The organism is Paraburkholderia dioscoreae, from assembly GCF_902459535.1.
Taxonomy (GTDB): Bacteria; Pseudomonadota; Gammaproteobacteria; order Burkholderiales; family Burkholderiaceae; genus Paraburkholderia; species Paraburkholderia dioscoreae.
Genome location: NZ_LR699553.1, coordinates 2,053,743 through 2,284,428 on the forward strand (window position 1 = coordinate 2,053,743; position 230,686 = coordinate 2,284,428).

199 protein-coding genes, 2 tRNA genes and 1 pseudogene (2 of these 202 only partly in view) are annotated in these 230,686 nt (G+C 63.1%); 105 read left to right on the top strand and 97 right to left on the bottom strand.

The genetic code is table 11. The annotated features are described in order from the left end of the window. The 5 genes in view from PDMSB3_RS09175 to PDMSB3_RS09195 are tightly spaced (at most 16 nt apart) and all read right to left on the bottom strand, a layout consistent with a single transcriptional unit that may run on beyond the window. On the bottom strand, positions 1-178 hold the 5' portion of the coding sequence (locus PDMSB3_RS09175) for a hypothetical protein (RefSeq protein ID WP_165185848.1). The gene continues 35 nt to the left of window position 1, outside the view; the window shows 178 of its 213 coding nt (coding positions 1-178); its start codon is at positions 176-178; the stop codon falls past the left edge of the window. After that, positions 175-606, bottom strand: a complete 432-nt coding sequence (locus PDMSB3_RS09180) for an ASCH domain-containing protein (RefSeq protein ID WP_165185851.1) — start codon at positions 604-606, stop codon at positions 175-177. The genes PDMSB3_RS09175 and PDMSB3_RS09180 overlap by 4 nt, the downstream gene beginning before the upstream one ends. Then, complete coding sequence (locus PDMSB3_RS09185; RefSeq protein WP_165185854.1) at positions 603-842, bottom strand: hypothetical protein; 240 nt, start codon at positions 840-842, stop codon at positions 603-605. Before PDMSB3_RS09185 ends, PDMSB3_RS09180 begins: the two co-directional genes overlap by 4 nt. A 16-nt stretch (positions 843-858) precedes the next feature. Beyond that, positions 859-1,116 (bottom strand): hypothetical protein, encoded by a 258-nt coding sequence (locus tag PDMSB3_RS09190; RefSeq protein WP_165185857.1) that lies wholly within the window; start codon positions 1,114-1,116, stop codon positions 859-861. A 1-nt stretch (position 1,117) separates the two neighbouring features. Continuing rightward, positions 1,118-2,125 carry a phage Gp37/Gp68 family protein gene (locus PDMSB3_RS09195; protein ID WP_165185859.1) on the bottom strand — a complete coding sequence of 336 codons (1,008 nt, stop codon included), beginning with the start codon at positions 2,123-2,125 and terminating at the stop codon, positions 1,118-1,120. Positions 2,126-2,157: 32 nt separating this feature from the next. Here PDMSB3_RS09195 and PDMSB3_RS09200 point away from each other — a divergent pair, with 32 nt between their 5' ends. After that, entirely contained in the window at positions 2,158-2,715 is a 558-nt protein-coding gene (locus PDMSB3_RS09200) for a hypothetical protein (protein ID WP_165185861.1), read from the top strand. A gap of 65 nt (positions 2,716-2,780) precedes the next feature. Here PDMSB3_RS09200 and PDMSB3_RS09205 read toward each other — a convergent pair whose 3' ends face one another. Further along, the gene (locus PDMSB3_RS09205; protein ID WP_165185863.1) at positions 2,781-3,191 is read right to left on the bottom strand and encodes a hypothetical protein; all 411 of its coding nucleotides are present in this window, start codon (positions 3,189-3,191) and stop codon (positions 2,781-2,783) included. After that, complete coding sequence (locus PDMSB3_RS09210) at positions 3,188-3,439, bottom strand: hypothetical protein (RefSeq protein ID WP_165185866.1); 252 nt, start codon at positions 3,437-3,439, stop codon at positions 3,188-3,190. The genes PDMSB3_RS09205 and PDMSB3_RS09210 overlap by 4 nt, the downstream gene beginning before the upstream one ends. 64 nt (positions 3,440-3,503) lie before the next feature. Here PDMSB3_RS09210 and PDMSB3_RS09215 point away from each other — a divergent pair, with 64 nt between their 5' ends. From PDMSB3_RS09215 to PDMSB3_RS09275, 13 genes are all read left to right on the top strand, one after another. Further along, entirely contained in the window at positions 3,504-4,076 is a 573-nt protein-coding gene (locus PDMSB3_RS09215) for a terminase gpA endonuclease subunit (RefSeq protein WP_232064150.1), read from the top strand. Between the two features lie 2 nt (positions 4,077-4,078). Next, a complete protein-coding gene (gene gpW, locus PDMSB3_RS09220) occupies positions 4,079-4,348 on the top strand; it encodes a gpW family head-tail joining protein (protein WP_165185869.1) in 270 nt (89 codons plus the stop codon). Positions 4,349-4,491: 143 nt separating this feature from the next. After that, complete coding sequence (locus tag PDMSB3_RS09225; RefSeq protein ID WP_232064151.1) at positions 4,492-6,003, top strand: phage portal protein; 1,512 nt, start codon at positions 4,492-4,494, stop codon at positions 6,001-6,003. After that, entirely contained in the window at positions 6,000-6,881 is an 882-nt protein-coding gene (locus tag PDMSB3_RS09230; RefSeq protein ID WP_165185875.1) for a S49 family peptidase, read from the top strand. The genes PDMSB3_RS09225 and PDMSB3_RS09230 overlap by 4 nt, the downstream gene beginning before the upstream one ends. After that, on the top strand, positions 6,844-7,512 hold the full coding sequence (locus tag PDMSB3_RS09235; RefSeq protein ID WP_165185877.1) for a hypothetical protein: 669 nt from the start codon (positions 6,844-6,846) through the stop codon (positions 7,510-7,512). The genes PDMSB3_RS09230 and PDMSB3_RS09235 overlap by 38 nt, the downstream gene beginning before the upstream one ends. A 40-nt stretch (positions 7,513-7,552) precedes the next feature. Next, positions 7,553-8,209 carry a head decoration protein gene (locus PDMSB3_RS09240; RefSeq protein WP_165185880.1) on the top strand — a complete coding sequence of 219 codons (657 nt, stop codon included), beginning with the start codon at positions 7,553-7,555 and terminating at the stop codon, positions 8,207-8,209. 76 nt (positions 8,210-8,285) lie between these two features. After that, positions 8,286-9,323, top strand: a complete 1,038-nt coding sequence (locus tag PDMSB3_RS09245) for a major capsid protein (protein WP_011487633.1) — start codon at positions 8,286-8,288, stop codon at positions 9,321-9,323. Positions 9,324-9,326: 3 nt separating this feature from the next. Then, positions 9,327-9,677: a head-tail joining protein gene (locus tag PDMSB3_RS09250; protein WP_165185883.1), complete on the top strand. Its 351-nt coding sequence runs from the start codon at positions 9,327-9,329 to the stop codon at positions 9,675-9,677. Between the two features lie 19 nt (positions 9,678-9,696). Beyond that, a complete protein-coding gene (locus tag PDMSB3_RS09255; RefSeq protein WP_165184128.1) occupies positions 9,697-10,278 on the top strand; it encodes a hypothetical protein in 582 nt (193 codons plus the stop codon). Between the two features lie 9 nt (positions 10,279-10,287). Then, positions 10,288-10,482 carry a DUF2635 domain-containing protein gene (locus PDMSB3_RS09260; protein ID WP_165185886.1) on the top strand — a complete coding sequence of 65 codons (195 nt, stop codon included), beginning with the start codon at positions 10,288-10,290 and terminating at the stop codon, positions 10,480-10,482. Between the two features lie 2 nt (positions 10,483-10,484). Next, positions 10,485-11,177: a hypothetical protein gene (locus tag PDMSB3_RS09265; protein WP_197740223.1), complete on the top strand. Its 693-nt coding sequence runs from the start codon at positions 10,485-10,487 to the stop codon at positions 11,175-11,177. A gap of 10 nt (positions 11,178-11,187) precedes the next feature. Then, positions 11,188-11,649: a hypothetical protein gene (locus PDMSB3_RS09270; RefSeq protein ID WP_165185889.1), complete on the top strand. Its 462-nt coding sequence runs from the start codon at positions 11,188-11,190 to the stop codon at positions 11,647-11,649. Beyond that, positions 11,646-12,473 carry a patatin-like phospholipase family protein gene (locus tag PDMSB3_RS09275; RefSeq protein ID WP_165185891.1) on the top strand — a complete coding sequence of 276 codons (828 nt, stop codon included), beginning with the start codon at positions 11,646-11,648 and terminating at the stop codon, positions 12,471-12,473. The genes PDMSB3_RS09270 and PDMSB3_RS09275 overlap by 4 nt, the downstream gene beginning before the upstream one ends. Before the next feature lie 23 nt (positions 12,474-12,496). Here PDMSB3_RS09275 and PDMSB3_RS09280 read toward each other — a convergent pair whose 3' ends face one another. Together PDMSB3_RS09280 and PDMSB3_RS09285 are read right to left on the bottom strand one after the other, a co-directional pair. Next, a complete protein-coding gene (locus PDMSB3_RS09280; protein ID WP_165185894.1) occupies positions 12,497-12,691 on the bottom strand; it encodes a hypothetical protein in 195 nt (64 codons plus the stop codon). Positions 12,692-12,694: 3 nt separating this feature from the next. Then, positions 12,695-13,075: a hypothetical protein gene (locus tag PDMSB3_RS09285; RefSeq protein ID WP_165185896.1), complete on the bottom strand. Its 381-nt coding sequence runs from the start codon at positions 13,073-13,075 to the stop codon at positions 12,695-12,697. Positions 13,076-13,098: 23 nt separating this feature from the next. On the opposite strand from PDMSB3_RS09285, the gene PDMSB3_RS09290 reads away from it, so the two are divergent. Beyond that, positions 13,099-13,776, top strand: coding sequence for an SOS response-associated peptidase (locus tag PDMSB3_RS09290; RefSeq protein WP_165185899.1), 678 nt, complete (start codon positions 13,099-13,101; stop codon positions 13,774-13,776). A 172-nt stretch (positions 13,777-13,948) separates the two neighbouring features. Here the strand turns inward: PDMSB3_RS09290 and PDMSB3_RS09295 are convergent, their stop codons facing one another. Then, the gene (locus PDMSB3_RS09295) at positions 13,949-14,236 is read right to left on the bottom strand and encodes a hypothetical protein (RefSeq protein WP_007182015.1); all 288 of its coding nucleotides are present in this window, start codon (positions 14,234-14,236) and stop codon (positions 13,949-13,951) included. 307 nt (positions 14,237-14,543) lie between these two features. Between PDMSB3_RS09295 and PDMSB3_RS38295 the strand changes: the two genes are divergently transcribed. After that, entirely contained in the window at positions 14,544-14,729 is a 186-nt protein-coding gene (locus PDMSB3_RS38295) for a hypothetical protein (RefSeq protein WP_035518141.1), read from the top strand. After that, entirely contained in the window at positions 14,726-16,189 is a 1,464-nt protein-coding gene (locus tag PDMSB3_RS09305; protein ID WP_165185901.1) for a DUF3999 domain-containing protein, read from the top strand. Before PDMSB3_RS38295 ends, PDMSB3_RS09305 begins: the two co-directional genes overlap by 4 nt. A 27-nt stretch (positions 16,190-16,216) precedes the next feature. Here the strand turns inward: PDMSB3_RS09305 and PDMSB3_RS09310 are convergent, their stop codons facing one another. Continuing rightward, on the bottom strand, positions 16,217-16,666 hold the full coding sequence (locus tag PDMSB3_RS09310; protein ID WP_007182013.1) for a MarR family winged helix-turn-helix transcriptional regulator: 450 nt from the start codon (positions 16,664-16,666) through the stop codon (positions 16,217-16,219). A gap of 62 nt (positions 16,667-16,728) precedes the next feature. Continuing rightward, complete coding sequence (locus PDMSB3_RS09315) at positions 16,729-17,874, bottom strand: glycerate kinase (RefSeq protein WP_007182012.1); 1,146 nt, start codon at positions 17,872-17,874, stop codon at positions 16,729-16,731. A 560-nt stretch (positions 17,875-18,434) separates the two neighbouring features. Here PDMSB3_RS09315 and tig point away from each other — a divergent pair. The 8 genes from tig to PDMSB3_RS09355 all read left to right on the top strand — a co-directional run bounded on the left by tig (position 18,435) and on the right by PDMSB3_RS09355 (position 27,613). After that, on the top strand, positions 18,435-19,781 hold the full coding sequence (gene tig / locus PDMSB3_RS09320) for a trigger factor (RefSeq protein ID WP_007182011.1): 1,347 nt from the start codon (positions 18,435-18,437) through the stop codon (positions 19,779-19,781). 189 nt (positions 19,782-19,970) lie between these two features. Further along, positions 19,971-20,624 carry an ATP-dependent Clp endopeptidase proteolytic subunit ClpP gene (gene clpP / locus PDMSB3_RS09325; RefSeq protein ID WP_007182010.1) on the top strand — a complete coding sequence of 218 codons (654 nt, stop codon included), beginning with the start codon at positions 19,971-19,973 and terminating at the stop codon, positions 20,622-20,624. A gap of 182 nt (positions 20,625-20,806) precedes the next feature. Next, positions 20,807-22,078 (top strand): ATP-dependent Clp protease ATP-binding subunit ClpX, encoded by a 1,272-nt coding sequence (gene clpX, locus PDMSB3_RS09330; protein WP_007182009.1) that lies wholly within the window; start codon positions 20,807-20,809, stop codon positions 22,076-22,078. A 203-nt stretch (positions 22,079-22,281) separates the two neighbouring features. Continuing rightward, positions 22,282-24,705, top strand: a complete 2,424-nt coding sequence (gene lon, locus PDMSB3_RS09335) for an endopeptidase La (RefSeq protein ID WP_007182008.1) — start codon at positions 22,282-22,284, stop codon at positions 24,703-24,705. A gap of 339 nt (positions 24,706-25,044) precedes the next feature. Next, positions 25,045-25,317: an HU family DNA-binding protein gene (locus PDMSB3_RS09340; protein ID WP_007182007.1), complete on the top strand. Its 273-nt coding sequence runs from the start codon at positions 25,045-25,047 to the stop codon at positions 25,315-25,317. Positions 25,318-25,389: 72 nt separating this feature from the next. Further along, positions 25,390-25,465 (top strand) — tRNA-Val (locus PDMSB3_RS09345). Positions 25,466-25,512: 47 nt separating this feature from the next. Continuing rightward, positions 25,513-25,589: transfer RNA gene (locus PDMSB3_RS09350), tRNA-Asp, on the top strand. Positions 25,590-25,675: 86 nt separating this feature from the next. Then, complete coding sequence (locus tag PDMSB3_RS09355; RefSeq protein ID WP_007182006.1) at positions 25,676-27,613, top strand: SurA N-terminal domain-containing protein; 1,938 nt, start codon at positions 25,676-25,678, stop codon at positions 27,611-27,613. A gap of 89 nt (positions 27,614-27,702) precedes the next feature. Here the strand turns inward: PDMSB3_RS09355 and PDMSB3_RS09360 are convergent, their stop codons facing one another. Next, on the bottom strand, positions 27,703-28,044 hold the full coding sequence (locus tag PDMSB3_RS09360) for a hypothetical protein (RefSeq protein WP_007182005.1): 342 nt from the start codon (positions 28,042-28,044) through the stop codon (positions 27,703-27,705). Positions 28,045-28,162: 118 nt separating this feature from the next. After that, positions 28,163-28,837, bottom strand: coding sequence for an arylesterase (locus PDMSB3_RS09365; RefSeq protein ID WP_197740224.1), 675 nt, complete (start codon positions 28,835-28,837; stop codon positions 28,163-28,165). A 28-nt stretch (positions 28,838-28,865) separates the two neighbouring features. Between PDMSB3_RS09365 and PDMSB3_RS09370 the strand changes: the two genes are divergently transcribed. Continuing rightward, entirely contained in the window at positions 28,866-29,552 is a 687-nt protein-coding gene (locus tag PDMSB3_RS09370; RefSeq protein WP_007182003.1) for an ABC transporter ATP-binding protein, read from the top strand. A gap of 164 nt (positions 29,553-29,716) precedes the next feature. On the opposite strand, the gene pgi is transcribed toward PDMSB3_RS09370, so the two are convergent. The 4 genes from pgi to PDMSB3_RS09390 form a co-directional block, all read right to left on the bottom strand. Next, positions 29,717-31,339 (bottom strand): glucose-6-phosphate isomerase, encoded by a 1,623-nt coding sequence (pgi, locus tag PDMSB3_RS09375; RefSeq protein WP_007182002.1) that lies wholly within the window; start codon positions 31,337-31,339, stop codon positions 29,717-29,719. A gap of 233 nt (positions 31,340-31,572) precedes the next feature. Then, the gene (locus PDMSB3_RS09380; RefSeq protein ID WP_165185907.1) at positions 31,573-33,162 is read right to left on the bottom strand and encodes an NAD(P)H-hydrate dehydratase; all 1,590 of its coding nucleotides are present in this window, start codon (positions 33,160-33,162) and stop codon (positions 31,573-31,575) included. Positions 33,163-33,336: 174 nt separating this feature from the next. After that, positions 33,337-34,635, bottom strand: a complete 1,299-nt coding sequence (locus PDMSB3_RS09385; protein ID WP_007182000.1) for an FAD-dependent oxidoreductase — start codon at positions 34,633-34,635, stop codon at positions 33,337-33,339. A gap of 267 nt (positions 34,636-34,902) precedes the next feature. Next, a complete protein-coding gene (locus PDMSB3_RS09390; RefSeq protein ID WP_232064156.1) occupies positions 34,903-36,246 on the bottom strand; it encodes a M35 family metallopeptidase in 1,344 nt (447 codons plus the stop codon). A gap of 393 nt (positions 36,247-36,639) precedes the next feature. On the opposite strand from PDMSB3_RS09390, the gene purL reads away from it, so the two are divergent. From purL to PDMSB3_RS09405, 3 genes are all read left to right on the top strand, one after another. Then, entirely contained in the window at positions 36,640-40,725 is a 4,086-nt protein-coding gene (gene purL / locus PDMSB3_RS09395) for a phosphoribosylformylglycinamidine synthase (protein ID WP_007181998.1), read from the top strand. A 325-nt stretch (positions 40,726-41,050) separates the two neighbouring features. Beyond that, positions 41,051-41,308, top strand: coding sequence for a helix-turn-helix domain-containing protein (locus PDMSB3_RS09400; protein ID WP_035518627.1), 258 nt, complete (start codon positions 41,051-41,053; stop codon positions 41,306-41,308). Continuing rightward, complete coding sequence (locus PDMSB3_RS09405) at positions 41,298-42,590, top strand: HipA domain-containing protein (RefSeq protein ID WP_165185910.1); 1,293 nt, start codon at positions 41,298-41,300, stop codon at positions 42,588-42,590. Before PDMSB3_RS09400 ends, PDMSB3_RS09405 begins: the two co-directional genes overlap by 11 nt. Positions 42,591-42,740: 150 nt before the next feature. Here PDMSB3_RS09405 and PDMSB3_RS09410 read toward each other — a convergent pair whose 3' ends face one another. From PDMSB3_RS09410 to PDMSB3_RS09430, 5 genes are all read right to left on the bottom strand, one after another. Further along, entirely contained in the window at positions 42,741-43,520 is a 780-nt protein-coding gene (locus tag PDMSB3_RS09410; protein WP_007181995.1) for a peptidylprolyl isomerase, read from the bottom strand. 11 nt (positions 43,521-43,531) lie between these two features. Further along, complete coding sequence (locus PDMSB3_RS09415; protein ID WP_007181994.1) at positions 43,532-43,852, bottom strand: BolA family protein; 321 nt, start codon at positions 43,850-43,852, stop codon at positions 43,532-43,534. Position 43,853: 1 nt separating this feature from the next. Continuing rightward, positions 43,854-44,384, bottom strand: a complete 531-nt coding sequence (locus PDMSB3_RS09420) for a septation protein A (protein WP_007181993.1) — start codon at positions 44,382-44,384, stop codon at positions 43,854-43,856. A 162-nt stretch (positions 44,385-44,546) separates the two neighbouring features. Next, a complete protein-coding gene (gene msrB / locus PDMSB3_RS09425) occupies positions 44,547-44,969 on the bottom strand; it encodes a peptide-methionine (R)-S-oxide reductase MsrB (RefSeq protein ID WP_007181992.1) in 423 nt (140 codons plus the stop codon). Between the two features lie 132 nt (positions 44,970-45,101). Then, complete coding sequence (locus tag PDMSB3_RS09430) at positions 45,102-46,658, bottom strand: protein adenylyltransferase SelO (RefSeq protein ID WP_007181991.1); 1,557 nt, start codon at positions 46,656-46,658, stop codon at positions 45,102-45,104. A gap of 195 nt (positions 46,659-46,853) precedes the next feature. Here PDMSB3_RS09430 and PDMSB3_RS09435 point away from each other — a divergent pair, with 195 nt between their 5' ends. The 3 genes from PDMSB3_RS09435 (at position 46,854) to PDMSB3_RS09445 (ending at position 52,138) form a co-directional block, all read left to right on the top strand. Next, positions 46,854-48,545 carry a 3-(methylthio)propionyl-CoA ligase gene (locus PDMSB3_RS09435; protein WP_165185912.1) on the top strand — a complete coding sequence of 564 codons (1,692 nt, stop codon included), beginning with the start codon at positions 46,854-46,856 and terminating at the stop codon, positions 48,543-48,545. 159 nt (positions 48,546-48,704) lie between these two features. Beyond that, positions 48,705-50,789 (top strand): 3-hydroxyacyl-CoA dehydrogenase NAD-binding domain-containing protein, encoded by a 2,085-nt coding sequence (locus tag PDMSB3_RS09440; RefSeq protein ID WP_007181989.1) that lies wholly within the window; start codon positions 48,705-48,707, stop codon positions 50,787-50,789. Between the two features lie 170 nt (positions 50,790-50,959). After that, positions 50,960-52,138, top strand: a complete 1,179-nt coding sequence (locus PDMSB3_RS09445; RefSeq protein WP_007181988.1) for an acetyl-CoA C-acyltransferase — start codon at positions 50,960-50,962, stop codon at positions 52,136-52,138. A 112-nt stretch (positions 52,139-52,250) separates the two neighbouring features. Here the strand turns inward: PDMSB3_RS09445 and PDMSB3_RS09450 are convergent, their stop codons facing one another. After that, positions 52,251-52,754 carry an LEA type 2 family protein gene (locus tag PDMSB3_RS09450; protein WP_007181987.1) on the bottom strand — a complete coding sequence of 168 codons (504 nt, stop codon included), beginning with the start codon at positions 52,752-52,754 and terminating at the stop codon, positions 52,251-52,253. A 220-nt stretch (positions 52,755-52,974) separates the two neighbouring features. On the opposite strand from PDMSB3_RS09450, the gene PDMSB3_RS09455 reads away from it, so the two are divergent. The 5 genes from PDMSB3_RS09455 (at position 52,975) to PDMSB3_RS09475 (ending at position 57,473) form a co-directional block, all read left to right on the top strand. Further along, positions 52,975-53,364 carry a hypothetical protein gene (locus PDMSB3_RS09455; protein ID WP_007181986.1) on the top strand — a complete coding sequence of 130 codons (390 nt, stop codon included), beginning with the start codon at positions 52,975-52,977 and terminating at the stop codon, positions 53,362-53,364. Between the two features lie 388 nt (positions 53,365-53,752). Continuing rightward, positions 53,753-54,238: a PaaI family thioesterase gene (locus PDMSB3_RS09460; RefSeq protein WP_007181985.1), complete on the top strand. Its 486-nt coding sequence runs from the start codon at positions 53,753-53,755 to the stop codon at positions 54,236-54,238. 113 nt (positions 54,239-54,351) lie between these two features. Beyond that, a complete protein-coding gene (locus PDMSB3_RS09465; RefSeq protein WP_007181984.1) occupies positions 54,352-55,350 on the top strand; it encodes an NADP-dependent oxidoreductase in 999 nt (332 codons plus the stop codon). 173 nt (positions 55,351-55,523) lie between these two features. Further along, positions 55,524-56,420, top strand: a complete 897-nt coding sequence (locus PDMSB3_RS09470) for an SDR family oxidoreductase (RefSeq protein WP_007181983.1) — start codon at positions 55,524-55,526, stop codon at positions 56,418-56,420. A gap of 87 nt (positions 56,421-56,507) precedes the next feature. Beyond that, positions 56,508-57,473: an alpha/beta hydrolase gene (locus PDMSB3_RS09475; RefSeq protein ID WP_007181982.1), complete on the top strand. Its 966-nt coding sequence runs from the start codon at positions 56,508-56,510 to the stop codon at positions 57,471-57,473. A 50-nt stretch (positions 57,474-57,523) separates the two neighbouring features. On the opposite strand, the gene PDMSB3_RS09480 is transcribed toward PDMSB3_RS09475, so the two are convergent. Together PDMSB3_RS09480 and ygfZ are read right to left on the bottom strand one after the other, a co-directional pair. Continuing rightward, the gene (locus PDMSB3_RS09480) at positions 57,524-58,369 is read right to left on the bottom strand and encodes an NRDE family protein (protein WP_007181981.1); all 846 of its coding nucleotides are present in this window, start codon (positions 58,367-58,369) and stop codon (positions 57,524-57,526) included. Between the two features lie 88 nt (positions 58,370-58,457). Then, positions 58,458-59,531: a CAF17-like 4Fe-4S cluster assembly/insertion protein YgfZ gene (ygfZ, locus tag PDMSB3_RS09485; protein WP_007181980.1), complete on the bottom strand. Its 1,074-nt coding sequence runs from the start codon at positions 59,529-59,531 to the stop codon at positions 58,458-58,460. Positions 59,532-59,609: 78 nt separating this feature from the next. Between ygfZ and mltG the strand changes: the two genes are divergently transcribed. The 11 genes and pseudogenes from mltG to PDMSB3_RS09540 all read left to right on the top strand — a co-directional run bounded on the left by mltG (position 59,610) and on the right by PDMSB3_RS09540 (position 71,055). Continuing rightward, positions 59,610-60,620, top strand: coding sequence for an endolytic transglycosylase MltG (gene mltG / locus PDMSB3_RS09490; protein ID WP_035518626.1), 1,011 nt, complete (start codon positions 59,610-59,612; stop codon positions 60,618-60,620). Beyond that, positions 60,620-61,240, top strand: coding sequence for a dTMP kinase (tmk, locus tag PDMSB3_RS09495; RefSeq protein ID WP_007181978.1), 621 nt, complete (start codon positions 60,620-60,622; stop codon positions 61,238-61,240). Before mltG ends, tmk begins: the two co-directional genes overlap by 1 nt. Before the next feature lie 94 nt (positions 61,241-61,334). Continuing rightward, positions 61,335-62,370: pseudogene (locus PDMSB3_RS09500) on the top strand (DNA polymerase III subunit delta'). A gap of 94 nt (positions 62,371-62,464) precedes the next feature. After that, positions 62,465-62,998, top strand: a complete 534-nt coding sequence (locus PDMSB3_RS09505) for a GNAT family N-acetyltransferase (RefSeq protein WP_007181976.1) — start codon at positions 62,465-62,467, stop codon at positions 62,996-62,998. A gap of 34 nt (positions 62,999-63,032) precedes the next feature. Then, a complete protein-coding gene (locus tag PDMSB3_RS09510) occupies positions 63,033-63,824 on the top strand; it encodes a TatD family hydrolase (RefSeq protein ID WP_165185915.1) in 792 nt (263 codons plus the stop codon). A gap of 67 nt (positions 63,825-63,891) precedes the next feature. Next, complete coding sequence (locus PDMSB3_RS09515) at positions 63,892-64,629, top strand: ankyrin repeat domain-containing protein (protein WP_007181974.1); 738 nt, start codon at positions 63,892-63,894, stop codon at positions 64,627-64,629. Positions 64,630-64,822: 193 nt separating this feature from the next. After that, positions 64,823-65,179, top strand: a complete 357-nt coding sequence (locus PDMSB3_RS09520; protein WP_007181973.1) for a Rap1a/Tai family immunity protein — start codon at positions 64,823-64,825, stop codon at positions 65,177-65,179. A 384-nt stretch (positions 65,180-65,563) separates the two neighbouring features. Next, positions 65,564-66,787 (top strand): mechanosensitive ion channel family protein, encoded by a 1,224-nt coding sequence (locus tag PDMSB3_RS09525; protein ID WP_007181972.1) that lies wholly within the window; start codon positions 65,564-65,566, stop codon positions 66,785-66,787. A 260-nt stretch (positions 66,788-67,047) separates the two neighbouring features. Further along, the gene (gene otsA / locus PDMSB3_RS09530; RefSeq protein WP_007181971.1) at positions 67,048-68,460 is read left to right on the top strand and encodes an alpha,alpha-trehalose-phosphate synthase (UDP-forming); all 1,413 of its coding nucleotides are present in this window, start codon (positions 67,048-67,050) and stop codon (positions 68,458-68,460) included. A gap of 115 nt (positions 68,461-68,575) precedes the next feature. Further along, positions 68,576-69,757: an AAA family ATPase gene (locus tag PDMSB3_RS09535; RefSeq protein WP_007181970.1), complete on the top strand. Its 1,182-nt coding sequence runs from the start codon at positions 68,576-68,578 to the stop codon at positions 69,755-69,757. 230 nt (positions 69,758-69,987) lie between these two features. Further along, on the top strand, positions 69,988-71,055 hold the full coding sequence (locus PDMSB3_RS09540; RefSeq protein WP_007181969.1) for a glycosyltransferase family 4 protein: 1,068 nt from the start codon (positions 69,988-69,990) through the stop codon (positions 71,053-71,055). Between the two features lie 281 nt (positions 71,056-71,336). Here PDMSB3_RS09540 and PDMSB3_RS09545 read toward each other — a convergent pair whose 3' ends face one another. The 3 genes from PDMSB3_RS09545 to PDMSB3_RS09555 all read right to left on the bottom strand — a co-directional run bounded on the left by PDMSB3_RS09545 (position 71,337) and on the right by PDMSB3_RS09555 (position 73,307). Next, complete coding sequence (locus PDMSB3_RS09545) at positions 71,337-71,924, bottom strand: BPSL1445 family SYLF domain-containing lipoprotein (RefSeq protein ID WP_007181968.1); 588 nt, start codon at positions 71,922-71,924, stop codon at positions 71,337-71,339. Between the two features lie 379 nt (positions 71,925-72,303). Beyond that, positions 72,304-72,753, bottom strand: coding sequence for a hypothetical protein (locus PDMSB3_RS09550; protein ID WP_007181967.1), 450 nt, complete (start codon positions 72,751-72,753; stop codon positions 72,304-72,306). A 257-nt stretch (positions 72,754-73,010) separates the two neighbouring features. Beyond that, a complete protein-coding gene (locus PDMSB3_RS09555) occupies positions 73,011-73,307 on the bottom strand; it encodes a PsiF family protein (RefSeq protein ID WP_007181966.1) in 297 nt (98 codons plus the stop codon). Positions 73,308-74,418: 1,111 nt separating this feature from the next. Between PDMSB3_RS09555 and PDMSB3_RS09560 the strand changes: the two genes are divergently transcribed. Then, positions 74,419-75,606 carry a transposase gene (locus PDMSB3_RS09560; protein WP_165185918.1) on the top strand — a complete coding sequence of 396 codons (1,188 nt, stop codon included), beginning with the start codon at positions 74,419-74,421 and terminating at the stop codon, positions 75,604-75,606. Between the two features lie 128 nt (positions 75,607-75,734). On the opposite strand, the gene PDMSB3_RS09565 is transcribed toward PDMSB3_RS09560, so the two are convergent. Beyond that, positions 75,735-77,288 (bottom strand): mannose-1-phosphate guanylyltransferase/mannose-6-phosphate isomerase, encoded by a 1,554-nt coding sequence (locus tag PDMSB3_RS09565; RefSeq protein ID WP_007181964.1) that lies wholly within the window; start codon positions 77,286-77,288, stop codon positions 75,735-75,737. A 244-nt stretch (positions 77,289-77,532) separates the two neighbouring features. Then, on the bottom strand, positions 77,533-77,949 hold the full coding sequence (locus tag PDMSB3_RS09570; protein ID WP_165185920.1) for a hypothetical protein: 417 nt from the start codon (positions 77,947-77,949) through the stop codon (positions 77,533-77,535). On the opposite strand from PDMSB3_RS09570, the gene PDMSB3_RS09575 reads away from it, so the two are divergent. From PDMSB3_RS09575 to PDMSB3_RS09620, 10 genes are all read left to right on the top strand, one after another. Further along, positions 77,924-79,321, top strand: coding sequence for an undecaprenyl-phosphate glucose phosphotransferase (locus tag PDMSB3_RS09575; protein WP_007181963.1), 1,398 nt, complete (start codon positions 77,924-77,926; stop codon positions 79,319-79,321). The genes PDMSB3_RS09570 and PDMSB3_RS09575 overlap by 26 nt on opposite strands. 135 nt (positions 79,322-79,456) lie before the next feature. Beyond that, the gene (locus PDMSB3_RS09580) at positions 79,457-80,905 is read left to right on the top strand and encodes a UDP-glucose dehydrogenase family protein (RefSeq protein WP_007181962.1); all 1,449 of its coding nucleotides are present in this window, start codon (positions 79,457-79,459) and stop codon (positions 80,903-80,905) included. A gap of 83 nt (positions 80,906-80,988) precedes the next feature. Beyond that, entirely contained in the window at positions 80,989-81,444 is a 456-nt protein-coding gene (locus tag PDMSB3_RS09585; RefSeq protein ID WP_007181961.1) for an arsenate reductase/protein-tyrosine-phosphatase family protein, read from the top strand. Next, on the top strand, positions 81,438-82,667 hold the full coding sequence (locus PDMSB3_RS09590; protein WP_165187438.1) for a polysaccharide biosynthesis/export family protein: 1,230 nt from the start codon (positions 81,438-81,440) through the stop codon (positions 82,665-82,667). Before PDMSB3_RS09585 ends, PDMSB3_RS09590 begins: the two co-directional genes overlap by 7 nt. 124 nt (positions 82,668-82,791) lie before the next feature. Next, positions 82,792-84,990 (top strand): polysaccharide biosynthesis tyrosine autokinase, encoded by a 2,199-nt coding sequence (locus PDMSB3_RS09595; protein ID WP_007181959.1) that lies wholly within the window; start codon positions 82,792-82,794, stop codon positions 84,988-84,990. Positions 84,991-85,052: 62 nt separating this feature from the next. Further along, positions 85,053-85,985 (top strand): glycosyltransferase family 2 protein, encoded by a 933-nt coding sequence (locus tag PDMSB3_RS09600; RefSeq protein WP_165185922.1) that lies wholly within the window; start codon positions 85,053-85,055, stop codon positions 85,983-85,985. A gap of 97 nt (positions 85,986-86,082) precedes the next feature. Further along, positions 86,083-87,264, top strand: coding sequence for a glycosyltransferase (locus PDMSB3_RS09605; protein ID WP_007181958.1), 1,182 nt, complete (start codon positions 86,083-86,085; stop codon positions 87,262-87,264). A gap of 3 nt (positions 87,265-87,267) precedes the next feature. Continuing rightward, positions 87,268-88,749 carry a hypothetical protein gene (locus tag PDMSB3_RS09610; RefSeq protein ID WP_007181957.1) on the top strand — a complete coding sequence of 494 codons (1,482 nt, stop codon included), beginning with the start codon at positions 87,268-87,270 and terminating at the stop codon, positions 88,747-88,749. Further along, complete coding sequence (locus PDMSB3_RS09615; RefSeq protein WP_007181956.1) at positions 88,746-89,975, top strand: glycosyltransferase family 4 protein; 1,230 nt, start codon at positions 88,746-88,748, stop codon at positions 89,973-89,975. Before PDMSB3_RS09610 ends, PDMSB3_RS09615 begins: the two co-directional genes overlap by 4 nt. 79 nt (positions 89,976-90,054) lie before the next feature. After that, the gene (locus tag PDMSB3_RS09620) at positions 90,055-91,221 is read left to right on the top strand and encodes a glycosyltransferase family 4 protein (RefSeq protein WP_165185925.1); all 1,167 of its coding nucleotides are present in this window, start codon (positions 90,055-90,057) and stop codon (positions 91,219-91,221) included. Positions 91,222-91,372: 151 nt separating this feature from the next. On the opposite strand, the gene gmd is transcribed toward PDMSB3_RS09620, so the two are convergent. The 3 genes from gmd to PDMSB3_RS09635 form a co-directional block, all read right to left on the bottom strand. After that, positions 91,373-92,416: a GDP-mannose 4,6-dehydratase gene (gene gmd, locus PDMSB3_RS09625; RefSeq protein WP_007181954.1), complete on the bottom strand. Its 1,044-nt coding sequence runs from the start codon at positions 92,414-92,416 to the stop codon at positions 91,373-91,375. Between the two features lie 148 nt (positions 92,417-92,564). After that, positions 92,565-93,293: an SGNH/GDSL hydrolase family protein gene (locus PDMSB3_RS09630; protein WP_007181953.1), complete on the bottom strand. Its 729-nt coding sequence runs from the start codon at positions 93,291-93,293 to the stop codon at positions 92,565-92,567. After that, positions 93,290-94,399 carry an acyltransferase family protein gene (locus PDMSB3_RS09635; protein ID WP_165185929.1) on the bottom strand — a complete coding sequence of 370 codons (1,110 nt, stop codon included), beginning with the start codon at positions 94,397-94,399 and terminating at the stop codon, positions 93,290-93,292. The genes PDMSB3_RS09630 and PDMSB3_RS09635 overlap by 4 nt, the downstream gene beginning before the upstream one ends. A gap of 662 nt (positions 94,400-95,061) precedes the next feature. On the opposite strand from PDMSB3_RS09635, the gene PDMSB3_RS09640 reads away from it, so the two are divergent. The 3 genes from PDMSB3_RS09640 (at position 95,062) to PDMSB3_RS09650 (ending at position 101,266) form a co-directional block, all read left to right on the top strand. After that, complete coding sequence (locus PDMSB3_RS09640; protein ID WP_165187440.1) at positions 95,062-97,263, top strand: NHL repeat-containing protein; 2,202 nt, start codon at positions 95,062-95,064, stop codon at positions 97,261-97,263. A gap of 86 nt (positions 97,264-97,349) precedes the next feature. Beyond that, positions 97,350-98,816: a flippase gene (locus PDMSB3_RS09645; RefSeq protein ID WP_165185932.1), complete on the top strand. Its 1,467-nt coding sequence runs from the start codon at positions 97,350-97,352 to the stop codon at positions 98,814-98,816. Then, positions 98,813-101,266: a glycosyltransferase family 4 protein gene (locus PDMSB3_RS09650; RefSeq protein WP_165185934.1), complete on the top strand. Its 2,454-nt coding sequence runs from the start codon at positions 98,813-98,815 to the stop codon at positions 101,264-101,266. The genes PDMSB3_RS09645 and PDMSB3_RS09650 overlap by 4 nt, the downstream gene beginning before the upstream one ends. A 144-nt stretch (positions 101,267-101,410) precedes the next feature. Here the strand turns inward: PDMSB3_RS09650 and PDMSB3_RS09655 are convergent, their stop codons facing one another. After that, a complete protein-coding gene (locus PDMSB3_RS09655; RefSeq protein ID WP_165185937.1) occupies positions 101,411-102,622 on the bottom strand; it encodes an acyltransferase family protein in 1,212 nt (403 codons plus the stop codon). 263 nt (positions 102,623-102,885) lie between these two features. On the opposite strand from PDMSB3_RS09655, the gene PDMSB3_RS09660 reads away from it, so the two are divergent. Continuing rightward, a complete protein-coding gene (locus PDMSB3_RS09660; RefSeq protein WP_007181947.1) occupies positions 102,886-103,029 on the top strand; it encodes a hypothetical protein in 144 nt (47 codons plus the stop codon). A 282-nt stretch (positions 103,030-103,311) separates the two neighbouring features. Continuing rightward, on the top strand, positions 103,312-104,229 hold the full coding sequence (galU, locus tag PDMSB3_RS09665; RefSeq protein WP_007181946.1) for a UTP--glucose-1-phosphate uridylyltransferase GalU: 918 nt from the start codon (positions 103,312-103,314) through the stop codon (positions 104,227-104,229). 198 nt (positions 104,230-104,427) lie between these two features. On the opposite strand, the gene PDMSB3_RS09670 is transcribed toward galU, so the two are convergent. The 5 genes from PDMSB3_RS09670 to glcD form a co-directional block, all read right to left on the bottom strand. Beyond that, complete coding sequence (locus PDMSB3_RS09670) at positions 104,428-106,602, bottom strand: malate synthase G (protein WP_007181945.1); 2,175 nt, start codon at positions 106,600-106,602, stop codon at positions 104,428-104,430. 107 nt (positions 106,603-106,709) lie between these two features. Further along, positions 106,710-107,114 carry a heme-binding protein gene (locus PDMSB3_RS09675; protein ID WP_007181944.1) on the bottom strand — a complete coding sequence of 135 codons (405 nt, stop codon included), beginning with the start codon at positions 107,112-107,114 and terminating at the stop codon, positions 106,710-106,712. Between the two features lie 19 nt (positions 107,115-107,133). After that, entirely contained in the window at positions 107,134-108,375 is a 1,242-nt protein-coding gene (gene glcF / locus PDMSB3_RS09680) for a glycolate oxidase subunit GlcF (RefSeq protein ID WP_165185939.1), read from the bottom strand. Between the two features lie 36 nt (positions 108,376-108,411). Then, the gene (gene glcE / locus PDMSB3_RS09685; protein ID WP_165185942.1) at positions 108,412-109,479 is read right to left on the bottom strand and encodes a glycolate oxidase subunit GlcE; all 1,068 of its coding nucleotides are present in this window, start codon (positions 109,477-109,479) and stop codon (positions 108,412-108,414) included. Next, positions 109,479-110,978, bottom strand: coding sequence for a glycolate oxidase subunit GlcD (glcD, locus tag PDMSB3_RS09690; RefSeq protein ID WP_007181941.1), 1,500 nt, complete (start codon positions 110,976-110,978; stop codon positions 109,479-109,481). Before glcD ends, glcE begins: the two co-directional genes overlap by 1 nt. A gap of 267 nt (positions 110,979-111,245) precedes the next feature. Between glcD and glcC the strand changes: the two genes are divergently transcribed. Beyond that, entirely contained in the window at positions 111,246-112,013 is a 768-nt protein-coding gene (gene glcC / locus PDMSB3_RS09695; protein WP_007181940.1) for a transcriptional regulator GlcC, read from the top strand. A 61-nt stretch (positions 112,014-112,074) separates the two neighbouring features. After that, positions 112,075-112,950: an MOSC domain-containing protein gene (locus PDMSB3_RS09700; RefSeq protein WP_007181939.1), complete on the top strand. Its 876-nt coding sequence runs from the start codon at positions 112,075-112,077 to the stop codon at positions 112,948-112,950. Positions 112,951-113,020: 70 nt separating this feature from the next. Here the strand turns inward: PDMSB3_RS09700 and PDMSB3_RS09705 are convergent, their stop codons facing one another. Both PDMSB3_RS09705 and cobA read right to left on the bottom strand, forming a co-directional pair. Then, positions 113,021-113,401 carry a response regulator gene (locus PDMSB3_RS09705; protein WP_007181938.1) on the bottom strand — a complete coding sequence of 127 codons (381 nt, stop codon included), beginning with the start codon at positions 113,399-113,401 and terminating at the stop codon, positions 113,021-113,023. 280 nt (positions 113,402-113,681) lie between these two features. Beyond that, positions 113,682-114,497 carry a uroporphyrinogen-III C-methyltransferase gene (gene cobA, locus PDMSB3_RS09710; RefSeq protein WP_165185945.1) on the bottom strand — a complete coding sequence of 272 codons (816 nt, stop codon included), beginning with the start codon at positions 114,495-114,497 and terminating at the stop codon, positions 113,682-113,684. A 687-nt stretch (positions 114,498-115,184) separates the two neighbouring features. Between cobA and nirB the strand changes: the two genes are divergently transcribed. The 6 genes from nirB to PDMSB3_RS09740 all read left to right on the top strand — a co-directional run bounded on the left by nirB (position 115,185) and on the right by PDMSB3_RS09740 (position 125,259). Then, positions 115,185-117,725 carry a nitrite reductase large subunit NirB gene (gene nirB, locus PDMSB3_RS09715; protein WP_165185948.1) on the top strand — a complete coding sequence of 847 codons (2,541 nt, stop codon included), beginning with the start codon at positions 115,185-115,187 and terminating at the stop codon, positions 117,723-117,725. A gap of 32 nt (positions 117,726-117,757) precedes the next feature. Continuing rightward, on the top strand, positions 117,758-118,114 hold the full coding sequence (gene nirD / locus PDMSB3_RS09720) for a nitrite reductase small subunit NirD (protein ID WP_165185950.1): 357 nt from the start codon (positions 117,758-117,760) through the stop codon (positions 118,112-118,114). A 43-nt stretch (positions 118,115-118,157) separates the two neighbouring features. Then, positions 118,158-122,363, top strand: a complete 4,206-nt coding sequence (locus PDMSB3_RS09725) for a bifunctional nitrate reductase/sulfite reductase flavoprotein subunit alpha (protein ID WP_165185953.1) — start codon at positions 118,158-118,160, stop codon at positions 122,361-122,363. Between the two features lie 200 nt (positions 122,364-122,563). Next, positions 122,564-123,931: an MFS transporter gene (locus tag PDMSB3_RS09730; RefSeq protein ID WP_007181933.1), complete on the top strand. Its 1,368-nt coding sequence runs from the start codon at positions 122,564-122,566 to the stop codon at positions 123,929-123,931. Positions 123,932-124,034: 103 nt separating this feature from the next. Next, a complete protein-coding gene (locus tag PDMSB3_RS09735; protein ID WP_007181932.1) occupies positions 124,035-124,709 on the top strand; it encodes a type IV pili methyl-accepting chemotaxis transducer N-terminal domain-containing protein in 675 nt (224 codons plus the stop codon). 61 nt (positions 124,710-124,770) lie between these two features. Then, entirely contained in the window at positions 124,771-125,259 is a 489-nt protein-coding gene (locus tag PDMSB3_RS09740) for an MgtC/SapB family protein (RefSeq protein WP_011488374.1), read from the top strand. 95 nt (positions 125,260-125,354) lie between these two features. Here the strand turns inward: PDMSB3_RS09740 and PDMSB3_RS09745 are convergent, their stop codons facing one another. The 11 genes from PDMSB3_RS09745 to PDMSB3_RS09795 all read right to left on the bottom strand — a co-directional run bounded on the left by PDMSB3_RS09745 (position 125,355) and on the right by PDMSB3_RS09795 (position 140,571). Next, positions 125,355-126,845 (bottom strand): TolC family protein, encoded by a 1,491-nt coding sequence (locus PDMSB3_RS09745; RefSeq protein ID WP_007181930.1) that lies wholly within the window; start codon positions 126,843-126,845, stop codon positions 125,355-125,357. Further along, a complete protein-coding gene (locus PDMSB3_RS09750; RefSeq protein ID WP_197740225.1) occupies positions 126,835-128,262 on the bottom strand; it encodes an HlyD family type I secretion periplasmic adaptor subunit in 1,428 nt (475 codons plus the stop codon). Before PDMSB3_RS09750 ends, PDMSB3_RS09745 begins: the two co-directional genes overlap by 11 nt. Further along, positions 128,262-130,409, bottom strand: coding sequence for a type I secretion system permease/ATPase (locus PDMSB3_RS09755; RefSeq protein WP_165185955.1), 2,148 nt, complete (start codon positions 130,407-130,409; stop codon positions 128,262-128,264). The genes PDMSB3_RS09750 and PDMSB3_RS09755 overlap by 1 nt, the downstream gene beginning before the upstream one ends. A gap of 47 nt (positions 130,410-130,456) precedes the next feature. After that, positions 130,457-134,056 carry a calcium-binding protein gene (locus PDMSB3_RS09760; protein ID WP_165185958.1) on the bottom strand — a complete coding sequence of 1,200 codons (3,600 nt, stop codon included), beginning with the start codon at positions 134,054-134,056 and terminating at the stop codon, positions 130,457-130,459. Positions 134,057-134,138: 82 nt separating this feature from the next. After that, entirely contained in the window at positions 134,139-134,888 is a 750-nt protein-coding gene (locus PDMSB3_RS09765) for a hypothetical protein (RefSeq protein ID WP_007181925.1), read from the bottom strand. A 78-nt stretch (positions 134,889-134,966) separates the two neighbouring features. After that, positions 134,967-135,710, bottom strand: coding sequence for a hypothetical protein (locus PDMSB3_RS09770; RefSeq protein WP_165185960.1), 744 nt, complete (start codon positions 135,708-135,710; stop codon positions 134,967-134,969). Between the two features lie 417 nt (positions 135,711-136,127). Further along, positions 136,128-136,940, bottom strand: a complete 813-nt coding sequence (locus PDMSB3_RS09775) for a hypothetical protein (protein ID WP_165185963.1) — start codon at positions 136,938-136,940, stop codon at positions 136,128-136,130. Positions 136,941-136,962: 22 nt separating this feature from the next. Next, the gene (locus tag PDMSB3_RS09780) at positions 136,963-137,757 is read right to left on the bottom strand and encodes a hypothetical protein (protein WP_007181922.1); all 795 of its coding nucleotides are present in this window, start codon (positions 137,755-137,757) and stop codon (positions 136,963-136,965) included. Positions 137,758-138,327: 570 nt separating this feature from the next. Continuing rightward, complete coding sequence (locus PDMSB3_RS09785) at positions 138,328-138,693, bottom strand: hypothetical protein (protein WP_007181921.1); 366 nt, start codon at positions 138,691-138,693, stop codon at positions 138,328-138,330. A gap of 153 nt (positions 138,694-138,846) precedes the next feature. Then, the gene (gene tam / locus PDMSB3_RS09790) at positions 138,847-139,623 is read right to left on the bottom strand and encodes a trans-aconitate 2-methyltransferase (protein WP_011488380.1); all 777 of its coding nucleotides are present in this window, start codon (positions 139,621-139,623) and stop codon (positions 138,847-138,849) included. 117 nt (positions 139,624-139,740) lie between these two features. Beyond that, a complete protein-coding gene (locus PDMSB3_RS09795) occupies positions 139,741-140,571 on the bottom strand; it encodes an oxidoreductase (protein WP_007181919.1) in 831 nt (276 codons plus the stop codon). Positions 140,572-140,788: 217 nt separating this feature from the next. On the opposite strand from PDMSB3_RS09795, the gene PDMSB3_RS09800 reads away from it, so the two are divergent. From PDMSB3_RS09800 to PDMSB3_RS09810, 3 genes are all read left to right on the top strand, one after another. Then, positions 140,789-141,736 carry an AraC family transcriptional regulator gene (locus PDMSB3_RS09800; protein ID WP_165185965.1) on the top strand — a complete coding sequence of 316 codons (948 nt, stop codon included), beginning with the start codon at positions 140,789-140,791 and terminating at the stop codon, positions 141,734-141,736. Between the two features lie 89 nt (positions 141,737-141,825). After that, complete coding sequence (locus PDMSB3_RS09805; RefSeq protein WP_007181917.1) at positions 141,826-142,449, top strand: glutathione S-transferase family protein; 624 nt, start codon at positions 141,826-141,828, stop codon at positions 142,447-142,449. A 170-nt stretch (positions 142,450-142,619) separates the two neighbouring features. Next, the gene (locus PDMSB3_RS09810; protein WP_007181916.1) at positions 142,620-142,964 is read left to right on the top strand and encodes a hypothetical protein; all 345 of its coding nucleotides are present in this window, start codon (positions 142,620-142,622) and stop codon (positions 142,962-142,964) included. A 67-nt stretch (positions 142,965-143,031) separates the two neighbouring features. Here the strand turns inward: PDMSB3_RS09810 and fabV are convergent, their stop codons facing one another. Beyond that, on the bottom strand, positions 143,032-144,228 hold the full coding sequence (gene fabV / locus PDMSB3_RS09815) for an enoyl-ACP reductase FabV (RefSeq protein WP_007181915.1): 1,197 nt from the start codon (positions 144,226-144,228) through the stop codon (positions 143,032-143,034). 180 nt (positions 144,229-144,408) lie between these two features. Between fabV and PDMSB3_RS09820 the strand changes: the two genes are divergently transcribed. After that, positions 144,409-146,937, top strand: a complete 2,529-nt coding sequence (locus PDMSB3_RS09820) for a penicillin-binding protein 1A (RefSeq protein WP_165185968.1) — start codon at positions 144,409-144,411, stop codon at positions 146,935-146,937. Between the two features lie 81 nt (positions 146,938-147,018). Here PDMSB3_RS09820 and PDMSB3_RS09825 read toward each other — a convergent pair whose 3' ends face one another. Further along, the gene (locus tag PDMSB3_RS09825; protein ID WP_165185971.1) at positions 147,019-148,893 is read right to left on the bottom strand and encodes a glycoside hydrolase family 15 protein; all 1,875 of its coding nucleotides are present in this window, start codon (positions 148,891-148,893) and stop codon (positions 147,019-147,021) included. A 180-nt stretch (positions 148,894-149,073) separates the two neighbouring features. Between PDMSB3_RS09825 and PDMSB3_RS09830 the strand changes: the two genes are divergently transcribed. Together PDMSB3_RS09830 and PDMSB3_RS09835 are read left to right on the top strand one after the other, a co-directional pair. Next, positions 149,074-149,445, top strand: a complete 372-nt coding sequence (locus PDMSB3_RS09830; RefSeq protein ID WP_165185974.1) for a hypothetical protein — start codon at positions 149,074-149,076, stop codon at positions 149,443-149,445. A gap of 511 nt (positions 149,446-149,956) precedes the next feature. Next, positions 149,957-150,148: a DUF2964 family protein gene (locus PDMSB3_RS09835; protein WP_165185977.1), complete on the top strand. Its 192-nt coding sequence runs from the start codon at positions 149,957-149,959 to the stop codon at positions 150,146-150,148. Positions 150,149-150,262: 114 nt separating this feature from the next. On the opposite strand, the gene PDMSB3_RS09840 is transcribed toward PDMSB3_RS09835, so the two are convergent. Beyond that, positions 150,263-151,237, bottom strand: a complete 975-nt coding sequence (locus tag PDMSB3_RS09840) for a helix-turn-helix domain-containing protein (protein ID WP_007181910.1) — start codon at positions 151,235-151,237, stop codon at positions 150,263-150,265. A 93-nt stretch (positions 151,238-151,330) separates the two neighbouring features. On the opposite strand from PDMSB3_RS09840, the gene PDMSB3_RS09845 reads away from it, so the two are divergent. The 3 genes from PDMSB3_RS09845 (at position 151,331) to PDMSB3_RS09855 (ending at position 154,971) form a co-directional block, all read left to right on the top strand. Beyond that, positions 151,331-152,575: a DUF1479 domain-containing protein gene (locus PDMSB3_RS09845; RefSeq protein WP_165185980.1), complete on the top strand. Its 1,245-nt coding sequence runs from the start codon at positions 151,331-151,333 to the stop codon at positions 152,573-152,575. 76 nt (positions 152,576-152,651) lie between these two features. Continuing rightward, a complete protein-coding gene (locus PDMSB3_RS09850; RefSeq protein WP_165185982.1) occupies positions 152,652-153,899 on the top strand; it encodes an ABC transporter substrate-binding protein in 1,248 nt (415 codons plus the stop codon). A gap of 55 nt (positions 153,900-153,954) precedes the next feature. Continuing rightward, positions 153,955-154,971, top strand: a complete 1,017-nt coding sequence (locus PDMSB3_RS09855; protein ID WP_007181907.1) for an aldo/keto reductase — start codon at positions 153,955-153,957, stop codon at positions 154,969-154,971. A gap of 296 nt (positions 154,972-155,267) precedes the next feature. Here PDMSB3_RS09855 and PDMSB3_RS09860 read toward each other — a convergent pair whose 3' ends face one another. The 6 genes from PDMSB3_RS09860 to PDMSB3_RS09885 all read right to left on the bottom strand — a co-directional run bounded on the left by PDMSB3_RS09860 (position 155,268) and on the right by PDMSB3_RS09885 (position 163,123). Next, complete coding sequence (locus tag PDMSB3_RS09860; RefSeq protein WP_165185985.1) at positions 155,268-155,768, bottom strand: hypothetical protein; 501 nt, start codon at positions 155,766-155,768, stop codon at positions 155,268-155,270. A gap of 98 nt (positions 155,769-155,866) precedes the next feature. Further along, on the bottom strand, positions 155,867-156,355 hold the full coding sequence (locus PDMSB3_RS09865; RefSeq protein ID WP_165185987.1) for a hypothetical protein: 489 nt from the start codon (positions 156,353-156,355) through the stop codon (positions 155,867-155,869). Next, the gene (locus PDMSB3_RS09870) at positions 156,348-158,672 is read right to left on the bottom strand and encodes a hypothetical protein (protein ID WP_165185990.1); all 2,325 of its coding nucleotides are present in this window, start codon (positions 158,670-158,672) and stop codon (positions 156,348-156,350) included. The genes PDMSB3_RS09865 and PDMSB3_RS09870 overlap by 8 nt, the downstream gene beginning before the upstream one ends. Beyond that, positions 158,669-160,216 carry a site-specific integrase gene (locus PDMSB3_RS09875; RefSeq protein WP_165185992.1) on the bottom strand — a complete coding sequence of 516 codons (1,548 nt, stop codon included), beginning with the start codon at positions 160,214-160,216 and terminating at the stop codon, positions 158,669-158,671. Before PDMSB3_RS09875 ends, PDMSB3_RS09870 begins: the two co-directional genes overlap by 4 nt. A gap of 1 nt (position 160,217) precedes the next feature. Next, positions 160,218-161,543 (bottom strand): site-specific integrase, encoded by a 1,326-nt coding sequence (locus tag PDMSB3_RS09880; RefSeq protein ID WP_232064159.1) that lies wholly within the window; start codon positions 161,541-161,543, stop codon positions 160,218-160,220. Positions 161,544-161,677: 134 nt separating this feature from the next. Continuing rightward, complete coding sequence (locus PDMSB3_RS09885; RefSeq protein WP_165185995.1) at positions 161,678-163,123, bottom strand: DEAD/DEAH box helicase; 1,446 nt, start codon at positions 163,121-163,123, stop codon at positions 161,678-161,680. A 186-nt stretch (positions 163,124-163,309) separates the two neighbouring features. Here PDMSB3_RS09885 and nudC point away from each other — a divergent pair, with 186 nt between their 5' ends. Further along, a complete protein-coding gene (gene nudC / locus PDMSB3_RS09890) occupies positions 163,310-164,269 on the top strand; it encodes an NAD(+) diphosphatase (protein ID WP_007181905.1) in 960 nt (319 codons plus the stop codon). A gap of 148 nt (positions 164,270-164,417) precedes the next feature. Here the strand turns inward: nudC and PDMSB3_RS09895 are convergent, their stop codons facing one another. Beyond that, positions 164,418-165,059, bottom strand: a complete 642-nt coding sequence (locus PDMSB3_RS09895) for a DUF1109 domain-containing protein (RefSeq protein ID WP_007181904.1) — start codon at positions 165,057-165,059, stop codon at positions 164,418-164,420. Beyond that, positions 165,056-165,628, bottom strand: coding sequence for a sigma-70 family RNA polymerase sigma factor (locus PDMSB3_RS09900; protein WP_007181903.1), 573 nt, complete (start codon positions 165,626-165,628; stop codon positions 165,056-165,058). The genes PDMSB3_RS09895 and PDMSB3_RS09900 overlap by 4 nt, the downstream gene beginning before the upstream one ends. Positions 165,629-165,894: 266 nt before the next feature. Between PDMSB3_RS09900 and PDMSB3_RS09905 the strand changes: the two genes are divergently transcribed. The 3 genes from PDMSB3_RS09905 (at position 165,895) to PDMSB3_RS09915 (ending at position 167,696) form a co-directional block, all read left to right on the top strand. Then, positions 165,895-166,146 carry a pentapeptide MXKDX repeat protein gene (locus PDMSB3_RS09905; RefSeq protein WP_007181902.1) on the top strand — a complete coding sequence of 84 codons (252 nt, stop codon included), beginning with the start codon at positions 165,895-165,897 and terminating at the stop codon, positions 166,144-166,146. A 132-nt stretch (positions 166,147-166,278) separates the two neighbouring features. Continuing rightward, positions 166,279-166,905, top strand: coding sequence for a cytochrome b/b6 domain-containing protein (locus PDMSB3_RS09910; protein ID WP_007181901.1), 627 nt, complete (start codon positions 166,279-166,281; stop codon positions 166,903-166,905). Positions 166,906-166,919: 14 nt separating this feature from the next. Next, on the top strand, positions 166,920-167,696 hold the full coding sequence (locus tag PDMSB3_RS09915; RefSeq protein ID WP_007181900.1) for a molybdopterin-dependent oxidoreductase: 777 nt from the start codon (positions 166,920-166,922) through the stop codon (positions 167,694-167,696). Positions 167,697-167,714: 18 nt separating this feature from the next. On the opposite strand, the gene PDMSB3_RS09920 is transcribed toward PDMSB3_RS09915, so the two are convergent. The 16 genes from PDMSB3_RS09920 to PDMSB3_RS09995 all read right to left on the bottom strand — a co-directional run bounded on the left by PDMSB3_RS09920 (position 167,715) and on the right by PDMSB3_RS09995 (position 188,662). After that, complete coding sequence (locus PDMSB3_RS09920) at positions 167,715-169,052, bottom strand: LLM class flavin-dependent oxidoreductase (RefSeq protein WP_007181899.1); 1,338 nt, start codon at positions 169,050-169,052, stop codon at positions 167,715-167,717. Between the two features lie 127 nt (positions 169,053-169,179). Then, positions 169,180-170,517, bottom strand: a complete 1,338-nt coding sequence (locus PDMSB3_RS09925) for an LLM class flavin-dependent oxidoreductase (protein WP_007181898.1) — start codon at positions 170,515-170,517, stop codon at positions 169,180-169,182. A 220-nt stretch (positions 170,518-170,737) separates the two neighbouring features. Then, the gene (locus PDMSB3_RS09930) at positions 170,738-171,415 is read right to left on the bottom strand and encodes a hypothetical protein (RefSeq protein WP_007181897.1); all 678 of its coding nucleotides are present in this window, start codon (positions 171,413-171,415) and stop codon (positions 170,738-170,740) included. Further along, positions 171,412-172,818: a selenium-binding protein SBP56-related protein gene (locus PDMSB3_RS09935; protein ID WP_165185997.1), complete on the bottom strand. Its 1,407-nt coding sequence runs from the start codon at positions 172,816-172,818 to the stop codon at positions 171,412-171,414. The genes PDMSB3_RS09930 and PDMSB3_RS09935 overlap by 4 nt, the downstream gene beginning before the upstream one ends. A 189-nt stretch (positions 172,819-173,007) precedes the next feature. Further along, on the bottom strand, positions 173,008-173,886 hold the full coding sequence (locus PDMSB3_RS09940; RefSeq protein ID WP_007181895.1) for an ABC transporter permease: 879 nt from the start codon (positions 173,884-173,886) through the stop codon (positions 173,008-173,010). Continuing rightward, a complete protein-coding gene (locus tag PDMSB3_RS09945) occupies positions 173,883-174,713 on the bottom strand; it encodes an ABC transporter ATP-binding protein (protein WP_007181894.1) in 831 nt (276 codons plus the stop codon). Before PDMSB3_RS09945 ends, PDMSB3_RS09940 begins: the two co-directional genes overlap by 4 nt. A 70-nt stretch (positions 174,714-174,783) precedes the next feature. Continuing rightward, positions 174,784-175,836 (bottom strand): ABC transporter substrate-binding protein, encoded by a 1,053-nt coding sequence (locus tag PDMSB3_RS09950; protein ID WP_007181893.1) that lies wholly within the window; start codon positions 175,834-175,836, stop codon positions 174,784-174,786. A 48-nt stretch (positions 175,837-175,884) separates the two neighbouring features. Next, positions 175,885-176,793, bottom strand: a complete 909-nt coding sequence (locus tag PDMSB3_RS09955) for a TauD/TfdA dioxygenase family protein (protein ID WP_007181892.1) — start codon at positions 176,791-176,793, stop codon at positions 175,885-175,887. Positions 176,794-177,030: 237 nt separating this feature from the next. Beyond that, entirely contained in the window at positions 177,031-180,126 is a 3,096-nt protein-coding gene (locus tag PDMSB3_RS09960; RefSeq protein WP_232064161.1) for an enterotoxin A family protein, read from the bottom strand. Between the two features lie 535 nt (positions 180,127-180,661). Continuing rightward, entirely contained in the window at positions 180,662-181,240 is a 579-nt protein-coding gene (locus tag PDMSB3_RS09965) for a c-type cytochrome (protein WP_007181890.1), read from the bottom strand. After that, complete coding sequence (gene soxC, locus PDMSB3_RS09970; RefSeq protein WP_165185999.1) at positions 181,233-182,510, bottom strand: sulfite dehydrogenase; 1,278 nt, start codon at positions 182,508-182,510, stop codon at positions 181,233-181,235. The genes PDMSB3_RS09965 and soxC overlap by 8 nt, the downstream gene beginning before the upstream one ends. Positions 182,511-182,522: 12 nt before the next feature. Next, the gene (locus tag PDMSB3_RS09975; protein WP_007181888.1) at positions 182,523-183,560 is read right to left on the bottom strand and encodes an ABC transporter substrate-binding protein; all 1,038 of its coding nucleotides are present in this window, start codon (positions 183,558-183,560) and stop codon (positions 182,523-182,525) included. Positions 183,561-183,601: 41 nt separating this feature from the next. Next, complete coding sequence (locus tag PDMSB3_RS09980) at positions 183,602-184,432, bottom strand: ABC transporter ATP-binding protein (protein WP_165186000.1); 831 nt, start codon at positions 184,430-184,432, stop codon at positions 183,602-183,604. Then, positions 184,426-185,487 (bottom strand): ABC transporter permease, encoded by a 1,062-nt coding sequence (locus tag PDMSB3_RS09985; protein ID WP_007181886.1) that lies wholly within the window; start codon positions 185,485-185,487, stop codon positions 184,426-184,428. Before PDMSB3_RS09985 ends, PDMSB3_RS09980 begins: the two co-directional genes overlap by 7 nt. A gap of 56 nt (positions 185,488-185,543) precedes the next feature. Further along, positions 185,544-186,998, bottom strand: a complete 1,455-nt coding sequence (locus PDMSB3_RS09990; RefSeq protein WP_165186001.1) for a SidA/IucD/PvdA family monooxygenase — start codon at positions 186,996-186,998, stop codon at positions 185,544-185,546. Positions 186,999-187,162: 164 nt separating this feature from the next. Then, positions 187,163-188,662, bottom strand: a complete 1,500-nt coding sequence (locus PDMSB3_RS09995) for an MFS transporter (protein WP_165186002.1) — start codon at positions 188,660-188,662, stop codon at positions 187,163-187,165. A gap of 300 nt (positions 188,663-188,962) precedes the next feature. Here PDMSB3_RS09995 and PDMSB3_RS10000 point away from each other — a divergent pair, with 300 nt between their 5' ends. From PDMSB3_RS10000 to PDMSB3_RS10030, 7 genes are all read left to right on the top strand, one after another. After that, positions 188,963-190,030, top strand: coding sequence for an ABC transporter substrate-binding protein (locus PDMSB3_RS10000; protein ID WP_165186003.1), 1,068 nt, complete (start codon positions 188,963-188,965; stop codon positions 190,028-190,030). Positions 190,031-190,062: 32 nt separating this feature from the next. Next, complete coding sequence (locus PDMSB3_RS10005; protein WP_007181882.1) at positions 190,063-190,914, top strand: ABC transporter permease; 852 nt, start codon at positions 190,063-190,065, stop codon at positions 190,912-190,914. 120 nt (positions 190,915-191,034) lie between these two features. Then, positions 191,035-191,913 carry an ABC transporter permease gene (locus tag PDMSB3_RS10010; RefSeq protein ID WP_007181881.1) on the top strand — a complete coding sequence of 293 codons (879 nt, stop codon included), beginning with the start codon at positions 191,035-191,037 and terminating at the stop codon, positions 191,911-191,913. A gap of 34 nt (positions 191,914-191,947) precedes the next feature. Continuing rightward, positions 191,948-192,814, top strand: coding sequence for an ABC transporter ATP-binding protein (locus PDMSB3_RS10015; protein WP_165186006.1), 867 nt, complete (start codon positions 191,948-191,950; stop codon positions 192,812-192,814). 46 nt (positions 192,815-192,860) lie between these two features. Then, positions 192,861-194,237, top strand: a complete 1,377-nt coding sequence (locus PDMSB3_RS10020) for an LLM class flavin-dependent oxidoreductase (RefSeq protein ID WP_165186008.1) — start codon at positions 192,861-192,863, stop codon at positions 194,235-194,237. A gap of 90 nt (positions 194,238-194,327) precedes the next feature. Then, on the top strand, positions 194,328-195,275 hold the full coding sequence (locus PDMSB3_RS10025; protein ID WP_007181878.1) for a TauD/TfdA dioxygenase family protein: 948 nt from the start codon (positions 194,328-194,330) through the stop codon (positions 195,273-195,275). Between the two features lie 124 nt (positions 195,276-195,399). Next, on the top strand, positions 195,400-196,953 hold the full coding sequence (locus PDMSB3_RS10030; protein WP_007181877.1) for a phospholipase D family protein: 1,554 nt from the start codon (positions 195,400-195,402) through the stop codon (positions 196,951-196,953). Positions 196,954-197,000: 47 nt separating this feature from the next. Here the strand turns inward: PDMSB3_RS10030 and PDMSB3_RS10035 are convergent, their stop codons facing one another. The 8 genes from PDMSB3_RS10035 to PDMSB3_RS10070 all read right to left on the bottom strand — a co-directional run bounded on the left by PDMSB3_RS10035 (position 197,001) and on the right by PDMSB3_RS10070 (position 205,399). After that, positions 197,001-197,651, bottom strand: coding sequence for a nucleotidyltransferase family protein (locus PDMSB3_RS10035; protein WP_007181876.1), 651 nt, complete (start codon positions 197,649-197,651; stop codon positions 197,001-197,003). After that, positions 197,648-198,709, bottom strand: coding sequence for an XdhC family protein (locus PDMSB3_RS10040; RefSeq protein WP_007181875.1), 1,062 nt, complete (start codon positions 198,707-198,709; stop codon positions 197,648-197,650). The genes PDMSB3_RS10035 and PDMSB3_RS10040 overlap by 4 nt, the downstream gene beginning before the upstream one ends. Positions 198,710-198,719: 10 nt before the next feature. Beyond that, positions 198,720-199,928: a vWA domain-containing protein gene (locus tag PDMSB3_RS10045; RefSeq protein ID WP_165186011.1), complete on the bottom strand. Its 1,209-nt coding sequence runs from the start codon at positions 199,926-199,928 to the stop codon at positions 198,720-198,722. Continuing rightward, a complete protein-coding gene (locus PDMSB3_RS10050; RefSeq protein ID WP_165186013.1) occupies positions 199,922-200,815 on the bottom strand; it encodes an AAA family ATPase in 894 nt (297 codons plus the stop codon). Before PDMSB3_RS10050 ends, PDMSB3_RS10045 begins: the two co-directional genes overlap by 7 nt. Before the next feature lie 15 nt (positions 200,816-200,830). Beyond that, positions 200,831-201,457 carry an SRPBCC family protein gene (locus PDMSB3_RS10055; protein ID WP_007181872.1) on the bottom strand — a complete coding sequence of 209 codons (627 nt, stop codon included), beginning with the start codon at positions 201,455-201,457 and terminating at the stop codon, positions 200,831-200,833. A gap of 100 nt (positions 201,458-201,557) precedes the next feature. Further along, positions 201,558-203,969 carry an aerobic carbon-monoxide dehydrogenase large subunit gene (locus PDMSB3_RS10060; protein ID WP_007181871.1) on the bottom strand — a complete coding sequence of 804 codons (2,412 nt, stop codon included), beginning with the start codon at positions 203,967-203,969 and terminating at the stop codon, positions 201,558-201,560. A gap of 16 nt (positions 203,970-203,985) precedes the next feature. Beyond that, positions 203,986-204,507 carry a (2Fe-2S)-binding protein gene (locus PDMSB3_RS10065; RefSeq protein WP_165186016.1) on the bottom strand — a complete coding sequence of 174 codons (522 nt, stop codon included), beginning with the start codon at positions 204,505-204,507 and terminating at the stop codon, positions 203,986-203,988. Between the two features lie 25 nt (positions 204,508-204,532). Then, positions 204,533-205,399, bottom strand: a complete 867-nt coding sequence (locus PDMSB3_RS10070; protein WP_165186019.1) for an FAD binding domain-containing protein — start codon at positions 205,397-205,399, stop codon at positions 204,533-204,535. Between the two features lie 366 nt (positions 205,400-205,765). Between PDMSB3_RS10070 and rcoM the strand changes: the two genes are divergently transcribed. Further along, positions 205,766-206,569: a heme-containing CO-sensing transcriptional regulator RcoM gene (gene rcoM / locus PDMSB3_RS10075; protein WP_007181868.1), complete on the top strand. Its 804-nt coding sequence runs from the start codon at positions 205,766-205,768 to the stop codon at positions 206,567-206,569. 158 nt (positions 206,570-206,727) lie between these two features. Here the strand turns inward: rcoM and PDMSB3_RS10080 are convergent, their stop codons facing one another. The 8 genes from PDMSB3_RS10080 to PDMSB3_RS10115 form a co-directional block, all read right to left on the bottom strand. Further along, on the bottom strand, positions 206,728-207,057 hold the full coding sequence (locus tag PDMSB3_RS10080; protein ID WP_007181867.1) for a hypothetical protein: 330 nt from the start codon (positions 207,055-207,057) through the stop codon (positions 206,728-206,730). A gap of 76 nt (positions 207,058-207,133) precedes the next feature. Then, entirely contained in the window at positions 207,134-207,430 is a 297-nt protein-coding gene (locus PDMSB3_RS10085; protein WP_007181866.1) for a transposase, read from the bottom strand. Between the two features lie 209 nt (positions 207,431-207,639). After that, positions 207,640-209,016, bottom strand: a complete 1,377-nt coding sequence (locus PDMSB3_RS10090) for a BatD family protein (RefSeq protein ID WP_007181865.1) — start codon at positions 209,014-209,016, stop codon at positions 207,640-207,642. Next, positions 209,013-210,605 carry a vWA domain-containing protein gene (locus PDMSB3_RS10095; RefSeq protein ID WP_165186021.1) on the bottom strand — a complete coding sequence of 531 codons (1,593 nt, stop codon included), beginning with the start codon at positions 210,603-210,605 and terminating at the stop codon, positions 209,013-209,015. The genes PDMSB3_RS10090 and PDMSB3_RS10095 overlap by 4 nt, the downstream gene beginning before the upstream one ends. Then, the gene (locus tag PDMSB3_RS10100; RefSeq protein WP_007181863.1) at positions 210,595-211,632 is read right to left on the bottom strand and encodes a vWA domain-containing protein; all 1,038 of its coding nucleotides are present in this window, start codon (positions 211,630-211,632) and stop codon (positions 210,595-210,597) included. Before PDMSB3_RS10100 ends, PDMSB3_RS10095 begins: the two co-directional genes overlap by 11 nt. Further along, positions 211,619-212,161 carry a DUF4381 domain-containing protein gene (locus PDMSB3_RS10105; RefSeq protein WP_007181862.1) on the bottom strand — a complete coding sequence of 181 codons (543 nt, stop codon included), beginning with the start codon at positions 212,159-212,161 and terminating at the stop codon, positions 211,619-211,621. Before PDMSB3_RS10105 ends, PDMSB3_RS10100 begins: the two co-directional genes overlap by 14 nt. Then, positions 212,158-213,114, bottom strand: coding sequence for a DUF58 domain-containing protein (locus PDMSB3_RS10110; RefSeq protein WP_007181861.1), 957 nt, complete (start codon positions 213,112-213,114; stop codon positions 212,158-212,160). Before PDMSB3_RS10110 ends, PDMSB3_RS10105 begins: the two co-directional genes overlap by 4 nt. A 38-nt stretch (positions 213,115-213,152) precedes the next feature. Beyond that, entirely contained in the window at positions 213,153-214,112 is a 960-nt protein-coding gene (locus PDMSB3_RS10115; RefSeq protein ID WP_007181860.1) for an AAA family ATPase, read from the bottom strand. 287 nt (positions 214,113-214,399) lie between these two features. Here PDMSB3_RS10115 and PDMSB3_RS10120 point away from each other — a divergent pair, with 287 nt between their 5' ends. The 4 genes from PDMSB3_RS10120 to PDMSB3_RS10135 all read left to right on the top strand — a co-directional run bounded on the left by PDMSB3_RS10120 (position 214,400) and on the right by PDMSB3_RS10135 (position 221,352). After that, positions 214,400-215,650, top strand: coding sequence for a formylglycine-generating enzyme family protein (locus tag PDMSB3_RS10120; RefSeq protein ID WP_007181859.1), 1,251 nt, complete (start codon positions 214,400-214,402; stop codon positions 215,648-215,650). A gap of 104 nt (positions 215,651-215,754) precedes the next feature. After that, entirely contained in the window at positions 215,755-216,813 is a 1,059-nt protein-coding gene (locus PDMSB3_RS10125; protein ID WP_007181858.1) for an HAD family hydrolase, read from the top strand. Positions 216,814-216,926: 113 nt separating this feature from the next. Then, the gene (locus tag PDMSB3_RS10130) at positions 216,927-218,609 is read left to right on the top strand and encodes an arylsulfatase (protein WP_007181857.1); all 1,683 of its coding nucleotides are present in this window, start codon (positions 216,927-216,929) and stop codon (positions 218,607-218,609) included. A 265-nt stretch (positions 218,610-218,874) separates the two neighbouring features. Further along, positions 218,875-221,352 (top strand): fused MFS/spermidine synthase, encoded by a 2,478-nt coding sequence (locus tag PDMSB3_RS10135; RefSeq protein WP_007181856.1) that lies wholly within the window; start codon positions 218,875-218,877, stop codon positions 221,350-221,352. A gap of 42 nt (positions 221,353-221,394) precedes the next feature. On the opposite strand, the gene PDMSB3_RS10140 is transcribed toward PDMSB3_RS10135, so the two are convergent. Next, the gene (locus tag PDMSB3_RS10140) at positions 221,395-221,844 is read right to left on the bottom strand and encodes a glycine zipper domain-containing protein (protein ID WP_007181855.1); all 450 of its coding nucleotides are present in this window, start codon (positions 221,842-221,844) and stop codon (positions 221,395-221,397) included. 319 nt (positions 221,845-222,163) lie between these two features. On the opposite strand from PDMSB3_RS10140, the gene PDMSB3_RS10145 reads away from it, so the two are divergent. The 8 genes from PDMSB3_RS10145 to PDMSB3_RS10180 all read left to right on the top strand — a co-directional run. Next, positions 222,164-222,595 (top strand): hypothetical protein, encoded by a 432-nt coding sequence (locus PDMSB3_RS10145; RefSeq protein WP_165186024.1) that lies wholly within the window; start codon positions 222,164-222,166, stop codon positions 222,593-222,595. 137 nt (positions 222,596-222,732) lie between these two features. Beyond that, positions 222,733-224,073, top strand: a complete 1,341-nt coding sequence (locus PDMSB3_RS10150) for a DUF3300 domain-containing protein (RefSeq protein ID WP_007181854.1) — start codon at positions 222,733-222,735, stop codon at positions 224,071-224,073. Between the two features lie 22 nt (positions 224,074-224,095). Continuing rightward, positions 224,096-225,061 carry a DUF2950 domain-containing protein gene (locus tag PDMSB3_RS10155; protein WP_165186027.1) on the top strand — a complete coding sequence of 322 codons (966 nt, stop codon included), beginning with the start codon at positions 224,096-224,098 and terminating at the stop codon, positions 225,059-225,061. 190 nt (positions 225,062-225,251) lie between these two features. Next, entirely contained in the window at positions 225,252-226,871 is a 1,620-nt protein-coding gene (locus PDMSB3_RS10160; protein WP_007181852.1) for a PqiB family protein, read from the top strand. Continuing rightward, the gene (locus PDMSB3_RS10165) at positions 226,868-227,665 is read left to right on the top strand and encodes a PqiC family protein (RefSeq protein ID WP_007181851.1); all 798 of its coding nucleotides are present in this window, start codon (positions 226,868-226,870) and stop codon (positions 227,663-227,665) included. The genes PDMSB3_RS10160 and PDMSB3_RS10165 overlap by 4 nt, the downstream gene beginning before the upstream one ends. Before the next feature lie 413 nt (positions 227,666-228,078). Further along, the gene (locus PDMSB3_RS10170; RefSeq protein ID WP_007181850.1) at positions 228,079-228,657 is read left to right on the top strand and encodes a DUF2760 domain-containing protein; all 579 of its coding nucleotides are present in this window, start codon (positions 228,079-228,081) and stop codon (positions 228,655-228,657) included. After that, on the top strand, positions 228,654-230,522 hold the full coding sequence (locus PDMSB3_RS10175; protein WP_165186029.1) for an Hsp70 family protein: 1,869 nt from the start codon (positions 228,654-228,656) through the stop codon (positions 230,520-230,522). The genes PDMSB3_RS10170 and PDMSB3_RS10175 overlap by 4 nt, the downstream gene beginning before the upstream one ends. Then, positions 230,519-230,686: the beginning of an Hsp70 family protein gene (locus PDMSB3_RS10180; RefSeq protein ID WP_007181848.1), read on the top strand. It continues 2,769 nt past the right edge of the window; the window shows 168 of its 2,937 coding nt (coding positions 1-168); its start codon is at positions 230,519-230,521; its stop codon lies beyond the right edge, outside the window. The genes PDMSB3_RS10175 and PDMSB3_RS10180 overlap by 4 nt, the downstream gene beginning before the upstream one ends.

A 230,686-nucleotide genomic window follows, 5' to 3' on the forward strand; every position in this document is an offset into this window, starting at 1 on the left:
CTATCATCGCAACGACGTCCCCGCTCGCGGCGGCGCGCGTGGCCCGATCAAGTGAGGCTCGAATCAACATGGCGCCGATGGCGCTGGCGGGACCGATCTCGACGTAGTGGCCCAGGATGACGGTTACGCGCGCGATCTCGTCCGGCAGCACGTCGCCGAGAGTTCTAATTTCGCTCATGTGATCGCTCCAAGGTCATGCATCTGGCGCAGCTGCGCGGCGACGTCGGACGGCACGTCGAAGAATCCGAGCGCTCCTTTGCATTCGAGGAACGGGAGCGGCCTGGCATCGGCGATCTGGAAGCCGAACTGGTCGCCCATGTGCCAAGGTGAGACTTTTTGTGCGCCCGGAAGGCAGCCGGTGATGGTGGCCACACCGACGATGCCGCCGCGCGCAGCTTTAGCCATGTCCGCTAGCGGCAGAGGATCGATTGGGCTGATCATTGCGATGAAGTGAGCCGCGTCTTCAAACTCTGCGCGCGTCATACCCTTGCCCGCATGGATCAGCACGCGGCCGCGGAAGCGCGTCGGCCATGTACGGTTCTCGATGTCTTTATGGCCGTTGACGATAAGCCACGCCCACGGCTGACGGATGGACAGGGCTTTCATAGCTTGATCTTGGCGTAGTCGGTCTTGACCGTGAGGCGTGTGGAGTGGTGGTACTGGTGGACGATCCGAACACCGTTCCAGATATCGAGGCTGCGCCCGGCTTCGTTCGCCTCGTTCAGCGCGCCGTTGTAATACGATCCACCCAGCCGAGCGAGGATCTCGGCGATGATCTCCGGACTGTCCTGCAACCTATGCAGCAGGTCGTGATTGACCTCGATGAGGGTTCGAATGCTCATAATTTCCTCGGTGAGACTAACGCATGTCGTCGAGCGCCAATTGGCTGCCCGGCACGACTACTTCGGATGCTTTAACCATGGAGAGCTCGAGATCTGGCTCCGCCCCGGCGATATAGAGCATGCGACGACCTTTGAAATCGCGATTGCATGAAATAGATTCGCGCATGAGCTTGAGTACCTGCATCGCTTTATCGGCATCGAGTAGGTAATGTTCGAAGCCAATTCGGATGCATGCGATATCGCGGCTCGAGGGCCTCTTCGTTCTCGTTGCCATTTCAGAGGACCTCCGGGAATTCGTCGTGCGAGCGGCCGTCGAGCTTGCGCCCAGCCGCGCGCTTGCCGATTCGGCGGACAGTGCTGCCATCTTCGAATTGGTGATGGGCACCGACACCGGCGACCTCGCTGACCGACACCCACTCGCCGTTCTGCTTGAACAGGAACGGCACTTGTGCGGCTGCGCACTGGTTGCGCAGCGATCGCACCCATTGCGGATGCATAGGCCGGGCCGCCGGACCGCTTTCGCCGCCGACGATCACCCACGAGATAGCCTTTCCTAATGGTTCCGGTGGAACCGCGAAACGCTGCGACGTATACACGACCTGTCCGCGCAGCGCGTCCAAATCAGATTCGTCGCCGTGCAAAAGCCGCGTAAGGTTGACCGGGCCAAGCAGCGGTTCCATTGAGAGAAAGCGAACCCGCGCGGGAATTGACAGAAGCTTCCGAATGTCGCGGTCCGCTTCTTCCTGATTGACGATCGTCGCGCCGAGCCAGACGTTGTTCGGCGGCATGCCGGCAAGCCAATCATGCGCAACGCAATGACCCCAATGTTCCGATTTGCTCTCGACGTGTGACAGGCCGTCTTCGCGATCGCCAGTCGAAGTGAGCTGTCTCAGTAGATGCTCTGCATTTCCGATGCGCTTCGTCAATAGAAGCCAATCGAGATCCGGAGTCCGAGCGATCAGGTCCAGCAGATCGGAGCGCCATCCGTCCGGCACCGCATTATCGAAGACGTCGGCGAGCGACGCGCAGAAGACACGCTGCCGGCGGCCGTGGTCGGCGAAGAAAGCACGGTGGTTCGCGTTCCACTGGAGCGGCTTGCGCCAGTTAGCGGCCGACGTGCGGCGCCGCAGGGCACCGGGCCCCCAGTTGATCGCTGTACCGCCGGCGAAACGCGCATTGCGGGCCTCGGCATAGCAGTGGTCGCAGCCGGGGCTCACTTTCTGGCAACCTTCCCATGGGTTGAAAGTGTGGTCGGTCCACTCGATGTTGCTATTCGCGCTCATGCTACGATTCCTCCGAAAAACGGGGAGATAAGATGATTCGCGTTGTGAACAGGTACGTTGCTTTGGTAATGGCGGCAATTGTTGGAATGTTGCTCTACGATCGAATTGACTGGGCGAAGCTCGATGCAGCGTCGATCGCAGCTTGGGTGCAGGCCGTGGGCTCGATAATCGCAATCGTCATTGCCGTTGCTGTTCCCATGGTTCAACAGAAGCGCGACCGTGAACTCCGCGCACAAACCGAGAAAGAAATCGCAGGTCGACAAGGCCTTATCCTTGTGTCCATTGCCGCCCGCGTAGAGCGCGCGGTTCAGCGCGCGATCGCCGATTTCACGCAGGGCGTGGGCAATGATCATATGGACACAGGCGAGATCGATGAACTGCTCACCCGATTGACCGACGCTCAACAAACGGCGCATGGAATAGCCGCACAACGACTCGTCTTCCAGATGCATGAGTTGGCGCGGCGCGTGCGAGTGCAAGTTACGACGCATCCATTCGAACGGAACGATTATTGGACGGCGGAGTTTCGGATGTGGCAAAACAACGCGCGTGATGCGATATCGAAGGCAATGGCAATGATGGTGAATTAATCTGACGCATTGCCGCACTTGCCCCATCAGCTTGTGGCGGCTCAGCACTGCGTTGGTATACCTGGTCATGCTTCGCCTCGCGCTTGCTTGACCGCGTTGGAGATAGCCACCATGTCCGGCCAGTATTTGCTTTTGGACGGCCTAAAGTTTGGATCGGTGATGATGAGCTGCGCGAAAAGGCCGTCGATCGCGGCGTGCGCTTTTTCGAGCAGCTCCAAATGATCGCCGGACGTCGCTGGCGGCTGAGGCACATACGGACCGTGCAGCGTGAGCGTGCTGAGGAAGCGGTCTGGTGCCAGCTCGTGATCGATCGCCAGGCAGAAGACGCGGCCGCCCTGCGAGACGAGCGGCACCAACAGGTCTGGATTCTTCGTATCGCCGCCGATATAGACGCCTTCCTTACCGAGCATCGCGCGGACCTGCGGCTGCAGCAGGTCGATCTCTTCGGCTTGGCCAATGAGGATTGGATTGTTCACTGTTTGCTCTCCGGTGCACTGTGGACGCGGCCTTCGTTGTTCGCGATGAATTCCTTCAAGGCGACCAACATGTCTGCGCGTTCCGCATTGCTGATGTAGTTCATTCGGCCGCCGTCGCCGTCGAGTGGGAATATGAAGAGCGCGAAGCCGTATCCCTTGAAAATATTGGCCATGACGGCGGCGACGTCGTTCATCGACTTCCGGTGCTGCGGCTCGATTTCCCGGTGGTCACTCATGATGTCGTTCACTTAACCGAGATATCAGGGACGATGTGCCGCGTGGCGACGCTGGAAGAAGGCCGGTCTCACGCGGTTGATCGGGAAGATCTCCGGGCGGGATGCGTGGACGGTCATTCCGACGAAGGGTGCCGACAAGCTCGCCGCGCCGCGCCTGATGGTCGTGTATCCGGATACGTCGCGCAAAGCAAACCGGGCGGCCTCGAGTGGTGACGTTCCGGTCGCGCGTTTCAACCCGAATCTCTTCAAGGATGACCTCGCCGGACAGCTGCAGCTCGCCGAGCCGGGAAAGCTGTATGTGCATTTTCCGCACGCGTTGCGCTCGCAGGAGCAGCCACACGTGTGGTTCGAGCAGCTCACGTCCGAAACGCGCACGAAGAACGGCGGTTGGGAAAAGAGCGCCGCCGGTCGCCGCAACGAAGCACTCGACCTGATGGTGCTGACGCACATGCTCGCGCAATTGCATGGTCTGAACCGCATTTCGTGGGACAAGCCGCCCTCCTGGGCAAAGCCGTGGGACACCAACTCGTCCCTCGTCGCGGTGAGCACGGCTTCGACAAGCCCCGGCTCAACCGGATCCACGTCGTCGACGGCGCCGCAAAGCGCGCCGCGCGAGAAGAAAAAGTCAGCAGTTCACCGGTACCGATAAACATGGCCACAAACGATCTCTGTTCGCCGCTGTACGGCATGACCGATGCGCAGCTGCAGGCCGCGCTCGCGGCCGCGCAGCAGGCGTATATCGATCTGCGCACGGGAGACAAGGCCGTGACGGTGGCATACGCGCAGGGTGATGGGTCGCGGAGCGTCACATTCCAGACCACGAACCTTGCCGCGGTCCGGATGTTTATAAGTGACCTGCAGGCAGCTCTCAACCCGGGCGTGAAGATGTGCAAGCGCCGTCGCATGGTTCCGTTGTTCTGATGAGCAGCGCAACCACATTGGTCGACGCGAGCGGCCGGCCGCTGCGCGCGCGCGCGAATACCGGCGCCGGTCCTGGTAACCTGGCGAACAACGTGGGCCGTGCGTTCTTCCCGTATCAGGCCGCGGACTGGCAGACGCAGGAGATGGGCGCGTGGCTGCCGTGGATCCGCTCACCCGATGCCGAGATCAACCAGTTCCGCGACCGCATGGTCGCGCGCTCGCGCGACCAGGTTCGCAACGACGGTCGCTCGAGCGGCGGTATCACGCGGATCCTCGACAACGCCGTCGGCGCCTCGCTGCGTTTGTCGGCGGCGCCGGACTATCGCGCGCTCGCCGAGATCAGCGGAGCAGCTTTCGATATCAAGTGGGCGAATGAATTCAGGCGTGCAGTAGAGGCACGGTGGCGCCTCTTTTCGAACGATTTTGGTCGCTACAACGACGTGTCCCGTCAGCTCACCGTCTCGCAGCAACTGCGCCTAGCGTTGCGCCACAAGCTGATTGATGGCGAGGACCTGGTCATCAATTACTGGATGCCGGAACGGGTGGGGCGCGGCGGCGCGCGATATGCGACGGCCTATCTCGTTGTGGATCCTGACCGCCTGTCGAATCCCAACCAGATGGTCGACACGCGCCATATGCGCAATGGCGTGGAAGTGGATGAAAACGGCGTGCCGCTGGCGTACCACATCCGCAAAGCGCACCAGAACGACTGGTACAACTCCGTCGAAAGCATGATCTGGGAGCGCGTCGAACGCGAGGATGACGACGGCTGGCTGCGCGTGATCCACGACTTCGAGCGTGATCGCGCCGGCCAGAACCGTGGTGTGGGCGTCTTTATTCCAGTGCTCGCACACGCAAAGATGCTTGCGCGCTACTACGGTATCGAGCTGCAGGCGGCAGCGCTCGCCGCGTCGATCGGTACATACGTCACCAGCCCATACGACCCGTCGGAAGTTCAGGACGCGGTCGGCGGCGAGGATCACGAGCTCGGTTATTACCAGGGTCTGCGGGCGGAATGGAACGAAGAGCGCCCGGCGATGTTCAACGGTGTGCGCGTGCCGGCGCTTGCTCCCGGCGAAGACATCAAGGCGCTCACGTCCGACCATCCGCACAACGGCTTTACCGAGTTCGTGCACGAGATGCAGGGCTGTGTTGCATCGGCCCTCGGGATTTCGCTCGAGCAGGTTACGCAGGACTGGTCGAGGAGCAACTACTCGAATATGCGTGGCTCTTTGCTGGAGAGCTGGAAGACGCTGATTCGACGTCGGCTCGAATTTTCCGCAGGTACGGCGACTCCCATGTACGCCGTTTGGCTTCGCGAATCGATGGAGAACGGCGAGCTGCCGCTTCCGAACGGCGCGCCCGACTTCCTGGATGGGGTGACGGCATACGCGGGCTGCAGCTGGCTCGGGCCTGCACGCGGCTGGGTAGATCCGGTGAAAGAGCCGCAGGGTTCGATCCTGAAGATGGATGCGGCGCTGACCACGCTCAAGCAGGAAGCCGCCGAGCAGGGCTCCGACTGGGAGGAACTGCTCGATCAGCGTCAGATCGAGATCGAGGCCTTCCGCGAACGCGGCATTCCATTGCCCGAATGGGGCGGAAGTGAAATGGCCACCCGCACCGATGAACCCCCTCAGCAACCGCAGGCAGCATGAGCAACTATCCGCATCTTGCAACGCGGCTTTTCAACGTGCCGATCGCTATCGCGCCGCAGAAGGCTGAAATCGTTATGGCAGCGCTCGCGGACCGCTTCGGAATCGCGAAGATGTTCCGCGGCAGCGGCGACATGGTGGTGCTGGCTGACGGCGGCGCGCAGGCATTCCTGCAAAGCGCCGACACATCGCGAGCCGACTATCGCCCGTATGAGGTCGTGGAGGGGGTTGCGATCGTTCCTATCGAGGGAACGCTTGTGCACAAGCTCGGCGAATTGCGGCCCTATTCGGGCATGACCGGTTACGACGGCATCCGTGCCAATCTGAGCATGGCGATGGCCGACGAGGGCGTGCGAGCGATCGTGCTGGACATCGATTCGCCCGGCGGCGAGGTCGCCGGCTGCTTCGATCTCGTGGACTCGATCTATGCCGCGCGCGACGTCAAGCCGATTTGGGCCATTTGCACCGAGAGTGCCTATTCGGCCGCGTACGCGATCGCGACGGCGGCGAGCCGGATCATCGTCCCGCGCACCGGCGGCACCGGCAGCGTCGGCGTCATATGCATGCATGTCGATTTTTCGCAGGCGCTCACGAAAGCGGGAATCGAGGTCGAACTCATCTACTTCGGCGACAAGAAAGCGGACGGCAGCGACATGAAGCCGTTGTCGAAGGACGCGCGCGCGCGGTTTCAATCCGACGTCAACGCGATGGGCCAGTTATTTGTTGAGACCGTGGCGCGTAACCGCGGCCTCACTACCGCAAATGTGCGAGGCACACAGGCCGGCACATTCCTCGGCGCCGCTGGCGTCGAAATCGGCTTCGCGGACGCAGTGATGTCGCCCGATGAAGCATTCGCATCCTTGCTCGACGAGCTGGGCTGACTTATCCCACCAACAGGGTAATCACATGAGCAATTTGTTTCGTAACCTGGCTGCGCGAGGTGGTATCAGCTTCGCCCACCTCGGTAAAGGAGCGGCCCGTGCGGCCGACGATACGCCTCCCCCTGACGACAAAGGCGGCAAGAACGGCAAAGCCGAAGGCGAAGATACGGGCGATGGTGATCAGAACCGCGAAAACGGCGATGGCAAAGCCGAAGGCGAAGATCCACCGCCGGACGACAAGGGCGGAAAGAAGGGCAAAGCGAAGGGCGAAGACGGCAAAGACGATCCGAACGCCGAGGACGATGACGACGACGAAGAGGAGATGCGCGGCAATAGCGCAGCGGCGAGTGCACGTCGACGTGAGCGGATGCGCTGCGCCCAGATCATGGGCTCGCCGGCCGCAGGCAGGAACCCTGTTCTGGCCGCGAATCTTGCGTTCAACACGTCGATGACTCGCAAAGAGGCGCTAGCGGTGTTGACCGGCACTCCGGCGCCCGCGGCGACCGCGCCGGTGTCACGTCGTAATCCGTCGCTTGGCGCTGGCGGTGAACGCGGGGTGAGTTCGGAACAGGCGATCGCATCCAGCTGGGACACCGCCATGCAGAAAGCACGGCCGGCGCGCAAGCGCTGATCCGTCCCACCCGTCAATCGAACCCTCGAGGTAACTCACCATGACGCAAACCCCTCTCATCGAAGGCCGCCACGACGGTGGTTTTCTGGTCAGTGAATCGCGTGGCCACCGTTCCCGCGATCGCGGCACGCTCAGCGGCGCCGCAAAGATTCAGGCGGGCCAGGTCCTCGGCCGCAAGGTCGGCGGCACCGCGGCGGCCGCTGCCAAGGCCGGCAACACCGGCAATGGCACTTTCACGCTCGACGCGACGACGCCGGTCGTCGGCAATGCCCAGCCTGGCGTCTACGTCGTGCGATGCGCCACCGCTGCGGCAAACGGAGGCACCTTCCGCGTATTCGATCCGACGGGCGACGTGATCGGCGATGTGGCAGTCGGCGCCACCTTCAATGACCAGATCAAGTTCGTGATCGCCGACGGCGCGACGGACTTCGTGGTCGGCGACGAATTCGACGTGACGGTTTCCGCCCTGTCGAAAGCCTACGTGCCGCTCAGCCTGACGGCGACGGACGGATCGCAGGTCGCCTCCGCCATTTCGTTCGCGAACGTCGACGCGACGCTGGCGGACCAGACCGGCACCGTCGTCACGCGTGACTGCGAGGTCAATGGCTTCGAGCTGTTCTGGCCGACGGGCGCATCCGCGAATCAGATCTCCGCCGGCACCGCGCAGCTCGCTGCCTTGGGAATCATCGTTCGCTGATCGCCCGTAGCTCTTCCACGTTTTTCCGATAACAGTCGGCCGCGCAAGCGGCCATTATTATTTCTGGAGCCAAATAATGGCCAGTTTGGACGTGTTTCACCAGGATGCGTTTACGACCATCCAACTGACGACCGCGGTCGACAAATACCCGTTTCAGCCGACGGGCCTCGGCGATCTGAACATCTTCGAGCCGGACCCGATCCGCACGACGGCGCTTGCAGTCGAGCAGCGGCAGGGCAAGCTCGTCGTCGTCCCGTTCAGCGAGCGTGGTCAGGAGGGCACGCAACGTACGACGGAACAGCGTGAAGCGCGTTACTTCAAGGTGCCGCGCATCATGCATGCCGACACGCTGTACGCAAACGAAATCCAGGACATCCGCGCTTTCGGTACCGAGTCCGAGCTCATGCAGGTGCAGGCTGAAGTCGCGCGCCGTCTCAATGGACCAACGGGCCTCACGAGCAACATCGAGTACACGTGGGAATATCACCGTCTTGCCGCAGTGCAGGGCATGCTGCTCGACGCTGACGGCACGGTGAAATACAACTGGTTCGATGAATTCGGTATCACGCCACCGAGCCTGGTTCCGTTCAATCTGTCCGCACAGACTCCCAACAGCCTACGGCCCATCGTCAATGGCATTCGCCGGACGATGGCGCGCAAAGCGCAGGGCGCATTTCTGCCGACGACGAAGATCTTTGCGTTGTGCGGCGACCTGTTCTACGACGAATTGACCAATCACACGGACGTGATTCGGACCTACCTGAACTGGAGTGCGGCATCGGAGCTGCGCGACGACAGCCAGGGCGCTGCGTTCGAAGCGTTCCCATTCGCCGGGGTGACCTGGTCGAACTACCGCGGCTCGGACGACAACACGACGCTCAAGATTCCGGACGACGAAGTTCACTTTTTCCCGGTCGGTGCGCCGGGTGTCTTCCGGGTGGCGTACGCGCCTGGCGAATCGTTTGAATGGGTCAACACCCCGGGCAAGCCGATCTATGTGATCCCGATCTACGATCGCGACCGCAACTCGTTCTGGAAGATGGAAGCGTATTCGTACCCGCTTCACATCTGCACGCGGCCGGAGGTTCTGCAAAAGGGCCACGCAGGCGCCTAAGCCGTGCCGTTCAACTGGCGCGCCGTCACCGACAAGATGAACGGCGTGGTGATGCAGACGTTCGGCGAGAACGTGCGTGTGCTCTATATGCCTGCGTCGGGGGCGACACCCTACGAAGTTGACGGGGTGTTCGACGAGGCGTTCCTGGATCTCGCTGTTGTCGACGGCGTGCAGGTTGCGACCGTCCAGCCCCGACTCGGCATTCAGGTGTCGCAGTTCGAGGCAGCGCCTGTACAGGACGATCAGTTGCAGATCAAACGCACTGGCCTGATCTACGTCGTGCGCGAGGCCCGGCTCGATGGATGGGGCGGGGGCGGTTTGATGCTCAATCTCATAGGTGGCGATGGTGGCTGACCCAACTGGCCGGTCGGCCATGCGAAAGATGGTGGTGGCTGCATTTCAGGCGGCTGCAGCCGCGCCGACGATCCAGTCACCGGGAGACTGGAGCACGCCTCCGGCGAAGTTGCCGGCGATTCTGGTGCGTTGTGGTGATGACCAGAAGGCGTCGATCGGGAACATCGGCGAGACGCAGTTCAACACCGATTTCGTTATCGAGATCCGCGGCATCGTTTCTGGCCCAACCGGCGAGGCCGCACAGGATGCGCTCGAAGATCTCGGCGCAACGATCGAAGACATCCTGCTTCGCAACATTGCCATTCGTGCGCAGACGCAGGACTTTCCGATGATCGCGACGGTAACGGAGATCAAATCGGATGGTCGTCTGCATTTCGGCGCCGTGAGCATGGCAGTGCACTTCCAGATCTATGAGGCGTTCGATCCTGACGTGGAGACCACGCTCGAGCGAATGACCGTGACGGCTGATCTGAGAAATGTCTTCGACGCCAGCGGCACTTATCCCAACCCGCCTTTTCCCGACGCAGTTCAGCCAGCTCCGCGCACTTCGGGCCCCGACGGGCGCGCCGAGGGTGGCTTCGATGTCGAACTTCCCCAATAGGAGCAACGCATGTTCGTCAAACCCGCACCGGGTCTGAAGATTCGCGACCCTGAACTGAAAGACCTGATCCCGGACGAAGGCCGGAATGTGTCGGCCGACGATCTGTACTGGCATCGCCGCTTGCGCGACGGTGACGTCGTCCTTGTTGAATCGACTGGCGTGCCGCCCGCTGCAGAGGCCGCCCGCATCACTGGGAGCGAATAATCGTGGCCGTTCCATTCAAGAATATTCCGTCTGGCGACCAGATCCGCGTCCCCCTGTTTTACGCGGAGGTCGACAACAGCCAGGCCAACACCGCGACGCAGTCCCAGCGCGCGCTCATCATTGGCCAGATCACCACCGCAGGCACCGGCACTCCCAACACGCCGACGATATGCCAGGGTAAGTCGGATGCGAAGACCGTCGGCGGCCCAGGTTCCATGCTCGCGCTGATGACGGCTGCCTATCGCGATAGCGACGACTTCGGCGAGCTCTGGTATTTGCCGCTGGCAGATGACGGCAGCGCGGTGGCCGCGAACGGTTCCATCAATTTCACGGCCGCCGCGACGGCCGTCGGCGTGCTTTTCCTGTATCTCGCCGGGCAGCTGGTCACGCAAAACGTGAATGCGTCGCTGACGCCCGCACAGCTCGCAACGGCGCTGGTGGCGACCGTCAATGCCGCGAGCGACCTGCCGGTAACCGCGGCCGTCGACGGCACGACCACGAGCAAGGTGAACTTTACGGCGAAGAACACGGTCGATGCGACCTTCACGCGCACCGCCGCCGGCGATTACAGCATCTCGCTCAGGGAGACCGACGTTCAGGCCTTCCAGGGGCAAGCCACCGCCGCGGCAGCGGCATCCGACGTCGCAGCGGCGGCCGCTTCGGCAGCCGTTACGGCAATCAAAACCCTCAAGTAAGAGATCCCCCATGAAACGCTTATCCATGCTGCTCGCGGCAGGCCTTGTCGCGGCCGTCGCTCTCGTCGGCTGTGCCTCCGCTCCAACCCAGACGCCGGCGCAGATCGCCGCCAACATCTGTCCGGGCGTGCAATCCGAAATCGATGTGCTGCAGAAGTCCGGCGTCTTCACCGGCGGCGCGCAAGCCACGTTGACGAACCAGATCCAGCCGGACGTCGACGCGGTTTGCGCCGCCGGCGCGGCTTTGACCGTGACGACGGTCGATATTCGCAAACTCGTGCAGGCCACATTTCCGATCGTTGTGGCAGTGATCGCGAACTCGAGTCTGACCGATCAGCAGAAGCTGCAGGCGACGCTGGCCGTCGGCGTCGTGGTGACCGGCATCAACACCGCGCTTTCGCTGCAGCCGGCGACGTCGACCACTACCCCCGGGCCGGCGCTCACTCCAGCGAGCGGGGCAATTGCATCATGAGCAAGCCGATCCGCGTGGCATTCAGCGGATCGGGCTTCAAGGTGCCGGCGCACGTCGGCGCCTTGCAGGCGATCGCCGACGCCGGCTACCAGGCCGTCGAGCTCGCAGGTACATCGGGCGGGAGCATTTGCGCGGCGCTCTATGCCGCGGGCATGCCGCTGTCCGACATGAAGACACTTGCGCTGACGCATGACTGGTCGAACATGATGTCGTTCAGTCCGCTCGCCGCGCTGCGGCTTCGAGGTTTCTGCGATGGGAGCACGCTGCTCGCGTGGATGAAGGAGCACACCGGCGGAAAGACGTTCGCGGAGCTCGATATCGACCTCACGGCCGTCGCGTCGAACGTGGCGAACGAGGGCGCTTTTGACTTCTCGCGGACAGCGACGCCGGACGTGCCTATCGCGCTGGCCGTGCGTTCGTCGACGTCGATACCATTCATATTCGAGCCAGTGGCGATCGCGGACGCGCTGCTGTCGGACGGCGGAATGGTGAACAACATCCCGGTCGACAGACTAAAGGTCGACGACGTGCCGCGCCTCGGCGTGCAGCTCGTCAGCCTGGAGTTACCGCTCAAACCGAAAGCGCGGCTGTTGCCACATCAGTTCGTGATGCGGCTGATTGACTTGATGCTGTCGGCGTGCGAATCGACGCATGTGAGCGCAGCGCAGGCGGCCGGCGCGTGCATGGCATTCGTCGAGACGGGGTATGCATCGACTCTCGATCGCAACATGCCGCTCGAGGTCCGGCAGCGCCTGTACGACGATGGCTACGCAGCCACAAAGACTGCGCTAACGAGCATCCCGGCCCAGAGCGCGAAGCTGTGAGCCATCAGCCCGCGATGGGGATTTCATCGCGTGAAGACCGCTTCATAGCACCGGCTCGCGGCCTCAATATCTGAGTCGCCAAGCCAGTACTGCCCGTCGTTGGACCTGATGCCGCCCGGCGTCACGATGCCTACACACGCGATCGACTTGTTTCCCAATTCGGCGTCGACAATGTGGCTGACGACGATTCCCGTTCCCTTCAGTTCATCCAGAGTCATAGATCAATCCCTCCTGCCGTTCTTGCGCCACTCGGCGAGCCGTTGCATCGTCGATTCAACCCGCTGCTCCTGCCGCGGTGTTAGCGGGTCCCTTATACATGGTTCCGCATCCAGCTCGCGCTCGAAACACTCCCATACCGTGCCGGCCACGAACGCGCTTCCCTGTTTGCCGATCATGTTGCGAATCTGATTCGCGCGAAGGACCGTCGCCCGTAAGCGGTGAATTTCCCGAAGCAGGCGAAGCACGGTCGGAGTCGGTTCGCGATCGTAGATCTCGGCCAGATCGGCGGCGGTGAGCGGACGGTGGTGGCGCATCGCTTTCAGAAATACTGTATGGATGTACAGTATATCCAGGAATTTCCGGGTTGCATCTGGCACTATCATGGGACGGTTCTCAGGAGGGTCCCATGTGCACAAACTACCGGCCGCCAGAGGCAGACCTGTTCGAAGCGTTCACCGATTTTCCGGTGCCTCGGTTCGAGTATCCACCGGAAATCTACAAAGATTATGTTGCGCCGATCCTTCGCCTGACTGATGGCGCGCGGCTGACGGATCCGGCGACGTTCGCCATGATCCCGCGCAAGCGGATCCCGCCGGGCGTGAAGGTATTCGACACGATGAACGCTCGTGCCGAGTCGGTGGGGGAGAAGCGCAGCTACAGCAGTGCCTGGAAGAAACTGCAACTCTGCCTGATCCCATGCGCCACCTTCTACGAGCCGAACTACGAGACTGGCAAGCCGGTTCGTTGGCGGATAGGGGTGGAGGGCGGCCGGCCGTTCGCGATCGCGGGGCTATGGCGCGCGTGGGAGGATCCGGACGGCGTGTCGCTCTCGTTCACCATGCTCACCGTGAACGCCAACGAGCATCCGCTGATGAAGCGGTTTCACCGGCCGGGCGACGAAAAGCGCTCGCTCGTGATCCTGCGGCCGGAAGAATACGAGGACTGGCTCGGCGCGCGCAGCACCGACGAGGCGCGTTCGTTCCTGAATCTGTTTCCGGCCGAAGAGATGTTTGCCGAAGCCGCACCGAAGCCACAGAAGGTCACAAAGCCAACTGGGGAGGGCGGCGATCTGTTCGCGAAGTGATATGCCAGCATTCTGCCAGCACTTTCCAAACGGCCCTTTGTTTACAAGGAATTGCGGGGGTTCGAGTCCCCTCCCTCGCACCATCTATTCGTAGTGAAGAACCCCGTCAAGTCTTTGGCCTGACGGGGTTTTTTGCTTTTTCGGCCTTGCCGGCCACGCGGTCCGGCCGCGCTCAGGCGTCCGGCGTCTGCGAGGGCGCTTGCGTGCCAGGCAGGTCCGCTTGAGCGGCGCCTTCGAGAAAACGACGGGTCGATTCGAACGCCTGCAGCATCTGATCGGGCCACGGCGTTTGCAGCATGACCGCCTGGTGGTTTTCGAACGCCGACGACAACAGCTTCGCCAGCTCAGGCGAGCGCAGATGGCGCAGCAGTACGCTCACCGCGATCGCCGTGGCCTGGCTCGCGCCGGCCGTCTGGAGTTCCGAAGCGGTGAGAGCCGCGACCTGTTTGTTGATGTCCACTGCAACTTCCTTGGATGAAATGTGGGAGATTGAAGGCACGATGGCCGGTGCCGAATTTTGACATGGTTGGCGGCTTGTCGTGAGCGCCTGCCGGCACCAGGCCACCGGCCGCCGCGACCTGATCTTCTAACAGAACGCAATGCTGCTGCGCACGCGGCATCATTGGGCCGGCGTCGCGTATGAACTCGATACGATGTCACTCCGTGCTCGTGCGGGCTCAATGTCGGCTCAATATCGGTATTCTGGACAGCGTGCGCGCCCGGCATGATGATGAACAACCTGATGAGCGACGCGCCGGGTGAGCTAAATGTTCCGGTTCGTCGGCGCCGCGCTGCTGGCGGCGAGCGTGGTCAAGCAGTTCCTGTTCGATCTCTCCCACGTGACTTGGGATCGAGTGGGTCGTATCGTTTATCGGCATCGGGTTGATGTAGCTGCTGATCGGCCACTTCCACCGTTGCCGCCCAAGGCTTTAGTCCTGGAAACTGAGCAATGAAGCGTGTCTTTACACTGACGGGCTGGTGTTGTGCGATCGTGGCGGCGTGGACTTGCGCGTCGGCGGTCGCGGCTGATGATTTCGCACAGCGTTTTGCGCTTCAACTCGACGAGGGCGCCGCGTATTACAGCGTGACGTTGCTGGCGGCCGTCTATGCGGCGAGCCAGCGCGGCGATCTCGGCGACGTGCGCATTCTCAACGGTGCGGGCGAATCGCTGCCGTACTCGCTCGACGTGCCGCGCGAGCCCGTTCGCACACCGCCCACGCTGCGTCCGGTGCACTGGTTTCCGTTGCCGCCCGCGGCCGCCAAAAGTGCCGGTGCGCCGCCCGGCGTAACGATCGCCGGCGACGGTTCGTTATCCGCGACCTCGGCGCCGCCGGCCCGCGCGCAACACGACACGGACCTGATCGATATCGGCAAGGTGTCGCAAACGAGTCGCGTCAGTGCATTGCTCGTGCACCTGCGTGACGACAACTACCAGGGGCGCGTGAGCGTCGAGGCGAGCGACGATTTGCGTCACTGGCAACCTGCGGGCGACGCGCAAGTCCTCAAGGTCAGCTACAACGGCAGCACGTTGAGTCAGGACCGGATCGAACTGGACGGCATGCGTGCGCGTTATCTGCGTTTGCGCTGGCTCGACGGCGCGCCGTATGTCGATTCGCTGGACATGGAGATGCAGGTCGTTGCCGCCGGGCCGACCCAGCGCACGGACCGGATGTGGCGCGAAGGTATCGTCGCGCACGCGGGGCTGAAACCGGGCGAGTATTTCTTCAACACCGGCGGCGCGTATCCCGTCGACCGGTTGCGGCTGAATCTGCCTCAGCCGAATACCGTGGCGCTGGCCGTCGTCTATTCGCGTACGGGGCTGGAGGCGCCGTGGCGCGAAGTGGTGGGCGCGATGCTGTTCCGGCTGCACAACGGCGCGGTTGAGCAGAGCAATCCTTTGGTCGAATTGACGCCCGACACGGACCGTCAGTGGCGCGTGGTGGTCGACACGCGCAATGGCGGACTTGGCACCGGAACCTTGACCCTTGCCGCGGGCTGGCGTCCTGCGATGCTGACTTTCGTCGTACACGGCGCCGCGCCGTTCACTTTAGCGGTGGGGAACGCGGCGACAGCGTCGGCGGCGGTGAGCCGCGACAATCTGCTGATGGGCGCTTCAGCGGTGGCCGCGACGGCGCGGCTGGGTGACGCGCTGTCGCCCGCGCAGGCAGCAAGTGCGCAGGCTGCGAGTCACGGCCAGGATGCAACGCGCCGGTATTGGCTGTGGGCGGCGCTGCTGCTGGCTGTCGGGTCGCTCGGGGCGATTGCGTGGCGGCTCGCGCATCGTATCCAGCGTCCGGCGGGCATTGCATCAGATGGCGTGCCGGGCGGCGCTGCAGGGGCTGCGGCAGCGAGCGCGGCGACCCCCCATCCCGGTGCGGGCGACGCTAACGGGCAAGGCGGCGGCAACAGCTGAGCCCAGCGCCCGCATACGGCGCGCAGGTCACTCCTCGCGCGCCGTCATCGTGCCGATGATCTTGTCGAGCGCGTGGCCGAAGGCCAATTGCTCCTGTTCGTCGAGACAGTCGAACATGTCGCCGTTCCACTTGCGCGCGATCGGCATGACCTTGCGATACAACGCGCGGCCCTCCGCAGTGAGAGAGACCAGCACGACGCGGCCGTCTTCGGCGCTTGCCTCGCGCTTCACGAGCCCTTGCCTGATCAACGCTTCGGCGGCGCGGCTTGCCTGGCTTTTGTCGAGATTGGCATGCTTTGCCAGTTCCATGATCGAGAACGGCCCGAACGATCCCACCGACGCAATCACCCTTGCCTCGGGCAAGGTCACGCCGAGCTTGTCCTGATAGCGTTCGCTGATGCCGCGCTCGGCGAGTTTGTTGAGAACATGCAGACGGTACGTGAGGAATTGTTCGAGCCCGGCTTTGGGTGCCTTCATGGTCTTCCCGTAGTGAGTGAGCGGTCGCGGCGCTGTGATTGTTGCCGCAACCGTTCCGCCGGTCAACGCGTGCCGTACTTCAGGCGCGTCAACTGTTCGGCTTCGTCCGCCAGCAGGCGCGCCGCGTCGCGAATCGCGACTTCGAGCGTGATCGGCCCGGGCGCCGGCGAGAAGCAACCGCTGAAATGTTCGGCAAGGCGCGGCAAGGCGGCGGAGTCGACCGCGCCCGAGAGCAGCGTGGCCGGCACGCCCGCTGCCTGCGCGTGGCGGCAGGCGATGAAGGGCGCCTTGCCATGCAGCGTTTGCACGTCCGAACGGCCTTCGCCGGTGATCAGCCAATCCGCGCCTTCGAGCGCGGCGTCCAGACCGATTTGCCGCGCGACGGTTTCCGCACCCGGTTCGAACTGCGCGCCGAGCATATGCAGCGCGAAACCGAGGCCGCCGGCCGCGCCCGCGCCGGGTTGGTCACGCGCGGTGCGGCCGAGCGCCGGCTCGAGCAGATCGGCAAAGCGGGCGAGCGCCGCGTCGATCGAGGCAAGCTGCTCAGGTTTCACGCCCTTTTGCGGGCCGAACACCGCGGTTGCGCCGTGATCGCCGGTGAGCGGGTTGTCCACGTCCGACATGCCGACGAACTGCGTGTCCGCAAGGCGCGCGTCGAGTTGCGACACGTCTACCCGCGCGAGACGCGCGAGTTGTTCAGGCGTGGCGTCGAGTTCCTTGTCCTGCGCGTCGAACAGCTTGAGGCCGAGGCCAGCGAGCAGGCCCGCGCCGCCGTCGTTCGTGCTGCTGCCGCCGAGCGCGACGAAAAAGCGCCGCACGCCGGCGTCCATCAGCGTGCGAATCGCTTCGCCCATGCCGCGTGTGCTGCGCGCCTCGACGGGTACGCCCATTCCCACCGGGTCCGTAATGCCGACGATCTCCGCCGTTTCGATGATCGCGCTGCCGTCGGCAAGGAGCCCGGTGAGCGCTTCGCGCACCGGACCCGCCGCGCCGCGCACGCTCAGCTTGCGGCGTTCGCCGCCGCTCGTGAGCATGGCGTGGAGCGTGCCTTCGCCGCCGTCGGCCATCGGGCAGATGCGCACGCTCGCATCGGGACGGGCGCGCAGGATGCCCGCTGCGACCGCCTGGGCGACCTGTTCCGCGCTAAGCGAGCCTTTGAAGGAATCTGGAGCGATGACGACGACGGGCGAGGACGGCGAATTCGGCATGGTGTCTCTGAATGGTTGGAGTCGTTGCGAGGGCCGGTGAAACGACGGGATGCGGGCGCAGCCCCGAGCGCGTCCATTAGCTTATCAGCATGGGCGCGCCGACTGAATATGTCGAATGGCATAGCGGGCATGGCCGGCGGCGGCGCGTTCCCGCGTGGCGCATGCGCCTGCTGGCGCCGGATGACCGCCGGATGACCGCGGTGAAACGGCCGCAAAGCATTCGGACTGTATGCGTAAGCGGGCGGCGCAATCTCGTAAGCGGCATGGCCGCGATTGCGCCGGAGAAGGGCGGAAACGGCGCCGAAACAGCTCGGAAAGCGCCTGGAATCCGATCAAAACCCTGAGAAAAACGCGCGCATTCATCGAATCCCGGCTAGCCGCGCAAATAGTTTGCTAAAATATTCGGCTCTTTGGACCCAACCGTGCTGCCGGCGGCCTGCAAGCCCGCGGCGCAGGCGCGCAATCGATGCTAAAGACGTGATCGCGACATCGCGCAACATCGGAAAGCGGCACGGAGAAGATAACTGATTCGCTCGAATAATTTTAGGACGATTGAAGCCATGGCTAACGTTGTTGAAAACCTCGGCAAGCTCGAACGCCGCGTCACGATTTCCCTGCCGAAGGACGCCGTGCAGAAGGAAGTGGACTCGCGTATCCGTCAACTCGCGAAGAACGTGCGCATGCCGGGTTTCCGCCCGGGCAAGGTGCCGCTCAAGATGGTGACGCAACAGTATTCGGGCCAGGTGGAAGCAGAAGTGCTGAGCGACAAGGTCGGCAAGGAATTCTTCGACATCAGCCGCGCCGAAAACCTGCGCGTCGCCGGTCAGCCGAGCTTCGCGCCGAAGACCGACGCCGTTGAAGGCGACTACGCGTTCGACGCGACGTTCGAGGTGTATCCGGAAGTGAAGCTGGGCGACGTCGCCACCGCAGAAATCGAGCGCACCACGACCACCATCAGCGAAGCGGAAATCGACCGCACGCTGGACATCCTGCGCAAGCAGCGCGTGCACTTCCACGCTCGCGGCGAAGCCGGCGAGCACGGTGACGGCGGCGGCGACACGGCAGCGAAAGAAGGCGATCGCGTGACGGTCGACTTCGTCGGCAAGATCGAAGGTGATGTGTTCCAGGGTGGCAGCGCGGACGACTTCGCGTTCGTGCTGGGCGAAGGCCGTATGCTGCCGGAATTCGAGAAGGCGGCCACGGGCTTGAAGGTCGGCGAGTCGAAGGAATTCGATCTGGCATTCCCCGAGGACTATCACGGCAAGGAAGTCGCCGGCAAGACCGCGCAATTCACGATCACGATGAAGAAGATCGAGTGGCCGCACCTGCCGGAAATCGACGCTGAATTCGCGAAGTCGCTCGGCATCGAAGACGGTGACCTGACCAAGATGCGCGCTGAGATCAAAGACAATCTCGAACGCGAAGCAAAGCGCCGCACGCAAGCCATCGTCAAGAACCAGGTGATGGACGCGCTCCTGAAGATTTCCGAACTGGACGTGCCGAACGCACTGATCGAACAGGACCAGGAACGCCTCGTTGCGATGGCGCGTCAGGATCTGGAGCAACGCGGCGTGCCGAACGCCAAAGACGCACCGATCCCGGCTGCCATGTTCAAGGAACAGGCTGAGCGCCGTGTGAAGCTGGGCCTCGTGCTGGCCGAACTGGTGAAGGCCAATGAACTGCAGGCGAAGCCGGAGCAGATTCGTGCCGAAGTGGACGAATTCGCGAAAAGCTATGAAGACCCGAAGGAAGTCGTCCGCTGGTATTATTCCAATCAGCAACGCCTTGCCGAAATGGAAGCGTACGTGGTTGAAGCCAACGTCGTCGAATTCGTGCTCAGCAAGGCCAAGGTGACGGACAAGGAAGTAAGCTTCGAAGAACTGGCAAGCGCAACGGCGCAAGCGTAAGCGTCGCTGCAACGGCGTGCCGGCTGTCGGAGCGACGGCCCGCACGCCGTTTTTTTGTGCTGTGAAAGTGTGTCGCGTAGTGCATGGTGTCGCGCACACGTCGCATTGGTCGCGCACTTGAATAAGGGGCCGTCGACCACACCTGTCTAGCATGTAATATTCAGAATATTTCAGACAAGGATCCATTGCATGACCTTTCGCGCTCAAATGCTGGACACGTTGACCTCCCAGTCGTCGCGGGATCTCGAAGCGCAGGCGCTCGGACTGGTGCCGATCGTCGTGGAAACGAGCGGCCGGGGTGAGCGCTCGTATGACATTTATTCGCGTTTGCTGAAGGAACGCATTGTGTTCCTGGTCGGAGAAGTGAACGACCAGACGGCCAATCTCGTTGTCGCGCAGATGCTGTTCCTCGAAAGCGAGAACCCGGACAAGGACATCAGCTTCTACATCAACAGCCCGGGCGGTTCGGTGTCCGCCGGCATGGCGATTTACGATACGATGCAGTTCATCAAGCCAGACGTCTCCACGCTGTGCATGGGCCTCGCGGCCAGCATGGGCGCGTTCTTGCTGGCAGCCGGCGCGAAGGGCAAGCGTTTTGCTCTGCCGAACTCGCGGGTGATGATTCACCAGCCGCTTGGCGGCGCGCGTGGTCAGGCGTCGGACATCGAAATTCAGGCGCGCGAAATCCTGTATTTGAAGGAACGGCTGAATCATCTGCTCGCGCATCACACCGGCCAACCGGTCGAGCGTATCGCTCGCGACACCGACCGCGACAATTTCATGTCCGGCGACGACGCGCAAGCTTACGGTCTGGTTGACCAGGTGGCGCATAAGCGTCCTTGATCTGGTGCGGCCTTGCCCCGAATTGGGGCGAGCCGTCAGCAGATCGATTGTGAAACAATCAAGACTCGTCCGAGCGCCTGCGGCAAACGCCGTCACCTTGGCTCAGCCCCTGCCGCGCCCAAACTGCGAGGCGGGGGCAAACGGCGTATCATGTTATTGAGTGTCCGGAGGCTCACACATCTATGGCGGACAAGAAAGGTTCTAACAGCGAAAAGCTGTTGTATTGCTCGTTTTGCGGTAAGAGCCAGCATGAAGTTAAAAAACTGATTGCCGGCCCGTCGGTGTTCATCTGCGATGAATGTATCGACCTGTGCAACGAAATCATCCGCGATGAGGCTGCAGGTGCGGGCATTGAGGCGGGCTTGTCCAAGTCCGATCTGCCGAGTCCGCAGGAAATCCGTGAAATCCTCGACCAGTATGTGATCGGTCAGGAACGCGCGAAGAAAATTCTCGCGGTGGCGGTGTACAACCACTACAAGCGCCTGAAGCATCTCGACAAGAAGGACGAGATCGAGCTGTCCAAGAGCAACATCCTGCTGATCGGCCCGACCGGTTCCGGCAAGACGTTGCTCGCGCAAACGCTCGCGCGTCTTCTGAACGTCCCGTTCGTGATTGCCGACGCAACCACGCTGACGGAAGCCGGCTACGTCGGCGAAGACGTCGAGAACATCATTCAGAAGCTGCTGCAAAACTGCAATTATGAAGTCGACAAGGCTCAGCGCGGCATTGTCTACATCGACGAAATCGACAAGATCAGCCGCAAGTCCGACAACCCGTCTATCACTCGTGACGTTTCGGGTGAGGGCGTGCAACAGGCGTTGCTCAAGCTGGTCGAGGGTACGATGGCGTCGGTGCCGCCCCAGGGTGGCCGTAAGCACCCGAATCAGGACTTCATCCAGGTCGACACCACCAACATTCTGTTCATTTGCGGTGGCGCGTTCGACGGCCTCGAAAAGGTCATCGTCGATCGTACCGAGAAGACCGGTATTGGCTTTGGCGCAAGCGTGAAGAGCAAGCAGGACCGCGACGCCGGCGAAGTGCTGCGCGAAGTGGAGCCGGAAGATCTGATCAAGTTCGGCCTGATTCCCGAACTGATCGGCCGTCTGCCGGTGGTGGCCACGCTCGGCAAGCTCGACGAAGTCGCGTTGATGAAAATTCTCGTCGAACCGAAGAATGCGCTGGTGAAGCAGTACCACAAGCTGTTCAATATGGAGCGCGTCGAGCTCGAAATTCGCCCGGCCGCGTTGCAGGCTGTCGCGCGTAAGGCAATTCGTCGCAAGACGGGTGCTCGTGGTTTGCGCTCCATCCTGGAACAGGCGTTGCTTGATGTGATGTACGACCTGCCGCAGATGAAAGGCGTTAGCAAGGTCATCATCGACGACAACGTTATTGACGGCGACGGCAAACCGCTACTGATCTACGAAGACGCGCCCAAGGTCGCGGGTTCGAACTGATCGGCTTTCGGGTTCTTGCAAAAAAAGCCGTTCATGGCAACGTGAACGGCTTTTTTCGTTTATCGTGTGGTCAGGATGGTTGTTTTCACTATGGAGTCACTGAACCTTCGGAGTCACTGAACTTTTCCCACACGCGGAGGCTTGCAATCTTTTCTGCTGGCCTCACCTATCGAACGAACTGATTCCACTCATGGGGAAATGAAATGTCAGGAACCCAACTCCTTCCGCCGGAACGCATTACGCTCCCGCTGCTCCCGCTGCGTGACGTAGTCGTTTTCCCGCACATGGTGATTCCGCTCTTCGTAGGCCGCCCGAAGTCGATCAAGGCTCTCGAAGCAGCGATGGAAGGCGGCAAGCACATCATGCTCGTCGCCCAGAAAACGGCTGCGAAAGATGAGCCGACCGAAAAGGACATGTACGAAGTAGGGTGCGTCGCTAACATCCTGCAAATGCTGAAGCTGCCTGACGGCACCGTCAAGGTGCTCGTCGAAGGCTTGCAGCGCGCGAAAACGCTTTCCATCGAAGAACAGGAAACGCAGTTCTCGTGCGAAGTCATGCCGCTCGAACCCGACCACGCCGACAGCGCTGAAACCGAAGCGCTGCGCCGCGCGATCGTGTCGCAGTTCGACCAGTATGTGAAGCTGAACAAGAAGATCCCGCCGGAGATCCTGACGTCGCTGTCGGGTATCGACGAGGCCGGGCGTCTGGCCGACACGATCGCGGCGCATCTGCCGCTCAAGCTCGACCAGAAGCAGCACATCCTCGAAATGTTCCCGGTCATTGAGCGGCTCGAGCATCTGCTCGCGCAACTCGAAGCCGAGATCGACATCCTGCAGGTCGAAAAGCGCATCCGTGGGCGTGTGAAACGCCAGATGGAGAAGAGCCAGCGCGAGTACTACCTGAACGAACAGGTCAAGGCGATCCAGAAGGAGCTCGGCGAGGGCGAAGAGGGTGCGGATCTCGAAGAACTCGAGAAGCGCATCACCGCTGCCCGCATGCCGAAGGAAGCCAAGAAGAAGGCCGACGCCGAGCTGAAAAAGCTCAAGCTGATGTCGCCGATGTCGGCTGAAGCGACCGTCGTGCGCAACTACATCGACACGCTGATCGGCTTGCCGTGGCGCAAGAAGAGCAAGGTCAACAACGACCTCTCGAATGCGGAACGCGTGCTCGACGAAGACCACTTCGGTCTTGAGAAAGTGAAGGAACGCATTCTCGAGTATCTCGCGGTCCAGCAACGTGTCGACAAGGTCAAAGCGCCGATCCTGTGCCTCGTTGGGCCTCCGGGTGTCGGTAAGACGTCGCTGGGTCAGTCGATCGCGCGCGCCACGAACCGCAAGTTCGTGCGTATGGCGCTCGGCGGCGTGCGCGACGAAGCCGAGATTCGCGGTCACCGTCGTACGTACATCGGTTCGATGCCCGGCAAGATTCTGCAAAGCCTGACCAAGGTCGGCGTGCGCAATCCGCTCTTCCTGCTCGACGAAGTCGACAAGATGGGTCAGGATTTCCGCGGCGATCCGTCGTCGGCTCTGCTGGAAGTGCTCGATCCGGAACAGAACCATACGTTCGCCGATCACTACGTCGAAGTCGACTTCGATCTGTCGGACGTGATGTTCGTGGCGACGTCGAACTCGCTGAATATTCCGCCGCCGTTGCTCGACCGGATGGAAGTGATCCGTCTGTCGGGTTACACGGAAGACGAGAAGGTCAGCATCGCGCAACGTTATCTTTTGCCCAAGCAGAAGAAGAACAACGGCCTCAAGGATGGTGAGGTCGATGTGACGGAAACCGCGATCCGCGACATCATTCGTTACTACACGCGCGAAGCCGGCGTGCGTTCGCTCGAGCGTGAAATTTCGAAGATCTGCCGCAAGGTCGTGAAGATGCTTCTGCTGAAGAAGGCGGAAGGCGCGGTGAAGGTCGACGGCAGCAACCTCGACACGTTCCTCGGCGTGCGCAAGTACGACTTCGGTCTGGCCGCGAAGGAAAATCAGGTGGGCCAGGTCACGGGTCTCGCGTGGACGGAAGTGGGCGGCGATCTGCTGACCATCGAAGCCGCGGTGATGCCGGGTAAGGGCAATGTGATCCGTACGGGTTCGCTCGGCGACGTGATGAAGGAATCGGTCGAGGCAGCACGTTCGGTGGTCCGTTCGCGCTCGCGTCGTCTCGGCATCAAGGACGAAGCGTTCGAGAAGCAGGACATTCACATCCACGTGCCGGAAGGCGCGACGCCGAAAGACGGTCCGTCTGCCGGTATCGCGATGACGACCGCGCTGGTGTCGGTGTTGACCGGAATTCCGGTGCGCGCCGATGTCGCGATGACGGGCGAAATCACGTTGCGTGGCGAAGTTCTGCCGATCGGCGGCTTGAAGGAAAAACTGTTGGCGGCGCATCGCGGTGGTATCAAGCTGGTGCTGATTCCGGAAGAAAACGTCAAGGACTTGACGGAGATTCCGGACAACGTGAAGAACGCGATCGAAATCGTGCCGGTCCGCTGGGTCGACAAGGTGCTCGAACTGGCGCTCGAACGTGTGCCGTCGGCGTTGCCGGATGAAGAGCCGAAGCCCGCCGCGCCGGTTGCAGCGGAGCCGGGCAAAGACGCCGCAGCAACAGAGGTGGTGAAGCACTAAGACGGTCAGCAACGAAGCTGTTTGCTGCACAGAACCCGCGGTCCACGGCCGCGGGTTTTTTCTTGTCCGCTCGATCTCCGCAAAGCGTCCGCGAGACACGTTTCCCACCTATTGAGCAAAGCCGCAGCGCGTGCGCCGATTGGTTGCATGCACACCGATATACAGCAACATCCGGTTATAGGAAGCCCCCTCCAAAACCGCCCGACTCAGGCTCAACCCCGCTTGACACAAGGGTTTCGGCCAATTCTAATGGGTGCGCCCGGCGTTGCCCGCCGGCCGTGTGATGCCAGGCGCTACAGAGCGCCGTCACGATTGCCATAAACATTCTCGGGGGTTGGAATGAACAAGACGGAATTGATCGATCACATTGCACAGCAAGCCGACATTTCGAAGGCAGCGGCAGGCCGTGCACTCGACGCTGTGATCGGTGGTGTCAAAGGCACGTTGAAGCAGGGCGGTTCGGTGACGTTGGTCGGTTTCGGCACGTTCGCGGTGGGCAAGCGTACCGCGCGCACCGGGCGCAATCCGCGCACCGGTGCCGCCATCAAGATCAAGGCGGCCAAGGTTCCCAAATTTAGGCCTGGCAAAGCTCTGAAGGATGCGCTAAACTAATGGGCTTGCTGCTTGAGGAATATCGATTGGTAGAATCAGGCAGCGGAGCCGGAGCAGGCTGAATCATGAAACGGGTGCTTAGCTCAGTTGGTAGAGCGGCGCCCTTACAAGGCGTAGGTCGGGAGTTCGAGCCTCTCAGCACCCACCAGTTTCAGATTTGGCTGAATGCTCTAGCGCAGTTTCATTGCAGTATAAGGAGTGGTAGTTCAGTCGGTTAGAATACCGGCCTGTCACGCCGGGGGTCGCGGGTTCGAGTCCCGTCCACTCCGCCAGTATCCTCGAAAGGCGAACTCCGGTTCGCCTTTTTTGTTGCCCGCTGTTGTAAGATCGGGCGTTCTGTTTTTGGCACTCCTCACGCATGCTCGATTTTTTCCGCAATCACAAACGCCTGATGATGTTCATGCTCATCCTCGTCATTGTGCCGGGGTTGGGTTTTGTGGGTATTCAGGGCTTCCGCGGCTTCTTTGACGAAAGTGCAAACGTCGCGAGCGTCAACGGTCACAAGATCACTCGCGCAGAATACGACGACGCAATGCGTCAGCAACTCGACCGCGCCCGTCAGATGCTCGGCGCGCAGTTCGACATGAAGTCGTTCGACACACCGGAGCGCCGCAGTCAGATGCTCGACGGTCTGATCGAGCAACGCGTGCTGGCCGACGAAACACAGCGCCTGCATCTGACCGCCTCCGACGACGCCGTGCGCCGTGTGCTGCTCAACGATCCGGTGATCTCGTCGCTGAAGAATCCTGATGGCACGATCGACGTCGACCGTTACAAGCAGTTGCTCGCCATGCAGGGCATGACGCCCGACCAGTACGACGAACGCGTGCGCTACAGCATCGCCACGCAGCAGTTGCCGGCCAGCATTCAAGGCAGCGCGTTCACGTCGAAGACGCTCGCGCAGCATTTGACCGAACTCGCTGAACAGCAGCGCGAAGTGCAGGGCATCGCGTTCCATCCACGCGACTACGCGGCAAAGGTGCAGCCCACGGACGCGCAACTGCAAGCGTATTACGACGCGCATCGCAACGATTTCGCCACGCCGGCTACCGCCACGATCCAGTATCTCGTGATGTCGCCGGCAACGCTGGCCACGTCCGTTCAGCCGAGCGACGCCGATCTGAAAAAGTACTATGACGACAACATTGCGCACTACCGCGTCGAGGGTCAGGTGCGTGCGAGCCACATCCTGATCGCGGCGCCGAAAGACGCGAGCGCGGCCGACAAGGCCAAGGCGAAGCAGAAGGCCGAGGAGTTGCTCGCACAGATCAAGGCGCATCCGGATCAGTTCGCGCAGCTCGCGCAGCAGAATTCGCAAGATCCGGGTTCGGCGTCGAAGGGCGGCGATCTGGGTTACTTCGGCCGCGGCATGATCGCAGGCGGCCAGGCGTTCGACGACGCTGTGTTCGCGTTGAAGAAAGACGAAGTCAGCGGCATTGTGCAGACCGACTTCGGCTATCACATCGTCAAGGTGACGGACGTGAAGCCGGCTATCACGAAGCCGTTCGACGAAGTGAAAGATCAGATCTCGAAAGACCTGAAGACGCAGTTGGCCAGCAAGGCTTTCACCGACGATTCCGAAGGCTTCACGTCGATCGTCTATGAAAAGGCGAAGAGTCTGCAGCCGGCTGCAGACAAGTACAAGCTGCAATTGCAGACCGCCACGGTCACGCCGCAGCCGGACCCGAAGCTCGCGCCTGACAGCCCGCTGAACAACGCGAAGTTCCTCGCCGCGGTGTTCGCGAACGACGCGGTGACGGCGCGCAACAATACGCAAGCTATCGACGTCGGCGGCAACACGCTGATCGCGGCTCGCGTGACCGACTACAAAGCCGCAGCCGTGCCGTCGCTCGACGCTGTCAAGGACGCCGTGCGCCAGAAGGTCATCGCGGTTCAGTCGAACGAAGCGGCTCACAAAGACGGAGCGGCCAAACTCGCCGATTTCGAAAAGTCGAAGTCAACCGCAGGCTTCTCTTCGCCGCTGAAGGTGTCGCGTAACGACGCGCAGGGCGTGCCGCCGGCCGCGTTGAGTGCAATCTACAAGGCAGACGCGCAGAAATTGCCGGCCTATGTCGGTGTGGACCTCGGTGACGACGGCTATGCGATCTATCGTGTGAACGCGGTGGTGGCGGGTACGACGGTGGATCCGCAACGTCTGGCTGCGGCGCAGCAACAGATCGCGCAGGTCGATGCGCAGTCCGAAGCAGAGGCGTATCTCGAAGCGCTGCGCGCGCGTTCGAAGGTGAAGTTCTACGGCTCGCTCGATAGCAGCAACGCGCAGGCGAGCAGCGAGTAAAATCGCGCAAACGCAAAAAAGCCCCGCAATTTGCGGGGCTTTTTTGCGTTTGACGAGTGCAAGCTCGTCAAACGGTTTGCAGCAGCGCGTTACAGGCAGCCGCTGATTGCACTGGTGGCGTCGCTGCCCGCAGCGCCGTTCCCACGAAAGCCGACCCACGTACCCTTGCCGGTGTACGAAGGGCGCACGACAGCGGCGGCGCCGTTAGGCGGCTGCTGACCTGGAACATACACATCCATGGCTTGATCGTTAGCCAACGTGTCTTGCGACACGACTTGTTGCTGCGAGCTGTCTGCCCACTTCTGCGCGATGCAGGTGGCAACAGCCTTCGGCGGTTGCTGGCTTTGACCAACGGACTGAACGCCAGCAGGGGGTTGAGCGGCGCAGGCAGAAATTGCCACGGTCAAAGCGATTAACGGTAAATATTTCACGTTATCTCCTCAAAAGTCGCTCAAAATCGAGCCGGGTTACACGGGATTACGAAAGTGTCGGATAGACCTTACCGATCCGTGTTCCCGAAGTTCTGGAAACAAGTTGTTAGCAGTCTTTTCAGTGCGGCGAACTTGTACGAAGAAGTGGCTTGATTGCAGGCCACACGTTGTTGAGTAGCACTGGCTGTGCCTGCTGGGTGGGATGAATCTGATCGGCCTGGAACATGTCAGGCTTGTCGGCAATGCCGGCGAGCAGGAACGGCACGAGCGACACGCGCAGTTGTTTTGACAACTCGCCGTACAGACCGTGGAACTTTTGCGTATAGTCCGGGCCGTAATTAGGCGGCACATACATGCCCACCAGTACCACCTTTGCGTGACCTTGCTGAGCCTGCTCGATGATCGTGCGCAGGTTGTCTTCGGTAGTGGAAAGCGGCACGCCACGCAGCGCGTCGTTGGCGCCGAGTTCGACGATCACGATGCTCGGCTTCAACCGCTGCATGAGCGCAGGCAAGCGGGCCCGTCCGCCGCTCGTGGTGTCGCCGCTGATGCTTGCATTGGCGACGCTATAATCGATTCGCTCGTCGGTGAGGCGCTGGCGCATCAAGGCAACCCAGCCAGTGTCAAGGGGCAGGCCGTATTCGGCGGAGATGCTGTCGCCGAGCACGACGATCACAGGCTTGGCCGGTTCGGGCGCATTGGCGGCCCGCGCCGCGAAGCTCGCTGAAAACAGGGCGGCTGCCATCACGGCGCACCCGCATGCCGTTGTCAGCGCCGTGGCGCGAGGCGTCATGTCACGCACTTTCAACCTACGCTTCACCATGCTAAACAAAACTGATCCAGTCATTGAAGTGCGGGGTTTGTGCAAGAAGGTTAAGGATGCAACGGGCGAACTGACGATTCTCGACGACATCGATCTTGCTATCGCTGCCGGCAGCAGTGTGGCGATTGTCGGTGCGTCCGGGTCGGGCAAGTCTACGCTGCTGGGCTTGCTCGCAGGATTGGACAGCGCGAGTTCGGGCTCGGTTCGGCTACTCGGTCGCGAACTCGGTGAACTGAACGAAGACGAGCGCGCCGCGTTACGCAGCGGCTCGGTCGGTTTCGTGTTTCAGTCGTTTCAACTGATGCCGCATCTGACCGCGCTCGAAAACGTCACGCTGCCGCTGGAACTGCAAGGCGGTATCAGTACCCGCGAGGCCGCAACGCGTGCGCGCGGCTTGCTGGAGCAAGTGGGACTCGGCAAGCGTACCGGTCATTATCCGAAGCTGCTGTCCGGTGGCGAACAGCAACGCGTGGCGCTGGCGCGCGCGTTCGTCACGCATCCGGCTATCCTGTTCGCCGACGAGCCGACCGGCAGTCTCGATGCCGCCACCGGTCACGCGGTGATCGATCTGATGTTCGAGATGAATCGCGCGAACGGTGCCACGTTGATTCTCGTCACGCATGACATCGAACTGGCACGCCGCTGCGATACGACGGTGACGATCGAGGCGGGTCGTCTTGTGTGAGAGCGGGACACCGCGATTCTTGAGCGTCGCAGCCAAAGCCAGGCGGACCACAAGGGCCCGCTTTTTCAATCCGGCTCGCCTCGCCGGCAGATGAACGCGCCAATCCGGTTCAGCGCAGATTCAGCATAGACTCAGCGGCGCGAACCACCGCGCCGCTGACATGGTCACTTCTTCAACGCGGCGCGTGCCCGCGCGATCAACGCAGACGTCGACGAGTCATGCTTTTTCTCATCGACACTCGGCGCCGTCAGATCAGCCTCCACCACTTTGCCGAGAATCTTGCCCAACTCCACGCCCCATTGATCGAACGGATTGATGTCCCACACCGACGCCTGCACCAGCACCTTGTGCTCGTACAACGCGATCAAAGCGCCGAGCGAACGCGCGGTCAGTGCGTCGACCAGCAGCGTGCTGGTCGGGCGATTCCCCGGAAACACCAGGTGCGGCGCCAGTTCCGGCTTGTCCGCGCCGGCCACTTTCTTCGCTTCCTCGAGCGTGCGGCCGAGCATTAGCGCCTCGCTCTGCGCGAAGCAGTTGGCGAGCAGCTTCGGATGATGACTGACGAGCGGATGCTCCGGCGTCAACACGGCGATGAAATCGATCGGCACGATCGTGGGACCCTGATGCAGCATCTGGAAGAACGCATGTTGACCGTTCGTGCCCGGTTCGCCCCACGTCACGGCGGCGGTCGGATAGTCGACCATTACGCCGTCGAGCCGCGCTGACTTGCCGTTGCTCTCCATTTCGAGCTGCTGCAGATACGACGGCAGAAAATGCAGCGCTTCCGAATACGGCGCGACCAGATAGCTTTGCGAGCCGAAGAAGTTGCGATACCAGATGCCGATCATGCCGAGCAGCACCGGCAGATTCTTATCGAGCGGCGCGTTGCGGAAATGCTGGTCCATCTCGTTGGCGCCGGCGAGCAGTTCGCCGAACTGCTGCGGTCCGATCGCGATCATGATCGACAGACCCACCGCCGACCACAACGAGTAACGCCCGCCAACCCAGTCCCACATCTCGAACACGTTCTCTTTCGCGATGCCGAACTTGACTACTTCCGCGGGATTGGCCGACACGCCGACGAAGTGTTTCGCCAGCGCGCTTTCCGGGCAGCCTTTCTCGACGAACCAGTCGCGCAGCGAGCGCGCGTTGGTCATGGTTTCGAGCGTGGTGAAGGTCTTGGAGACGATGATCGCGAGCGTTTCTTCCGGATCGATCTGCTGCATCACGTTGTACAGATCGGCGCCGTCGACGTTCGACACGAAATGCGTGGTGATCTCCGGCGTGGCCAGATGATGCAGCGCGTGCACGACCATCTTCGGTCCGAGGTCCGAACCGCCGATGCCGATGTTCACCACGTAGCGGATCCGCTTGCCGGTATAGCCTTTCCACTCGCCGCTGCGCACCTGGTCGGCGAAGGCGGCCATTCTGGCGCGCTCGGCCTGCACCTGGTCGTAGAACGGCGCTTTCGGATCAGTGGCGCGCAGTGCCGTGTGCAGTGCCGCGCGGCCCTCGGTCGGGTTGACGACTTCACCCGCGAACATCGCGTCGCGGCGCGTCTCGACGCCGGCTTCGCGCGCGAGTTGCACGAGCAGCTTCAGTGTTTCGTCGGTGATGCGGTTCTTCGAGAAATCGGCCGCGAGACCGCCGCCCGCGAACGCAAAGCGCTCGGCACGGGTAGGGGCGGGATCGTTCTCGGGGGCGAACCAGTCGCGCATGTGCGCATCGCGAATCTTTTCGTAATGCGTTTGCAGCGAGGACCAGGAGGGGAGCGAGTTCTGCGTCATAGCGTCCGTCTAACCAAGGGGCACGAAGAAAGGCGCGCGCGTGAAGCGCTGCCGAGGATGATGCAACGATGCTGTTAGAGCGATGCCGCGCAGCCGGGTTCGCTGCGGTTGACGACGAAACTTCGCCGTCAACCGGACTGGCTCCGATGCGCAGCGCAGTCAGTCAGTATAACGGCGTTGCGTGACAGCGGGCAGCGGTTTGGAGGCGCCGCCATAGGTTGGGACGAACGCTTTCAGCACTCCGCCGCCGGATAGAACAGACGGTTCAGCAAGGTGCGCACCATCGGCGCCAGTTCGCCCGCGGTCAGGCCGGCGGGGCCGTGGCCTTGCGCGCTCAACGTGTCGGCGGCGAGGCCGTGCAGATAGACGCCCGCGAGCGCCGCTTCGTAGCGCGGCAGACGCTGCGCGAGCAGGGCGCCGATGATGCCGCCGAGCACGTCGCCGGTGCCGCCCGTCGCGAGCGCGGCGTTGCCGGTCGGATTGATCGCAAGGCGGCCGTCCGGTGCCGCGACGACCGTGCCGGTGCCTTTCAGGACCACTACGCTGGCAAAGCGCGCGGCGAGCGCGCGCGCCGCGGTGAGGCGGTCGCGCTGCACGCCCGGCGCGTCGGTGCCGAGCAGGCGCGCGGCTTCGAGCGGATGTGGGGTGAGGATGCACGGATCGCCTTGCACGCCGCGCGCGGTGACTTCGGCGGCGAGCGCGGGGTCTTTCGCGATCAGGTTCAACGCGTCCGCGTCGAACAGCTTGGGCACGTCGAGGTGCAGCACGTCGTGCATCACCCGCGTGGCGCGCTCGCGATGACCCATGCCGCAGCCGACTGCGAGCGCGTCCATGTGATCGAGCGGCAGATCGTCGATCGCATGCAGCATGAGTTCGGGATGCGGCGGATCGTAGGGCGGCGCGCCTTCCCCCAGTAGCGCGACGTGCACCTTGCCCGCGCCGGTGTAAAGCGCGGCGCGCGAAGCGAGAATCGGCGCGCCGCACATGCCGGTGTCGCCGCCGACCACGGCAAGGCTGCCGAAGCTGCCCTTGTTGGTCGCGAAATCGCGCGGCGGCAGGAAGGCGGCGAAGAGCTCGGGCGCGTTGAGCTGCACGGCCGTGCGGCCGCTGGTGTCGACGCCGATCGGCGCGACGGTGACGGCGCCCGCGAGGTCGCGGCCTTGCGCGGTAAACAACCCCGGCTTGGCGCCGATGAAGGTGATCGTATGGGTGGCATGGACGGCGCCGCCGTCGCCATTGCCCACCGCCATGCCGGTGTCGCTGTCGAGACCGCTCGGCACGTCGAGCGCCAGCACGCCGCCTTTGCGGGGGCGTGCTTTGGTCCGTTGCGAGAGCCGGCGGGCGACGTCCGCGAACACCCCTTCGAGCGGACGTGTCAGGCCGATGCCGAACATGCCGTCCACGAGCCACGTGTAGTCGTCCAGCGCGGCGGGCGCCGCGGCGCTGATCGCGACGCCCGCCGCGCGGGCCGTGTCGAGAGCCCAGCGGGCGTCGTCCGGTTTCACTTCGACGGGCATGCACAATTCCACAGCGATGCCGGCTTTGTGCAGTTCCGTGGCAAGCACCAGCGCGTCGCCGCCATTGTTGCCCGGCCCGGCGATGAGCCACACCTTGTGCCGCGATTTTTCGATCGAGGTATCGCGGGTGATCTGCTCCTGCAGGAAACTCGCCGCGGATTTGCCGGCGCGAGACATCAGCGTGTGCTTCGGCAGCGCTGTCTGCGCCTGAGATTCGGCGATCCGCAGGTCGGTCAGCGTCAGTAAAGGCAAGGCGCGATTGTGCGGGCTGATTAGCGTCGGCGGCGTGTGGTCGGCTTCTGTCATGGCTAGGCTCGGCGGTTCACCTGGAGCGAGGTGAGAAAGCTTGGGAATCGCTATGGTAGTGCCGATAGGTGCCCGGCGGGGTCTCTTGCGGACAGCGTGTGCACGGGGCCCGCCCGAGGGACGGCCAAAAAACAGAAGGCCCCTTCCGTTATCGGCGGGGCCTCGGGATTGGTTTTAACGGAAGCGATCCGCGCGCAGGGCGGCCAGCGTGTCCGCAGGAAGGTCCGGCGTGCCGCCCGAAATCAGATCGGCAAGCAGTTTGCCCGATCCGCAGGCGAGGCCCCAACCCGCAGGGCCGTGACCGATATTGACGAAAAGGCGCGGATGGAGCGCATTGCCGATCACCGGCAAGCCGTCCGGCGACAGCAGTTTGACGCCTTCCCACGGCAAAGCCGCCGAGATCCGCGCGGCGCCCGGAATCCAGTCGTGCGTGGCCTGGCCGAGCAGCGCGAGGGCTTCTTTCGTCACCGCTTCGCCCAGCGGCTTGTCGATCTGGCCAGCGCTTTGCAGAACCGCGCCGCCCGCGATCCGCAGACGATGGTTCATCCGGCTGATCGCGATCCGCTTCACCGCGTCCACGATCGCGACGTGAGGCGCGCATTCCTCATGCGCGATCGGTGCGACCAGCGTATGCAGGCGCAGCGGATGCAGCGGCAGCCGCAAGCCGAGGCGCTCCAGCAGCGGCAGGCTGCCGTGGCCCGCGGCCACGACTACCGCATCGGCGTGGATCACGTCCACTTCGCGCGAGCGGGATGCCGTGCCCGGCCGCGGCGCCAGCTCTACCGCGGCGCGCTGGCCTTCCAGGCGGACCGACGAGACTTCGCAGCCCAGCATGAACTGGACGTCGCCCTGCGTATCCAGCGTCTGCTTGATCAGCTTCGTGAACAGCGGGCAGTTGGCTGTGCGCTCCTGGTCGAACAGCACGCCGCCGGCGAATTCCGGCTCGGTGCGCACGGAATGCTCGAACGCGGCGCATTGTTCCGGGGTCAACTCGTGGTGCGGCACTTCGAAGAGCCGCAGCAGCCCGAGGGCCGGCCGCAACTGCTGCCACTCCTGTTCGGAACGGACCAGGTAGAGCACGCCGCTCGCCTGTTCGAACTCGAGCCCGAAGCGTGCTTCCATGTCCGTCATGGTTTCGCGCGACAGCTCGATCAGCGGCCGCAGCAGTCCGTATTGGTGGCCGAACGCGTTGGGTTCCTGCAGCTCGGCGAGCTGTTTGACCAGCTGGCGCACCGGCCCGTTGAAACCGGCTTTGTTGACTATGCCGTTTTTGGCGTTCTGACGGCTGGCCATGAAAGTCGGGCCGAACCAGACGTCCAGCGGGGTCGGCAGGACGGTGCCGCTGTGTCCATAGGTCGCGCCCTGCGCGACAGTGGCGTGGCGCTCGACGACGCATACCCGGTGGCCGGCCGCGCGCAGTTGATAAGCGGTGGCGACGCCCGCAATCCCGCCGCCGATGACGATGACATCCATGTTCTGATTCGATTTGCCGACGGGACGCCGAAGCGGCGCATTCCCGTTGAGCGTGACATGCGGCGCGTTGCCCGGCCTGACGAGGCCGCTCGCGCCGATCTGGTGAAAGGGCGAATGATAGCAGTCAATCCGCCGGCGCGGCCACGCGGGCCGCGTGCAGGCCCGGCCGCGGCGGAGCGCAACTCGAAGGGACGGGAGCGCGCGGGGTGCGGCGCCGTCCTTCGTGGTCCGTCGTGAGCGCGGCGAATGCGGGTTCCGCTCAGAGGCTCATGCGGTCGCCTGCGCGCGAATGAACATGCCGTAGTTTTCGGCGTTGTCGGTGGCCATGTCGCTGTTTCGTGCCGCGAGGCTGGCGACGGCGGCGGGACCATACAGGTGGTCCTTGGTGTTGCCGATGTACGGGAAATGGCTCAGCTCGTGGGCAATCGTCGCTTCCGGGGTGTTGGCGCCGAATGCGTGATCGAAGAAGTGCGGCTTCAGGTTGATCTGATGAGGCGAATTGGATTGCACGTGCGCCAGTTCCGAGTTGTCGTGCGACGCACCGAGGACGAAGGTGAACCGGTCGTGCGACATGGCGTGCTGCATGTGGGTGAGAACCTGTTCGACTTTCTGCACATTCCGCTGAGTCGGGCTGCCGAACCAGCGCGAAAAGTTGTTGTCGGGATGACCAGATTTGAGTTTGTCGAGGGCGCTGTCGATCATGCGCTTCACGTGTTGATAGGCGCGGGTCACTATCCCGCGTTGCTCCGACGTGAGCCCGATCAACGCCGGGGTACGCGCGGAGCCGGGGGAAGGTTGATCGTAGTCGGTATGGCCGGTGTTGTCGTCGGGCGCCTGAAGGTCGTCGTCGCCGGGCGCGGAGGGTTGGCCGCTACCGCCGCTGACGGGGGCGGAGGGCTGGGCGCCGCGACCTGTGGGTTCGGCAGGCTGTTCACCATCCCCGCCGCCGACGGGTTCCAACGGCTCGCCGCTGGCGGCGCCATTGGCTGGGACCGCGAGCGGCGATGACGCAGGAGCGTCGCCGACCGCGGGTAGAGGCATTGGGCGACTGCTGCGGCCGGCAGGGCCGGGCGTGAGACCGCCGGCGTGCATCGAAGGAGGTATGTGGTTGGCCTTGTTGTGCAAGACGATGCGTTTGTGCTTCCCGTTTGCGTCCCAGATGTCACGGATGTGCTTGCCGTTCGGGCCCCAACTGTCACGGATACGGTTGCCGTTGGCGTCCACGCTGTCGCGAGTGTGACTGCCGGCCGCGTCCCACGTCTCGTGAATGCGCGTGCCGTTGGCGTCCACGCTGTCGCGGGTGTGACTGCCGGCCGCGTCCCACGTCTCGTGAATGCGCGTGCCGTTGGCGTCCATGCTGTCGCGGGTGTGCCGCCCGTCGGGGGCCCACGTGGCGCGAACGGGATTGTCCTTGCTGTCCTGGACGCGCCTACCCGAAGCGTCCAGCCTATCCCGCGCCGCTTTGCCGCCGATTCGCTCAAGCGCTTGAACACCGCCTCCAACCCTCGGAGCCCGGCCATCCGGCTTGCCGTGCGGGAGCCCGGCCGCGGCATTGCCGATCGGCGCGCGCGGCGTCTCGGCCGGCGAATGGATGTGAGGCGTCGTCAGCATGAATGCGGCGGCCGTGCCCGGCGGCGGGCGCATCAAAGCCAGCGGATGCGAAGTCTGATAGGTACTGCCATAGCGGTTGACGTTCATGACATGCCCGTTCAAATGAGTTTGCGGTTCGCGTGGCGCAGCGCTGCCGACGCGTCCGGGAGAATGAATTGCCCCACTTGCGCGTCGATTAGAGCATCGGCATGCCGACGAGATGTCGTATCGGAAGAACACATTCGCGAGCATGCGGCCCCCGGCCACGCGGACGCGTCGCATGGCCGCTGGAAGCCCGTTCCCGAGGTATAATCCCGGACTTCCTTTGCGTCTCACGCCGCCATCACGCGCGGCTCATCGGCGCGACTCATCCGCATCACTCATCGGCATCATTAGCGACGCAACGTCAAGTCCATGGCCCACTTCTCGTGTTTCCCCGGTGCTTCGGCCCTTTCCGATTTCCGTCAAACCCGCCTGCTCGAAACGCTTACGCGCATCGATCCGAACATCACCGGCGTGCGCGGACAATATCTGCACTTCGTCAATGCCCAGGCGCCGCTTTCCGCTGAAGACAACGCGAAGATCGAAGCGCTGATGCATTACGGCGATCCGCTCGAAGAAACCAGGGAGCGCGGCACCGCCGAGACCTTCCTCGTGGTGCCACGTTTCGGCACGGTGTCGCCGTGGGCCAGCAAGGCAACGGATATCGCGCATCTGTGCGGCCTCACGCAGGTGCGCCGCATCGAGCGCGGCGTCGAGTACACGGTGACGCTGAAAAGCGGCCTGCTGGGCGGCAAGAAGGCGCTCTCCGACGAAGCCCGCGCGGCCGTCGCGGCGGCACTGCACGACCGCATGACCGAAAGCATGTCGCCTTCGCGCGAGCACGCGCTGCATCTGTTCGACGAACTGCCGGCCAGGCCGCTGCAAACCGTCGACGTGCTCGGCCGCGGCCGCGGCGCGCTGGTCGCGGCGAACACGGAACTGGGCCTCGCGCTGGCCGACGACGAAATCGACTACCTGGTCGACGCGTTCACGAAGCTCGGACGCAACCCGACCGACGTCGAACTGATGATGTTCGCGCAGGCCAACAGCGAACACTGCCGCCACAAGATTTTCAACGCCGATTGGACGATCGACGGCGAGAAGCAGGACATCTCGCTCTTCAACATGATCCGCAACACCGAGAAGCTGAATCCGCAAGGCACGATCGTCGCCTATTCGGACAACTCGGCGATCATGGCGGGCGGTATGGCCGAGCGCTGGTTCCCGCGTACGCCGGCCGACCTCGGCGCGAGTGAGCTGCCCGAGCACTACCGCCGCAGCACCGAACTCACCCACACCTTGATGAAGGTGGAAACGCATAACCACCCGACCGCGATCTCGCCGTTCCCGGGCGCCGCGACCGGCGCGGGCGGCGAAATCCGCGACGAAGGCGCGACGGGCCGCGGCGCGCGTCCCAAGGCGGGTCTGGCGGGCTTCACGGTGTCGAATCTGGAACTGCCGGACGGCGTCGAGACGTGGGAAAACGCGCGCGACGCCGCACAGCCGCTCGCGCACCGCAATCCGGACGACAAGCACGAAGCGTACGGCCGACCCGATCGCATCGCCTCGCCGCTGCAGATCATGATCGACGGTCCGCTCGGCGGCGCCGCGTTCAACAACGAATTCGGCCGGCCCAACCTGGGCGGCTATTTCCGCGCCTACGAGCAGAACGTCGCGGGCCTGGTGCGCGGCTATCACAAGCCGATCATGATCGCCGGCGGCATCGGCAATATTTCGGACCAGCACACGCATAAGCACGATCTGCCGGAAGGCTCGCTGCTGATCCAGATCGGCGGCCCGGGCATGCGCATCGGCATGGGCGGCGGCGCCGCGAGCTCGATGGCGACCGGCACCAACACCGCGGAACTCGATTTCGATTCGGTTCAGCGCGGCAACCCGGAAATCGAGCGCCGTGCGCAGGAAGTCATCAATGCGTGCTGGCAGCTTGGTGAGAAGAACCCGATTCTGAGTATTCACGACGTCGGCGCGGGCGGTCTTTCGAACGCCTTCCCGGAAGTGGTCGATGGCGCGGGCAAGGGCGCGCGCTTCGACCTGCGCAAAATTCAACTGGAAGAGAGCGGCTTGTCACCGCGCGAAATCTGGTCGAACGAAGCGCAAGAACGCTACGTGCTGGCAATCGCACCGGCCGATCTGCCGGCCTTCGAGGCCATGTGCCAGCGCGAGCGCTGCCCGTTTGCCGTGATCGGCACGGCCACCGCGGAGCGTCAACTCAAGCTGATCGACTCCGAGCTGAACGACGACACCGCGCACCAGCCGGTCGACATGCCAATGGAAGTGCTGCTCGGCAAGGCGCCGCGCATGCATCGCGACGTCAAACGCGTCGAGCGGAAGCTCGAACCGGTGGATGTCACCGGCCTCGTGTTGGCGGATGTCGCGACCAGCGTGCTGCGTCATCCCACGGTGGCGAGCAAGTCGTTCCTGATCACGATCGGCGACCGCTCGGTGGGCGGCACGACCGCGCGCGACCAGATGGTCGGCCCGTGGCAGGTGCCGGTGGCCGACGTCGCGATCACGACGATGGACTACGCGGGCTTTCGCGGCGAAGCCATGACCATGGCCGAGCGCACGCCGCTCGCCGTGATCGACGCGCCGGCATCGGGCCGCATGGCGGTCGGCGAGGCGGTGACCAACATCGCGGCGGCGCCGATCGCGTCGCTCGACAAGCTCAAGCTGTCGGCCAACTGGATGGCCGCGTGCGGCGCAGCGGGCGAAGACGCCGCGCTGTACGACACGGTCAAGGCGATCGGCATGGAATTGTGCCCGGCGCTCGGCATCAGCATTCCGGTCGGCAAGGATTCGCTGTCCATGCGCACCAAGTGGGAAGACCGCGGCGTCGCGAAAGAAGTGGTCGCCCCGGTCTCGCTGATCATCTCGGCATTCGCGCCGGTCGAAGACGTGCGCCGCCACCTCACGCCGCAACTGCGCCGCGCGAGCGACGTGGGCGAGTCGGTGCTGATCGCGATCGACCTCGGCCGCGGCAAGCATCGTCTGGGCGGCAGTATTCTCGCGCAGGTCACGCAGCAGGTCGGCGATACGGTGCCGGACGTGGACGACCCGGAAGATCTGAAGCGTTTCTTCGCCGCGATTCAGGCGCTGAACCAGGACGGCAAGCTACTCGCCTACCACGACCGTTCGGATGGCGGGCTGTGGGCAACGGTGTGCGAAATGGCGTTCGCGGGGCACGTTGGCGTGTCGCTGAATGTCGACATGCTGGTGCTCGATCCGAGCCACGAATCCGACTACGGCGACGCCAAAGACTGGGCGAAGCAGACCAGCGGCCGCCGCGAAGATCGCACGATCCGCGCGCTCTTTAACGAAGAGCTCGGCGCCGTCGTCCAGGTGCGCGCGTCCGAGCGCGACGCGGTGTTGGTCGCGTTGCGCGAACATGGCCTGTCGGCGTGCTCGCATGTGATCGGCAAGATCAACGAGCGCGACACCATTGAAATCTATCGCGACGCGAAGAAGATTTACGAAGCTCCACGCACCGAACTGCATCGCACGTGGAGCGAAGTGAGCTGGCGTATTTCGCGTCTGCGCGACAACCCGGCTTGCGCCGACGCCGAATACGACGCGCTCTCCGACGCGGCCGATCCGGGCATCGCCCCGGCGCTGAGTTTCGATCCGACGGAAGACGTCGCCGCGCCGTTCATCGGCAGGAGCGCGCGTCCGCGCGTGGCGATCTTGCGCGAGCAGGGTGTCAACTCGCACCTCGAAACCGCCTACGCATTCGACCGCGCGGGCTTCGACGCGCACGACGTGCACATGAGCGACCTGCTGGCGGGCCGCGCCAATCTGGCGGAATTCGCCGGCGCGGTGGCGTGCGGCGGCTTCTCGTACGGTGACACGCTGGGCGCCGGTGAAGGCTGGGCAAAGGCGATCCGCTTCAACGCGCAACTGGCCGACATGTTCGCCGCGTTCTTCGGCCGCGCAGACACGTTCGCCCTCGGCATCTGCAACGGCTGCCAGATGATGAGCAGCCTCGCCTCCATGATTCCGGGCGCCGAAGCCTGGCCGAAGTTCACGCGCAACAAGTCGGAGAAATTCGAAGCGCGCTTCTCGCTGGTCGAAGTGCAGGCTTCGCCGTCGATCTTCTTCAGCGGCATGGAAGGCTCGCGCATTCCGGTGGCAATCGCCCACGGCGAAGGCTACGCGGACTTCTCGCAGCAGGGCGATGCGTCGAAGGTCGCGGTAGCAATGCGTTACGTCGATCACCGCGGTCAGGCGACCGAGCAGTATCCGTTCAACCCGAACGGCTCGCCGAACGGCATCACGTCGGTGACGACGCCGGACGGACGCTTCACGGTGCTGATGCCGCACACCGAGCGCGTGCATCGCGCGGTGCAGATGAGCTGGCATCCGGAAGGCTGGGGCGAGGGCGGTACGGACGCGAGCCCGTGGATGCGCGTGTTCCAGAACGCGCGCCGCTGGCTGGGCTGAAGATGTGACGTGCCACGGGCCGTGCGGCCGCGTGGCGTGAGCAGGGCGGGCGGTGGAAAACGCTGTGCCGCCTTGCAGCGGTGCCCAAACCTGTCGACACATGCTCCGTATCCGCTCTGGTACGTGAAGCGCCGCAGTCAGCAATTTTTCTATTCTTCGTACCCGATCGGGTACGAAATGGTTTGCCGAGACTTCTAACACATCATTCCGTACCCGATCGGGTACGAGATCAAGCCTCCCTTCCTGTCATGTGGCATAATGTTCCCGAGCGGGTACGAACGTACAGGGGTGAACAGTGCGGCAATCCGAGGTTTTCATTGGCGACATGACGGCGCTCGGCGATCTCGTACGGGCGTCGAGGCTCGCACAAGGGCTGACACGCGACGATGTCGCCATTGCGACAGGCCTGTCCCCCAAGTTCATCACGCATATCGAAGCCGGCAAGCCGACAGCGCAGATCGGCAAGGTGCTGCATCTTCTCGGCGAACTGGGCATCAGGCTGCACGCGCAAGTTTCCGTGGACATTCCTCCAGCCTCGGCCGCCAAGGCGCTCCATCGCAGACGGACCCCTCATGGCCGCTAGAACGCTCGTCGCCTATGCGAATGGCCGGCGCGTTGGCATCGTAAGCGATGACAGCGGTATCTGGTCATTTACCTACGACCAGGACTGGCTGGGTCATGACGACGCGTTTGCGCTTTCACCTGCATTTCCTCTGAATGCCCAGCCGTTCGTCGACACCTCGAGCCAAAGGCCAGTGCAATGGTTCTTCGACAACCTCTTGCCTGAAGAGGAAATGCGCATGTCGCTCGCTCGCGAGGCCAAGGTCGATGCGAGCGATGCCTGGGGTCTGCTCGCCCATTACGGCCGGGAGTCGGCTGGAGCCTTGACGCTGCTCGCCGAGGCTGAACACGAGGCATCCGGCGGTCTGCAACCGTTGTCGTACGCGAATCTGGAGGCGCGCATTCAGGCCATGCCGCATCACGCGCTCACCGCTACGGCGCCCAAACGCATGTCCGCGGCGGGCGCCCAGCAGAAGCTGCTTCTGACCTTGCGAGGCACCGCGCCGGATTACGAGTTGTTTGAACCTGTGGGGAGTGAGCCGTCCATGCATCTGCTCAAGCCCGATATGCGAAGCACGGGCTATCTCCATTCAGCGATCAACGAATTTTTCTGCATGCGCCTCGCTCGCGCGATGGGTTTGAACGTGCCGCCTACGCACTTTTTACGCGTGCCTTCGGCCTGCTACATCATCGATCGTTTCGACCGTGATACGGCCACTGAACCGGCCCGGCGCCTCCATACGGTCGACGCCATGCAGTTGTTGAACTACGACCGCAGCTTCAAATATCAGAACGCGACGGCGCAGGTGCTCAGTGATGCCATCGAAAAAACGAGCACTCGCGCAGTGGCGCGTCTCGATGTATTCCGATGGGCGGTCTTCAACGTCCTGATTGGCAACGCCGACTCGCATCTGAAAAACCTGTCGTTCTTCGTCAGCCCGCGCGGCTACATACTGGCTCCGTTCTACGATCTGGTGAGCACGGTCGTCTACCATACGCCGACCTACCAGCCGCAACAGCGGGACCGTTGGCCGCGCTGCGACCTGACCATGCCCGTTGGAGACGCCACGCAGTTCGCGGACATTTCCAGAAGGAACATGCTGGCATTCGGCGAGGCGCTTCATCTCGCGCCAAGAGGTTCGGAAAGGTTGCTGGATGACATGCTGGCCATTCTCGACGCGCGCGTGGCGGACACGCGGCGTGCCGTCGACGAAATCGCGCAGCCGAATGCCGGCGAAGTCCGGCTACTCGACTCGATCGTCGCGATGCCGCTCGCGGAGATGAGCGCAGCGCTGCGCAAATGAGCACGGCGGTTTAACCGACTTGGTCGATCGCATATGAAAAAGGCGCTGTTCAGTCATTGACTGAACAGCGCCTTCGTCAGAATCGAGAACCGCCGATCAGGAGAAGCGCTAACCCGGAGCGCCACCCGATTCTCAGCGGCAAGCTCCCGCTTACTGAATCTTCGCGTTCTTACGCAGACCTTCTTCGAACGCTTGCAGCTTTTCCTGCTGGATCTGCTGCACGATCTGCGGGCGTACCTGCTCCAGTGGCGGCGGCGTGATGTTGCGCACGTCGTCGACACGAATGATGTGCCAGCCGAATTGCGTATGCACCGGCGTATCGGTCATCTGGCCTTTCTGCAGATGCGTGGCCGCGTCCGCGAATTCAGGCACGTAAGCCTTCGGGTCCGACCAGTCCAGATCGCCGCCGTTCTTGCCCGATCCCGGATCCTTCGAGTATTGCCTGGCCAGATCTTCGAAGCTCGCGCCGGCCTTGATCTTCGCGATCAGGTCTTTGGCCTGCTGCTCGTTGTCCACCAGAATGTGGTGCAGGTGATATTCCTTGCCGCCCGCGTCCTTGATCAGCGCGTTGTAGCGCGCGGTGACTTCGGCGTCGGTCGGCGTGTTGTTCTTCACGAAGTCTTCGATCAGCGCGCGCAGCACCACGGTTTGCTGTGCCACGGCGATTTGCGCCTTGATGTCCGGACGATTCGGCAGGCCGCGGCGCAGCGCTTCCTGCATCAGAATCTCGCGGTTCACCAGTTCTTCGCGCACGGCCGTTTGCAGTTGCGGCGTATTTTGCTGGCCTTGATGAACCAGTTGATCGATCAGCGCATCGGCACGTGCTTTCGGAATGGGCGTGCCGTTCACGACGGCAATGTTCTGTGCGAATGCAGGTGCGGCTGCAAATGCAGCCAGCAATACCCAAAGGCGGGTTTTCTTCAAGGTCATCGAAAATTTTCCTAGCGGGGCAACAAAGCGAATTCTTCGGGCGTGTACGCCGTGATTGCAAGGGCGTGAATGCCGCGCTGCATGGCATCGGCCAGCGCATCATACACCATGCGATGCCGCGCCACGCGGGCCTTGCCGGCAAATGCGGCAGCCACGATCGTGACACTGAAATGACCGCCGGCCGAGGCACCGGCGTGGCCGGCGTGCTGCGCGCTGTCGTCGGTGATCTGGATCGACGTGACCGGCGCGAGGGCGGCGGCGAGGCGCGTCTCGATCAACGCGGCGCGCTCTGCAGTGGTGGCGTGCATGAATACATCGGCATTGCTCGTCATGTCATTCTTCCTTCATATACTTCGACAGCCACAAGCTCTGCCCGACGATGAACACCACGAGGCAGCCGGTCGCGCCGAACAGCTTGAAATTGACCCACTGGTCGGTCGTGTAGTTGTACGCGACGAACAGATTGACGAGCCCGAGCAGCACGAAGAACACCGCCCACACGACATTCAGCTTGCCCCAGACCGCGTGCGGCAGCGTGATCTGCTTGCCCATCATCGCTTCGATCAGGTTCTTGTTGAAGGCCAGTTGCGAGACGATCAGCGCGACCGAGAATGCCCAGTACAGCACGGTCGGCTTCCATTTGATGAACGTGTCGTTGTGCAGCACGAGCGTTGCGCCGCCGAACACAGTGACTACGCCGAGGCTCACCCACAGCATCGGATCGACCTTGCGGTGGCGGAAAGCCACCCATGCGATCTGCACCAGCGTGGCGACGATCGCCACTGCCGTCGCCGTGAAAATGCCCCAGATCTTGAAGGCGACGAAAAACAGGATGATCGGGAACAGATCGAACAGGAATTTCATTATCTGGGCGGGAAATCGGAGAATGGGTCGGAGATCAGGGGCGCGGTGCGAAGCCGATCGACCGGTTCGACCGGCTCGCAAGCTGGATGAAGGGTGTCGCGGCCGGCGCGCGCCTGGTTGGACGCGGGCGCCGGCCGGCAACGCGCCGGACTCCGCGCTGCGTTACTTGGGCTCGAATTGTAACGCAGCCGAATTGATACAGTACCGCAGGCCGGTCGGCGCCGGCCCGTCTTCGAACACGTGGCCCAGATGCGCGCCGCAGTTCTTGCATTGCACCTCGATACGCAACATGCCGTGCGAGCGGTCGGTCTTCTCGGCGATCACTTCGCCGTTGATCGGTTTGAAGTAGCTCGGCCAGCCGCAACCAGCGTCGAACTTGGTGTCCGATTCGAACAGCGGCGTGCCGCAACAGACGCAGTCATAGATGCCGCGGTCCCAGTGGTCGTGATAGCGGCCCGTGAACGGCCGCTCGGTGGCCGCGTGGCGCGTCACCTGATATTCGACATCGGAAAGCTGCTTGCGCCACTCGGCGTCGTCTTTCTGCACGGCGGGGGCGTCGGTGTTGAGGTCGTCGGGCTTGTTCATGGTCGGGTTCCTGTCTCGGGCTGGCTCGGGGTTGTTCTGGGGGCGGCTGGATAGGTCAGGCGGATTCGGCTCCGGATTGGCTCATTAAGCCTGCTACACACAATCAGACGCAATCAGCGGTGTTTCAGCGCGTTACGACGAGCAGCTCACTTCCAGCGAGCTCGCCCAGTCCGGCGGCAGCCCGGCATACGCTTCGTGCTCGGGCTGTTCGTCGAATGGGCGGCGCAGCACGGCCGCCAGTCGCTCCACTTCGGAAAAATCCTTCTCTTTCGCGCGGCGGATCGCCGTTTCCGCCAGATGATTGCGAAGTACGAATTTGGGGTTCACACGGTTCATTGCAATGGCACGCGCGGCGTCCTCGCGTGTTTCCTCCGACAGCCGCGCGCGGTAGTCGTTCACCCACGCATCGAACGCGGCGCGGTCGAGGAACAGATCGCGCACCGCGGCGTCGCCGCTCGCGTCGTGCTTCGACACGCGCGCCAGATTGCGGAAGGTCAGCGTGAAATCCGCGCGATTGGCGTGCATCACTTCGAACAGGCGATTGGCGAGCGCGTCGTCGCCGGCGCGTTCGGTTTCGAGGCCGAGCTTCGCGCGCATGCGCCGCTCCAGCGCCGGCGCGAAACGGTCCTTGAAGCCGCCGAGCACACGCTGCGCGTCTTCGATCGCCTTGTCGCCGCGCACGCTTTCTTCGTGCTTTTCGCCGAGCAGCGGCAACAGGCCTTGCGCGAGGCAGAAGAGGTTCCAGTAGGCGATCTGCGGCTGCATTCTGTATGCGTAACGGCCTTGCGAATCGGAGTGATTGCAGATGTAGCCGGCGTCGAAGCCGTCCATGAAACCGAATGGACCGTAGTCGATCGTCAGACCAAGGATCGACATGTTGTCCGTGTTCATCACGCCGTGGCAGAAACCCACCGCCTGCCACTCGACCATCAGGTCGGCGGTCGACAGCACCGCTTCGTTCAGCAGCGCGAGATACGGATCGTCAGCTTCGCGGCAATGCGGATAGAAGCGCTCGATCACGTGATCGGCGAGCGCGCGCAGCGCGTCGGTGCGATCGTTCGAATAGAAATGCTCGAAGTGGCCGAAGCGCACGAAGCTCGGCGCTACGCGCGTGACCACGGCGGCCGTTTCGACTGTTTCGCGCCGCACCGGCTGATCGGAACCGACTACACACAGCGCGCGCGTGGTCGGAATGCCGAGGTGATGCATGGCCTCCGAACAGAGATACTCGCGGATCGAAGAGCGCAACACCGCGCGGCCGTCGCCCATGCGCGAATAGGGCGTGCGCCCCGCGCCTTTGAGCTGCAGCTCGAAACGCCGGCCGCCGTGTTCGACTTCGCCGAGGCCGAGCGCGCGGCCGTCGCCGAGCTGGCCGGCCCACACGCCGAACTGGTGGCCCGAATACACCGACGCATAGGGCAGCGCCTCGGCCGGCCACTCGCGCGTGGCATTGCCCGAGAACAGTTCGGCAAACGCCGGATCGTTCTCGATGCCGGGCTCCAAACCGAGCAGCGCGGCGGTTTCCGCGGAAAATCCGACCACATATGGCGCGCTGAGCGGCGCCGCCGGCAGGCGCGTGAGAAACACGCTGCCAAGGCTCGCAAACGCGCTTTCCGGCGCAGTGGTGAGCGCATCGGAAAGGGCCGACAAAGGCCCGGATAACCCTGCAATGCTTGGGGAAAACGACATGTTGAGCGCCTCTGGATTAACCGATATTGTAAGTCCGCGCCCGCGGAGCTGCTGGCCGGCCCACTGTCGTTGCCGAATCGGGCCTCGCGTAGCTGTTTGCCGGATTTCCGCATTTCGCTGACGGCGCGTTGAGACTGAGGCGCGCCCCCGAGCTGCAAACCGATTGAAACAATCAAGCCGAGGAGACCACTCTTGATGACGACGCCGCTCGCTGGCCAGATGATGGACGTGCCGCTCACCGTGCCTTCGCTGCTCGCGCATGCCGCGCGGCATTTCGGCAGCACTGAAATCGTGTCGCGCCGCATTGAAGGCGACCTGCATCGTTATACCTATCGCGATTGCGAAAAACGCGCGAAGCAGCTCGCGCAGGCTTTGATCGCGCTCGGCGTCGAACCCGGCGAACGGGTCGCGACGCTCGCATGGAACGGCTACCGGCATCTGGAAGCGTATTACGGCACGACCGGCTTCGGCGCTGTCTGCCACACGATCAATCCGCGTCTCTTTCCCGATCAGATCGCCTACATCATCAATCACGCGGACGACGCTTACGTGCTGTTCGACACCACGTTCGCGCCGCTCGTCGACGTCCTCGCGCCGCAATGCCCGAAAGTGCGCGGCTGGATCGCGCTCGCCGACGAAGCGCATCTGCCTGTCATGCAGACACCCGTGCTCAGCTACGAGACGCTCGTCACCGCGCAGGACGGCAATTACGAATGGCCGCCCATCGACGAGCGCCAGGCTTCATACCTTTGCTATACGTCCGGCACCACCGGTAATCCGAAGGGCGCGCTGTATTCGCATCGCTCGACGGTGCTGCATGCGTTCGGCGCCGCGTTGCCCGACGCCATGAGCCTTTCCGCGCGCGACTGCGTGCTGCCCGTCGTGCCGATGTTTCATGTGAACGCATGGGGTATTCCGCACTCTGCGCCGCTGACCGGCGCGAAGCTGGTGTTCCCCGGCAAGGATCTCGACGGCAAGTCGCTGTACGAACTGATGGAAAGCGAACGCGTCACATATTCGGCCGGCGTGCCGACCGTGTGGCTCGGCCTGCTCAACTATCTGCGCGAGGCGAAGGGGCGGTTTTCGTCGCTCAATCGCACGGTGATCGGCGGCTCGGCGTGTCCGCCGGCCATGCTGCGCACGTTCGAGGACGACTACGGCGTGCAGGTGATCCATGCATGGGGCATGACCGAGATGTCGCCGCTCGGCACGCTGTCCAAACTGACGTGGGAGCAAAGCCAGCGTCCGCTGGAAGAGCAGCGCAAATTGCTGGAGAAGCAGGGGCACGTGCTCTATGGCGTCGATATGAAAATCGTCGGCGAAGACGGGCGCGAGCTGCCGTGGGACGGCGTGGCGTTCGGCGATCTGCACGTGCGCGGGCCGTGGGTGATCGACCGGTATTTCCGCAAGGACGACTCGCCGCTCGTGGACGGCTGGTTTCCCACCGGCGACGTCGCCACCATCGACCGCGACAGCTTTCTGCATATCACGGACCGCTCGAAAGACGTGATCAAGTCCGGCGGCGAATGGATCAGTTCGATCGACATCGAAAACGTGGCGATCGCGCATCCGGCCGTGGCCGAGGCGGCGTGCATTGCGTGTGCGCATCCGAAATGGACCGAGCGGCCGCTGCTGGTGGTCGTCAAGCGCCCCGGCTTCGACGTGACGCGCGATGAGCTGATCGCCTTCTACGAAGGCAAGGTCGCCAAATGGTGGATTCCCGACGACGTCGCCTTCGTCGACGAACTGCCGCACACGGCAACCGGCAAGCTGCAGAAACTCAAGTTGCGCGACATTTTCCGCGACCATGTTCTGCCGTCCGCGCTGGAGGAAGAAAAGGACTGCCCGCTGACACCGCTTGCCAGGGGAAACCCCGTCTCCCGATAAATTGAACGAGCGTGCTTTTCTGTGTATTCTGCCTGCTGACCCCGGCGTCAAACGACAATTCGTCCGACAATGAGTCGGACCGATAGTCCGACCCAATGAACCGGAAGGGCGGCGCGCCAGCGCGTCGCCTTATTGCATGGATCGCATGGAGGCAGGCAGATGGCAGTGGACTACACAACCCATGACGGCGTGGCCGTCATCACGCTGAACAATCCTCCCGTCAACGGTCTCGGCCTGTCGACGCGAGCCGGCATCGTCGAGGGGATCGAGCGCGCGCAGAACGATCCGGCCATCAAGGCGATCGTGCTGACGGGCGCGGGCAAAGCTTTCTCGGGCGGCGCGGACATCACCGAGTTCAATACGCCGAAAGCGACTCAGGAGCCGACGCTCGCCACCGTCATCAGGACCGTGGAAGGCAGCGCGAAGCCGGTGGTCGCGGCGATTCACAGCGTCGCGATGGGCGGCGGTCTAGAACTCGCGCTCGGCGCGCATTACCGCGTGGCCGCACCCGGCGCGCAGATCGCGCTGCCGGAAGTGAAGCTCGGCATTCTGCCGGGCGCGGGCGGCACGCAGCGTCTGCCGCGCGCCATCGGTCTCGAAGCCGCGCTCAACATGATCGTCTCCGGCACGCCCGTGATGTCGGAGAAACTCGCTGACTCCGGCTTGTTCGATGAACTCGCGCAAGGCGATCTGGCCGAAGCAGCGCTGGCATTTGCCCGCAAGGTCGGTGCAAAAGAAGGCCCGCATCCGAAGGTGCGCGACCGCAAGATCGAGCATCCGAACGCCGCCGGCTTCATCCAGTTCGCGCGCAATAGCGTGGCAGCGGTCGCGAAGCATTTGCCTGCCCCGCACAAATGTATCGACGCCGTGGAAGCGGGCGTGCAGAACGGCTTCGACAAGGGCCTCGCGTTCGAACGCGAATGCTTTGTCGCGCTCGTGCAGACGCCGGAAAGCCGCGCGCTGCGTCACGCATTCTTCGGTGAACGCGCGGCGAGCAAGATTCCCGATGTGCCTTCCGACACGCCGGTGCGCGACATCGACCAGGTGGCCGTGATCGGCGCGGGCACGATGGGCGGCGGCATCGCGATGAACTTCATCAACGCGGGCATTCCGGTCACGCTGCTGGAAACGAAACAGGAAGCGCTGGATCGCGGCCTCGCGACCATTCGCAAGAACTACGAAGCGAGCGTCAGGAAGGGCAAGCTCAAGCCCGAAGCGCTCGAACAGCGCATGGCGCTGATCACGCCCACGCTTTCCTACGACGACCTGAAAAACGCCGACCTGATCGTCGAAGCGGTGTTCGAAGAACTCGGCGTGAAAGAGCAGGTGTTCAGGCGTCTGGACGAAGTGGCAAAGCCAGGCGCGATCCTCGCCTCGAACACCTCCACGCTCGACGTCGACAAGATCGCCGCTTTCACGAAGCGTCCGCAGGACGTGGTCGGCATGCACTTCTTCAGCCCGGCCAACGTGATGAAGCTGCTCGAAGTCGTGCGCGGCAAGGAGACGGCCAAAGACGTGCTCGCCACGGTCATGAAGCTTGCCAAAAAGATCCGCAAAACCGCCGTGGTCTCGGGCGTGTGCGACGGTTTCATCGGCAACCGGATGATCGAGCAGTACATCCGTCAGGCGCTCTTCATGCTCGAAGAAGGCGTGCTGCCCGCGCAGGTGGATCGCGCGATCGAAAAGTTCGGCTTCGCGATGGGGCCGTTCCGCATGAGCGATCTGGCTGGCAACGACATCGGCTGGGCGATCCGCAAGCGCCGCTATCAGGAACATCCCGACATGCACTACTCGAAGATCGCCGACCGTCTCTGCGAGACAGGGCGTTTCGGCCAGAAGACGGGCGGCGGCTGGTACGACTACAAGGCGGGCGATCGCACCGCGTATCCGTCGAAGGTGGTCGATGACATGATCGTCGCGTTTTCGAAGGAAGCCAACGCCGAGCGCCGCAAGATCAGCGACGAGGAAATCGTCGAGCGCCTCGTGTTCGCGCTCGTGAACGAAGGCGCGAAAATTCTCGAAGAGGGTATTGCGTCGAAGGCGTCGGACATCGACATGGTCTATCTGACCGGCTACGGCTTTCCGCTCTATCGCGGCGGCCCGATGCTGTATGCGGACACGGTCGGCCTCTACAACGTCGAGCGCGCGATTCGCCGCTATGCCGCGCAGCCGAACGGCGATGCCTGGCAACTGGCGCCGGGCATCGCGGCACTGGCGCGCGAGGGACGCGGGTTCAACGGCTGAGTTGCCGTTCGAGTGAAAGATTGGGGTGGTGCCATGCGGTGATCGATTCGCCAGCGCGCCACCCTCGACACAACTTGTATGGGATCAGAGCGCGCTGCGTGGGACCGGAGTCGGTGTCGAAGCATTGACTCCGGTCGACACGCCAACGCTGATCGACACAGGAGACACGCATGACTGACGCCGTAATCGTATCGACCGCCCGCACAGGCCTTGCCAAATCATGGCGCGGCGGTTTCAACATGACGCACGGCGCGACGCTCGGCGGCCATGTGACGCAGGCTGCCGTCGAGCGCGCTAAGCTCGACCCGGCGCGCGTCGAGGACGTGATCATGGGCTGCGCCAATCCGGAAGGCGCGACGGGCATGAACATCGCGCGGCAGATCGCGCTGCGCGCCGGTTTGCCGGTCAGCGTGCCGGGCATGACAGTGAACCGTTTCTGTTCCTCGGGATTGCAAACTATCGCGCTGGCCGCGCAACGCGTGATTGCGGGCGAAGGCGACGTGTATGTGGCAGGCGGCGTGGAGTCGATCTCGTGCGTGCAGAACGAGATGAACCACCACATGCTGACCGAAGGCTGGCTCAGCAAAAACAAGCCGGAAATCTACTGGTCGATGCTGCAGACCGCCGAGAACGTCGCGAAACGTTATTCGATCTCGAAGGAACGTCAGGACGAATACGGCGTGCGTTCGCAACAGCGCGCCGCCGCCGCGCTCGAAGCCGGCAGGTTCAAGGACGAGATCGTGCCGTTGACTGTGCTCGCGGGCGTTGCCGATAAAGCGAGCGGACGTCTCTTCACGAAAGAAGTGACCGTGAGCGGCGACGAGGGCATTCGCGCCGACACGACGCTCGAAGGTGTCTCGAAGATTCGTACCGCATTGCCTGGCGGTGTGATCACGGCCGGCAACGCGAGCCAGTTCTCGGACGGCGCGTCGGCGTGCGTGGTGATGAACGCGAAGGTGGCGGAGCGCGAAGGCCTGCAGCCGCTCGGCATTTTCCGTGGTTTCGCGGTGGCAGGTTGCGAGCCGGACGAGATGGGTATCGGTCCGGTGTTCGCGGTGCCGAAGCTGCTCAGGCAGGCAGGTCTGAAAGTCGAGGATATCGACCTGTGGGAGCTGAACGAAGCGTTCGCGGTGCAGGTGCTGTATTGCGCCGACAAGCTCGGCATTGCGCAGGATCGTCTGAACGTGAACGGCGGCGCGATCGCGGTCGGCCATCCGTATGGCGTGTCGGGTGCGCGGCTGACCGGGCATGCGCTGATCGAAGGCAAGCGGCGCGGCGCGAAGCTGGTTGTCGTGACGATGTGTATCGGCGGCGGGCAGGGCGCGGCAGGGTTGTTCGAGGTGGTGTGAGCCATGTCGAACGCTGGATGAACGGCGGGTGCCGTGTGCTTCGGCGCGATAGCGACGAACCCTCGCCACCCGCTTTTTTATTTGCGCGCGATGCTCGCCTCGATGAACGCCATCAGGGCAACGCCATGCCGGACGACGGCAGGCTCAACGTCCCCTGATCGACGAATCGCGTCGTGCCGGTGAGCCCGCCCGCCAGCTTGCCGCGCAGAATGTACGGAATCTGTCCCGACTGGGCGGCGCCCGCGAAGGCGAAAGCCTGGCGAACCGCGGCGAAAGCCGGCACGGTCAACGGTACATTGACGACCGTTTCGCCGAAGCGCGGCACGGTGCCGGCCTGATCGCTCACGCCGCTCGCGAAAGGCTTGCCGTTCAGTTCGAGATCGAGCGACACGCCGTTGAAGCTGACCGGGGATTCGTTGGGATTCTGCACGCGCAGTTTCACGTTGAAGCGCATTTCGAGACCCTGGCCCTCCATAGGTTCTATGCCGGCCACGTTCACGCGCAGCGGGTCGCCGCCGAACAGGCCGGCGCAACCGTTGAGCGTCAGCGTGACGATGGCGAGGATCGTGGCGAGGCGAACGGAACGGCCGGACAGCAGCGCGCGGAAAATGGACATGACCTGCACCTCGGAACAAGCGCGGAAGCAAGCACGGAACAAGCGGCTTGGGTCATGCATTGTACCGGGCCGTGTTGCGCGAGGAGCCGCTGGCATTCGCATGGCATTAGCAATCCGGTCATCTGCTGATTGCTCCCTGACTGCTTCTGGCAGATCGTTTCCCGAAGCGCCGTTCCGATCTGTACCGCGCCACGATTCGAAAATCATCACGGAGACCGATATGCCATTCATTTGCGAAAATGTCGAGTGCCGGGCTGTTCTTGCCCGCAAGCAGGTCAAACCGAATCGGGATAACAATGCATTTTTCTTCTATTGCCCCGACTGCAATATGCGCAACGAGCTGATCGACGTAGGTATGGCCGGCGGTCCTCTGGAACTGATTCAGCCCGTGCGGCAAGGGCTCCCGCACAAGGTGGTTGCAACAGCACGGCCTCTTGAAGACGGAAGATACGCCGCGCAGTTGAGCATCCAGAAGGCGCTTGGCATCAAGGGGCCTTTTGCGGCAGAGGAACGGTGGGACCAGCTCGGCGTTTTCCCTGACGCACAAGGCGCTCTCAGTCATGCGAAAACCACCGCGGCGGGTTGGCTGGGGGCTGACTTCAGCCATTGATACTTTAAACGGGGCGGCGTCGAACTCGTGCGCCAACCTCGATGGTTTATCTCAACGTCTGTAGACACCTTCCAATTTATCGTCGATGTAGTCCGTACCCGATTGGCGCCATTCGAGGAGCCCAGTCGGGTCACGGACCCCGGCCAGTCGTCGCGATACCTGTCATTTCGATCTCTCCGGCGTAATTCATAGCGAAGCGCGATGCTCGCGAGCGCGCCATTGCGGTATCGGCAAGGCCCATAACCGCCGGCCAGACCTCCTGATAAAGCTCCATCGAAGGTGTAAGTTTGATAGGCTTAGCGTCTGCCTTGGCCGAAGGCATCCTCGCGTCCTGCCTCAACCGCATGAACGTACCGATACGCACCGACCACGAAATCTGAAAACAGCCATGACCGATTCGCCTTCCTCCAACGCGAGCATCGCCTCCTTGCCCGAGAGCCCGTTCGTCGATCGGCTCGGCGCGCAGCTTTTGTCAGCTGCGGACGGCGCTAGCGAAGTCGCACTGCCGTTGCAGCCGGATCATATGAATACGTGGGACGTCGCTCACGGCGGCGTCACGATGACACTTGCCGATGTCGCGTTGGCAATGGCCGCGCGGAGTCTGGCCGGCGACGGTGTCGGCGTGGTCACGGTCGAAATGAAGGTCAACTTCATGCAGCCGGGCCGCGGCGAATTGCGCGCCACCGGCCGCGTGCTGCATCGCTCGACCACCATGGCGTATTGCGAAGGCGAGATCCGGGACAGCGAAGGTCACTTCGTCGCCAAGGCGCTCGGCACGTTCAAATACATGCGGCGCCTCGCCGTGGGCCGCGAGGTGACCCAACAGCGTTTGCGCAGCGACCCGTCGGCGAAACCCGGCCCAAGCGACGGCTGAGCGCTGCCGTGTGAACCCCGCGCGCGTACGGAAGGCGCGTGCCGGTTTCCGCCTTCGTGCGCACCGTTCGAATCATTCGCCGATCCAATCGGTAACCTATGGAGACGCTCGTCATGCCCCAGATCAACCGTCAACTCGTGCTGGCTTCGCGCCCGCAAGGCGCCGTGACGCCCGACAATTTCCGCCTCGTCGAAGCGCCGCTCGCGCCGCTGGCCGAAGGCGAATTGCGCGTGCGCAATCACTACCTGTCGCTCGACCCGTACATGCGCGGCCGCATGAACGACAGCAAGTCGTATGCGCCGCCGCAACCGCTGAACGAAGTGATGATCGGCGGCACGGTGGGTGAAGTGGTGGAATCAAAGAATCCGAAGTTCGCGGTCGGCGACAAAGTCGTCGCGATGTTCGGCTGGCAGGAATATGGCACCTCGGACGGAACCGGCCTGCAGAAAGTCGACGATACGCATGTGCCGCTTTCGGCCTATCTCGGCCCGGTCGGCATGCCGGGCGTCACCGCGTGGTACGGCCTGAACCGCATCATCGCGCCGAAAGCGGGCGAGACGGTGGTGGTCAGCGCGGCGAGCGGCGCGGTGGGCAGCGTGGTCGGCCAACTGGCGAAGCTGGCCGGCGCACGCGCGGTCGGCATTGCCGGCGGCGCAGACAAGTGCCGCTATGTCACCGAGACGCTCGGCTTCGACGCCTGCGTCGACTACAAGGCCGGCAATCTCTATCAGGATCTCAAGGCTGCGACGCCGAACGGCGTGGACGGCTGCTTCGAAAACGTCGGCGGCGAAGTGCTCGACGCGACGCTTGCGCGCATGAACGCGTTCGGCCGGATCGCGCTGTGCGGATTTATCGCGGGCTACGACGGCCAGCCGTTGCCGCTCAAGCATCCCTCGCTGATGCTCACACAGCGTCTGCTCGTGCAAGGCTTCATTGTCAGCGAACATATGGACGTATGGCCCGAAGCGCTCAAGCAACTCGGCACGTTGGTCGCGCAGAAGAAGCTGCATTATCGCGAGACCATCGCGCAAGGGCTCGATGCCGCGCCCGAGGCTTTCATGGGCCTGCTCAAAGGCAGGAACTTCGGCAAGCAGCTCGTCAAGCTGATCTGAGTGATCTGAGTGATCTGAGTGATCTGAGTGATCTGAGTGATCTGAGTGATCTGAGTGATCTGAGTGATCTGAGTGATCTGAGTGATCTGAGTGATCTGAGTGATCTGAGTGATCTGAGCGTGGCGGCAACTGAGCGAATCCCACGAGACAACCGGTCAACCCAAAGGAGTCACATGACGTTCGAGTTCTCAGGCAAGGTGGCGGTGATCACCGGCGCGGCGAGCGGCTTCGGCCGCGCGTTCGCGCAGAAGGGCGCGTCGCTCGGCATGAAGCTCGTGCTGGCCGACGTGAACCCCGGCGCGCTCGCGCAAACCGTCGAAGCATTGCGCACCGGTGGCGCCGAAGCGATCGGCGTGCCAACCGACGTCGCCAGCGCGGCGCAGGTCGAAGCGCTCGCGCAAGCGGCGCTCGCTGCCTACGGCAAGGTGCATCTGCTGTTCAACAACGCGGGCGTGGGCGCGGGCGGCTTCTTGTGGGAAAGCTCGGCGAACGACTGGTCGTGGGTGTTCGGCGTGAACGTGATGGGCGTCGCGCACGGCGTGCGGGTGTTCACGCCGATCATGCTGGCGCAGAACGAACCGGCGCATATCGTCAACACGGCGTCCGTCGCGGGTTTGCTGTCGCCGCCCGCAATGGGTATCTACAACGCGTCGAAGCATGCTGTGGTGTCGCTCACCGAAACGCTGTATCACGATCTGCAACTGGCGCAGGCCGCTCAGGTGGAAACGGCCGGCGCGCAGGTCGGCTGTTCGCTGCTGTGCCCGGCCTTTGTGCCGACCGGCATTGCCGATGCGGAACGCGCGCGGCCCGCGGACCTGCGCAACGACAGCCGGCCGACGCGCTCGCAGATCGCCGCCGGCAAGCAACTACAGCGCGCGGTGCAGTCAGGCAAGCTGAATGCAGACGATGTCGCCGGCATCACCTTCGAAGCGATTGCGGCGCGGCGTTTCTACGTCGTCACGCATCCGGGCATCATGGCGACGGTGAAACTGCGTCATGAAGACATCGAGCAATTGCGCAATCCCACCGATCCGATGTCGCTGAAGCCGGAAGTTAAAAGCGCGGGCTAGGTAAAGCGCTCATCGCATCGCTGGCGCTGCCGACATTGTGGCGCCGTTTTTTTAAACCTTCGGCGCTCACGCGCCACCAGACGCACCATGCCGCTGAATCCCAAGATCGAGCAGGTGCTCGACATGATCGAGCGGGCCAGGCGCCCGAAGCTCCATGAAATGACCGCGCAAGACGCGCGGGCCTCGTACGAAAAAAGTGCGCCGATCCTGGAGATTGCAAGCGCACCGATGTTCGCGATCGAAGATCTGCGGATCCCGACACGCGACGGCGCGACGATTCGTGCGCGTCTTTACCACCCGGTCGAGCCGAGTTGGGCCGAGCCCGCGCCGGCGCTGGTGTACTACCACGGCGGCGGCTTCACGGTGGGCAGCGTCGATACGCACGATGCGCTGTGCCGGATGTTCGCGCGCGATGCCAAGTGCACGGTGTTGTCGGTGGATTACCGGCTCGCACCGGAATACAAATTTCCCACTGCCGTCGAAGACGCTTTCGACGCCTTGGTCTGGCTGCACTCGCACGCCGCCGAATACGGCGTGGACGCAAGCCGGCTCGCAGTGGGCGGCGATAGCGCGGGCGGTACGTTGGCCACGGTCTGCGCGGTGCTCGCGCGCGACGCCGGCATCGAACTCGTGCTGCAATTGCTGATCTACCCGGGCACGACCGGCCATCAGCAAACCGATTCGCACTCGCGCTTCGCCAACGGGTTTCTATTGTCGGGCGACACGATTCAATGGTTCTTCGACCATTACGTGCGCGACAGAAGCGACCGCGACGACTGGCGTTTCGCGCCGCTCGACGGCCGGCACGGCGCGCCCGATTTCCACGGCGTTGCGCCCGCATGGATTGCCACAGCCGAATACGATCCCCTGAGCGACGAGGGCGACGCCTACGCGGAGAAATTGCACGCGCTGGGCAACCGGGTCACGCTCAAACGCTACCCGGGCATGATCCACGAGTTCTTCAAGATGGGCGGCTTCGTGCCGGAGGTCGGCGCGGCGCATGCGGACGCCGCGGCGGCTTTGCGCGCGGCGTTCGGGGTCGACGCGCACTAAGCTCGCCTCGCCAGGCGGCGGTCAATGGCCCGCGAGCCGCCGGGCAACCGTCACACCATCTCGCGTTCGATATTGAAAGCGAAGCTGCGCTCGAAATCGCCGGGCCGTGCAATCCGATGCGAGCCGTTGTCGTCGCTGCGCTCGGCAACGGCCACGTTGACCACCTCGCCATGCACGGCGACGCGCAACGCAGTGGTCCCGCGCGTGCCGTAGTCAGGCGTTTCGATGAACGCGGCCGACAGCGCCCGTTCGCGTTCGAGCGGAATGCCGGTGGACGGCAGTTCGTCGTCGCGCGCGAGACGCGGATCGCGCATCAGATCGATCAGGCGTTCGAGCGGCGGCATTGCGTTGCGCGCGAGCAGCGTGCCCAGTTCGGCGCGCTTTTTCACGAGCTTCGGCCACGCGGTATCGAGTACCGCGTTCGAGATGCCGTGCGTGCCCGCCGTAAGCAGCGCAGGCGCGCGGTCGGAGCGGTTGCAGTACCAGGCGAGTTCGCGGCGCGTCCAGTCGCCCACCAGCAGATTGAAGCCGTTGTAGATGTCGCCGGTTTGCGCGACATGCTGCAGATATGCGAGCGGCGTGGCGTGCGGGCTGCCGTTCGAATCGCGCGTGGCGCCGGTCAGCCAGTCGCTGACCAGCGTGCCGCGCGTCGGCGCGTCGGCGCGCATTTCGTGCGGCGCACGGTAATTGGTCAGCGCGGCGAAGCGGCCGTCGCGCGACAGGCCGAGCCACGTGCCGCCGCCTTGCAGATCGCGCCCGGCCAGCACCGTTGGCGCGTCATGCCACCAACTGATCGGTTCGGCCATGCGGCGAAAGAATTCGTCGCGATTCGCGGCGAGCGTGAAGAGCGGGCCGTCGACCGCGTCGGGTCGCCAGTCGAAGACGATCAGGCACATCGGGGGCGTCTCCCGGTGGAGGCGTTGCAGGTGAAAAGGCCAGTAAAAAGCGGCGCCTGATTGCGCCGCCTGGTACTCTGCGAGAAGTTCAGACTTCGGTGGGCAGCCCGTAGGGCAGTGCGAAAAACCGCAGCGCCGGGCCGTTTGCCGCACCCAGATGCACCGAGCCGTTTTCCAGCGCCGCGAGCTTGATCTCGACCAGCAGATCGACGCCGCCCTCCGGCGCCGATGCCGCGTTCACCACCATGCCGCATGGCTGGCCCGGGTCGTCCGAATGGAACAGTTCCGCGCCGGCGCGCACCGAATCGGGCTCGCCCGCCACGTTGGCGAGCGAGGTGCGCCGCTTGATCGTGCCGCGATACTGGCTGCGTGCCACCACTTCCTGGCCGGGATAGCAGCCTTTGCGGAAATTCACCGCGCCGAGCACGTCGAAATTGACCATTTGCGGCACGAACTGCTCGACCACCGGCTGGGTGATGCGCGGTTCGCCCGCGCGAATGTCGAGCCAGTCCCACACCGCCGGCGACACGCGTTTGAGCGTCTCATCCAGCAACGCAAGCTGCGGCTCGATCTGCGCCTTCGGGCCGACCCACAGATAACGCAGGCGCCCGAGCGCATCCGGCACGCGAATCAGCGAGCCCGCCGCGCCGTCCACCTTCACATGCACGCCGTCCGGCAGCGCGTCGAACACGCCCGAGAGCGCCTTGCGCACGTCGCCGGCGAGACCAATCACCGCCAGTTCGCCGCTTGCGTCCGTGAGTTTGGCCTTGGCGCGCAGCACGAACATGGACAGCCGCTTCTGCACGGCGGCCTGCACGTCTTTCGAAACCAGCAGGCGGATCGTGTCGCCGCTGCGCCAGGTCAGAAACGATGCCAGCAGGCGCCCCTTGGCCGAGCAATAGCCCGCCAGACGCGCGTTAGCCGCGTCGAGGTGCTGGGTGTCGTTGGTCAACTGGCCGTGCAGGAAGCTTGCAGCGTCGTCGCCGGTCGCGTCGATCACGCCGAACTGCGTGAGCGGCATGTACGCGCCATGCGCAACGACCGCGTCGAATTCATCGGCGCCGGGGCGCGGCAGAGTGGGCAGACCGGCGGGCGCGGCGGCAATTGCCGTGGGAGCCGTGCCTGACGGAGTGCCTGAAGCGGTAGCGAGCGGTATGTTCATGGATTCCGGGAACAGTCAATTCTGACTTTGGCGAAGGCAAACAAGTATTATATGCAGTCCAACCTTGCCACGTTTCGCATGTCCCTGTTCAAGAAATGTTTCATTGCCGGCTCACTCGTCGTTGTGCTGGCCGCAGCCGCAATTGCCGGCGGATACCACTGGGCCACCAGCCCGCTCGAACTGACCCCGGCGCAACTCGATGTCACCGTCAAGCCGCATAGCAGCTTGCGCAGCGTCACGCTGCAACTCAATCGCGGCGGCGTGCCTGTCGAGCCGGAGCTGTTTGTCCTGATGACGCGGCTGCTCGGACTGCAAAGCGAGCTGAAATCGGGCAACTACGAGTTCAAAACGGGCGTGACACCGTATGAGGTGCTGCAGAAAATCGCCCGCGGCGACGTCAACGAATACGTGGCGACCATTATCGAAGGCTGGACCTTCAAGCGCATGCGTGCCGAGCTCGACGCCAATCCGGCACTCAAACACGACACGGCCGGCATGAGCGACACCGATCTGATGAACGCGATCAACGCGCCGGAAGCGTCGATCGGCAACGGCGAAGGACTGTTTTTCCCGGACACGTACCTGTTCGACAAGAACACCAGTGATCTCGACGTGTACCGCCGCGCCTACCGCCTGATGCGCCTGCGTCTGGACGAGGCATGGATGGCGCGCGCGCCGAACCTGCCGTACAAAACACCGTATGACGCGTTGACGATGGCGTCGATCATCGAAAAGGAAACCGGCAAGACATCGGACCGGCCGCTGGTGGCGGCGGTGTTCGCGAACCGGCTGCGCGTGGGCATGCCGCTGCAAACCGATCCCACCGTGATCTACGGCATGGGCGACAGCTACGCCGGCCGTATCAGAAAGAAAGACCTGCAGACCGACACTCCCTACAATACCTACACCCGGATGGGGCTGCCGCCAACGCCCATCTCGCTGCCCAGTGTGGCGTCGCTACAGGCGGCGCTGAACCCGGCAGCCACCGCCGCGCTGTATTTCGTTTCGCGCGGCGACGGCAGCAGTATCTTTTCCGACACCCTCGGCGATCACAACAAGGCCGTGGACAAATACATTCGAGGGCAATGATGGCGCGGGGCAAATTCATCACGTTTGAGGGCATCGACGGGGCGGGCAAGACGACCCACCTCAGCTGGTTTCGGGAGCGCCTCGAACAGAAAGTCGCGAGCACCGGGCGCTCGGTCGTCATGACGCGCGAACCGGGCGGCACGCCGCTCGGCGAGCAGATCCGCGAAATCGTGCTGCATCAGAAAATGGACCTCGAAACCGAGGCGCTGCTGATGTTCGCGCTGCGCCGCCAGCATCTGGCCGAAGTGATCGAGCCGGCGCTCGCGCGCGGCGACTGGGTGCTGTCGGACCGTTTCACCGACGCGACCTTCGCCTATCAGGGCGGTGGCCGCGGACTGCCGCGAGACAAGCTGGAAACCCTGGAACGCTGGGTGCAGGGCGGCTTTCAACCAGACCTGACGGTGCTGTTCGACCTCGATCCCGAGATCGCCAGCGAGCGGCGCAGCGCGGCGCGCGATCCGGATCGTTTCGAGAGCGAATCGGAGGCGTTCTTCAGCCGTACCCGCGCCGAATATCTGCGCCGTGCCGAAGAAGCGCCGTACCGGTTCGCTATCATTGACTCCGCGCAGAGCATCACGCAGATTCAGAGGCGACTTGAAGAGTTGATCGCAATTCTTTGATTTTAAAATAATATAATTCTTATTTATAACGGCTTGACAAATTCGCGTGATGTCTCAGATAGCGCATTCAACCGATTGATTTTAAAGAGAAACGATGATTTATCCGTGGCAAGCCGATGACTGGAACCGCCTGCAGCAGTTGCGCGGCCACTGGCCGCACGCCCTGTTGCTGCATGGACAGGCGGGCATCGGCAAGCTGCGCTTCGCGCAGCACCTCGCGCAAGGCCTGCTGTGCGAGGCCCAGCAGGCCAATGGCGAGCCGTGCGGCGCGTGCGTGGCCTGCAACTGGTTCGCGCAAGGCAATCACCCGGATTACCGGATCATCGTGCCCGAGGCGCTGGCCGCCGAAGCCGGCCTCAACAATGCCGCGGACGAAAAAGCCGACAAGGCCGACGCCGACGAAGGCAAAAAAAACCCGCACGCCCAGCAAGGAAATCAAGATCGAGCAGATTCGCGGCTTGCTCGATTTCGTCGGCGTGGGTTCGCACCGCGGCGGCGCGCGCGTGGTCGTGCTGTATCCGGCGGAAGCGCTGAATATCGCCGCGGCCAACGCGCTTCTGAAGACGCTCGAAGAACCGCCGGCGGGCGTCGTGTTCCTGATGGTGTCGGCGCGCATCGACCGCCTCCTGCCGACCATCATCAGCCGCTGCCGCCAATGGCCGATGACCATGCCCGCGCCGGACGTGGCAACGAAGTGGCTTGCCGCGCAAGGCGTGGCCGAGGCGCCCGCGCTGCTCGCCGAAGCCGGCGGCGCGCCGCTCACGGCGCTTGCGCTCGCCAGCGACGAGAACCGCGCGCTGCGCGACTGGACGCTGAAACAGCTCGCGGCCGGCCCCGACTGCGACGCCTTCGCCTGCGGGGAGGCGCTGCAGAAGCTGCCCGTGCCGCTGGTGCTAGGCTGGCTGCAACGCTGGATGTACGATCTGCTGGCGCAGCGCACGGCGGGCGCACCGCGTTATTTTCCACAGGCGTCGGCGGCGTTGACGCGCTGTGCGTCGCAGGCCGACGCCAGCGCGTTTGCGCGCTTCATGCGTACCGTGACGCGCCAGCGCGCCGTCGAAAACCATCCGTTGAATGCGCGGCTGGTGTTCGAGGAACTGTTTATCGGCTACCGCGATCTGTTCGCTTGAGCCGCGTCTACGGGGCAAGCCGCGCGGCCGGCGCCGGTCCGTCTTCTGTCCTGTTCCGTCCTGTATTGGCCTTCCACCTCACGTTCAACGCACCATGAGCCTTTCCTACCGCGATGCCACGCTCGACGACCTGCCCGCCATCGTCGCCATTTACAACTCGACGGTGCCGTCGCGGCAAGTCACCGCCGACCTCGAACCGGTCAGCGTCGAAAGCCGGCTGGCCTGGTTTCACGCGCACGGACCGCAAAAGCGCCCATTGTGGGTGGTGGAAGACCCGCAACAGCCCGGCCGCGTGATCGCATGGCTGAGCTTTTCGGACTTCTACGGCCGTCCGGCCTATCTGCGCACCGCGGAAGTCAGTATCTATCTCGACGAAAGCGCGCGTGGCCGCGGCCTCGGCAAGCAATTGCTGGCGGCTTCGCTGGCAGCGGCGCCGGCGCTCGGCCTCGATACCGTGCTCGGCTTTATCTTCGGCCACAATGAGGCGAGCTTGCGCCTGTTCCGCGGCTTCGGCTTCGACACGTGGGGCTCGCTGCCGCGCGTGGCCGTGCTGGACGGCGTGGAGCGCGATCTGGTGATTCTCGGCAAACGCCTGAACCTCACCGCGAGCGCCGCCGCCGCCGCCTGATTCATTTCGAGCCAGCCCTACGCAGGACATCACCATGTTTGTCGACTCGCATTGCCATATCAACTTCGAAGGACTCGCCGAGCGCCTGCCGCAGGTGCTCGAGAACATGCGCAGCCATTCGGTCACGCATGCGCTGTGCGTGTCCGTCGATCTGGAGACGCTGCCTGCCGTGCTGGATATCGCCAGCCGCTACGAGAACGTGTACGCGTCGGTCGGTGTGCATCCGGATCACGAGCACATGCGCGAGCCGAGCGTCGCCGAACTGGTCGAACTGGCCGCGCATCCTAAGGTGGTCGCGATCGGTGAGACCGGTCTCGACTACTACCGGCTGGAAGGCCGCACGATCGCCGACATGGAATGGCAACGCGAGCGCTTTCGCACCCACATCCGGGCGGCGCACGCTACGCACAAGCCGCTGATCATCCATACGCGTTCGTCGTCGGCGGACACGCTGCGCATCATGGCCGAGGAACGCGCGAGCGAGCCGGGCGGCGTGATGCATTGCTTCACCGAGCCGTGGCCGGTCGCCGAACAGGCGCTGGCGCAGAATTTTTACATCTCGCTGTCGGGCATCGTCACATTCAAAAGCGCGACCGACGTGCAGGACGTCGCGCGCCGTGTGCCGCTGGAGCGTTTGCTGATCGAAACCGACTCGCCGTACCTCGCGCCCGTGCCGTATCGCGGCAAGCCTAATGAACCTGCCTACGTAAGTTATGTCGGACGGTTCATCGCGCAGCAACGCGAGATGCCGGAAGCGGCGCTGGCCGCCGCGACCACGCAGAACTTCTTCCGCCTTTTCAAGATCCCGGCGCCCATCGGCGCGTGAAACGTAAAGTCGATAAATATCAAAAGGATAGGGACGTTTCCTAAAGTTAAATATGAGAGAAATTTCGATGTTGGACGCCGCATTCCAAGACACTTCGGCAGCGAACGTCGCAGCGCATGGCGCGCTGGCTTCGGCGCGGCGCGGCGTTTCGCGCCTCGCTTTCGCGGCTTCGCTGGCCTGTGCCGCGCTGACTTCACTGGCGGTGTCGCCGGCCCAGGCTGCGCCGATCGATTCGCTGATCAAATCGGTCAAATTCGACGACGTCGACGGCGTCAACAAGCTGCTCGCCAAGGGCATGGATCCGAATAGCGTGGATAACCAGGGCATGCCGCTGCTGGTGCTGGCCGCGCGCGAGAAATCGGACAAGGTCGGCGCCGCGTTGCTCGCCAATCCGAAAACCAACATTGAAATTCAGGACAAAGCCGGCGAGAACGCGATGATGATGGCCGCGCTGAACGGCGACCTCGACTTCGTCAACCAGCTGATCGCGAAAGACGCCGAGGTCAACAAGAAGGGCTGGGCACCGCTGCACTACGCGGCGGCGAACGGCAACGACGATATCGTCAAGGTGCTGCTCGACCATTCGGCCTACGTCGACGCCGGCTCGCCGAACGGCACCACGCCGCTGATGATGGCCGCGCGCGGCGGCCACGTGTCGACCGTGAAGCTGTTGCTCGACAACGGCGCGGACCTGACGGTGAAGAACCAGATCGGCATGACGGCGCTTGATTTCGCCAAGACCTACAAGGAGCCGGACGTGGTCGAAGGGCTGACGGCGCGGCTGCAGCAGATGCAGCAGAAATAATGTGCATGGCGGCGCGGGTAGCCGGCCAGCGGGTCGCCGTGCCGCCGCGCTAAAAAAGTGCCTGAAGATAGCGGCGGTGCGCACGCTTGCGCTTCGCAAAACAGTGCAGAATGACGACTTTGGCGCGCCACGTGGGCGCGCCCTTTGGATGCGGCGAAAGACCGCCTGATAAACGACCCTGGAAAGGAACACCATGCTGCGGGCTTTGATTTTCGCCAGCGCGTTTGCCGTACCGCTATCGGCAGCCGCGTTTACGGGAGGCGACCTCAACAAGCTGTGCACCAAGACGGACGTGGCATCGCGTAGCGCGTGTGCCGCTTATATCGAAGGCGCCGCCGACGGCATCTTCAACACCATCGACGCGATCGGCGGCACGACCGGTCCGCGCGTCGGCCAGTACTTCTGCTTGCCGCAGGACGCGCGCTCGGCGCAATTGACCGACGCGGTGCGCAAGTACATTGCGGAGAATCCGAACGTCGCGGGCTACAACGCCAGCACGGCGATCTCGCTGGGGCTCGGCAAGGCGTTTCCGTGCAAGAGCGGTAGCTGAACTGAATTGCGGCTGATGTCGCGCGCCCGCAGCGGGCGCGTTGGGCGGTTTGCCTCATCTCATGAGTGTGTTTCGGCTTTTCAGCCGGAACCTCTGTGGGGGTTCCTCGAAGCCTATCTGAAACCCGGTCTGAGCTCCGGCTGTCCACTTGCAGAGGCGGCCAGCCTGGGCACCTTTCCCAGATCGCGCCGAAGAACAATCCAAGATGTCAGTAGGCAGGCCGCGACGGCGCGCAGTCGTCCGGTTCGCGCTTGCTTCATCGTCGCTTGCCGACTGGAGCTTTTGAAGCGGTCCGACGCGTCGCGCAACACGCGGCCACATTCGAAGTCTCGCGATTCCGCGCCCACTCTGTTCACCCCTCAAGCCAGGAGGACGATCCCTTTGATGCCTACTCTCGACGACCTCAGCCGCATCGCCGAAGCGCCGCTGCATACGTGGCTCGGCGCGTTGATCGTCTCGGTGATCGCGGTGCTGCTGGCCGTGGGCGTCCATCGGATCGGCGCGCGCATGGCGACGCGGCTCGCGCGGCCCTATCCGCTCACCAGCGTGGTGCTGCGCTATATCGACAAGCCGTCGCTCTTCGTGCTCGTGATCCTCGCGCTCGAAGCGGTATGGTGGGAAGCGCCCGACACGCTGACTTTCATCACGCCGCTGCGCGACGCCGCCGCGATCGCGCTGATCGGCGCGATCACGTGGCTCTCGGTGCGCTCGGCGGCGGCCATCGGCGAGGCGATCATTCAGGCCCATCCGCTCGATACCGCCGACAACCTGCAGGCGCGCCGCATCCATACGCAGGCGCGCGTGCTGGCGCGTTCCGTGATGTTCGTGATCGTGATCGTCGGCGTGGGCGGCGCATTGATGACGTTTCCCAATGTCCGGCAGATCGGCGCGAGCCTGCTGGCGTCGGCGGGCGTGGCAGGCCTTGTTGCCGGTATCGCCGCGCGGCCGGTGCTCGGCAATCTGATCGCCGGTTTGCAGATCGCGCTGTCGCAGCCGATCCGTCTGGACGACGTCGTCGTGATTCAGGGCGAGTGGGGGCGTATCGAGGAAATCACGGGCACGTATGTGTCGGTGCGTCTGTGGGATCAGCGGCGGCTGATCGTGCCGCTACAGTGGTTCATCGAGAACCCGTTCTCGAACTGGACCCGCAGCAGTTCGCAGATTATCGGCACAGTGTTTCTGTACGTCGATTACCGGATGCCGCTCGCGCCGTTGCGCGAGGAGCTCGCCCGCATCGTCGAGGACGCGCCCGAGTGGGATCGCCGCGTGCAGGTGCTGCAGGTCACGGACGGCACCGAGCGCTCGATGCAATTGCGCGCCCTCGTCAGTTCGCTCGATTCCGGTCTGAACTGGGATTTGCGCTGCCGGGTGCGCGAGGGACTGCTCGACTTCATACAGAGGCACTATCCGCAGTACCTGCCGCGGGCGCGCGCGGAAGTGTCGGCGGAACTCGAAACCGGCAAGGGCGCACCGCTCGACTGGGTGCCGCGCGGCACGCAGACGCCGGCTGGCAGCACCGCCGCGCATACCGAGGCCGATCCGGTGGCAAGCCGCGCCGGACGGGCTCCGGCGGCCGATGTGCCGCAGCCTGTGAAGGAAAAAGTCTGACGGTGGGTCTGATACCGGCTTTGACCGCGCTCTGACGGTGGGTTCGACGGCGAAAGCGCCATACTGTGGCGCACAGGCACCGATGAATGCAACTGATCGGGCACCAAAGCGGTCGAACCGTCCACTCACTCACGAAGCTGGCGCGGCATGGTGTGCTTCAGGGTGGCTCGGGTTCCCGTCGCGCGATTGCGCACGGGAGGCCGCCAGGACCTGATGGAACGCACCCGCGCGCGTCGCGCGAACCAAGGAGGACATGCAACATGGGGCGATTGATCGTCGTGTCGAATCGCGTCGCTACGCCGACGGAAACCAAAGGATCGGCCGGCGGCCTCGCGGTCGGCGTATTCGGCGCGTTGAAGGATGCTGGAGGCGTGTGGTTCGGCTGGAGCGGCGACGTGGTCAGCGAGACCGTCGCCAACGCCGGCCCGACGCTGGAGCAGGACGGCGCGGTGACCTTTGCGACCGTGGGCCTGACACGCAAGGATTACGACCAGTACTATCGCGGCTTTTCGAACGCGACATTGTGGCCGGTGTTCCACTACCGCAACGACCTTGCACGCTACGAGCGCGAGGAATACGCGGGCTACCGGCGGGTCAACGCGTGGCTCGCGCACAAGCTGATCAAGCTGCTCGAACCCGACGACGTGATCTGGATTCACGACTACCACCTGATCCCGTTCGCCGAGGCGCTGCGCAACGAGGGTGTCACGAACCGCATCGGCTTTTTCCTGCACATTCCGTTTCCCGCGCCGCAGATCCTGCTCAACATTCCGCCGCACGAAGAACTGGTGAAGTCGCTGTCGTGCTACGACCTGCTGGGCTTCCAGACCGCTACCGACGAACTCGCCTTCAAGGATTACGTCACGCGCCACGCGCGCGGCACGGTGAGCGCGGACGGTCTCGTCGAAGCGTTCGGCCGCAAACTGCACACCGGCGTCTACCGGATCGGCGTGTTCCCCGACGAAATCGCCGAACAGGCGAAGCGCTACGAAAGCCGTCAGCACGTGCTCGACCTGAAGCAGAGCCTGGAGGGGCGCAAGCTGATCATGAGCGTCGACCGGCTGGACTATTCGAAGGGTCTGGTCGAGCGGTTCCGGGCCTTCGAGCATCTGCTGGAGCGTTCGCCGGAATGGCGCGGCAACGTCACGCTGGTGCAGATCGCGCCACCCACCCGTTCGGACGTCGCCACCTATCAGAAAATTCGCCAGGATCTGGAGTACGAAGCGGGGCGCATCAACGGCCGCTACTCGGGTCTCGACTACACGCCGATCCGCTATCTGAATCAGCAGTACGACCGCTGGAAGCTGATGTCGCTGTTTCGCGAATCGCAGATCGGTTTCGTCACGCCGCTGCACGACGGCATGAATCTGGTCGCGAAGGAATACGTCGCCGCGCAGAATCCCGACGACCCAGGCGTGCTGGTGCTGTCGATTTTCGCGGGCGCGGCGGCGGAGCTGAGCGGCGCGCTGCTCGTCAATCCGCATGATGCGATCGGCATGTGCGAAGCCTTGCAGCGCGCGTTGCAGATGCCGCTCGACGCGCGTCAGCGGCGCCATGAAATCAACATGGCGGCGCTGCGCAAGAACGATCTCGGCGTGTGGCGCGATACGTTCCTGCACGATTTGCGCAGCGTGCCGGTGCAGAAGCCGGGCAAGGGCGGCGGGCATAACTGATGGGGCGTCTTGACCAATGCCTGGCCTGGTTCTCGCGCGGGCGGTTCGCCGCGTGCGGGCGCGTCGCGGAATTACGGAAAGGGCACGCGTGCGTGACTGAATCCCGGGTTGCCGCATGCTGACCACGCTGGCTGTCGCGGGTTACCGCTCGCTGCGCGAGCTGATCGTGCCGCTCGGCCGCCTGAACGTAATTACGGGCGCCAATGGCAGCGGCAAGTCGAGCGTGTATCGTTCGCTGCGTTTGTTGGCGGAGACGGCGCGCGGCGGTGTGATTACCTCGTTGGCGCGCGAAGGCGGTTTGCCTTCCACGTTATGGGCCGGTCCCGAACGCTTTTCGCGCGCCGTGCTGGCCGGCGAGTTCCCGGTCGAGGGCACGCGGCGTAAAGAACCCGTGAGCCTGCGGCTCGGCTTTGCCGGCGATCAGTTCGGCTACGCGATCGATCTGGGGCTGCCAGCGCCGGAGCGGCCAGCGGCTCCCATACCCAGCAAGTTCCTGCTCGATCCGATCATCAAACGCGAGTGCATCTGGAGCGGCCCTGTGCTGCGGCCGTCGGCGTTACTGGTGGACCGGCACGGCCCGGCGCTGCGCACGCGCGACGAGCACGGCGACTGGCAGACCATTCCGCAACCGGTCGCCAGCTTCGACAGCATGATGACGGAGTTCTCCGACCCGCGCACCGCACCCGAGATGGTCACGGTGCGTGAGCAGATCCGCTCCTGGCGTTTCTACGACCATTTCCGCACGGACGTCGAAGCGGCCGCGCGTCTGCCGCAGATCGGCACGCACACGCCGGTGCTCGCGAACGACGGTGCGGATCTCGCCGCCGCCTTGCAAACCATCCGCGAGATCGGCGATCCGGTTGCGCTCGACGCCGCCATCGACGACGCCTTCCCGGGCTCTCGCCTCGACGTCACGACACAGGACGGCCGCTTCGAAGTGGCGATGCAGCAGCATGGCCTGCTGCGGCCGCTGAAAGGCGCGGAACTGTCGGACGGCACCTTGCGCTATCTGCTGCTGGTCGCCGCTTTGCTGACGCCGCGTCCGCCGGAACTGCTCGTGCTGAACGAACCCGAAACGAGCCTGCATCCGGACCTGCTGTCGGCGCTCGCCCGCCTGATCGCGCGGGCTGCCACATATTCGCAGGTGTTGGTGGTGTCGCATGCGGCGCGCCTGATCGCGGCACTCGAACGCGAGGAGGCGAGCCAGTCGATCGTGCTGGAGAAGCACTTCGGCGCCACCCGTATCGCCGATGACGACGAGCGCGATCTGCCGCCCTGGAAATGGCCCGCCCGATAATCGGGGATCCGTTTCCGTTTCGAGTCGCGTGTAAGCTGAATGTAACAGTGCCGAGAAAGTGCAAGTTTGGGGGTTTTTTGTTGGCCCGTGGTGAATAATGCGTCGATGCCGGTCGTGCACCGTGCCGGAGCGCGGCCGTTGCATTGATCGGCGGTAGTGGCGCTGTCCATACTCAGCGCTGCTGACGCGCACCGCCGCAGGCGCAAGCCGTCAGATCACGGAGACAGAATATGAAGATTGCGCAGATCGCCCCTTTGACCGAATCGGTGCCGCCCAAGCTGTATGGCGGCACGGAGCGCGTCGTGTCATACATCACCGAGGCGCTGGTCGAACTCGGCCATGACGTGACGCTGTTCGCGAGCGGCGACTCCGTGACCAACGCGAAGCTCGAAGCCGTCTGGCCGCGCGCGCTGCGTCTCGATCCGGGCATTCGCGACCGCGTGGCGCCCCATATGCTGCTGATGGAACTGGTGCGCCGTCAGGCCGAGAATTTCGACGTCCTGCATTTCCACCTGGACTATTACTCGTTCTCGGTCTTCAAGCGCCAGGAAACGCCGTTTGTCACGACCATGCACGGCCGCCTCGATCTGCCCGAGCAACAGCCGGTGTTCGACACCTTCAACACCGCGCCGGTGATCTCGATTTCGAACGCGCAGCGGCATCCGCTGCCGCAGGCCAGGTGGCTGACCACCGTGTATCACGGCTTGCCGGAGCAGCTCTACACGCCGCAGCCGGTCGAGCAGAAATATCTCGCGTTTCTCGGCCGGATCTCGCCGGAAAAGCGTGTCGACACCGCGATCCGGATTGCCGGCCGCTGCGGTATGCCGATTCGCATCGCCGCGAAAGTGGACGCCGCCGATCGCGAGTATTTCGAACGCGACATCCGGCCGCTGCTGGATTTGCCGTACGTGGAGTTCATCGGCGAGATTGCGGATCACCAGAAGGCCGAATTCCTGTCCGGGGCGCACGCGTTGCTGTTTCCGATCGACTGGCCTGAGCCGTTCGGCCTCGTGATGATCGAAGCGATGGCATGCGGCACGCCGGTCATCGCGTTCAATCGCGGTTCGGTGCCGGAAGTGCTGGAAGATGGTGTGACGGGCTTTATCGTGGAAGACGAGATCGGCGCGGTGGCGGCGGTCAATCGCCTGCACAAGGTGCCGCGAGCGGGCGTACGGCAGCGCTTCGAGGAGCGCTTCACGTCGCACCGCATGGCTCAACAGTATGTGAACGCGTATCAGTCGGTGATTCGCGCGCAGAAACGTTCGCGCTTCAAGGTGATCGATACGTCGGGAAGCTGAGCCGGAAAGACTGGCGAACGCGCGAGATCAAAAAGAGCGGCGATGCAGGCAGCGCATCGCCGTTTTTGTTGCCGCATGATTCGAGACAATGGCGTCAGGCAATGCGACCGATCATCTGCGGCTAACCGCGGCCCACAAAAGCTCACCGCCGCGGCGCGTGCCACATTGCTTGCGTTGCAAAAGCGGGCTGCGCGGGATTGCGTCTGATCCGGCCACCGCTGCTCACGGAAACCCGGCGGATCAGACGCACACCCCGCAGACCGGCAATCGGAGCGCGCCCCTTAGATCTTCAGACGCGTAACCTTGGTGCCTTGCAGCGATACGTCGGCCATCAGGCCGGCATTGGTCAGCACGAACACTTCGACCGGAGCCGTCGCCGTGGTGGTGTCGATCGCGCCGTTGGCACCCATTTTCACCAGCGCGACGGAGGCGTCGCCGCCCGCCGACCAGCCGTCGGCGTTGCGGAATTTGTCCAGTGCGTCCTGCGTCATGAACAGGAAAATGATCGCCTTCGACTGCGCACCTGCCTGCAGGCCGAACGAACCGGAAATCGTGCTGTAGTAACCGACCGTGCCGCCACCGACCTTCAGCGAGCCTTCGCCGTACTGACCGCCGACGATAAAGCCGACCTGAAGCACCGACGGGAACACGAGGACGCCGCGCGCCTTCGAAACCAGTTCGCGCGAGCCCTGCACCGTCGTGAAAAGTCGCGACATCGTGCCTTCGACGCTGGCGTCGATCGACTGGCGCTTGGATGAATCGGTGGCGGGTGTGTCCGGGTTGCCTTTATTCGTCGTACAACCAGCCAGTGCAAGGCCTCCGAAAGCGAGCGCAGCGGTAGTCTTCAACATGAAGTTTCGTCTTTGCATCGTTTTTCTCCGTCATTGTTCCGGGGCGCAACCTCATCTGATGTTGCCGGGTTGCTTTTGAGTTATATCACACGCAAGCACAAATGGCGCGCTTCCTTGACAGGCGAAAAGCCTTGTACGGCGGGGGTTTCGGGCTAATCGTAAGGGATCGCGCTGTAATTTTGACTGGTACTGGAGCGCGCCGCGTGAGCGCGCGCGCCGCGCGTTGGAACAGGTTCCCGGGAATTCGGGCCCGATTTGATGTGCCTCAATCGGAACGGGGCCGTAACAGCCTGGATGATTCGTTTTTACCGATTTTCGCGCCTCGCGTATTCGCGTTGTAATAAAACCGAAAGCGTTGCGTCGATGCCGCAGATCGGCTGTCGAAGCGGGTGCGCCGTCATCCGTGATTCGCCGGGCTTTTGACCGGCGGCGGACGCCGCAGTACGCGGCGCAGCATGCCGATCAGTACGCCGAGCAGAAACAGCGCGACGGCCGGCACGATCCAGTAACCGACAAATGCATGCCAGAGATAAGCCATCAGGGTAGCGCGGCGCACGCCGTATTCATTGCGGGCGTCCTGCTGTCGCGCCGCGTTGGCGGCCAGCACATCGGCCGGACAACCCGCGGCTTGCGCTTCGTCGGGATTGCCGTGACAGCGCGCGGGGGCGCCGGCCGCGCGTTGCGCGTCGGTGAAATTCCAGGTGGTCAGCGCGCGGTCGAGGTCGACGGCGTTGTACGCCATTTCCTCCCGGATCTCGCTCACCGCCACGATCGCCACGGGCACCGCCCAGAAGATGATGACGACCAGCCACCGCCTCAGCCAGCGGTTTTTATGCTTCGATACCATCCTTGCCTCCGATGGACGCTCTGCAGCTCCAACGACAAGATGGCGGCCCGTCTAATGTTCTATATGGGGGGGCCGTCTCCGCAGCCATCATAGAAGAAAAACGGCGCGTTCGGGCGGATGCACGGCGTGGGGCGGAGCGGGAGGCGGCAGTAAGTGGGCAGTAAGTGACAGGTAAGCGGCGCCGGGCGCGGCGTCGCCTGGTTCGAGCGCAGGGCGCTCGTGCGCCGCGCTCGTGGCGCGGCGCTGACTCACGGTGTTTAGTTGGACGGTGCGGACGACAGGCAGCTCTTCATGAACGCCTTGCGGTCATCACCCTTCTTGCCGGTGGCTTGCGTGTTGCACGCCTTCATCTTGTCCTGCTGGCTCATCGGCGCGGCGGCGGCCGGCTTCGCGGACAGGCACGTTTTCATGAATGCCTTGCGGTCATCGCCCTTCTTGTCGCCGGCCTGCTTGTTACAGTCGGCCATTTTCGTCTGCTGGCTGTTCTGTGCGAACACCGGAGAAACGAGGACAGCGCCCAGCACCAGCGTAGCGATAGCGGATTGGACTTTCATATGACACTCCATCGGTGGTGAAAACGTTTTTGGTCGTTCATGCGCGCGGGCGTCAACGGTATCCAGAACCCTCGGCATGTCCATTATGGCAAATGCTGTCTGCCAGAACGGCCAAAACAGCAATCCGGTTGACATGCACTCGCACAGATTTTCCCTTGCGCGGCGGGCGGCGATGGCGCATCGGAGAATGAAAGGGGCAATAGCGGCGTGCCGAATTATGTTATGCATTCCAGATTAATTGCATGAAGCGAATTCGAAACGAATTAGCGCGACGCGATTCGGGGAGTTCGATGAAAGATTCAAATATCCATTGCGGATTGCTGCAAATGCAACTGAATGGTAAATCGGCAGAAAATTCCGTCTTATGACATAGGGGTAATATTGACCAGCATGTGTGCCGGTAGTTGTACCGCGACGCCGCTGTCACAGCGGCGGCATACGTGCCCACCGGTATCGTGACATGCCGGCACGCACGGGAAAGGACGGCTGTGGTCGGCGAGGGCGCGGCGAACCGATGCGCTGAAACCAGGTCTATCGGTCGTATCGATGGATTTTGCTGCGGAGCGGCGCATCTTCTAGCGGTGCCTGCGCCACGCTGGCCGCGCCATCGTCCTGACACCGATGCATTGCACATAGGCTGTTCTGCCGCTGCTTCCGCTCACCGCCGCTAGACATAGCGACAGCGAAATGCATCGGAATCCACCTTCAAAAAAACGGCGAATTCATCAAAGTCAATTCGCCAGCGATATCCAATTGTTGTGCGCTGCAATAGCGCCATTTTTTAGCTGGAAGCAACAGCAGTTCTGTGACGGCAATGCGAGAAAAGACGCAGCAAAAAGGACAAGTTTGTTTCTATCCGTAACACTTGTCTCACGCGTATTCACGCAAACCCTGGGGATGGTATGCTTCGTGCACAATTCTCCCATGCACGAGTGAGACCACGTTTTGTGCTTCGCAATAGGGATAAACCGCACTAAGACAGGGCGGGTTTGACCAGCTGACAGAACGTACAAGACATATTTGTGCAACCGCGGGCTGCACACGGATCGTGAAAGTTGAATCCGTGGCGTCCCAAAGCCGCGGCCCGGCCAGGCTGCGTGGAGAAAATCCAATGTTTTTCGATGAGCTAAGCAATGACGAATGGGCGCTGCTGGCAGCGCTTGTCTCAGATGAGCCGGCCGTCCGTCTAAACCGACGCGGCCGGCCCCGCGCCGAACCACGCATCGTGGCGAATGCCGTGCTGTGGATCCTGACCACCGGCGAGCCCTGGTCGAAACTGCCCGGCCGTTATCCGTCGGGGCCCACTTGCCGGCGCCGTTTTGAAGAATGGCAATTGAACGGCACGCTGCTCGAGATGGTTCGGCTGTTGTCGCAAACCGGGCGCACCTTTGCGTACGTCCCCCAGCCGGCGCCGCCCGTCGCGGCCAAACCCGCGGCACCGGTAACGGAAAGCCCGCGCGCGCGCGACGAGACTCTGCGTGGTGTGTCCTGGAGAAGTCCAGAGTCGTGGCAAGCGCCCGGCGTGTCGAACAGCCTGAGCAACTGGCGGTCGGCCGATCCGATTGCCGACATCACGCGTCAGTTGTCGGGAGAGGCGAACGGGGCGGCAAGCGTGCCGCCGGTGTCCCGCGCGCCTGCGGCGCCCGTACGGTATGTCGCGCGGCCGGACCTCGCTCGCGCGGACGAAGCGGGCGCGGTGAATGCCGCCATGCATGGTTTGAATTCCGCCGTCGCATCAGCGCGCAGCACGCCGGCGCCCGACGACCGGCGCAGCCCGCTGTCGCTGAGCCTCGCGCCACGCGGCAGGGAAATCGCCGACCGCGGCTATGTGATTTATGTCGCGGCGGAGCGGGTGCCGAACGCCATGTTTCGCGCGTGGGCGGAGATCATGAAGGACGGCAAACGCGTCGAGCGTTCAGGCCTCGTCGGCCCGCGCTTTGCGGATACGGATGTGGCGGAGCAATACGCGCTCGGCTGGGCGCGGCAGTGGATCGATCGTGAATGCCTCACGCTGGCGGCAGCAGCCGAATCCGCGGCGGCAGTTCATGTTTCGACTCAAGCGTCGGCGCACGTCGCTGCAAACCCGGCGCCTACGGCGGCTCGTCCGTTGCCTGCCTTGCGCCATGTGCCCGAACCGGTCGCGGTCAATCACGGTGCGTCTTTGCATGGACCGCTGAACGCATTTCGTGGTCCGCTGCGCCGTTATCCCGGCGAACCGGCTGCTGTCAACGCAGCGACCGAGAGCAGTACATCAGATCGTTTTACGTCGTACCCAGAACTCATCTCCCACGCAGGGTGAGCACAGCAGTTCCCCGCGGCCGGTAGGAGCAACCGCCGCAGGCTCCCGCTTCATTCGTTGTGATTCACTGGTGATGTCAGAAGGACGCCGTTCGCCGACGCCCCTGATCGACGCTTGTTAGTGGCTTGTCACTGGCGTCCGTAGGTGTCGTCGAAACGCACGATATCGTCCTCACCGAGATACGAACCGGACTGGACCTCGATCATTTCGAGCGGCATCTTGCCCGGATTCTCGAGACGGTGGGTGACACCCAGCGGAATATAAGCCGATTCGTTTTCGGAGACGATAAAGCGCTCTTCACCACGCGTGACGAGCGCCGTGCCGCGCACGACAATCCAATGTTCGGCGCGGTGATGATGCATTTGCAGCGAGAGCCGCGCACCTGGCTTCACCACGATCCGCTTGACCTGGAAGCGCTCGCCGGTGTCGACGGAGTCGTAATTGCCCCACGGGCGATGCACCTTGCGATGGTTGGCCGCTTCCATCCCGCCGTCGCTGCGAATCCGGCCCACGATCTTCTTGACGTCCTGCACGCGCGACTTGTCGGCGACCAGAATGGCGTCGGCCGTTTCCACTACCACCAGATCCTGTGTGCCCACGCAGGCAATCAGGCGTCCTTCCGAATGCGCGAAGGTCGAGACGGCGCCTTCGAACATCACCCGGCCGCGCCCCACGTTCTGATCGGCGTCCTTGTCCGAGATGTCCCAGATGGCGTCCCACGAACCGACGTCGGACCAGCCCGCCTGCAACGGCACGACGATGCCCGAGGCCGCGCTCTGGTCGTTGCCGAGCTGTTCCATCACCGCGTAGTCGATCGAATTCGACGGCGAGGCGCTGAACGCGTCGCGTTGCAGGCGGAAGAAGTCGCCGTCCGCCTTGCCGCCCGCGAAGGCCGCGTCGCACGCTTCGTAAATGGCCGGCTGGAAATAACGGATCGCCTTCAGCCAGGTCGACGCGCGCATGATGAAAATGCCGCTATTCCACCAGTACTCCTGCGAATCGATATACCGCTGCGCCAGCTCCAGATGCGGCTTCTCGACGAAGCGATCGAGCTTGTGCGCGCCGATCCTGCCGGCGGCTTCCGTGCCGGCGTCCTGCGTATCATTAGTCGTGCCAAGCGCTGCGCCGATGCGAATGTAGCCGTAGCCCGTTTCGGCGCGCGTCGGCACGATACCCATCGTGACGATATGCCCGGCTGCCGCATGCTGCACGCCGGTCGCCACTGCCGCATGAAATCCGGCGATGTCCGTGACCGCATGATCGGCGGGCATCACCACCATGATGCCGTCTTCGTCTTGCGCGGCGACCGAGAGGGCAGCCACGGTGAGCGCCGGCGCCGTGTCGCGTCCTGCGGGTTCGAGAATCAGCCGGGTCGGCTTGCCGCTCGTGCGCAATTGCTCGGCGGTGGTGAAGCGCTGCTCTTCATTGGCCACCACGATGAGTTGCTCGGTGAGCGGATAGCCGGCTTCGAGTCCGTCGAGACGGCGCGTAGTGGATTGCAGCAGCGAATCGTCGCCGAGCAGGCCGATGAGCTGCTTCGGGTGCTGTTCGCGCGACATCGGCCATAACCGCGTGCCGGAGCCGCCCGCCAGAATCACAGGATGAACCTTGAGCTTGACGTTCAGGGACTTGACTTGCGTGGACCGGGTGTCGGCAGACGTGGCCGTAACCGGAGCTGTCATGATGGACTCCTCGAGGCTGGGTGAATGCGTCGATTTTTATCACGAACCCGGGAATCAATAAAAGCGCGTTAAATGGAAACTATATAAAGCGCCAAATAAAATTATCCATTTCGTGAAGAAAAAATGTCCCTATAATTTTTTAAAAAGAAAAATTACCCGAAAAAAATCACGGGACATTTTTTTATCGTCGTCCATGCCGCAAAATGACAACGGAAGGCGTCGCGTAAGCTTTGTAGGAAAACCATCAGAAAGTACTGGATTGGCTCACACAAAGGCTTACCAGGCAGTGAAAAGACATCCGTGCCGGTAAAAATTGCCGAACAAAATTCAGAAAAAATACCGAAACATTGACCGATACAATTTGAGATATTTTGCGGTCTTGCAGTGGGAATTTTAATACCGCTTTATCTATACCTGTACAAGGGTATTCACTCATTCCGACACACATTTCCTGATCCGGTCGTTCAGGCGATCTTTTCGATTGGGAAACAGAAGGGCAATTAGCACCGCTTCGAACAGGTTCGCGTCGCGCATGGAATTGCATGACGCGGATACCGGCGTTGTGCGTCCCATCGCCGGAGTGGATTTCAACCAACCAACGGATGGCACTTGACTGACGAACTGAGGGGCAGCGCATGCTGAGCGTTCTATCGAGAATCATCGACATCGCCATGGTCGCGCTCGGCGCCGCCATTGCGGCGGCCGTGCACAGCGGGAAAGCCGTGTGGCTGGACGATATGCAAAGCGTCTCGCTCGCGTTCGACTGCCTGCTGGTGGTGGTGTTTTTTCCGGCGCTCGGGATCTATCAGTCGTGGCGTGGCAAGCCGTTGTACGACCTGCTGTGCCGCGTGGCGGGCGGCTGGCTGCTGGTGGAAGTCACCGGCGTGCTGATCAGCTTCAGCCTGCACCGCTCGGACAGCCTGTCGCGGTTGTGGCTCGTCTATTGGGCGGCGGCCACGATCGTGCTCCTGATCGTCACCAAGGTGATCGTCTATTCGATCTTGCGCGGACTGCGCCGCGAAGGCTTCAATCAGCGCGCGGTGGCGATTGTGGGCGGCGCGCCGTATGGGCGCTTTCTGATCCAGCAGATGCGCAGCCGTCCGGATGCGGGCTTCAGCCCCGTCGTGGTGTTCGACGAGGACGGCACCATCAATCCGTATGAAGACCCCGATGCGGGCGAGGCGATCGAAGGCGTGCCGGTCGAGCGCGACTATCAGCGCATGCTGCATCTCGTGCGCCAGCGCGCGATCCGCGAACTGTGGCTCGCGCTGCCGATCTCCAAGGAGAAAGCGATTCACCGCTTCGTGATGGACCTGCGCAACGACTTCGTGAACATCCGCTTCATTCCCGACGTGCGCAGTCTCACGCTTTTCAATCAGCCGATGGTCGATCTGCTCGGCGTGCCGGCGATCAACCTGGCCGCCTCGCCGATCACCGATCTGCGCGTGCTGCCCAAGCGCGTGTTCGACCGCCTGTTCGCGCTGGCCGCATTGACCGCGCTCGCACCGCTGATGCTGGTCATCGCCGCCGCGGTGAAGCTGAACTCGCCGGGCCCCGTGTTCTTCCGGCAGAAGCGCAAGGGCATCGACGGCAATCAGTTCGAGATCTACAAGTTCCGTTCGATGAAGATGCACAAGGAAGAGCACGGCAAGATCACCCAGGCCACGCGGCGCGATCCGCGCATCACCGCGGTCGGCGCGTTCCTGCGGCGCACCAGCCTCGACGAGCTGCCGCAGTTCATCAACGTGCTGCGCGGCGAGATGTCGGTGGTCGGCCCGCGTCCGCATGCGCTCGAACACGACGACATCTACAAGGATCTGGTGAAGGGCTACATGCACCGCTACCGGATCAAGCCGGGCATTACCGGGTGGGCGCAGATCAACGGCTATCGCGGCGAAACCGACCGCATCGAAAAGATGATGGGCCGCGTCAAGCTCGATCTGTACTACATGCAGCACTGGACCTTCTGGCTCGACATCAAGATCGTCGTGCTGACGCTGTGGAAGGGCTTTGTTGGCAGCAATGCTTATTGACGGCCCGCACCTGTCGCTTCGCGCCAGCCCCCCGAGGGGGTGCAGGAAAACTTGGGGCGGCCCGGCGTTTTCTTGCGGGCTTCGGTCACGCGTCATGTGACTTTTTATTGGATTCCATTTTCCGAGGTGTAATACATGAACCTGACGATCATCGGTAGTGGCTACGTAGGCCTCGTGACGGGCGCGTGTCTGGCCGACATCGGCCACGACGTGTTCTGTCTCGATGTCGATCAGCGCAAGATCGACGTGCTCAACAACGGCGGCGTGCCGATCCATGAGCCGGGTCTGCAGGAGATCATCGCGCGCAATCGCAAGGCCGGGCGCCTGACGTTCTCGACCGCCGTCGAAGCGGCGGTCGCGCACGGCGATATCCAGTTCATCGCGGTCGGCACGCCGTCCGACGAAGACGGTTCCGCCGACCTGCAATACGTGCTCGCCGCCGCGCGCAACATCGGCCGCCATATGACGGGCTTCAAGGTGATCGTCGACAAATCCACGGTGCCGGTCGGCACGGCCTCGCGCGTGCGTGACGTGATCGCCGCCGAACTGGCCGGCCGCAACGCTGCGCACATGTTCTCGGTGGTGTCGAATCCCGAGTTCCTGAAAGAGGGCGCGGCGGTGGAAGACTTCACGCGGCCCGATCGCATCGTGCTCGGTTGCGACGAAGACGTGCCGGGCGAAAAAGCGCGCGAGCTGATGAAGCGCCTCTACGCGCCGTTCAACCGCAATCGCGAACGCACGCTGTATATGGACGTGCGCTCGGCCGAATTCACCAAGTACGCGGCCAACGCCATGCTCGCCACGCGCATTTCGTACATGAACGAGCTCGCGAATCTGGCCGACCGCGTCGGCGCGGATATCGAGGCGGTGCGGCGCGGCATCGGGTCCGATCCGCGCATCGGCTACGACTTCCTGTATGCCGGCTGCGGCTATGGTGGTTCGTGCTTTCCGAAGGACGTGCAGGCGCTGATCCGCACGGCCGCCGACCACAAGGCGAATCTGCGCATTCTCGAAGCGGTGGAAGCGGTCAACGACACGCAGAAGAAAGTGCTCGCGCAGAAGATCGTCTCGCGTCTGGGTGAGGATCTGTCCGACCGCACCTTCGGCGTGTGGGGCCTCGCCTTCAAGCCGAATACCGACGACATGCGCGAAGCGCCGAGCCGTCCGCTGATCGCCGAACTGCTGCGCCGCGGCGCCCGCGTGAAGGCATACGACCCGGTCGCGATCGACGAATCGAAGCGGGTGTTCGCGCTGGATCTGAAGGACGTGCCGCAGCAGCACGCGCGCCTGTCGTTCGTGAAGGAAGAGATGGAAGCCGCCGAAGGCGCGGACGCGCTGGTGATCCTCACCGAGTGGAAGGTGTTCAAGAGCCCGGACTTCGATTCGCTCAAGCGGATCCTCAAGACGCCGCTGATTTTCGACGGCCGCAACCTGTATGAACCGGACGCGCTGCTCGAACTCGGTATCGAGTATCAGGCGATCGGCCGACAGCACGCACTGCGCAGCGCGCCGGCGAAGGTCGGCGCGAACGGCTTGCCGCTCGCGCAGGTGGTGGCGCTGGACGCGGCCGGAGCCAGCCGCTGAGCTGCCGCCGGAGCGCCGCCAACGCCAACGCACCGACAAGCACCCGCTCAGCCGTCACCACGCGCCTCATCACGGAGCCCGCCATGTTTGCCAACGTTCTGATCGTCTGCCACGCCAACGTGTGCCGTTCGCCCGCCGCCGAAATGCTGTTCAAGGCCCGGCAACGGGCGGCGTCGCGTTCGCATGCGGAGCCGATCGCGTTTCATTCGGCGGGTCTGCGCGCCGTGAACGGTCACGGCATGGACCCCGTGATGCGGCGCCTGCTCGCCGAGCAGGGCGTCGCCTCGGGCATCCACTACGCGCGGCGTCTGGACCGGCAACTCGTGCGCAGCGCCGATCTGGTGCTGGTCACCGAGCGCGCGCAGGTGAGCGACGTGGAAGCACTCGATCCGGCCTCGCGCGGCAAGGTCTATCCGCTCGGCAAGTGGGAAGCGGATTCCGACGTCGCCGATCCGCACGGCGGGGCGGAAACCGCTTATAGGGAGAGTCTCGTGCTCATCGAACATCTGGTCATGGGATGGCTGAAAAAAATATGCTGATGAAAAAACTCACTGCACACTCACTCGTGGACGGCAAGTCGACGAATTTCAAGTCCAAACTCGCCGCCACGCTTTTGCTGACGTCCTTTCTGTCGGCCTGCGTCACCGCACCTGGCAACTACCTCGACACCTCCCGTCTGAAAGACGACGGCCAGCACGACAGTCAACCCGCCGAGACCTATCCGGTCCATGTGATCGACGCGAATGTCGTGACCGCGCAGGCGCAAGCCGCCGCCGCGAAGACTCAGGTGCTGCCGACCTCCACCTTGAGCGACCCGTCGCAGTATGTGTACCGGCTCGCGCCGCAGGACATTCTCGGCATCACCGTGTGGGACCATCCTGAACTGACCACGCCGCAGGGCAGTACGCTGTCGGCGGGCGGCAACACCACGCAGTCGATCGGCGGCGCGTTGCAGCAGCCGTATACGGCTGCACTGCCGGGGCAGGCCGACCCGTACGGCCAGACCATCGCCGCCGACGGCACGATCTTTTTCCCGTTCGTCGGCCGTATCCGGGCCGCCGGCAAAACCGTCAGCGAGTTGCGTGCTCAGTTGAGCACCGGCCTCGTGCGCTATATCCGCAATCCGCAGGTCGACGTGCGCGTGCTGTCGTATCGCGGCCAGAAGGTGCAGGTGACCGGCGAAGTGAAGACGCCGGGCCCGCTCGCGGTGAGCGACGTGCCGCTCACGCTGGTCGACGCGATCACGCGTTCGGGCGGCACCAATGCGGACGCCGATATTCAACGCGTGCGTCTCACGCGCAACAACAAACTCTACGTGCTCGACGCCGACCGCATGCTCGATCGCGGCGACACCACGCAGAACGTGATGCTGCAAAACGGCGACGTGATCAACGTGCCGGACCGCACCGACAGCCGCATATTCGTGATGGGCGAAGTGAAGACGCCGATCCAGCTGCCGATCATCAAGGGGCGCATGACGATCGCCGACGCGCTGACGCAGGCCGGCGGCATTCTCGACACGGACGCCAATCCGCGCCAGATCTTCGTGATGCGCGGCATGCGAGATCACCCGACCACACCGGACGTGTATCGCCTCGACATGACGCAGCCGGACGCCATCATGCTGTCCTCGCAGTTCCAGTTGCAGCCGCTGGATGTCGTGTACGTGGGCACCGCTGCGTCGACCACCTTCAACCGTGTGTTGCAGCAGGTTCTGCCGAGTGTGCAGACGTTGTTCTACCTGAAACAGCTGACGCGCTGATCGTCTGAACCGCCGTCGTCAGGCCCGTGCCGCACTGTCCATCGAGGACGCGGCGCGGGACCGAAGCAAATGCCGATGTAACCGATACGGGAAGCGAATTGTGAGCAACCAAATCTCTCCACACATGGCTGGTCCGATCAAGACCGAAGAAGAGGACGTCGTCCTCGGGCAACTGGTGCAGGTGATCCTCGACGACATCTGGTGGCTCATCGCCATCGCCGCCGTGATCGTCGCGATCGCGGGGGCGTACTGCTTCCTCGCCAAGCCGATCTATTCCGCCGATGCGCACGTGCGGGTCGAGCAGTCCGACAACACGTCGCAGGCGCTCACGCAGACGCAAACCGGCGCGGCGATCACCACCGGCTCGACGGCGCTGCCGACCGACGCCGAGATCGAAATCATCAAGAGCCGCGGCGTGGTCGGCCCGGTCGTGCAGCAACTGAAGCTGAACTTCAGCGTCACGCCGAAGACGTTCCCGCTGCTCGGCAGCATTGCCGCGCGCATGGCGACGCCGGGTCAGCCGGCGCGTCCGTGGCTCGGTCTGTCGTCGTACGCATGGGGCGGTGAAGAGGCCGACGTCGATTCGATCGACGTGATCCCCGCGCTGGAAGGTCAGAAGCTGACCATGAAGGTGATCGACGACCAGCACTACGAACTGTATGCGGCCAACGGCGCGCTGCTGCTGCGCGGCGTCGTCGGCCAGCAGGAGCAGGGCGGCGGCGTGACCATGACGGTCAACAAGCTGGTGGCGCGGCCGGGCGAGGAATTCACGGTGATGCGTGCCAACGACCTCGACGCCATCACCGCGTTCCAGTCGGCCATCACGGTGCAGGAGCAGGGCAAGCAGACCGGCGTGATCCAGATTTCGCTGGAAGACAAGAGCCCCGAACATGCCGCGCTGGTGGCCAACGCGCTCGCCCAGTCGTACGTGCGCCAGCACGTGCTGAACAAACAGGCCGACGCGAGCAAGATGCTCGACTTCCTGAAGAGCGAAGAGCCGCGCCTGAAGTCCGACCTCGAACGCTCCGAAGCCGCCCTGACCGCCTATCAGCGCCAGTCCGGCTCGATCAACGCGAGCGACGAAGCCAAGGTGTACCTCGAAGGCAGCATGCAGTACGAGCAGCAGATCGCCGGCTTGCGCCTGCAGATGGCGCAACTCACCGAGCGTTACGGTGACGACCACCCGATGCTCGTGGCCGCGCGCGCGCAGATGGCCGAATTGCAGGCGCAACGCGCCAAATACGCCGACCGCTTCCGCGATCTGCCGGCCACCGAAGTGAAGGCCGTGCAGTTGCAGCGCGACGCGAAAGTGGCGGAAGACATCTACGTGCTGCTGCTCAACCGCGTGCAGGAGTTGTCGGTGCAGAAGGCCGGCACCGGCGGCAACGTGCATATCGTCGACGCCGCGCTGCGCCCGGGCGTGCCGGTCAAGCCGAAGAAGGCGCTGATCCTCTCGGCGGCGGTGATTCTCGGGCTGATCGCGGGCACCGGCTTCGTGTTCCTGCGCCGCAATATGTTCAAGGGCATCGACGACCCCGATCATATCGAGCGTGCCTTCCATCTGCCGGTATTCGGACTCGTACCGCAGAGCGCCGAACAGGCGGTGCTCGAAAGCAGTTTCCTGCGCGGCGGCGAACGCCTGCGCTCGGTGCTGGCGAATGCGCGGCCGAAGGACGTCACGGTGGAAAGCCTGCGCAGCCTGCGCACCTCCATGCAGTTCACCATGATGGACGCGAAGAACCGCATCGTCATGCTAACGGGCCCGATGGCCGGGGTCGGCAAGAGCTTCCTGACGGTCAACCTCGCGGTGCTGCTCGCGAATTCGGGCAAGCGTGTGCTGATGATCGACGGCGATATGCGCCGCGGTGTGCTCGAACGCTATCTGGGCGGCGTGCCGGATAACGGTCTCTCTGAATTGCTGAGCGGCCAGATCTCGCTGGAAGAAGCGATCCGCAGCTCGAACGTGGAGGGCCTGAGCTTCATCTCGTGCGGCCGCCGTCCGCCGAATCCGTCGGAACTGCTCATGTCGCCGCGGCTGCCGCAGTACCTCGAAGGTCTCGCCAAGCGCTACGACGTAATCATGATCGACACGCCGCCGGTGCTGGCCGTGACCGATGCGTCGATCATCGGCGCGTATGCCGGTTCGACCTTCTTCGTGATGCGCTCGGGCGTGCACAGCGAGGGCGAAATCGCCGATGCGCTCAAGCGTCTGCGCGCGGCCGGCGTGCACGTGCAGGGCGGCATTTTCAACGGCATGCCGGCGCGCTCGCGCGGCGGCTACGACCGGGGCTATGCGGCGGTTCAGGAATACCTGAGCACCTGAGCCGGATGCGTTTCGGGATGCAATCCGGTCTTCGCGCAACGACGATTAAAAAGGACATCACGATGAAAGTGACGGTACTGGTTCCGACTTTCCGACGCCCGGCCGATCTGGCGCGCTGCCTCGCCGCGCTGCAACGGCAGTCGCGGCTGCCCGACGAAGTGGTGGTAGTGGCGCGCGCCGACGACGAAGCGACCCACGCCTGCCTGCGCGATCCGGCCGTGCCGGGCGCGCTGCCGCTCTCGGTGGCGCTGGTCGAGGTGCCCGGCCAGGTCGCGGCCCTGAATCGCGGACTGGACGCGGCCAACGGCGACGTGATCGCAATCACCGACGACGACGCCGCGCCGCACGCCGACTGGGTTGAACGCATCGCGGCCGCATTCGAGGGCGACGCGCGCCTCGGCGCGCTCGGCGGACGCGACTGGGTGCACGAGAAAGGCCGCGTGCTCGACGGCGAGCGGCCGCTGGTGGGCAAGGTCACGGCTCACGGCAAGATCATCGGCAATCATCATCTCGGCGTGGGCGGTGCGCGCGAAGTCGATATTCTGAAAGGCGCAAACATGAGCTATCGCCGCGAGGCGGTGCGCACCATCCGTTTCGACGCGCGCCTGCGCGGCGCGGGCGCACAGGTCCACAACGACATGGCCTTCAGCCTCGCAGTGAAGAACGCCGGCTGGAAGCTGATGTACGACCCGCGCGTGGCGGTCGATCACTTTCCCGCCGAGCGGTTCGACGACGACCGGCGCGACGCGCAAACCATGACCGCGTTGCGCAACGCCGCCTTCAACTTCCATCTGATCCTGCGCGACCAGTTGCCGCCGCTGCGCCGCGAAACCGCGTGGTGGTGGTGGACGCTGGTCGGCACGCGGGTCTATCCGGGGCTTACGCACGCGGCGCTCGCGCTGCTCTCGAAGCAGGCCGGCCTGAAGCTCACGCGCTGGCGCGCCGTGCGCACCGGCGCCCACGAAGCGCGCCGCGCGTTGTCCCGCGCCGCGTGATTTCCGCGCTCTGTACGTTCACGCATCGCGTTCGCGCGTCGGCAGCCCGCATTCGGGCCGCCGATGCCCCTTTCCACCGGCAGAGCGGAGTGTCTGCATGAGTACGAAAGTCCACGTTCATCTGTTTTACGGCGCGGATCCGCGCTTTTACCGGCCGGGCGACGATATCGGCTGTCTGTACGGCTATCACCACGCGGAATCCGACGCGTTCAAGCTCACCTATTCGCAGGACGCCCGCGAAGGCAAGCCGGTGCGGTTGCTGCGCCGCGCGCTGAAGGCGGCGCTCGGCTTCGACTTCATCCATACGTGGCGCAATCGCGCCGAGATGCTGCGCTCGGACGTGATCTGGACGCATACCGAACAGGAATGGCTCTCGGCCGCGCTCATGCTGTTGCTGAGCGGCCGCAAGGCGGGCGCCGACAGCGGCCCCTTGCTGCTCGCGCAAAGCGTGTGGCTGCTCGATAAGTGGCCTTCTTACGGCATGCTGCGCAGTTGGCTGTATCGCAAGCTGATGAAGCGCGCCGATCAGCTCACCACGCTCGCCAGCGAAAATGCCGAACTGTGCCGGCGCTATTTCGATCGCGACGCCAGGCCGTTGCTGTACGGCCTGAATACGCGCGATTTTCCGGTCAGGAGCCCTGTTGAGTGGATGCCGCACGCGCCAATCCGCATCGCCGCCATCGGTAACGACCGCGACCGCGATTGGGAGACGCTCATCAAGGCATTCGGCAACGACGCGCGTTATACCGTGAAGCTCGCTACTCGGCGCCGGATTCCCGCGTCGCTGCGCGCGCCCAACGTCGAGATCGCACTGTTCTCCGGCATCAGGAAGCAGCACGAACTGTACGACTGGGCCGACGTGATCGTCGTGCCCTTGCGGCCGAATTCGCACGCATCGGGCATTACCGTGATGCTCGAAGCAGCGGCGGTCGGCAAGCCGATGGTGGTGACGAATGTCGGCGCGTTGCAGGATTATTTTCCGGCAGGCGAGGCGTTCTATATCCCGCCGTTCGATCCGCAGGCGTTGCGCGAAGCGGTCGACCAGCTTGCCGCCGCACCGGCGCACGCGTTGCGCCAGGCGCAGGCGGCCGCGGCCGGCCTGTTGTCACGCGATCTGACCACGCAGCACTACGCGATGCAGCATGTGCGGATCACCCAGGAGATGCTGCGGGCGAGGGCCGCGATGCGCGCGCGCCCGGCGGCCGGGATGACCTCGGCTGCGGCGGCGGCAGTGGCCGAGCCCGAGCGGTCGGCGCGCCAGTCGCGCGGGGGTCTCTGAACGATGTCGACGATTGCGCGAAGCGCCGATAGCTCGAACGGCACCGGACGGGCGCCGTCCCGTGCCCGCAAGGAATGGCTGCCGGAGGCTTTGCTGTGGTTCGTCACGGCGCTGCTGATCGGCGCGCATCAGGGCACGGTGCTCACGCTCGCGTTTCCGATGCTCGCGATCCTGACGGGCCTGTGGCTCTACTTCAGGAGCCCGGCGCGCTATGTCGGCTTCATGTGGTGGCTGTGGTTCCTGAGCCCGGAAGTGCGGCGTCTGGCCGACTGGTCCAAGGGTTCGTTCACGCCGACCAGCCTGATTCAGGTTGCGCCGCTCGCGGTGACGATGATCAGCGCGTTGTCGCTGCTGCGCTACTACAAGCTGCTCGCGCAACGGCGCGGTCTGCCGGTGCTGCTGGTTCTGCTCGGCCTCGTCTATGCGTTCCTCGTCGGCGTGATGTCGAGCGGGCCGCTCGCGGCCACCTACGATCTCGCGAACTGGCTCTATCCGATCCTGATCGGCTTTCACATCATGGCGAACACGCGCCAGTATCCGCAGTATCGCGACACCATCGTCAACACGTTCATCTGGGGCATGCTGGTGATGGGCGGCTACGGTCTCGTGCAGTTTTTCATCATGCCGCAATGGGACGCGCTGTGGATGCTCGGCTCGCAGATGAACTCGCAAGGCGATCCGGTGCCGATGGGCGTGCGCGTGTTCAGCACGATGAATTCGTCGGGACCGTTCGCGTTCGCGATGATGGGCGCGATGGTGTTCGTGATGGCGGCCACGCACCGGGTGCGCTGGGTTGCCGCGGCGCTGGGCTTTTTCGCGTTCGCCCTGAGCCTCGTGCGCTCGACGTGGGGCGGCTGGGTCATCGCGCTCCTGATCCAGCTCGTCAAATCGAACAACAAGGTGCGGGTGCGCATCGTCGCCAGCGCGGTGCTGCTGGCGGGGCTCTGCGTGCCGCTGCTGGCGGTCGGCCCGGTCGCCGAGCGGATGCAGGCGCGCCTGACCACCATCGTCAACCTGAACGACGACCAGAGCTACGCGGCGCGTAACGAGTTCTACGCGACCTTCGCCAAAACCGCCTTTACCGATGTGTCCGGCGAAGGCATGGGCGCGACCGGCACGTCCACCAAGCTCTCGAACGACGGCGGCCAGCTCGGCCAGTACGGCAACTTCGACAGCGGCGTGATGAACATTCCGTTCGTGCTCGGCTGGCCCGGCACGCTGCTCTACATGTCCGGCATTGTCTGGCTCGTGACGCGCGCCGTGCTCGCGTCGTTCAAGCTGCGCAACGACAAATTCGTCTCCGCCTGCCTGAGCCTGAGTCTCGCGACCTTCGCGATGCTGGTGTTCACCAATTCGCTGGTCGGCACGGGCGGCTTGCTGCTTTTCATGAGTGTTTTTTCAATCCTTTCCGCGGTGCATTACGAAAAACTGAACCGCGCAGGTATGTCATATCGCACGCTATCACTCCACGGAGGCACTGATTGAGAGTTGCCATTGTCACGCACGTTGTGCGCCATAACGACGGCCAGGGGCGCGTCAACCACGAGATCGCGCGCGCGGCGCTCGACGAGAATATCGGCGTCACGCTGGTCGCCTCGCATGTCGCGCCGGATCTGCTCGCGCATCCGAACGTTCGCTGGGTGCCGGTGAAAATCGGCCGCTGGTGGCCGACCAATCTGCTGCGCCAGCAGGTGTTCGCGTTCAGAAGCGCGATGTGGCTGCGCGCGCATCGCCGCGAATACGACGTGCTGCATGTGAACGGCTTCATCACGTGGATGCACGCCGACGTCAACACCTCGCACTTCGTGCATAGCGGCTGGTTCGGCAGCAAGTATTACCCGTTCGGGCTCACCAAAGGCGTGTGGTCCGCGTATCAATCCGTCTATACACGTTGCAATGCGCTGCTCGAACGCTGGGCTTACCGGCGCTCGAAGGTAATCACGGCGGTGTCGCAGAAGGTCGCGGACGAAATCCGCGCGATCGGTCTCACGCCGGATAACCGCGTGGATGTGATCTACAACGGCGTCGATACGCAGGGCTTCGCCGCGGCCACCGGCGACCGCGAGAAATTCGGCCTGCCGAAGGACGCGTTCCTGCTGCTGTTCGTCGGCGACCTGCGCACGCCGCGCAAGAACCTCGGCACCGTGCTCGCCGCGCTCAGGTTTCTGCCGGAGCACGTGCAGATCGCGGTGGCCGGTTTTCTGCCGGGCAGCCCGTACCCGGAAGAGGCGAAGGCGCTCGGCATCGCGCATCGGGTGCATTTTCTCGGGCTCGTGAAAGAGATGCCGGTGCTGATGCATTCGGTCGACGCCTTCGTATTCCCGTCGCGCTATGAAGCGATGAGCCTGTCGCTGCTCGAGGCGATGGCGGCCGGTTTGCCGGTGGTCACGGCGCGTACCGCGGGCGGCGCTGAAATCATCACGCCGGAATGCGGCATCGTGCTCGACGATCCGGACGATCCCAGGGCGCTGGCCCAGGCGGTCGCGCGTCTCGCCGGGAACCACGACGAGCGCCGCGCGATGGGCGTCGCCGCCAACGAACTCGCGACCGGCTTCGGCTGGGCGCGCATGGCCGCGCAATACATCGCGCTGTATCGCCAGTTGGCCGGGCAGCAGAAGGATCGACGGCGCAGCGAAGCGGAAGCGGCGACGGTCGCGAGGAACGACGCGCTGACGCTGAACACGCTGGCCGGCCAGAAGAGCGCGGAATGACGCGGCGGGTTTCATCCAACCGGCTGACGTATTCGGCGCTTCATCACCACAACTCTCAGAACGCACAGGGGTCACAATCATGACGACGAGCTCCATCAAATCGCTGCAGATCGGGATGCACTGGTTCCCCGAGCGCGCGGGCGGCCTCGACCGCATGTACTACTCGCTGGTCGGCGCGCTGCCGGGCGCGGGCGTCGCGGTGCGCGGCGTGGTAGCCGGCTCGCCGAAAGTGGCCGCCGACACCGGCGGCGCGATCAACGGCTTCGGCTCGGCCGCGCAATCGCTGCCGTTGCGCCTGATGGCCGCGCGCCGCGCGCTGCGCCAGGAACTCGGCAAGTCGCGCCCGGACGTGATTTCGTCGCACTTCGCGCTCTACACATTTCCGGGTCTCGACGTGACCCGCGGCATTCCGCAGGTTTCGCATTTTCAGGGGCCGTGGGCCGACGAGAGTCACGTGGAAGGCGCCGACTCACTTGGTCAACGCGCCAAGCGCTATCTGGAGCAATCGGTCTATGCGCGCTCGTCGCGGCTGATCGTGTTGTCCGAGGCTTTCGGCAAGATTCTGACCTCGCGCTATCGCATTGCGCCGGACCGGGTGCGCGTCGTGCCCGGCTGCGTGGATGTCGAGCAGTTCAATCTGCCGATCTCGCCCGCCGAGGCGCGCCTGCGGCTGCAATTGCCGCAAGACCGGCCGATCGTGCTGGCGGTGCGGCGCCTGGTGCGCCGCATGGGCCTCGAAGATCTGATCGACGCGGTGAAGCTGCTCAAGCGGAGCGCGCCGGACGTGCTGCTGCTGATCGCGGGCAAGGGGCGGCTCGAAGGCGAACTGCAGGCGCGCATTACCGAGGCGGGTTTGGAGGACAACGTCAAGCTGCTGGGTTTCGTGCCCGATCAGCATCTGGCGGCGCTGTACCGTGCGGCGAATATCAGCGTGGTGCCGACGGTCGCGCTGGAGGGCTTCGGGCTGATCACGGTGGAATCGCTCGCCTCGGGCACGCCGGTACTGGTGACGCCGGTGGGCGGCTTGCCGGAAGCCGTGGCGGGTTTGTCGCCGAATCTGGTGCTGCCGGAGACGGGCGCGAAGGCGATCGCGGACGGACTCGCGGGCGCGCTGAACGGCACGCTGAAATTGCCCGATGCCGAAGCATGCCGCCGTTATGCGCGTGAGAACTTCGATAACTCGGTGATCGCGAAACGGGTGGCGTCGGTGTATGGGGAAGCGATTGCGGCGGGTGGAGCGCATTGAGTCAAGGCCGTGCCGCGGTGAATGACAAACGCGGAGCCTCGATCATTGCGATCGGGCTCCGCCTCTCCTCGCGTTACGGCATGGCATGAAAGAAGATCCCAGCCGGTGAAGATGCACGACCGCCAGCGCGGCCGCGCGTTTCCATCGCGAATCAGAACGTCTCGTGATGCTCGTTGCGCCCCAGATCCGCATGAACCATCATGTGGCACAGCTGTTCCAGCGTGGTTGCCGGTTTCCAGCCGAGCTTCTCGTGAGCCTTGTCCGCGCAGCCGATCAGCAGATCCACCTCGGCCGGGCGATAGAACTTCGGATTCACACGCACCAGTGTCTTGCCGGTAGCGACATCGATACCGGTTTCGCGCTCTTCCTTGCCCGACCATTCGAGCTGATACCCCGCGGCGGCGAACGCCATGCGCACGAAATCGCGGACCGTTTCGGTGCGGCCGGTGGCGAGCACGAAGGTGTCCGGCTCGTCGGCTTGCAGCATGCGCCACATGCCTTCCACGTATTCGAGCGCGAAGCCCCAGTCGCGCCTCGCGCTCATGTTGCCCAGCTCGAGCACGTCCTGCTTGCCGAGCTTGATCTTGGCGACCGTGTCGGTGATCTTGCGGGTGACGAATTCACGGCCACGCAGCGGCGATTCGTGATTGAACAGAATCCCGCTGCTCGCGAAGAGGCCGTACGACTCGCGGTAATTAATCGTTGACCAGTGCGCGAACAGCTTGGCGACGCCATACGGGCTGCGCGGATAGAAGGGCGTGTCTTCGCGTTGCGGCACAGCCTGCACGAGACCGAACATTTCCGACGTCGACGCCTGGTAGTAACGCGTCTTCGGGTTGAGAATGCGGATGCCTTCGAGCAGATTCAGCGCGCCGATGCCGGTCACTTCGGCGGTCGTCACCGGCTGGTCGAACGAAACGCCCACGAAGCTCTGCGCGGCGAGGTTGTACAACTCGTCGGCCTGCGCGCCTTCGAGCAGACGCAGCGTCGAACCCAGATCGGTGAGATCGTGCTCGACCAGACGCAGATTCGGATGATCGAGCACGCCCAGCTCACGCATGCGCCAGAAATTGACGGAACTCGTGCGCCGGTAGGTGCCGGTCACATGGTAGCCCTTGTCGAGCAGCAGTTTGGTCAGATAGGCGCCGTCCTGACCGGATACGCCGGTGATGATCGCTTTGCGTGGTTGGCTCATAGCTTGCCTTCGAGATTGTTAAAAGAAAGAGAAAAAGCAGTCGCGCCGGTAAAGGCGCATTTCATCGGCACACCCGGAAACACATCTCAGAAGCACGTTCCGCAAGCGCCAAAGGCACCAAAGCGCGAACCACACTTGCAAAAGCGCTTCAGGGCGTGCCGTCCAGCAGCCGCCGCACCAATGGTTCGACGACCTGAAAATCCTGTTCCGCCTTCAGCCGGTACAAACCCGGTTTGGGGTGTGCACCATCGGACATCAATGTCTTCCAGTCCGGCAGATTGCTGATGTAGGCGAACTGATCGACCAGCGGCACCTGCTGCTCGGCGGCCACGCGGCGCGTCATCGCGACCATCGTGGCGAGCCGCGCGTTGAGCCGGTTGTCGGGCATCGGATTCGCGGTCTGCAGAACCGGCTCTTTGCCGAGCGCGCGGGCGGTTTTCACGAGCGTCGTCTCGGCCGTGTAGAACTGCTCGGGCGTCTGGTTCTGCATCACTTCGTTGATGCCGTAGTTGATCAGCACGATCTGCGCGGGCGAGGCGGCGAGCCGTTCCTGCCAGGGCAGGCCGGCCGTCGGCCCGGCGCGGCGATTGCCCGTGCCGTCGCGCAGTTGCGCCGCCATCGTGTTGCCCACGCCATAGTTCGTGATACGCACCCGTTCGCCGTGGCGCGACTGCAGTTCGTCTTGCAGATAGGACACCGCGTTTTGCGCCTGCGGGCCGCAATGGCCGTCGCTGCAGGTAATGCCGAGCGTGGTCGAATCGCCGTAGGCCTCGATCAGCACCTGTGTTTGTGGGCCCGGGCCCACGGCGATCGCGACCGGCGCAAGCATTGACGCTGCCGCCCACACGCTGGCAGCGAGCCATGCACGGCGTTTCATGCGCGGCTTTGCGGCGCTTGCGGCGCGGTGCTCACGCCGCCGGCCGCGGTCTGCGAATGTGTCTGTGTCTGCGCATTCGTCTTGCCCGCCGAGCCGAAAATCAGGCGCTTCTCGAACGCGAACCATGTGATGGTGGCGTAGACCAGCGTGATCGCGAGTGCCAGCGCGGCGGTCACATAACGGTTCAGATGCAGCGGCCAAAGCGTGTACAGCACGCTCAGGTGAATCAGATAGATCGTGTAGCTGATGGTGCCGATATAGACCAGCACGGGGTTGCACAGCAGCCGTTTGACGATGCCCTTGCTTTGCAGGGCGATGACCACGACGGAAGTACAAAGCACCAACGAAACGCTGTAGAGCCCGGCGTTCGAGAGCGGCGTATTCGCCGCGCGAAAGCGCGGAAAGTGCAGATGCAGCCAGGCCAGCACCGCCAGCGCCGCGAACAGTCCCACCACCGCGACGCCCTTGAACGGTTCGAGCGCATTACGGTCACGCCGCACGGCAACCGCGAGCAACGCACCGGCCGCGAGCAGATCCATGCGGAACGGCGTGAGGTAATAGATCGGCCAGAACGAATCGAACCAGGGCGTGGCTACCGCGCGCAGCACTGGCACCAGCAGGATCAACGCGGTCGCCACGTAGCCGAGCACGCGCTCGGGCAAGAGCAGGATCACGAATGGCCAGAAAATATAGAACTGCTCCTCGACGGCGAGTGACCACAGCACATTCAGGCTGTCGTGACCGCTCTGATTGAGCGCGTCGCCGATATTGGTCGCGAAGAATGCGTACCACTGCCAGTGCTGCGCCCACCCGAAGCCGAACAGAATCGACGACACCACCATCAGCAGCACATACGGCGGCAGGATGCGGCGTGCCCGGCGTGCGTAGAAATAGCCGAAATACGACTGCCCGCGCGCCTTGCGTTCGAGCAGGATGCCGGTGATCAGAAAGCCGCTCAGAACAAAAAACAGATCGACACCCATCCACAGCGGCGCTTTCAGTGCGTGCTGCGCGAATACGGCGAGCACGGCGATGGCGCGCAAGCCGTCGAGCTGCACGATGCGGCGGGAGTGAGAGGGCGCTAAGGGCAGTGCGCTGGCAGTCATGAACCGTCCATGGTGTGAAGCGGATGGGCCGGGCGAAGCGTCGCGCGAGGCTTGCGGAGAACAGGCGCGCTCGCTTCGCGTCGCAACGGAAGTGCAATCGATTCTAGGGAAAATAAAATCGTGAAAAAACGGGAATGAATTGGATAAATGAATCAGATTGCAACAGGGTGTTTCGTTATCCATTCGCAATGAATTTTTATGGTTGCGCCGAATGGACATGGGATATGTAATAAGTGCGGATCACGCGACGGGAGATCGGTAAGGATGATGCAAAGAGCGCTCGGCGCCGCACATCGAAGATGATTTCGTTTTAATCGATTTTTAAATCAGTTTCTTTCACGTCGCTTAAAGCACCGAATATTTTTGAATTATTTTCGATTTTCGTCGCGGTGTTTTTTCCGCGTAATGTGAGCCGTGCGGATTGGGTGGCCAAGGACGGCGCGTGGGTTCGCGCGTCGCGTGACCACCGGACTCGCGGCAGCCGTTGTGCCGACGCGCTGCCTCGCCCCCGTCCTCGCACGAATCTGCCTCATGTCCTTGCATGGCTTCTAGCAATTTGCATCATGGGATCGACTGCGATTCGAACCGTCATTTCACCGGCTTATGCAGCCGCGCGAGTCTCGTTGCCCGCGCGCGGCGCGGCGCTGATTGGAGGAAATACCTTGCCCCGTTTCACGTTCAAAAGCTGGCTCGCCGTATTTGCGTGCGCTGCGGGACTGACCGCGGAATCGGTCAGTTTCACGGTTCATGCGGAAACCGCGTTGAACGCGAAAACGTCATGGATCGGCAATACGTTTGGTTTCGGCGACGGCACCTGGGCGCAGATCAACATCACCGCTATTGCGGTGTCGCCCGACGGCAAGGTCTATACGAACGCGCCGTGGGACGAAAGTGGCGCGGAAGCGAGCGTGTATCAGAACGGCAAGATGCTCGGCTTCGCGGGCGGCACGCACGGCTGGGGTAACGGCGGCGGCAGCGCGGTCGCGGTGAATCGCAAGTACGCGTTCGTCGCGATCGCGGTCGGCAACGAGAAGGGGCGGCTGGTCGAGCAGGGCGTGTGGCCGGAGAAGGGCAAGCAGTGGTTCGGCATCTCGCGCCGGCAGATCGCCGATCCGAAACGCGCCGCGCCGTTCCAGCCCGCCGCGAAAAGCGCCGATCCGCACGCGCAACTGGCGGCCGGCTTCCTGATGATGAACGAAGTGCCCACCGGCACGAGCGCCGAAATCGGCGGCCTCGCGGCGAACGACACCACGCTCTATGCGGCCAACACGGCGCGCGATCGTATCGAGGTGTACGACGCGGAATCGATGCAGCAGAAGACCACCTGGAGCGTGCACGAGCCGGGCCGTATTGCGCTGGCGCCGGACGGCACGCTGTGGGTATTGAGCGGCACGCGCAACGACGCTGCGCCGCGCGTCGAACACTACACGGCAGCGGGCAAGCGCATCGACGAAAACTTCACGCTGCCTGGCGGAACGATTGCAGTGGATATCGCGGTCGATGCGCAAGGCCGCGTGCTGATCGCCGACAACGGTCCGCGTCAGCAGGTGCTGTATTTCAGCAGGAATAACGGCCGCTATGCGGAGTCGGGCTCGCTTGGCGAGCGCGGCGGCATTTTCAGCGGCGTCGCCGGCAAACCGGGACCGCAACGGTTCAACGGACTGACCGGCGTGGGCGTGGATGCGCGCGGCAACGTATACGTGTCGACCAACGGGATCGGTCCGTGTTACGACCCGATCGGCGCGGGACTCGGCGCGACGCTCGAAAGCTATGCGCCAGACGGCAAACAGAACTGGCAGCTGCAGGGGCTACTGTTCGTCGACGGCGCGTGGATCGACCCGTCGCGCCCGGACAGCGTCTATACCGGCAACAAGCGCTTCGAGCTCGATCTGTCGAAACCTGCTGGACAGGACTGGAAATACGTGGGTTTTCTATCGAACCGCTTCAAGTATCCGGACGACCCGGTGTTTCACACCGACCAGTATCCGGGCCTGCCGACTGCCCGCAAACTGAAGGGCCGCACCTTCCTGTACCTCACGGATATGTACGCGGACCATCTGAAGATCTATCGCTTCGATCCGCAGCACGACGGCGAAACGGCAATTCCTTCGGGCTTTATCGCGGGACGTGAGCGCGCGGTGGCCAAGGTGCCGAATGCGCCGCCGGGCGGCGACTGGATCTGGCGCGATGCGAACGGCGACGGCAGGTTCGACACCGACGAATTCACACTCAACACGACCGGCACCAAGCTCGCCGGCGGCTGGGGCTGGTGGGTGGACACCGCCGGCGACATCTGGCGCACGCGCGATACGAAGGGCATTTATCGCTTCCGTTTCGGCGGGCTGGATGCGAAGGGCAATCCGGTCTACTCGTATTCGAACATGACGCAGTACCCGGTGCCGCAGCCGTTCACGGAACTGCATCGCGCGATCTACGACCCGGACACCGACACCCTGTACGTGACGGGCTATACGCCCGACACGCCGGTCGATCGCGGCTTCTGGAAAGAAGTGGGCCGCGTGCTGGTGCGCTACGACAAATGGTCGAGCGGCAATCCGGTGCAGCGCTATGCGATCACGCTGCCGTGGCAGACGCAGAGCAAACCCATCGCCACCATCATCGGCCTGACGGTCGAAGGGCAATACCTCTTCGGCGTCGAACCGGTCGGCGCGGTGCACGTGTGGGACAAGGACAGCGGCAAGGAGATCGGCGTGATCCGGCCGGGCCCGGAAGTGGGGCGCGCGTCGGGCTGGGTGGATGTGCCGAACGGCATCAGCGCCGCCAGACGCAGCAATGGCGAGTACCTCGTGTTCGTCGAGGAAGACGCGCGCGGCAAAGTGATGATGTACCGCTGGAAGCCTTGATGAGCGAAACATGAGCGCTTCATTCGCATAACCAGGCAACACCAGGCAACCGCAGCCAGGCAACCGTAGACAAACCAGGGCATCCGATGGACAAAGGCATTCTCAGGAACGTAGCGATCAATTTCTTCGGATTGGTGCTGCCGACTTTCGTCTCGCTCGTGACCGTGCCGTCGTATATCAGGCTGCTCGGCGTCGAGCGCTACGGCGTAATCAGTCTCGTGTGGACGCTGATCGGCTACTTCGGGATTCTCGATCTCGGCATGAGCATGGCCGCGCAGAATCACATCTCGAAGGCGCGCGCATCCGGCGACAGGGAAGAGAGCGAGCGCGTGTTCTGGAGCGCGACGTGGCTCAATCTCGCAACCGGCGTGATAGGCGGATTGATCATCTATTTCGGCGCCTTTCTCTACACCGCGTATTTCACCAAGGTCTCGCCCGAGTTGCAGCACGAGGTGTATATGGCGCTGCCGTGGCTCGCGGTGGCGATTCCGATCGCCAACGTGTCGTGGGTGTTCGCGGGTGCGATCAACGGCGCAGAACGCTTCGGCGTCTACAACACGAATCAGACCATCGGCACCTTCCTGTTCCAGTTGCTGCCGCTCGGCGCCGCCCTGTGGATGGGCGCGACCTTGCAGAACGTGCTGGCCGCCGCGGTGTTCGCGCGAATCGTCGCCGCGCTGCTGCTGGGCCGTTCCGCGCTGAAAGTGCTGGAAATCCGCCGCATTCTGCCGCCGCAGTTCGGCGTGGCGAAAGGGCTGTTCAATTTCGGCGGCTGGATGCTGATTGCGAGCGTCACCACCATGATCGCCGACTCGCTCGACCGCGTGATGCTCGGCACGAGTCTCGGCGCGCGTTTCGTCACCTATTACACGGTGCCGCAAAACCTCGTGACGCGTCTGAACATCGTGCCGACCGCGCTGGTGCGCACGCTGTTTCCGCGGCTCTCCGCAGTCGGCCGTGCCGATGCCGACACCATCACCCGGCAGTCGCTCGAATTTCTCAACGGCGTGTTCACACCGGTCGCGCTGGTCGCGATGCTGGTGCTCGAACCGTTCCTGCATCTGTGGGTCGGCAATGAGATCGCCACCGTGGCGGCGCCGGTGGGCCGCATCATGATCATCGCCGTGTGGCTCGTCGGCCAGGCGAACGTCACGCGGATCCTGATCCAGTCGCAGGTCAATCCGGCCACCGCCGCGCGCGTCGGTTTGTTCGAATTGCCCCTGTTTGCAGGGGCATTGTGGTTCGGCATCACGCATTTCGGTCTGACCGGCGCGGCAGTGGCCGTGGCCGGCCGGGCGTTGTTCGACTACGCCCTGTTGCTGCGCCTGTCGGCGATTCACGCGCGGCAGATCGCGCTCGACATGCTCGCCCACCTCGCTTTCCTGCTGGCCAGCCTGTGGCTTGCCAGTTTTCTGCCGGGTCTCGCGGCGGCGATGGTTGCCGGCGTATTGATGGTGGGCGCGAATGTCGCCTGGTCGATCACCATGACACCCGCCTTGCGCGATCTTGCGCGTTTACTGCTGTTGCGACTGAATCCGAGGAAAAGCGCATGAACCACGAAGTCCTTGAAGAAGCCGTGCTGCAACCCGCGACGCGCAGCGCACTGGCCGAACTCACCACCGTTCCCGGCGTTCAGGCGCCGCGCCGCGCGGTATTCCGCGGGGATAAAACGGTACGCGTTGCGATCGTGCATGACTGGCTCGTCACGTATGCGGGGGCGGAGAAGGTGCTCGAACAGATTGTTGCGTGCTTTCCAGACGCGGACCTGTTCAGCCTCGTCGATTTTCTCGACGATCACAGCTTTCTGCGCGGCAAACCCGTCACGACGTCGTTCATCCAGAAGCTGCCGCTCGCGCGCACCAGGTACCGCTCGTATCTGCCGCTGATGCCGCTCGCGATCGAACAGCTCGACGTATCGGCCTACGACGTGGTGATTTCGAGCAGCCATGCGGTCGCCAAGGGCATTCTGACCGGCCCCGACCAGGTGCATATCAGCTACGTGCATTCGCCGATCCGCTATGCTTGGGATCTGCAGCACCAGTATCTGCGGCAGTCGAAACTGACCGCCGGCCTGAAGTCTGGTATGGCGCGGCTGATTCTGCATTACATCCGCAACTGGGATATCCGTACGTCGAATTCGGTGGATGGCTTCGTCGCCAACTCCGAATTCATTGCGCGTCGTATCAAGAAGGTCTACCAGCGCGACGCGCACGTGATCTTTCCGCCGGTCGACGTCGAAGCCTTCGCGCTCTGCACCGAGAAGGACGACTTCTATCTGACCGCCTCGCGAATGGTGCCGTACAAGAAGATCGATCTGATCGTCGAAGCGTTCGCGCGCATGCCGGAGCGCAAGCTCGTGGTGATCGGCGACGGTCCCGACATGCAGAAGATCCGCGCGAAAGCAGGGCCGAACGTCGAGATCATGGGCTACCAGCCGTTCAAGGTGCTCAAGGACCGGATGAGCCGCGCCAAGGCCTTCGTGTTCGCCGCGGAAGAAGACTTCGGTATTTCCGTGGTCGAGGCGCAGGCCTGCGGCACGCCGGTGATCGCCTACGGCAAGGGCGGTGCGCTCGAAACCGTGCGCGATCTGTCCGAGCCCCGGCCCACCGGCATGTTCTTCGATGAACAGGATGCCGAATCGATCATCGCCGCCGTCGAGCGTTTCGACGACCACGTGAAGCGTTTTTCGCCGCTGGATTGCCGCGCGAACGCCGAGCAGTTTTCCGCCGCGCATTTCCGCGAGCGTTTCTTCGCGCATGTGCGGGCCGCGGTGCCGACGTTGCGCACGGCCACGCTGCCGCCGTACGTGCCGTACACGGCCGAGGCCGTCGCCAGCGGACCGCGCATTCTGGCCGTCGATCAAAGCGGCGTGCTCGGCGGCGCTGAACTGTCGCTGCTGGAAATCGTCAAGGCATTGCGCTCGCGCATCGAGGTCGTGCTGTTCGACGACGGCCCGTTCCGCACCGCGCTCGCCAAAGCCGGCGTGGCCGTCGACGTGCTCGACGCGGGCGCGCTGCGCCATGTTCGCAAGCAGGGCGGTTCATTGCCGAAGGGCCAGGCGCTCAAAGGCCTGCTGTCGCTCGTGCGCGCCACGGCCAAACGCGCGCGCAAGGCCGACGTGATCTACGCGAACACCCAGCGCGCGATGGTGATCGGCGCACTCGCCGGCAAGCTGGCGAGGCGCCCGGTGGTCTGGCATCTGCGCGATATCGTGAGCCCTGAGCATTTCGGCGGCAAGCAACTGGCGGTCATCAAATGGTGCGCGCGTCTTGGCCTCACGCATGTGATCGCCAATTCGGCCGCGTCGGCGCGCGCCTTCGCCGTGCTGACGCAGTTCGACGAAAAACGCATCGACGTGGTGTTCAACGGCATTTCCGCCGCGCCGTTCGACGCTTTGCGCACGGTCCCGCAAGCAACGCTGCGCAAACGCCTCGGCTTGCCGCAGGACGCGTTTCTGGTGGGCTCGTTCAGCCGTCTGGCGCGTTGGAAGGGGCAGCACGTGCTGCTCGAAGCGATGGTCCTCAATCCGCAGATGCATGCGGTGCTGGTGGGCGCGCCGCTCTTCGGCGAAGACCAGTACGAGATCGAACTGCACGCGTTCGTCGCCGCGCACAACCTCGGCGGGCGGGTGCATTTTCTCGGCTTCCAGCACGATATCGCGGCCTGCATGTGCGCGGTCGACGCGGTCGTCCATACGTCGATCACGCCGGAGCCGTTCGGCCGCGTGATCGTCGAAGGCATGCTGGCGCAGCGGCCGGTGGTGGCGGCACGAGCGGGCGGCGTGCTGGAGATCATCGACGATTACGAGAACGGCGTGCTGTGCACCCCGGCGGATGCGCATGGTCTTGCCGACACGCTCGCCGAATTGCGCTCGAACGACGAGCTGCGCAACCGGCTGGTCAGGAACGGGTATCAGACGGCGCTGAGCCGGTTCGGCACGGCCGCCTATGTCGAGGGTGTCGAGCGGATTCTGAAGCGTGTGACGGGCCCTGCAACGGCTTAGGGAGGATTTTTACGCGGGGTGGGCAGGGACTCGGCCAGTCCCTGCCGTTTGCGCAGCGGAGCGAAAGTCTGAGGATCTTCGCTCCGTTTTTTTGTCGCCCGTTTTGCGGCCCGGTTTTGTGGTTCGGTTTGGTGGCGGGGGATCTCAAGCCTGTTTGAGTGCCGCTTTCGGCTTGAAGCTGGCGGACCACTTCATGGCCGGCAACTCGACCAGCCGGTAGAACACGTAAGCCGCCGGCACCGCCACCAGCATGTAGCCGAACGACGGCCAGATCGACATTTGCAGCGACGAGCGGAACAGCAGCGACGATAGCAGCACGAAGATCGGCAGATGGATCAGATACAGCGAGAAGCTGAAATCGCCGAGCCGCGAGAGCACGCGCATGCCGAACGCGGGGCCGCGGCCGGCGTTGCCGCGCTCCAGCGCCTTGTACAGATAGAACGCGAAGCCGATGGCCCACAACTGGAACGCACCGTACTGGCCGAAATGAAATGCGGCGCAGCCGAGTGCGACGAACGCCGCAGCGAGGGCATACAGCCACACCGGCAGGCGGGCCTGCGGCGCGCTGCGGGCACGGGCGTCGGCGATCCACGCGCCGAGCGTCCACGAAAACCAGTACGACGTGAAGAACTGGATGTCGTGACGCTCCAGCACGTAGGCGGACACCACGTTGATCGCCGCGACGATCGCCAGCACGGACGTCATGCCGATGCGCCGGCGCAGCGCGAACAGCAGCGGATAGATCGCGTAGAACTGCACTTCGAGCGAGAGGGTCCAGAGCGCGCCGTTCGAGCCGAACGTCTTGCCGGCCACGCCTTGCAGCGAAAACAGGTTGACGAGAAACGCCTGCAGGCCGATCTCGCGGATCTTGTGATTGACGGGCGGCAAGTGCAGGCTGAACCAGTCGAGCGCGAAGGTCAGCACCAGCGCCGCGAGCAGCACGGGATAAATGCGCGCGAAGCGCCGCACCCAGAAATTGCCCGTATCGAGGCGGTAAGCGGGATTGCCGGCGAGCCGCAGCGCGCCGCCACGGTGAATGCAATAGCCGCTAATCACGAAGAATATCGGCACGCCCGCCGAGCCCCAGGCAATCGGGAAGGTCAGATACGCGGCAATCGCATTCAGGCTGAATGCGTGGCCTACGCTCTGGTGAAACGCCTGCATGCCGACCCATTCGACCTGGCGGCAATGAAAATACGCGACCAGCAAGGCGGCGAAGCCCCGCATCGCGTCGATGACATGCTCCTTGCCGGCGCTGTCGGCGCGCGCTTCGCTCTGGGCACGCGGCGCGGCCGCCGTGCGAGGCGGGGAGAGGGGCAGGGATGAGCCGGCGGCATCCAGTGCTGAGTCGCTCATGCGCGGTCCTTATTCTGACGGAGGGAAACCAGCTTGGCGGGTTCACGAGTTGAGTTCGCGCGGACGCCTCACGCGTCCACGGTGCATGACATGCTAGTGCACGGCGCGCGCAAAAAATCGATAAAAAATTGCGGGGTGAATTGAATTAATTGGCGATTTTGTGACGAATTGTAATTGAGGATATCCGGGTGCTGAGGCGAATTATTTACCGCTTTTGTCGTGCTAATTTAAGACACGGATTCTCTTGACCACGGGGTGAAGTCATGAACCTGCATCTACTCGCCGGCATTGCCGTGCTGCTGATCCTTGTCGCCGCCTCCGCCTATCGGGAGGCGCTGCGGAACGAGCCGATCCGCCGCTTTCGCATGAACCCGGGCAAGCTGCCGCAGCTCGACGACAACGAATAATGGAACTTGAAGAGATGGCGGGCACCACGTTGCGTGTCACATCTGCGCAGGTCCGCTGTCAAAATATGTAGAATTTTCTGAAAAATCCAAAAATAAACCATTCAATATGTAATTGTTGCTTATGACGATTCTGCATATCGAAATAGAATGAATTTATTTATTCGGATTGAGGAAATTTCAGGCGCGCGCTGGCGTAATTTTTTGCTAGTCTTTCCGGCGACATCGAATTGGCCGCCTGGCCCGCGAACACACTAATTTCTAACCGATGTGGGAATGCCTACCATGCTGAAAGTCACCAAAGCCGTGTTTCCCGTAGCGGGCCTCGGGACACGATTCCTGCCGGCTACCAAAGCGAGTCCAAAGGAAATGCTGCCGATCGTGGACAAGCCGCTGATTCAATACGCGGTTGAAGAAGCGATTGCCGCCGGCATCACCGAGATGATCTTCGTGACGGGCCGCAGCAAGCGCGCCATTGAAGATCATTTCGACAAGTCCTACGAGATCGAAGCCGAACTCGAGGCGCGTAACAAGCAGAAGCTGCTCGATCTGGTGCGCAGCATCAAGCCGGCCAATGTCGACTGTTTCTATGTGCGCCAGGCCGAAGCGCTCGGTCTCGGCCATGCGGTGCTGTGCGCCGAGAAACTGGTGGGCGACAGCCCGTTCGCCGTGATTCTGGCCGACGACCTGCTGCACAGCTCGAAGCCGGTAATGAGCCAGCTTGTCGATACGTTCAACCACTATCACAGCTCGGTGATCGGCGTGGAAACCATCGCGCGCGAAGACAGCCGCTCGTACGGCGTGGTGGACGGCCGCGAATGGGAAGACAACGTGATCAAGCTGTCGGGCATAGTCGAGAAGCCGGCGCCGGACAAGGCACCGTCGAATCTCGGCGTGGTGGGCCGCTATGTGCTGATGCCGACCATCTTCAAGCATATCCGCGCGTTGAAGCCGGGTGCGGGCGGCGAGTTGCAATTGACCGACGCGGTGCAATCGCTGCTGACCGAAGAGCAGGTGCTTGCGTATCGCTATTTCGGCACGCGTTTCGATTGCGGCAGCAAGCTGGGCTATCTGAAGGCGACGGTGGAGTTCGCGCTGCGTCATCCGGAAGTGAAGGCGGAATTCGAAGCGTATCTGCAGGCGTATATGCAGACCAACATGCAGGAAGGTGTGCCGGCGCAGTATGCGGCGGAAGCGGCTTGAGCCGTGCCGGAAGCCGCTGCGGTTAGCGCGAGCGGCTGATGCGGGTTGTCATCCCTTCAAGGCAGCGCACGCCGCGAAACTTATCACGCAGAAGCAACGCGCAGCAGCACCGCGCACATTAAACGGGCGCCGCAAACCACGCGGCGCCCGTCTTTTTTCAGCCGGCCCATGCTTCACGCGCGCCCGGCGTTCGAGGCATCAAGCCTCTTTCTTCACTTCCAGCCGGAACTTGTGCAGCAACGGTTCCGTATATCCGCTCGGCTGCTGGCGTCCTTCGAACACCAGCGCTTGCGCGGCCTTGAAGGCGATCGTGTCGAAGCCCGGCGACATCGGCTTGTAGAGCGGGTCACCCGCGTTCTGCTCGTCGACCACCTTGGCCATGCGCCTGAACGTTTCTTCAACCAGTTCACGCTTCACCACGCCGTGATACAGCCAGTTGGCGATGTGCTGGCTGGAAATACGCAGCGTGGCACGGTCTTCCATCAGGCCGACGTTGTGAATGTCCGGCACCTTCGAGCAACCCACGCCCTGGTCGATCCAGCGCACCACGTAGCCGAGAATGCCCTGCGCGTTGTTGTCGATCTCGCTGCGGATCTCGTCTTCGCTCCACTTCGCCTCGGCCACCACGGGAATGGTCAGCAGGCCGTCGAGCAGTTCGTCACGCACCTTCGCGTAATCCGTGCGCTCCAGTTCCTGCTGGACCGCTTGCACGTCGACCTGGTGGTAGTGCAACGCGTGCAGCGTGGCGGCGGTCGGCGAGGGCACCCACGCGGTGTTCGCACCGGCCTTCGGATGCGCGATCTTCTGTTCGAGCATGGCGTGCATCAGATCGGGCATGGCCCACATGCCCTTGCCGATCTGCGAGCGGCCACGCAGGCCCGCGCTCAAACCGACCAGCACGTTGCTGCGTTCATAAGCCGCGATCCACGCGCTCGACTTCATGTCGCCCTTGCGCAGCATCGGACCGGCTTCCATTGCCGTGTGCATCTCGTCGCCGGTACGGTCGAGGAAACCGGTGTTGATGAACGCGACACGCTCCGACGCTTCGTTGATACAGGCGAGCAGGTTCACGCTGGTGCGGCGCTCCTCGTCCATGATGCCCATCTTGATCGTATTGCGCGGCAGCTTCAGCAGGTCTTCCACGCGCGCGAACAACTCGCTGGCGAAAGCGACTTCGGCCGGACCGTGCATCTTCGGCTTGACGATATAGATCGAGCCGGTGCGCGAATTCAGCTTGTGCTTGCGGTCGTGCAACGCGCACAGCGAGGTGATCACCGCGTCGAGAATGCCTTCCGGAATCTCGTGGCCGTCTTTGGTCAGCACCGCCGGATTGGTCATCAAATGACCGACGTTGCGGATGAACAGCAGCGAGCGGCCATGCAGCACGACCGGCGCCGTGCCATTCGCGGCGGTGTAGGCGCGGTCGGCATTCAGCCGGCGCGTGAAAGTCTTGCCGTTCTTCGTGACTTCTTCAGTCAGGTCGCCGTTCATCAGGCCGAGCCAGTTGCGATAGAGCTGGACCTTGTCGTCCGCGTCCACGGCCGCGACCGAATCTTCACAGTCGATGATCGTGCTCACCGCCGCTTCGACCACCACGTCCTTCACATGCGCCGAATCGGTCTTGCCGATCGAGTCGTTCGCATCGATCTGGATTTCGAAGTGCAGGCCGTTGTGCTTGAGCAGCACGGCGGACGGCGCGCTCTCTTCGCCCTGATAGCCGATGAATTGCGCGGGCGTCTTAAGCCCGCTCGTGCCGTTCTTCAGCGTGACGACCAGCTTGCCGCCTTCGACGCTATAGCGCGTCGCGTCGGCATGCGAGCCGTTCGCGAGCGGCGCGGCCTGATCGAGAAACTTGCGTGCATAGGCGATCACCGCGGCGCCGCGCACCGGGTTGAAAGCCTTCTGCTTTTCGGCGCCGTTGGTCTCGGGAATCGCGTCGGTGCCGTACAGCGCGTCGTACAAACTGCCCCAGCGCGCGTTCGCCGCGTTCAGCGCGTAGCGCTGATTCGACAGCGGCACGACGAGTTGCGGGCCGGCCTGTTCGGCGATTTCGGTGTCCACGTGGTCGGTCGTGGCTTTGACGCTGGCGGGCACGGGCACGATATAGCCGATGCCTTCGAGAAACGCGCGGTACGCACGCAGATCGCGCACCGGACCCGGATTGGCGCGATGCCAGTTGTCCAGTTCGGTCTGCAGGCGGTCGCGCTCGGCGAGCAGCGCACGGTTTTTGGGCGCCAGCTCATGTACGAGGGCGTCGAAACCCGACCAGAATGCAGCGCTGTCGATTCCGGTGCCGGGCAGGGCTTCGGTTTCGACGAACTGGTCGAGGTTGGCGGCGACTTGCAGTCCGCCGCGCGGGTTCATCTGAGTCATCGACTGCTCCATCTATCTGAATGGGGCCGATGAGGGGGCATCGGCCCGCGTTGTGCAACGGTTTAGCTTCTTTCGTTGATGGCCGCGGATTCGAGCGGCACGCGAACTCAGGCGGCGATAGCCTGAATCCCCGCCTTGGCGATCTGCGCGTCCTGATCCGACTTGACGCCCGACACGCCGACCGCGCCGACCACCTGGCCCTCGACGATCACCGGCACGCCGCCTTCCAGCGTGCCTTGCAGCGGTGCGCTCAGGAACGCGGTGCGGCCGTTGTTGATCATGTCTTCGTATAGCTTGGTTTCACGGCGGCCGATCGCCGAAGTGCGGGCTTTTTCGGTCGCGATGTACGAGCTGGCCGGCGCGCTGCCGTCCAGACGCAGCAGTCCGAGCGGGTGGCCGCCGTCGTCGACCACCACGATGGCGACGGCCCACTGGTTCTTCTCGGCTTCCGCGCGGGCGGCTTCGAGAATGCGGGTCGTTTCGGCAAGGGTCAACACGGGTTTGCTCAGCATAGTGAAATTCCTGGTTCGTTTATGGTAGGGATGCTTCTACAAGTTCTATCCAGTGACGCACCGGAGTGCGCCCGGCGCCGTCCATATGTACCTGGCAGCCGATGTTGGCCGTGACGATCATCTCCGGCTTGCCGCTTTCCAGCGCGTCGAGCCTGTTGTTGCGTAACCTTTGCGCAAGCTCGGGCTGGGTAATCGAATACGTGCCCGCCGATCCGCAGCACAGATGGCCGTCGGGCACGGCGGTGAGGTCGAAGCCGAGTTGTTGCAGGATCGACTCGACCGCGCCGCCCAGCTTCTGCGCATGCTGCAACGTGCATGGGCAGTGAAACGCGATTCTTTGCTGAGTCTGCCCTGGCAAGCTTGCTTGCAGCTGACCGAGCGGCTCGTTAGCCAATACCTCGACGAGGTCTCGCGCCAGCTCGCTGACCCGCTGCGCTTTTGACGCATAGCGAGGGTCGTCGCGCAGCAGATGCCCATAGTCCTTGATGAACGCGCCGCAGCCGCTCGCGGTTTGCACGATGGCTTCGGCGCCGGCCTCGAGGGCGGGCCACCATGCGTCGATATTACGCCGTGCCCGCGCGAGGCCTGCCTCCTGAGCATTCAGATGATAGTCGGTCGCCCCGCAACAGCCGGCCTGCGGGGCATTCACGATGCTGATGCCGAGCCGGTCGAGCACGCGCGCGGCGGCCGCGTTGGTGTTCGGCGACAGCGCGGGTTGCACGCAGCCCTCCAGCATCAGCATTTTGCGCGGATGCCGCGGCGCCGGCCTCGGGTGTGTCCCAGCGTCGGTCCGAGCGCTTCGCTTGGGGATTTTACGTCCAAGCGCGGCAGGAAGAAACGGCCGCATCGCGCGGCCGGTCTTCAGGAGCGCGCCGAACACCGCCGGGCGCGGGATCACACGGCGCAAACCCTCGCGCAGCACGCGTTCGGACAGCGGCCGCTCGATGCGCCGCTCCAGCTCGGCGCGGCCGATATCCAGCAGCGTGTGATAGGTGACACCGGACGGGCAGGTGGTTTCACAGTTGCGGCAACTCAGGCACCGATCGAGGTGCAACTGGGTTTTCTGCGTGACCGGCTCGCCCTCCAGCATCTGTTTGATCAGATAGATGCGCCCGCGCGGGCCGTCGAGTTCGTTGCCGAGCAGCTGATAGGTCGGGCAGGTGGCGTTGCAGAAGCCGCAGTGCACGCAGGCGCGCAGGATCTGTTCGGCTTCGTCCGCGCGAGACAGGGTTTTGGCGGCATCGCTGAGATTGGTTTGCATGATGGTGTTCGCCTTCAGGTCTTCGCAGGCCCGCGTTCAGAGGCCGGCATACAGGCGGCCTGGATTGAAGAGACCGCGCGGGTCGAGTTGCCGCTTGAGTTGCTGATGAAAGCGCAGCAACGTGGGCGGCAGCGGCGTGAACGGTTCGGCATCGGTTTCCGGGGTGAAGCAGGTCGCGTGGCCGCCGGCCGCATGCGCGATCTGGCGGATCGCCGCGGCGGGGGCGGTGCTTTTCAGCCAGCGTTGCGCACCGGCCCAGTCGAGCAGCGTGTCTCCGGGCAGCGCGGTCAGCGGCGACGCGTTCGGCAAGGACAGGCGCCAGAGCGGTCGCGGGTCGTCGAAAAACGCCAGACGGTGCTCGCGCAGATCGTCCCAGAAACACGGATCGAGTTCGGCGCCGCCAATGCGATCCACCGCCGACGCCACCGACCCCACGCCGCCTTCGAGACGCACATGCAAACGGCCGTCCACGTGGCAGGCCGCGCTGATCGGCAGCACGGCGCGGCGCCAGGCGGACAGTTCGCGCAGTGCCTCGGCCGCTTCCAGATCCACGGTGAGACAACTGAGCGCGCGCGGTTTGGGCAGCACTTTCAGCGAGACTTCCGTGATCAGACCGAGGCAGCCGAAGCTGCCCGCGAGCAAACGCGACACGTCGTAGCCCGCCACGTTCTTCATCACTTCGCCGCCAAAGCGCAGATGCTTCGCCTCGCCGGTGATCACGCGGCAGCCCAGCACGAAGTCGCGCACCGAACCGGACCACGGCCGGCGCGGACCGGCCAATCCGGCCGCGACCATGCCGCCGACGGTGGCCGCGCCGCCGAAGGCCGGCGGCTCGCAAGGGAGCATCTGTCCGGCGGCATCGAGCGTGGCGGTGAGTTCGGCGAGCGGCGTGCCGGCGCGCGCGGTGATCACGAGTTCGGTCGGGTCGTAGCTCACCACGCCACGATGCGAGCGCGTGTCGATCGGCGTGCCTTGCACGGGACGACCGAGAAACGCCTTGCTGTCGCCGCCGCGAATCCTGAGCGGCGCGTTGCTCGCGAGCGCTTGCGAAACTTCGACGACGAGCCGTTCGCTATCGTCCATCGGGACGGGTTCGATGCGCATCAGAAACGCTCCAGTTCGGGAAAGGGCAGCGCGCCGTGATGCACGTGCATCGAGCCGAATTCGGCGCAGCGGTGCAAGGTCGGTACGTTCTTGCCGGGGTTGAGGAGGCCTTGCGGATCGAATGCGGCTTTCAATGCGTGGAAGAAGGTGAGTTCGTCGCTATTGAATTGCGCGCACATCTGGTTGATCTTTTCGCGGCCCACACCGTGTTCGCCGGTGATGCTGCCGCCCACCGCCACGCACAGTTCGAGAATGCGCGCGCCGATCGCTTCGGCGCGTTCGGTTTCGCCGGGCGCGTTGGCATCGAACAGGATCAGCGGATGCATGTTGCCGTCGCCGGCATGAAATACGTTGGCGACTTGCAGGCCGTATTCCTTCGAGAGGTCTTCGATGCCTTTGAGCACGCGCGGCAATTCGCGGCGCGGAATCGTGCCGTCCATGCAGTAGTAATCGGGCGAGATGCGGCCCACGGCGGGGAACGCGTTCTTGCGGCCAGCCCAGAAGCGCTGCCGTTCGGCCTCGTCTTTCGCGAGACGGATGTCGGTGGCGCCGGCCGCGCGCAGCAGCGCTTCCACGCAGGCCACGTCTTCGCGCACGTCGCTTTCCACGCCGTCGACTTCGCACAGCAGGATCGCTTCGGCGTCGACCGGATAGCCCGCGTGGATGAAGTCTTCCGCCGCGCGGATCGCGAGGTTGTCCATCATTTCGAGGCCGCCCGGAATCACGCCCGCGCCGATGATCTGGGCGACCGCCGCGCCGGCTTTTTCGACGTCGTCAAAACTGGCCAGCAGCACTTTCGCGCTTTGCGGTTTGGTGAGCAGCTTCACCGTGACTTCGGTGACGATGCCGAGCATGCCTTCCGAGCCGGTGAAGAGCGCGAGGAAGTCGAAACCCGGCGCGTCGAGCGCGTCCGAGCCGAGCGTGATGCGCTCGCCGTCGATAGTGAGAATCTCGAGCTTGAGGATGTTATTGACGGTCAGCCCGTACTTCAGGCAATGCACGCCGCCCGCGTTTTCCGCGACATTGCCGCCGATCGAGCAGGCAATCTGCGACGACGGGTCGGGCGCGTAGTAGAGGCCATGTGGCGCCGCGGCCTGCGAAATCGCGAGATTGCGCACGCCGGGCTGAACGCGCGCCACGCAGGCCTCGGGATCGACTTCGAGAATCCGGTTAAAGCGCGCCATCACCAGCAGAATGCCTTTGTCCAGCGGCAGCGCGCCGCCCGACAAACCGGTGCCGGCACCGCGCGCGACCACCGGAATCTTGTGAGCGTTGGCGAATTTCAGCAGCGCCTCGACCTGTTCGACCTTGTCGGGCAGCGCGACCATCATGGGCGTTGCGCGATAGGCGGCGAGGCCGTCGCATTCGAACGGACGCAGATCTTCCTGTTCGTGAAGGAGTTGCAGATCGGGGATCAGCGCCTGCAATTGTGCGACGACGGTGGCTTTGTCGTGCGTCGCGAGCGGGCCGTCGACGCGTTCATCGTATTGGTAACTCATGGGGTGTCTCCTCAAGCCGCGCTTCGCCGGAACTTGCTGGAAGCGGCCGGAATGCCCGTGGGCGCGGGCGCGCGGGCGTGTTGCCAGAGAGATTGTTGCGGCTGCGCGCATCGCTGTCGACGGTTGCGGGAAGTGGTCGTACCAGTTTTTGAAATGCCGTTACATGATCAGTTTCATGAAAACCACTGATGGATATGGCCTGTATCCTGCCTATCCGGGTCGTGCGTGTTAGCATCTCGTAGTGGTCGTACCAGTTGGGAATGAGCGATGCAGACAGCGGATTCGAACAACTCAAGGCAGGTCGCGGACGTGGTGGCGGAGCGTATCGAGCGGCTGATCGTCGACGGCGTGCTGAAAACGGGGCAGGCGCTGCCGTCCGAGCGGCGCCTCACCGACAAGCTTGGCGTCTCGCGTACGGCGCTGCGTGAAGGGCTCAAGCTGCTGCGGGCGCGCGGCATCATCGAGACTTCGCATGGCAGGGGCTCGTTCGTCGCGAGCCTCAGCGCGCAGCCGGCCCTCACGCCGCTAATGCATCTGCTCGGTTCGCAACCGCGCACGCTCTACGATCTGTTCGAGGTGCGCGCGCTGCTGGAAGCGGAATCCGCACGGCTCGCCGCGCTGCGCGGCACGCCCGCCGACTTCGTGCTGATCACGCGCCGCTACGAGGAGATGATTGCGGCCCAGGGCACCGAAACGAGTGCCTCGACGCACGCGCGGCTCGACCACGCATTTCACCTGGCGATCTGCGAGGCCTCGCATAACCCGGTGCTGGTGCATACGTTGAGCTCGTTGACCGACCTGCTGCTGAGTTCGGTGTTCGCGTCCGTGAACAATCTCTATCACCGTGTGCCGCAAAAGCGGGTGATCGACCGTCAGCACGCGCGGCTCTATAACGCCGTGACCGGCAAGCTGCCCGAACAGGCGCGCAGGGCGGCGGCCGATCACATCGAAAGCGTGTGCGCGAACCTGCGCGAAATCGAGCAGGAAGAGCAGCGGCTGGTACGCGCGACATTACGGCTGGAAGGATGGGAGTAGAGGGCTTTACAATCGGGCCTTAAACACAACAATTCGCACGCTCCCCTCGTGCCCCCACTTCATGGCGACCATTAGCGAGCTCTTTGTCTATCCGATCAAATCCTGCGCGGGCATTGCGCTGCATGAGGCGCGCCTGCTCGCCACCGGCCTCGAATACGACCGCTGCTGGATGGTCACCGACCCGGCCGGCGCCATGCTCACGCAGCGCGCGTATCCGCGCATGGCCTTGATCAAGGTCGAAATCGGCGCCGAAGACCTCGTGATCCGCGCGCCCGGCATGAGCGAGTTGCGCACGCCATTGAATGCCGCGCGGCTCGATGCGGCGCCCGCGATACAGACCAAGGTCTGGCGCGATGCCGCGTACGGACTCGACACCGGCGCGGCAAGCGCGGCGTGGTTCTCGGCGTTTCTCGGCGTCCCCGCGCGGCTTCTGCGCTTCGATCCCGGGCACGAACGCATTGTCGATCCCGGCTATACGGATAGCGTGGGCGGCGCAACCACCTATTTCGCCGATGGTTTTCCGCTGCTGGTGATCGGCCAGGCATCGCTCGACGATCTGAATACGCGCCTGAACGGCAAGGGCGCACCGGCGATTCCGATCGACCGGTTCCGCCCGAATGTCGTGCTGACAGGGCTCGACGCGTACGAGGAAGACTATGTGGAGACGCTGAGCGTGGACGGAGACGCGGGCGAGAACGTGCAACTGCAACTGGTCAAGCCGTGCTCGCGCTGTCCTATGCCCACCATCGACCAGGCGAAAGGCGCGCCCGATCCGGACTGGCCGAACGAGCCGACCGACACGATGAGTGTCTACCGCGCGAATCCGCAGCGAGACGGGGCGATAACGTTCGGCAATAACGCGCTCGTCGCGAGCGGGGCTGGACAGTGGCTGAGGGTAGGGCAGTCGGTGGAAGCGGAACTGGGCTTCGGCGACTGAGGGCGGTGGTCGGGGGCGAACGCGGTCGAAAACGTCGTTGCAGAGTGCAGCATTTACCGGCACAGCACGGCTAATGTCGCACGAGCCCGCTCAATGCCGCGAGAATCACCGGCATAGGCACCGGCTTGACGAAATGATGGTTGAAGCCCGAGCGCAGCGACTCGCTTCTTTCCTCGGCACGTTCGAGCCCCGTGACCGCGACCAGCGTGGGCGCCGGCACGTCGCCCACGTAGCGGATTCGCCGCGCCACCGCGCGCCCGTCCAGACGCGGCATTTCGACGTCCAGCAAGGCGGCATCCGGATGCCAGTCGCAGTACTGGGCCAGCGCGTCGAGGCCGTTGCGCGCGGTCCGGATGTCGAAACCATGCGCGGTGAAAAAGAGTACGTAAGCGGCCAGCAGATTCGCGTCGTCGTCGGCGATCAGAAGGCGTGCGGCTCGTTGATGGGCCATCCGATTTCCCTCAGGTTATGTTCCTTGTGTTCCTGTTTAGTGAGCAATTTGAAGTCCTGATAGAAATCAGGCTTGGGAAAGTGTGCTTTCAGGCTGGGTATCGACGATATATATCGCAAGGATCCGGTTCATAACGGACGTTGCGCGAAGCGAATCTACAAGCTGGGCGACGGCATTTGCGCATCGATCATTCTTTCCGACGGTAGCCGTTTCGGTAATCTGTGCGCGCGTGCCTGCGTGTGCCCTGCGTGTGGCGCGCGTGTGCCCCGCGTGTGCCCGTTTACGCGGCCTGCGCAATTGCCTCTCGCGCGATCCGCATGTCGGTGTGCATGGCCTCCTTTTCATCGCGCCATGCGCTGTCTTCTCCCCATGCGCGTTCAACGCTCTCGCCGATCGCACTGCCCACCAGAATGACCGCAGGGCTGCCGAAGCCCGCGCTCACCGCATCCACGGCAAGGCGATCGAGGCGGCTCATCAGGCGCCGCTCGTTGCCGCCCCCAGCCCACTGCACGACGGCGGCCGGCGTGTCGGCGGGCAGGTTCGCGAGCAACGCGGCCGCAATACTGTCGATGCGCCGCATCCCCATATAGATGGCCAACGTGGTGCCGGTCGCCGCCAATGCGGCCCAATCGGGCTCGCCGTGATCTTCCGTGTGCGCGGTGACGAAACTCACGCCGTGGCAATGGCGGCGGTGCGTGAGCGAAATGCCCAGCCCTGCGGCGGCCGCGAATCCCGACGAGATGCCGTTGACGATTTCCACCGGAATATTGGCGCCGCGTAATGCGGCGAGCTCCTCGCCGGCACGCCCGAACAGCAGCGCTTCGCCGCCCTTGACGCGAACCACGTGCAAGCCCTTGAGCGCGTAGCGCCGCATCAGGCGTTCGATAAACGCTTGCGGCGTAGACCGGCAGCCGCCGCGCTTGCCGACGTGGATCACCCGTGCTTGCGGCGCCAGCGTCACGATCTCGGGATTCGCGAGGTCGTCCAGCAGCACGACGTCGGCGGCCGCCAGCGCTTTCGCGGCTTTCAGCGTGAGCAGATCGAGATCGCCCGGGCCTGCGCTCAATAAGGTGACCTTGCCGGTGTTCGGGTTCATCGCGATGTCCTTCGCTTCTGTGTCGGCCGGCGATAGTTGAATCGCCGGCGCCAAATAAAAAAACGGCGTCCGCTCGCGATGGTCACGAGGGGACGCCGTTGTCCGTTTGCTGCCTGGTGGGTACTGCTTCCCGACTTCGAGTGGGACGAAACACCGCGTTGTGGTTCGTCCGGGATTGGTACGTATTGCGTGTCAGGGCCGCTGCATTGCCATGACGGTATGCAGAGTTATGCAAGGACTACGCCACGCATCGACAACGGACGCTCGATGCCTTGCCGCGCCTCGCCGCCACCGCAAAAAACGCCTGCCAACGCACCGCTTGCGTGCCCGCACCTCGCACGCACACAGTGCTGCGTCGCACCATACGTGTGCTTCGCTGCATCGAAACGCGTCGCGCGCCGGGTTCACCGCACGCGCGTGCCATTTGCCCCGAAGCCCCGCACAGCGGCCTTTCCCCACGCGTTTCCTGCAATTGGCACAGGCCTTGCATTAAGCCGTGCCATCGGATCAACGTGGATCCGTCGCGAGTGCAACACAAAGTACTCGCCGCAGGACAGGTCAGGACAACGGCGTCCCCCGAATTCAGTCATCGACTGGGTTCGCGGGACGCCGTTTTTATTTCCGGATCGCTTTCGCCCCATGCCGCAAGACGGCGCCCGCAACCAGCACATTGAGGAAACCGCGCTCATGAAAATCATCGTTATCGGTCACGGCATGGTCGGGCACAAACTGGTCGAGTGCCTCGCACAAGACGCCGCGCACGGCCTCGACATCACGGTGCTGTGCGAAGAGTCGAGGCCGGCCTACGACCGCGTGCACCTGTCCGAGTTTTTCGCGGGCAAGACGGCGGACGATCTGTCGCTGGTCGAGCCGGGTTTCTTCGAACGCCAGAACGTGTTGCTCAAGCTGAACGCGAAAGCCGTGGCGATCGATCGCGATGCGCGCACCGTGACGGTATCGACGGGTGAAACATTGCCTTATGACAAGCTGGTTTTCGCCACCGGCTCCTATCCGTTCGTGCCGCCCGTGCAGGGGCGAGAGCGCGCCGATTGCTTCGTGTACCGAACCATCGACGATCTCGAAGCCATGCATGAATGCGGTGCGCGCTCGAAGACGGGCACGGTGGTCGGCGGCGGCTTGCTTGGTCTCGAATGCGCGAAGGCACTGCGCGACATGGGTCTGCAAACCCACGTGGTCGAATTCGCGCCGCGTCTGATGGCCGTGCAGGTGGACGACGGCGGCGGCCGCGTGCTGCGCACGAAGATCGAAGAGCTGGGCGTGACGGTGCATACGCAGAAGAACACCACGGCGATCGTGGACGGCGAAGCGGGCACGCACCGCATGCAATTCGCGGACGGCAGCCATCTCGACACCGACATGATCGTGTTCTCAGCGGGCATTCGCCCGCGCGACGATCTGGCGCGCGAAAGCGGTCTGACGCTCGGCCCGCGCGGCGGCATCGTGATCGATAACGCGTGCCGCACCAGCGATCCGCACATCTATGCGATCGGCGAATGCGCGCTGTGGAACGGCCAACTGTTCGGCCTCGTGGCGCCGGGTTATGAAATGGCCCGCGCGGTGGCGAAGCAATTGCTCGGTGGCGCGGCCGAATTCGCCGGCGCCGACATGAGCACCAAGCTCAAGCTGATGGGCGTGGACGTGGCGAGTATCGGCGACGCGCATGGCAGCACGCCGGGCAGCCGCGCCTACCAGTTCAGCGACGAACGCAAGCAGGTCTACAAGAAACTGGTGGTGTCCGAATGCGGCAAATACCTGCTGGGCGGCGTGATGGTGGGCGACGCGAGCGAGTACGGCACGCTCTTGCAGATGATGTTGAACCGCATCGAGTTACCGGCATCGCCTGAATTCCTGATCCTGCCGCAGGCGGACGGCAACGCGAAGCCCGCGCTCGGCGTCGAGGCGTTGCCCGCCGGCGCGCAGATCTGCTCGTGCAACAACGTCTCGAAGGGCGAGCTATGCGCCGCCGTCTGCGCGGGCGCGACCGACATCGGCGCGCTCAAAGGCGCGACCGGCGCCGGCACCTCGTGCGGCGGCTGCGTGCCGCTCGTTACCCAGGTGATGAAGGCCGAGATGAAGAAGCAGGGTCTCGTGGTCAACAATCACGTTTGCGAGCACTTCCCGTATTCGCGCCAGGAGCTGTATCACATCGTGCGTGTGGAAGGCGTGCGCAGCTTCGGCGCACTGCTCGCGAAGCACGGCCACGGTCTCGGTTGCGATATCTGCAAGCCGGTGGTGGCGAGCATTCTCGCGTCGTGCTGGAACGAGTTCGTGCTGAAGAAGGAACACGCCGCGTTGCAGGACACCAACGACTACTACCTCGCCAACATCCAGCGCGACGGCACCTATTCGGTCGTGCCGCGTATGGCGGGCGGCGAAGTGACGCCCGACGGTTTGATCGCGGTCGGCCAGGTGGCGAAGAAATACGGCCTCTACACGAAAATCACCGGCGGTCAGCGTGTCGATCTGTTTGGCGCGCGCGTCGAGCAATTGCCGCTCATCTGGGAAGAACTGATCGCCGCCGGTTTCGAATCTGGCCACGCGTACGGCAAGTCGCTGCGCACCGTGAAGTCGTGTGTCGGTTCGACGTGGTGCCGCTATGGCGTAGGCGATTCGGTGGGTCTCGCGGTCGAGATCGAGAACCGCTACAAGGGTCTGCGCACGCCGCACAAGATCAAGTTCGGCGTGTCGGGCTGCACGCGTGAATGCGCGGAAGCGCAGGGCAAGGACGTCGGCATCATCGCGACCGAGAAGGGCTGGAATCTCTATGTGTGCGGCAACGGCGGCATGAAACCGCGCCACGCTGAACTGCTCGCATCGGACCTCGATCAGGAAACGCTGGTGCGCTACATCGACCGCTTCCTGATGTTCTACGTGCGCACCGCCGATCGTCTGCAACGCACCAGCGTGTGGCGCGACAACCTCGAGGGCGGCCTTGAATATCTGATCGACGTGGTCGTCAACGATCGTCTCGGGGTGGCCGGCGAACTCGAGTCAGAGATGCAGCACGTGGTCGACACCTACGAGTGCGAATGGAAGAAGGCTGTCACCGATCCCGAAACGCGCAAGCGCTTCCGTCATTTCGTCAACAGCAGCGAGTCCGACAGCAACATCGCTTTCGTGGAGGAACGTGGTCAGATCCGACCGGCCACGCCCGCCGAGCGACGCTCGAAGCTCGCCGCGATTCCCGTGGTCGCCGAAACCGTCTGATTGATCTGCACTATTCACCAAGGACTTCCGCCATGAAAAACGATCGCCTGCCACGCTCCTGGACGCCCGTTTGCCAGCTCGACGACATCGTGCCCAACACGGGTGTTTGCGCGCTCGTCAACGGCGAGCAGGTGGCGGTTTTTCACGTGACCGGCGGCGGTGACGCTGACGTCACCGTCTACGCGATCGAAAACTTCGACCCGGGCTCGCAGGCGGCGGTGCTTTCTCGCGGGCTGATCGGCAGCCTCGGTGAACGCATCGTGGTCGCCTCGCCGATCTACAAGCATCACTTCGACCTGCGGACCGGCGAGTGTCTGGAAACACCGGCGTATTCCGTTGACGCGTTCGCCGCGCGAGTGGAAAACGGCCAGGTGTGGGTCGCCGTCTGAGCGGCTGATCGTCTGAAACTTTTTTCGAACCACGTTGCCCGCCATGTCATCCACCAGCGTAAAAACCGTGTGCCCCTACTGCGGCGTTGGCTGCGGCATGGTGCTGCACGTCGAGGGCGGCCAGGTGGTGAAAATCTCCGGTGACAAGGAGCATCCGGCCAATTTCGGACGGCTGTGCACGAAGGGCCAGTCGGCGCACGTCGCGTTGCGCAAGTCGGGACGTCTGGAGGGCGCGTTCGTGCGTCATGCGCGCGGTCAGGATCCGGTGCCGTTGCCCATGACGCAGGCGATCAGCACCACGGCAGCGCGTTTGCGCGGCCTGCTCGATGAACATGGACCGGACGCGCTGTCGTTCTACGTTTCCGGGCAGATGTCGATCGAGGCGCAATACCTCGTCAACAAGCTTGCCAAAGGTTTTGTCGGCACCAACAACATCGAATCGAATTCGCGCCTGTGCATGGCGAGCGCGGGCAGCGGCTACAAACTCTCGCTCGGCGCGGACGGCCCGCCGGGATCGTACGAAGATATCGATCACGCCGACCTGTTCTTCGTGATCGGCGCGAATATGGCCGACTGTCACCCGATTCTGTTCCTGCGCATGATGGATCGCGTGAAGGCCGGCGCCAAACTGATCGTCGTCGATCCGCGCCGCAACACGACGGCGGAGAAGGCCGATCTTTTCATGCAGATCAAGCCGGGCACCGATCTCGCGTTGCTCAATGGCCTGCTGCATCTGCTGCACGAAAACGGCCATACTGATGCCGCTTTTATCGCCGAGGCCACCGAAGGCTGGGATGCGATGCCCGCGTTTCTCGCCGACTACACGCCGGAGAAAGTCGCGCAGATCACCGGCCTTGCCGCCGACGAAATCCGTGCGGCCGCACAGATGATCGGCACAGCCAACGAGTGGATCAGTTGCTGGACGATGGGCCTGAATCAGAGCACGCACGGCACATGGCACACCAACGCGATCTGCAATCTGCATCTCGCGACGGGCAAGATCTGCCGGCGCGGCAGCGGGCCGTTTTCGTTGACCGGCCAGCCCAACGCAATGGGCGGCCGCGAAATGGGTTACATGGGGCCGGGTTTGCCGGGCCAGCGTTCGGTGCTGGTCGAAGAAGACCGCGCGTTTATCGAAGACCTATGGCGCATTCCGAAGGGCACGCTCAAGCCCGAAGCGGGCAACGGCACCATCGACATGTTCACGCGCATGGCGGCGGGCGAGATCAAGGCGTGCTGGATCATCTGCACGAATCCGGTGGCGAGCGTGGCGAATCGCCAGAACGCGATCGACGGATTGCGTGCGGCGCAACTCGTGATCGCGCAAGACGCTTTCCTCGACACCGAGACCAACCGCTATGCCGACGTGTTATTGCCCGGCGCGCTCTGGGCTGAAGCCGAAGGCGTGATGATCAACTCGGAGCGCAATCTCACGCTGATGCAAAAGGGCATCGAGCCGCCGGGCGCCGCGCTGCCGGACTGGCAGATCATCGCGCGTATCGCCTGCGAAATGGGTTACGCCGAAAGCTTCACCTACGCGAGCGCCGAGGAAGTTTTCGCGGAAATCACCCGCGTGTCGAATCCGAAGACGGGCTACGACCTGCGCGGCGCGAGCCATCGCCGGTTGAAGGAAATGCCGTTGCAGTGGCCGCTTGCATCGGACGAATCAGCGGAGCGCAATCCGGTTCGCTATCTCAACGACGGCGTGAGCCAGGCACTCAAGGAATTGCCGGACGGCAGCCGTCCGCGGCTTGTTTTTCCCACCACGAGCGGCAAGGCGGTGTTCTTCGCGCGTGCCTATGCAGCGCCGGCGGAATTGCCGGATCGTGAGTTTCCGATCGTACTGAATACGGGCCGCTTGCAGCATCAATGGCACACCATGACCAAGACCGGCAAGGTCGCGATGCTCAACAAGCTGAACCCGGCCCCGTTCGTCGAGATTCATCCCGAAGATGCCGCCACGCTCGGCATCAAGCCACACGACCCGGTGGAGATTCGTTCGCGCCGGGGCCGCGCGGTGTTGCCGGCTGTCGTGACCGAACGCGTGAGCGCGGGCAGTTGCTTTGCGCCGATGCACTGGAACGATGTATTCGGCGACGACCTGTGCATCAACGCCGTAACCAGCGATGCCGTCGACCTGATCTCGCAGCAGCCCGAACTCAAGTTCTGCGCGGTCGCGCTGAGTCCGGTGGCGGCCGACAGCAGGCAGCCGCTTCTGAATGACGACGATACAACGATCGCCGATGCATCCGTTGCGGTTGCCGTGAGCGCGGCGCCCGTGAACACCGTATCGGCAAGCGCCGAGGATCTGGATATGCCCCGTATCGATGCACTCACGAGCCTGTTGCAGTTGCTGCCGACACCCGCGCCTTCATTCACCGACCAGCAGCGGCTCTACCTTGCCGGCTTCGTCAGCGGACTGCGTTCAGCGGAAGCAAAAGGTATCGACAGCACGCCGGTTCTGCCCGGCAATGCGCCGTTCGATACGACCAGCCGTCTGTACGTGGATGGTTTGCTTGCCGGTCTGTATAGCCGCAGCGCGATGGTTCCCGCCGCGTCGGCCGCTACGCTTGCGGTGTCACATGCGGATGCGTCTCACGCGTCCGGCGTGCGGATCGTGCGCGCGCGTCCCAAGGTTACTCTGCTGTGGGCCTCGCAAACCGGCAACACCGAGTCGCTGACCGAAAGCTATGCCACCCGTCTGATGGAATCGGGATTTGAAATCCGCACGTCGTGCATGGCGGATTATCCCGCTGCGGCGCTCGCCAAAGCCCAATACGTGCTGCTGATGACAAGCACCTTCGGCGATGGCGACCCACCCGACAACGCACAAAGTTTCTGGACGCAATTGAGCGGCGAGGGCGCGCCCCGGCTCGACGGCGTACGCTTCGCGGTGCTCGCGCTCGGCGATCGCAACTATGACCAGTTCTGCGGTCACGGCCGCCGTCTCGACGAGCGGCTCGCCGGGCAAGGCGCGCTGCGGCTGATGGATCGCGTCGACTGCGATAGCGAGTATCAGGAAAGCGCGGACGCGTGGCTTGAACGCATCATCGTGCGGATCAAGGAAGAAGATGCCGCGCTGTATGCCGTGCCGGCGGGCGGTATGGTCAATGCCGTGGTGCCGGGCACGGTGCCCACCAAAACGCGGCCGGCCGCGTCGCGGCTCGTCAGCAATCTGCGCCTGAACAAGCAGGGCGCGGCAAAAGATACGCGCTACGTCTCGTTGCATACGGGCGGCTCGGAGCTCGAATACGAAGCGGGCGACGCACTCGGTGTCTGGCCGAGCAACTGTCCCGAACTGGTCGACGAATTGATCGGCCTGAGCGGTCTGAGCGCGGACGCCGCGGTGAACGTGGCGGGCGCCGGAGAGATGCGTCTTGCCGATGCGCTCGGCAAACACTACGAGATCGCGCGGCCGAATCCGGACCTGCTTGCGTTTGTTGCGGCACGCAGCAATAACGGCGCGCTGCGTGATCTGCTGGCGCCGGATCGCAAGGCCGACCTCAAACAGTGGTTGTGGGGCCAGCAGATCGCCGACGTGCTGCATGAATTTCCTGTGAGTCTCACGGCAAGCGAATTGACCGGCATGCTCAAGCGTCTGCAACCCCGGCTGTATTCGATTGCGTCGAGTCCGAAAGCGCATGCGGGCGAAGTTCATCTGACGGTTTCCGCAGTGCGTTACAGCAACGGCCGCCGTCATCGCAAAGGCGTGTCGTCGACTTTTCTCGCCGACCGTGCTCTCGATGTCAACGTGCCCGTGTTCGTGCAGAAGTCCGCACACTTTCGTCCTCCTCATGGTTCGGACACGCCGATGATCATGGTCGGTCCCGGCACCGGCGTTGCACCGTTTCGCGGCTTTCTGCACGAGCGGCGTGCACGAGGCGACACAGGACGCAACTGGCTGTTCTTCGGCGAGCAGCACGCCGCGTCTGATTTCTACTATCGCGACGAACTCGAATCGATGCGCGACAGCGGTGTACTGACCCGACTCGACGTCGCCTTTTCACGCGACCAGGCGGACAAGGTCTACGTGCAGGACCGCATGCGCGAGCAGGGTGCGCAATTGTGGGCGTGGCTCGAAGACGGTGCGCATTTCTACGTATGCGGCGACGCCAACCGGATGGCGAAAGATGTCGATGCGGCGCTCAAGGAAGTCGTGGCGCGACACGGCGGCATGAGTGACGAAAAGGCACTCGAATACGTGGGCCGCCTCGCGCAGGAAAAACGCTACGCACGCGATGTTTATTGATAGCCGGACTGTTTCAAGCGCCGCGTGCGCAGTCGACATTTCAAGGTTTCAAAGAGTACGCAGTAATGCTTCAAAAGAAGGAGCCGGATGGCATGGAGGTTGCCTGTTCATGCCGGTTTTCAACATTGTGATCATTCCGGTGCGTAGCGCGTGGCGCGATCTGCCGGATAGTCGAACAATCAGCATTGTGAGGATATCTGATGAAAAACGTGATGAGCTCCCTAAAGAGTGGGGACTGGCGCGCGCTGGTGGCGTGTTTCCTCTATTTCGACACCGGCTTTACCGTCTGGGTTCTGTATGGACCGCTCGCGCCGTTCATCAGCAAGAGCATTGCGATGACGCCCGCGCAACAAGGTTTGCTGGTGGCGGTGCCGGTGCTTTCGGCCGCCATTCTGCGTGTCACGCTCGGTAACCTGTATCAGTCCGCGCACGGCAAGCGCATTGCGTTGATGGGCGTGCTGCTTTCGGCGGTGCCGACCATCGTGCTGCCGCTGATGCCGTCTGTGCCGTCGTACACCGTGCTGCTGGTGCTCGGCGTATTCCTCGGTGTTGGCGGTGCGAGTTTCGCCGTGGCGCTGCCGATGGCCGGCAGCAACTATCCGCCGAAGGTGCAAGGCCTCGTGTTGGGCCTCGCGGCGGCCGGCAATATCGGCGCGGTGCTCGACGGCTTCCTGTTCCCGCAACTGGCTACGCACTACGGCTGGCAGATGGCCGCCGGCGGCGCACTGCCGTTGCTCGCGATCGCGGCAATCACGCTCTATTTCTGGGCCAACGATTCCGGCGTGAAATCGGGCAGCGTGCTGCGCGCATCCGGCAGCTTTGCAGTGACGCTGGTCGGATTGATCGTGCTGGTGCTGCTGGTCGAAGCCGGCATGTTCGGCTCCGGCAAGACCGGTGTGCTGCTGTTGCCCGTGATCGGCGCTTTGCTGGCGATCGCGGTGCTGCCCAAGCGCTATCGCGCGGTGCTGGCCGAGCGTGACACGTGGGCGATCATGCTGGTGTACAGCATTACGTTCGGTGGTTTCGTCGGCATGTCCTCGTATGTTTCGCTGCTTCTCACCAACCTCTATCAGCTCTCGAAGATCGACGCCGGTCTCTTCATGGCGCTGCTCGCCGCGACGGGCGCGATGGTGCGTCCGCTCGGCGGCCTGATCGCCGACAAGGTGTCCGGTGTGCGCGCGCTGACTTTTCTGCTCGCAATCATCTCGTTGTGCGACTTCGTGTTCGCCGCAGCCATGCCTGCAATGGCGGGCGGCATTGCGCTGCTGTTGGTCCTGTATGTGGCCTTCGGTCTCGGCAACGGCGCGACTTTCCAGTTGGTGCCGCATCGCTGGGCCGGCCGCACGGGTCTGATGTCGGGCATTGTCGGCGCCGCGGGCGGCATCGGCGGATTCTATCTGCCGGTCGTGATGGGTATCGCAAAGGAAAGCACGGGCAGCTATCAGATGGGCTTTGCAACGTTCGGCGTGCTGGCCGCATGCGCGTTCCTCGCGATCGTCGCGCTGCGCCGCCCGTGGATGGCGTGGTCGATGCACTCCGGCGTGATGCATGCGCACGCAACGGAGTAGTGGTGTGGCGTGGAGCGGAGTAGCGCTCCCGATCCGGCCGCCGCGTTGATGCGGAAGCCGGGTCACACGCGACAGAGCCGATCAACCATCATAAGAAGTTGACATGAGCATCACGACAGAACGGGTTCAGGCGCCACTGTCCGACGCGGACGTCTCCAGCGAGGTGTTGAGCTCGTTGATCAACATGGCGGGGCGTCAGCGGATGCTCTCGCAGCGCATTGTGTTGAAAGCGATACTGGCGTTCCAGCAGTTCGACGGTGCGCTCGCGATTGCGCGCGACACGTTGAACACGTTCGCTGACAGTCATACGGCGCTGACGCGAGGCCGCGACGGCTTGCCTGGACTGTTTTCCCCGGCGCTGCGCGACGCATTTCACGGCAGCGGCCAAGTGGCCGCGAAGATCGCGGAATTTATCGCACTGGCTTCGACCGCGTTGGAGGCGATCGGGCGTGCGTCGCCGCGCGCGGACGATGCATTGAAGGCCCTGGTCGATTCCGTCGATCCGTTGCTGACGCATCTGCACGGCGTCACGGCCGTGTACGAGCAGGAGAGCCGGCGGATAGCGCGCTTGCAGAAGAAAGAGCAGCAGCAACTGATCGAGCGGATCAAGGCGATCGCGAAAGAAGCGCATATCGTTTCGTTCAACGGACAGATCGTGGCGAGCCGCGCGCACGTGACCGGGCGCGAATTCGCCGTGGTGGCCGGCGTGATGACGACAATCACGAAAGAACTGGAGGCCGTAGTGAGCGCGTTCGTAAAGAAGACCTCGGCGGGGTGAAGCACGCGGCGCGGCGATATTGCCGTATGCTTGGCGTTTTCCGGAACGTCGGGCAAATGTAATGACCAACTGGTGGCAGGTGGTGTGGGGAACTGCACGCGCAGAATTCTCCGATCTCGGCAGCGCGGCCGACGTCACGCAGGTGCTGATGCGCCTCGGACTCGCATTGATACTCGGCGGCATACTCGGATTCGAGCGTGAGATGTCACGGCGCGACGCCGGCATGCGCACGCATATGATGGTGTCGGTCGGCGCGGCCTTGTTCGTGGTCGTGCCGTTGCAGGCCGGTTTTTCGCAGGACAATATGAGCCGGGTGCTGCAAGGCCTCGTGTCCGGCGTCGGTTTTCTCGGCGCGGGCGCGATCATCAAGCTCAGTGCCGAACGCGAGGTGCGTGGCCTGACGACGGCAGCGAGCTTGTGGTTGAGCGCAGGCGTCGGCGTGGCGGCGGGGTTGGGGCGCGAAGCGACGGCGATTCTTAGCGTGGCGATTGCGCTTGCTATTCTGTCGAGCGCGCGGCTGTTCAAGAGTCGCGAGGGGGAGGAGAAGTAGGGCGCAAATCTTCAGGCGCTCGCATCGGGCTTTTTGTGGGATGCTCGTGCGAGCGAATCGGCCGGCGTACAGCCATGCAGCCGCGTCAGACCTGACTAGTGCGTCGGACTGTGTTCCGTGGGCAAATCGCCGGCATTCAGACGCCCAATCTTCGCGGCCAGTTGGAGCCGTGCCACGCGCCAGTCGGTCAGCGCCTGGATGCGTTGCTGTCTGGCCTCGGAAAGCGCCTTCTGTGCGTTCAGCAATTCCAGAATGCTCCCCACGCCCACCGCATAGCGGCGCTTTGCAACTTCAAAAGAACGCTGTGCAATCTGTTTTAAGGTAGCGGTGTTGCTCACGCTCTTTATGTTCGTCTGCAACGCCTGATAGCTCTTCCACACGTCGAGCGCGATCTGCCGTCGTGCTTCGTCGAGCGAATCCGCCTGCACTTCCGCCTGGGCTTGAGCCGCACGTACTTTGTACGTGCGGCTCAACCCTTCGAACAATGGAATCTGCAACTGCACGCCGATATACCCGTCGCGCCCGGTTGCGGCGAATTCAGGCTGTCCGAGCCCCAGACTGGCGGGCTGGTTATTCTGGCTGTATTTCGCAATCAGACTCAGATTCGGCAGCCCTTCGGCGCGCGTCCGTTGTTCATCGGCAATCGCCGCGTCGAGCTTCGCTCTGGCGGCCGCAATAGCAGGGTGGATGCTTTGAGCTTCTTCAATCAGGCTGGAGATCGATGCCGTGGCGTCCTGGTCCGGCACCACGCCATCGTCGGCCGCCGGCATGGTGACAGGCTGATCCGGCGCCAGAAACATGTCTGAGGCAAGCGTGCCCAACGCGGTCTGCAAATCGCCTTCGGCTTTTGCACGGTTAAACGTTGCCTGTGCGTAGGAAGTCTGGGCTTGCAACTGGTCGGAAATCGCCGCGACGCCGTGGGCCACGCGTGCCGACGCGGCAGTAAAGCTGTCATAGGCGATACTTTCCGCGTCTTCTGCCAGGGCCAGCTTGCCGGCTGCCGCCTGTGCTGCGTAGTAGTCTGTCGCGATAGTGGCGAAGACCGTCTGCAAGGTTGCGTCCTGGTTGGCCCGCGCGGCTGCGAGCAGAGCCTGCGAGTTGGCGAGCGCGGCTTTCCTGCCCCCGAAGTCGTACAGCACCCAGTTCGCCGAGATCGAGCCGGAATAGACCGTCGAGCGATTCGCCGAACTCAGGCGGGGATAACCACTCACGTCTGTCGCCGTGTGATCGCGCACGTCCTGCAAGTTCGCTGTCAGGGTCGGAAGATAGGCCGACTTCGCCACACCGACCGCCGCGGCCTGCACCTTCACATTCGCCCAGGCTTCCCGCGTTGCCGGGTTTTCACACAGGGCACGATTCACCGCTTCGGCCAGATGGAGCGGCATCTCCAGTTGGCCGAACTGGCAGGGATAGGCGGCGTCGTTTGCGAATGTACTCGCAGGTGTGCGCGGAACCAAGGTGTCGGTGCGAAAAACATCGATGGCCTTCACGGTACCCGGCGCGACACCCAGAACCGATAGCCATATCAACGCCCGCAGCGCGTGAATGTAGCGGCGGCTCGCGCCGCTCGTGAGTTTAACGTTCATGCAGACTCTTACCGGCCGTCTGCATCAGCGGGTCAAGAAAATACGCCGCCACACTGCGCTGCCCGGTCCTTATTTCTGCCGTGATTTCCATGCCAGGCGTGAGTCTGACCGGTTTGTCATTAACCTGGATCTGGTTGGTCGGCAAGCGAATGTGTGCTGTGAAAGTCAGGCCCAGTTTCCGGTCCCGGTTCTGCGCTGCGTCGTTCGATACCGACGTGACCTTACCGGTCAGGTAGCCGTAGCGGGTATAAGGGAAGGCCTCAATCTTGACGATGGCATCCTGCCCGACATTCACGAATCCCACGTCCTTGTTTTCAATGCTTGCTTCGACTTCCACCGCGTCGTCCGGCACGATTTCCATGATCGATTGTGCCGTTGTCACGACTCCGCCGGGCGTGTGCGCAGCAAGCTGCTCGACGGTGCCGGAAACCGGCGCGTAGAGCGTCATCAAGCTCTGTCGCGTCACGGCCTTGGTTTCGTCGGCGCGGTACTGCGCAAACTGCTGCCGGGCCTTGTCGAGTACATCGAGCTGTTCACGCGCGAATTGCGAGGTCGTCTGTCCGATCGCCGCCCGCTGTTGGACTATCGCCGCAGCCAGTTCGCGTGCGCGGCTCTGCTGCGCGGCGAGTTCGTGTTCCTGTTCCAATGCGGACTGTTCCTTGCCCAGATAGTCGTGTTGCGCGACGTACTGGTCGCGCGCAAGGTATCGGTAATCATTGGCCTCACGACGTGCCAGCGGTGCGGTTGCGCGCAACTTCGCCACTTCCTGGCGGGTCGTCGCGAGTTCGGCTTCCCGCTTGAGAAGTTCGGCTTGCGACGCCATGAGTTTGTCCGCGTACTCCCTGTACAGTCCTTCGGCGAAATGCTGTGCCTGAGATTGTTGCTCTGACGATGCACCATCCACCGTACGCAGCGCCGGGACACGTCCCGTTTTGACTGCATCGAATAGTGCCGTGGCGCGGGCGGACGCCAGGGCTGCATCGATCCGCGACGAGCGGGCCTTGTCTGCATCAGCCGCTGCCTGTGTCGCGTCGAGAACCAGTAATGCCTGTTGCGCATTCACGCGTTGCCCATCACGAACCAGAATCTGCCGCACAACGCCGGTAATTGCCGGCTGGATGATCTTGACGCGGTCGTTGGGAACGAGTTTGCCTTTTGCCGTCACGACGATATCGAGTCGGCCAACGATACCGATCAGCAGGATCAACATGGCGAGGATCACCAGAATGCGCATTGCCCAACGAGGCGCAGGATGAACGGGCGTTTCGACCAGTTCAAGGTGAGCGGGCTGGAAAGCCAGCTCGTATCCGAGCTTTTCCGGCGTATCCAGCTGGTCGCGGATCGACCACCCGGCCCGCCACACGGCCGAGTATCGACGTATCAGATCGGCGATTGCCTCAAGATGGACTCGCATCATCAACTGTTTTGCAGAGAGAGGAGGTGGGCGTAATAGCCGCCGTGCGCGAGCAAAGCGTCGTGCGCGCCACGCTCCACAATCCGCCCCTTGTCCATTGCGATGATCTGGTCCGCGTGTCTTACCGCACTCAGGCGGTGAGCGATAATAATGACGGTTCGCCCCGCACAGATGGCACGCATGTTGTTCTGGATGACGCGCTCGGTTTCGAAGTCGAGCGCACTGGTTGCCTCGTCTAAAATCAGAATGCGCGGATTGGTGAGCAACGCCCGCGCAATCGCGAGGCGCTGGCGCTGGCCGCCCGACAGGTTGCCGCCGTGCTCTTCGACTTGCGTGTCGTACGCCTGCGGTAGCTCGCAGATGAATTCATGCGCGCCGGCCAGTGTTGCCGCGCGCATCACAAGTTCAAGTGGTGCGCCCGGATCGGTCAGCGCGATATTCTCGCGGATAGAACGGTTAAAGAGGACGTTTTCCTGAAGCACCACGCCAACCTGTCGGCGCAGCCATGCAGGCTCGGCGAGCGCAAGGTCGATGCCGTCGATTCGCACGGTGCCCTGTTCGGGCAGGTAAAGCCGTTGCAGCAGTTTGGTGAGCGTGCTTTTGCCGGAACCGGAGCGGCCGACAATGCCGACCACCTCGCCGGCGCGCACGTCGAGCGACAGGTCATCGAGAACGGGTGGGCCGTCGGGCCGGTAGCGGAAACGGACGTTCTCGAAGCGGATATTGCCAACCAGCGCAGGGAGCGCCTGGCGGCTCTGCGCCAGTTCGTTGCGCGTATTGAGAATGTCGCCCAGGCGCCCCATTGAAATGCCGATCTGCTGGAAATCCTGCCAGAGTTGTGCGAGACGCAGGACGGGCGAGGCGACATGCTGCGACATCATGTTGAACGCAATCAGTTGGCCCACGGTGAGCCGCCCATCGATGACCAGCTTCGCGCCCAGCAGCAACGTTGCGAGCGTGACCAGCTTGCCGGTGAACTGGATAAGCTGCTGCCCCACGTTGCCGAGCGCCGTCACCCGGAACCCCGATGCGACATAAGCGGCGAGCTGCGTTTCCCATCTCCTGATGAACTGCGGCTCGACGGCCATTGCCTTGACCGTTTCGATACTGGAAACAGTCTCGACCAGAAACGACTGGTTGTCCGCACCGCGCGCGAATTTCTCGTTCAGACGGCGGCGCAGGGCAGGCACCAGTGCGGCGGAAACGCAGGCATAGAGCGGCAACGACGCCACGACGATCAACGTGAGCCGTACGCTGTAGAGACACATCACCCCGAGAAACACAAACGAAAATACCAGGTCAATGACAGCGGTCAGCGCCTGCCCGGTCAGGAAGTTGCGGATAGTCTCCAGTTCACGCACGCGGGCCACCGTATCGCCCACGCGTCGGGCCGCGAAATACGGCAAGGGCAACGCCAGCAGATGACGGAACAGGCGTGCGCCCAACTCAACGTCAATCCGGTTGGTCGTGTGCGAGAAAGTGAAATTGCGCAGGCCCGTGAGCAGCACTTCGAAGGTCGAACTTACGAAAAGCGCGACGCCTACAACGGCAAGCGTGTTGTAGGCACGGTTCACGAGAACCTTGTCCATCACTACCTGGAACATCAGTGGCGAAACGAGCCCGAAAATCTGCAGCACCAGCGACACGGCGAGCACTTCCAGCAGAAGTCGTCTGTACTTGATGATCGCTGGAATGAACCAGGAAAAATCGAAGCGCGCAAGTTCACCGGCAAGCGAGGCACGGGACGCGAATAGCAACATTTTCCCGGTAGTGCGGACCGTGAGCGCGTCGAACGACACCACTGTCGGAGCGGGAGCGTCGGCCTCAAGAATGAAGACAGTTTTGCCGTCGCATCGTGCGATGATGAAGTGCCTGCCGTCCCTGTCGAAGGCAAGCGCCGGTAAAGGTGTCCGGTCGAGACGGTCGATTCGTAGGGGCGCCTGGGTAGCCTTCAGGCCGATTGAGCGGGCACCCAGTATCAGCGCGTCATTGTCGAAGGGTTCACCGTTGCGGGCGGCGGCATGGCTCAACTGCGCAGCGTCAGCGGCCACGCCATGAAACCGCGCGATGATGACGAGACATGCGAGCGATGGATCATGCACCGGCTGTTTGAGTTCGGGAGCGTTCAAGGGATGCAGGTGAATTCGCATCCGCGAGGCAGAAAGCCGCGGATGCGTGGGCAGCGGGGAAAGGAGCGTCAGTGCAGGTTTGCTGAGAGCATGACCTGGGGCTGCTGCTGGACCGTGTAGGGCGTCTGCGAACTGGCCGCGGGTTCCACGCCGTAAGACGCCATACCCGCGATCAGGTTGTCCACCTGTGTATCGGCGCGGGTCGCGGTGAGCGCGGGTGTCATCTGGAGCAACTGCTGCCTGCTCCATGTCGTGCCGTCGGCAAACTGCACTTGCTGCACGCCGTAGGAACTGCCGTACATGAAAGAGTCGAGCGTGATCTGGTCGCCCGCCATGCCGTCCGTGAGCACCAGATTCTTGCCCGATGTCAGCACTGAAACCGATGACGTGCTGATTCCCGCACCCAGTTGCAGCACGTTATTGGGTGTTTTGCCCGAGTCATATTCCGATATCCCCAGTTTCCCGTAGCCCGCGTTGAAAATGAACGTGTCGCCACCGCCCAGGCTCTGGATATAGTCATTGCCACCTTTGCCGTCGAACACGACGCCGATGGATGCGGCATAGAGTTTGTCGTCGCCCGTCGTGCCTGTTGCCGCCATCTGCAACATCTGTTGCCTGCTCCATACGGTGCCATCGGCGAACTGCACTTCCTGCACACCATTTGCCAGGTTGCTTGCTTCCCCATCCAGCGTAATCTGGTCGTCCGCGATGCCGTCTGTCAGCACGATGCTGAAATTGGCTGTGCCACGTACCGAGACGGACGACGCCGTGATTCCTCCGCCCAGTTGCAGTACGTTATGCGGTGTTTTACCCGTGTCTAATTCCGATATCTCCAGTTTTCCGTAGCCTGCATTGAAAAGGAACGTATCCCCGCCGCCGCCGCCCTGGACATAATCGTTTCCCCCTTTCCCATCGAATACTTCCGCATTGGAAGTTCCGTAAATCCTGTCGTCAGTTGCAGCGCCTGTTGTTGCCATGCGCAGCAGTTGCTGCTGTGTCCAGACCGTGTTGTCGGCAAAGCGCACTGCCTGCACGCCGTTGTTGTAAAGGAGCATGGCCAGGTCAAGGGTAATCTGGTCGCCCGCGATACCATCGGTCAATACAATGCCTGAGTTGCTGTTCGTGCGCACGGAGACGGATGAGGCACTGATGCCCGGCCCGAATGCGAGTACGTTGTAGGGATTGCTGCCGTTGTCTGCCTCAGAAATTTCGAGTTTCCCGTAGCCCGCATCAAACAGGAACGTGTCGCCTCCGCCGCCGCCCTGAACGAAATCGTTGCCGCCCTTGCCGTCGAACACTTCTGCATTGCTGGTCCCGTACAGCTTGTCATTGCCCGCTGTGCCAGAGAGCGCAGCAGCCTGGATCAGTTGGTATTTCGTCCAAGTCGTGCCATCGGCAAATTGTACGAACTGGACACCCGCGCCGGCGTCGCGGAATTCACCCTTCAATGTGATCTGGTCACCTGCCACGCCGTCGGTCAATACCATGTCGCAGTTGGCAAGCACCTTTGCCCTGATTGATGATGGATCAATTCCTGGACCAAACTGGAGGGTATTGGCAGGCTTGCTGGAGTTCGGATCACTCTCACGAATTTCCACGACACCATCACCAGCGGAGTAGTGGAAGACGTCATGCCCAGGCAGCGTGCCGCTTGGGTCGTTGCCTGCGCGATTGCCGATCAGCACGCTGACTCCCGGGCCTGCATAGAAGTCGTGGTAGATCGTGCTGCCGGTTTCCTGAATGCGCCCGGAACTGTCAAAACTGATCTGCAGCCCAACTGCGATGGCATTCGCAACCGAGGCAATAGTGTCGTTTGTCGCAGCGGCAACGTATTTCTCGAATAACGACGTGGACATGCCCATGTCGAATCGGGCTGCGTCCGCGACGCGTAATAGCAGGTCCCATGAAGCAAGGTTCGCAGGAGTGAGCGTACCGAGCCGTTGGAGAGCCGCCTCCAGGGCTGGCGCAAATGTCGCAGTTGCCTGGACCGTATCAGTGGAAGCGTCATATCTGAACTCAGGCGCGATACTGGCCGCCAGCGGCGATTGCAGAACAAGGCGCGCGAGCGCCGCATCGAACAGATCGTTCCAGCTTTGCTCCAGGTAGCTCGATGCCCGGATTCCGGGGTTCACGCCGTCGCCGGTTGAGTTGAACGACTTGCCCAGGTACCGTTCCACGAAACCAAGGTGCCGCGCGTCAATCGAGCCACCCCGCGATGTGGGGGCGAGCGAAGTTACCCCCGCCCACTGAAAGAGAATGGCCTGTGCCGCTGCCTCGATACTGGAGGTCGATGTACCGGAGGGTTGTGCAACGAAGGCCTGCACCAGACTCTGCAAGTCCGGGTCGAGCGACATGGCCGAACGCAGGTCCCGCAATGTTCCCGCACCTGCCAGTTGTGGGAGCGTGGCCGCGGTTGCCGTCACCTCGACGGGTGTGACTGGCCGGGTGTTCATCGTGCTGTTGGTAAACCACGCGTCGGCGATTTCGTGAGTGGTGCCGTCGGTCAACGTAAAGCTGCTGACGGAACTGATCCTGTTACCCGCGATGCTCTCGCTGACCACCGTGTTGTTCAGATTGATGGAGGCGATGCCAAGCTGGCCGAGTGTGTAGAGTTCGCCTGGATCAGAGGTCGCGTTCCCGTTGGTATCGATCCACACCCGCAGGCTTGCGAAGGCAGGATCGGACGCATTGATGATGTTGTCGTGATTGGCATCGAGCTTGCGCAGGATGTCGAAGCCGTCAGTGGTTTCGTTGCCAAATAGTTGGGTAATATTTGTGATGGCCCGGTCGTCCGGGTCAAAGCAGAGCAGTCCCATGCCCGTGCCAATCCAACCGGTCTGACGGGCAAAGCCATCGTTGTTCAGATCGAAGTAAGGAGCGCTTGTATTGAGTGGTGTCAGGTTAATTCCTGAGCCAGTCAGATCGAGAACTAATGGGCTGGTGGAGTCCAACGGAGGGCCGTCGTATTTGCCCAGGGCGCCGCCACCTGCGCCCGACTCGGGCGGGGAGGCGTCAGAGCCTCCCGGATGTCCGATGCCAGATCCACCTGATCCACCCGACCCTCCCGCCCCTCCCATGCCGGCCGTGCCTGACTGCGAGTTGATAGCGTCAAGCAGGCTGCCAATTTCGGCCGCAGCCGATTTCACTGCGTCCACTACCGCATTGGTGGCGGTCAGCACGAATAATCCTGCCGCAGCCGAGACGGACAGGCCGAGACTTATCACAGGAGCTGCGGCTGCCGAGCTGACTATGCCTGCTGAAGCCAGCGCATCGGCTACGCTCGCAATCGTCGCTCCCATGGTATTAATAACAGTCGCAACGTCGCGCACTAGCGCTTGACCCGCTGAACTGATCGCTCCCTGGTTGCCGGACGCTACTGCCTCGTGGTAATAGTCTATGGACGTAGACATCGTCCGCAGCTGTGTTGGAAAGCTATTAATGAGCGTATACGCCGCGTTGCCTGAGCCGATGACCGTACTAAGCTTCCCGAGATAATTGTTATCGGTGATAACCGATTGCCCGGAAATGATTGCCGCTCCATAGGATACCGCCGCCTGCACTAAATCGGTTTTCCCTCCTCCCGCGGCGGTCGTGCCGATACTGACCATTCCTGATATCGAATCGGATATTGGCCCGAAATAACTAGCAATTAAATTGGTTTCGGTCATAGAAAGTATTTTCGTTATGTTTTTGCAAATAAAAAGGCTATGCTAAAACCGCCTTCGAATTTATTTCAGGTACCGCCCACCATCAAGGTTCTTCACGCCCTTCGTCTCTTGTCAAAAGCATTCTCGCCATGTATCCACGATAAGGTTCTGGTAGAGAATTTCCCTGGACATAGAGAACACGGGCCGTCCGGCAAGCATCATCGTCATCGGCGGTCTTTAGACTACCCAGCGCGGCAAGGAACTCCTTTGATTGAGGTTCATACATCGAACTCAGCAGTTTTCGGATGGTTCGCTTCGCGTCTTCGGCTGACAGAACAATAATTGGCGATCCATTCAACTGTGCCTCGATCGCAGCCCTATTGACGGTGAACCATGCTTTAGATTCGGCCTCGCTGAACGATTCCATCACTGGAAAGATACGGTTTTCGAACTCCGAGTAGGGCATTTCCCCCTTCAAATACCTGCCACAGGTGTGAGTATCCAATGACGCCAATATCTTGCTAACAGACGAAAGACGCTCCTCCAGAAGAGCAGTTGGCAAGCGGGCCGCCCCTTTGTCGATATAGCGGCCGGAGAGCAGAAACTTATCAGCCAAACTTAGTCCACCGGCTTTTTCTGCAAAGCTTTTATCTCCAGACAGCCACTCGCGATATTCTTTGGCCGCTTGATAGACCGGCGATGACTTCGAGAACGGAATAGTCCGTAACGTAGAATCACTCCGCTCCGTTTTCTCAGTGTGTCGCTTAGGCGCAAGAGGGCAGCCATGAAAAAAAACCGTCACGGCACAGACAATCACAACGCCACTGAGCAGGAATCTTGTCGTCAAGTTCATTCGTGTCTTATCGTGTCTTTAGATGCGTAGCATGGAGAGGATGGTTAATTGTGGCCCGACCGCGCTGCTTGGGCGTGCTCAAAAATTTCCACGCCCGTCTTTTCCAGAGAGAATTAATCTAGCCAGGTTTCCTCGAAACGGCTCGGGCAGCAATACGCCTTTGGAGAACATCGTCCGCACGGTCGCACATGTATCTGTATTGCTTGCAGTCCTTAAATTGACCAGGTTATGAAAAAATGTATTCGACTCATCTGCTGGAAGCGATGCCGCGACCTTGAGGAGCGCCTCTTTGGCGTTTTCCTGTGACACGAGGACAAACGGCAGATTGTCGAGTCGAGCATTGATCGCCGACTTGGTAATAGAAAAAAATGCCTTCCTCTCAGTATCGGTTAGCGACTCAAGGAGCGGGAATGTACGAGAACTGAAGTCAGTTATTGACATTCTTCCTGTTACGAAGTCGCTGCATTCCTTGTCGTTCAATCCATCCAGTATTTTCTTCATTAACGGCATGTACGCCTCAAGTACAGCGGTTGGAAGCCGAGCCATTCCTTCCGCGCCCAGCCGACCGACTAGATTGATTTGGTCCGCAGGACTCGTGGAATTGCGGGCACTCTCAAGTTTCTTGTTTTGCGCAAGCCATTGATTGAAGTTCACCGTCTCGCGATACGCGGCCGATGATGTCGAAAAAGAATTCGTCGTGGCAGCGGCGACCGGTGTCTTTTCTACAGCATTCTCTGGCGCCGGATGCGAACCACGAAAAAATACCGCAGTGGTACAGATAACTACTGCAGTACCGAATAGGAATTTCGTCGTTGATTTCATTTTGTAGTCCGATCACTCGCTGCGCGCCTTTCGGAGGATTGAGCAAGCCCCTAATTTATCGTTCGAGCGCGTTTTTGGGTGTGTGCAGAGATGATCCAGAAAATGCCGCACGGCCGTCTATCAGAAACATCTGCAATAGAGCCAGGAATTGTCAGTGCTTATCAGGCGATGCGCACACGCACGCAAGGGCGCGGAGCGCCTACACCGCAGATTGAGTCGGACAACGGTTGCCCAATCTTTTCCATGACATCACGTCGACTCCCGTCGCTGTCTACATAGTGCCGGCCGTCGGTATGCTCGCATTAATTACCCGGTCGAAGTAATCGAATAACAAAAAAGGAGCGAATTATTAGATAGTCCTGATTTGCCGGGTCAATCCGTGGAAAGTAATCAAGATTTATATGGGAAATATTGTCATTACTCTGAGTGATAAATTTTTTCATTCCCATTGCGCCCCGTAAGCAGCAGTCTCGCTATGTGTCCCCGATAAGGCTCCGGCAGCGCATTTCCTTTTGAATAAAGCGTGCGGGCCGTCGCGCATGCATCCTCGTCGCTCGCCGTCTTCAAACTGGCTAGCCCACTAAAATATATTTTCGATTGGGATGCATTCGATAGCCTTGCTATTTTTATAATGGCTAGCGTTGCGTCCTCGGTCGATAACACGATATTTGGTGAGCCGGCTAGTTGTGCTTCGATGGCAGCCTTGTTAACCTGGATCCAGGCTTTCGCTTCGCCTTCATCGAACGAGTTCATTACCGGAAAGGCCTGGATCGTGAACTCCGAGAGGTTGAACCCTCCTCTTATGAGCGTACTGCATGTATGAGCATCCAGAGACGCTATTATCTTATTTACCGAGGAAAGGCGTTGCTCCAGCAGTTCCGTCGATATTTTAGACACCCCCTTGGCTTCCAAGGTGCCTGAAAGATCTAATAGATCTTGCGGATTTCCTGAAGGACTGAGCGCGACTATTTTTTTATTCTCCCATACCCATTTTCGAAATTCATCATATTCACGGCGCATGGGTGAGGACGGCGAATACGGATTGTCTGATGCGGCGGATTCATCGACATCGGCTTCGCCAGTTCGGCGGTAGATATTCTTGTTTTCGCTGGCCGGCGTCTTGGCATGATATTTTGTGGTGGAAAGGCATCCAAGAGAAAACGCGGCGACGGTAGCGACAAGCAGGGCCACAACATGGCGGAGATAAAAATGACAAATGGGAGGTGTCATTGAATTTTCCTGAAATTAATTGTTAAATTTTTTCATTTCCATCATCCCCGGTGAGCAACATTCTTGCGATATACCCGCGATAGGGTTCGGGTAAAGAGTTACCTCGCGAGTAAAGGATTCGCACCGTCGCACAGGCTTCCTCATCAGACGCCGTCTTCAGTCCCGTCAAACTTGCAATAAATTCCTTGGATTGTGGCGCATACATTGATTTGGCTATCTTGACAATACCTCGCGTTGCGTCTTCAGTGGAAAGGACGATGACCGGTGACCGATGTAGTTGCGCCTCGATCGCGGCTCTACCAACAGAAAACCATGCTTTCGCTTCTTCTGAATTAAATGAGTTCATTTTCGGAACCGACTGCGCCGCAAACTCCGTAGCATCAAAGTTTCCCTTTATTAACGTGGCGCAGATATGGTTGTCCAGCGACGGCAATATCTTGTTAACAGATGAAAATCGTTGCTCAAGTAAGTCCGTTGGCAAACGGGGCATTCCTTTCGCCGCCAGTTGACCAGATAACATCATCAAACCCATTGGATCTGCTGCGTCATTTACAGCCTGTATATCCTTGTTATTTAACAACCATTTTCGATAGTCGTTGAATTCACGGTAAATGGGAGCCGATTCGTCGTAAGGATTAACTCGCAGGGCAACGTAATTATTATAATCTGAATTTTCATTGCCACGGGTGACCGGGCGGCTATTGTCAGCGCCCCTTGCATTGACGTGGATATTGGTTAAATAGCCGCCCAACAAAAAAGCTGCCGCAGCCGTGGCAACCCAAATCGTAATATGGAGAGGATTTAATTTCATGTTCATTTCCATTTCCGAGGCTGTGCAGAATTCGGATCTGAGGGCGTCGCTGACGCAACAGTCCTTCACCGCTCGGGCGTTTTTTTAGCGCGCCTTGCAATCATGAAAGAAGCGCCCAGTGTCAGGGTTTCAGAAACATCTGCAAAACTATCGCGAAAGATCAGGTCGTCGAGGTGGTCTTGATTTTTACTATGCGATTTGCATTATGGAGAGATACGAGCCGACGGAAAGGCGCGAGCAATGGCGCTTTCGAATACTGATTCGATATTCAGATTCCGGACCGGAATCTGAAATAAGAGAGGGTATAGCGGTTCTGTTCTGACGAGAGAACGGCAGATTTGTCAAATTTCGACACAACCCTAGCGCGCCGCTCCGCGGTGTGATCGAATGGTTTGGCTGGTCCACGAACAGTGGCAGGCTTGAGCAGGCGGGGTTTTCTCCCTTTGACCTCCTGCGGGCCCGAATGCTAGTGGACCGGCGCCTACCGATATGCAAAAAACAGAACGAAATCCCGCCTCGCAGGGAGTGCGGTGAGTGCAGTGACCAGCGCGTTACCGATATACCCGCGATCAAGCACTAATCCGCCAGCCTCTTATCCGCCAAAGCACTCTGGCAATCCGCAATCACCTGCCGCACAAGCCTGGCTTGAGGATCGAGTTCATCCGTATCCAGAATCTCCTCGACCGCATCTCTGGCCCAATCGGCCTCGATAAACTGCGCATGCCGCCGCGCAATCTCAACCGCGGTGGCGGAGAGCTTCGCAACACTCAACCAGTCGGCCTCGCGCGCGCGGCGGTCGAGCCATTTATGCGCGGCCTGCACATGAAACGCCGCGTCGGGCCAATCCTCATTCAGGTAATAAGCGCCAAGACTTCCGCATGTGAGCCAGCACAACAGCTCCAAACGGTCACGTGGACTCAGATGATGGCGTACATCACTCATGGCGACGCTCGCTGCTGTAAATTGCGTTCCGGTGAGGATGGCAAGCCGCCGTCCTCCGCTTTCATTGAACAATATCACGCACAATTCAAGCGCGGCAATTCCTGAGTACCCTGGCGCGCCGGCACCACAGGCCGCCGCTCGCGGCCCGCAGAGCTAGCGGGTGGCGACGATGAACAGCCGCGGAAACGGCAGCAACACCGTGCCGTCGGCGAGCGCCGGATAAGCCGCGGCGATCGCGTCCCGGTATCGCTGCAGGAAGGCGGTTTGCCCGGCGTCGTCGAGTTCGGCGAGGAACGGCCGCAGCGCGCTGCCCTTGAACCATTCGACCACCGCGTCCGCGCCGCCCGCAAGCGGGTGGTGGTAGACGGTGCGCCATACGTCGACACGCGCGCACAGCGGCTCGAGCAACGCGTAGTACCAGCCGGCGCCGTACCGCACGGTGCGCTCGAGTCCCTTGAGCGTGGGCGCCCACGGGCCGTCCGCAGCGATTTCGCGCAGCAGGCGGTGCGCGGGTTCGTCCAGATTGTCCGGCATCTGCACGGCGAGGCTGCCGCCCGGCGCGAGCTTCGCCACGAGCGCCGGAAACAGCCGCTCATGGTCCGGCACCCATTGCAGCACCGCGTTGGCGAGGATCAGATCGTATGGTCCCGGCGCGTCCCACGTGGAAATGTCGCTCACGTCGAACTGGAATTGCGGCAGGCGTTTGCGGGCCGCCTCGATCATGTCGGGCGAACTGTCCATGCCGCTGACCGCCGCGCCCGGCAGGCGCGCGGCGAGCGTTTCAGTCGAATTGCCGGGTCCGCAGCCAATGTCCACCGCGGTCTTCACGTCCGTTGCCGGCACGGCCGCCAGCAGATCCCTGACCGGACGTGTGCGCTCGTTTTCGAACAACACGTACTGCTTTGCTTCCCAATCCTTCTTCGACGTCATCTGATACCCCTTTTGTGCGTGATGGCCGGACCGGTTGCCGGCGCTGCCGTCTGCCTCGCGTCCTGAGTTGAACCGTGCCGGTTCGCTCATTCTCGCTCACGCACGGGCATCATTGCTTCATGCGAAGTCGGTCGAGCGCGACAGCGCTTCCCACGCGTCGATCTCCGCGTTCAGTGCGGCCAGTTTCGATTTCACCAGATCGAACGCGTCGTTGCCGAGCAGCAGATGCACCGGCGGATTGTTCGCCGCGACGATCGCGAGCAGCGCCTGAGCCGCTTTGCGCGGATCGCCGGCCTGCTTGCCGCTCTTCATTTCGCGCGCTTCGCGGATCGGGTCGAACAGGGCATCGTAATCGGAGATGCTGCGGCCTGCGCGAACCATCGAGCGGCCGGCCCAATCGGTGCGAAACGAGCCGGGCGCGACTGCGGTCACCTTGATGCCGAAGCCTGCCACTTCCTTCGCCAGCGTCTCGGTGATGCCTTCGAGCGCGAACTTGCTGCCGCAATAGTACGCAATGCCGGGCATCGTGATAAAGCCGCCCATCGACGTGATGTTGATGATGTGACCCGAGCGGCGCTCGCGCATGGCGGGCAGCACGGCCTTGATCATCGCCACCGCGCCGAACACGTTGACGTCGAACTGCCGGCGCATATCGTCGAGCGGCGACTCTTCCAGGGTGCCTTCGTGCCCGTAGCCGGCGTTGTTGACCAGCACGTCGATCGGCCCGACGGTTTGCGTGATCGCGGCGACGGCGGGCGCGATGGCATCGAATTGCGTCACGTCGAGCACGATGGCGTGGGCCCGTTCGGCGGCTAGCGCCGCGAACGCGCTGCGCGCGGCGTCATTGCGCACCGTGCCGACGACGGTATGGCCCGCGTCGAGCGCCGCCTGCGCGAATGCCTGGCCGAAGCCGGAACTGACACCGGTGATCAGAAACGTTTTGCTCATGGTGATCCACTCCTTTGTTTTGCCGGTCGTCACACGGCGCCTTCGGATGAAAGCGCACGGCATCGACCGGCCTGCACAGGACAGAATGGTAGGAGCGGCAAAGGCGGGCGAAAATGCCGGTTCGTCTGCGGTGATTGCCTAATCCTATGAGCAGATGGATTTTCCAGCGCGACGGTGGCACATTGCAGTCTGGTTGATTACGTTGACAGGGATCGGAATGGCGTTCAAACACGGAGAACCCCCCGCGCGGCAACGCATGGTGGCCTTGCTCGAAAATCTCGCACCGGTGGAAGGCTACAACCTCACGATCTTGCCCGACGTGCGCTTCCTGCGTTCTAACCGGCCGCTCAGCCGCACGCCCGTGCTGTACGACCCGGGTGTGGTGATCGTGTGCCAGGGGCGCAAACGGGGCTTTCTCGGCGACACGGTGTACGTGTACGACGCGCAGCACTACCTGGCCGTCTCGGTGCCGGTGCCGTTCTCGATGGAAACCGAAGCGAGCGCGGCGAAGCCTTTGCTTGCGATCTATTTGCGCCTCGACTTCAAGGTCGCCGCCGATCTGATGCTGCAACTCGACGAGCGCGACGCGGGCGTGCCGGCCGAGCCGCGCGGCATGATGTCGACGCCGCTCGATGCCAAGCTGAGCGCCACGGTGCTGCGCTTTCTGGAAGCGATGAGCGTGCCGCTGGAGGCGGAGTTGCTCGGACCGGCGCTGGTACGCGAAATCTACTTCCACGTGCTGACCGGCGAGCAGGGCGGATCGATGCGTGCCGCGCTAACCGCACAAGGCCAGTTCGCGAGGATCGCCAGGGTGATCCGCAAGATTCACGCGTGCTATCGCGAACCGCTCGACGTCGGCCAACTCGCGCTCGAAGCAAACATGAGCGTGCCCACTTTGCACGCGCACTTCAAGGCGGTGACGCGCACCTCGCCGATGCAATATCTGAAGTCGACGCGGCTTCATCAGGCGCGCCTTCTGATGGTGAGAAACGAGGTGACGGCGGCGTTGGCGTCCGTGCAGGTCGGCTATGAGAGCGCTTCGCAGTTCAGCCGCGAGTTCAGGCGCCTGTTCGGCCGCAGCCCAGTGGAGGAGGCCGAGCGGATGCGCAGAACCTTCGCCATTCCGCCGCCCGCGCCGGGCTCGATCTTCGTCGCGTCGCACTGAGCGGGCTAATGGGCTAATGGGCTGGCCCGGTGCTCACGACGCGAACCGTGCCTGTCCGCTCCAGCGCGCCGTCGATACACTTTGAACCCATGCTGCAGATTCTCGGCAAGACCTCGTCCATCAACGTCCGCAAAGTCCTGTGGACGTGTGCGGAGCTCGCGCTTCCATTCGAACAGGAAGATTGGGGCTCCGGATTTCGCGCGACCAGCGTGCCCGAATTTCTCGCGCTGAATCCCAACGCGATGGTTCCCGTCATCAGGGACGGCGATTTCGTGCTGTGGGAGTCGAACTCGATCATTCGCTATCTGGCCGGCCGCTATCACGGCGAGTCGTTATATCCCGCCGATCCGTGCGAGCGCGCCCGCTGCGATCAGTGGATCGACTGGCAGGCGAGCGAATTGAACCGCGCCTGGAGCTATGCCTTTCTGGCGCTGGTCCGGCGTTCTCCGGCACACCAGGACCGAAGCCAGATCGATCTGTCGTGCGCGAATTGGGCGAGGCATATGGCCATGATCGAAGGGCAACTGGCAAAAACCGGCGCGTTCATCGCGGGAAGCGCGTTTTCGCTCGCCGATATTCCGATCGCGCTGTCAATCAACCGCTGGTTGGAAACGCCGTTGCAGCACGGCGATTTGCTCGCCGTCGAGGCATATATGGCACGTCTCGCCACGCGCGAAGCTTACTGGGCGTACTGCCGCAACGGCACACCATAACGCCTGCCAGCGAACGCAGTCCGTCTTGCGCAGACGCTTGCGGACATCTGCTCCGTTTACAAAATACGTATGCGACGCTTACGAATTGCTGGCGGCGCAAGCGCTTCTGCGCACCGTGCTCCGAGTCGCCTACAATGGCCGCTTTTGCGACACCGATTGAAGGTTCCACGATGCGGGTATCGAAAATTGCGCTGGCGTTACTGACAGCGTGCTTCACTCTGAATGCGAGTGCCGAGATGACGGCCGCGCAGTACAAAAAATGGGCGCACGCCGATAACAACTCGATCTACGCGGCGTACATTACCGGCACGATCAACGCGTTCGGCTGGGCGAACGGCGACCTGGTATCGAAGAAGCGTCCGCCGCTTTTCTGCCCGCCGCAAAATCTCGCCATTGGCAACCAGAACGTCTACCCGTTGCTCGACGAGTTTTTCAACAATCACCCGAGCATTTCGGACGACTTTCCGATCGGCCTCGCGATTCTTCGTTCGCTTCAGGCCGCGTTTCCTTGCTGAGATAGATCGGGGCAACGTGACCGGCGGTGCTGTATAGCGAACGAGGCCGCCGCAAGCCCTGCATTCATCAAACCTGAACGAGCTTCGGAATCTGCACGTCCGGATTGACGTCCGCTTCGTAGTCCACGCCCGCGATCTCGAAGCCGAACAGACGCAGGAAATCCGTCTTGTAGCCGCTGAAATCGGTGAGTTCGTAGATATTGTCGTTGGTCACCTGACTCCAGAGTGCCTGCACGCGGTTCTGCACCTCAGGGTCGAGCTCCTTGTAGTCCGCGCGCAAACGCCCTTCGTCGTCGAGATGCGGAGCCGCGCCGTACAGGCTGTCCTTGTACAGGCCATAGACCTGCTCGATGCAGCCCTCATGCGTGCCTTTTTCCTTCATGACCTTGAAGAGCAGCGACAGATACAACGGCATCATCGGGATCGCGGAGCTGGCCTGCGTGACGACCGCCTTGAGCACGGAGACGCGCGCATCGCCGCCTTTGGCCGCCAGCTTCTCGCGAATGCCGAGCACCTTCTGGTCGAGGTCTTTCTTGGCGGCGCCGATCGAACCGTTCCAGTAAATGTCGTGCGTGATTTTTTCGCCGAGATAGGTGAACGCGGTGGTCTTCGCGCCGTCCGCGAGCACACCGGCTTCGAGCAGGGCGTCGATCCACATCTGCCAGTCTTCGCCGCCCATCACCGCGACGGTGTGGTCGATTTCGTCCTGGGTGGCGGGTTCGAGCACGGTTTCCTTGATGACTTCCTTGTCCGTGTCGATACCGCGCAGATTCACGGCCTTACCGACCGGCTTCAGGGTCGAGCTGAACACTTCGCCGCTTTTCGGATGCGTGCGCTTGGGCGCGGCGAGGCTGTAGACGACCAGATCGACCTGACCGAGATCGCGCTTGATGACCTCGATGGTGCGCTGCTTGACTGCGTCGGAGAAGGCGTCGCCGTTGACGCTCGTTGCGTACAGGCCTTGTTCCGTGGCGAATTTCTCGAAGGCGGCGGTGTTGTACCAGCCGGCGGTGCCCGCCTTGGTTTCGCTGCCGGCGCGCTCGAAGAACACGCCGAGCGTGGCGGCGTCGGAGCCGAATGCCGCGCTGATGCGGGCGGCTAGGCCATAACCCGTGGATGCGCCGATCACGAGCACCTTCTTCGGGCCATTGGCGATGGGGCCGCGTGCCTTGACGTACTCGATCTGTTCCCGGACGTTGGCCTCGCAGCCGGTCGGGTGAGTAGAAACGCAGATGAAGCCACGCACGCGCGGTTTGATGATCATGAAGCACCTCTTGTCGGAATTGGCGACATTATAGTGGGCCTCGATTGTTGCGGGCGTGGCGGGCGCGCCGCGCCGGTTTGGCGGCTTGCGGCGCTCCCGCCACGCGCTGGGACCACAAAAATCGGCTGCCGCCGCGCATCTTGGTAGGATTGCGCCTTTCCAAGCCGACTACGAGCTAGTGTGAAGCGCCTGATCCCCTCATTGCTGGAGACCCTTGAAAAAGGGCTGACCCTGGCGAACCCGCTGATCGCCCAAGCCCTGTGGCACTTGCGCCATCCGACCCGGCGCGGCGTGCTGAAGGCTTGTGCCGCGATTCCGCTGCTGTTCGTCCTGTACGTGCTGATCCTGATTCCGTTCACGCCGGGCATCGGCGACATCCGCAAGGCGAAGGTCGAGCAGCCGGCGCAGATTCTGTCGGCGGACGGCAAGCTGCTGGCGGAATTCAAGCCCTCCAACCGCGAATGGGTCAAGCTCAAGGACATCTCGCCGAACGTGGTGAACGCGCTGATCGCCACCGAAGATCACCGTTTCTACCAGCATTGGGGTCTCGACTGGCGGCGCACGGCCTCGGCCGCGCTGCATACGTTTTCCGGCGACCGGCAGGGCGGCTCGACCATCACCCAGCAGCTCGCCCGCAATCTCTACCCCGACGAGATCGGCCGCGCGCCGACGCTCACGCGCAAGCTCAAGGAAGCGATCACGGCTTTCAAGATCGAGGCGCTCTACACCAAGGACGAGATTCTCGAGACCTACCTGAACACGGTGCCGTTCCTCTATAACGCGTACGGCATCGAGATGGCGGCCCGCACCTATTTCGACAAATCGGCCTCCGATCTGACCGTGCTGGAAAGCGCGACGCTCACCGGCATGCTGAAGGGCAATAGCTACTACAACCCGGTGATCAACCCCGAACGTGCGTTGCAGCGGCGCAATACGGTGCTCGGGCAGATGGTCAAGTACGGCAAGCTGACGCCAGCGGCCTACGCCACGCTCAGCCGCAAACCGTTGCGCATCGATTTCGAGCGCCAGACCGAACCGCCCGGACCGGCGCCGCACTTTGCGCAGCAATTGCGCAAGTGGCTGGCGTCATGGGCGGATCGCAACGACTACAACATGTACGCCGACGGGTTGGTGGTGCGCACCACCATCGACTCGCGTCTGCAGACTATGGCCACCCAGGCGGTCACCTTGCAGGGCAACCAGTTGCAGGGCATCGCCAATTCGGCGTGGGGCACTCGCGCGGGCTGCTCTAACGGGCGCGACCTGCTGCAAACCTTTCTGCGCGAAACACCGGACTATCGCGCCGCCAAAGACGCGGGCCTGAGCGACGACGACGCGCTCAAGCGCGTCTCGTCCGATCGCGACCTCGTGAAGTCGCTGTGCGAGTCCAAGACGCGCGTACAGGCGGACTTTCTGGCGATGGACCCGCGCAACGGCCAGATCCGGGCATGGGTGGGCAGCCGCGACTTCAGCCAGGATCCGTTCGACCACGTCCAGCAGGCGCGGCGCCAGCCGGGTTCGACCTTCAAGCCGTTCGTCTACGCGGCGGCCTTCGAGGCAGGCGCCAAGCCCACCGATACCTTCGTGGACAAGCCGGTGGAAATTCCGCTGGCAGGCGGCGAAGTCTGGCGTCCGAGCGACGAGGACGAGCCGAGCGAACGCAACATCAGCCTGCGCGACGGCCTCGCGTATTCGCGCAACCGGATCACCGCGCAGTTGATGGAAACGGTGGGGCCGAACAAGGTCGCGCGCCTTGCCCGCGCGATGGGCGTGCGCGACAGCGAGCTGGACCCGGTGCCGTCGCTCGCGCTGGGCACGAGCCCCGTCACGCTGAAGGAGATGGTCTCGGCCTACAGCACAATCGCCAATCTGGGCGGCTACGTGGAGCCGGTGATGGTCACGCGTATCGAGGACCGCAAGGGCGACGTGCTGGCCGAGTTCGCGCCGGTGCCGCCCAAACAGGAACTCTCCGCCGATGCCGACCGGATGCTCATCGACGTCATGCGCGACGTGGTGAACCGCGGCACGGGGTCGAGCATTCGCAGCCGCTTCGGCGTGCGTGGCGATGTCGCCGGCAAGACGGGGACGACACAGGGGAATGCGGACGGCTGGTTCATCCTGATCCATCCGCAGCTCGTGGCGGGCGCGTGGGTCGGCTTCAACGACAGCCGCGTGACCTTGCGCAGCGACTATTGGGGGCAGGGGGCGCACAGCGCGCTGCCGATCGTCGGCGATTTCTTCCAGCGCGCGCAGCGCTCGAGGCTGATCGATACCCGCGTCAAATTCGCGACCGACCAGGAGCCGGGCTGGTTCGCCGAGCGCTCGGCCAGGTTGCGCGAGTGGTTCGGGAATCTGTTCGTATCGTCGTCGCCGGCCGGGCCGGAGGCGACGGTTGCGCCGCGCGGTACGACGCGGCGCGCGCCGGCTGCTGCTGTGCCTGCGGTGCCTGCCGTACCCACGGAGCCGTCGGCGTCCGTTACGGTGGCGGAGCCGCGTGACATACCGCAACCGCCGTTGCTTCAGGCGCCCGGGTCCGCGCCGGGTTCAGCGCCGACAGCAGCGAGCGGGGCGGTCGACGGTGAAGCGCGCGGCGGTGGCGAGCCGGCGTTGGCGCCGACGCCCACGCCCGACGATGTGGTGCCGCCGGACACCGGCAGCCCGGCCAACGCGTTGCCGGAAACGTCGACGAACGGCGGCAGCTCGCCTTGAGGTGCGAAGCTGGCACGATGTCGACGCAGAGCCGGCGCCGAGGTCCGATTGCGGACGTTTTTGCGCCGCACGCCGTGCTCGTCACGTCCACGGAATGTGCACCTTGTCGAGATTGCGATCGAGCTGATACGCGGCGCTGATCAGCGCCAGATGCGTCAAAGCCTGCGGAAAATTGCCGAGCGCCTCGCCGCTGGTTGCCACCTCCTCGGAGAACAGGCCGACGTGATTGGCGTACGCGAGCATCTTCTCGAACACGAGCCGGCCTTCGTCCACGCGCCCGGCCCGCGCCAGCGCTTCCGCGTACCAGAACGAACAGGCGCTGAAACCGCCTTCTATGCCGGGCAGGCCGTCGAGAGTCGAGCCTCGCGTGTAGCGGAAGATCAGCGGGTCCACCTTGAGTTCGCTGCCGATTGCGTCGAGCGTGCCGAGCCAGCGCGGATCGGTCGGACCGATAAAGCGCACGAGCGGCATCATCAGCGCGGATGCATCGAGCCGTTTCGAATCCGGCGTCTGCACGAACGCGCCCAGTTCGTCGTTCCAGAAGTTCTCGTGGATGTCGGCGCGGATTGCGTCGCGTGTATCGAACCAGCGCTTGAGCGGCGCGGGCAGCGAACGCTTTTCCGCCAGACGCAGCGCACGGTCCAGCGTGACCCAGCACATGAGCCGGGAATGGAGCAGGGGCCGCAGGCCGTTGCGAAACTCCCAGATGCCGTGGTCCGGCTCGCGCCAGTGTTCGACCACGTAATCGACGGTGCGCGTGACGTCGCGCCAGCCTGCGTGAGAGATCGCGGCGCCGTACTTGTTGTACAGATAGATCGCATCCAGCAGTGCGCCGTACACGTCGAGCTGGATCTGCTCACGCGCGGCGTTGCCGACGAGCGGCGCGCCCGTGGCGCTGTCGCCGTTCGATAGCGACGCGACTTCGGTCTCCGCGGGCGGCTTCCTGCCGTCGACGGTGTACATGACGTTCAGCGAGCCGTCCGAGTCGCAATGACGGCTGCGCTCGGCGATCCACTTCATGAAATGCCGCGCTTCGCCGGTATAGCCGAGGCGCAACAGCGCGTACACGGAGAAAGCGGCGTCGCGAATCCAGGTGAAGCGATAGTCCCAGCGACGCGAACCGTCGAGCGCTTCGGGCAGGCCGAAGGTCGGCGCGGCCACGATCGCGCCGTGCTCGCTGGAACTGAGCAGCTTCAAGGTCAGCGCCGAGCGCATCACGACTTCGCGGTAGCGGCCGCGATAGGTCGATTGCGCCGACCAGCTTCGCCAGTACTGCATCATATCGGCGAGCGCCGATTCGCAGTCGAATGACTTTTCGCGCAAGCCGGCGGCGTCGCCGAAAGCGAAGCCGGCCGACTCGCCATGCCGGAGTTCGAATTCGGCATGCGCGGCGCGGCCGTCGAGTGCGAGGGGCAGGGTGCTGTTCAGGCGCAGTTGCATTTCGCTGCCGCCTTCAATGCCAGTCTGCGCGGCGCGAAATTCCACCGCTCCGTCTTCGACGATATGCGCCGTGTGCGTGCCGTCCGCGTAGTCGAAGCGCGGTTCGCAACGCATCGTGAACGCCATGCGCCCATGCACCATCCGTACGACGCGGATGACGCAGTTCGGCAACGGCGTATCGGCGCTGAGCTCGCCGCCGTCCCTGGGCACCGGCATGAAGTCCATCAGTTCGCACACGCCTTCGGGCGTCATGAAACGCGTCAACAGAACATTGGTGTCCGGAAGATACATCTGCTTGACGTTGGCGGTTTCGCACCTGGGGGCGATCGAAAAGGCACCGCCACGCGAAGGTTCGAGCAGGCTGGCGAAAATGGCCGGAGAGTCGATGCGCGGAAAACACATGAAGTCGATCGAGCCGCGCAGCGAAACCAGCGCTGTCGTTTTCATATTGCCGATCACGCCGCGCGCGTCGGTCGCGAGGGCGGGTCTCGGCAGGAAAGGTCGATGATCGGGCATGCCTGCACACTCCGTGAAACGAGCCACGATGCGCTCACATGAACGACCGTCAGCAACGACCGTGCCGGGCCGGATTGTTCAGGCTCAAGCAACAGTGTTTTCAGATGGCGAGGCTGATCTCTGGCGCGCGATTGCGGATAATTCATGACTGGTTAATCCGCAATGATGTGCAGGTGATACATGTTCAACACGGTTTCAGGCCGCATACGCGAAGACGCGGCGACATCCGGCGTGCTCAGCGGGCGAATCCCGTTGTCGCGGCACGCGCGCGCGGTCGTCGCGGCCATTGCCGCGTGCGCGAGTCTGATGGGATGCGCGTCATCCAGCGACGTGGTGGCCACCGGCAAGCCCAACACCTACGCGGTCGCGGCAAGCGCGACAGGCGGCCGGATGGCATGGGCTCGCGCGCATGAACAGGCCATGAATCAGGCGCGCGACTATTGCGAGCGCCGCGGCATGCAGACCAGCGTGACGATGGAAACCGTCAGCGGCGTGCAAGTGCTGACGGAGCATGGGTCATCCATGAACTTCGAATGTCATCCGAAATTCTAGGCGTGAAATCGGCGTTGCATCTTGTCATGAATCGATTGGTCGTCGCCTTGCCGGTCGATCGTCAGCATCCCTGAGTACACCCTCGATCCTAAGAAAATCCGCGTTGCGCGATGGCGCTTGCCGTGGATATTCGCGGCAGCGCAGGTGGCGAGCGGGCCTGGTTATCCGTATTTACTATTGGCCGAGAGCCGCCTACGATAGATTGAGGTTCCCGCCTCACGACCCATGCGATCGTGGTAGCGGAGATTCGGTAGCCCGCCGACCGGCCGGCTTACAAACAGGCCTGAAAATGGGCTTAAAACAGGCTTGGCAACGGTTCGCAGCGAACCTGTTGCAAGCTTTCCGACAGGCACCGTCGATACGCGAGCTAACCGGCTCTTCACGGTAACCCGGGCGGATGACTCGACTCCAGCGCGCAACCAGCATTGCCAGAAAGAGAATACTGCGCGGGTCGAAGCTCTCCGTTGTCCCAGTGCGTCTTACGGCACTAACCATCTCGCGGGAGAGCGCCATGATTCGCGCCGAACGTCGGATCGTGTTCGCGGCCATCGCGGTATTCGTCGCGCTGGCCGGCATGGCAATGGTCATTCACGGTGTGCTGTTCGACACTCGCAACGCGACGTTATACGGCGGCGTGCTGCTGGTGGTCGGCGTCGCGGTGCTCGCGCTGATGCTGACTCCGCGGCCGACGGACAAGTTGTGAGGTTTCGCGATGCTTGAGGAAGTGTTCCGGTCTTCCGTTCCGGCAAGGCCACGTCTTGCCCGGACAGTAAGACAATAAGCGAGACGTCCCGCGCAGGGGCGCTCAGGCCGGCCGCTACGAGGCGCTCGCCTCGCCGTTTTTTTCGCCTGACGATTTTCGCTTTCTTTGAAGGGAAGGCGACCGCTCGGTCAAGCGCGCCTCCGCGTCCTGATCTGCCGAACCCGCAGTCGCGAACTGCCGGCGGAATTCAGCCGGCGTCGTCTGCTTCGCGGCCTTGAACTGTCGATTAAAATTGGCAACGTTCGCGAAGCCGGACCGCGCGGCGATCACGGCGACAGGCAGAGAGGTATCGGCCAGCATCCGGCACGCGTGTCCAATGCGAACCCGGGCGATATACCGGCCCACGCTCTCACCGATATGTTGAACGAAGTAACGCGTGAGCGTGCGTTCCGACAGGCTGGCCGCCGCGCAGAGTTCCGGCAGCCGCAGCGGTTCGGCAAAGCGCGCGTCGATCATCGAAAGCACGCGGTTGATCTGTTCGGGCTCGTGGCCGGATGGACCCATGCTCGCCTGATTGAACGCGCTCGGCGAAGCGAGCGGTTGACCCGGCGCGTCAGCGAGCATGCACAGAATATCGAGCGCGGCGCTCAGGCGCTCGCGCGCCACGTTCGATAGCAATTGCTCCAGCCGCCCACGCATCCATTCACCCGCAGGCGGTTCGAACGCCAGCCCACATGCGGCCCTGCGCAACAGCTTGCGCAACGGTTCATATTCGCGGCAACAGTCAGCCATGCGCCGCGCCCAATCGCCGTCGAACCAGATAACGATGGCGACTTGCGGCGAGGACGGCTCGATCGAGCGATTCGATGCCCACGTATGCGGCAAATCCGGCGGCACGAGGACGAGATCCTCGGCCTCATAGTCGTTGACCGAGTCGCCGATGTAGCGCTTGCCATGACTGTTCATGGTCAGCGTTAACTCGTACTCCGGATGATGATGCCACTCGAACGGAATACGCGGGAGCCGCCGGTGGTAAACCCGGACCGAACAGTCCTTGCCAAATTCGACGTGTTCGTAGGCTGGTTTCATGGCCGAAAACGCAAATGAATTGCCTGAATAGTATCACCACGGCCCGCATGCGCGGCATATCCTAGCGCATACGAAATTCATACGGAGACATTCATGGCGCTGAAAATCGATGACTTGCCAGGCGCAATCCGGCAAGCAAAAAAGGAGTTGCGCGCGGCCTTGCCGAACTACCGGGAGGTGTTCGCCGAAGTCGAAGCGGCGATCATTGCCGAGGCAAAGCGAATCGCCGCTCAGCGGGATCGTGGAGAAGACGTCATTCCCGAGATTCAGTTTTCAGACGTAACCGGACAACGTGTCACGCCGGACCAGATTGCGCTCGTCAAGGCGCGTGGTGCATGCGTTATTCGTCAGGTGTTTCCTCGCGTACTCGTGCACGGCTGGGACCAGGACATTGCCAACTATGTCGAGACCAATAACCTCGACAAACGCCTCGAAAACCGCGCCGAGGACAAATACTTCGGCCAGTTGGCCTCAAGCAAGCCGCAGATCTATGGCGTGTACTGGTCGAAGCCGCAAGTGCTGGCCCGTCAGTCGGAATCGCTGACCGTGGCGCGCGTGTTCCTCAACAAACTGTGGCGCAATGAGAGCGACGGGCGCGTCCACTTCGATCCGCTGCATGTGCCTGTCTATGCCGACCGTTTGCGTCGCCGGCCGCCTGGCTCGGCGTCGCTCGGCTTGTCGGCGCATTGCGACGGCGGCTCGGTCGAGCGTTGGATCGAGAGCAATTTCCGCAAGGTGTACCGCCACGTGTTCGCGGGCAATTGGCGCGACTACGATGCTTTCGACGCGGCGTTCCGAACCGATGTCGAGGAAATCGCTTCGCCGGCCGTCTGTTCGATGTTCCGCACGTTTCAGGGCTGGACAGCCTTGACCCCGCAAGGCCCTGGCGACGGCACGCTGCAACTCGTCCCGATTGCCAATTCGATGGTGTATATCCTGCTGCGCGCGCTTCAGGACGACGTCGCGGAAGACGACCTGTGCGGTGCAATGCCCGGACGCGCGCTCTCGATCAAGCCGGAATTTCATGCGCCACTGTTCGAGGCATTGTCGTCGATTCCCAGAATGGAAGCGGGCGACACCGTGTTCTGGCACAGCGACGTCATCCATGCGGTCGAAGACGAGCATAAGGGCGCCGGCTATAGCAATGTGATGTACATTGCCTCCGTCCCCGCGTGCGCAAAAAACGACGCTTACCTGAAGCGTCAATTGCCGAGCTTCCTGAAGGGTGAAAGCCCGCCTGATTTCCCAGCCGACCATTTTGAAGTCGATTTCACCGGCCGCGCCACGGCTGAAGACCTGACGCCGCTTGGCAGGGCACAACTCGGGTTTGATCTGTAGTTGACATGGGCACGCACGCGCGGTCGTCTGATTGCGCACGCGTCGTCCAACCATAACGAAAAACTCGGAGACTGCAATGAAACGATCACTGACGTCGGTTGCGACGGCTGTCACGCTGCTCACGGCTGGAACGCATGCGGCATTTGCCGCCGAACAGCTCTCGGTGCTGCACTGGTGGACCTCCGGCGGCGAATCGAAAGCGATCCGCGTGCTCAAGGACGATATGAGCAAACAGGGCTACGAGTGGAAAGACTTTGCGATCGCGGGGGGCGCGGGCGCGGCGGCCATGACCGCGCTGAAGACGCAGGTCATCTCGGGCAACGCGCCCTCGGCGGCGCAGATCAAGGGGCCATTGATCCAGGATTGGGCGGAGCAGGGGTCGCTGGTCACGATCGATCAGGCCGCGACCGATTGGAAAGCACATACGCCCGCGCAAATAGACAGTGCCATGAGGGCGGGCGGTCACTATGTGGCTGCACCGTTCTCGGTGCATCGAATCAACTGGTTGTGGATCAACAAAGCCGACCTCGACAAAGTCGGCGGTACGCCGCCCACCACATGGCCCGAGTTCTTCGCACTCGCCGACAAGTTTCGCGCAGCCGGCATCACGCCTGTTGCGCATGGTGGTCAGCCTTGGCAGGATATGACTATCTGGGAGACGGTGGTGCTGTCCCAGGGCGCGGACTTTTACCGGAAAGCTCTCGTCGATCTCGATCAGAAAACGCTGACTTCGCCACAAATGGTGCAGGTGTTCGAGACTGTCCAGAAAATCCGCACTTACTTCGATAAGGGCTATCACGGCCGCGACTGGAATCTCGCGACGGCAATGGTGATTTCCGGCTCGGGCGGCATGCAGTTCATGGGCGACTGGGCAAAGGGAGAGTTCGCCAACGCGAACAAAAAGGCGGATGTCGACTATATCTGCGCCGCCGCGCCCGGCACGTCGAATGCCTATACGTACACGGCGGATGCATTCGTGTTCTTTCAGCAGAACGGCAAAAAGGATGCGACGCCGGGGCAGCTTGCGCTCGCCAGAACGATCATGTCGGTTGATTTCCAGCAGCAGTTCAGTCTCTACAAGGGTTCCATTCCTGTCCGGCTCGATGTGCCTATGGACAAGTTCGACAGCTGCGCCAGAAAGTCACGTACGGACGAGCTGGCCACGATCAAATCGGGCGGATTTCTGCCGTCGCTGGCTTTCGGTGAGCTTCAGTCCTCGGTGACCGCCGGCGCGATAACCGACGTCGTCACGAATTTCATGAACTCGAATGAGGATGCGAAAGAGGGCGTGCGAAAGCTTGCCGCTGCCGCGAAGGTCAAATAAGAGCACTGTATTGACTCTTTATCAAACGCTGCTTGACTGTTGAAAGGAGACAACGATGGATCCGGTAGCAAGGCGAAAATGGCCGCGTTCAGGGCTCGAAACAACTGTGATGGGGTTCGGCGCGGCGCCGATCGGCAACATCTTCAGGCCGATCAGCGAGGAGGATTCGGCTGCACTGATCAAGGCAGCGTGGGACGCAGGCGTGCGCTACTTCGACACCGCGCCGATGTATGGCTACGGCTTGAGCGAGGCGCGCTGCGGGCAGGGGCTGCGCTGGTGTCCGCGTGACCAGTATGTGCTGTCGACGAAGGTTGGACGGCTCCTGAAGCCGCGCAAGCGCGCCGAGATCAACTTCGCGCCGTGGGTTGATGGACTGCCGTTCGAGCCGGTTTTCGACTACAGCTACGACGGCACGATGCGCTCGATCGAAGACAGTCTGCAGCGGCTGGCGCTGGAGCACATCGACATCGCGCTGATCCATGATATCGACGTCTTTACTCACGGCGAGCGTCAACCTGAGATGTTCGAGGCGGCGATGGCGGGCGCGTCGAAGGCCCTGCTGAAACTGCGTGACGAAGGGGTGGTGAAGGCGGTGGGGCTGGGTGTCAACGAGTGGCAGGTCGCCCACGAGGCGATTCGCCGGCAGGATTTCGACTGCCTGCTGCTGGCGGGGCGCTACACGCTGCTGGAGCAGGATGCGCTGGACGGCTTTCTGCCGCTTTGCGAAGAGAAACAGGTGTCGGTGATTCTCGGCGGCGGCTACAACAGCGGCATTCTCGCGACGGGCGCGGTGCCCGGTGCCAAATATAACTACGCGCCCGCGCCGGAAGCGATTCTGGAACGCGTGCGCAAGATGGAGCAGGTGTGCCGCGAGTTCTCGGTGCCGCTGAAGGCAGCGTCGCTGCAATTCGTGCTCGGTCATCCGGCTATTCCTACCAACATTCCGGGCGTGCGCACGGTTGCTCAACTGGAAGACAATCTTCGAACCTTCCGGGCTGAAATTCCAGCGGAATTCTGGGCGGAATTGAAACGCCGCGAGTTGATCCGCGAAGATGCGCCGACGCCGCAGTAGGGTTTGTATATGGAGTGCGCCTGGCCAATTTAGCGGAAACACGACATCTGAACGTTGGACTAACAGACAGGCAATTTGTTGATTCTTGGCACCTCGGGCATCGTGTTGCGAAGGTTTGTTCTTCAACTCTTCCCTTTATTTATAGCGGGGAAGTTATCCACAGGCGCCGCTATTCGCTGAAGGGCTGTTGCATCACCGACGTGCACCGTCTGTTGCGCGGTTGGGCGTGCGACTGCGCAACAACGGCGGCCGGTCGTGGCATCGCATGATCGGATGTTGTTGCGAATCCGTGCTGCCTAGGCAGGAAGGGTAGACCGCGTTCCGAGCTGCCACAGCATGTCGATGTTCTTCAGATAGGTCGCGACGTTTTCAGCAGGCGCCTGGATGATCGAATGCTGTGTGCTATCCATGCTATTGATTTCTGCTGTCCACGGATCATCAAGATGGGCGCATACGTCGGCGACGTCCTCGCAATATCGCTGGAACGTGTCATCGTCCCAAGTCTTGACGGTTGCGGGTGCAAGCAGCACTGAGAGCACGCCTTTGCGTTCGCCGATGAATCGCACCGGTGCAAGCAGGCCAGTGAGGTACATGATCAGAATCGCGTCGAGCACCCGGTCGTCGTGATCTTCGTCCCAGATAATTGCGAAGTCGAGGAACCTGCCGTACTGAATCTGGTTCATCAGGTCGTCGTGCCACGTCGGTACGCGTAAAACAGAATAATGCGTACCTCGCCCGAGGTATCCGACGGGGCCGGGCTCATCGTGTAATGTCTGGAAGCAGGGTGGGTAAGACATTTCGTGCTCCTTTCGGGAGAGAGGCGGCTTCCGCCGCCGAACCGCAGCCATTTCGTGGCTGTAGCGATCATGCAAACACTATCACGTCACCCAGACAGTCAACGCCGCCGTCTATCTCCACGGCGCTTCGGGCTTTCTTCCGGCATTGGAGATATTGCCGCCTCCGGTATCGCGCCAAGCTTCGCAAGTTTGTCGCGTGCATCGCGATACTGTTCATAGAATCTGGCCCATTTGCTGAAGCCACCCAGTTCGCCGACCGCGCGCAACATTGCAAGGTGTGAAGCCGTCAGCAGTTGCACAGTGGCTTCGAGTTCTGCAATCCGGATGTCCTTGTCGGTGAGCGACGCTGCGGTGTCGGCGCCAGACCGTTTACCAACGCGGCCGCGCCAGCGGCGGTATGCGGCCTGCCGCTGCCGATATTCAGCGAGCAACGTGCTCCGCGCTTCGCTGCGCGTAATTGACGATGCTGCGTTGATGGACGGGTGCAGGCGCGCGACAGCGCGAGCTGTAATGTCTTCATCATCGGCGAGCAACGCTTCGAGAATCTCGCGCATTGCGTCGTTGCCGGACCCGTTCGGTTCAGTCATCAAGTACTCCACGTTGCCGCGGCAGTGACAGGTCAACGCCGTCAGGGAAGGGACGTTTGCCCGATGGTGTTGCAAGAAACTTCTGGACGCCGGCAAGCCGCTTTTCCGCGTGATCAAGCTGGTTCTTCCAGCCAATGCTAGTCGATGGCCTGGCCTTGATCGTTTCCAGCGCGAGCTTGAACTTGCCCTCGAGCTGGATCAGGTTCTGCCGGTTCTCCGGCAGATCGGTCGCCGAGAGGTGGCGGCAATCCGCGAAGCATTCGAGGTGTTTGGGGCAGGGGTCAACCGTGAACGAATTCAGGCAGTGCCCGTACGGCGTGGCATGGAAGCCGTCCGCTTCGGCGCGAAGGTAATCGTACGCGGCGGCGTCGCCCTCCGTTGCCTGAATGCGCCGGAACGCATCAACGATCGGGCCGTTGGCCTTGCCGCCCTTGATGAGCCGGGCAACCGTGCTGGCCTTCTCGCCGAGCATGACCTCGATGTCCTGCGGGATTTGGATCTGGTCGAGGTCTTCTGCAAGACTGCGATGGTCGTACTCGTAACTCTGTGCGATGCTGCGCCGGTTGAAGCGCTTCGAGATGATCGTATCGGCCACGCCCAGGCGGAACAGTTCGGTGTTTTGCAGATGGCGCAGCATGTGTGGCTCCAATTTCAAAGCCCTGTCTTCGGCGGTCTCTCCATACTTCTCGAACAACGATGGCACTCCCTTGTCGTAACCAAGGCCGACGCCAATAAAGCGCGGATCCGGGCGGCTGACCGCCATGAAGCGGTTCACGTCGCAGAGCCCGTCGTTCCGTTCTTCAGCAAGCGAGCGCTTCGGCTGAACGAACAGAAACTCCCATGGTTGAACCACCCCGACTGCAAGTGGCAGCGGCGTTGTATCGGAGACCTTGGTCGGCGTCGTGGAGCGGACATGACTTTCAAGTTCGCCGACGTGCAGATAGGTGTTATGCCAGCCCATGCGCTCCCGGACTCCGATGACCTTGCCATCAGCACGTCGGAAGCGCAATGCGATCTGTTCGCTACGCATTTTGTCCAGCAGGCGCTTGCCGAACTGATATACCGCCATGTCAAGCGTAAGCGCACCTGACTGCTGTTTCCACCTTTGATGGATGTGCAGATCGATCAGTACCGATGGGTCGAAGCTATCCCGGTAGCGTTCGATGAACGGCTCCCGTTCAATTTCCAGCCAGAACGGGTTGCCCATCAGATGTGTATATACCTCGGTGAAGGGCACCAGGTCATGGGCCTCATACCACGGAAGTAGCCGACCGGCTTCGCACTGGAGCTTCAGCGTCGCACGTAGCGGCTCCGTGAGCTTTGCGACATGGTCAAGCGTCTCAGTCAACAGGCCACGGAACATATCTGGCACAGGTTGTGTTTCTTCGCGCAGGAAGCGACTGGCCGACTCGTCCTCCTGCTGCTTTTCCGCAAAGTGGCGAACCATCAGCGACGTAGAGATGCCACCGGATTCGCCCGCAGGCCGCCCCTTCGCGTCCAGATAGGATCGTTCCCGCCTCCAGTCAACCGGTAGCAGGGCAGCTTCACCAATGCGGAATCCAGTCACGATCATCGCGCGTACTGCGGCGAACCGCAGATCGTCCATGAACGTACGCGGCTTTTCGGTCATCACGATACGGGTCAGCTCCCAGAACGCCCGACGCTCCGGCAACCGCTCCTCACGCTTGCGGGCCTCCAGATCGGTGAGTAACTCGTCCTGCGACCAGGTGTGCTTTGCCTTGATCGCGCTTTTCATTTTCATGCGGGGAATGGCGAGCGACGAGTACATCTGTCCGGCATCGCAGATGTGCCGGGCGTCGAACACTACCTTGACGATGCCGGCCACCAGGTCCCCCAGCTTTCCCGTGGCCTGGATCGCCTTGCCGACATGGACCGCCAGACGCAGATCGTCCGCGATCAGTTGCCACGGTTCCTTGTCCACGCATGTAGCGATCACACGCAGCGGCCGGGCGATGCTTTGCGAGACATACCCTGCGGTGTGCCGTTTGAACAGCAACTGCTCGACGACCGCGGCCTTGATGAGGTCCTGCCAGGCGGCAGATAGCGGGCGCTTGCCGAGAGGCGTCAGGTCACGCTCGACACGCTCGGCATTGACGATCGCCAGCGCCTTCGCGTCACACCCGAGGTCACGCAGATAATGTAGCGGCGGTGGAACATCGCCAGCCATGGCGGTAAGGTTCCAGCCAACACTGTCGCGCGCGACGCCTTGTTCGTCGAGAAGCATGTTCCATGACAGGCCTTTCTCGCGGACCAGCGTTTTACCCAGCTCGATGAACGCGGAGTAGTGTGGGTTCATCGGTCGTTGCCTTCCAGTTCTTCGATGACCGTCTGTATCTCAGCGATCGTGCGCTGCAACTGCAGATAGGCCGGCGACCTGGTATTGCCGCGCGAACTCTGGTCGAAGAACGTCACCACTTCACGCATCGCAGCCAGCACACACTCATGCATTACCTTGTCGTGCAAGGGCATGAACTTCCCGCATCCATAGCACGACGTGACCGGGTTATAGGGGCAGGCCGGCTGGCCAGATGTGCAGCCACCAATTCCGGCAATCGGAATGCCGTGAGGCACACCGGCGATCTGTTGTTCACCTTTAAGAAGGGTGAGCTCTTCCGGGAGGATGAACCGGTCGTGGGCAATTTTCGCCACGCGCCGGTATATATCCGACGCGCCGAGCGCCCGGTTCACCCGTTCCGCATGAGTGGCCGATGTCTCGTAGTACACCAGCCCCGTCTGTATATGCGAATGGCCCAGAAACTCGGCTAGCTCTTCGTGACTCGCGCCGGCGTCGACGAGTCGTTGGGCCGCCGTATGCCGCAGATCCGTGGCCGTACCGAGGTCATCAGAGCCGATCAGTTTTCTGACGAGCACGGCAATTCGTGATCCCGCTTCGTAGCTCGATCCGACCGTAAAGAATCGAGCGGCACCCGTGACACCCTCCGTCTTTCGTTGCGCATGGAGCGAGGCGAAGAGCGGAGCCCACTCACGTTTGACCCGACGTGTGAGCGGTTTTCTTTTCGAGTTGCTTTGCTGCTTGGCCATGTGGAAGGTCAGATGAACCGTCGGCGGTCCATCCGGTGTGTCCTGCCAGATGCGAACATTTCGCATGCCCAGCATTGCAATCTGGATCGGGCGCATGGCGAACTGGTAGGCGCACAGCAACATCCCTGCGTCGCAAATATCCTCGTTCGATGGGGCCGTGGCCACCATGGACGCAAGGGCCACAACCATTTCATCCAGATGACGCACAACGGCTGCTTCTTCTTCCGCGCCCAGGAACACATCACCCGAGCGCACGCCCGCGTAAGCGTCGCGGGCAGGCAAGGGAAGGGCGGTGGTAATGTAGGCGTCGTAGGTATCAGACCAGCCTCGCAATCGATGGCGACACAGGAGTCGCAACAGCGCTTTCACCAGGATATAAGCCGACAGGGTCATCTCGCGCACCCGTAGTCTGGTCCAGACAGCCGTAATGCCGATGGGACCAGCGCGAACAATGTCAATGACATCGCCGAGCGCCAGATGGGGAGCTGCAATCAGGTAGTTTGCCGCGGTCGATACGTTTAGATTTTCACCGAGCAGGAACAGGAAGACGTGCTTCAACAGCAGGGCGTGAGTGTCCGCAAAGCGCGTAAAGTCGATCCTGATTATCCTGCCGTTGATTGCCAGTTCAAAGACCGCTCGACCAGCTGGATCCCGGATCGAATGCTGCACATCATCGAAGTCATCGTAATAGCGGATGACCGGTGGCAGCATTGGTAGCGCCGCCACAATCTGACCAATAACGTCATCGGCAGGAAACCGCTCGGGGAACAGGTCCGACTGGATTGGTGACTTGCCCATATCAGATGCTCCTGGGCAAGGCACGAAGAAGTGCGACCCGGTCGTCGAAGGCGTCATTCCATACACCCGTCAATCGATCCTCAAACACAGCCCGCGCATACCGGGACGGCATGGTCGATGCCTTGGACCAGCCGAAGAACGTCCGTAGCTTCTGGAGGGCTTCATCCATCGCGTCGCCTTGCTCCAGCAATTGACGGAGCCGGACTACGGCACACGTGTGGCGCAGATCGTGAGGCGTCACTGCGTCCTTGCCAGTTCGGTCCTTCAGTTCTGTCAGCACCTCGACCGGCAAGCAGCGCGACATCTGCGCAAATACTTTGGTCAGTGTCTCGGTCGACAACGGTGCATCGGTCTGTGAGTTCAACAGGAACGAGTGATCGGGTCGACCCCGATAGTTTTCGACATAGCGTTGCACCAGGCTGGCAGTCAGTTCGCTGACTGGCACCTGCCGAATCGAATGCACATTTTTGATGCTGGGCTTCGAATAGCGGGAGTCGCCCTCCGTGGTTGCATACTCGTTTTCCTGCACATTGAGCCAGTACCGCGTTCGCAGTTGCTTGTGGTCGTAGGCGCTTTTCACGGCATCGGCCGCAAGCAGCAGCACTTCGCCGCGTCGCAAACCCTGGTGCAGCATCAACACAAATGCGACGAAGACGCGCCAGCGTGTCTTGTCACGTTCAAAAGGATTTTGAGGAGATTCCGGGTCAAGCAGCGCATACAGCGCCTCGACGGTACTCGCCGGCAACGAGCGAACCGTCTCCACCGAATTGTCCCTGCGAACGTGGAGCTGGCTGTAAAGCGTGGAAAGCCTGTGCAGTCGCTGTTCGATGCGCTGCAGCCGTTCGTCGGCGACCTGACTCTTTGACAACCAGGTCACGACCGTCGTCACGAAGCCAAGCCCGGCTTGCCAGCGCTTTTCGTCGGCGCCGGTCACCGCCGGCTGATTTCGGATGGAGACGAACCACGATTCGAGAATCTGGGCCAGCGCGCCGTCGTCGAGTTCAGCCAGCGCATCATCCAGCGCATTCGGGCCAAGGAGACGGTCTGCATGTTGATAAAGATCCTCCAGATATCGCAGCTTCTTTGTGTGGGTGGAATCCGCCAGTTGCGAAGCCGTCATTGCCGACCAGACTGCAGCCCAATAACGCGGCAGCCCAACATCGTCGACCAGCACCGGACCACGAAGCGCCGACGGAACCGCGGCGCCGAGTAATTGCTGAAACACTGGGATCACCCGCAAAAATACGCAACGGGCGAAGTTACCATTAATGGGGACAGATTTTGCTCGGAAAACCGCCAGAAACTTGACCGAGCGCAACAGTTCCAAACATACCAGTTCTGTTGATAATTTATATTATGTCAAATATTGGATTTAATCCCAGGACGCTCGATCCTCCTATCGTTCATTCGCTTAAACGAACCGCCAGCCTGTTCCGGGCTGGCCTTACTCATCCCCACGAATCAAGATTGGCGTTTCCCGCGCCCACCAGCGGGTTTGCCAGCCGGCTTACGTGACCCCGCAGTTGGCTTGCCGGCGGGCTTGCTACGTGGCTTTTGCACGCTGAATGGGCTACCGCCCACCAGGCTTGTGCCCTTACCCACAGCCACGGCGCATTGCGCCGCAAGCTTGGGTTGGTTTTCGCCACTTTGCGGGCGCGGTTTTTTGCTGAGCACCTGCATGTCGCGCGGCGCAGCGTGCGGCACTCTGGACTTCTTGGGTTTTTTGGGCTTCCTGATGATCTCGCCCGTCGCGCTAGTTTGCGGCACGCGGTGTTCTGCTTCAAAACCCGGTTCTTCTTCACGGCGCAGCGTTTGCCGGATCAGTGCTTCAATCGCGGCCAGTTGCGGCGCTTCATCGGCACACACAAGGGACACCGCCACGCCGCTGGCGCCCGCGCGGCCGGTACGGCCAATCCGGTGCACGTAGTCCTGCGCCACGATCGGCAGATCGACGTTGATCACCAGCGGCAGATCGTCGATATCCAGACCGCGCGCAGCCACATCGGTGGCTACCAGCATCTGTACTTCGCCCGTCTTGAAACGTTCCAGCGCACGCAAGCGCGCGGGTTGCGGTTTGTCGCCGTGGATGGTGTCGACCGCATAGCCCGCTTCATCCAGCATGGCCGCCAGGTAATCCACGCCATTGCGGGTTTTGACGAACACCAGCGCGTGCCGCCAGTTGTTCTCAGCCACGAGGTGCATGAAAAGGTCAGGCTTGTTCTTTTTATCCACCGTCACCACCCACTGCCTGATCTTGCTAGCCGTGGCATTGGGCGGGCTGACGCTGATATTGAGCGGGTCGCGCAAAATGCCCGCCGCCATCGCGCGGATATCATCGGTAAACGTGGCAGAGAACAGCAAGGTCTGGCGCTGAACGGGCAACGCAGCAAAGACGGCGTTGAGCTCGCGCGCAAAGCCCAGATCCAGCATGCGGTCGGCTTCATCCAGCACCAGCGTTTGCACCTGATCAAACTGCACGGCGTTCTGGCGATTGAGATCCAGCAAACGGCCCGGCGTAGCGACGAGCACATCCACGCCTTTGCGCAGCTTCATCATCTGCGGGTTGATACTCACGCCGCCATAGGCGGCCAGAAATCGTAAGTCGAGGCCTTTGCCGTAATCGATAAAGCTTTGCAGCACCTGTTCGGCCAGTTCACGCGTGGGCACCAGTACCAGAACACGCGCGCGGTTGCTGGACACCGCCGGGCCGTGTTGCACCAGCCGTTGCAACAGTGGCAGCGCAAAACCCGCCGTTTTGCCAGTGCCGGTCTGTGCCGCAGCCATGACGTCCTTGCCACTCAGCACAGCAGGAATCGCCTTGGCCTGCACCGGCGTAGGTGTCTGGTAATTGAGATCCTGCACGTTACGCAGCAAAGGATCGATCAGGCCAAGTGAGGCAAAGGACATTGGCGTATTCCGGGCTAAAGCCGCAATTCTAGCGGGTACTTTGTCACGCGAGTTGTAGAACCCATTGACTGCGCCAAAGCGGCGCTTCAAATGGAGTGGAAAAATACTGCGCCGTGTGAATCCTCACGAACCCCGGCGTGCGAGCGGACTGAACCCCGTGCCATACTTGCGGATCCTCCTGCCTCTATGTCAACGACCGTGATAACCGCCCTTCCCGCGTCCATCGGCTTTAACCTCAACCCGCTGAACCGCCGCTCCGACAAGCGGGACGACCACGCCTACCTCGAGCATCTGCGCAGCGACCCGGCCGCGCGGTTTCTTGTCTTCGACGGCGACGTCCCCTTGCTCAAGCGAGGCAGCGAGCACGACCCGTGGTTCGTCTCCAGCGAGACCGCAGCCTTCGGCCAACCTCTGCATAGCGTCTTCCTCGGGGAAGACACCGACGGCAGCGGACGGTTCGCGCTTGGCTTCGCGCTCGACCTTGCGCCAAAGGCCCCTTTGCCAGGCACCGGCCATGAGCGCATCGACCTGCGCTCGCTCGCGCAGCAGGGCCTCGTCGCTGCGGGAGCGCTCGGCATACTGGCCGAGGCGAAGTCGATGCTCGACTGGCATCGCCGCCACTCTTTCTGCGCGAACTGCGGCTCTGCAAGCCGCGTCGCGATGGCCGGCTGGCAACGCGCCTGCGATGTTTGCGGCGCACGCCATTTTCCCCGGGTGGATCCCGTCGTGATCATGCTGGTGATAGACGGTGAACGTTGTCTGCTCGGCCGCCAGCGCCAATTTGCCCCCGGCATGTATTCGGCGCTTGCCGGTTTCGTTGAGCCGGGCGAGACGGCGGAAGACGCCGTGCGCCGCGAAGTGATGGAGGAGGCTCGCCTGAAGTGTGAACAGGTTGTCTACTTCGCGTCTCAGCCGTGGCCCTTTCCTTCATCGCTGATGATCGGCTGCTTTGCACAGGCGAGCGATACCGACATCGTCGTCGATACGGCCGAACTCGAAGACGCTCGCTGGTTCACGCGCCAGGAGGTCGCGGCAATGCTCGCGGGCACGCATGCGGACGGGCTGTCGGCGCCCAAGCCGTTCGCCATTGCCCATCATTTGCTGCGGGCGTACGTCGAGAAAGGCGGCTCGATATTGCTCGGCTGAGGATCCCGCAAAAAGAGCACTGCACTTACTGCACGGCACCACCGCGGTGATTCCGTTGCCCGCGCGCCGCAGGCGTATCAGAAGTTCGGCTATTGAGTCAGTCGCGGAGATTGCGTGCGCGACTTTGAGGAGTCGGCCGGCACGGCAATCACCAGCGCAACAACCGTGGCCCCAGCAGCGCGCCGACGATCGCCGGCAACAGCATTCCAAGCACGTACCACACACCCCAGAATGGAATCCCCATCTCCGGGCAATGCAGGCAATACGCGAGCGTCGCGATCGACCCGGCCAGCAGGCCGCCCACGGCGCCTGTCAACACGAGCCGGGTCGGCGCCAGTCCTTTGAGTGCCCAAAACACGGCCACAAAGCCGGGAATCGACAGCATCGCGATATTGAACGGACAGACCCGCCAGGTTTTGCCGAGCACGAGTGCGAGTCTCGCGTCGCCCGGTGCGGCCATCAGTACATACGCACCGGCCAACCACACCGCCGCGACGGGCGCCGCGATCAGCCAGCCGCTGCCGCCCGTGCGCAAGCCGGGACGGGCAAGCCGCGTCGACATCCACAGCGAGCCGATCATCACGCATAACGGCAACGCGATCTTGGCCCAAAAGATCGGCGTGACCGCCACTTGGGCGAGATCGCGCCGGATGCCGAGCACCAGCGCCATGATCAGCGTCGCACCGGCCGCGCCGGCCAGCATCGCGACGCCGAAGCGTTTCGTGAGCGCGTAACGGTCCACCGGCGCGACGCCGGTGGCAAGCAGGGAAATAAAGTCATCCGTTTTCATCGCGTTCCTCGAATCTTTGCAGCCAATGCCTTGAGTCCACGATGTACGCCAATCTTGACCGCGGACTCCGACAAGCCGGTCAATTTCGCGGTCTCCGTCACGGACAGCCCTTCGAGCTTCACATGCACGATCGGCAGGCGCTGGCGATCAGGCAACTGTTCGAGCAGTTTCCCAAGGTCGCGCTTTGCTTGCGCCGGTTCGAGATCGGGTGCGGCGAGCAACTCGAACGCGTCGTCAAGCGGATCGTTCAGCGCGTCGTGCCGGGCGCGCGCCCGAAAGTAATCCGTCAGCTTGTAGCGTGCGATCGCGTGGATCCATGCGGTCAGCGGTTCCTGCGTGCGGTAGGTATGCCGTGCGTTGTGCACTGCAAGCAATATTTCCTGCACGAGATCTTCGGCGTCGGACGCGCCGTCGTGAAGCCGCCTGCGCAGGAAGCCGCGCAAGTGCGCGCCCAGTTCCGCGAGAAATTGCCGGTACGCGGCACCGTTGCCGTCCAGCCCACTCAGGAACAGGGTTCGCAGATGCGCCTCTTTCGCCTGCGCTGCGGTGATATCGGTAGTTCGATTCATCTGGGACGTCGGTTACAGGAAACAGGAGTTTATTCCATCACCCCGTGCACTGGAGCGCACGACCGTGCCGCACTGCCCTCTTTTTCCGTTTCGGCAAAAAAAATCGCGCCTGCTGTAACCGCGCCGGCACTCGTGGCGAACTACCTCACAGATGCGGAATGACGACGCATCGGTAGTTGCCGGAAAGCAGGTTCACCTCATAAACACACGGATCCTATACGCCGCTTAGGCCGCACGGTCCGATCAACAATATTCAAGGAGTTGCCATGAAAAGCATTGCAATCGCAGTATTCGCCGCAGCGTTGCTCGTCGGCGGTGGTTCGGCGTTCGCCCAGGCGAGCGGCGCCATGTCCCATGATTCGATGTCGAAAGACGCGATGAGCAAGGACTCGATGGCCAAGGACTCAATGTCCAAAGATTCGATGAGCAAGGACGCAATGGCCAAGGACTCGATGAGCAAAGACGGCAGCAAGATGAAACCCGACGCGATGAAAAAAGGCGACGCGATGAGCAAGTAAGTCCCCGGGGTGCGTTCCCGGCCCGCCGGCCGCGAATGCACCTCCGGATCCTCATGCCGTTTCGCCTGCCCAGCGGGAGCCGGTCCTGAACGAAGTTGCCTCCACCGCCAACGCGATTACCGGAGATTCACTATGAACGCGCTCCCTGAACCCGGCGCATCGCACGACAAGTCGCGCACGATTCAACCCGCGTGGGTACGTATCACGCACTGGCTCAACGCACTGGCCGCGGTGCTGATGATGCTCTCAGGCTGGCGAATCTACGACGCGTCGCCGGTATTCGAAGGTTTCAGGATTCCCACCGGCATCACGCTCGGCGGCTGGCTCGGCGGTGCGTTGCAATGGCACTTCGCGGCGATGTGGCTGCTGTTCTTCAACGCCCTCTTCTATCTGGCGATGAACCTCGTCACCGGACGCCTCAGCTCGAAATTCTTCCCGCTGTCACCGCGCGCGATCCTGCACGATCTCGGCGAGGCGCTGAAAGGCCATCTATCGCACGCGGACCCGAGCCGCTACAACGCCGTGCAGAAATTCGCGTATCTGTTCGTGATGCTCGACATCGCCATCCTGATCGTATCGGGGCTCGCGATCTGGAAATCGGTGCAGTTTCCGTTGCTGCGCGAACTGATGGACGGATATGACACTGCACGCGTCGTTCACTTCTGCGCCATGGCCTTGCTGGCCGGCTTTATCGTCGTCCACCTGACGATGGTCGCGCTTGTGCCGCGTTCGTTGCTTACGATGATTCGCGGCCGCTAACGGGGAGTAAAACCATGAAGCTATTCAAACCTTCGTCGCTGGGCGTGGATCGCGAGTCGCTGGCTATCGACGTGCGCCGTGAACTCGATATGCCGTCACGCCGGCTGTTCGGCAAGCGCATCATCACGCTCGGTGGTCTTGCGATGCTGACAGGATGCAGCCTGTCGGACGATAAATCGGTCGAGACGTTCTTATCGCGCGTGTCGAAAATCAACGACAGCGTGCAGGGTTGGCTGTTCGATCCGGATCGTCTCGCGCCGACCTACACGGAAGCACAGATCACGCGTCCGTTTCCCTTCAACGCGTTCTATGGGATCGACGATGTCCCGCACGTGGACGGCAGCGACTTCCGGTTGAAAGTCAGCGGCCTCGTGCAGGAAAAAAAGACATGGACCCTCGATGATCTGTACGCCTTGCCGAAAGCCGAACAGATTACGCGGCATATCTGCGTAGAAGGATGGAGCGCGATCGGCCGATGGGGCGGCACGCCGTTTTCCGAATTCCTGAAACGCGTGGGCGCTGATACATCGGCGAAATACGTCGGCTTCAAATGCGCCGACGACTATTACGAAAGCATCGATATGCCGACGGCGCTGCATCCGCAGACATTGCTGACCTTTACCTACGACGGCCAGCAATTGCCGGCAAAATACGGCTATCCGATGAAGCTCAGGATGCCTACCAAACTCGGTTACAAGAACCCCAAGCACATCATGGAGATCTTCGTAACTAACACGTTTCCGGGCGGCTACTGGGTCGATCAGGGCTACAACTGGTTCGGCGGTTCGTGAACAGCGAGCTGAATGCGATTACGTTCGAGCACCGGAACCCGCAAAGAACCGGTTCTCAGGCCGCGGCAGCCCCAGATTCTCTCGCAGCGTGGCCCCTTCGTATTCGCGCCGGAACAGCCCTCGCCTCTGCAACTCAGGGATCACCTTGTCGACGAAGTCGTCGAGACCGCCCGGCAGATACGGAAACATCACATTGAATCCGTCGGAGCCCTCTTCCACCAGCCACTGCTCCATCTGATCGGCGATCATGGCCGGCGTGCCGACCATCTCAAGTCCCGCGTAGCCGCCAATGCGCTGGGCCAACTGGCGAATCGTCAACCGGTCGCGCTCCGCCCATTCGAGCACGCGCTGCCGCGAGGTGCGGCTCGCATTGGTTTCAGGAATGTCGGGTAGCGGGCCGTCAGGATCGAAGCCTGACACGTCGTGCCCCAATGCAATCGACAATGAAGCGATACCGCTCTCGTAATGAACGAACGTGTCGAGTCGCGCTCGTGTTTCGAGCGCCTGCTCCAGCGTATCGCCCACCACCACGAAGGCGGCCGGCAGGATCTTCATGTGATCGCGTGAGCGCCCCAGCTTCTCCATGCGGCCTTTGACATCGGCATAAAAGCGCTTGCCGTCCGCCAGTTGAGTTTGCGCGGTGAACACCACCTCGGCCGTTTCGGCGGCGATCTGCCGCCCGGCTTCCGACGATCCCGCCTGCACGATGACCGGCCAACCCTGAACCGGGCGCGCGATATTCAACGGCCCGCGTACCGAGAAGTTCTCGCTTTTGTAGTTGAGGACATGCAGTTTCTGCGGATCGAAGAATGTGCCGGTTGCCGTATCGCGGATAAAAGCGTCGTCGGCCCAACTGTCCCACAGTCCGGTGACGACATCGAAGAATTCGCGGGCGCGCCGGTAGCGCTCGTCGTGCTCCACATGTTCGTCGAGGCCGAAATTGAGCGCGGCGTCCGGGTTCGACGTGGTGACGAGATTCCACCCCGCGCGGCCGCCGCTGATGTGGTCGAGCGAGGCGAAACGCCTTGCCACATGATACGGCGCGTCGAATGTCGTGGACGCGGTGGCAATGAGCCCCAGCCGCTCGGTGACCGCAGCGAGCGCGGGGAGCAGCGTGAGCGGCTCGAACGACGTGACCGTGTGGCTGTGCTTGAGCGCGTCGAGCGGCATGTTGAGCACCGCGAGGTGGTCGGCCATGAAGAACGCGTCGAAGCGCCCGCGCTCCAGCGTCTGCGCAAAACGCTTCAAATGCCCGAAATTGAAGTTGGCGTCGGGATAGGCGCCGGGATAGCGCCACGCGCCGGTATGAATCGTAGTGGGACGCATGAATGCGCCGAGGCGAAGCTGACGTGACATTAAACGATCTCCGTCCCGAACTGGGTCGAGCCAGTTTAATCCGGCTTCGGCGCGGCTGCTTGCAAGCCCTCGGCGCGGGTGTGGTCGGCGCTGTTGTCGCTGCTGTGCCCGCCGCTATACCGCGCCGCTATCCGGCGCGATGCGCCGGCCGCCGCAAGCCGAGATTGTCGCGCAGCGTGCGGCCTTCGTAGTCCTCGCGGAACAGGCCGCGTCGGCGCAATTCGGGCAGCACCAGTTCGACGAAATCGGTCAAGCCGGTGGGCAGCAATGGCGGCATCACGTTGAAACCGTCCGCGCCGTAATTCAGGAAGCGTTCTTCCAGTTGATCGACGATCTGCGCCGGCGTGCCGACGAGTTGCCAATGACCACGCGCTCCCGCCACCCGCAAATAGAGCTGGCGGATCGTCAGATTCTCGCGGCGGGCCAACTCGATCGTCAGCACTTGCCGGCTCTTGCTCGCATTCGTTTCGGGCAGATCCGGAATCGGCCCGTCGAGCGGATAGCCGGACAGATCGAAGCCGCCGGTCAGTCCGGAGACGAGCGCGAGCCCCACCTTCGGGTCCACGAGCGACTGCAAGTGCTCGAACTTCTCCTTCGCTTCGTCCTCGGTGCGGCCCACGATCGGGAACACGCCGGGCATGATCTTCAGGTCGTCCGGACGGCGGCCATAGGCCTCCAGTCGGCCCTTCACATCGGCATAAAAATCGACGGCGTCCTGCAACGTCTGCTGCGCCGTGAAAATCACCTCGGCGGTCTTCGCGGCCAGATCCCGGCCGGCTTCGGACGACCCCGCCTGCACGACGACCGGATGCCCTTGAGGAGAACGGGCGACATTGAGCGGCCCCTTGACCTGGAAGAAACGTCCCTTGTGATGCAGCACATGGCGTTTGGCCGGGTCGAAGAAACGGCCTTCTGTCTTGTCGCGAACAAAGGCGTCGTCTTCCCAGCTGTCCCATAGCCCCGCCGTGACTTCAGCGAACTCGGCGGCACGCTCATAACGCTCGGCATGGTCGAAATGCCTGTCACGATTGAAGTTCTTCGCCTCATGCTCGCTTGACGAGGTGACCAGATTCCAGCCCGCGCGTCCCCCGCTAATATGATCGAGCGACGCGAACTTGCGCGCGATGTGATACGGCTCGTTGAAACTCGTCGAGGCCGTGCCGACCAGGCCGATGCGTTCCGTCACGGCGGCCAGCGCCGACAGCAAGGTGATCGGTTCGAACTGCGCCACATAGCTGTGCGCCGTGCGGCTGAGAAAGTCGACGTTGTCGCCACGCGTGCCCACGCCGTCGGCGAGAAAGACCAGATCGAACTTTGCAGCTTCCGCCGCCTGCGCGAGCTGGACGTAATGACGGAAATCGACACCGGCGTCCGCCCGTGCCTCGGAATGCCGCCACGCCGCAATATGATGCCCGGAAGGGTAAAGGAAAGCGCCGAGGCGCAAGTGCCCGCTACGTCTGCTCATGGAAGTCCGCGAATCAGGAATGGATGGGACGCGCCGCACCTGCCCGGCCGAACGCGCGCGGCACCGTGTCGGTTCGCCAAAGAGCAGCGCGGCATGCGGCCGGCGCTGACAGGCGAAGGCATGCGACCTGTCTGATTCTCGTTGTGTTCGCCGCCTTGCGCCACGAACAAATCGGCAGATCCATATTCGCCAATGCACTAACGAAAGCTGGCGGCCCCTGTTACCCTTCGCCCGCCATGAGAGCATTTATCGTCAGTGAAAGCACGCCGACCAGCACGAGACTCATCGCCCAGACAGTGTCCAGATTGAACCAGCTCCGCGCTACGAACCTGAGCCCCAGGTAGCGGTAGACCAACCATGCCAGCAGCCCGCCCACCACCATCATGGCGCACGCATGCACACCCGAGACCAGCAACGCCATGCCGAGATTGGCTTCGATCAGCGTTTGCGCGGCCCGGTGGCCTTGCTCGTCGTAGGCGCGGCAGAGGCCGAGATAGATCGGCACGAGCATCAGTCCGGCGCCGTGCGCGAGCGCAATGGTGAAGGACCAGAGCGTGAGCCGTGAGGGCGGAATCCGCCTGAGGATGCGCGGATGGCGTCTGCGGATCAGCAGGAATACGCCGAAGCCAATAACCAGCACGCTGGCGCCGATCTGGATCTGGCGCTGCCAGGCGAGCAGCATGGTTAGCATGGCGAACGGCAGCATCATCAGCAACACCGCCAGCATATGCCCCGCCGCGAGATAGACGAGCGCGCTGAACAGCGCCCGCGCCCGTCTTTCCATCAAACCGCCCGACACTGCGAGCGGCCATCCCATTGCCGGGTTGATGCCGTGATAAAGGCCGCTCGCGAGAATGGCCAGCCAAAGGCCGGTCTGCGACCAGCCTGCCCCGATCAAACGCCCACCGACGGGTAACAGAACGAATCGGTCGAGCAGTCCCCTCCTTCGAGCCGGATCTGATGCGCGCGGTATCCGTCGGGAAAGTCCACCCAGTAGTCGTCGGTCAGCTTGAGGCCGCCGCTGGGTTCGGCCCGCGCCATGACCTGTGCCGCGGGTACGCCGCCCGGGTAGAACTGGTTGTCCCAGGTCGAATAGAGCGAGTTGGTCCAGTAGACGCGCTTGCCGTCGCGGCTGATCTCGACCATCTGCGGGCCGCCCGCGAAGGTCTTGCCGCCCGGATGCGGCGTACGCCGCGCAATCCCGCCTATGTGAACCGATCCCGTGAGCTTCGGCTTGCGGGGTTCGGTCACGTCGTACTGGCGCATTTCGCCGGTTCCCCAACACGCGACGTACAGGAATTTGTCGTCGATGGAGAGATCGATATCGGTGACGAGCGGCGGCACCGCGCCGAAACCCTGAAGCAGCGGCGGCAGCAATTCCGTGGCTGCGGGCTCGGGCGGAATGGTCGCCGTTTTCTCGATGTGGAACTGGCCGCCCTCGCGCCACCATGTCCAGATCGAGCCTTCCAGATTCGTCGTATCGACCACGACGCCGACGAAGCCGTATTCCCGGCTGGGATCGTGCGCGGGCCGCACTTCGAGCGCCATCTGGTGGTTCGCGCCGAGGTCGATTGTCTGCACGTTGCGCCTGCCGCTCAGATCCCAGAAGTGGATGCGGTGCCCGTATTTGTTCGCCAGCAGATCCTCGGCGACGATCCCGTTCTCGAACTGCGGCGGCAACGCCCATTCGCTCGACACCATATAGTCGCGCGGCAGGTTCCACCAGAAATCGTAGTGTTTCTCCTGCAAGCCGCGGTCGATCTCCCAGCGGCCGAGCACTTCGAACGTTTCGCAGTCCATGATGAAAATGCCGGGCGGCCCGTCGGTGCCGTCTTTGCCTGCGCCGCCGAGCGTGCTGATGTAAATCCCTTCGGGTCCGCAATGCACGGTATGCGGGCGCGAGTAGCCCGTCTTGCGGAAGATTTCCTCCGGCTCGATGATCTTGTGAATGCGCGCCTGGGTGGGATGCGGATGCGTGTCCACAATGTAGATACGCGAAGAACGCATGCCCGGAATGATCAGGTAGCGCCGTTCGAGGAAAGCGTGGCCGGTCAGCGGCGACAGTGAGGACGAGCAGGCATTCCAGCCGAAATGATGGAATTCGTCGCCCTTGTACGGCACCGGCACGGTGTGAACCACCTGGCTGTAGGTCGGCGAACCGGGTTTCACGTCGATGACGGCAAGCGCGTCCGGCTGCGAAAAATCGGGGCTGAGAAGTACCGTATAGGCGTACTCTTCCGCCGGCGCATCCATCGCGAGTTTCGGTGATGCATGGAACGTAGGATCCGGACGCATACCCATGACGGGAGTCTCCTTGTCTGTCGGGTTCGGGGCCGTGGCACAGCTCTAGATTTGTAGTCCACGGTGGCGGCGAGAGCAACCGGGAGTTTCGCCAGTTTTTGTGCACTGCGCCTTTGCCGTAGCCGGGCGCCCTCTCACCATATCGTAGTCGCCAACACCGAATAGCGCTACAGGATCGTCGCTCAGCCGTTAGTGCTGCACGCCCCAGCGCCGGACGGTCACGCGCTCCAGCGTATCGAACACCAGATGCTCGATCAGCAAACCGATCACGATCACTGCGGCGAGACCCGCAAAAACGCGATCCGTATACAGTTCGTTGCGATTCTGGAAGATGTACCAGCCAAGGCCGCCACTACCGGAACTCGCGCCGAACACGAGTTCGGCCGCGATCAGCGTGCGCCAGGCAAATGCCCAGCCCACCCGTAAGCCCGCCAGAATCGCCGGCAACGCTGCCGGCACCAGAATCAGCAGCACATGGCGTATGCCGGTGAGCCCGTAGTTGCGGCCCGTCATGCGCAGCGTCGCCGGCACCGATTGAAAACCGGAGTAAGTGTTCAGCGCGAGCGGCCAGAGTACCGAATGGACCAGCACGAACAGCAGGCTGCCAGTGCCGAGACCAAACCAGAGCAGCGCGAGCGGCAACAGCGCAATGGACGGCAACGGGTTGAACATCGCCGTCAGCATCGACAGGACATCGCGGCCGAGGCGCGTCGACACGGCAAGCGACGTCAGCACGAACGCGAGCGCGGCGCCGAGCAGATAGCCGCGCAGCAGCACGGACATCGACACGGCCGTTTTTTGCAGCAGCTCGCCGGACCACACGCCTTGCACGAACGCGCTGAACGTGGCGCCGAAGGTGGGCAGCAGCAGATCGTTGTCGATTGCGCGCGCGGCGATTTCCCAGATGCCGATCAACACCAGCGCGATCAGCGTCTTGCGCACCCAGCCTTGCGCGAAAATCCGCTTGCCGAGCGGCAGCGGGGCTTCGAGAACGAGTTCGCCGAGCGGTTCGAGCGGACGCTCGTATTCTTCGCGAACCGGCGGCAGCAAGGTGGCGGGTGAGCTCATTGCGCGCCCTCCGTCTCTTCAAACAGCAGATGATGAATACGCGCGACGCTGCGCTGGAAATCGGTGCGCCCGAAACTGTCCTGAGAGTACTGATGGCTGTTGAGCTCCGCGCGCACACGGCCCGGATGCGGCGACAGCAACAGAATGCGGTTGCCGACCACGAGCGCTTCTTCAATGGAATGCGTGACGAACAGCAGCGTGAAGTTCACCTCTTCCCACAAGCGCAAAAGCTCTTCCTGCATCTTGCGGCGGGTGAGCGCATCGAGCGCGGCGAAGGGTTCGTCCATCAGCAGCACGCGCGGCTGCATCGCCAGCGCGCGGGCAATCGCGACACGCTGTTTCATGCCGCCCGACAATGTATGTGGATAGGCGTTGGCGAATGACGCAAGCCCCACCTTCTCCAGATAATGCAGCGCCCGCTCGTTGGCTTGCACGCGCGAAAGCTTCTTCGCGACACGCAGCGGAAAGGCGACGTTCTGCAGAACCGTCTTCCACGGCGGCAATTGATCGAATTCCTGGAACACCACGATACGGTCGGCCCCCGGGCCTCGCACAATCTGGCCGTCGAGCGAGATGCTGCCGGAGGTCGGCTCGATAAAGCCGGCCACGGCCTTGAGCAGGGTCGACTTGCCGCAACCCGACGGCCCCAGCAGCACGAAACGATCGCCGCCGTAGACGTCGAAACTCACGTCATGGGTCGCGCGAACGATCCGCTCACGTGTGCGGTATTCGAGGTTGACGTGTTCGACCGCGAGCAGTTTTCCGCTGGTCGCCGCAGCGGCTTCATTACCGTGGTTCGGAAACAGCGAGGCAGGATTGGCCACCATCAGATCGCTCCCTGTAAGCCGACCGCTCGGGCCGACAGGTATCCGGCAAAGCGCGGGTACACGTTCACGGTCAGCTTCCCGCCGCGGTTGCCGGGTCGTCGAAGAAGTAATCCTTCCAGGACTGCGGGTCGTTCCTGATCACACCCACGCGGTGCATGAACTGCGCAAGTCCGAGCGTGTTTTGCGGCGCGACCTTGAACTGCACTTGCGGATCCTTGATGACCTTCAGCAACAGGTTGCGGTCGATCTTCGACTGATTGGTGCGGATGTAGATGTCGGCTGCGGCGTCGGGATTCGCCGTGATGAAGCGCGCCGCGTCCGCCAGTGCATCGACGAATGCGCGGTAGGTCTTGGGATTGTTGTCGCGGAATTTCTCCGTCGCGTACAGCACGGTCGCCGAACTGGGTCCGCCGAGCACGTCGTATGAATTCAGCACGATGTGCGCCTTCGGATTGCCGGCGAGTTCCTGCTCCTGAAACGGCGGATTGCCGAAGTGTCCGGTAATTTCCGTGCCGCCCGCAATGATCGCCGCGGCCGCGTCGGGATGCGGCAGCGCCTGCGTGAACTTGTCGAGGCGGTTGTAATCCTTGTCGCCCCAGCGTTTCGCCGCCGCGTATTGCAGCACGCGCGATTGCACCGACACATTGACGGCCGGCACCGCAATGCGGTCCTTTTCGGTGAAGTCGGCGATCGTCCTGACGTCGGGATTGTTGCTGACGAGGTAATACGGCAGGTTGCCGAGCGACGCCACGCCTTTCACGTTCTGCTTGCCGCGCGTGCGGTCCCAGATGGTCAGCAACGGACCGACGCCCGCGCCGGCGATATCCACCGCGCCGGAGAGCAGCGCGTCGTTGACGGCGGCGCCGCCGGAGAGCTTCACCCAGTCGACCTTGATGTCGATGCCCTGCTTGCGCCCTTCTTTTTCGACGAACTGCTGGTCGCGCGCCACGTTCAGCAGCAGGTAGACCACGCCGAACTGTTCGGCCACGCGGATCTGCCCTTCGGCATGCGCGGGCACGGCCGCGCCGAGGCCGGCCACGCCCGTCGACAGGGTCAGCAGCGCCGCGGTCAGACGGCGAGCAAAAGACGACCGCGCAGCGGTCGGGCGAAACATGGCGAGCATCGGAACTCCGGTCAGCGTGTGAGAGAGGTAAAACGGACCACGTTGCCGTCAGAACGGCACGTCGCCTTCAATTGTCGTGCGGTACAGTTTGCGGCGCAGATGATCCGGCGTGCCGGCCGCGAGGTGCATCAATGAGCGGTTGTCCCAGAACACCATGTCGTGTTCGGCCCACTGATGCCGGTACAGATGCTCGGGCCGCACGCTATGCGCGAAAATTTCCTCGAGCAGCGACTGGCTCTCATCCTCCGGCAAGCCGATCACGCGGGTCGTGAAATGCTCGCTGACAAAGAGCGCCTTGCGCCCGGTCTCCGGATGCGTGCGGACGATCGGGTGCGTCACCGGCTTGACCTGGGCGATCTGCCCGGCGGTGAGATCCGGGCGCCACGGGCTGCGTTTTTGCAGCTCCGCGTATTTCGCGAGATACGTGTGTTCCGCCGAACGCCCTTCCACTGCGGCGCGCAAATGCGCCGGCAACGTGTCCCACGCCAGATGCATGTTGGCGAACAGCGTGTCGCCGCCTTCCGCAGGCAACTCCTGCGCATGCAGCAGTGAACCGAGGCTCGGCGTCTCCTTGTAGGACAGATCGGAGTGCCAGAAATGGCCGGCGTCGCCCAGACCGATCGGCTGGCCGTTCTCGACGATGTTCGAGACGACCAGCACCTCCGGATGGCCCGGCAACTGGAACTGGTGCAGCACGTGAATCTGCAGCGGACCGAAGCGGCGGCTGAAGGCGATCTGCTGATCCGGCGTGATGCGTTGATCGCGGAACACCAGCACGTGATGGTCCAGATGCGCACGGTGAATGCGCTCGAAATCGTCCTGGCTCAGCGGCCGGCCGAGATCGAGGCCGAGCACTTCCGCGCCGACGGGGCCGTCGAACGCGCGAATCCCGATGTGCTGGGCAGGGTTGGCAAGGCCAGCCTGGCTGGCGGCGGTAGATGCAAAGGCAGTCGTCACAGGACACTCGTCGTCGAATCTGGTCGGAAGACGCCAGCGGGGGCGCAGTCAGACGAATTTACCGGCGCGCGCGCGCTCCGGCAACGAAGCAAATCCGATACGGATATCTGCTGAAGTGATAAAGCCGATGCTTTAACGCGTTGCGGCCGCGGAGCGAGCGCCGCCGCCTCATGCGGCCGCCCTCGCCTACGCGCACGCAGGCGCCTGTCATGGCTGTCCCGCATGTCCTAGCGCCTTTCAGCCCTTGCCGCGCAAGTCATAATGGCTCTTGAGCATACGTTGCAGCAGCCGATTCCTCGTTTCATCCGCCTTGATCGCGTCCCAGGTAGCGTCGGGAATCCTGTATTGGGACGCGAGATCGGTCAGGCGTTGCGCGCGCACTTTGCGTGTCACCGGGTCGATGGTCGCGCGCCAGACGGGCGTGCCGTCGAGGTTGCGCACTTCGAGCTGATTCGGTCCGTGGGCAACGGCACAATATCCGTCTCTGAACAGCCATGCAATGTTGTTCTGCGCAAGCCATCTGGACGCCTTGCCGATCTCCGTCGCTGTCCATTTTCTGGCGTATTCGATAAATAGCTCCTGACGTTCGATGCCCGGCACTTGCGTGACGAATCGCGTTGTCCCTGGCGGTAACGCCGAATCGGGATTTCTTGCGAATTCGTAGAGCCTGAACCGGTTACCCGCCGAGTTGTTCAGGAAGGAGTGCAAGTTGACGGGCGGCGGTACGACCGCTTTCCCGTTGAAGCCGGTCAAGCTCCAGGCGGATCGACTACCGAGGTCTTCTCTCGACACATAGGGGTAGTACGAGTATTTGCCGACGCTGAGAAACTTGCGATCCTCCGCGTGAATGAGATGATTGCCGATTTTTTCAAAAACGCCATTGAGATTAGACGGATCGGACGGCACCGAGCCGGCGTAGAGGTAGCCGTTGTTTCCGACGCGAAGCACCCGCTTGTTGTCATTGGCGAGGTGAAAGCGGCCATCTTCGCCCATCACGAACTGGCTTGTATTCCCCGGAACATCGACCATGCCCGAATAATCGAAGCAGACATCGCCCTTGCTGTCGACGTAGAGCTTGGTTTGCCATCTGGAATCGCCGTACCCCCACATGGTCATCGGCCCGCGATAGTCGAGACCCGTGGCTTGCCGGTTCGCGAGATATTCGATCTTTGACCGTGCATGGTCGTAGAACTCGGCTTGTGTGCGATTCGGATCCTGGTTGAGCTGCGGGACGGCGGATTTGCCGTCGTATGAGACGCGCGACACAAACGGGCTGTGACGCTTGTCGCTCCAGCCCGAACTGTCGACTGGATAACGCGCCAGTTGCGGCTGGGCGCCGGCCGTTTGCGTCTGATCGTAGACGTCCCAGCGGTAATCCGGGTTGGGAAAGAACGGCTGCAGCCTGCCGTCTTTGATGCGTTGCCAACCCACGATCTGCGTGAAGTCGATATGCCCCATCGCCGCCTGTTCGTGGCGTTGCGGGTCGCGGGCGCCGGCGCCGAGACTTCCATTGACATCCACCATGTTCGGTGTCGGTGCGACACGGTAGATGTACCCGTCGCTCGAGCGGGACGTGAGTCGGTCCAACGCTGTGCTGCCGCGCTGGAAAGTGCCGAGATAACCCGCTGAGTCGACAACTGACGGATTCGAACTCAGGTCGAAATCGTGCATGTCGAGGCTCACGTCTTTCAGCGGCGTGTCCTCGACGTTGAAGCCGCCCTGCGCCTTCAGTGCTTCAGGCGTCACCGTCGAAGGGCGGAAGAGCACGGTGTGCGGAGATTGCTCCGGCGGGTCGGCGGATCGTTTCCGGACCTCGTCGCGAGGCAGCGCGAGCCTCTCCATGTCCGGCTCAGGCGGCAGAGCTATAGGCGGCACGGCTACGTGATGCGCTTGCGCGATATCGGCTAACGTGACGTTGTTGATGGGCGATTCTCTCGCAACAGCGAATTCGGCCTGGCTGGCGCCGCGCACGGGCCGGCTTCGGTTCAGATTGGCGAACCACGTGGTCGCCGCGTGGTCAGTGCCGCCCTCCTCCGTATGCTCCGTGCCGTACCGGCTGCTGATTGCGGACGACATATCGGCAAAATTCCGATAACTGAAAACACCGACTGCCGGATCGTAGATCTGGTACGCGTCATTCAGATAATTTGCCGATGGCTTGACTCTTTGCACGATTACCGGGGGATCCGCTGGGCCGACGTTGTCTTGTGGACGGGCACCCTCCCCGTCAACCGGACTGCCGCGGGACGTGAACCGGATTTCCACGAAGTCGCCGTCGTAGCCCCGCAGGCTGTTGTCGCGAACATAAGGATGTCCAAAGTGCTGGTTGAGTTCGTCGGCCAACCCGGAGGCGCTTCGAATATGGCTTTGGCCTTCATGTCTGATACGGTTCGGCACATTCGAGACCACCGAATGCCGGTTCGCGATCTGCAGGCGGTGGAGCTCGTCGACTGTGGCTTGCCTCGTCGGCGGATTGCGCAGCCGCGCTCTGAGATCGGCTGTCGCGCTTGCCAGGTCTGTCGAATATCCACCGGCGATAGTCGCAAGCGCGTCGGCGGCCATGCCGCTAGCGGAGCCGGCCAGCGCGCGCGGTTGCCCCGCGGCCGCGGAGAGGACGCCTTGAGAGAGCCCGTTCGCGTCGACCGCGGTGCGTGCATACAGGCCGTGACGATAGAGTTCTGGTGGGGGTTCTGGAAGCCATGGCGCCGGGGGTGCCTGCGTTGCACGCGCTCGCGGCTGCCCCCGAGCATAGATCTGGATGCTGTCGGGCACGACCTGAAGACCCGTTTCGCTGTACGCGGTGTCCAGATACCCTCTCAGTGCATGCGCCATGTCGGCCTCGTCGCGATACACGAATGCGCCGGTGTTCGGATCGAAGACCACGTAATCGCCGCTGACTCGCCTTTGTATCAGCAGCGCGTGGCCGTGTTGCCAGGAGTTGTCGACCGGGGATGTCATACCGAGCAGCAGGTACGCCATGTCGCCCGGTTGGAGCCAATCATGCAGACGGGTCATCAAGCTTGCGATGCGCTGGTTGCGGTCCTGCGTTTCGGTGAATGGGTCGGCGTTGCGCTGCTCATACCGTCCGAGCGCGAACGGCGTCAATCTGTCCTGAAACCGGTCGATCCGGTCGAACATCTCCCGGCTGGCGGGAGCGCGGGAGTCCGCGTCGATCAACATCTGGTTGACGGCGGATGGCAGGTCCACGGTGTTCCCGCCATCGTCGCGGTCGATGCGGCTCATCGCTTCGCGAACGAGGCCATTGCAGGCTCCCTTACCTTGTGGCCCGCGCGTGCGCCGGCGATCGTTCTGATCGAACTTCTGATAAGACACGGCCGTTTCTTTCAATGCTTCGCCGCCGCGACATTCGCGGAACTCGGACTGCGTGCCGCAGGTGCCGAGTACGCCGCCGCGTCGAACGCGGGAAAGGGTCGACGCTGGTGCGGCGTATGTGCCGGCGTTTGCGGAGTGACCCGCGACGCGTGCGGGCGAACCATTGTGCGGCTGCACCGCCGTATTTGTGCGCGACGAATCATGGCCCGGTTGGCCGCGTGGTTCCACTGGGTACGACGATGCATAGGTGCGGCTGATTTCCATACGGTTCTCCCACGAGAAGGAACACGATAAATGTGCCGCGGCGATGAAAGTCCACGATTGCGCCTTCCGTACGGACAGCGGTGGTGGACGGCACAGGTCGAGTGTCGGGGAGCCTGCTTCACGTGGGGAACTGAATAACTGCTACAACGAGAACCGACGTTAGCGTGCCGGGTCGTTGCAAATGTCGCGGTACGGCGTGGGACTGTCGCTCTTCTCCACACGCGCCGCTAACTGGGGACACCAACTCCGCCCGTTATCCGGCGCGAACCGGTCACAATTGCCCCGGACGGGGATCAGCCACGAAGCCGCCGCGATTGGGCATGACCACGCGTGGCAGAGACGCAGCGTCGAGCCGCGTATTCGCCGGCACGATGCCGTTCTGGTTGAGCAGAAACGCGCTCACCGCATACACCTCGTCGGCAGAGAGCGACTCGGGGGCGTTGTACGGCATTGCGCGGCGGATATAGTCGAAGAGCGTCGTCGCATAGGGCCAGTAGCTGCCCACGGTGCGCTTCGGCTTCGCGCTCGCAAGCGAGCCCTGGCCGCCCACCAGCGGGTCGCCGAGACCGCCCTGGCCCTGCGCGCCGTGACACGCGGCGCACTTCGCGGCGAACAGGTGCGCGCCGGTCGCGACGTCGCCGCTGCCCGCGGGCAGGCCGCGGCCATCCGGTGCGACGTCGATGTTCCACGCGGCGAGATCCTGATCGGTGAGCGGTGTGCCGATATCATGAGCCGCGCCGGCATTCCGTGCGATCGGCGTGGTCGATGCACAGGACGCCAGCGCCGCCAGCGACAGCAACACGGCCAACGCCATGCGCGCCGGCGCAGGTTTGCGGTGGCCGTCACGCATTGCGCACCTCGCCGCTCTCGTCCACGCGCCATTGCTGGATTGCGTTGTAGTGGTATTGCGAATTCAGGCCGCGCGCGGCGACGAGTTCGGCGCGTGTCGGCTGCAGATAGCCGGTCGAATCCGTGGCACGCGAGAGGATGGCGGCAGCACCGCCGTCCCAGCGCCAGTCCGCTTCGAAACGCGTGAGCGCGCGATCATGAATCGCGCCGACCAGACGCGCGGCACGCCACGTTGCGCCGCCATCGGTCGAGACCTCGACCTTGCGGATCGTGCCGCGTCCGGACCACGCAAGACCGGTAATCGGGTAATAACCCTGCGTGGTGAGCCGATGGCCTGGCGACGGCCGCGTAATCACCGACTTCGCATCCATCTCGAAGGCGAACTGACGCGCCTTGCCGTTCGCAAGCAGGCTCGTGTACTTCGAGGTTTCCTCGCGCGTTTGCAATGGCGCGTCGACCACTTTCAGCCGGCGCAGCCACTTGACGTTGGTATTGCCCTCGAAGCCGGGAACGATCAGCCGCAGCGGATAACCGTTCTCCGGGCGCAGGCGCTCGCCGTTTTGCGCATAGACCACGAGTGCCAGGTCGAGGATGCGATCGAGCGGCAGGCTGCGCGTCATCGCGGCGGCGTCGGCGCCCTCCGCGAGCAACCAGCCGCCGCCGGCTGCGTTACCGGACACCGAAACGCCGCCCACCTCTTCCAGCAAAGTGGATAAGCGCACGCCGGTCCATTCGCAGCACGACAGCAGACCGTGCGTGAGTTGCAACGGCATGCCGCTCGGACCATTCCATTCGTTGCCGGTATTACCGGAGCATTCGAGAAAATGAATCCGCGATTCGGACGGCAGGCGCAGCAGGTCGTCGAGCGTGAACAGTTTCGGCGCGCGTACGAGGCCATGAATCGCCAGCCGGTGCTGATCGGGATCGATGTCGGGCACGCCGCCATGATGGCGCTCATAGACCAGACCGTTGGGCGTGAGCGTGCCGTGCAGATCCGCGAGCGGCGTCATCGACGAAGCCGCGCCGGGCAGCGGCCACGCTCGCGCGCTGCGCCGCACGACGTCCGCTTCGTGCGGCGAAGGCACGCCATAAGGATGCTCGAGAATAGGCGCGCCAGGCACGCGGCTCGAAGGTGCGACGTCGAGCGGCTTGAGCAGTTCGCTCGCCGCCGCGGCATGCGAAACGGCAAGGCCGCCGGCCGCCAGACGGCCGAGCAATCGACGGCGGCCGCGCGAGGGCGGCGTGTCGGGCTTTGAAATACGTAACGGCATCACGCCTCGCCGTCAAGCCAGCACATTCGAGAACACCCGGTCCGCGAGGCGATTCGAATCGGTGCCGCTATTCAGCACGCCGACCGCTTTCAGGTCATCGGCATAGAGCGAAATCTCTTTCTTGAACGCGTCGCCGACCGGATGATGGTGATCGGTGTGGCTCTTGAGCATTGCGGTCAGTTGGCCCACGTCGGCGGACGGCGTATAGACCGAGAAAATCGCGGCCGCGTCCGCGGGATGATTCGCGGTCCACTCGGTGGCTTCGAGCAGCGCCTGGGTCAAGGCCTGCGCGGTGGCGCGATCCTTTCGCACCAGCGAGCCGCGCACGCCGAGCACGCAGCACGCGCGCGTCTGGTATTCGCCGCACAGATTGTTCGACACTTCGTAGAGATGGTCGGACTCGCGGATCGTCCAGATGGTCGGGTCGCCGTCCGCGATGGCCTGCACTTCGCCCTTCTTCAGCGCCTCGCCCAGCAGATTGGCCGGATACTGGCGCCAGTTCACGTCGCGATCCGGATCCACGCCGATTTTCTTCAGCACGATGGCAAAGAAATTCTTGGTCGGACTCGCCATATCGCTGACGCCGATCGTGCGGCCCTTCAGCCCCGCCACATCGACGATGCCCGAGGCCCGCGTGGCCAGCAAACGCATACAGCCGCCGTGAATCCCGGCGGTCAGTTTCACGTCGAAGCCCTGCTCCAGCGGTTTGATCCAGCGCAGCGCCATGCCGACGCCCGCGTCGGACTTGCCGGTGGCGATCGCTTCCAGCAACTGGTCGGTCGAGCCGGAAAAATTCACGAGTTCGACCTGCAAGCCGTGACGTTCGAAAAAACCCTGCTTGACCGCTACGGCCACGGGTGCGGTACAGATCGCGCCTGCATTCCACGAGAGCTTGAGCGGCTTGAGCGGAGCCTGCGGCGTTTGCGCAAAGGTCAGCGGGCCGGGCATCAGTATCGTGCCGCCCAGCGCCGCGGCGCCCGCGCTCCAGGCCGTCTTGCGCAACCATGCGCGGCGCGCCGGGTTCGGCGGAGCTTGATCGTACGGATTCATGGTGGGTCTTCCTCAGGTCGTCTATCGATTGTTCTGTTCGTTCAGGTATCCAGACCAAGTTGGGCGAGCACCTCGCGGCGCAGGGCTACCAGCTTCGGGTCGTCGCGATGGCGCGGATACGGCGCGTCGTTGCGGACTTCGGCGATCACCCGCGCCGGCCGCTCGCTGAAGACGATCACGCGGTTCGCCAGCAGCAGCGCCTCTTCCACGTCGTGCGTCACCAGCAGCACGGAGAACCGCGCGTCCTGCCAGAGTCGCGCCAGTTCGTTCTGCATGCGGATGCGCGTCAGGGAATCGAGCTTACCGAACGGCTCGTCCAGCACCAGCAGCGCCGGATCGTTGACGAGCGCGCGGGCCAGCGCCACGCGCTGCGCCATGCCGCCGGACAACTGATGCGGAAACGCTTCGGCGAATTCGGTCAGGCCGACCAGTTCCAGCGCGGCATCGATGCGCTGCTGCACCCGTGCGTCCTGCGCAGCGCCGCGCCGGGCAAAGCCTCTGCGCTGCGCCTGCGGCCCGACACCGACATTGCCGCGCACCGTGCGCCACGGGTACAAGGTCGGATCCTGGAACACCACCACGCGCGACGGATCGGGGCCCGTGATCGCGGCGCCGTCGGCCTGCACGCCGCCCTGCGTCGGCGTATCGAGCCCGGCCACCAGCCGCAGCAAGGTGGACTTGCCGCAGCCGCTCGGGCCGAGCAGCGCGACGAACTCGCCCGGCTCGACGGCGAAACTGACGTCCTGCAGAACGGGCAACGCGGCGCCGCGCAGCGCGAAACGATGGCTCACGTGACGCACGTCGATACGCGCGCCGTCGCGAACGGGCGCCGCGGCGGCCGGCTGATTCAATACCTCGGGTACGGCTACCATTTGAGCAGTCCTTTTTGCCAGGCCAGCAGGCGGTCACGCACGCGAAACAGCAACGTGATCAGACCGGAGCACATCAGCGCCATCACCAGCAGCGCGGCGTACATATTCGAATACGCCGCCCAGCCTTGCGCCCATTGCAGATACCAGCCGAGCCCCGCTTTCACGCCCATCATCTCGGCGACGATCAGCACCGAGAACGACGCGCCGAGCCCCATGAACAGCCCGACGAACACCGAGGGCAACGCGGCCGGAATCGCGACGCGCAGGATCAGGAAAGACGGTCTCGCGCCGAGCGTGCGCGCAATGTCGTAGTACGCGGAGTTGACGCCGGCCACGCCCGACCATGTCAGCACGGCGACCGGAAACGCGGTCGCCAGCGCGATCAGGAACACGCTCGCGCTAAAGCTGGACGGAAAGAAGAAGAACGCAAGCGGCAACCACGCGGTGGCCGGCAGCGGGCCGATCAGCCGCAGAACCGGATGCACCCAGTAACTGACGGCCTGCGACCAGCCGATGCTCACGCCGATCGCAAAACCCGCAATCGCGCCCAGCAGGTAGCCGTAAGCCAGCAGGCCGAACGAATGCACGACGCTCGTGCCGAGCCGCGGATAGTCTTCGGCATAGACGCCGATCAGCGCTTGCGGCGGCGCGAAGAAGGGTCGGGGCAGCCATTCGAGTTGTGCCGTGACCGCTTCCCAGACGCTGACGCCGAGCGCCAGCGCGAGCAGCCAGGGCATAGCGGCGAGCCATGCACTGATGCGCGTGGCCGTCACCGCCTTACGGTTTGACGGATCGCGCCGTCCCGCCACCGCCGTCGCAACCGCGAAGGCCGCCAGCACCAGCTTGAGCGCGATGAATGTTTTCGTGTACGGCCAGTCGTCGAGACTCGGCCACCACTGGGTCAGTGCCGCGCTGGCCAGCCACGCGAGCGCGGCGAGCCATGCGATCGGCACGCCGCGCGGGAGGCCGCGCCGTGTCGCGCGGTGCCCGGCATTGCCGGAATCCCCGTCGACGGCCGCACCTCGCGTCGCAATCGATTCGAACTGGGTGGACATAGCGTTCCAGCCTCCTGCATTGTTGAATTAGCGTTCGCGCACGCCGAAGCGCGATTTCACGCGATATCGACGTCGACGCCCTCGCGCTGCCAGACGCTGCGCGCATAGATCGAATCGTCGAAATCCGCGCCGATGTCGTCGTTAAACCGTGCTTCATGCGCGTCCAGATCGGCGAGAAACAGATCGCGGCTGATTCGCTGCACCACGGCGGGAATGTCGCGCTTCATGCTTGGCACGTCGCCGACCGGCAAGCCGAAACTGACGAACGCCGCCGGGTTGTAGACGTGGATATGCTTCAGATACGGCGCTGCGCCCTCCACCTTCTCCAGGTATTCGAGCCCCGCGCCGAGATAGGGATGCGAACCCAGCGCTTCGTCGCTGTCAGCCTCGTTGGGGACGTACTGATCGCGCCAGAGCCGGATATGCGCGGCGAACTCCGCGAGCTCCGGGCGCAGCGCCGGATCCACCACATAACCCGTGCCGGCAATCACAAAATCGAATGCAAACGGTTCGCCCGCCACGCGGGTTTCGACGTGTTTGTCTCGCACAGCGGCTTGGGTCCACGGCGCGCCGAGATGCAGATGAAAGTTCGGAAAACGCGTGACGCGCTCCACGGCGTCGGCAGGCGGCGTCGAGCCGGCCTCGCGGAAGCGCCGAGCCTGCGACCAGCGAATCGCGTCGGGCAACTGGAAATAGTTGTCGTACGCGCCGGGATAGGCGCGCGTACGCGTTACCGGCACCGACGCGATACGCTCGCGCCGCGCGAACAGATGCACCTGCTCCGCGCCGGCTTCGAGCGCCGTTGCGGCCGCGTCGAATGCGGACGAGGCCGCGCCGATCACCGCCACGGATTTGCCGCGCAGCGCCGCGAAATCGATCGCTTGCGAGGTGTGGGCAAAGAGTGCCGGCGGCAGGTCTTTCAGCACCGCGGGAAGATTCGGCCCGCCGTTGCCCGCCACGCCGTTGCTGAGCACGATCTTGCGCGCCGTCTCCACCACGCCGCGGACCGAGGCGCCTTCGCGCACTTCCAGATGCAGACGGAAATGCTCGCCCACCGGCTCGATTCGCGTCAGACGTGTGCCGTAGCGAATCGGGATGTCGAGGAAATGCCGGTACCACGCAAGATATTCCGCCCAGCGTGTGCGTGGAATCCGGTCGATCTGCGCATACGAAGCGGCGCCGAAGCGCGCTTCGTACCACGCCTGAAAGCTCAGACCCGGCAGACCCGCTTCGGGGCCCACCAATGTTTTCGGCGTACGCAGCTTGTTCATGCGCGCGCGATTCAACCAGATGCCTGCCTGACTTTCGTCGGGCGCGGCGTCGATCACGCTGACCTGACCGATGCCGGCACGCCGCAGCGCGAAAGCAAACGCCGCCCCGGTCTGTCCACCGCCGATGATCGCCACGTTATGATCGATGCCGTCACGCGGCGGCACCCAGTTGTCGGGCGCGGGGCCGATCAGCCGCAATGTGTCGAGCGCATGCTGGTCGGGATGGGTGAATTCCGTCATGGTGTCGATTCGGTCAGGATATTGAACGACGGGCAAAAACGCCAGGATGGTAAGGAGGCGCCATCGGTAAATTCAGTATCGCGGCACCGATGGCTTACCCAAACCAACTAATTTCGCTTTGCTTATTTGTTCCGTGCTGCTGTTCACAGCGCGTTCGGATCCCGTCAGGCACGCGCGGGCTCCCCTGCCACGGCGGGCTGCGTATAGTCCTCACCGTCGATGTCATAGCCCGACGGCTCCCAGCGGATCACCAGCAGCACGAGCAGCGAACTCAGCGGCGCAATCGCGATCAACCAGAACACTTTGGTACCGAATGCGGCGGCCAGCACAGGGAACAGGAACAGCGACACCGTCGAGGCACTGCGCACCAGCGTCTGGTTGAAGCCCACACCGATGCCGCGCAGCGAGGTCGGATAGCTGAGCGACGCATAGGTCATCGAATGGGAACCGGGTCCGAAGCCCTGCCCGAACAGATAGCCGCCGAGCAGCAGGATCGCCACCACCACGAGCGCGCCGCTGCCCGGTTTGCCGATCAGCGCGAGGCCGATCAGCGAGGCGAACTGCAGCGCGTGTCCGAGCACCGTCATTTTCCAGGCGCCGACCGTGGGCGCGGTGCGCACGCCGATCAGGCCGCCCACGAATGCGAACGCCAGATTCAGGCCTAGCGCCGCGACGATCGTGGTGAGCGGACCCTGATGAAAGAAGCTGGTGATGATCACCGGCAAGCCGAAGATGATCGCGTTATAGCCGAACGAGGAAGCACTGCCGATCACCGCGGCGAGAATCGTGCGGCGCCGGTAAGTGGCGTTGAACAGCACCCCGAAGTTGCGCCACGACGCCGCGCGCGGCGCCTTCACCGGTACGGCGCCGGGTTCGACCACGGCGTCCACGCCGTACGAGCGCTTGAGAATCCGCGCGGCCTCTTCGAGATTGCCCTGATTCGCGGCCCACACCGGCGATTCGCTGATATAGCGGCTGCGCACGAGAATGATCGCGATGGCGGGCACCGCACCGAAGGCCAGCGTCAAACGCCATAACCAGCCGAGTTGATGCTCGGGCAGAATCGCGTAGAGACCGAGAATCAGCAGATAGCAGGTGCTCGTGGCCGCATACCACGCAGGGCACCAGGCGGCGACGCTGGCCGCCTTGTTGCCCTTGCCCGCCACGCGCGAGAACTCCGCGAGAAAGGCCATTGCCACCGGCAAATCGAGCCCGACGCCGAAACCCATCAGAAACCGCGCGCCGCCGAGCACCCACGCATTCGGCGCCAGACCGGCCGCGATCGCCGCGACCACGAAGAACAGCATGTCGGCCATGAACACACGATAACGTCCGATGCGATCTGTCAGATAGCCGCCGAACAGCGCGCCGAGAATCGCGCCGAACGTAATGGCCGATGAAACGAAGCCCACCTGCACCGGCGAGAGCGAGAACTGCCGCGCAATGTCCTTGATCCCGTAAGCGAGCGAGGTCAGGTCGTAAGCATCCAGAAAAACGCCGCCGAGCGCGATCGCAATCACGATGCGCGCATTGCTGCCCTTGGCGGCGCCGGCATTGACGATACGCGAGACGTCTTGCGCGCTACGGATGACAGCGGGCCGCGCGGCGCTATCGACGCTCGCTTGCGGGTCGACAGCGGTCGATGGAAAAGCAACAGTGGACATGATCCGGACTTCACATGAGTGGCTGAAGCGTTGCATGGTAGCCATGCGATCGATGCCGGCAAAACGACGAATTTAACTATGCAAATCGGTAATTCCGCGCTGGCTTCGATGCACCGCCACGACGCGACGCGCAGCAGACACAGTTCGCACTTCTGCAGATTTTCTTATCTGCAATGATTGGTTGGATTCGAGCGCACGCGAATCTAACGTGTAGTTCCGGCCCGGCGCCGACCTGAGCTTTCGCACCCGTTTTGCACCCGTTTTTTGCACCCGCCTCCTTCCCTTGATTGGTATTTGCGCATGCGCTATTTCCGTCTGCTGAAGTTTTTCGTCGCCATGGCGACACTCTCGCTTGCCGTGACTCACGCGTACGCCGACAAACCCGCGGTGATCCGCATCGGTGTCGCGCAACAAGGCACCGGCGATCCGCCCTCGTTCGGCGGCTCGCCGGCGGCGACCGTGCAGTTGCAGCAGTCGCTCGAAAAGGAATTCGCCGCCGACGGCATCAAGGTCGAGTGGCTGTTCTTCAAGGGCGCGGGCCCGGCGGTCAACGAGGCAATCGCCGACAAATCGCTCGACTTCGCCTTCCAGGGCGATCTGCCCGCAGTGCTCGCCCGCGCCAACGGCCTGAAAACGCACCTTCTGCTCGCCTCGGGCGTACGCACCGGCATCAAGATCGCAGTGCCAGCGGATTCGGATGTACGTTCGATCAAGGATCTGAAAGGCCGGCGCGTGTCGATCTTTCGCGGCACCAATCTGCAGCTCGTCGCCGATAACGCGCTCGCCGCCAATCAGCTGAACGAACGCGACCTGCGTGTGATCAATCTGGACACCGCGAGCTCGCTCGCGGCGCTGGCGTCCAAGGGTATCGACGCGTCGGTCAACGATTATCACGTGTACAAGCTGCGCGACCAGGGCCTTGCGAAAGTCGTCTACGAATCGCAGAACGACGGGCCGCAATTCACCCGCCAGTCCCATCTGCTCGTGCTCGACGATTTCGATCACGCGCATCCGGATGTCGTGCAGCGCGTCGTCAACGTGTTCGTGAAAGGCGCGCAATGGTCCTCCGACGAAGCCAACCGCGACGCCCTCTTCAGACTATGGGCCAGGAGCGGCGTGCCTTATTCGTCGTGGCAGGCCGAGTTCGCGAACCAGAGCCTGAAGGACCGCAATTCGCCGCTGATCGATCCGTTCGTCGTGGCGCGCTACAAAGCCGTGGCGGACGACGCGCTGAAGCTCAAACTGATTCGCCAGCCTGTCGAGGTCGATGGCTGGTTCGAAACGAAATATCTCGACAACGCGCTGCGCGCACAAAAGCTCGACCACTACTGGACGCGCTACGACGCCGCGGGCAAACCGCTCAGCTAACGCCTGCCAACCAACTCACCGGAGCGATCACGATGAGCGAAACCGCAATCCACGTCGAACGCGAGCGGCTCGCGCCCGCCGCCGCGCCGCACGCGTCGCTGTTGCGTGATCCGCGGCTGCGCGCGCTCGCCTGGCGACTCGCGCCGTGGGTGTTGCCCGCCCTGCTGCTCGCGCTGTGGGCGGTAGGTTGCGAACGCGGCTGGATCGCGCCGCAAATCCTGCCGCCGCCTGAGCGCGTGTTCGACACCCTCGTGGAGCTCGCAAAGAGCGGCGATCTCGCGCGCAATACGCTGATCAGCCTGCAGCGTGTGCTGCTGGGTTTCGGCGCGGGCACACTGCTCGGCTTCGCGCTCGGCGCGGCGCTGGGTCTGTCGCGCACGCTCGAGGCTTATGTGCTGCCGAGCTTCAATGCGCTGGTGCAGATTCCGGTGCTCGGCTGGCTGCCGTTTCTGCTGTTGCTCGTGGGCGTGGGCGAACCGCTCAAATACATTCTGATCGCGCATGCGGCGCTCGTGCCGGTCACGCTGAGCACGCTGCAAGGGTTCCGGCAAACACCCGCCACGCTCGACGAAGTCGCGCGGGTGTTCGAATACAGCGGCTGGCAGCGGATTGTCTATCTGGTTCTGCCCGCTGCCGTGCCGACGCTCGCCACGGGTGTGCGGCTCGCCTTCACCAAGGCCTGGCTCGCGCTGGTGGTGGTCGAACTGGTGGCGTCTTCCGAAGGGCTCGGCTATCTGATCGTCTACGGCCGGCAGCTCTTTCAACTCGACCTGGTGATGGCGTCGGTGGTCGTGGTCGGCGCGATCGGCTATGCGGTGAATCGGGCGCTGGACGCACTCGAAGCGCGCTTGCGGCGCGGACAGCCGTCGGCATTTCGCGAGTGATGGCACCCGCGGACACCCGCGCGCACGAACACGCATCAAGACTGACCAGGCTCACCGTTACCCACAAACACGCACCACCGGCAGCCATGCGCACGAGGCGCCGCCCGTGAGGAAACCACGATGACTCTCGCCCGCTTCAAGCGTTCCAAGCCGTCGCCAAAACCCGCCGACGCATCCTGCGACTGCGCCGCGCCCGCCGCCTTCCGGCGCGCGGCGCGGCCGCGCCGTCCGCTGCTGGCCCGCTTCGACTGGCGCGGCACTGTCTTGCCCCTCGTCGCGATCGCGATCTGGTGGGCCGTCTCGGAGGCGCACGTGATCAAAAGCGGCCTGCTGGTCAGCCCCGCGCAGGTTCTCGCCACCGCGTGGCAGCAGATCATCGGCGGCGCGCTGCTGAAGGCGCTCTCGGCGTCGCTCGCGCGCGAAGCCAGCGGCTTTGTGATCGGCACGCTCGGCGGCCTGCTGCTCGGCAGCGTGCTCGGCTTCTCACGGCTCGCGACACGCATGATCGGGCCGAGCTTCGACACCTTCAAACAGATCTCGCTGTTCGCGTGGATTCCGCTGATTTCCGTGTGGTTCGGTCTGGGCGACGCGGCGAAAGTCGTGTTCCTGTCACTCGCCGCGCTGCTGCCCGTCACCGCGCACACCTGCGACGGCATCCACGCGGTGCCGCGCGCCTATATCGAGGTCGCGCGCGCTTTCCGCTACTCGCGGTGGCAGCTCATCCGCGCGGTGATCCTGCCGGCCGCGCTGCCGTCGATCTTCACCGGCATTTACCTCGCGCTGATCTATTCGTGGCTCGCCACGCTCGGCGCCGAATATCTGCTGGTGGCGGGCAGCGGCATCGGCAACACGCTGATCGACGGCAGCGAGCAGTTCCGCATGGATCTGGTGCTGTTCGGCGTGATCGTGGTCGGCGTGACGGGCTGGGCGTTGAATGCGCTGGCGCGTGCCGTGGAGCGGGCGATCTTTGCGCGCCGGCTCCAGTCCGCCACCCGCTGAACCCGTACCCGAACTCTCACCACCCGGATCGCTCATGACGTCTTCCACGCTCTCCGACAGCATCGACATTCTTCACGTCAGCAAACGCTATGCGCAGCAAGGCGGTGCGCCGCTCGCGGTGCTCGACGACATCAGCCTGCGCGTGCGCGCCGGCGAGTTCGTCAGCGTGCTCGGTTCGAGCGGCTGCGGCAAATCCACGTTGCTGCGGCTGATCGCCGGACTCGACACCGACTATAGCGGCGACATCGTGGTGGCCGGCGACAAGGTTCGCGACACGTCGCTCGAACGCGGGATCGTGTTCCAGGACCACCGGCTGTTTCCGTGGCTCACGGCTTCGCAAAACATTCTCGCCGCGCTGCGCAATGCGCCGCTTTCCGCGGCCGAAAAACGCGAGGCCGTGGCGGAACATATCGCGCTCGTCGGCCTCGACGGCTTTGAGCATGCCTATCCGCATCAACTATCGGGCGGCATGGCGCAGCGTGTGGCGATCGCGCGCGGTCTCGTCAACCGCCCGCGCGTACTGCTGCTCGACGAACCGTTCGGCGCACTCGACGCGCTCACGCGCGGCCGTTTGCAGAACGAGTTGCAGCGCATCTGGGAACACGAACGCATCACGATGATTCTCGTCACGCACGATGTCGACGAGGCGCTTTACCTCGGCGACCGTGTCGTCACGATGGCGCCGCGCCCGGGCCGCATCAAACGGATCGTCGACGTGGCGCTGCCGCGCCCGCGCGAGCGCCACGATCCGCGCTTCATCCGTTTGCGCGACGAAGTGCTGGCCGATTTCGCCGAGCATGACGGCGCGCAACGCGACCCGCGCGAAGACGACACGCCGCACGACGGCACGCGTATTCCGGCGGCGAGCGCCCCGATCACCGAATGGCGGCTCGCATGGTGATGCACGCGCTCTCCCATACCCACAACAATCCTTCACGGAGCAAACGATGAGCGGCGGAAAACAGCAGAAGCGGCAGATCAGACTGGGGGCCTTCCTGATGGAGACGGGCCATCATATCGCCGCATGGCGGCATCCCGATGCGCATGCGGGCGGCGGACTGGACTTCGCGCATTACGCAGAGCTCGCGCAGATCGCCGAGCGCGCCCGGTTCGACGCGATTTTTTTCGCCGACAGCGTGAGCGTGCGCGACACCCATCTGCCCTCGCTGTCGCGCACCGCGCGCGCCGATCATTTCGAACCGCTAACGTTGCTGTCGGCGCTCTCGGTCGTGACGAAACATATCGGGCTGATCGCGACGGTCTCCACCACGTTCAATGAACCGTACAACCTCGCGCGCAAATTCGCGTCGCTCGATCATCTGAGCGGTGGCCGTTCGGGCTGGAATCTCGTCACGTCGAGCACGGAATCCGAGGCGCACAATTTCAGTTTCGATCGGCATCCGGATCACGCGGTCCGCTACGAGCGCGCCAGAGAGTTCTACGACGTGGTGGTGGGCCTCTGGGATAGCTGGGAAGACGATGCGTTTGTCCGCGACAAGGAAAGCGGCGTCTACTTCGATCCGGACAAGCTGCACGTGCTCGGCCACGCCGGCAAGCATTTCAAGGTACGCGGGCCGCTGAACGTCGCGCGTTCGCCGCAGGGTTGGCCGGTCGTCGTGCAGGCCGGGGCGTCCGAGGCCGGGCGCGAACTCGCGGCGCAAACCGCCGAGGTCATTTTCGTCGCGCATCAGACGCTCGACGAAGCGCAGTCGTTCTATCGCGACGTCAAAGGGCGGTTGGCGAAATACGGACGCGCGCCGGAGCATCTGAAGATCATGCCGGGCATTTTCCCGGTTGTCGGCCGCACGCAGGAAGAAGCCGAAGAGAAATTCGCCGCGCTGCAGAACCTGATTCATCCGACCGTGGGTCTGTCGCTGCTGTCGAACATGTCGGGCGGCGTCGACCTGTCATCGTATCCCGTGGACGGGCCGCTGCCCGAATTGCCGGAAACCAATGGCGGCAAGAGCCGTCAACGCCTGCTGTTCGATCTCGCACGACGCGAAAACCTGACGATCCGCGATCTGTATCTGCGCATTGCGGGCGCTCGCGGCCATCAGCAGGTGGTCGGCACGCCGCGGAGTATCGCCGACCAACTGCAGCAGTGGTTCGAAGAAGAAGGCGCCGACGGTTTCAACATCATGTCGCCGTGGTTGCCGGGCGGCTTGACGGAATTCGCCGAACTGGTGGTGCCTGAGTTGCAGCGGCGCGGACTGTTCCGCACGGAATACGAGGCAGGCACGCTGCGCGGCAATCTCGGGCTGCCGCGCCCCGCGAATCGTTACACCTCCGCCACGCAGCAGGTCGCTGCCGCGGCCGGCCGATAAACGGGCCGATAAGAGCGGCCGATAAGCGGCCAGTAAAGCGACGGCATTCGCGCCGTTGGAACCGTTCTCTTCATCAGGAGCTTTTCATTCATGAGTGCAGCCGCAGTGCAGGAAGTACAGTCGATCGAGGTTACGCCGCTTTCCGCGCATATCGGTGCGGAGATTCACGGCGTCGATCTTACGCAGAAGCTGGATGCGCGCCAGATCGCGGAGATTCGCGCGGCGCTTCTGAAGTGGCGCGTCGTATTCTTTCGCGAGCAGTTCCTGACGCACGGGCAGCACGTCGCGTTCTCGGCGCAGTTCGGCGAACTGACCTTGGGGCATCCCGTGTTCGGCCACGTGGAGGGTCATCCGGAGGTCTATTCGATCTCGAAGTACCGTAAGGCCACGCGCTTCGAGGGGCAAACGCTGCAACGCCCGTGGACCGGCTGGCATACGGACGTCACGGCGGCGGTCAATCCGCCGTGGGCGTCGATCCTGCGCGGCGTGACGATTCCGCCCTATGGCGGCGACACGCAGTGGACCAACCTGGTGGCCGCGTATCAGAAACTGTCGGCGCCGCTGCGTTCGTTCGTCGACAGTCTGCGCGGGATTCACCGCTTTACGCCGCCGGCCGGCGCGAGCGGAACGCAGGCGTTTCTCGAAGCCGTCGAGCAGCGCGTCCTCGTCACCGAGCATCCCCTGGTCAGAGTTCATCCTGAAACGGGCGAGCGCGCGCTCTATGTCAGCCCGAGCTTCCTGAAGTCGATCGTCGGCGTGAGCCCGCGCGAAAGCCAGGTGCTGCTCGAACTGCTGTGGGAACACGTAACGCGGCCGGAGTTCACGGTGCGTTTCAAATGGCAGGCCGGCAGCGTCGCGTTCTGGGACAACCGGGCAACGGCGCACCTCGCGCCCACGGATATTTTCGATCTCGACTTCGACCGGCAACTGTATCGCACCACGCTGGTCGGCGACGTGCCCGTCGGCCCGGCCGGCACGCAATCGGTGGCTATCGAAGGCTCGCCGGTGAGCGCCGCTGCGGCCGTCGCATTGAACTGACCTGAGCACGCCCGCGCCCGGCATGACCGGCATGAGCGCGCCAATCTGACCGGACCATCAGTGCTCACTCGACTCGACCCCAGTCTGCGGCTATCTTACGGACTGGGCGATCGAAGGGCACAACATGGCGACGTTTCGTGGCATTGCGGTAATCCTGCTGATCGCGTTGCTGTCCGCCTGCGCGAGCTTGCCGCCGCAGACCGGGCGCAGCGCGACGCACGCGCTGACGGACACCGACAGCACCCGGCTCGGCGCCGCCTTCGTGCCGCAGGAGCGCAAGCATCCCGACAGCAGCGCATTCCAGCTGTTACCCAATGGCGTCGATGCCCTTCTCGCCCGTATCGTGCTGGCGGATGCGGCCGAGCGCACACTCGATCTGCAGTACTACATCTGGCACGACGATCTGACCGGCCGCCACCTGGCCGATGCCGTGCTGAAGGCGGCCGATCGCGGCGTCAGGGTTCGCGTGTTGCTGGACGACCTGGGCACCGGCGCCGACGACCAGGTTCTGCTCGCCATCAGTTCACACCCCAACATCGAAATACGGCTGTTCAATCCGATTGCCAGCCGCAGCTTCAAGAAGCTCGGCACCGCGCTGGAGTTCAGCCGGATCAACCGCCGCATGCACAACAAGGCGCTGATCGCGGACAATCAGGCCGCCATCCTGGGCGGCCGCAATATCGGCGACGAATACTTCGGCGCATCCAGCGAGGTCGATTTCGGCGATCTCGACGTGCTGACGTTCGGGCCGGTGGTCCACAAAGTCTCCAATGCCTTCGACGAATTCTGGAACTCGGATGCCGCCTATCCGATCGTCAATCTGACCGGTCATGCCGCCGAACCGGACGCGCTGCCGGGCTATCGCGCGAAGCTCACGGCATTCGTTGCGTCCGAGCACGATTCGCCGTACGTCACGCAGGCAAGAGCCCGGCTTCGCGACACCCTGAATGCGCGCGAGACCGACTTCTCCTGGGGAAAAGCCACGCTCCTCTACGACGATCCCGCCAAGATCACACGCTCGCCGGACGATCCCCAGGGACATTTGCTGTCGCAGTTCAATGCGCTGAGTATCGAGCCCGCGAAGGAAGTCCTGATTATCTCGCCGTACTTCGTGCCCGGTAAAAAGGGCGTCGCGTGGATGCGCGCACAAACGCAGCGCGGCGTGCGCGTGACGGTGCTGACGAACTCGCTCGCCGCCACGGACGTAGCCGCCGTTCATGCGGGGTATCAGCGCTACCGCAAGGATCTGCTCGACGCGGGCGTGCACCTCTACGAACTGAAGCCGGTTGCTGGCGAAGACCACGGCGAGAAAAAGAAATCGATTCTGGGTTCCTCGAAAGCCTCGCTGCACGCCAAGACCTATGTGTTCGACAGGACCAGTGTCTTCATCGGCTCGATGAATCTCGATCCCCGTTCGATCACGCTCAATACGGAAATTGGCGTGTACTGCGAAAGCGCCCCGCTCGCCGCTCAAGTCGCGGATGGACTCGAACCGAAACTGGATCAGATCGCGTGGCGGCTCGAAACCCGCACGGATGCCAACGGCACGAGCCGCATTGTGTGGATCGACACCGCGCCGGACGGCAAGGTGACCGAGAGCGACGAACCGGGTGTGTCCGGTATGAAGCGTGTGGGTATCTGGTTTCTCGGCTTGTTGCCGATCGAATCGGAGTTGTGATGCGCAGACCACGTGCATCATGTCATGCTCCGGCATGTTGAAGCGAATCAGCATCTCTCCCGCGACGCCAGCCGCTCCAGAATGCGCGCGTAATCTTCCGGCGTGTCCATGTCGATCGTAAAGCGGTCATGGGCAGCTTCGTGGATGAACACGTCGTCGGGATGCTCGGCGATCAGCTTGCGGCATCCCGGATTCACGTGGCCGCTGACAACCTCGGCGGCATAGCTCGCGGAGAACGCCACAGGGTTGCCGCGTTGTCCGTTGAAGAACGGCACGAGTATCGAGCCACGCGGCATCGCGGCGAACGCATCGATCAACTCGCGGTAATCGGTGGCGTCGAGCAGTACCTGGTCGCCCAGACACACCATCACCACGCCGCACGGCGCGGTCAGGGCGGCCACGCCCGCAGCGACCGAGCTCATCTGCCCTTCCTCATAGCGCGGATTGCTCTGGAAGCTGACCGGCAGGCCGTCGAGCGCTTCCATCACCGCCCGTCCCTTGTAACCGGTGACGACCACGATTTGCGCGGGACCTGCCCCGGCGAGCGCGCCCACGGTGCGCCTGACGGCGGGCTGACCATCGAGCGGCAGCAGCAGCTTATGCTGCCCTTGCATCCTGGACGACAGGCCGGCGGCCAGCACCACCGCCGAGAATGTCGGCGCCTCGCCGGGCGTGGCGACCTTCCATGCGTCGTTCATGTCTTCTCCAACTGGGCGCGCCCTTGAGCGATCGCCAGATATTTGTCGGGCGCGCGTTCGAATTCGAGCTTGCAACCGTCGCAGCAAAAATAGACACGCTCACCGCCGTAGTCGAGCACGTGCTTTGCCGACGCAGGCTCGACCGCCATCCCGCACACCGGATTCAGATAGCGCGCGCGAGGCGTTTCGATCGAAGCCGACGTTTCACACGGCGACAACGCCGGCACCGTTTCGCCACTCACGAGATGCGATGCGTCGGCCCCGGCAGCGGCGGCCTGTTGCTGCAGTTCACGGCGCAGCGTCACGAGGCCCGCGACCGCGCCCAACGCGATCTCCTGCGGCGTACGCGCGTGGATGTGCGGACCCGCGGGCGAATGCAGCGCGGCGAGGCGCTCAGGCGTAATGCCGCGCCGGCGCATCGCGTCGCGCAAGCGGTCTGCCTTGCGCTCGCTCGCGACCAGCAGCACGGCGGCGGCCGTACTGCGCAAGGCGGCTTCGAGTGCGTCTTCGTCGTTGTCGCCTTGAGTCGCGACCAGAATCAATTGAGGCTCGATCTGGTCGAACGCGGCCGCGTCGAAGCCTTGCCTCACCCACGGCAGACCGAGCGCCGCCAGCGGTGCCGTCACGCTCGCCGCGGCGCCCACGCGCAGGCCCACTCGCTGAGCCAGCACGCAGGCTTCGAGCGCGGTGGGCGTCGAACCCAGTATCAGCACCATCGGCGCGGGCAAGGTAGGCTGGATGAACAGTTCGAGCGTGCCGTTGCTCGCACAGGGCATGGCGTGCGCCTCGACATCGGCTTCCGGCCTGCCCGGCTCGTTACTGATGCGCACACGTTTGGGCTGGCCGGCGCGGATGGTCTGCAGGGCGGCCGCGACCACGATCGAGCGCGAACAGCCGCCGCCGATCCAGCCATGCAACGCGCCGTCGCCCTCGACCAGCGCCTGCGCACCTACCCACGCAGAGGTTGGCGGCGCCGCGCGAATCACGGTCACGACGGCGAACGGCTGCGCTTCTTCGATCAGCCGTTGTTCGAGTTGGAGTAGGGTTTCATTGCTCATGGCAGGATGCTCATTGCAAAACCGACAGCACTTGCGGCAGCACGCGTTCGAGGCTCGCCAGATCGCGTGCGCCGGCCAGCAGGTCGACATAGGGAAGCGCCGCCTGCATGCCGGCGCTGGCCGGCGTGAAATCGGTGCGGCTTGCCAGCGGGTTGAGCCACACCAGACACCGGCAGCGGCGCCGCATCGTGGCAAGCGCCTGTTCGAGGCGCGCGGGTTCACCGGCGTCGTAACCGTCGCTGACCACCACCACAGCCGTGCGCGAGTGCAGCAGCCGCGTGGCATGCCGCTGGTTGAATTCGTCGAGACTGTCGCCGATGCGCGTGCCGCCCGCCCACCCTGCCGACAGCAATTGCAGGCGCTCCTGCGAGCGCCACGGGTCCGGGTCGCGCAGCGCCTGCTCGACGCCCACCAGCCGCGTGTGAAAGATGAAGCAATGCACGTCGGACACCTGCGCGCTCAACACGCGCGCAAGCCGCAGATAGAAAAAGCTGTACAGGCTCATGGAGCGGCTCACGTCCAGCAGCAGCACGATGCGCGGCCGCAGCCGCCGCTTGCGGCGCCAGCCCAGGTCGAGCGGCAGGCCGCCGCGCGATACGCTGCGGCGCACCGTCCACGCCATGTCGATCACGCGGCCGGCGTTCGCGCGCCGCTCGCGGCGCAACTGGATGCCTTGCAGACGCTGCGCGAAACGGCGGATCGCGGCGTCGATCGCGAACAGTTCGTCGGGCTGGTTCAGATGGCGGAAATCCGCGTAGCCCAACGACGCCTCAAGACTGGCGCCCTGCCCGGCCGTGCTGCCGTTGGGCAGCGCCGCGGCGCCGTCGCCTCCGCTTGCCAGAGAGAGCGGCATGCCTTCGCTGCCGTCGCGCAGCCCCGCGCCATTGTCCCGTTCGATGCGACCCGCACCGCCCGCCCGCGTTTCGACCAGTTTGCGGCGGTTCGGCGCGAGGAAATACGCGTCGAACAGTTCGTCGAAGCGCCGCCACTCCTGCGCACGCGAGCAGAGCAACGCGCGCAGGCTCCAGCGCAGCACCTGGCTGTCCAGTTGGCCCATGCGCAGCGCGATTTCCATCGAGGCGGCCACATCGCTGCTCGTCACATGAAAATCGTTCGTGCGCAGCCAGCCGGCAAAACCGGCATAGCGGGCCACCAGTGCTTCTTCGAGGCTCGATGGCGGAGGGCGCCGCACGTCGGCGCGGTCGATGCCGGTCAGCATGACGCCACCAGTTTTTCGACAACCGGCCGGGTCAGGCCAGCCTGGTCCTCGCGTGTTTTGACGAGCGCGGCGAGTGAATCCATGATCCGCTCGACGCCGTCCGCATCGATCGCGCTGACGCCGAGGCGCAGCAACGCGGCAACCCAGTCGAGCGTTTCGGCAAGACCGGGTTTTTTGCGCAGATCCATTTGCCTGACCGACTGGACGAATTCGACCATCTGCCGCGCCAGCTTCTCCGGCACGTCGGGAATCTGGGTGCGCACGATCAGCAGTTCCTTGTCGAAGCCCGGATAGTCGACGTACTGATACAGGCAGCGGCGCCGCAACGCGTCGGAGATTTCGCGCGTGCCGTTGGAGGTCAGAATCACGAACGGCCGCTCCGCGGCACGTATCACGCCCAACTCCGGAATCGACATCTGGAAGTCGGAAAGCAACTCCAGCAGATAGGCTTCGAACGCTTCGTCGGTCCGGTCGATTTCGTCGATCAGCAACACGGGTGCCGGCGTCGTGGTGATCGCTTCGAGCAGTGGCCGTTTGAGCAGATAGCGCTCGGAGAAAATGTCCTGCTCCTTGTCGGGGATCGGCCGGTCGTCCTGTTCGAGCAGTTTGATCGCCAGCAGTTGATGCTGGTAGTTCCATTCATAGAGCGCGGAATGCGCGTCGAGCCCTTCATAGCATTGCAGGCGGATCAGCCGCGTGTCCAGCAGCCGCGCGAGCGCCTTGGCGACCTCCGTCTTGCCGACGCCGGCCTCGCCTTCGAGCAGCAACGGCCGGCGCATTTCCATCGTCAGCAGCAAGGTCGCGGCAAAGCTGCGCTCGGCGATAAAGCCGTGCTGCGCAAGCCGCGCCTGCAGATCGACGACGTCGTGCATGCGGTCGGTGGCCATGATCGCTTCGCGTCCTCAAGCCGTCTTGCGGGAGAAAAGCCCCCGCAGCCACTCGCGTATCACGGCCCATGCGAGCGCGAGGCCGTTCAGTTCGGAAGGCTGCGCGGCGGCTTCAGGCGTGACGGACGGCTGCGGCGGCTGCGAGTTTGCCGCCGCCGTGCCGGCGGGCGACGCGCTCTGCTGCGCCGGCAAAGCCGGCAGCCGCGCCGCGAAGTTCGCCACGAACTGCTTGAGCATCTGCTCCGACACCGGGCCCATTAGCCGGCCGCCGAGCGAAGCGGCCTTGCCGCTCATCGTCACTTCGCTTCTGCCGGTCAGCTCGCAGGTCTCGCCACTCGCCTGCACCGCGGCGACCAGATCCATCGAGGCCGCCGAGGTGCCGGTCGCGTCCGCGCCCTTGCCGGTCAGATGCAGGCTGCGCGCCGCCGGGTCGAGATCCAGCACCTCGATATCGCCCTTGAACGACATGGTGGCCGGTCCAAGCCGCACCGTGATCGTCCCTTTGTAATGCGTGTCGTCGATGCGTTCGGTGATCTTCGCGCCCGGCATGCAGCCGGCCACCGCCTCGATATCCTGCATCAGTTGCCACGCGCTGTCCGCCGTGGCGGCCAGCGGAAATACTTTTTCGAGCACGACTTTCATCGGACCATCCTTTGCCTGTGTTGCGCGCTGCCTGCGTGTCTGCCCGTGGGCCTGCCGGCGTGCCTGCCTGTATGTCGTTAGCCCGGCATACAGGCAGGCGTCACTGGCGCGTGAGTCCTAGCGCACGGCACTGCTGCCAGACGCGATATGCGTTGTGCGGCATGTTCATATGCGTGACGCCCAGGTGCGCGAACGCATCGACCATCGCCGCCGTAAAGCACGGAATCGAGCCCACGTGCGGCGATTCCGCCACGCCCTTCGCACCGATCGGATGATGCGGCGACGGCGTCACCGTGAAATCGGTCTCCCAGTGCGGCGTTTCCACTGATGTCGGCACGAAGTAATCCATCAGCGTCGCGCCCAGCAGATTGCCAGCCTCGTCGTAGGGCAACTCCTGCCCCATCGCCACCGCGAAGCCTTCGGTCAAACCGCCGTGGATCTGTCCTTCGATGATCATCGGATTGATCCGCGTGCCGCAATCGTCGAGCGCGTAGAAGCGGCGCACCCGCGTTTCGCCGGTGTAGCGGTTCACCTCCAGCACACAGACGTATGCGCCGAACGGGAACGTGAAGTTGGGCGGGTCGTAGTAATCGACGGCTTCGAGGCCCATCTCAAGCCCGTCGGGCACGTTGTTGTACGCCGCCCACGCAACTTCCTTGATGGTTTTGAACTGGCCCGGCGAGCCTTTGAGGACAAAGCGGTCGAGATCGAACTCGACGTCGCCAGGGCTGGCTTCGAGCAGATGCGCGGCGATCTGCCGGGCCTTCTCGCGAATCTTGCGCGACGCGCGCGCGATCGCCGCGCCCGCCACCGGCGTGGAACGCGAGCCGTAGGTGCCGAGGCCATAAGGCGCGGTGGACGTATCGCCTTCTTCGACCGTAATCACCGACGCCGGAATTCCCGCTTCTGACGCGATGATCTGCGCGTAAGTGGTCTGATGCCCCTGTCCCTGCGTGATCGTCCCCATGCGCGCAATGGCGGAGCCGTCGGGATGCACGCGAATCTCGCATGAATCGAACATGCCCACGCCGAGGATGTCGCACATTTTCGACGGCCCGGCGCCGACGATCTCGGTAAAGTTCACGACGCCGATGCCCAGCAGCCATTCGGCATTCGGATCCGCGCGCCGTGCGGCCTGTTCGGCACGCAGTCCGGGGTAGTCGACTGCGGCGAGCACTTTTTTCAGCGCCGGTTCGTAATCGCCCGAATCGTATTCCAGGCCGAGCGGCGTGGTGTACGGAAACTGCTCCTTGCGGATGAAGTTGCGCAAGCGGATTTCGGCTTTGTCGATGCCGAGCTTTTGCGCCAGCACGTCGACCATACGCTCGATCAGATAGACCGCCTCGGTGACTCTGAACGAGCACCGGTACGCGACCCCGCCTGGAAACTTGTTGGTATAGACGCCGTCGACCGAGACGAAGGCGTTGGGAATCGCATAGGATCCCGTACAGACATGGAACATGCCGGCGGGCCATTTGGTCGGGTCCGCGCAGGCGTCGAACGCGCCATGATCCGCGGTGACGTGCACACGCAGCGCCTTGATGCGGCCATCGCGATCCGCCGCCAGTTCGCCGCTCATGTGATAGTCGCGCGCGAATGCGGTGCTGCTCAGGTTCTCGGCGCGCGATTCGATCCACTTGACCGGCCGCCCCAGCACGATCGACGCCACAATCGAGGTCACGTAGCCCGGATACACGCCGACCTTGTTGCCGAAGCCGCCGCCAATGTCCGGCGAGATAATGCGGATTTTCGACTCGGGAATCGCCGACAGCAGGCCGACCACCGTTCGCACCACATGCGGCGCCTGCGACGTGATATAGACGGTCAGGTCGCCGCGCGCCTTGTCGAACGACGCCACGCAGCCGCAGGTTTCGAGCGGACACGGGTGCACGCGCGGGTACAGCATGTCCTGCGTGACCGTGACCTCGGCGTTGTCGAACACACGGTCGGTCTTGTCCTTGTCGCCGACCTGCCAGGTGAAGATGTGATTCGGGTGCTTGCGCGCGCCGTGCGCACCGGCCTGCTTGTCCTGAATGTCCTCGCGGATCACCGGCGCATCCGCGGCGAGCGCCGTCAGCGGATCGACCACGGCGGGCAGTTCCTCGTACTCCACTTCCACGAGTTCCGCGGCGTCTGCCGCCACATAGCGGTCGTCGGCCACCACGAACGCGACTTCCTGATTCTGGAAGCAGACCTTTTCATCGGCCAGCACGGCTTGCACGTCGCCGGCCAGCGTCGGCATCCAGTGGAGTTTGAGCGGCTTCAGGTCGTCGGCGGTCAGCACCGCGTGTACGCCAGGGTGCGCGAGCGCGCGCGACTTGTCGATCTTCTTCACGCGGGCATGCGCATAGGGACTGCGCACCATCACGCCGAACAGCATGCCCGGCATCTTCACGTCATCGACATACGTGCCCTTGCCCTGGATGAAGCGCGGATCTTCGCGGCGTTTGCGCGAGCAGCCCATGCCTTCCAGCGCGGCGAGACGATCGAGATTGGTGTCGAGATTGCCCATCACGTTCTCCCGGTCGTCAGTGGGTGTCCGCTGTCATCAGCGGATGCGATGTCTCCACCGCTTCGCCCCGCAGCTTGCGCGCCGCGTACTGCACCGCCTTCACGATGTTCTGATAGCCCGTACAGCGGCACAGGTTGCCCGCCATCCAGTAACGGATCTCCTCATCGCTCGGATCGGGATTTTCCTGCAACAGCCGATAGGCTCGCATCAGCATGCCCGGCGTACAGAAGCCGCATTGCAGCCCATGCTCCTGCATGAAGCCTTCCTGCAGCGCATGCAGCTCGCCGCCTTGCGCGAGGCCTTCGACGCTCAGCACCTCGGCGCCTTCGGCCTGCACGGTCAATACCGTGCAGGACTTGACCGACATGCCGTTGAAGTCGACGGTGCAGGCGCCGCAGTGCGAGGTCTCGCAGCCGATATGCGGCCCGGTGTGCAGGCACTTTTCGCGCAGCGTATGAATCAGCAGCTCGCGCGGCTCCACTATCACGTCCGTCTCCTTGCCGTTCAGATTGAACGACACCATGATTTTTTTGCTCATGTCGCTTGTCTCCTGGAAACCGCGTTCAGTGCAGCGCCCGCATATAGGCGCTGGTCAGCGCGCGGCGCGTCATCTCGCCGGCCATCGCCGTTTTGTATTCGGCGTCGCCGCGCAGATCGGCGACCGGCGCACAGGCCGCCATCGCCAGACGGACGGCTTCGGCGAGCGTGGCGCCATCCAGCGGTTTGCCCTGCAGCGCGTGCTCCGCGTCGCTCGCACGCAGTGCGGTCTCGGCAACATTGGTCAGAGCAATCCGCACGTCGCTGACCGCTCCCGCGCTGATTCGCAGCGTGACCGCCGCGGCGGCCGTCGCGAAGTCGCCGGTTTTGCGCTTGAGCTTGGCGTAGCAATAACCGGTGCCCGGCGCCGGCGTCGGAATGCGGATCTCCGTCATGATTTCGCCGGGTTCGAGCTGCGTCGTGTACGTGCCGAGAAAGAAACCGTCGGCCGGCACGACGCGTTCGCCCTGTCCGCCTGCCAGCACGAATGATGCACCCAGCGCCATCATCAGCGCGGGGTGGTCGTTGCCCGGATCGCCATGCGAAAGGTCGCCGCCGAGCGTGCCCCGGTAACGTACCTGCGGATCGGAAATCTGCCGCGCGCCCTCGACGATCAACGGACACTTCGTTTGCAGCAGTTCAGACCAGATCAATTCGTTCTCGGTCGTCATTGCGCCGATGCGGATTTCGCCGCCCGATTCGCGAATGCCCTTGAGTTCGCTGAGCTTGCCCAGATCGATCAGATGAGCGGGCTCGGCAAAACGCAGCTTCATCATGGGCAGCAAACTGTGGCCGCCGGCCAGCAGCTTCGCTTCGTCGCCATATTCGCTGAGCAGCGCGATGGCTTCCGGCAGACTTCGGGGAGCATGGTATTCGAACGGGCGGGGGATCACACTGGCCTCCTTTGTTGTCAAAGGCGCACGACCGGAAACGTCACGGGCCTTTGGTCAAGGATTTCACAATGCAATGCAGCAATTCAACGCAATTTCCCGAACGGCGGTTCACGCGCGCCAACTACCGGAAAACGTACATGAAACCCGAACCGCCCGGCTGATGCGGCCGTTACGGCGCTCGTTCGCTCGCGCGCGGCAGAAAGCGCGATTTCACTACGCAACGGGCCATTTGACGCCGGTTTCCCGAATGGCGGGTTTACCTGCGTGAACGACCCGGAAATTTGCGCGAAAATCGGCAGATACAGAGACTGGCAGATAAAAATCGACTGAGAACGTGGACAGCCCCATGAGGACAGGAGAGCCCGCATGAAATCGTCTGAGCCCGCTTCCGTATCGGCGGCCGAGCGCCGCGCGGAGACGTTCCAGCACAAACTCGAGCAGTTCAATCCGGGGATCGTCTGGCTGGACCAGCACGGCCGCGTCACGGCATTCAACGACGTCGCGCTGCAAATTCTCGGGCCGGCCGGCGAGCAATCGCTAGGCGTGACGCAGGATAGTCTGTTCGGCATCGACGTGGTGCAACTGCACCCGGAGAAAAGCCGCGACAAGCTGCGCTTCCTGCTGCAGTCGAAAGACGTGGGTGGCTGCCCGGTCAAGTCGCCGCCGCCGGTAGCGATGATGATCAACATCCCCGACCGCATCCTGATGATCAAGGTGTCCAGCATGATTGCCGCCGGCGGCGCGTGCGGCACCTGCATGATCTTCTACGACGTCACCGATCTGACCACCGAACCGTCCGGCCTGCCGGCAGGCGGCAGCGCGCCCTCGCCGAGACGCCTCTTCAAGATTCCCGTGTACCGGAAAAACCGCGTGATCCTGCTCGATCTGAAGGATATCGTGCGCTTTCAGGGCGACGGCCACTACACGACGATCGTGACGCGAGACGACCGCTACCTGTCCAATCTTTCACTGGCCGACCTGGAGCTGCGCCTCGACAGCAGCATTTATCTGCGCGTTCATCGCAGCCATATTGTGAGCCTGCAATATGCGGTCGAGCTGGTCAAACTGGACGAGAGCGTCAATCTCGTCATGGACGACGCGGAACAGACCCAGGTGCCGGTCAGCCGCTCGCGAACGGCGCAACTGAAGGAGCTTCTCGGAGTGGTTTGAGAAGGTGATGGCGAGCGCGCTTCCGTCGCGGCGCGGGCATGTATCGGGCATGTCAGAACCCTTGGCAAGCTTGAGCCACGCCGCGATCGGGGCCGGGGCCGGGGCCGGGGCCGTTCAGTTTAGGCCTTTAGTTTGTCGCCGCTCTGTCATGGGTTTTCTCACCGCAGCCACTTGCGCACATCCTTTTCCCACTCCGGATCGCCGCAGCCTTGCGGGTTTTCCGGCCCAAGCACGGTAATGTAGCCCCGGCTCTTCATACACGATTCGTACGCGCGAACTTTCGTGCATTGATCCGGGCCCGCGTTCCTCGACACGGCTTTGCATTGTGCGATCGATCTGTCCATCGGACCGAAGTCCATATCGCTTGCCTGGTTGAACATCGGCGCGTCGGCACCGGACGCCGAAAACTCGACGGGGCCGGTTTGTGCGCACGCATTCAGGAGACCGGCCAATGCGGCAACGAAGAGAAGATGAACACGCGGATGCATAGGTGACTCCTGCCTGGTAGAGGTTGCAGAATCATACGCCCGCGCAGTTGTAGCTATGCGCTTGCCGACCGGGCGCTCACGTGCCGTCTGCTCCGGTACACGTCGGCAAGACGTGCTTCACGCCGAGTTCCTCGTGAATCTTCGACATGATGCCGTCGCGCCGCCACTGCAACCATTTGATGTAGCACGTTTGCGACGGCGGAAAGCATGCCGGCAGCCGATGCCACTTCTCGTTCTGCGTAGTCACCCACAGGATTGCGTTGAGCACGTCGCGCGGATTTCGGCGCGGCCGTCCGGATCGCAGATTCGGCTCCTGATTGAACAGATGACTGACGCGTAGCCACGCGTCGTCGGAAAGAGGTAGAGATAACATGTGGATCAACGACTAACTAACCAGTACATTTTGATCTTATACGTTTGGCACCTGGCTCTAAATCCTGATATGGCCGTGGTTCCACCTCCAAACCCCGGAATCGCGATCTTCCTTGTCATGCTAACGGGAGGGACAACACGTCCGTAAGCGCATTTTCGCCAGCGCGCCGGATTTCGATGCCGCTTGCGATAGTTGTAATCCATGCGTTTTCATTCCGCCGGTTCCCTGAATGGATTCAATAATCGCGGCAAGGTTTCGTCTTCGCGCTTCGTCCTGGCCCGATCCGCACTCCTGCGCAAAACCGCTTTGATCTCTTTCCAGCTCGGACTCCGCGCATTGCCTCCCGCATAGTTCGACTCGACCGCGGCGATCAGCCTCGCGGCGTCCTGGTCCCCAGCGGCCTCGATATTCTCGAATCGCGCCGGACGGCCGAAGTCGCGCCCTCTGTCCATCCACGAATACAAGGCGGCAATGGTGCGCCGCCATTCCCCCTTGCGCGCGGCCACCGCCAGCTTGCGCCTGGCAAGCGCGTCGCTTGCCAGCCAGCGGGTTCGCGCCTCGCTCAATGCGCGCTCACCGCGTCGAACGAAAGACGCGACATGCGCGCGCCAGGAAATCAGAAGAATCACGCCCAGCACGACGAGACAACCGGCAATGGCTTCGCGCGCATGAATCACGACGACGCGATGCGGCATACCCTCGCGCATGGCGTCCAGCGGTATGTCGAACAACGGCTTGTCCCGCACGGCGTCAGCCGAAAAACGCACTGCCGGCAGCACGACCGTCTCCTTGCGCCGCGCCATCGTGTTCCACCATTCGATCGTCACCGGCGGCAGACTGAACGTACCGCTGCGATCGGCAACGTAGCTCGCGCTGTCGGTTCGCTCACCGGCGACGAGTCCCGCGCGATCCTTCACGATGTTGCGCGTCGCCGCGGGCTTCGCGTAGCGTTTGAGTCCGGCCACGTCGGCGAGTATTGCCGGCGGAATCAGCATTGACTCGGTGCCCGCGGCCCGCTGGGTAATCGTGCGGGTAAGCGGCGCACCGACGGCGAGATGTCCCGGCGCCGGTTCGATTTTCTGTTCGACGGTGAGTTGGGGCGCGGCAAAGAACGTGGTCATGCCTTCCGCACCGGGCGGCAACGTCGCGACGAACTTCAATGCGGGCGTTCTGACCTGCACCGGTCCTTGCATGCCGCCGGGGTACACCGTAATGGTCAGCGGTGCGATCTCGTAGGTTTTGCCCGCCTGCGGCGCGATCCGGTATGCACGGCTCACGCCGAACCAGCGCGTGCCGCCGATGTCTTCCGACAGATTGTCCGCCTGCTCGTCGGGCAGGTTCACGATCGCATCGGCAATGGTGAACAAAGGCCAGTTCGGTGCCTCGGTGAACCATGTGGTAGTCAGCAGATCGACGACCAGTTTGACCTCGCTTCCCGCCACGACCGGGCCGGCCGGTTCGAGATGCACGCGCGCCATGATGCGTGGCGCGGGATCGGCCGCCGCGGGTCCGGTCGCCAACAGGGAAGCCAGCCAGAATGCGAGCAATGCGGCAAGCAGCGCAACACGGCGTGACAATCGCTTCATGGCGTGCCGCCCGTCTTCGCCATGGATTCCTGTTCGAAACGCTGTTGCAGGAACACTGCCGGCGACGTGTTCAGATTGCGCATCCACGCATCCTCGCTTGGACGCGGCGCGGCTTCGATCACCGCGGTCGTGCCTCTGCCCTTCTTCTTGTCCACCTGCACCTGGTCAGGCGGGTCTTCTTCCGGGTCGGCCTCGTTCTGCTTGTCTCGTGCCAGCAGCGTCTGCATGTACGCGCGATTGGCCACGGCCTGCGCGAGTGAAGGTTGCAGTTGGAGCGCGTTGTCGTACGCCTTGATCGCGCCCGCGTAGTCGTCCAGATGCGCAAGCGTATTGCCGATGTAGAAATACGATTGCGCCGTTTTGAGGCGCGAGAAGGTTTCGAGCGCGGCTGCATAGTCTCCCGCCAGATATTGCGCGCGCCCCTTCCACATGGGATCGTCGAAGCGCTCGGCCGCCGCCTTGTAGTTGCCGTGTTCGAGATTCCATCGCCCTTGCTGGTCATGCGTCGCGAACAGATCGAGCCACTGCCACTGCGCCGCTTGCGCAGAGTGCGGCAGCGCGCCGAAGGCGAGCGAGATCAGCACGACAGGCAGCCACTTGACCGTCCAGCCGCGCCGGAAACTCCACAGCGCGAGCAGCAGCAACGGCAGGACGAGCCAGTAGCCGCTTTCCTTCCAGCGCGGCTCGATCCTGCTCTCTTCCGCTTGCGCGAGGTAAGCCTGCGCGCGATGCTGAACCCACGACACATCGTCGTCATCCGCACGCATGCTCGCGAGCGGAATGCCGGCGTCGCGCGCGACATTGCGAATCGAGTCGGCGTCGAACGTGCCCATCAGCGGATGGCCTTCCGGGTCCATCTGGATCATGCCGTCGGGGCCGCGGATCGGACCGCCGTGTTCCGTGCCGACCGCGAGCCAGAGCAGTTGGTGCCGCAGCGATTTCGCTTTCTGCACGAAGGTGTCCGCCCCATTGGCATCGAAGCCGTCGCTCATGAAGACAATCGTGCCCGCCGCCGGGTCGTTCGCCAGAAGCTGTTCGGCCACGTCAAGACCGGCCGTCGCGTTCTTGCCGTCGCGCGGCATCAGCGCCGGTGACAGCGCGGGCACGTAGAGTTCGAGCATCGCCGGATCTTCGGTCGGCGGCACCACGAGGTGGGCGGTCGCCGCGAATACGACGAGGCCGGTTCGCGCGCCTTTGCGCGCTCTCGCCAGATCGAGCACTTTCTGCTTTGCGCGTTCGAGGCGGGTTGGCGCGATGTCGGTGGCGTCCATCGAATGAGCGAGTTCGAGTACGACGACGAGCGGCGCCTGATCCTGATTGAACGGCGGGCGCTCCTGCTGCCATGTCGGCCCGGCTGCGGCAATCGCACCGATGCCGAGCAGCAGCGCCAGGGTATGAACCGGCTGGATTACACGCCGTTTCGTATCGCCGACGATCAGATGTTCGAGCAATTCCGGCGCGATCACACCGCGCCAGCGCGCGCGCACGTCGTTGCGGCGCAGCCAGACGAACGGCAGCACGAGAGCCGGGATCAGCAACAGCAACCATGCCGGCCGCAGGAAATGGAAAGCGGTCAGATCAATTTCCATGCTGCGCCCCGTTGGCCGGCAAGCCTTGCGCGCGCTGCGTTCGCCGCGGCGAACGCAGCAGCGCAATCAGTAACGCCAGCACATGATAGAGCGCGAGAATGGACAAGCCCACGGCGACGGGCACCCAGAAATAGTCGCGCTGCGGCCGGTAGATTTCCCGTTTGATTTTCTCGGGCGTCAGTTTGTCCAGCGTCGCGTAGACCTCGGCCAGATCTCTTTGCTGACCCAGCGCGCGAAACGCGCGGCCGCCGGTGATGCTCGCAATGCGCGCCAATGCTTCGAGGTCGACCCGATCTTCACCCGTAGTGCCAGGGTCGCCAATGCCTATCGTGTGCACCACCAGCTTGTGTTGCTTCGCGATCTCCGCGGCCCGCTCCGGTGGGATGGCACTGCTGGTGTCGTTGCCGTCGGTGAGCAGGATCAATACCTTCTCCTGCGCATGCGAATCCGCCATCAGCTTGACGGTCAGCCCGATCGCGTCGCCAATCGCTGTACGCGGGCCCGCCATGCCGATCTGCATCTGATCCAGCAATATCCGCACGCTGTCGTGGTCGAGCGTGAGCGGCGCCTGCGGATAGGCCGCGTCGCCGAATACCACGAGACCGATGCGGTCGCCCTTGCGCTTCGCCACGAAGTCGGCCACCACGCGCTTGACGGCGCTCAGCCGGTCCATGCGTTCGCCGGCCGGATCGACGAAGTCGCGCGTGGCCATCGAGCCGGACAGATCGATCGCGAGCATCAGGTCGCGTGCGGGTTCGTCGCGCACGATCGGCGGCTCGACGAACACCGGTTTCGCCGCGCCGGTCACGAGCAGGAGCCACAGCACCGGCAACAGCAAACGCAACAGCCAATGCCGGCGCAAGCGCACGCCGCCGGGCGCCGGTTTTTCGCCCGCGGCCCGTGCCATTTCGTGAAAGAACGGCACGCGCACGGCCGTGGCCGTGGTGCGATAGGCCGGCACCAGCCACCACACGAACACGGGCAGCGGCAACAGCGCGAACATCCACGGAAAATCAAACTTCCACATGATGATGCTCGATCCAGTCGCGCGCATGCCGGATCAGCGCGGCTGCGTCGTCCGGTGAAAGGCGCGCGACTTCCTGCGGCGGCGCATAGCTTGCCAGTGTGAGAAGCGGACCGGTTTGCGCGTCGAAGCGGCCGCGCGTACGGCGCAGAAAAGCGAGCCACGCGTCGCCAGTGAGTGCCGCGACCTGGTCACGCGGCGCGATCTCGAGCGACGTGCGCTTGAGCAGGCAAGGTATGGCGGCGAGCATGGCCGCGCGCCGCTGCGGGTCTGCCCGGCCGGAGGCCAGACTGGCCTCGATGCCCGCCAGTTCCTGCAAGGCGTTGCGCCGGTAACGCTGCCGCCGGTAGCGGCGCAACGCCGCCCATGACGTCAGCAGCACGGCCCCGAGCAATACGATTGCGATGAACAGCCAGCCGATAGTTTGGGGTGCATACGATACCGGTGTGGGCAGCGGCAGCTCCTGCAATCCCTGCAGTTGCGGCGACGAGCCGGCCGGCACAAGCGCGGTGCCTGATGACGTGCCGCTCATATGCCGCTCCCCGCAGTGGGCCGCGCGCGTTCGCCAAACAGACGACGGACCTGATCCACGGCCGGTTCGGCGGTAGACAATGCCAGGAGCGGCACGCCGCTCGTGCGCAGCAATTCGGCCACTTCAGCGGTGCGTCCGCTGAACAGGCTCGACAACGGCTGCCGCACGCGCGCCTGTTCGATGCGCAACTCGACCTGCAGGCGCCCTTCGCTGACCACCAGCGCACGGTGGCCGGGCACCTGCTGCCACAATGGATCGAAGATCATTGCCGCGACGACGTCGTTGTGCGCCGAGAGTTGCCGCAGCAGCTTTCGCGTGCGCGCGCCCGCCCCGGCAAAATCGCTGACCACGCAAATCAGATAGTCATGCCCGGCGAGTTGAAGCACGCCTTCGAGCGCGGCGTCGAGTTGATCGTAAGCGGTTCTGGCTTCGCTTTCGGCATGCAGCGCGCCGTTCATGGACGCGAGTGCGCCAAACAGTGTCCTGATGCGGCCGCGACTTCGCAAAGGTTTGATCCGCACGAGCTGGCTGTCGTTGAACAGCACACCGCCGACGCGGTCGCCCGCGGCAAATCCCATCCACACGGCAAGCGCGGCGGTCTCGGCAGCCACGACCGATTTGAACGCACGACGCGAGCCGAAAAACATGCTCATGCGTTGATCGACGACAACCAGCAGCGGCCGGTCGCGCTCCTCCGTATAGGTGCGGACTTGCGGTTTGCCGAGCCGCAACGATGCCTTCCAGTCGATATGACGCACGTCGTCACCCGGCAGATAGCCGCGTATTTCCTCGAAGTTCAGACCGCGCCCGCGCAGACGCGACGCATGCGCGCCCGACAGCACGCTCGACACCGGCGCGGGCGCGACGAAACTCAGCCCGCGCGCCTGAAATTCGAGCTTTGCCAGATGCGCGGCGTCGACATACACGCTGCCGATCGCGGTTGAAGACTGCACGGCCACGCCACTCCTTCGCGTTGAGAACACACCTGCTGTCAGGCCGGCACCGCGACCTTTTCGATCAGACGGTCGATCACGCGGTCGGCACTGATACTGTCCGCGTTTGCATCGTATGAAAGTATCAGCCGATGCCGCAGCACCGGATGAATGACGGCGCGCACGTCGTCCGGCGTGACGAAACTGCGCGCCTGTAACCATGCCTGTACGCGGCTCGCGCGGTCGAGGCCGATCGCCCCGCGCGGGCTCGCGCCGACTTCGATCCATTTGCCGAGCTCGGCGTCGAGCTGCGCGCCGTGCCGCGTGGCGTTGACGATCGACACGATGTAGTCGTCGATCGCAGGCGCGACGACAATCTGACCGATCTCTTCGCGCACCGCGAAAATGGCCTCCTGCGACAACATGGCCGGCGCCTCGGCGAGCGCGTTGCGCTCCTCGCGCAGCAGACGCAGCATGGCGATTTCGCTTTCAGGCGACGGATAGCCGATCAGCACCTTGAGAAGAAAGCGGTCCATCTGCGCTTCGGGCAGCGGATAGGTGCCTTCCTGTTCAATCGGATTCTGAGTGGCCATCACGAGAAATAGCGCGGACATGCGGTGCGTTTTCCCCGCGACTGAAATCTGCCGCTCTTCCATTGCTTCGAGCAATGCGGATTGAACCTTGGCCGGCGCGCGGTTGATCTCGTCCGCAAGAATCAGATTGCCGAATATCGGACCCGGTTGAAAACTAAGTGTGTGCCCCGTGCCGGATTGCAGCAGCGTCTCCGCCCCCGTAATGTCCGAGGGCAACAGATCAGGGGTGAACTGGATGCGGCTCATGGTCGCCGCGAGCCGCGTGGCGATTGCCTTGACGGTACGCGTCTTGGCGAGCCCCGGCAAACTCTCCAGCAACACATGACCGTCGGCCAGCAACGCGATCAACACCTGCCTGACCACGGACTGCTGCCCTACGACCGACTGATTCACGCTCGCTTCGAACTGCAGAACGATATCGCGCATTGTGCCCTCTCTCAAGTCATTTATGTAGTAGCTGACTGGACGACCCGAATGCCAATGCCCGCCGCCAGACACGTTAATGCAACAGCGCGCATTCGTCAAAGTGTCTGATGTACGTACTAAAAAAAAGATAGGAAATATCGGCGAAAAATTGCTAATCTCCAACTGCTTGTTCGCACTGATTGTGCGTCTTTATTCTGTATCGCTAAGCTTGTTGTGAAGCTGAAATAGAAAGTCCAGAGCGTTGACCGTTGCGTACTACCCGGCCGTTCACTGCACGAGAGAAAAAGATGAAGAGTGAAAGAGATCGAGGTTCCGCAAAGTCGTCCCGCTCGAACGGGTCGGCCGCAGTAACCCAAACGCGTGCCGGTCGCACGCGCAAACTATTGTTGTGGGGCGCCTTACTCGTCATACTGCCCGCCTGTGTCGGCGCCGCGGTCAGTTGGGCCTTCACGCCGCACACACCCGCTCATCCGCAAATCGTTCTCGGCGACGGCACGCATGGTCCGCTCGGCATGGCATGGGTGCCCGGCGGCCAGTTCCTCATGGGCAGCGACGCCAAACAGGCGCAACCGAACGAACGCCCCGCGCACAAGGTCAAGGTGCATGGCTTCTGGATGGACCGCCATCACGTTACCAATGCCGAATTCCGCCGTTTCGTCGAAGCCACCGGTTACGTCACCACGGCCGAGAAGAAACCCGACTGGGACACCCTGAAAGTCCAGTTGCCGCCGGGCACGCCGCGCCCGCCCGAGAGTGCGATGGTGGCGGGTGCGATGGTGTTCGTCGGCACCAGCCGTCCCGTCCCGCTAGACGACTATTCGCAGTGGTGGCGCTACGTGCCTGGCGCCGACTGGCGTCATCCAACCGGTCCAGACAGCAACATCATCGGTAAAGACGATCACCCCGTGGTTCAGGTGTCCTACGAAGACGCACAAGCTTATGCGAAATGGGCCGGCAAGCGTCTGCCGACCGAAGCCGAATGGGAATTCGCCGCGCGTGGCGGCCTCGAACAGGCCACTTATGCATGGGGCGATCAGTTCTCTCCCGACGGCAAGCAGATGGCCAACGTGTGGCAAGGCCAGCAGCCCCAGTCTTTCCCCGTCGTCAATCCGAAAGCGGGCGGCGCGCTCGGCACGAGCCCCGCGGGGACTTTTCCGGCCAACGGCTACGGCCTTTCCGATATGACCGGCAACGCCTGGCAGTGGGTTGCCGACTGGTATCGCGCGGATCAGTTCAGGCGCGAGGCGGTGAGCACCAGCGCGATCGACAACCCGGTGGGCCCGAGCGATTCGTGGGATCCCGCCGACCAGGGTGTGCCCGTCAACGCCCCCAAGCGCGTGACACGCGGCGGCTCGTTCCTCTGCAACGAAATCTATTGCCTGAGCTACCGGCCCAGTGCGAGACGCGGCACCGATCCTTACAACAGCATGTCGCATCTGGGCTTCCGGCTGGTCATGGACGAAGACACCTGGAAAGAAGCCGGCGCGCGCCAGGCTTCGGCGAGAGCCGCCGGCGTGCCTGGTGCCCCCGGCGGTTAGCGCGCACCGTACTGCTGGCAAACCCTTATTTTTTGCGCCCGTGATCTGCCGGCGCGCATGGCGATCGTCCGTCTGATCGTCTGTCTAATTGAACTGGAGCCTGGATGCAACTGTGCCATCAGCCTGTGTGGTCGAGCCGTGCCTTGCTCATGATGCGAGCCGCATGGATCGTGTTGAGTCTCGCCGGCTGCGTCGCGCCGCACAACTGCGTGGCGCCCGCCCAACCCACGGCGAGCAACCCCGCCGCCACACTGCCCTCATGGCGTGATACATCCGCGAAACAGGCTATCGAGTCGTTCGTTGCCGACGTTACGCGCGAGGGTTCGTCGTCGTTCGTGCCGCCTGCGGAACGCATCGCCGTGTTCGACAACGACGGCACGCTGTGGAGCGAACAGCCGTTGTATTTTCAGTTTGTCTTCATGCTCGATCAGGTGAAGGCAGCCGCACCGCAGCATCCCGAGTGGAAAGACAATCCGGCTTTCAAGGCGCTCATTGCGAAAGACTACGGCGCGCTCGCGAACCAGCAGAAGGCGTTGCAGCAGTTAGTCGCGGTGGCCAATAGCGGTATGACCGTCGACGACTACGACAAGACCATCAGCGCGTGGCTGGCCAGCGCGCGACATCCGAAATTCGGACGCCTTTATACAGACCTCGTCTATCAGCCGCAACTGGAATTGCTGGCCTATCTGCGTGCCAACGGCTTCAAGACCTTCATCGTCTCGGGCGGCACGATCGAGTTCATGCGGGTGTGGGCCGAGAAGGCATACGGTATTCCTCCCGAGCAGGTCGTCGGCTCCAGCCAGGTGGTGCAGTACGAAGTGCGCAACGGCAAACCCGTTCTCGTGCGCGAACCCAAACTCGATTTCGTGGACGACGGCGCGGGCAAACCCGTCGGCATTTATCGCAACATCGGCCACAAGCCGATTTTCGCGTTCGGCAACTCCGACGGCGATCTGCAAATGTTGCAGTACACCGCCGCCGGTCCTGGGCGGCACCTCGCGCTGCTGCTGCATCACGACGACGCCGTGCGTGAATTCGCTTATGACCGCGCGTCGAAAGTCGGCAAGCTGGACAAGGCGTGGGACGAAGCTGTCACTGAGGGCTGGACTGTGGTGAGCATGAAAAACGATTGGCAAACAGTCTTTCCCGCGCCGCGGCAGTAAGCGGCGCGCGGCAAGTTCGGGCCGCGGACTGCCGGCGGCCGACGAGGGGCGACCCCGTCACGCTGAACATTGCGTAATGGGTGAATAAGAGTCAACTCCATTGGAGCGACAAAATGACAAAGTTGTTAAAAAGAGGGCGTTACGCGTTGGGGGCCGGCGCGCTTGCCCTTGCCGCGTTCGGTGCGGTGATTTTTCCATCCATCAACGCGCCGGCCCAAACCCAACCGGCGGCCAAACCCGCCGCCACGAGCGCGCCGCAGCCGGCCGCGAAGTCTTCGGCGAAACCGAACATCCTTGTGATTTTCGGCGACGACGTCGGCCAGGCGAATATCAGCGCCTACACCCGCGGCGTGGTCGGTTACAAGACGCCGAATATCGACCGCATTGCCAATGAAGGCATGATTTTCACGGACTATTACGCCGAGAACAGTTGTACGGCGGGTCGATCTTCCTTCATCACCGGTCAATCGCCATTGCGCACCGGGCTATCCAAAGTCGGCGCACCCGGCGCACCGGTCGGTCTGCAAAAGGGAGACATGACAATCGCTCAGGCACTCAAGCCGCTCGGCTATGCAACCGGTCAGTTCGGCAAGAACCACCTCGGCGACAAGAACGAGTACCTGCCGACCAATCACGGCTTCGACGAGTTCTACGGCAACCTGTATCACCTGAATGCCGAAGAGGAACCCGAGCGCCCTTATTGGCCGAAGGACAAGAACGACCCTTACGTGAAAAACTTCTCGCCGCGCGGCGTGATTCATAGCACGTCGGACGGCAAGGTTCAGGACACCGGCCCGCTCACGGTCAAACGCATGGAAACCATCGACGACGAAACGGGCGCGCACGCGGAGGAATTCATCCGCAAGCAGGTCAAGAACGGCACGCCCTTCTTCGTCTGGATGAACTTCACGCGAATGCACGTCTTCACCCACGTGCGCCCGGAGTTCAGGGGCAAGAGCGGCATGCCCGGCAACGAATATGCCGATGGCATGTGGGAGCACGACCAGGACGTCGGCAAACTGCTCAAGCTGCTGGATGACCTGAACATCTCCAGAAACACCATCGTCATCTACACAACGGACAATGGGCCGAACCAGTTTTCGTGGCCTGACGCGGCAACCACGCCGTTCCGCAGCGAGAAGGACTCTAACTGGGAAGGCGCGTTCCGGGTGCCGGCCATGGTGCGATGGCCGGGGCATATCAAAGCTGGCGAGACGTCCAACAGCATGTTCTCAGGGCTCGACTGGTTTCCGACGCTACTCGCCGCGGCGGGAGACGGCGGCGTGAAGGACCGCTTGCTGAAAGGGTGGGCGCCCAAGGCCGGGGGCACAAGCTTCAGGAATCATCTTGACGGGTACAACCAGTTGCCGTTCCTCACGGGGCAGACGACTCAGGATCCGCGTACCGAGTTCTTCTACTTCAACGACGACGGCGAACTGGTGGCAATGCGCTGGGATAAAGATGGAAACGCATGGAAGACCGTGTTCTGCGAGCAGCGCGCCAAGGGCAATCTGGAAATCTGGCAGGATCCATTCGTATGTCTGCGTTTTCCGAAGGTGTTCAACCTGCGAATGGACCCATACGAAAGAGCTGACGTGACGTCCGATCAGTACAACGACTGGTTGGTGAAGAACGCTTATCTCGTTGCCATCTCGACGATGAAAGCCACGGAATTCCTTCAGACGTTCGTTCAATACCCGCCGAGCCAACGTCCTGCGAGTTTCAGCGTCGACCAGGTGCGCCGGCAAGTCGACAAGAAGATCGACGAGTCGTTCAGAAAACGCGGACTAGAGTAAGACGTTCGAGTGCTGCACTTGCCGGCTTCGACCGGCAGATGCAGCGCTTGCGCGCTTCGAACTCAAAGTCCATTCGCTTCGTCCCGACTTACTTCATCCGCGCACACTTCATCCAATGCCCCAAACGTTGGCTCACCGCGCCAAAAGCTCACGCCGAGCGCGTCGCGCACACGAACGCGCGCAACGTCACGCCGATCCGCGTGAACGCAGACCGGCTGAACCGGGCGACATTCCCGCGTCGCCGGCTTTATCCGTTGCCTGGCCGATGCTCCTGCTGTTTGCATCGGGCGCGGCATCGCTGATTTACCAGGTGCTGTGGATCAAACAATTGGCACTCGTCGTCGGTGTCGACGTCCAGGCGGTCACGACCGGCGTGAGCGCTTTTTTCGCGGGTCTCGCGCTGGGCGGCTGGCTGCTAGGCAGGCTGGCCGACCGCGTCTCACGGCCGTTGTTACTTTACGCCGTACTGGAAGGCGGCGCGACGGTGCTGGCGGTGGCCGGCACCGTCGCGTTGGCGCACGCGGCCGCGCCGTTCGCATGGCTGCAGGATCGCACCGGGCCGTTTGCATGGACGTTGCCGTTCGCGCTGGTCGGCCTGCCTGCCGTGTTGATGGGCGGCACGCTGCCGGTGCTGATGCGTGCGCTGCGCCTTGGCGCGACACGGCTGGGCCGCGCTGGCGCACACCTGTATGCGGCCAATACGGGTGGCGCGATCGGCGGTACGCTCGCCGCCGCCTTCATGCTGATTCCGTTGCTTGGCGTGCAAGGCAGCGCGTTCGTTGCTGCCGGGTTGAACGCGTTTGCCGCACTGATCGCATTGCTCATTCGCCGATTCAATTGTGCACGCGAGCCTGTCGATGTATCTCCGCCCGAAACGACCTCTTCCGCCGAAGCAGCCGCGGACCAGGCCGCGCCCGGCGCACGCCTCGCCGTCGCACTCTATGCGCTTGCCGGCGGCATCGCGCTGGGTTACGAGGTCGTGTGGTCGCAACTGATCGTCCAGTTCATCAGCACCCGCAGCTTCGCTTTCGCGATCGTACTTGCCACGTACCTGCTCGGGCTCACGCTCGGCAGCGCACTCGGCTCGCGCCATGTCGATCGCACGCGCGACCCGTGGGGTGTGTTCGCGCTGCTGATCGTGACCGCCGGACTCGTCGCGCTGCTGGAAGTCGCCGCGTTGGGCGGCTGGCTGCTCCAATGGCAAAGCCTGGCGCGCGAGGCAACGCTCTCCGCCACCGGCAGCCTGCTCGCCGCCATGTGCGCGGGTTTTGCGGTCGCGGCCGCGTGCATTGTCTTCGTACCCACGTTGTTGCTGGGCGCCGCGTTCCCTTTCGCGCTGCGCGTGAGCGTGGATGCCCGGCACACCGGCCGCGATGTCGGCACCGTGGTAGCGCTCAATACCGCAGGCGGTATTGCCGGCACGCTGATCGCCGGCTTCCTGCTCGTGCCGGCACTCGGGCTGGTTCATGCGCTCGCGGTGCTCGCAGTCCTTGCCGGCGCAGTGGGCGCCGTCGCTGTGTGGCGCGGTTGCGGCGTACGGCGCGGCATTCGCTGGAGTGTGCCGGTGCTTGCTGTGGCGACTCTGGGTGCCGTACTGCTGACGCCATCGGACCGTCTCGCCACCCTGCTCGCCGCAGCGCGCGGCGGCACCCTACTCTCCTACGAGGAAAGCGCGGGCGGCACTGTGGCTGTCGTTACGCAGGGCGCGGGCCAGAAACAGTTCCGGCGGCTCTACATTCAGGGAGTCTCCAACTCCGGCGACGCAATGACCTCGTTGCGCTATATGCGTCTGCAGGCGCTCCTGCCGCTGCTGATTCACCGCGACACGCCACGCAGTGCGCTTGTCATCGGACTCGGCACGGGCATCACGGGTGGCGCGCTGCTCACGTGGCCCGGCCTCGACAAACGCGCGGTCGCCGAGTTGTTGCCGGCAGTTGTGCACGCCGCGCCGCAGTTCAAGGGCAACTACGGCATCAGCACCGACCCGCGCGTCGACATCCGCCTGCGCGACGGACGGCGCGAACTACTGCGCAGCAGCGAACGCTACGACCTGATCACGCTCGAACCGCCGCCTCCCTCGGCAGCCGGAGTGGTCAATCTTTACTCGTCGGATTTCTACCGGCTGGCGGCCTCGCGTCTGGGCACGAGCGGCATTGTCGCGCAATGGCTGCCGCTGCCGACCCAGAACGAAGACGACACGCGCTCGCTGATCCAGAGTTTCATCCAGGTGTTTCCGTATGCTGCGCTGTGGACCACCGAGTTGCACGAAATGATGCTGATTGGTTCGATGCAGCCAATCGAACTGGATGTGCCGCGTATCGAGTCGCGCTTTGCGCAGCCGCAGGTGGCGGCGGCACTGCGCGAAGTCGGCGTGGCGTCGCCGGCAGCATTGCTTGCGACCTGGATCACCGATCGCGCAGGCCTCGCCTACTACACCGCGGAAGCTGCGCCCGTAACCGATGATCGGCCGCGTATCGAATACGCGGCGTGGGTGCGGCAAGACGGTTTTCCGGACACGCTCATGCACCTGCTCGCGCTTCGCAGCGAACCACCGTTGCGGCACGCGGACGGAATGTTCCGCGCGGCCTTGAACGCGGAGCGCGGTGCGTTGCAAAGCTTCTATGCCGCAGGCCTCGATGCATACCGCGGCGAGCGTGATGCGTGGTCTCGCGACATTGGCGATGCATTGCAGGCTCGACCGGACAATCCCTACTTCCGGTGGTTCGTCGGCGGCGGGCCATAGTGCTGGATGCGCGCGTGGCGCGCATCCAGCTGCTACCGAACCTTACTGAACCGTATAGCCTTTACCTTGCATGCAGGCTCCATAAGCGTGCCAATAAGTGCTCATTGCCGATTGCTGGTTGGCCTGCGCCGTTTGCGCCTGCGCAGCGTGTTGCTGACGGCTGCGCACACCGCCGGCGAGCGCGCCCGCGGTCGCGCCGACTGCGGCACCGTGTCCGGCGTCGTTGTTACTCACGTCACCAACGATCGCGCCTGCCGCGGCCCCGCGTGCAGCACCCCGGACGCGCGCGCCGGTTGGGCCCGACGGCGGCGGAGGCGTTTGCGCGACCACGGCCGGGTCGATGCCGGTGCTTTGTTTCGCCCATGAGTAGCAGGCGCCGTCGTCCGACATCTGCTGCTGCTGGCTTTGTCCATGCGCAGGATAAACGGCCGGTTTTTGCGCCAGGGCGAGCGCGCTCACACTGGCCAGGATCATCACGGCGAATCGTTTCATATCGGTCTCTCAATGGGTTGAGCGCTTGAGTGGCACGTGCACGGATCAGATGTGCCCGCACGCACCGATCGCCGCTTTACAGGTCTACGGAGAAGGAACCGCAGCTTAGCTGAAAGGATTCGGAAAACACTTAACGTAAATGTGTTTTTACATTAATCGATTGATATCGAGCCGCGCTAATATTCTGTCGCTTCATGCACAGTTTTCGAACGATACCTTGAACGCATAGATGACTGATGCGACAAGATGTCCGTGCGCCGTGATTCGAACAGTCGGGTTGGGCTGCGCGTCCGCGCAAATGGACAACGGAACGCCCCGTATGAAGCGTGAATTAAGAAAGAGCGATCGCTTGCTGCATGCAACTTTCCTCGAAAAGCGTTTCTCGAAAAAACGAAACGGGCGCAGGCTGAATCATGTGTGGCTTGACCTCTTCGGACAGCACGCCGACTATCTCAATGTTATTCAATCACCATATGAGACCCGTGCACGAAACGCAAGGACATTGTTAGATGGGCTGACGGTCGGAAAAAGCGCTTCAAGCGTCAAGCCGCTAATCCATCAGCAAAAGAAATTCAACAAGAATTTATTTGAGCAAAAGATTGCACACTTCGAGGGAAAAGGTTTATTAATCTTGCCATCAAGCTTGTCAACCAGTGAGCGTAGCCTGCAGCACGATTCGGAGTCCATTCGAAGTGCGATCTACGTGGGTCTTGCGTGGGTCTTGCGTGGGTCTTGCGTGGGTCTTGCGTAGGTCTTAAGAGGCGGTCGGCTACGCCAGTTATCAGACCCGCCCAGGCAATCCACCGCGCGAAGGCACGGCTACGAGGTCGACGTCTCGCGCACCGCACCACCGCGCTATATACAACTTCCAACAGGGGAGACTTGATCGTGAAACGCTCCAGGGCATACCAGAGAAGATCGCGGATTTTTCTCGTCGCATTGACCGTACTGGCCGGCTCGCCGCTCCTGCTCGGAGTCGCGGCGCCTGCCGCTTATGCGCAAGCGCCGGCCAAGATCTCGAATCAGCAACTGGACTCGTTGACCGCGCCGATCGCACTCTACCCGGACGCGCTCCTCGCCCAGGTGCTGATGGCCTCCACCTTTGCGCAAGACGTGCCGGCGGCGGCAGCGTGGTCGAAAGCCAATCCGAACCTCAAGGGCGACGACGCCGTGAAGGCAGTTGCGGCAGAGCCGTGGGATCCGAGTGTGCAATCGCTGGTGGCTTTCCCTCAGGTGCTGGCCACTATGGCGTCGAAACCCGACTGGGTCGCGCAACTGGGCAATGCCTTTCTCGCACAGCCGAACGACGTGATGGACTCCGTGCAGCGCTTGCGCAAACAGGCCCAGCAGGCCGGCAACCTGCAGACCAACCAACAGCAGAAAGTCGTCGTCGAGCAGAGCACCATTCAGATCGTGCCGGTGAATCCCCAGGTCGTGTACGTGCCGACGTATAACCCCACGGTCGTCTACGGCACGTGGCCGTATCCGGCCTATCCGCCCGTATACGTGCCTCCCCCACCGGGCTATGCGGTGGCCAGCGGGCTCGCTGCGGGACTCGCGTTCGGCGTCGGCGTCGCGATCACCAGCTCTCTGTGGAGCAATGTCAACTGGAACAATCACAGCGTCAATATCAACGTCAATCAGTACAACAACATCAATGTCAATCGCCGGCTCGACGTGAACAGCAGCACGACGAACTGGAATCGCAATTCGACTTTCAATCGCAATACCTCGGCCAACGTGGGCAGCGCGCAGCGAGACGCGTATCGCGGGCGTGATATGTCGGCCTCGCGTGCGCAGGCGCAGCAGACATTGCAGAACCGTACCGGGCAGAACCTGGGCGGTACGGCAAGTCAGCGCCTACAGGGTATCCAGCAAGGCGGCAACAATGCCGCCAACCTTCGCAACAACGCGCAAAACGTGAACCGCGACAATGCGCTGCGCGGCGCGGGTGACGGCGGCGCCGCGAAGCAGGACATGCAGCGCGGGCAAGCAAGCCGGCAGTCACTCGCGAACAATCGCAGCGGCGGTCCTGGCGCGAACGGCGGTGCTCAGCAACGTGGCGGCAATCTGGGAGCGGGGGGCAGTGGCGAACGCGCCGGCCTCGGCGCGGGCGGAGGTGGACAACCACGCGGCGGCGGCTTCGGCGCGGGTGGCGGCGGACAGCAGCGCGGCGGCGGTCTGGGTGCGGGCGGCGGCGGCCAGCGTCATTTCGGCCGGCAACATTGAACCGATTTCACAGGAGCCGCTCATGACCCGTATCCGCACGTTCCAGACCTTCGGCGCACGTCTTGCCGACACGCTCGCACACGCCCTCGCCTGCGCTCCCAAGCCGCGCCTCGCCGGCACCGCGCTCGGGCTTGCCGCGCTGTTGCTGGGCGCGTCAGCAGCGCATGCACAAGCCGTATACCCGACCCCCGAGGCCGCTTCCAAAGCTTTTGTCGACGCGCTTTCCAGCAACGACAACGCAGCGATGCAGCATGTGCTCGGCAAGGACTTCACCCGTTTCATCCCGACCAAAAATGTCGGCGAAGACGATATCTATGAGTTTCTCGGCGCGTGGGCGGCAGGACACCAGATCGTCGACGACCCTGCGCCGTTAAACGGTCACGCGAGCAAGCATCTTTCGGTCGGCACCAGTGGCTGGACCTTGCCGATTCCTCTCGTGCAAACGTCCGGCGGCTGGCGTTTCGATCCCGCAGCCGGTCGCGACGAAATCATGACGCGCCGTATCGGCCGCAACGAACGCGCGGCCATGCTAACGTCGCTTGCCTATCTCGACGCGCAACACGACTACCGGGAATTGACCCAGCATTACGCGCAGCGCATTCTCAGCACACCAGGCCAGCACGACGGTTTGTACTGGCAGAGTGCGCCGGGGGAACCGGAAAGCCCGCTTGGCCCACTTGCCGCGGCTATGCCGCACACCGGCTCCGTCGCGAAGGAGGGTTATCACGGGTATCACTTCCGTATCCTGAGCGCGCAAGGACCGCATGCGAAGGGGGGGAGCCAGAACTACGTCGAGAAGGGCACGATGACGAAGGGTTTCGGCCTCGTCGCGTGGCCCGCCGAGTATGGCAGGACAGGCGTGATGAGCTTCATCGTCAATCAGGACGGACTGGTTTATCAGAAGAACCTCGGGCCGCAGTCGGCGCGTATCGCGGCCGGGCTCAAATCGTTCGATCCGGATTCGTCGTGGGAGGCCGTGCAGCCCTGAGCGAAGCATCCGCGCCATCGGCACCGCCAGCGTATGGCGCCTTGCGCGATGCCCGGTGTAAGCGATGCGCGCGGGGCGACACGCGGTGAACACAGGATGACCACAGCGACGCAGTTCGCCCCGTACCCGATTCGCAGGCACGTGGCGAGCGAGAGTCAGGACACATCCAGTTACGCTTCGGAGCCCAGTCATGAGTAGCCCGCAAGGATCCAGCTTACCGCCTGATTTGCCTGATCCCGACGTTGCGCCGCCGCGTAGCTGGTTGCCCTCGCTTGTCTGGTTAGTGCCGCTGATCGCGGCGTTGATCGGCATCGCGCTTGTCGTCAGGTCCGTCACGGAACGCGGCCCGGCGATCACGATCGTCTTCGACAATGCCGAAGGCCTTGAACCCGGCAAGACCCAGGTCAAATACAAGGATGTCGAAATCGGTTCGGTGAAGGCGATCACGCTGTCGAAGGATCAGACGCACGTTGAGATCGCCGTGCAACTCACCAAGCAGGCGGAAAACTTCGCGGTCAAGGACACACGCTTCTGGGTGGTTCGTCCCCGCGTGGGCGCCTCCGGTGTGTCGGGCATCGGCACGCTGCTCTCGGGTGCTTATATCGGCGTGGACGTCGGCCGCTCCAAAGAAACTCGAACCGAGTTCGTCGGGCTCGAGACGCCGCCCCCCATCACAGCCGACCAGAAAGGTCATCGCTTTGTCTTGCATGGCGATTCGCTCGGCTCGATCGACATCGGCTCACCGATCTTCTACCGGCGCGTGCAGGTGGGTCAGGTCTACGGCATCGCTCTCGACAAGGACGGCACGGGCGTCACCATGCAAGTGTTCGTCGCCGCACCGTACGACCAGTACGTGGGCACCAATTCGCGCTGGTGGCATGCAAGCGGTGTCAATGTGCGGCTCGACTCGGCCGGCTTCGTCGTCAACACGCAGTCGCTCGCGGCCATTCTGGTCGGCGGCCTCGCATTCCAGACGCCGCCAGGACAGCAAATGGGCGTGCAGGCGGCGGAGAAAACCGACTTCCGTCTGGCATCCGACGAGACGGACGCCATGCGTGCGCCGGACGGCATACCCGTGCGCGCCGTGATGAATTTCAACCAGTCGTTGCGAGGGCTTTCGGTGGGCGCGGTGGTCGACTTCCGCGGCATCGCGCTGGGACAGGTGACGGGCATCGGTGTCGAGTACGATCCGCAAACGCAGAGTTTCACAATGCCGGTGACGCTCGACCTGTACCCGGACCGGCTCAGACGGCGCGCCCGCAGCGCGACGATGCCGCAGGCCCGTACCGCGGCCAGCCACGAACTGCTGCGGCGTCTCGTCGAGCGCGGCCTGCGCGGCCAGTTGCGCACCGGCAATCTGTTGACTGGCCAGTTGTACATCGCGCTCGATATCTTCCCGAAAGCGGCGCCCGTCAAGTTCGACGTCGGCAGCGACCCGGTCGAACTGCCGACCATTCCGAACACGCTCGACGCGTTGCAAGTGCAGGTCGCCGACATCGCGAAAAAGCTCGACCGGATTCCGTTCGATCAGATCGGCTCGAACCTGAACACGTCGCTGAAAAACGCCGACGCGCTGTTCAATCGGTTGAACAACGAGGTCGTGCCGCAGGCGCGCGACACGCTCGCGGCAGCAAGGCAGACCTTCGGTTCAGCGGAAGCGACTTTACAGAGGGATTCGCCGTTGCAGTCGGATGTGCATGAGGCGCTGCAGGAATTGACCCGCACGCTGCAATCGCTGAACGCGCTGGCCGACTATCTGGAGCGTCATCCGGAGTCGCTCGTGCGCGGCAAACCCGGAGACAAACCATGATCACCTCGCAGCCCGACTGCGGGCGGCGGCCAGCCGGCTCCGCCGCCGCCCGCTCGGTTGATCGCCCGGTTCAGCGCGTGGTTGACTGCGTGGCTGCGCACGCGGTTGCCCACGTTGCGCCCCGCTCGATCGCCGGCATCGCGGCCTGCGTGGGGCTGGCTGCGCTCACCGCCTGTTCGTCACCGTCGAGCCGCTTCTACACGCTGGGTTCGAGCGACGCGCCAATAGCCGGGCACAATGCCGCTACGCCACCGTTGCTGATCGAAGTGCCGCCCGTCGACGTGCCGCCACAGGTTGCGCGCACCGCGTTCGTCGTGCAAACCGGCGCGAACCAGGTCGACGTGCTCGAACAGACGCGCTGGGCATCGCTGCCGGCCGACGAAATCCGTCAAGCGCTGTCGCTGGATCTGACTCAGAAGCTCGACGCCATCGACGTGTTCAACACGCCGCATCCCGAAGGCGCGCTGGTTTATCGCGTCAGTGTGAGCGTGCAGCGTTTCGAGTCGTGGCCCGGTTCGCATGCACTGATCGATGCGGTGTGGAGCGTAAGGCCCTTGTATTCGCAAACTGTGCTGACCTGCCGCAGCGTCGTCAGCGAGACAGTGGCGAGCAGCTACGATGCGCTGGTGGCCGGCCACCGGCTCGCTCTCGCTCAGGTTGCTACGAAAATTGCCGCTGGCGTCGAAGCGCTCAACACTTCACCGGATGCACGCACCGCGCCCGCTCCCACAACGGGCGCGACGACTGCGCGCGTGCGCCGGCCGGCCATCGGCGTGCCCTGCCCAGCGGACTAGCGGACTCCAACCGGACTCCACTGTTCCGCGTGGCCCCACTGTTCCGTCCGGCGTAGAGAACATCGAGCAGCCATCAATCAACCATTACGCACGCAAACCAAAGCCACTTCGTCGCCGTCGAGTAACAGCCGCCAACAGCCCCACCAGCCCGTGACAACCCGCCAATCTGGCCGCATTGCCCGCTAGAATGGTCGGCTTTGCCCGCGTCCGGCGCGCCACGAGGCAAAATACGGGTTTTGCGCGCGCAAATGGCGCCGCGCTCCCGGCTCGATCAGACGCCGGCGGCAACCATGCCACCGGCCTCACCACGACGCACGTCGACGGCCCGCTCAAGCCCAGCGCGGCGGCGCGGCCCGTCACGTACGGCGCAGCCAGGACAGCTCGTCCTTCAACAGAGCACCTCAGGAGCATTTATGACCGATTCGAACCCATCCTTCCTCGGCAGGATTTCCCTGGCCGTGAGCACGTTCTTCCGCATCCTCGGCGATGGCGAATTCGCCGCCGGGGTCTTGCGTCTGCGTCAGGGCGGCGCTGCCGCCCGCGCCACGCCTGCACCGGTCACTGCGCCGGCCCCCACACCCGCACCACCGCCCGCGCCCGTGCTGAAGGAAGCCAGTCCCGACGCCGCGCTGCAACTGCTCGGCCTGCTGCAACGCGACGCGCGTTTCATCGATTTCGTCGAGGAAGACATCAAGAGCTACAGCGACGCCGACATCGGCGCGGCCGCGCGCCTCGTGCACGACGGCTGCCGCGCAACGCTGCGCGAGCACTTCACGATCCGCCCGGTGCGCGACGAAGCCGAAGGCAGCCGCATCACGCTGGCGGAAGGTTTCGACGCGGCCTCGATTCGCCTGACCGGCAATGTGGTCGGCCGCGCGCCGTTTAACGGCAGCATCAGCCATCGCGGCTGGCGAGTCGACGAAGTGCGTCTGCCGAAGCTCGCGGACAGCCACGACGCGAAAGTGATCGCACCGGCCGAGGTGGAGCTATGAGCGACGCACGCCAGCCAGGCGCATCGCGCTACGCCATCGGCATCGACCTCGGCACCACGCACTGCGCGCTGTCCTATGTGGACACGAGCGCGAGCGACGGCGAAAAGACCACCCAGGGCGTGCTGCCGATCGCCCAGCTAACCGGTCCGGGCGCGATCGACAATCTCGATCTGCTGCCCTCGTTTCTTTACCTGCCGCATCCCGACGAACTTGCGTCGGGCGACCTCTATCTGCCGTGGACCGGCCAGCGCGAATTCGCGGTCGGCGAGTTCGCCCGCAGCCGCGGCGCAGCCACGCCGATCCGGCTCGTGTCGAGCGCGAAGAGCTGGTTGTGCCATCCGGGCGTCGACCGGCGCGCCGCGATTCTGCCCAACGACGCGCCGCCTGAAGTCGCGCGCGTCTCGCCTCTCGAAAGCTCGGTGCGTTATCTGACCCACTTGCGCGAAGCCTGGGATCATGTGCATCCCGACGCGCCGTTCAGCGCGCAGGACATTACGGTGACGATCCCGGCATCGTTCGATCCGGCCGCTCGCGAACTGACCGCCGAAGCCGCCGCGGCCGCCGGCTACGGCAGCATGACGCTGCTGGAAGAACCGCAGGCCGCGCTGTATAGCTGGATCCAGAAAAGCGGCGGGCAGTGGCGCAAGCAGGTCAAGATAGGCGACATCATTCTCGTGGTGGACGTGGGCGGCGGCACGACCGACCTGTCGCTGATCGCCGTGATCGAGCGCGAAGGCAATCTGGAACTGCATCGCGTCGCGGTCGGCGAACATATTCTGCTCGGCGGCGACAACATGGATCTCGCGCTCGCGCACGTGGTCGCGCGCAAGCTCGCGGCGCAAGGCACCCAGGCCGACGCGTGGCAACTGCGCGCCCTCACCTATGCGTGCCGCTCGGCGAAGGAAACGCTGCTCAGCGATCCGGCCACCGATACCGTGCCGCTCGTCGTGCCGAGCCGCGGCTCGAAGCTGATCGGCGGCTCGATCCGCACCGAGCTCACGCGCGCCGAATTGACTCAGACGATTCTGGAAGGCTTCTTCCCGCAGGTGGATAGCGCCGCGCGTCCGGTGAGCCGCGCGCGCGCCGGTCTGACGCAGCTCGGCCTGCCGTATGCGCAGGACGCGGGCATCACGCGGCACCTGGCGGCATTTCTCGGCCGTCAGGTGGGCGCGCTCGCCGAACTGGACGGGCTGCGTGACATCGCCACGGCGCCAAACGCCAGTTTCCTGCATCCCACGGCGGTACTGTTCAACGGCGGCGTGTTCAAGTCGCCGTTGCTGGTCGAACGCATCATGGGCACGCTCAACGGCTGGCTCGCTGCGGAAGGCGCGGCGCCGGCGCGGCTGCTCGAAGGCGCCGATCTGGATCTCGCCGTCGCGCGCGGCGCGGCCTACTACGGTTACGTGCGACGCGGCCAGGGCGTGCGGATTCGCGGCGGCACGGCGCGCGCGTACTACATCGCGATCGAATCGGCGATGCCCGCGGTGCCAGGCCTCGAGCCGCCTATCCAGGCGCTATGCGTGGCGCCGTTCGGCATGGAAGAAGGCACCGAAGCCGAACTGCCCACGCAGGAATTCGGGCTGGTGGTCGGCGAGCCCGTGCATTTCCGCTTCTTCGGCTCGTCGGTACGGCGTCAGGATCAGGTCGGCACGCTGCTCGACTTCTGGGGCGCTGATGAATTACAGGAGCTCGAAGAGATTCAGGCCACGCTGCCCGCCGCCGGCCGCACCGCCGGCGAAGTCGTGCCGGTGAAGCTGCACGCGCGCGTCACCGAAGCCGGCACGCTCGAACTCGAAGCCGTGCCGCGCGGGACTGACGAGCGCTGGAAAGTCGAGTTCGACGCGCGCGGCAACGCGAATGCATGACTGAGATGAAGCGGTACAGCGTCGGCATCGATCTCGGCACCAGCAACACGGTGCTCGCCTATGCGCAGATGGGAGCATCGGATGGGTCGCGGATTGAGTCGCAACTCATTCGCGTCTTCGAGATCGAGCAACTGGTGAGTCCGGGCGAAGTGGCCGCGCGGCCG

Excerpts from the sequence above, each read along its gene's own strand:
- PDMSB3_RS09180 (WP_165185851.1), bottom strand. The coding sequence starts at position 606 with ATGAAAGCCCTGTCCATCCGTCAGCCGTGGGCGTGGCTTATCGTCAAC.
- PDMSB3_RS09185 (WP_165185854.1), bottom strand. The coding sequence starts at position 842 with ATGAGCATTCGAACCCTCATCGAGGTCAATCACGACCTGCTGCATAGG.
- PDMSB3_RS09190 (WP_165185857.1), bottom strand. The coding sequence starts at position 1,116 with ATGGCAACGAGAACGAAGAGGCCCTCGAGCCGCGATATCGCATGCATC.
- PDMSB3_RS09195 (WP_165185859.1), bottom strand. The coding sequence starts at position 2,125 with ATGAGCGCGAATAGCAACATCGAGTGGACCGACCACACTTTCAACCCA.
- PDMSB3_RS09200 (WP_165185861.1), top strand. The coding sequence starts at position 2,158 with ATGATTCGCGTTGTGAACAGGTACGTTGCTTTGGTAATGGCGGCAATT.
- gpW (WP_165185869.1), top strand. The coding sequence starts at position 4,079 with ATGGCCACAAACGATCTCTGTTCGCCGCTGTACGGCATGACCGATGCG.
- PDMSB3_RS09225 (WP_232064151.1), top strand. The coding sequence starts at position 4,492 with ATGGGCGCGTGGCTGCCGTGGATCCGCTCACCCGATGCCGAGATCAAC.
- PDMSB3_RS09230 (WP_165185875.1), top strand. The coding sequence starts at position 6,000 with ATGAGCAACTATCCGCATCTTGCAACGCGGCTTTTCAACGTGCCGATC.
- PDMSB3_RS09235 (WP_165185877.1), top strand. The coding sequence starts at position 6,844 with ATGAAGCATTCGCATCCTTGCTCGACGAGCTGGGCTGACTTATCCCAC.
- PDMSB3_RS09240 (WP_165185880.1), top strand. The coding sequence starts at position 7,553 with ATGACGCAAACCCCTCTCATCGAAGGCCGCCACGACGGTGGTTTTCTG.
- PDMSB3_RS09245 (WP_011487633.1), top strand. The coding sequence starts at position 8,286 with ATGGCCAGTTTGGACGTGTTTCACCAGGATGCGTTTACGACCATCCAA.
- PDMSB3_RS09255 (WP_165184128.1), top strand. The coding sequence starts at position 9,697 with ATGCGAAAGATGGTGGTGGCTGCATTTCAGGCGGCTGCAGCCGCGCCG.
- PDMSB3_RS09260 (WP_165185886.1), top strand. The coding sequence starts at position 10,288 with ATGTTCGTCAAACCCGCACCGGGTCTGAAGATTCGCGACCCTGAACTG.
- PDMSB3_RS09270 (WP_165185889.1), top strand. The coding sequence starts at position 11,188 with ATGAAACGCTTATCCATGCTGCTCGCGGCAGGCCTTGTCGCGGCCGTC.
- PDMSB3_RS09275 (WP_165185891.1), top strand. The coding sequence starts at position 11,646 with ATGAGCAAGCCGATCCGCGTGGCATTCAGCGGATCGGGCTTCAAGGTG.
- PDMSB3_RS09280 (WP_165185894.1), bottom strand. The coding sequence starts at position 12,691 with ATGACTCTGGATGAACTGAAGGGAACGGGAATCGTCGTCAGCCACATT.
- PDMSB3_RS09285 (WP_165185896.1), bottom strand. The coding sequence starts at position 13,075 with ATGATAGTGCCAGATGCAACCCGGAAATTCCTGGATATACTGTACATC.
- PDMSB3_RS09290 (WP_165185899.1), top strand. The coding sequence starts at position 13,099 with ATGTGCACAAACTACCGGCCGCCAGAGGCAGACCTGTTCGAAGCGTTC.
- PDMSB3_RS38295 (WP_035518141.1), top strand. The coding sequence starts at position 14,544 with ATGTTCCGGTTCGTCGGCGCCGCGCTGCTGGCGGCGAGCGTGGTCAAG.
- PDMSB3_RS09305 (WP_165185901.1), top strand. The coding sequence starts at position 14,726 with ATGAAGCGTGTCTTTACACTGACGGGCTGGTGTTGTGCGATCGTGGCG.
- PDMSB3_RS09310 (WP_007182013.1), bottom strand. The coding sequence starts at position 16,666 with ATGAAGGCACCCAAAGCCGGGCTCGAACAATTCCTCACGTACCGTCTG.
- PDMSB3_RS09315 (WP_007182012.1), bottom strand. The coding sequence starts at position 17,874 with ATGCCGAATTCGCCGTCCTCGCCCGTCGTCGTCATCGCTCCAGATTCC.
- tig (WP_007182011.1), top strand. The coding sequence starts at position 18,435 with ATGGCTAACGTTGTTGAAAACCTCGGCAAGCTCGAACGCCGCGTCACG.
- clpP (WP_007182010.1), top strand. The coding sequence starts at position 19,971 with ATGACCTTTCGCGCTCAAATGCTGGACACGTTGACCTCCCAGTCGTCG.
- clpX (WP_007182009.1), top strand. The coding sequence starts at position 20,807 with ATGGCGGACAAGAAAGGTTCTAACAGCGAAAAGCTGTTGTATTGCTCG.
- lon (WP_007182008.1), top strand. The coding sequence starts at position 22,282 with ATGTCAGGAACCCAACTCCTTCCGCCGGAACGCATTACGCTCCCGCTG.
- PDMSB3_RS09340 (WP_007182007.1), top strand. The coding sequence starts at position 25,045 with ATGAACAAGACGGAATTGATCGATCACATTGCACAGCAAGCCGACATT.
- PDMSB3_RS09355 (WP_007182006.1), top strand. The coding sequence starts at position 25,676 with ATGCTCGATTTTTTCCGCAATCACAAACGCCTGATGATGTTCATGCTC.
- PDMSB3_RS09365 (WP_197740224.1), bottom strand. The coding sequence starts at position 28,837 with ATGACGCCTCGCGCCACGGCGCTGACAACGGCATGCGGGTGCGCCGTG.
- PDMSB3_RS09370 (WP_007182003.1), top strand. The coding sequence starts at position 28,866 with ATGCTAAACAAAACTGATCCAGTCATTGAAGTGCGGGGTTTGTGCAAG.
- pgi (WP_007182002.1), bottom strand. The coding sequence starts at position 31,339 with ATGACGCAGAACTCGCTCCCCTCCTGGTCCTCGCTGCAAACGCATTAC.
- PDMSB3_RS09380 (WP_165185907.1), bottom strand. The coding sequence starts at position 33,162 with ATGACAGAAGCCGACCACACGCCGCCGACGCTAATCAGCCCGCACAAT.
- PDMSB3_RS09385 (WP_007182000.1), bottom strand. The coding sequence starts at position 34,635 with ATGGATGTCATCGTCATCGGCGGCGGGATTGCGGGCGTCGCCACCGCT.
- PDMSB3_RS09390 (WP_232064156.1), bottom strand. The coding sequence starts at position 36,246 with ATGCTGACGACGCCTCACATCCATTCGCCGGCCGAGACGCCGCGCGCG.
- purL (WP_007181998.1), top strand. The coding sequence starts at position 36,640 with ATGGCCCACTTCTCGTGTTTCCCCGGTGCTTCGGCCCTTTCCGATTTC.
- PDMSB3_RS09400 (WP_035518627.1), top strand. The coding sequence starts at position 41,051 with ATGACGGCGCTCGGCGATCTCGTACGGGCGTCGAGGCTCGCACAAGGG.
- PDMSB3_RS09405 (WP_165185910.1), top strand. The coding sequence starts at position 41,298 with ATGGCCGCTAGAACGCTCGTCGCCTATGCGAATGGCCGGCGCGTTGGC.
- PDMSB3_RS09410 (WP_007181995.1), bottom strand. The coding sequence starts at position 43,520 with ATGACCTTGAAGAAAACCCGCCTTTGGGTATTGCTGGCTGCATTTGCA.
- PDMSB3_RS09415 (WP_007181994.1), bottom strand. The coding sequence starts at position 43,852 with ATGACGAGCAATGCCGATGTATTCATGCACGCCACCACTGCAGAGCGC.
- PDMSB3_RS09420 (WP_007181993.1), bottom strand. The coding sequence starts at position 44,384 with ATGAAATTCCTGTTCGATCTGTTCCCGATCATCCTGTTTTTCGTCGCC.
- msrB (WP_007181992.1), bottom strand. The coding sequence starts at position 44,969 with ATGAACAAGCCCGACGACCTCAACACCGACGCCCCCGCCGTGCAGAAA.
- PDMSB3_RS09430 (WP_007181991.1), bottom strand. The coding sequence starts at position 46,658 with ATGTCGTTTTCCCCAAGCATTGCAGGGTTATCCGGGCCTTTGTCGGCC.
- PDMSB3_RS09435 (WP_165185912.1), top strand. The coding sequence starts at position 46,854 with ATGACGACGCCGCTCGCTGGCCAGATGATGGACGTGCCGCTCACCGTG.
- PDMSB3_RS09440 (WP_007181989.1), top strand. The coding sequence starts at position 48,705 with ATGGCAGTGGACTACACAACCCATGACGGCGTGGCCGTCATCACGCTG.
- PDMSB3_RS09445 (WP_007181988.1), top strand. The coding sequence starts at position 50,960 with ATGACTGACGCCGTAATCGTATCGACCGCCCGCACAGGCCTTGCCAAA.
- PDMSB3_RS09450 (WP_007181987.1), bottom strand. The coding sequence starts at position 52,754 with ATGTCCATTTTCCGCGCGCTGCTGTCCGGCCGTTCCGTTCGCCTCGCC.
- PDMSB3_RS09455 (WP_007181986.1), top strand. The coding sequence starts at position 52,975 with ATGCCATTCATTTGCGAAAATGTCGAGTGCCGGGCTGTTCTTGCCCGC.
- PDMSB3_RS09460 (WP_007181985.1), top strand. The coding sequence starts at position 53,753 with ATGACCGATTCGCCTTCCTCCAACGCGAGCATCGCCTCCTTGCCCGAG.
- PDMSB3_RS09465 (WP_007181984.1), top strand. The coding sequence starts at position 54,352 with ATGCCCCAGATCAACCGTCAACTCGTGCTGGCTTCGCGCCCGCAAGGC.
- PDMSB3_RS09470 (WP_007181983.1), top strand. The coding sequence starts at position 55,524 with ATGACGTTCGAGTTCTCAGGCAAGGTGGCGGTGATCACCGGCGCGGCG.
- PDMSB3_RS09475 (WP_007181982.1), top strand. The coding sequence starts at position 56,508 with ATGCCGCTGAATCCCAAGATCGAGCAGGTGCTCGACATGATCGAGCGG.
- PDMSB3_RS09480 (WP_007181981.1), bottom strand. The coding sequence starts at position 58,369 with ATGTGCCTGATCGTCTTCGACTGGCGACCCGACGCGGTCGACGGCCCG.
- ygfZ (WP_007181980.1), bottom strand. The coding sequence starts at position 59,531 with ATGAACATACCGCTCGCTACCGCTTCAGGCACTCCGTCAGGCACGGCT.
- mltG (WP_035518626.1), top strand. The coding sequence starts at position 59,610 with ATGTCCCTGTTCAAGAAATGTTTCATTGCCGGCTCACTCGTCGTTGTG.
- tmk (WP_007181978.1), top strand. The coding sequence starts at position 60,620 with ATGGCGCGGGGCAAATTCATCACGTTTGAGGGCATCGACGGGGCGGGC.
- PDMSB3_RS09505 (WP_007181976.1), top strand. The coding sequence starts at position 62,465 with ATGAGCCTTTCCTACCGCGATGCCACGCTCGACGACCTGCCCGCCATC.
- PDMSB3_RS09510 (WP_165185915.1), top strand. The coding sequence starts at position 63,033 with ATGTTTGTCGACTCGCATTGCCATATCAACTTCGAAGGACTCGCCGAG.
- PDMSB3_RS09515 (WP_007181974.1), top strand. The coding sequence starts at position 63,892 with ATGTTGGACGCCGCATTCCAAGACACTTCGGCAGCGAACGTCGCAGCG.
- PDMSB3_RS09520 (WP_007181973.1), top strand. The coding sequence starts at position 64,823 with ATGCTGCGGGCTTTGATTTTCGCCAGCGCGTTTGCCGTACCGCTATCG.
- PDMSB3_RS09525 (WP_007181972.1), top strand. The coding sequence starts at position 65,564 with ATGCCTACTCTCGACGACCTCAGCCGCATCGCCGAAGCGCCGCTGCAT.
- otsA (WP_007181971.1), top strand. The coding sequence starts at position 67,048 with ATGGGGCGATTGATCGTCGTGTCGAATCGCGTCGCTACGCCGACGGAA.
- PDMSB3_RS09535 (WP_007181970.1), top strand. The coding sequence starts at position 68,576 with ATGCTGACCACGCTGGCTGTCGCGGGTTACCGCTCGCTGCGCGAGCTG.
- PDMSB3_RS09540 (WP_007181969.1), top strand. The coding sequence starts at position 69,988 with ATGAAGATTGCGCAGATCGCCCCTTTGACCGAATCGGTGCCGCCCAAG.
- PDMSB3_RS09545 (WP_007181968.1), bottom strand. The coding sequence starts at position 71,924 with ATGCAAAGACGAAACTTCATGTTGAAGACTACCGCTGCGCTCGCTTTC.
- PDMSB3_RS09550 (WP_007181967.1), bottom strand. The coding sequence starts at position 72,753 with ATGGTATCGAAGCATAAAAACCGCTGGCTGAGGCGGTGGCTGGTCGTC.
- PDMSB3_RS09555 (WP_007181966.1), bottom strand. The coding sequence starts at position 73,307 with ATGAAAGTCCAATCCGCTATCGCTACGCTGGTGCTGGGCGCTGTCCTC.
- PDMSB3_RS09560 (WP_165185918.1), top strand. The coding sequence starts at position 74,419 with ATGTTTTTCGATGAGCTAAGCAATGACGAATGGGCGCTGCTGGCAGCG.
- PDMSB3_RS09565 (WP_007181964.1), bottom strand. The coding sequence starts at position 77,288 with ATGACAGCTCCGGTTACGGCCACGTCTGCCGACACCCGGTCCACGCAA.
- PDMSB3_RS09575 (WP_007181963.1), top strand. The coding sequence starts at position 77,924 with ATGCTGAGCGTTCTATCGAGAATCATCGACATCGCCATGGTCGCGCTC.
- PDMSB3_RS09570 (WP_165185920.1), bottom strand. The coding sequence starts at position 77,949 with ATGATTCTCGATAGAACGCTCAGCATGCGCTGCCCCTCAGTTCGTCAG.
- PDMSB3_RS09580 (WP_007181962.1), top strand. The coding sequence starts at position 79,457 with ATGAACCTGACGATCATCGGTAGTGGCTACGTAGGCCTCGTGACGGGC.
- PDMSB3_RS09585 (WP_007181961.1), top strand. The coding sequence starts at position 80,989 with ATGTTTGCCAACGTTCTGATCGTCTGCCACGCCAACGTGTGCCGTTCG.
- PDMSB3_RS09590 (WP_165187438.1), top strand. The coding sequence starts at position 81,438 with ATGCTGATGAAAAAACTCACTGCACACTCACTCGTGGACGGCAAGTCG.
- PDMSB3_RS09595 (WP_007181959.1), top strand. The coding sequence starts at position 82,792 with ATGGCTGGTCCGATCAAGACCGAAGAAGAGGACGTCGTCCTCGGGCAA.
- PDMSB3_RS09600 (WP_165185922.1), top strand. The coding sequence starts at position 85,053 with ATGAAAGTGACGGTACTGGTTCCGACTTTCCGACGCCCGGCCGATCTG.
- PDMSB3_RS09605 (WP_007181958.1), top strand. The coding sequence starts at position 86,083 with ATGAGTACGAAAGTCCACGTTCATCTGTTTTACGGCGCGGATCCGCGC.
- PDMSB3_RS09610 (WP_007181957.1), top strand. The coding sequence starts at position 87,268 with ATGTCGACGATTGCGCGAAGCGCCGATAGCTCGAACGGCACCGGACGG.
- PDMSB3_RS09620 (WP_165185925.1), top strand. The coding sequence starts at position 90,055 with ATGACGACGAGCTCCATCAAATCGCTGCAGATCGGGATGCACTGGTTC.
- gmd (WP_007181954.1), bottom strand. The coding sequence starts at position 92,416 with ATGAGCCAACCACGCAAAGCGATCATCACCGGCGTATCCGGTCAGGAC.
- PDMSB3_RS09630 (WP_007181953.1), bottom strand. The coding sequence starts at position 93,293 with ATGAAACGCCGTGCATGGCTCGCTGCCAGCGTGTGGGCGGCAGCGTCA.
- PDMSB3_RS09635 (WP_165185929.1), bottom strand. The coding sequence starts at position 94,399 with ATGACTGCCAGCGCACTGCCCTTAGCGCCCTCTCACTCCCGCCGCATC.
- PDMSB3_RS09645 (WP_165185932.1), top strand. The coding sequence starts at position 97,350 with ATGGACAAAGGCATTCTCAGGAACGTAGCGATCAATTTCTTCGGATTG.
- PDMSB3_RS09650 (WP_165185934.1), top strand. The coding sequence starts at position 98,813 with ATGAACCACGAAGTCCTTGAAGAAGCCGTGCTGCAACCCGCGACGCGC.
- PDMSB3_RS09655 (WP_165185937.1), bottom strand. The coding sequence starts at position 102,622 with ATGAGCGACTCAGCACTGGATGCCGCCGGCTCATCCCTGCCCCTCTCC.
- PDMSB3_RS09660 (WP_007181947.1), top strand. The coding sequence starts at position 102,886 with ATGAACCTGCATCTACTCGCCGGCATTGCCGTGCTGCTGATCCTTGTC.
- galU (WP_007181946.1), top strand. The coding sequence starts at position 103,312 with ATGCTGAAAGTCACCAAAGCCGTGTTTCCCGTAGCGGGCCTCGGGACA.
- PDMSB3_RS09670 (WP_007181945.1), bottom strand. The coding sequence starts at position 106,602 with ATGACTCAGATGAACCCGCGCGGCGGACTGCAAGTCGCCGCCAACCTC.
- PDMSB3_RS09675 (WP_007181944.1), bottom strand. The coding sequence starts at position 107,114 with ATGCTGAGCAAACCCGTGTTGACCCTTGCCGAAACGACCCGCATTCTC.
- glcF (WP_165185939.1), bottom strand. The coding sequence starts at position 108,375 with ATGCAAACCAATCTCAGCGATGCCGCCAAAACCCTGTCTCGCGCGGAC.
- glcE (WP_165185942.1), bottom strand. The coding sequence starts at position 109,479 with ATGCGCATCGAACCCGTCCCGATGGACGATAGCGAACGGCTCGTCGTC.
- glcD (WP_007181941.1), bottom strand. The coding sequence starts at position 110,978 with ATGAGTTACCAATACGATGAACGCGTCGACGGCCCGCTCGCGACGCAC.
- glcC (WP_007181940.1), top strand. The coding sequence starts at position 111,246 with ATGCAGACAGCGGATTCGAACAACTCAAGGCAGGTCGCGGACGTGGTG.
- PDMSB3_RS09700 (WP_007181939.1), top strand. The coding sequence starts at position 112,075 with ATGGCGACCATTAGCGAGCTCTTTGTCTATCCGATCAAATCCTGCGCG.
- PDMSB3_RS09705 (WP_007181938.1), bottom strand. The coding sequence starts at position 113,401 with ATGGCCCATCAACGAGCCGCACGCCTTCTGATCGCCGACGACGACGCG.
- cobA (WP_165185945.1), bottom strand. The coding sequence starts at position 114,497 with ATGAACCCGAACACCGGCAAGGTCACCTTATTGAGCGCAGGCCCGGGC.
- nirB (WP_165185948.1), top strand. The coding sequence starts at position 115,185 with ATGAAAATCATCGTTATCGGTCACGGCATGGTCGGGCACAAACTGGTC.
- nirD (WP_165185950.1), top strand. The coding sequence starts at position 117,758 with ATGAAAAACGATCGCCTGCCACGCTCCTGGACGCCCGTTTGCCAGCTC.
- PDMSB3_RS09725 (WP_165185953.1), top strand. The coding sequence starts at position 118,158 with ATGTCATCCACCAGCGTAAAAACCGTGTGCCCCTACTGCGGCGTTGGC.
- PDMSB3_RS09730 (WP_007181933.1), top strand. The coding sequence starts at position 122,564 with ATGAAAAACGTGATGAGCTCCCTAAAGAGTGGGGACTGGCGCGCGCTG.
- PDMSB3_RS09735 (WP_007181932.1), top strand. The coding sequence starts at position 124,035 with ATGAGCATCACGACAGAACGGGTTCAGGCGCCACTGTCCGACGCGGAC.
- PDMSB3_RS09740 (WP_011488374.1), top strand. The coding sequence starts at position 124,771 with ATGACCAACTGGTGGCAGGTGGTGTGGGGAACTGCACGCGCAGAATTC.
- PDMSB3_RS09745 (WP_007181930.1), bottom strand. The coding sequence starts at position 126,845 with ATGAACGTTAAACTCACGAGCGGCGCGAGCCGCCGCTACATTCACGCG.
- PDMSB3_RS09750 (WP_197740225.1), bottom strand. The coding sequence starts at position 128,262 with ATGATGCGAGTCCATCTTGAGGCAATCGCCGATCTGATACGTCGATAC.
- PDMSB3_RS09755 (WP_165185955.1), bottom strand. The coding sequence starts at position 130,409 with ATGCGAATTCACCTGCATCCCTTGAACGCTCCCGAACTCAAACAGCCG.
- PDMSB3_RS09760 (WP_165185958.1), bottom strand. The coding sequence starts at position 134,056 with ATGACCGAAACCAATTTAATTGCTAGTTATTTCGGGCCAATATCCGAT.
- PDMSB3_RS09765 (WP_007181925.1), bottom strand. The coding sequence starts at position 134,888 with ATGAACTTGACGACAAGATTCCTGCTCAGTGGCGTTGTGATTGTCTGT.
- PDMSB3_RS09770 (WP_165185960.1), bottom strand. The coding sequence starts at position 135,710 with ATGAAATCAACGACGAAATTCCTATTCGGTACTGCAGTAGTTATCTGT.
- PDMSB3_RS09775 (WP_165185963.1), bottom strand. The coding sequence starts at position 136,940 with ATGACACCTCCCATTTGTCATTTTTATCTCCGCCATGTTGTGGCCCTG.
- PDMSB3_RS09780 (WP_007181922.1), bottom strand. The coding sequence starts at position 137,757 with ATGAACATGAAATTAAATCCTCTCCATATTACGATTTGGGTTGCCACG.
- PDMSB3_RS09785 (WP_007181921.1), bottom strand. The coding sequence starts at position 138,693 with ATGAGTGATGTACGCCATCATCTGAGTCCACGTGACCGTTTGGAGCTG.
- tam (WP_011488380.1), bottom strand. The coding sequence starts at position 139,623 with ATGACGTCGAAGAAGGATTGGGAAGCAAAGCAGTACGTGTTGTTCGAA.
- PDMSB3_RS09795 (WP_007181919.1), bottom strand. The coding sequence starts at position 140,571 with ATGAGCAAAACGTTTCTGATCACCGGTGTCAGTTCCGGCTTCGGCCAG.
- PDMSB3_RS09800 (WP_165185965.1), top strand. The coding sequence starts at position 140,789 with ATGGCGTTCAAACACGGAGAACCCCCCGCGCGGCAACGCATGGTGGCC.
- PDMSB3_RS09805 (WP_007181917.1), top strand. The coding sequence starts at position 141,826 with ATGCTGCAGATTCTCGGCAAGACCTCGTCCATCAACGTCCGCAAAGTC.
- PDMSB3_RS09810 (WP_007181916.1), top strand. The coding sequence starts at position 142,620 with ATGCGGGTATCGAAAATTGCGCTGGCGTTACTGACAGCGTGCTTCACT.
- fabV (WP_007181915.1), bottom strand. The coding sequence starts at position 144,228 with ATGATCATCAAACCGCGCGTGCGTGGCTTCATCTGCGTTTCTACTCAC.
- PDMSB3_RS09825 (WP_165185971.1), bottom strand. The coding sequence starts at position 148,893 with ATGCCCGATCATCGACCTTTCCTGCCGAGACCCGCCCTCGCGACCGAC.
- PDMSB3_RS09830 (WP_165185974.1), top strand. The coding sequence starts at position 149,074 with ATGTTCAACACGGTTTCAGGCCGCATACGCGAAGACGCGGCGACATCC.
- PDMSB3_RS09835 (WP_165185977.1), top strand. The coding sequence starts at position 149,957 with ATGATTCGCGCCGAACGTCGGATCGTGTTCGCGGCCATCGCGGTATTC.
- PDMSB3_RS09840 (WP_007181910.1), bottom strand. The coding sequence starts at position 151,237 with ATGAAACCAGCCTACGAACACGTCGAATTTGGCAAGGACTGTTCGGTC.
- PDMSB3_RS09845 (WP_165185980.1), top strand. The coding sequence starts at position 151,331 with ATGGCGCTGAAAATCGATGACTTGCCAGGCGCAATCCGGCAAGCAAAA.
- PDMSB3_RS09850 (WP_165185982.1), top strand. The coding sequence starts at position 152,652 with ATGAAACGATCACTGACGTCGGTTGCGACGGCTGTCACGCTGCTCACG.
- PDMSB3_RS09855 (WP_007181907.1), top strand. The coding sequence starts at position 153,955 with ATGGATCCGGTAGCAAGGCGAAAATGGCCGCGTTCAGGGCTCGAAACA.
- PDMSB3_RS09860 (WP_165185985.1), bottom strand. The coding sequence starts at position 155,768 with ATGTCTTACCCACCCTGCTTCCAGACATTACACGATGAGCCCGGCCCC.
- PDMSB3_RS09865 (WP_165185987.1), bottom strand. The coding sequence starts at position 156,355 with ATGACTGAACCGAACGGGTCCGGCAACGACGCAATGCGCGAGATTCTC.
- PDMSB3_RS09870 (WP_165185990.1), bottom strand. The coding sequence starts at position 158,672 with ATGAACCCACACTACTCCGCGTTCATCGAGCTGGGTAAAACGCTGGTC.
- PDMSB3_RS09875 (WP_165185992.1), bottom strand. The coding sequence starts at position 160,216 with ATGGGCAAGTCACCAATCCAGTCGGACCTGTTCCCCGAGCGGTTTCCT.
- PDMSB3_RS09885 (WP_165185995.1), bottom strand. The coding sequence starts at position 163,123 with ATGTCCTTTGCCTCACTTGGCCTGATCGATCCTTTGCTGCGTAACGTG.
- nudC (WP_007181905.1), top strand. The coding sequence starts at position 163,310 with ATGTCAACGACCGTGATAACCGCCCTTCCCGCGTCCATCGGCTTTAAC.
- PDMSB3_RS09895 (WP_007181904.1), bottom strand. The coding sequence starts at position 165,059 with ATGAAAACGGATGACTTTATTTCCCTGCTTGCCACCGGCGTCGCGCCG.
- PDMSB3_RS09900 (WP_007181903.1), bottom strand. The coding sequence starts at position 165,628 with ATGAATCGAACTACCGATATCACCGCAGCGCAGGCGAAAGAGGCGCAT.
- PDMSB3_RS09905 (WP_007181902.1), top strand. The coding sequence starts at position 165,895 with ATGAAAAGCATTGCAATCGCAGTATTCGCCGCAGCGTTGCTCGTCGGC.
- PDMSB3_RS09910 (WP_007181901.1), top strand. The coding sequence starts at position 166,279 with ATGAACGCGCTCCCTGAACCCGGCGCATCGCACGACAAGTCGCGCACG.
- PDMSB3_RS09915 (WP_007181900.1), top strand. The coding sequence starts at position 166,920 with ATGAAGCTATTCAAACCTTCGTCGCTGGGCGTGGATCGCGAGTCGCTG.
- PDMSB3_RS09920 (WP_007181899.1), bottom strand. The coding sequence starts at position 169,052 with ATGTCACGTCAGCTTCGCCTCGGCGCATTCATGCGTCCCACTACGATT.
- PDMSB3_RS09925 (WP_007181898.1), bottom strand. The coding sequence starts at position 170,517 with ATGAGCAGACGTAGCGGGCACTTGCGCCTCGGCGCTTTCCTTTACCCT.
- PDMSB3_RS09935 (WP_165185997.1), bottom strand. The coding sequence starts at position 172,818 with ATGGGTATGCGTCCGGATCCTACGTTCCATGCATCACCGAAACTCGCG.
- PDMSB3_RS09940 (WP_007181895.1), bottom strand. The coding sequence starts at position 173,886 with ATGAGCTCACCCGCCACCTTGCTGCCGCCGGTTCGCGAAGAATACGAG.
- PDMSB3_RS09945 (WP_007181894.1), bottom strand. The coding sequence starts at position 174,713 with ATGGTGGCCAATCCTGCCTCGCTGTTTCCGAACCACGGTAATGAAGCC.
- PDMSB3_RS09950 (WP_007181893.1), bottom strand. The coding sequence starts at position 175,836 with ATGCTCGCCATGTTTCGCCCGACCGCTGCGCGGTCGTCTTTTGCTCGC.
- PDMSB3_RS09965 (WP_007181890.1), bottom strand. The coding sequence starts at position 181,240 with ATGCGTGACGGCCACCGCAAACCTGCGCCGGCGCGCATGGCGTTGGCC.
- soxC (WP_165185999.1), bottom strand. The coding sequence starts at position 182,510 with ATGCCGTTACGTATTTCAAAGCCCGACACGCCGCCCTCGCGCGGCCGC.
- PDMSB3_RS09975 (WP_007181888.1), bottom strand. The coding sequence starts at position 183,560 with ATGAATCCGTACGATCAAGCTCCGCCGAACCCGGCGCGCCGCGCATGG.
- PDMSB3_RS09980 (WP_165186000.1), bottom strand. The coding sequence starts at position 184,432 with ATGGTAGCCGTACCCGAGGTATTGAATCAGCCGGCCGCCGCGGCGCCC.
- PDMSB3_RS09985 (WP_007181886.1), bottom strand. The coding sequence starts at position 185,487 with ATGTCCACCCAGTTCGAATCGATTGCGACGCGAGGTGCGGCCGTCGAC.
- PDMSB3_RS09990 (WP_165186001.1), bottom strand. The coding sequence starts at position 186,998 with ATGACGGAATTCACCCATCCCGACCAGCATGCGCTCGACACATTGCGG.
- PDMSB3_RS09995 (WP_165186002.1), bottom strand. The coding sequence starts at position 188,662 with ATGTCCACTGTTGCTTTTCCATCGACCGCTGTCGACCCGCAAGCGAGC.
- PDMSB3_RS10000 (WP_165186003.1), top strand. The coding sequence starts at position 188,963 with ATGCGCTATTTCCGTCTGCTGAAGTTTTTCGTCGCCATGGCGACACTC.
- PDMSB3_RS10005 (WP_007181882.1), top strand. The coding sequence starts at position 190,063 with ATGAGCGAAACCGCAATCCACGTCGAACGCGAGCGGCTCGCGCCCGCC.
- PDMSB3_RS10010 (WP_007181881.1), top strand. The coding sequence starts at position 191,035 with ATGACTCTCGCCCGCTTCAAGCGTTCCAAGCCGTCGCCAAAACCCGCC.
- PDMSB3_RS10015 (WP_165186006.1), top strand. The coding sequence starts at position 191,948 with ATGACGTCTTCCACGCTCTCCGACAGCATCGACATTCTTCACGTCAGC.
- PDMSB3_RS10020 (WP_165186008.1), top strand. The coding sequence starts at position 192,861 with ATGAGCGGCGGAAAACAGCAGAAGCGGCAGATCAGACTGGGGGCCTTC.
- PDMSB3_RS10025 (WP_007181878.1), top strand. The coding sequence starts at position 194,328 with ATGAGTGCAGCCGCAGTGCAGGAAGTACAGTCGATCGAGGTTACGCCG.
- PDMSB3_RS10030 (WP_007181877.1), top strand. The coding sequence starts at position 195,400 with ATGGCGACGTTTCGTGGCATTGCGGTAATCCTGCTGATCGCGTTGCTG.
- PDMSB3_RS10035 (WP_007181876.1), bottom strand. The coding sequence starts at position 197,651 with ATGAACGACGCATGGAAGGTCGCCACGCCCGGCGAGGCGCCGACATTC.
- PDMSB3_RS10040 (WP_007181875.1), bottom strand. The coding sequence starts at position 198,709 with ATGAGCAATGAAACCCTACTCCAACTCGAACAACGGCTGATCGAAGAA.
- PDMSB3_RS10045 (WP_165186011.1), bottom strand. The coding sequence starts at position 199,928 with ATGCTGACCGGCATCGACCGCGCCGACGTGCGGCGCCCTCCGCCATCG.
- PDMSB3_RS10050 (WP_165186013.1), bottom strand. The coding sequence starts at position 200,815 with ATGGCCACCGACCGCATGCACGACGTCGTCGATCTGCAGGCGCGGCTT.
- PDMSB3_RS10055 (WP_007181872.1), bottom strand. The coding sequence starts at position 201,457 with ATGAAAGTCGTGCTCGAAAAAGTATTTCCGCTGGCCGCCACGGCGGAC.
- PDMSB3_RS10060 (WP_007181871.1), bottom strand. The coding sequence starts at position 203,969 with ATGGGCAATCTCGACACCAATCTCGATCGTCTCGCCGCGCTGGAAGGC.
- PDMSB3_RS10065 (WP_165186016.1), bottom strand. The coding sequence starts at position 204,507 with ATGAGCAAAAAAATCATGGTGTCGTTCAATCTGAACGGCAAGGAGACG.
- rcoM (WP_007181868.1), top strand. The coding sequence starts at position 205,766 with ATGAAATCGTCTGAGCCCGCTTCCGTATCGGCGGCCGAGCGCCGCGCG.
- PDMSB3_RS10080 (WP_007181867.1), bottom strand. The coding sequence starts at position 207,057 with ATGCATCCGCGTGTTCATCTTCTCTTCGTTGCCGCATTGGCCGGTCTC.
- PDMSB3_RS10085 (WP_007181866.1), bottom strand. The coding sequence starts at position 207,430 with ATGTTATCTCTACCTCTTTCCGACGACGCGTGGCTACGCGTCAGTCAT.
- PDMSB3_RS10090 (WP_007181865.1), bottom strand. The coding sequence starts at position 209,016 with ATGAAGCGATTGTCACGCCGTGTTGCGCTGCTTGCCGCATTGCTCGCA.
- PDMSB3_RS10095 (WP_165186021.1), bottom strand. The coding sequence starts at position 210,605 with ATGGAAATTGATCTGACCGCTTTCCATTTCCTGCGGCCGGCATGGTTG.
- PDMSB3_RS10100 (WP_007181863.1), bottom strand. The coding sequence starts at position 211,632 with ATGTGGAAGTTTGATTTTCCGTGGATGTTCGCGCTGTTGCCGCTGCCC.
- PDMSB3_RS10105 (WP_007181862.1), bottom strand. The coding sequence starts at position 212,161 with ATGAGCGGCACGTCATCAGGCACCGCGCTTGTGCCGGCCGGCTCGTCG.
- PDMSB3_RS10115 (WP_007181860.1), bottom strand. The coding sequence starts at position 214,112 with ATGCGCGATATCGTTCTGCAGTTCGAAGCGAGCGTGAATCAGTCGGTC.
- PDMSB3_RS10120 (WP_007181859.1), top strand. The coding sequence starts at position 214,400 with ATGAAGAGTGAAAGAGATCGAGGTTCCGCAAAGTCGTCCCGCTCGAAC.
- PDMSB3_RS10125 (WP_007181858.1), top strand. The coding sequence starts at position 215,755 with ATGCAACTGTGCCATCAGCCTGTGTGGTCGAGCCGTGCCTTGCTCATG.
- PDMSB3_RS10130 (WP_007181857.1), top strand. The coding sequence starts at position 216,927 with ATGACAAAGTTGTTAAAAAGAGGGCGTTACGCGTTGGGGGCCGGCGCG.
- PDMSB3_RS10135 (WP_007181856.1), top strand. The coding sequence starts at position 218,875 with ATGCTCCTGCTGTTTGCATCGGGCGCGGCATCGCTGATTTACCAGGTG.
- PDMSB3_RS10140 (WP_007181855.1), bottom strand. The coding sequence starts at position 221,844 with ATGAAACGATTCGCCGTGATGATCCTGGCCAGTGTGAGCGCGCTCGCC.
- PDMSB3_RS10145 (WP_165186024.1), top strand. The coding sequence starts at position 222,164 with ATGAAGCGTGAATTAAGAAAGAGCGATCGCTTGCTGCATGCAACTTTC.
- PDMSB3_RS10155 (WP_165186027.1), top strand. The coding sequence starts at position 224,096 with ATGACCCGTATCCGCACGTTCCAGACCTTCGGCGCACGTCTTGCCGAC.
- PDMSB3_RS10160 (WP_007181852.1), top strand. The coding sequence starts at position 225,252 with ATGAGTAGCCCGCAAGGATCCAGCTTACCGCCTGATTTGCCTGATCCC.
- PDMSB3_RS10165 (WP_007181851.1), top strand. The coding sequence starts at position 226,868 with ATGATCACCTCGCAGCCCGACTGCGGGCGGCGGCCAGCCGGCTCCGCC.
- PDMSB3_RS10170 (WP_007181850.1), top strand. The coding sequence starts at position 228,079 with ATGACCGATTCGAACCCATCCTTCCTCGGCAGGATTTCCCTGGCCGTG.
- PDMSB3_RS10175 (WP_165186029.1), top strand. The coding sequence starts at position 228,654 with ATGAGCGACGCACGCCAGCCAGGCGCATCGCGCTACGCCATCGGCATC.